Source organism: Ruegeria sp. YTSB088, from assembly GCF_059609825.1.
This window is the reverse complement of sequence record NZ_JBXWMM010000002.1, coordinates 340,270-501,989: the sequence shown is the minus strand read 5'-3', so window position 1 is coordinate 501,989 and position 161,720 is coordinate 340,270. Positions and strand designations below refer to the sequence as shown.

General features: G+C 58.6%; 162 protein-coding genes, 3 tRNA genes and 1 pseudogene (1 of these 166 running past the window's edge). 82 read left to right on the top strand and 84 right to left on the bottom strand.

What is annotated here, in order from left to right; translation table 11 throughout:
* The first annotated feature begins 1 nt into the window (after position 1).
* Positions 2–76: transfer RNA gene (locus AC2FFA_RS05405), tRNA-Asn, on the top strand.
* A 126-nt stretch (positions 77–202) separates the two neighbouring features.
* Positions 203–277 (top strand) — tRNA-Asn (locus AC2FFA_RS05400).
* Between the two features lie 21 nt (positions 278–298).
* Here AC2FFA_RS05400 and AC2FFA_RS05395 read toward each other — a convergent pair.
* The 4 genes from AC2FFA_RS05395 to zwf all read right to left on the bottom strand — a co-directional run bounded on the left by AC2FFA_RS05395 (position 299) and on the right by zwf (position 5,835).
* Positions 299–1,918 carry a long-chain-fatty-acid--CoA ligase gene (locus tag AC2FFA_RS05395; RefSeq protein WP_496850394.1) on the bottom strand — a complete coding sequence of 540 codons (1,620 nt, stop codon included), beginning with the start codon at positions 1,916–1,918 and terminating at the stop codon, positions 299–301.
* A gap of 185 nt (positions 1,919–2,103) precedes the next feature.
* The gene (gene pgi, locus AC2FFA_RS05390) at positions 2,104–3,708 is read right to left on the bottom strand and encodes a glucose-6-phosphate isomerase (protein ID WP_496850369.1); all 1,605 of its coding nucleotides are present in this window, start codon (positions 3,706–3,708) and stop codon (positions 2,104–2,106) included.
* 4 nt (positions 3,709–3,712) lie between these two features.
* Positions 3,713–4,384, bottom strand: coding sequence for a 6-phosphogluconolactonase (gene pgl, locus AC2FFA_RS05385; RefSeq protein WP_496850367.1), 672 nt, complete (start codon positions 4,382–4,384; stop codon positions 3,713–3,715).
* Complete coding sequence (zwf, locus tag AC2FFA_RS05380) at positions 4,381–5,835, bottom strand: glucose-6-phosphate dehydrogenase (RefSeq protein ID WP_496850365.1); 1,455 nt, start codon at positions 5,833–5,835, stop codon at positions 4,381–4,383. Before zwf ends, pgl begins: the two co-directional genes overlap by 4 nt.
* A 163-nt stretch (positions 5,836–5,998) precedes the next feature.
* Between zwf and AC2FFA_RS05375 the strand changes: the two genes are divergently transcribed.
* On the top strand, positions 5,999–6,952 hold the full coding sequence (locus tag AC2FFA_RS05375) for a radical SAM protein (RefSeq protein WP_117872737.1): 954 nt from the start codon (positions 5,999–6,001) through the stop codon (positions 6,950–6,952).
* Here the strand turns inward: AC2FFA_RS05375 and AC2FFA_RS05370 are convergent, their stop codons facing one another.
* Both AC2FFA_RS05370 and AC2FFA_RS05365 read right to left on the bottom strand, forming a co-directional pair.
* Positions 6,953–7,630: a lipid-binding SYLF domain-containing protein gene (locus AC2FFA_RS05370; protein WP_496850362.1), complete on the bottom strand. Its 678-nt coding sequence runs from the start codon at positions 7,628–7,630 to the stop codon at positions 6,953–6,955. It lies immediately after the preceding gene.
* Positions 7,631–7,731: 101 nt separating this feature from the next.
* Positions 7,732–8,001, bottom strand: coding sequence for an usg protein (locus AC2FFA_RS05365; RefSeq protein WP_299643075.1), 270 nt, complete (start codon positions 7,999–8,001; stop codon positions 7,732–7,734).
* A gap of 193 nt (positions 8,002–8,194) precedes the next feature.
* Between AC2FFA_RS05365 and gyrA the strand changes: the two genes are divergently transcribed.
* Both gyrA and trhA read left to right on the top strand, forming a co-directional pair.
* A complete protein-coding gene (gene gyrA, locus AC2FFA_RS05360; protein WP_496850360.1) occupies positions 8,195–10,921 on the top strand; it encodes a DNA gyrase subunit A in 2,727 nt (908 codons plus the stop codon).
* Between the two features lie 131 nt (positions 10,922–11,052).
* The gene (gene trhA, locus AC2FFA_RS05355; RefSeq protein WP_496850358.1) at positions 11,053–11,715 is read left to right on the top strand and encodes a PAQR family membrane homeostasis protein TrhA; all 663 of its coding nucleotides are present in this window, start codon (positions 11,053–11,055) and stop codon (positions 11,713–11,715) included.
* 324 nt (positions 11,716–12,039) lie between these two features.
* On the opposite strand, the gene AC2FFA_RS05350 is transcribed toward trhA, so the two are convergent.
* From AC2FFA_RS05350 to AC2FFA_RS05335, 4 genes are all read right to left on the bottom strand, one after another.
* Positions 12,040–12,594 (bottom strand): alpha/beta hydrolase family protein, encoded by a 555-nt coding sequence (locus AC2FFA_RS05350; RefSeq protein ID WP_496850356.1) that lies wholly within the window; start codon positions 12,592–12,594, stop codon positions 12,040–12,042.
* Positions 12,595–12,769: 175 nt separating this feature from the next.
* Positions 12,770–14,239: a carboxypeptidase M32 gene (locus AC2FFA_RS05345; protein ID WP_496850354.1), complete on the bottom strand. Its 1,470-nt coding sequence runs from the start codon at positions 14,237–14,239 to the stop codon at positions 12,770–12,772.
* Between the two features lies 1 nt (position 14,240).
* Positions 14,241–15,389 (bottom strand): heme A synthase, encoded by a 1,149-nt coding sequence (gene ctaA, locus AC2FFA_RS05340; RefSeq protein ID WP_496850353.1) that lies wholly within the window; start codon positions 15,387–15,389, stop codon positions 14,241–14,243.
* Positions 15,390–15,448: 59 nt separating this feature from the next.
* Entirely contained in the window at positions 15,449–16,192 is a 744-nt protein-coding gene (locus AC2FFA_RS05335; RefSeq protein ID WP_117868805.1) for an RNA methyltransferase, read from the bottom strand.
* Positions 16,193–16,347: 155 nt separating this feature from the next.
* On the opposite strand from AC2FFA_RS05335, the gene AC2FFA_RS05330 reads away from it, so the two are divergent.
* Complete coding sequence (locus tag AC2FFA_RS05330; protein WP_496850350.1) at positions 16,348–16,968, top strand: thiamine phosphate synthase; 621 nt, start codon at positions 16,348–16,350, stop codon at positions 16,966–16,968.
* Here AC2FFA_RS05330 and AC2FFA_RS05325 read toward each other — a convergent pair.
* A complete protein-coding gene (locus tag AC2FFA_RS05325; protein ID WP_496850348.1) occupies positions 16,965–18,107 on the bottom strand; it encodes a HupE/UreJ family protein in 1,143 nt (380 codons plus the stop codon). The two genes, AC2FFA_RS05330 and AC2FFA_RS05325, sit on opposite strands and share 4 nt — an antisense overlap.
* A gap of 171 nt (positions 18,108–18,278) precedes the next feature.
* Between AC2FFA_RS05325 and AC2FFA_RS05320 the strand changes: the two genes are divergently transcribed.
* The 3 genes from AC2FFA_RS05320 to AC2FFA_RS05310 all read left to right on the top strand — a co-directional run bounded on the left by AC2FFA_RS05320 (position 18,279) and on the right by AC2FFA_RS05310 (position 20,822).
* Positions 18,279–19,172 (top strand): PfkB family carbohydrate kinase, encoded by an 894-nt coding sequence (locus tag AC2FFA_RS05320; RefSeq protein ID WP_299893700.1) that lies wholly within the window; start codon positions 18,279–18,281, stop codon positions 19,170–19,172.
* On the top strand, positions 19,169–20,080 hold the full coding sequence (locus tag AC2FFA_RS05315) for a pseudouridine-5'-phosphate glycosidase (protein ID WP_496850346.1): 912 nt from the start codon (positions 19,169–19,171) through the stop codon (positions 20,078–20,080). Before AC2FFA_RS05320 ends, AC2FFA_RS05315 begins: the two co-directional genes overlap by 4 nt.
* A 64-nt stretch (positions 20,081–20,144) precedes the next feature.
* Complete coding sequence (locus AC2FFA_RS05310; RefSeq protein WP_117868800.1) at positions 20,145–20,822, top strand: DUF502 domain-containing protein; 678 nt, start codon at positions 20,145–20,147, stop codon at positions 20,820–20,822.
* Here the strand turns inward: AC2FFA_RS05310 and AC2FFA_RS05305 are convergent, their stop codons facing one another.
* Both AC2FFA_RS05305 and AC2FFA_RS05300 read right to left on the bottom strand, forming a co-directional pair.
* The gene (locus tag AC2FFA_RS05305; RefSeq protein ID WP_496850344.1) at positions 20,823–21,848 is read right to left on the bottom strand and encodes a patatin-like phospholipase family protein; all 1,026 of its coding nucleotides are present in this window, start codon (positions 21,846–21,848) and stop codon (positions 20,823–20,825) included.
* A gap of 67 nt (positions 21,849–21,915) precedes the next feature.
* Complete coding sequence (locus tag AC2FFA_RS05300) at positions 21,916–22,689, bottom strand: 3-hydroxybutyrate dehydrogenase (protein WP_496676456.1); 774 nt, start codon at positions 22,687–22,689, stop codon at positions 21,916–21,918.
* A gap of 298 nt (positions 22,690–22,987) precedes the next feature.
* Here AC2FFA_RS05300 and AC2FFA_RS05295 point away from each other — a divergent pair, with 298 nt between their 5' ends.
* Both AC2FFA_RS05295 and AC2FFA_RS05290 read left to right on the top strand, forming a co-directional pair.
* A complete protein-coding gene (locus AC2FFA_RS05295; RefSeq protein ID WP_496850343.1) occupies positions 22,988–24,805 on the top strand; it encodes an extracellular solute-binding protein in 1,818 nt (605 codons plus the stop codon).
* A gap of 557 nt (positions 24,806–25,362) precedes the next feature.
* Positions 25,363–25,602, top strand: coding sequence for a hypothetical protein (locus AC2FFA_RS05290; protein ID WP_117868796.1), 240 nt, complete (start codon positions 25,363–25,365; stop codon positions 25,600–25,602).
* On the opposite strand, the gene AC2FFA_RS05285 is transcribed toward AC2FFA_RS05290, so the two are convergent.
* Positions 25,591–26,214, bottom strand: a complete 624-nt coding sequence (locus tag AC2FFA_RS05285) for a helix-turn-helix domain-containing protein (RefSeq protein ID WP_117868795.1) — start codon at positions 26,212–26,214, stop codon at positions 25,591–25,593. The genes AC2FFA_RS05290 and AC2FFA_RS05285 overlap by 12 nt on opposite strands.
* A 64-nt stretch (positions 26,215–26,278) precedes the next feature.
* On the opposite strand from AC2FFA_RS05285, the gene AC2FFA_RS05280 reads away from it, so the two are divergent.
* The 4 genes from AC2FFA_RS05280 to AC2FFA_RS05265 all read left to right on the top strand — a co-directional run bounded on the left by AC2FFA_RS05280 (position 26,279) and on the right by AC2FFA_RS05265 (position 31,454).
* Positions 26,279–27,796 carry a class I adenylate-forming enzyme family protein gene (locus AC2FFA_RS05280; RefSeq protein WP_496850342.1) on the top strand — a complete coding sequence of 506 codons (1,518 nt, stop codon included), beginning with the start codon at positions 26,279–26,281 and terminating at the stop codon, positions 27,794–27,796.
* The gene (locus tag AC2FFA_RS05275; protein ID WP_496850341.1) at positions 27,793–28,452 is read left to right on the top strand and encodes a DsbA family oxidoreductase; all 660 of its coding nucleotides are present in this window, start codon (positions 27,793–27,795) and stop codon (positions 28,450–28,452) included. The genes AC2FFA_RS05280 and AC2FFA_RS05275 overlap by 4 nt, the downstream gene beginning before the upstream one ends.
* A gap of 76 nt (positions 28,453–28,528) precedes the next feature.
* Positions 28,529–29,737, top strand: coding sequence for a multidrug effflux MFS transporter (locus AC2FFA_RS05270; protein WP_299893715.1), 1,209 nt, complete (start codon positions 28,529–28,531; stop codon positions 29,735–29,737).
* Positions 29,738–29,795: 58 nt separating this feature from the next.
* The gene (locus AC2FFA_RS05265; RefSeq protein ID WP_496676470.1) at positions 29,796–31,454 is read left to right on the top strand and encodes a tetratricopeptide repeat protein; all 1,659 of its coding nucleotides are present in this window, start codon (positions 29,796–29,798) and stop codon (positions 31,452–31,454) included.
* A 144-nt stretch (positions 31,455–31,598) separates the two neighbouring features.
* Here AC2FFA_RS05265 and mfd read toward each other — a convergent pair whose 3' ends face one another.
* Complete coding sequence (mfd, locus tag AC2FFA_RS05260; RefSeq protein ID WP_496850340.1) at positions 31,599–35,057, bottom strand: transcription-repair coupling factor; 3,459 nt, start codon at positions 35,055–35,057, stop codon at positions 31,599–31,601.
* Positions 35,058–35,078: 21 nt separating this feature from the next.
* A complete protein-coding gene (locus tag AC2FFA_RS05255) occupies positions 35,079–35,603 on the bottom strand; it encodes a component of SufBCD complex (protein ID WP_496676474.1) in 525 nt (174 codons plus the stop codon).
* A 120-nt stretch (positions 35,604–35,723) separates the two neighbouring features.
* On the opposite strand from AC2FFA_RS05255, the gene hemB reads away from it, so the two are divergent.
* The 4 genes from hemB to AC2FFA_RS05235 all read left to right on the top strand — a co-directional run bounded on the left by hemB (position 35,724) and on the right by AC2FFA_RS05235 (position 40,573).
* Positions 35,724–36,722 (top strand): porphobilinogen synthase, encoded by a 999-nt coding sequence (gene hemB / locus AC2FFA_RS05250; RefSeq protein WP_496850338.1) that lies wholly within the window; start codon positions 35,724–35,726, stop codon positions 36,720–36,722.
* 142 nt (positions 36,723–36,864) lie between these two features.
* Positions 36,865–37,437, top strand: a complete 573-nt coding sequence (locus AC2FFA_RS05245; RefSeq protein ID WP_117868788.1) for a lipid-binding SYLF domain-containing protein — start codon at positions 36,865–36,867, stop codon at positions 37,435–37,437.
* A gap of 168 nt (positions 37,438–37,605) precedes the next feature.
* On the top strand, positions 37,606–40,068 hold the full coding sequence (locus AC2FFA_RS05240; protein ID WP_496850336.1) for a penicillin acylase family protein: 2,463 nt from the start codon (positions 37,606–37,608) through the stop codon (positions 40,066–40,068).
* 109 nt (positions 40,069–40,177) lie between these two features.
* Entirely contained in the window at positions 40,178–40,573 is a 396-nt protein-coding gene (locus AC2FFA_RS05235; RefSeq protein ID WP_496676480.1) for an SgcJ/EcaC family oxidoreductase, read from the top strand.
* A 1-nt stretch (position 40,574) separates the two neighbouring features.
* Here the strand turns inward: AC2FFA_RS05235 and AC2FFA_RS05230 are convergent, their stop codons facing one another.
* From AC2FFA_RS05230 to trkA, 5 genes are all read right to left on the bottom strand, one after another.
* Positions 40,575–40,880, bottom strand: a complete 306-nt coding sequence (locus AC2FFA_RS05230; RefSeq protein ID WP_117872735.1) for a putative quinol monooxygenase — start codon at positions 40,878–40,880, stop codon at positions 40,575–40,577.
* Between the two features lie 14 nt (positions 40,881–40,894).
* On the bottom strand, positions 40,895–42,172 hold the full coding sequence (hflX, locus tag AC2FFA_RS05225) for a GTPase HflX (RefSeq protein WP_496850334.1): 1,278 nt from the start codon (positions 42,170–42,172) through the stop codon (positions 40,895–40,897).
* Positions 42,172–42,411, bottom strand: coding sequence for an RNA chaperone Hfq (hfq, locus tag AC2FFA_RS05220; protein WP_005982826.1), 240 nt, complete (start codon positions 42,409–42,411; stop codon positions 42,172–42,174). The genes hflX and hfq overlap by 1 nt, the downstream gene beginning before the upstream one ends.
* A gap of 132 nt (positions 42,412–42,543) precedes the next feature.
* Entirely contained in the window at positions 42,544–44,082 is a 1,539-nt protein-coding gene (locus AC2FFA_RS05215) for a TrkH family potassium uptake protein (protein WP_117868784.1), read from the bottom strand.
* Positions 44,082–45,458, bottom strand: coding sequence for a Trk system potassium transporter TrkA (gene trkA, locus AC2FFA_RS05210; RefSeq protein ID WP_496676491.1), 1,377 nt, complete (start codon positions 45,456–45,458; stop codon positions 44,082–44,084). The genes AC2FFA_RS05215 and trkA overlap by 1 nt, the downstream gene beginning before the upstream one ends.
* 96 nt (positions 45,459–45,554) lie before the next feature.
* On the opposite strand from trkA, the gene AC2FFA_RS05205 reads away from it, so the two are divergent.
* Positions 45,555–46,034 (top strand): hypothetical protein, encoded by a 480-nt coding sequence (locus AC2FFA_RS05205; RefSeq protein WP_171632096.1) that lies wholly within the window; start codon positions 45,555–45,557, stop codon positions 46,032–46,034.
* 77 nt (positions 46,035–46,111) lie between these two features.
* Here AC2FFA_RS05205 and ntrX read toward each other — a convergent pair whose 3' ends face one another.
* The 5 genes from ntrX to dusB form a co-directional block, all read right to left on the bottom strand.
* Positions 46,112–47,521 carry a nitrogen assimilation response regulator NtrX gene (gene ntrX, locus AC2FFA_RS05200; RefSeq protein WP_117868782.1) on the bottom strand — a complete coding sequence of 470 codons (1,410 nt, stop codon included), beginning with the start codon at positions 47,519–47,521 and terminating at the stop codon, positions 46,112–46,114.
* On the bottom strand, positions 47,518–49,782 hold the full coding sequence (locus AC2FFA_RS05195; protein WP_496850392.1) for a sensor histidine kinase NtrY-like: 2,265 nt from the start codon (positions 49,780–49,782) through the stop codon (positions 47,518–47,520). The genes ntrX and AC2FFA_RS05195 overlap by 4 nt, the downstream gene beginning before the upstream one ends.
* Positions 49,783–49,905: 123 nt before the next feature.
* Positions 49,906–51,273, bottom strand: coding sequence for a response regulator (locus AC2FFA_RS05190; RefSeq protein ID WP_299893740.1), 1,368 nt, complete (start codon positions 51,271–51,273; stop codon positions 49,906–49,908).
* Positions 51,273–52,361, bottom strand: a complete 1,089-nt coding sequence (locus AC2FFA_RS05185) for a two-component system sensor histidine kinase NtrB (RefSeq protein ID WP_117868779.1) — start codon at positions 52,359–52,361, stop codon at positions 51,273–51,275. The genes AC2FFA_RS05190 and AC2FFA_RS05185 overlap by 1 nt, the downstream gene beginning before the upstream one ends.
* Positions 52,358–53,341: a tRNA dihydrouridine synthase DusB gene (gene dusB / locus AC2FFA_RS05180; RefSeq protein ID WP_496850330.1), complete on the bottom strand. Its 984-nt coding sequence runs from the start codon at positions 53,339–53,341 to the stop codon at positions 52,358–52,360. Before dusB ends, AC2FFA_RS05185 begins: the two co-directional genes overlap by 4 nt.
* Before the next feature lie 182 nt (positions 53,342–53,523).
* Here dusB and AC2FFA_RS05175 point away from each other — a divergent pair, with 182 nt between their 5' ends.
* From AC2FFA_RS05175 to AC2FFA_RS05145, 7 genes are all read left to right on the top strand, one after another.
* Entirely contained in the window at positions 53,524–54,654 is a 1,131-nt protein-coding gene (locus AC2FFA_RS05175; protein ID WP_496850328.1) for a bifunctional 2-C-methyl-D-erythritol 4-phosphate cytidylyltransferase/2-C-methyl-D-erythritol 2,4-cyclodiphosphate synthase, read from the top strand.
* Complete coding sequence (locus AC2FFA_RS05170; RefSeq protein ID WP_496850326.1) at positions 54,651–55,148, top strand: phosphatidylglycerophosphatase A family protein; 498 nt, start codon at positions 54,651–54,653, stop codon at positions 55,146–55,148. Before AC2FFA_RS05175 ends, AC2FFA_RS05170 begins: the two co-directional genes overlap by 4 nt.
* Positions 55,145–55,621 carry a CinA family protein gene (locus AC2FFA_RS05165; protein WP_299893748.1) on the top strand — a complete coding sequence of 159 codons (477 nt, stop codon included), beginning with the start codon at positions 55,145–55,147 and terminating at the stop codon, positions 55,619–55,621. The genes AC2FFA_RS05170 and AC2FFA_RS05165 overlap by 4 nt, the downstream gene beginning before the upstream one ends.
* 197 nt (positions 55,622–55,818) lie before the next feature.
* The gene (locus tag AC2FFA_RS05160; RefSeq protein WP_117868775.1) at positions 55,819–57,000 is read left to right on the top strand and encodes an ammonium transporter; all 1,182 of its coding nucleotides are present in this window, start codon (positions 55,819–55,821) and stop codon (positions 56,998–57,000) included.
* 142 nt (positions 57,001–57,142) lie between these two features.
* Entirely contained in the window at positions 57,143–57,820 is a 678-nt protein-coding gene (locus tag AC2FFA_RS05155; protein ID WP_117868774.1) for an orotate phosphoribosyltransferase, read from the top strand.
* A gap of 260 nt (positions 57,821–58,080) precedes the next feature.
* Positions 58,081–59,571 (top strand): replicative DNA helicase, encoded by a 1,491-nt coding sequence (locus tag AC2FFA_RS05150; RefSeq protein ID WP_496671013.1) that lies wholly within the window; start codon positions 58,081–58,083, stop codon positions 59,569–59,571.
* A 123-nt stretch (positions 59,572–59,694) separates the two neighbouring features.
* A complete protein-coding gene (locus AC2FFA_RS05145; RefSeq protein ID WP_496850323.1) occupies positions 59,695–60,741 on the top strand; it encodes a Hint domain-containing protein in 1,047 nt (348 codons plus the stop codon).
* Positions 60,742–60,787: 46 nt separating this feature from the next.
* Here the strand turns inward: AC2FFA_RS05145 and AC2FFA_RS05140 are convergent, their stop codons facing one another.
* Positions 60,788–61,327, bottom strand: coding sequence for a GNAT family N-acetyltransferase (locus AC2FFA_RS05140; protein WP_496850322.1), 540 nt, complete (start codon positions 61,325–61,327; stop codon positions 60,788–60,790).
* A gap of 241 nt (positions 61,328–61,568) precedes the next feature.
* Between AC2FFA_RS05140 and alr the strand changes: the two genes are divergently transcribed.
* From alr to AC2FFA_RS05085, 11 genes are all read left to right on the top strand, one after another.
* Positions 61,569–62,603, top strand: coding sequence for an alanine racemase (alr, locus tag AC2FFA_RS05135; RefSeq protein ID WP_496850320.1), 1,035 nt, complete (start codon positions 61,569–61,571; stop codon positions 62,601–62,603).
* The gene (locus AC2FFA_RS05130; protein WP_496850318.1) at positions 62,600–63,382 is read left to right on the top strand and encodes an MlaE family ABC transporter permease; all 783 of its coding nucleotides are present in this window, start codon (positions 62,600–62,602) and stop codon (positions 63,380–63,382) included. Before alr ends, AC2FFA_RS05130 begins: the two co-directional genes overlap by 4 nt.
* A complete protein-coding gene (locus tag AC2FFA_RS05125; protein WP_496850316.1) occupies positions 63,379–64,125 on the top strand; it encodes an ABC transporter ATP-binding protein in 747 nt (248 codons plus the stop codon). The genes AC2FFA_RS05130 and AC2FFA_RS05125 overlap by 4 nt, the downstream gene beginning before the upstream one ends.
* On the top strand, positions 64,109–64,708 hold the full coding sequence (locus tag AC2FFA_RS05120) for a cytochrome b (protein WP_496850314.1): 600 nt from the start codon (positions 64,109–64,111) through the stop codon (positions 64,706–64,708). Before AC2FFA_RS05125 ends, AC2FFA_RS05120 begins: the two co-directional genes overlap by 17 nt.
* Before the next feature lie 77 nt (positions 64,709–64,785).
* On the top strand, positions 64,786–65,238 hold the full coding sequence (locus AC2FFA_RS05115; protein ID WP_117868767.1) for a paraquat-inducible protein A: 453 nt from the start codon (positions 64,786–64,788) through the stop codon (positions 65,236–65,238).
* A 149-nt stretch (positions 65,239–65,387) separates the two neighbouring features.
* On the top strand, positions 65,388–66,170 hold the full coding sequence (locus tag AC2FFA_RS05110) for a DNA repair protein (RefSeq protein ID WP_496850312.1): 783 nt from the start codon (positions 65,388–65,390) through the stop codon (positions 66,168–66,170).
* A 121-nt stretch (positions 66,171–66,291) separates the two neighbouring features.
* The gene (gene radA, locus AC2FFA_RS05105; protein WP_299893770.1) at positions 66,292–67,656 is read left to right on the top strand and encodes a DNA repair protein RadA; all 1,365 of its coding nucleotides are present in this window, start codon (positions 66,292–66,294) and stop codon (positions 67,654–67,656) included.
* Positions 67,657–67,696: 40 nt separating this feature from the next.
* Positions 67,697–68,290, top strand: a complete 594-nt coding sequence (locus AC2FFA_RS05100; RefSeq protein WP_117868764.1) for a CvpA family protein — start codon at positions 67,697–67,699, stop codon at positions 68,288–68,290.
* A 644-nt stretch (positions 68,291–68,934) separates the two neighbouring features.
* Complete coding sequence (gene purF, locus AC2FFA_RS05095) at positions 68,935–70,458, top strand: amidophosphoribosyltransferase (RefSeq protein ID WP_117868762.1); 1,524 nt, start codon at positions 68,935–68,937, stop codon at positions 70,456–70,458.
* Positions 70,459–70,757: 299 nt separating this feature from the next.
* Positions 70,758–71,006 carry a hypothetical protein gene (locus AC2FFA_RS05090; protein ID WP_117868761.1) on the top strand — a complete coding sequence of 83 codons (249 nt, stop codon included), beginning with the start codon at positions 70,758–70,760 and terminating at the stop codon, positions 71,004–71,006.
* A gap of 42 nt (positions 71,007–71,048) precedes the next feature.
* A complete protein-coding gene (locus AC2FFA_RS05085) occupies positions 71,049–71,693 on the top strand; it encodes an SDR family NAD(P)-dependent oxidoreductase (RefSeq protein ID WP_496850310.1) in 645 nt (214 codons plus the stop codon).
* Positions 71,694–71,753: 60 nt separating this feature from the next.
* Here the strand turns inward: AC2FFA_RS05085 and AC2FFA_RS05080 are convergent, their stop codons facing one another.
* From AC2FFA_RS05080 to AC2FFA_RS05065, 4 genes are all read right to left on the bottom strand, one after another.
* Positions 71,754–72,596, bottom strand: coding sequence for an ATP-binding protein (locus tag AC2FFA_RS05080; RefSeq protein WP_496671040.1), 843 nt, complete (start codon positions 72,594–72,596; stop codon positions 71,754–71,756).
* 115 nt (positions 72,597–72,711) lie between these two features.
* Positions 72,712–73,593, bottom strand: coding sequence for a twin-arginine translocase subunit TatC (tatC, locus tag AC2FFA_RS05075; protein WP_117868758.1), 882 nt, complete (start codon positions 73,591–73,593; stop codon positions 72,712–72,714).
* Positions 73,590–74,048: a Sec-independent protein translocase protein TatB gene (gene tatB / locus AC2FFA_RS05070; RefSeq protein WP_117868757.1), complete on the bottom strand. Its 459-nt coding sequence runs from the start codon at positions 74,046–74,048 to the stop codon at positions 73,590–73,592. Before tatB ends, tatC begins: the two co-directional genes overlap by 4 nt.
* Positions 74,049–74,054: 6 nt before the next feature.
* The gene (locus AC2FFA_RS05065) at positions 74,055–74,270 is read right to left on the bottom strand and encodes a twin-arginine translocase TatA/TatE family subunit (RefSeq protein WP_117868756.1); all 216 of its coding nucleotides are present in this window, start codon (positions 74,268–74,270) and stop codon (positions 74,055–74,057) included.
* A gap of 220 nt (positions 74,271–74,490) precedes the next feature.
* Between AC2FFA_RS05065 and AC2FFA_RS05060 the strand changes: the two genes are divergently transcribed.
* Together AC2FFA_RS05060 and AC2FFA_RS05055 are read left to right on the top strand one after the other, a co-directional pair.
* Positions 74,491–74,796, top strand: a complete 306-nt coding sequence (locus tag AC2FFA_RS05060) for a hypothetical protein (RefSeq protein WP_496850307.1) — start codon at positions 74,491–74,493, stop codon at positions 74,794–74,796.
* Between the two features lie 21 nt (positions 74,797–74,817).
* Positions 74,818–75,489, top strand: a complete 672-nt coding sequence (locus tag AC2FFA_RS05055) for a helix-turn-helix transcriptional regulator (protein WP_496671049.1) — start codon at positions 74,818–74,820, stop codon at positions 75,487–75,489.
* Between the two features lie 62 nt (positions 75,490–75,551).
* Here the strand turns inward: AC2FFA_RS05055 and AC2FFA_RS05050 are convergent, their stop codons facing one another.
* The 8 genes from AC2FFA_RS05050 to AC2FFA_RS05015 all read right to left on the bottom strand — a co-directional run bounded on the left by AC2FFA_RS05050 (position 75,552) and on the right by AC2FFA_RS05015 (position 82,986).
* A complete protein-coding gene (locus tag AC2FFA_RS05050) occupies positions 75,552–76,718 on the bottom strand; it encodes a LysM peptidoglycan-binding domain-containing protein (protein ID WP_496850305.1) in 1,167 nt (388 codons plus the stop codon).
* A 62-nt stretch (positions 76,719–76,780) separates the two neighbouring features.
* Complete coding sequence (locus AC2FFA_RS05045; protein WP_117868752.1) at positions 76,781–77,431, bottom strand: protein-L-isoaspartate(D-aspartate) O-methyltransferase; 651 nt, start codon at positions 77,429–77,431, stop codon at positions 76,781–76,783.
* A complete protein-coding gene (gene surE / locus AC2FFA_RS05040; protein ID WP_117868751.1) occupies positions 77,428–78,210 on the bottom strand; it encodes a 5'/3'-nucleotidase SurE in 783 nt (260 codons plus the stop codon). Before surE ends, AC2FFA_RS05045 begins: the two co-directional genes overlap by 4 nt.
* Positions 78,211–78,322: 112 nt before the next feature.
* A complete protein-coding gene (locus AC2FFA_RS05035; RefSeq protein ID WP_496850303.1) occupies positions 78,323–79,459 on the bottom strand; it encodes an ABC transporter ATP-binding protein in 1,137 nt (378 codons plus the stop codon).
* 38 nt (positions 79,460–79,497) lie between these two features.
* A complete protein-coding gene (locus AC2FFA_RS05030) occupies positions 79,498–80,547 on the bottom strand; it encodes a methyltransferase domain-containing protein (RefSeq protein WP_496850301.1) in 1,050 nt (349 codons plus the stop codon).
* A gap of 107 nt (positions 80,548–80,654) precedes the next feature.
* On the bottom strand, positions 80,655–81,767 hold the full coding sequence (locus AC2FFA_RS05025; protein WP_496850299.1) for a YhaZ family DNA alkylation repair protein: 1,113 nt from the start codon (positions 81,765–81,767) through the stop codon (positions 80,655–80,657).
* A gap of 2 nt (positions 81,768–81,769) precedes the next feature.
* Entirely contained in the window at positions 81,770–82,549 is a 780-nt protein-coding gene (locus AC2FFA_RS05020) for an SDR family oxidoreductase (protein WP_496719334.1), read from the bottom strand.
* Positions 82,550–82,623: 74 nt separating this feature from the next.
* Positions 82,624–82,986, bottom strand: a complete 363-nt coding sequence (locus tag AC2FFA_RS05015; RefSeq protein WP_299893793.1) for a nuclear transport factor 2 family protein — start codon at positions 82,984–82,986, stop codon at positions 82,624–82,626.
* A gap of 109 nt (positions 82,987–83,095) precedes the next feature.
* On the opposite strand from AC2FFA_RS05015, the gene AC2FFA_RS05010 reads away from it, so the two are divergent.
* The 4 genes from AC2FFA_RS05010 (at position 83,096) to AC2FFA_RS04995 (ending at position 87,951) form a co-directional block, all read left to right on the top strand.
* Entirely contained in the window at positions 83,096–84,700 is a 1,605-nt protein-coding gene (locus tag AC2FFA_RS05010) for a peptide chain release factor 3 (RefSeq protein ID WP_299893795.1), read from the top strand.
* Between the two features lie 49 nt (positions 84,701–84,749).
* On the top strand, positions 84,750–85,493 hold the full coding sequence (locus AC2FFA_RS05005) for a hypothetical protein (RefSeq protein WP_496850296.1): 744 nt from the start codon (positions 84,750–84,752) through the stop codon (positions 85,491–85,493).
* On the top strand, positions 85,490–86,419 hold the full coding sequence (locus tag AC2FFA_RS05000) for a glycosyltransferase family 2 protein (RefSeq protein ID WP_496850294.1): 930 nt from the start codon (positions 85,490–85,492) through the stop codon (positions 86,417–86,419). Before AC2FFA_RS05005 ends, AC2FFA_RS05000 begins: the two co-directional genes overlap by 4 nt.
* 185 nt (positions 86,420–86,604) lie before the next feature.
* A complete protein-coding gene (locus tag AC2FFA_RS04995) occupies positions 86,605–87,951 on the top strand; it encodes a DEAD/DEAH box helicase (protein ID WP_496850292.1) in 1,347 nt (448 codons plus the stop codon).
* Here AC2FFA_RS04995 and AC2FFA_RS04990 read toward each other — a convergent pair.
* The 3 genes from AC2FFA_RS04990 to AC2FFA_RS04980 are packed head-to-tail and all read right to left on the bottom strand — an operon-like array spanning position 87,948 to position 89,970.
* Positions 87,948–88,850, bottom strand: a complete 903-nt coding sequence (locus tag AC2FFA_RS04990; RefSeq protein WP_496850290.1) for an EamA family transporter — start codon at positions 88,848–88,850, stop codon at positions 87,948–87,950. The two genes, AC2FFA_RS04995 and AC2FFA_RS04990, sit on opposite strands and share 4 nt — an antisense overlap.
* 21 nt (positions 88,851–88,871) lie before the next feature.
* The gene (locus tag AC2FFA_RS04985; RefSeq protein ID WP_496850288.1) at positions 88,872–89,774 is read right to left on the bottom strand and encodes a fatty acid desaturase; all 903 of its coding nucleotides are present in this window, start codon (positions 89,772–89,774) and stop codon (positions 88,872–88,874) included.
* Positions 89,767–89,970 (bottom strand): DUF2061 domain-containing protein, encoded by a 204-nt coding sequence (locus AC2FFA_RS04980; protein ID WP_496850286.1) that lies wholly within the window; start codon positions 89,968–89,970, stop codon positions 89,767–89,769. Before AC2FFA_RS04980 ends, AC2FFA_RS04985 begins: the two co-directional genes overlap by 8 nt.
* 108 nt (positions 89,971–90,078) lie before the next feature.
* Here AC2FFA_RS04980 and AC2FFA_RS04975 point away from each other — a divergent pair, with 108 nt between their 5' ends.
* The gene (locus tag AC2FFA_RS04975) at positions 90,079–90,948 is read left to right on the top strand and encodes a helix-turn-helix domain-containing protein (RefSeq protein WP_496680835.1); all 870 of its coding nucleotides are present in this window, start codon (positions 90,079–90,081) and stop codon (positions 90,946–90,948) included.
* 79 nt (positions 90,949–91,027) lie between these two features.
* The gene (locus tag AC2FFA_RS04970) at positions 91,028–91,210 is read left to right on the top strand and encodes a hypothetical protein (RefSeq protein ID WP_117868740.1); all 183 of its coding nucleotides are present in this window, start codon (positions 91,028–91,030) and stop codon (positions 91,208–91,210) included.
* A 1-nt stretch (position 91,211) separates the two neighbouring features.
* Here AC2FFA_RS04970 and AC2FFA_RS04965 read toward each other — a convergent pair whose 3' ends face one another.
* The 4 genes from AC2FFA_RS04965 to bcoG form a co-directional block, all read right to left on the bottom strand.
* Positions 91,212–91,970, bottom strand: coding sequence for an SDR family oxidoreductase (locus tag AC2FFA_RS04965; protein WP_496680837.1), 759 nt, complete (start codon positions 91,968–91,970; stop codon positions 91,212–91,214).
* Complete coding sequence (locus AC2FFA_RS04960; protein WP_496850283.1) at positions 91,967–93,433, bottom strand: carnitine 3-dehydrogenase; 1,467 nt, start codon at positions 93,431–93,433, stop codon at positions 91,967–91,969. The genes AC2FFA_RS04965 and AC2FFA_RS04960 overlap by 4 nt, the downstream gene beginning before the upstream one ends.
* Positions 93,434–93,441: 8 nt before the next feature.
* On the bottom strand, positions 93,442–93,759 hold the full coding sequence (locus AC2FFA_RS04955; RefSeq protein WP_496850281.1) for a hypothetical protein: 318 nt from the start codon (positions 93,757–93,759) through the stop codon (positions 93,442–93,444).
* 61 nt (positions 93,760–93,820) lie between these two features.
* The gene (gene bcoG / locus AC2FFA_RS04950) at positions 93,821–94,735 is read right to left on the bottom strand and encodes a 3-dehydrocarnitine:acetyl-CoA trimethylamine transferase BcoG (protein ID WP_117868736.1); all 915 of its coding nucleotides are present in this window, start codon (positions 94,733–94,735) and stop codon (positions 93,821–93,823) included.
* A gap of 133 nt (positions 94,736–94,868) precedes the next feature.
* On the opposite strand from bcoG, the gene AC2FFA_RS04945 reads away from it, so the two are divergent.
* A complete protein-coding gene (locus tag AC2FFA_RS04945; RefSeq protein ID WP_496850389.1) occupies positions 94,869–95,855 on the top strand; it encodes a GlxA family transcriptional regulator in 987 nt (328 codons plus the stop codon).
* Positions 95,856–95,931: 76 nt separating this feature from the next.
* On the opposite strand, the gene AC2FFA_RS04940 is transcribed toward AC2FFA_RS04945, so the two are convergent.
* The 3 genes from AC2FFA_RS04940 to AC2FFA_RS04930 are packed head-to-tail and all read right to left on the bottom strand — an operon-like array spanning position 95,932 to position 98,939.
* A complete protein-coding gene (locus tag AC2FFA_RS04940; protein WP_496850279.1) occupies positions 95,932–96,978 on the bottom strand; it encodes an aldo/keto reductase in 1,047 nt (348 codons plus the stop codon).
* A gap of 31 nt (positions 96,979–97,009) precedes the next feature.
* Positions 97,010–97,468: a DNA polymerase III subunit chi gene (locus AC2FFA_RS04935; RefSeq protein ID WP_496671097.1), complete on the bottom strand. Its 459-nt coding sequence runs from the start codon at positions 97,466–97,468 to the stop codon at positions 97,010–97,012.
* Between the two features lie 4 nt (positions 97,469–97,472).
* On the bottom strand, positions 97,473–98,939 hold the full coding sequence (locus tag AC2FFA_RS04930; protein ID WP_496850277.1) for a leucyl aminopeptidase: 1,467 nt from the start codon (positions 98,937–98,939) through the stop codon (positions 97,473–97,475).
* 229 nt (positions 98,940–99,168) lie between these two features.
* Here AC2FFA_RS04930 and lptG point away from each other — a divergent pair, with 229 nt between their 5' ends.
* The 5 genes from lptG (at position 99,169) to rsmA (ending at position 105,564) form a co-directional block, all read left to right on the top strand.
* Complete coding sequence (lptG, locus tag AC2FFA_RS04925) at positions 99,169–100,269, top strand: LPS export ABC transporter permease LptG (protein WP_496850388.1); 1,101 nt, start codon at positions 99,169–99,171, stop codon at positions 100,267–100,269.
* Entirely contained in the window at positions 100,269–102,431 is a 2,163-nt protein-coding gene (locus tag AC2FFA_RS04920) for an LPS-assembly protein LptD (RefSeq protein ID WP_496850275.1), read from the top strand. The genes lptG and AC2FFA_RS04920 overlap by 1 nt, the downstream gene beginning before the upstream one ends.
* Positions 102,422–103,675: a peptidylprolyl isomerase gene (locus tag AC2FFA_RS04915; RefSeq protein ID WP_496671102.1), complete on the top strand. Its 1,254-nt coding sequence runs from the start codon at positions 102,422–102,424 to the stop codon at positions 103,673–103,675. The genes AC2FFA_RS04920 and AC2FFA_RS04915 overlap by 10 nt, the downstream gene beginning before the upstream one ends.
* Positions 103,672–104,637 carry a 4-hydroxythreonine-4-phosphate dehydrogenase PdxA gene (gene pdxA, locus AC2FFA_RS04910; protein WP_496850273.1) on the top strand — a complete coding sequence of 322 codons (966 nt, stop codon included), beginning with the start codon at positions 103,672–103,674 and terminating at the stop codon, positions 104,635–104,637. Before AC2FFA_RS04915 ends, pdxA begins: the two co-directional genes overlap by 4 nt.
* A gap of 84 nt (positions 104,638–104,721) precedes the next feature.
* Entirely contained in the window at positions 104,722–105,564 is an 843-nt protein-coding gene (gene rsmA, locus AC2FFA_RS04905; RefSeq protein ID WP_117868729.1) for a 16S rRNA (adenine(1518)-N(6)/adenine(1519)-N(6))-dimethyltransferase RsmA, read from the top strand.
* A gap of 57 nt (positions 105,565–105,621) precedes the next feature.
* Here rsmA and AC2FFA_RS04900 read toward each other — a convergent pair whose 3' ends face one another.
* From AC2FFA_RS04900 to prfA, 3 genes are all read right to left on the bottom strand, one after another.
* Positions 105,622–106,200: a DUF4167 domain-containing protein gene (locus tag AC2FFA_RS04900; RefSeq protein WP_117868728.1), complete on the bottom strand. Its 579-nt coding sequence runs from the start codon at positions 106,198–106,200 to the stop codon at positions 105,622–105,624.
* 241 nt (positions 106,201–106,441) lie between these two features.
* Positions 106,442–107,287: a peptide chain release factor N(5)-glutamine methyltransferase gene (gene prmC, locus AC2FFA_RS04895; protein ID WP_162896761.1), complete on the bottom strand. Its 846-nt coding sequence runs from the start codon at positions 107,285–107,287 to the stop codon at positions 106,442–106,444.
* Entirely contained in the window at positions 107,284–108,339 is a 1,056-nt protein-coding gene (prfA, locus tag AC2FFA_RS04890) for a peptide chain release factor 1 (RefSeq protein ID WP_496850387.1), read from the bottom strand. The genes prmC and prfA overlap by 4 nt, the downstream gene beginning before the upstream one ends.
* A gap of 62 nt (positions 108,340–108,401) precedes the next feature.
* Here prfA and AC2FFA_RS04885 point away from each other — a divergent pair, with 62 nt between their 5' ends.
* Positions 108,402–108,683 (top strand): hypothetical protein, encoded by a 282-nt coding sequence (locus tag AC2FFA_RS04885; protein WP_496719277.1) that lies wholly within the window; start codon positions 108,402–108,404, stop codon positions 108,681–108,683.
* 15 nt (positions 108,684–108,698) lie between these two features.
* Here the strand turns inward: AC2FFA_RS04885 and AC2FFA_RS04880 are convergent, their stop codons facing one another.
* From AC2FFA_RS04880 to AC2FFA_RS04865, 4 genes are all read right to left on the bottom strand, one after another.
* On the bottom strand, positions 108,699–109,100 hold the full coding sequence (locus tag AC2FFA_RS04880) for a DUF1499 domain-containing protein (RefSeq protein ID WP_496850270.1): 402 nt from the start codon (positions 109,098–109,100) through the stop codon (positions 108,699–108,701).
* 66 nt (positions 109,101–109,166) lie between these two features.
* On the bottom strand, positions 109,167–110,114 hold the full coding sequence (gene speB, locus AC2FFA_RS04875) for an agmatinase (RefSeq protein WP_117868725.1): 948 nt from the start codon (positions 110,112–110,114) through the stop codon (positions 109,167–109,169).
* Positions 110,115–110,179: 65 nt separating this feature from the next.
* Positions 110,180–111,175 carry an agmatinase gene (gene speB / locus AC2FFA_RS04870; RefSeq protein WP_496850268.1) on the bottom strand — a complete coding sequence of 332 codons (996 nt, stop codon included), beginning with the start codon at positions 111,173–111,175 and terminating at the stop codon, positions 110,180–110,182.
* A gap of 12 nt (positions 111,176–111,187) precedes the next feature.
* A complete protein-coding gene (locus tag AC2FFA_RS04865; protein ID WP_496850266.1) occupies positions 111,188–112,351 on the bottom strand; it encodes a M20 aminoacylase family protein in 1,164 nt (387 codons plus the stop codon).
* Between the two features lie 66 nt (positions 112,352–112,417).
* Here AC2FFA_RS04865 and mazG point away from each other — a divergent pair, with 66 nt between their 5' ends.
* The 3 genes from mazG to AC2FFA_RS04850 are packed head-to-tail and all read left to right on the top strand — an operon-like array spanning position 112,418 to position 114,726.
* Positions 112,418–113,284, top strand: a complete 867-nt coding sequence (gene mazG, locus AC2FFA_RS04860) for a nucleoside triphosphate pyrophosphohydrolase (RefSeq protein ID WP_496850385.1) — start codon at positions 112,418–112,420, stop codon at positions 113,282–113,284.
* Between the two features lie 54 nt (positions 113,285–113,338).
* Complete coding sequence (locus AC2FFA_RS04855) at positions 113,339–114,280, top strand: nucleoside hydrolase (protein WP_496850264.1); 942 nt, start codon at positions 113,339–113,341, stop codon at positions 114,278–114,280.
* Positions 114,277–114,726, top strand: a complete 450-nt coding sequence (locus tag AC2FFA_RS04850) for a GNAT family N-acetyltransferase (RefSeq protein ID WP_496850262.1) — start codon at positions 114,277–114,279, stop codon at positions 114,724–114,726. Before AC2FFA_RS04855 ends, AC2FFA_RS04850 begins: the two co-directional genes overlap by 4 nt.
* Here AC2FFA_RS04850 and AC2FFA_RS04845 read toward each other — a convergent pair.
* From AC2FFA_RS04845 to AC2FFA_RS04825, 5 genes are all read right to left on the bottom strand, one after another.
* Positions 114,723–114,887: a hypothetical protein gene (locus AC2FFA_RS04845; protein WP_162896760.1), complete on the bottom strand. Its 165-nt coding sequence runs from the start codon at positions 114,885–114,887 to the stop codon at positions 114,723–114,725. The genes AC2FFA_RS04850 and AC2FFA_RS04845 overlap by 4 nt on opposite strands.
* A 500-nt stretch (positions 114,888–115,387) precedes the next feature.
* The gene (gene eno / locus AC2FFA_RS04840) at positions 115,388–116,662 is read right to left on the bottom strand and encodes a phosphopyruvate hydratase (RefSeq protein WP_117868719.1); all 1,275 of its coding nucleotides are present in this window, start codon (positions 116,660–116,662) and stop codon (positions 115,388–115,390) included.
* Positions 116,663–116,798: 136 nt separating this feature from the next.
* Positions 116,799–117,677, bottom strand: a complete 879-nt coding sequence (locus AC2FFA_RS04835; RefSeq protein ID WP_496850260.1) for a DMT family transporter — start codon at positions 117,675–117,677, stop codon at positions 116,799–116,801.
* Positions 117,678–117,810: 133 nt separating this feature from the next.
* Positions 117,811–118,224 carry a Fur family transcriptional regulator gene (locus AC2FFA_RS04830; protein ID WP_117868718.1) on the bottom strand — a complete coding sequence of 138 codons (414 nt, stop codon included), beginning with the start codon at positions 118,222–118,224 and terminating at the stop codon, positions 117,811–117,813.
* 65 nt (positions 118,225–118,289) lie between these two features.
* Positions 118,290–119,012, bottom strand: a complete 723-nt coding sequence (locus tag AC2FFA_RS04825; RefSeq protein ID WP_496850258.1) for an endonuclease/exonuclease/phosphatase family protein — start codon at positions 119,010–119,012, stop codon at positions 118,290–118,292.
* 166 nt (positions 119,013–119,178) lie between these two features.
* Here AC2FFA_RS04825 and AC2FFA_RS04820 point away from each other — a divergent pair, with 166 nt between their 5' ends.
* On the top strand, positions 119,179–120,132 hold the full coding sequence (locus tag AC2FFA_RS04820; protein WP_496850256.1) for a DMT family transporter: 954 nt from the start codon (positions 119,179–119,181) through the stop codon (positions 120,130–120,132).
* Positions 120,133–120,146: 14 nt separating this feature from the next.
* Here AC2FFA_RS04820 and AC2FFA_RS04815 read toward each other — a convergent pair whose 3' ends face one another.
* Positions 120,147–121,565: a protein adenylyltransferase SelO gene (locus tag AC2FFA_RS04815; protein ID WP_496850383.1), complete on the bottom strand. Its 1,419-nt coding sequence runs from the start codon at positions 121,563–121,565 to the stop codon at positions 120,147–120,149.
* An 85-nt stretch (positions 121,566–121,650) separates the two neighbouring features.
* Here AC2FFA_RS04815 and AC2FFA_RS04810 point away from each other — a divergent pair, with 85 nt between their 5' ends.
* Together AC2FFA_RS04810 and AC2FFA_RS04805 are read left to right on the top strand one after the other, a co-directional pair.
* Positions 121,651–122,070, top strand: a complete 420-nt coding sequence (locus AC2FFA_RS04810) for a cupin domain-containing protein (RefSeq protein WP_496850254.1) — start codon at positions 121,651–121,653, stop codon at positions 122,068–122,070.
* 97 nt (positions 122,071–122,167) lie between these two features.
* Complete coding sequence (locus AC2FFA_RS04805; protein WP_496680874.1) at positions 122,168–122,935, top strand: extensin-like domain-containing protein; 768 nt, start codon at positions 122,168–122,170, stop codon at positions 122,933–122,935.
* A 160-nt stretch (positions 122,936–123,095) separates the two neighbouring features.
* Here the strand turns inward: AC2FFA_RS04805 and AC2FFA_RS04800 are convergent, their stop codons facing one another.
* The 3 genes from AC2FFA_RS04800 to AC2FFA_RS04790 all read right to left on the bottom strand — a co-directional run bounded on the left by AC2FFA_RS04800 (position 123,096) and on the right by AC2FFA_RS04790 (position 125,011).
* A complete protein-coding gene (locus AC2FFA_RS04800; RefSeq protein ID WP_496680876.1) occupies positions 123,096–123,557 on the bottom strand; it encodes a hypothetical protein in 462 nt (153 codons plus the stop codon).
* 10 nt (positions 123,558–123,567) lie between these two features.
* On the bottom strand, positions 123,568–123,858 hold the full coding sequence (locus tag AC2FFA_RS04795) for a hypothetical protein (RefSeq protein WP_299893849.1): 291 nt from the start codon (positions 123,856–123,858) through the stop codon (positions 123,568–123,570).
* Positions 123,859–123,937: 79 nt separating this feature from the next.
* Entirely contained in the window at positions 123,938–125,011 is a 1,074-nt protein-coding gene (locus AC2FFA_RS04790; protein ID WP_496850381.1) for an anhydro-N-acetylmuramic acid kinase, read from the bottom strand.
* Between the two features lie 304 nt (positions 125,012–125,315).
* Between AC2FFA_RS04790 and tyrS the strand changes: the two genes are divergently transcribed.
* Positions 125,316–126,563 (top strand): tyrosine--tRNA ligase, encoded by a 1,248-nt coding sequence (tyrS, locus tag AC2FFA_RS04785; RefSeq protein WP_496850251.1) that lies wholly within the window; start codon positions 125,316–125,318, stop codon positions 126,561–126,563.
* A 75-nt stretch (positions 126,564–126,638) separates the two neighbouring features.
* Here the strand turns inward: tyrS and AC2FFA_RS04780 are convergent, their stop codons facing one another.
* Positions 126,639–127,424, bottom strand: coding sequence for a hypothetical protein (locus tag AC2FFA_RS04780; protein ID WP_496850249.1), 786 nt, complete (start codon positions 127,422–127,424; stop codon positions 126,639–126,641).
* A 222-nt stretch (positions 127,425–127,646) separates the two neighbouring features.
* Here AC2FFA_RS04780 and AC2FFA_RS04775 point away from each other — a divergent pair, with 222 nt between their 5' ends.
* Genes AC2FFA_RS04775 through AC2FFA_RS04765 form a run of 3 tightly spaced genes read left to right on the top strand, consistent with a single transcriptional unit; the run spans position 127,647 to position 129,227 of the window.
* Complete coding sequence (locus tag AC2FFA_RS04775; RefSeq protein ID WP_496850247.1) at positions 127,647–128,402, top strand: 3-hydroxyacyl-CoA dehydrogenase; 756 nt, start codon at positions 127,647–127,649, stop codon at positions 128,400–128,402.
* 10 nt (positions 128,403–128,412) lie between these two features.
* The gene (locus tag AC2FFA_RS04770) at positions 128,413–128,967 is read left to right on the top strand and encodes a sugar O-acetyltransferase (protein WP_496671153.1); all 555 of its coding nucleotides are present in this window, start codon (positions 128,413–128,415) and stop codon (positions 128,965–128,967) included.
* A 29-nt stretch (positions 128,968–128,996) separates the two neighbouring features.
* The gene (locus AC2FFA_RS04765) at positions 128,997–129,227 is read left to right on the top strand and encodes a putative quinol monooxygenase (RefSeq protein WP_496850245.1); all 231 of its coding nucleotides are present in this window, start codon (positions 128,997–128,999) and stop codon (positions 129,225–129,227) included.
* Positions 129,228–129,415: 188 nt separating this feature from the next.
* On the opposite strand, the gene AC2FFA_RS04760 is transcribed toward AC2FFA_RS04765, so the two are convergent.
* The 3 genes from AC2FFA_RS04760 to AC2FFA_RS04750 form a co-directional block, all read right to left on the bottom strand.
* On the bottom strand, positions 129,416–131,224 hold the full coding sequence (locus AC2FFA_RS04760; protein WP_496850243.1) for an ABC-F family ATP-binding cassette domain-containing protein: 1,809 nt from the start codon (positions 131,222–131,224) through the stop codon (positions 129,416–129,418).
* A 68-nt stretch (positions 131,225–131,292) separates the two neighbouring features.
* Entirely contained in the window at positions 131,293–132,033 is a 741-nt protein-coding gene (locus AC2FFA_RS04755) for a GNAT family N-acetyltransferase (protein WP_496719264.1), read from the bottom strand.
* 100 nt (positions 132,034–132,133) lie between these two features.
* A complete protein-coding gene (locus tag AC2FFA_RS04750) occupies positions 132,134–132,607 on the bottom strand; it encodes an outer membrane protein assembly factor BamE (RefSeq protein ID WP_117868705.1) in 474 nt (157 codons plus the stop codon).
* Between the two features lie 85 nt (positions 132,608–132,692).
* Between AC2FFA_RS04750 and AC2FFA_RS04745 the strand changes: the two genes are divergently transcribed.
* The 8 genes from AC2FFA_RS04745 (at position 132,693) to AC2FFA_RS04710 (ending at position 138,049) form a co-directional block, all read left to right on the top strand.
* Positions 132,693–133,229, top strand: coding sequence for a YceD family protein (locus tag AC2FFA_RS04745; protein ID WP_496850240.1), 537 nt, complete (start codon positions 132,693–132,695; stop codon positions 133,227–133,229).
* A 205-nt stretch (positions 133,230–133,434) separates the two neighbouring features.
* The gene (rpmF, locus tag AC2FFA_RS04740) at positions 133,435–133,641 is read left to right on the top strand and encodes a 50S ribosomal protein L32 (RefSeq protein WP_008756996.1); all 207 of its coding nucleotides are present in this window, start codon (positions 133,435–133,437) and stop codon (positions 133,639–133,641) included.
* A gap of 24 nt (positions 133,642–133,665) precedes the next feature.
* On the top strand, positions 133,666–134,754 hold the full coding sequence (plsX, locus tag AC2FFA_RS04735; protein WP_496850238.1) for a phosphate acyltransferase PlsX: 1,089 nt from the start codon (positions 133,666–133,668) through the stop codon (positions 134,752–134,754).
* Positions 134,755–134,775: 21 nt separating this feature from the next.
* Positions 134,776–135,747 (top strand): beta-ketoacyl-ACP synthase III, encoded by a 972-nt coding sequence (locus AC2FFA_RS04730; protein ID WP_496850236.1) that lies wholly within the window; start codon positions 134,776–134,778, stop codon positions 135,745–135,747.
* Between the two features lie 96 nt (positions 135,748–135,843).
* Complete coding sequence (gene ihfA / locus AC2FFA_RS04725; RefSeq protein ID WP_117868701.1) at positions 135,844–136,146, top strand: integration host factor subunit alpha; 303 nt, start codon at positions 135,844–135,846, stop codon at positions 136,144–136,146.
* An 18-nt stretch (positions 136,147–136,164) separates the two neighbouring features.
* Positions 136,165–136,770, top strand: a complete 606-nt coding sequence (locus AC2FFA_RS04720; RefSeq protein ID WP_117868700.1) for a MerR family transcriptional regulator — start codon at positions 136,165–136,167, stop codon at positions 136,768–136,770.
* 61 nt (positions 136,771–136,831) lie between these two features.
* Positions 136,832–136,908, top strand: a tRNA-Pro gene (locus AC2FFA_RS04715).
* 61 nt (positions 136,909–136,969) lie between these two features.
* The gene (locus tag AC2FFA_RS04710; RefSeq protein WP_496671171.1) at positions 136,970–138,049 is read left to right on the top strand and encodes a 2'-deoxycytidine 5'-triphosphate deaminase; all 1,080 of its coding nucleotides are present in this window, start codon (positions 136,970–136,972) and stop codon (positions 138,047–138,049) included.
* Positions 138,050–138,052: 3 nt separating this feature from the next.
* Here AC2FFA_RS04710 and AC2FFA_RS04705 read toward each other — a convergent pair whose 3' ends face one another.
* From AC2FFA_RS04705 to argS, 6 genes are all read right to left on the bottom strand, one after another.
* On the bottom strand, positions 138,053–138,268 hold the full coding sequence (locus AC2FFA_RS04705; protein ID WP_496671173.1) for a hypothetical protein: 216 nt from the start codon (positions 138,266–138,268) through the stop codon (positions 138,053–138,055).
* Positions 138,269–138,333: 65 nt separating this feature from the next.
* Entirely contained in the window at positions 138,334–138,984 is a 651-nt protein-coding gene (scpB, locus tag AC2FFA_RS04700) for an SMC-Scp complex subunit ScpB (RefSeq protein WP_117868697.1), read from the bottom strand.
* Positions 138,977–139,771 (bottom strand): segregation and condensation protein A, encoded by a 795-nt coding sequence (locus AC2FFA_RS04695; protein ID WP_496719261.1) that lies wholly within the window; start codon positions 139,769–139,771, stop codon positions 138,977–138,979. Before AC2FFA_RS04695 ends, scpB begins: the two co-directional genes overlap by 8 nt.
* Entirely contained in the window at positions 139,761–140,768 is a 1,008-nt protein-coding gene (nagZ, locus tag AC2FFA_RS04690) for a beta-N-acetylhexosaminidase (protein ID WP_496850233.1), read from the bottom strand. Before nagZ ends, AC2FFA_RS04695 begins: the two co-directional genes overlap by 11 nt.
* Positions 140,765–141,877, bottom strand: a complete 1,113-nt coding sequence (locus AC2FFA_RS04685) for an SPOR domain-containing protein (RefSeq protein ID WP_496850232.1) — start codon at positions 141,875–141,877, stop codon at positions 140,765–140,767. Before AC2FFA_RS04685 ends, nagZ begins: the two co-directional genes overlap by 4 nt.
* Before the next feature lie 39 nt (positions 141,878–141,916).
* Positions 141,917–143,662, bottom strand: coding sequence for an arginine--tRNA ligase (gene argS, locus AC2FFA_RS04680; protein WP_496850231.1), 1,746 nt, complete (start codon positions 143,660–143,662; stop codon positions 141,917–141,919).
* 133 nt (positions 143,663–143,795) lie between these two features.
* Between argS and AC2FFA_RS04675 the strand changes: the two genes are divergently transcribed.
* Positions 143,796–144,347, top strand: a complete 552-nt coding sequence (locus tag AC2FFA_RS04675) for a putative pterin-binding protein (RefSeq protein WP_496680915.1) — start codon at positions 143,796–143,798, stop codon at positions 144,345–144,347.
* Here AC2FFA_RS04675 and AC2FFA_RS04670 read toward each other — a convergent pair whose 3' ends face one another.
* On the bottom strand, positions 144,348–145,487 hold the full coding sequence (locus AC2FFA_RS04670; RefSeq protein ID WP_496680917.1) for a deoxyguanosinetriphosphate triphosphohydrolase: 1,140 nt from the start codon (positions 145,485–145,487) through the stop codon (positions 144,348–144,350).
* A 76-nt stretch (positions 145,488–145,563) separates the two neighbouring features.
* On the opposite strand from AC2FFA_RS04670, the gene AC2FFA_RS04665 reads away from it, so the two are divergent.
* Together AC2FFA_RS04665 and xth are read left to right on the top strand one after the other, a co-directional pair.
* Positions 145,564–145,887 (top strand): HesB/IscA family protein, encoded by a 324-nt coding sequence (locus tag AC2FFA_RS04665; protein ID WP_496671189.1) that lies wholly within the window; start codon positions 145,564–145,566, stop codon positions 145,885–145,887.
* A 277-nt stretch (positions 145,888–146,164) separates the two neighbouring features.
* Positions 146,165–146,944, top strand: a complete 780-nt coding sequence (xth, locus tag AC2FFA_RS04660) for an exodeoxyribonuclease III (RefSeq protein WP_496850229.1) — start codon at positions 146,165–146,167, stop codon at positions 146,942–146,944.
* Positions 146,945–146,948: 4 nt separating this feature from the next.
* Here xth and AC2FFA_RS04655 read toward each other — a convergent pair whose 3' ends face one another.
* Both AC2FFA_RS04655 and dksA read right to left on the bottom strand, forming a co-directional pair.
* Positions 146,949–148,094, bottom strand: coding sequence for an FAD-dependent monooxygenase (locus AC2FFA_RS04655; protein WP_496850227.1), 1,146 nt, complete (start codon positions 148,092–148,094; stop codon positions 146,949–146,951).
* Between the two features lie 73 nt (positions 148,095–148,167).
* Positions 148,168–148,590 carry an RNA polymerase-binding protein DksA gene (gene dksA / locus AC2FFA_RS04650; protein WP_117872703.1) on the bottom strand — a complete coding sequence of 141 codons (423 nt, stop codon included), beginning with the start codon at positions 148,588–148,590 and terminating at the stop codon, positions 148,168–148,170.
* Between the two features lie 382 nt (positions 148,591–148,972).
* On the opposite strand from dksA, the gene AC2FFA_RS04645 reads away from it, so the two are divergent.
* From AC2FFA_RS04645 to AC2FFA_RS04625, 5 genes are all read left to right on the top strand, one after another.
* Positions 148,973–149,818, top strand: a complete 846-nt coding sequence (locus AC2FFA_RS04645) for an AAA family ATPase (RefSeq protein ID WP_117868689.1) — start codon at positions 148,973–148,975, stop codon at positions 149,816–149,818.
* A gap of 169 nt (positions 149,819–149,987) precedes the next feature.
* Positions 149,988–150,377 carry a GNAT family N-acetyltransferase gene (locus tag AC2FFA_RS04640; protein WP_496850379.1) on the top strand — a complete coding sequence of 130 codons (390 nt, stop codon included), beginning with the start codon at positions 149,988–149,990 and terminating at the stop codon, positions 150,375–150,377.
* A complete protein-coding gene (locus AC2FFA_RS04635) occupies positions 150,374–151,741 on the top strand; it encodes a DUF2927 domain-containing protein (protein WP_496850224.1) in 1,368 nt (455 codons plus the stop codon). Before AC2FFA_RS04640 ends, AC2FFA_RS04635 begins: the two co-directional genes overlap by 4 nt.
* A gap of 7 nt (positions 151,742–151,748) precedes the next feature.
* The gene (locus AC2FFA_RS04630) at positions 151,749–151,919 is read left to right on the top strand and encodes a hypothetical protein (protein ID WP_496671201.1); all 171 of its coding nucleotides are present in this window, start codon (positions 151,749–151,751) and stop codon (positions 151,917–151,919) included.
* A gap of 4 nt (positions 151,920–151,923) precedes the next feature.
* Positions 151,924–153,108: a vWA domain-containing protein gene (locus AC2FFA_RS04625; protein WP_496850222.1), complete on the top strand. Its 1,185-nt coding sequence runs from the start codon at positions 151,924–151,926 to the stop codon at positions 153,106–153,108.
* A 102-nt stretch (positions 153,109–153,210) separates the two neighbouring features.
* On the opposite strand, the gene AC2FFA_RS04620 is transcribed toward AC2FFA_RS04625, so the two are convergent.
* Positions 153,211–153,750, bottom strand: coding sequence for a hypothetical protein (locus AC2FFA_RS04620; protein WP_496850220.1), 540 nt, complete (start codon positions 153,748–153,750; stop codon positions 153,211–153,213).
* A 52-nt stretch (positions 153,751–153,802) separates the two neighbouring features.
* Here AC2FFA_RS04620 and AC2FFA_RS04615 point away from each other — a divergent pair, with 52 nt between their 5' ends.
* Together AC2FFA_RS04615 and AC2FFA_RS04610 are read left to right on the top strand one after the other, a co-directional pair.
* The gene (locus AC2FFA_RS04615) at positions 153,803–154,996 is read left to right on the top strand and encodes a hypothetical protein (protein WP_496850218.1); all 1,194 of its coding nucleotides are present in this window, start codon (positions 153,803–153,805) and stop codon (positions 154,994–154,996) included.
* 38 nt (positions 154,997–155,034) lie between these two features.
* Positions 155,035–155,178 (top strand): annotated as a pseudogene (locus AC2FFA_RS04610) (VWA domain-containing protein); the annotation flags it as partial.
* Positions 155,179–155,222: 44 nt separating this feature from the next.
* On the opposite strand, the gene AC2FFA_RS04605 reads toward AC2FFA_RS04610, so the two are convergent.
* Positions 155,223–156,707 carry an inorganic phosphate transporter gene (locus tag AC2FFA_RS04605; protein ID WP_496671209.1) on the bottom strand — a complete coding sequence of 495 codons (1,485 nt, stop codon included), beginning with the start codon at positions 156,705–156,707 and terminating at the stop codon, positions 155,223–155,225.
* 181 nt (positions 156,708–156,888) lie between these two features.
* Between AC2FFA_RS04605 and AC2FFA_RS04600 the strand changes: the two genes are divergently transcribed.
* A complete protein-coding gene (locus tag AC2FFA_RS04600) occupies positions 156,889–157,575 on the top strand; it encodes a M48 family metallopeptidase (protein ID WP_496850216.1) in 687 nt (228 codons plus the stop codon).
* A gap of 70 nt (positions 157,576–157,645) precedes the next feature.
* On the opposite strand, the gene AC2FFA_RS04595 is transcribed toward AC2FFA_RS04600, so the two are convergent.
* The 4 genes in view from AC2FFA_RS04595 to AC2FFA_RS04580 are tightly spaced (at most 38 nt apart) and all read right to left on the bottom strand, a layout consistent with a single transcriptional unit that may run on beyond the window.
* Positions 157,646–158,188, bottom strand: a complete 543-nt coding sequence (locus AC2FFA_RS04595; RefSeq protein ID WP_299893907.1) for an RSP_2648 family PIN domain-containing protein — start codon at positions 158,186–158,188, stop codon at positions 157,646–157,648.
* Positions 158,185–159,387: an RSP_2647 family RNA methyltransferase gene (locus AC2FFA_RS04590; protein ID WP_496850214.1), complete on the bottom strand. Its 1,203-nt coding sequence runs from the start codon at positions 159,385–159,387 to the stop codon at positions 158,185–158,187. Before AC2FFA_RS04590 ends, AC2FFA_RS04595 begins: the two co-directional genes overlap by 4 nt.
* 38 nt (positions 159,388–159,425) lie before the next feature.
* Positions 159,426–159,698, bottom strand: coding sequence for a hypothetical protein (locus AC2FFA_RS04585; RefSeq protein WP_299893910.1), 273 nt, complete (start codon positions 159,696–159,698; stop codon positions 159,426–159,428).
* Positions 159,682–161,720: the 3' portion of a [protein-PII] uridylyltransferase family protein gene (locus AC2FFA_RS04580; RefSeq protein ID WP_496850212.1), read on the bottom strand. The gene runs 757 nt beyond the window's last position; the window shows 2,039 of its 2,796 coding nt (coding positions 758–2,796); the start codon falls outside the window, past its right edge — the gene reads right to left on this strand; the stop codon is at positions 159,682–159,684. Before AC2FFA_RS04580 ends, AC2FFA_RS04585 begins: the two co-directional genes overlap by 17 nt.

Below are 161,720 nucleotides of genomic sequence, written 5' to 3'. Positions count from 1 at the left end.
TTCCGGCGTAGCTCAGCGGTAGAGCAGTTGACTGTTAATCAATTGGTCGTAGGTTCGATCCCTACCGCCGGAGCCAAATCCCCCCTCGTTAAGACCTTCAATGACGTCAAAAATCGCATCGGTTTCTGCCGGTTTTTTCGTCGAAAAAACACACGCCCCCTCTGGACGCCGGGAAACCGGATTGCTATACGGCGCGAACCGTTCCGGCGTAGCTCAGCGGTAGAGCAGTTGACTGTTAATCAATTGGTCGTAGGTTCGATCCCTACCGCCGGAGCCAATTCCCCAAAACGCAGCAGACCTACCCTGTCAGGGCATTCCCGAACTCTGCTCGCAGCTTGCGTTTCAAGACCTTTCCTGTTGCACTCAGTGGCAGCGCATCAACAAAGACAACCTTGTCAGGAATCTGCCATTTGGCGATTTTGCCATCGAAAAAGGACAGCAAATCCTGTTCGCTAGGTTCTACTCCATCGGCTTTCACGGCAACCAGCAAGGGGCGTTCATCCCATTTCGGATGCGGAACACCGACCACGGCGGCCGTCGCAAGCTGGGGGTGGGCCACGGCGATGTTCTCAAGCTCGACCGAACTGATCCATTCCCCACCGGATTTGATGATGTCCTTGGATCTGTCGCGAATGGTCATGTAACCATCCGGGTCCAAAGTGGCCACATCCCCGGTCGCGAACCACCCATCCTGTAACAGATCCTGATCCTGCAACTGGAAGTAGCTGTCCAGAACCCAGTGGCCTCGCACTAGCAAATCGCCCTGAGTTTCACCGTCATGCGGAAGATCATTCCCATCTTCGTCCACGATTTTCAACTCAACCCCAAAGGGCGGTCTTCCCTGGCTCAGGCGAATCTTGTGCTGTTCTTCCGGCGGCAGCTTCAGGTGTTTGGCCAGTGGGTAATTCGTCGAGCCCAGCGGGCTCATCTCGCTCATGCCCCAGGCGTGAACCGTGTCAACGCCATAGGTTTCGCGGAACGTTTCGATCATCGACGGCGGACAGGCTGCGCCGCCAATAACAGTGCGATCAAGACTTTTGAGTTCGGTTCCGCATGCCGCGGCATGGGCCAGCAGACCCTGCCAGATGGTAGGCACGCCCATGGCCAGTGTCACGCCATAGGTATCGATCAGATTGACCAGCGCTTCACCATGTAAATCCGGTCCAGGCAACACAAGCCGCGATCCCGACATGGCACAGGCGTAAGGCGACCCCCACGCGTTGACATGGAACATCGGCACAACAGGCATAACAACATCCATCGCAGAATACCCGATCACATCCCGTGTGTTCGATGCAAAACTGTGCAGCAGTGTTGACCTGTGAGAATACAACACGCCCTTTGGATTGCCCGTCGTTCCCGACGTATAGCACAGACCGCAGGCGGTTTTTTCATCCAGGTCGGGCCACTGGAAATTCGCATCTCCTGTCTGGATCAACTCGTCATAGAACTTCAGATCAGGAACCTGAGCCGCAGCCTCTTCATTGCGAGGCCCCATGAGGACAAAATGCTGAACCTCGGACAAAGCGTCATGCAGCGCAGCGACCAGCGGAAGGAACGTCGCATCAAAGAACAGAACCCTGTCCTTGGCATGATTGATGATAAAGGTCAGCTGCTCGGGGAACAGGCGGGGATTGACCGTGTGACAGACATAGCCCGCGCCGGAAGTGGCAAAATAGATCTCAAGATGCCGCCGATTGTTCCAGGCCAGTGTCCCGATCCTGTCCTGCGGCTCCAGCCCCAGAGTCGTCAATGCCGACGCCATTCGTCGCGCATTCACTGCAATCTCGGACCAGTTGGTTTCAGTGACCGTTCCATCCGTTTCGACCGAGACAATCTCGGTCTGACCGTGATAGCGCTTTGCGTGTTCGATCAGCGACGAAATCAGCAGGGGCTGCGTCATCATCTGTCCCAGCATGGACATCCTCCCGTCCTTGGCGAGACCTTAGATGGCCTCTGCCTTTTCCACCTGACATTGACAGCTTGGGGCGTGACCCGATGCGTCAATCCAGTCGTTTCCTACGGAGGAACCCTGCCAATCATTTAATTGTCTGACAATAAAAGAATGCTGCCCACCAAGGTGACAGGCAGCATTTTCTACCGTTAATCCCGGTGTTTCAGCGCATAGGCGACCAATGCAGCGGTTGATCCGTCTTTATCTTCAGCGCTCGCAACACCATCCACGACAGGCCCAAGAGAGTTGGCAAGCTCTTTGCCCAACTCCACCCCCCACTGATCAAAGGAATTGATGCCCAGCAGAACGCCTTCAACGAACACACGATGCTCATACAGCGCGATAATCTGCCCCAGAACGAACGGTGTAAGCTTCGGATACATCAGCGTTGTGGAAGGACGATTACCGGGAAATACCCGGTGTCGCGCCTGCCGATCAAGTTCGTCGCCATCAAGGCCTTTTTCCGCCATGCGTTCACGGGCTTCATCCAAAGAACGACCACGCATCAAAGCCTCTGACTGCGCCAGACAGTTGGCCAAAAGCAGGCGGTGATGGTGAATCAGCTCAGGTTCGTGCCCTTCGGCAGCGACCATGAATTCACAGGGTATGACATCCGTGCCCTGATGGATCAGCTGATAAAATGCATGTTGACCGTTGGTTCCCGGCTCACCCCAGACAACGGGCCCCGAAGGGACGGTCAGGGTTGATCCGTCCATCGCGACAGATTTGCCATTCGATTCCATTTCCAACTGCTGGAAATATGCAGGCAGGCGCAGCAGCCGCTGATCATAGGGCAGCACGGCCCGGCTGGAATAACCCAGAACCTGACGGTGCCAGATACCGACCAGCGCCAGTATCACAGGCATGTTTTCACCCCAATCCGCCGAGCGGAAATGCAGATCCATCGCCTGCCCGCCGCGCAGAAACGCGTCAAATGCATTTGAACCGACGGCAATCATGACTGGCAATCCAACCGGCCCCCAGACCGAATAGCGCCCGCCCACCCAATCGGCGAAACCAAATACATGTGCCTCGGGGATGCCGAAAGCCTGCGTCTTGTCCAGCGCGCTGGATACGGCAGCAAACTGGCGGGACGGATCCCCCCCACCCTCAGACATCCAGGCGCGGGCCGTGCGCGCATTGGTCATCGTTTCGATCGTGGTGAATGTTTTCGACGCGACAATCACCAGCGTCCGTGTCGGGTCCAGCTGGCGCAACGTGTCTGCAATATGGGCCCCATCCACATTCGAGACGTAATGCACACGCGGACCATCGTGATAAGGGGCCAGTGCGTGCGTGGCCATCACCGGGCCAAGGTCAGATCCTCCGATGCCGATATTCACCACATCGGTAAAACTGCCCCCTGCCCCTGCAATGGCGCCGCCGCGCACCTCCTCGGCAAAGACACGCATCCGATGCAGTGTGCCCAGAACCCCGGGCATAACATCCTGACCGTCCACCTCGATCGGCCCGCCATCAAGGTTGCGCAAGGCAGTGTGCAGCACCGCGCGCCCTTCGGTTTCGTTGATCTTCTTCCCGGCAAACATGGCGTCGCGCTGTGTCGCAAGCCCGGCATCTTCGCACAATTGCAGCAGCGCCGCCTGCACGTCTTCATCGATCTGTGTTTTCGAATAATCGAACAGCATATCCCTGGATGAGACTGAAAACGACCCGGCTCGGTTTGCATCCTCTGCGAACAGATCGACGATACGGCGTTCGGCCGTCGCAAGCGTCTTCAAAGCATTCAGCTGCATTGCCTCACTCCGCCCAATGAACCGTCACGCCACTGAGAACGGCGGCGATCGGTGCCTCTTCTGGTGGCATTGACATGGCTTTTTCCAAAACGTCTCGTTTTGCCTGCCCGTAGATGACCAGATGTTTCGACAAAGCCCCGTCCAGAACAGGGGCCGTCAAAGAAATCCGAGCTTCTGGCTGCACATCGGTCCGGGCGACGATCAAGGTTGGTGCTTGGCTGTCGAGAGCCTTTGCAAGCCCCTCCATTCCGGGGAACAACGAGGCCGTATGCATGTCTTCCCCCATCCCCAGGACCAGAACCGACAATGGCAGCACTGGCGCGATCAGCGATTCAACCTCGGGCAACGCCGCTTCAGGCTCTGTGCCCGGCACATAGAGTGGAATAAACTGCGCCACGGATGCCCGGTTGGTCAGCAGTCTCTCCCGGATCAGGCGTTCGTTCGAACGTTCATGATCAGACGGTACGCAGCGCTCATCCGTGGGCAGAACGCGTACGCGGTCCCACTCAAGATCAGCGGCGCACAGACTGTCAAAAATCGGCCCCGGCGTTGTCCCGCCGGGGACGGCCAACGCAACCGTGTCGTTGTGCAACAAAGCGGCTTCAAGCTCACCCGCCAACGCGTTTGCCACATCGATCGCAAGCATTTCCCGATCGGCATATTCCTGAATGTTCATGGCTTTATTCCTTGCCAGCGGCGACCGTCGCGTTTCATCAGCAGCTCGGCGTCGCCCGGCCCTGTGCTGCCGCTGTCATAAGGTTTGGGCACGTCCCCACGCGCCAGCCATCCGGCGATGATCGGATCGGTCCAGGCCCATGCGGCCTCGACCTCGTCTCCACGCATGAACAGCGTCTGGTTACCCCGGATCACGTCCATAACGAGACGTTCGTAAGCATCTGGCGGGTCCTGGTTTTCCGGCCCCAGCGCTTCGGCAAAACTCATATCCAAAGGCACGTCGATCAACCGCATCCCACCCGGCCCTGGTTCCTTGATCGTCACTTTCAGCGTGATCCCCTCATTGGGTTGCAATCGGATCGACAACGCATTGGCGTGACGCCCGGCTTCTTCCCCAAAAATCGAATGCGGTGCGTCCTTGAACATCACGTTGATAATCGAAGAGCGCGCCACCAACCGTTTACCCGTACGCAAATAAAACGGCGTACCCGCCCATCGCCAATTGCTGACATGCGCCTTCAGCGCCACGTAGCTTTCGGTGGTCGAGCGTGGATTGCCAACACATTCACGGTATCCCGGCCCGTCCGGCCCCTCCGAAAACTGGCCGCGCACGATGTGATGCGGTTCCACAGGATCAAGCGCCCGGATCACCTTGAGCTTTTCATCCCGTACCGCGTCCGGATCGAACTTTGCCGGGGGTTCCATGGCAATCAGACACAGCAGCTGCATCAGGTGGTTTTGCACCATGTCACGCATCGCACCCGCGCGCTCATAGTATTCTTCGCGCCCTTCGATACCGACGGTTTCCGCAACCGTGATCTGGATGTGGTCTACATACTGGCTGTTCCACAGCGGTTCGAACAACATATTGCCAAACCGTACCGCCATCAGGTTCTGGACGGTTTCCTTGCCCAGATAATGATCGATCCGGTAAATCTGGCTTTCATCAAAATGCGCAGCGAGTGTGGCATTCAGCTCTCGCGCACTGTTCAGATCATGCCCAAACGGCTTTTCCACCACAATGCGCGTCTCTTCCGTCGCCAGATCATAGGCCCGGACACGCTCGGCCAGGGGTCCAAACAGACTGGGGCCAACCGAGAAATAGAACGCGCGAACGCGGTTGGGTGAGAGTTTTTTACCCAGCACATCCCATCCTGCGTCCGACATAGCATCCAGCGGGACATAATCGACCCGCTGCAGGAAACGGGACAGTGCCTGCGAATCCGCGGCCCGGACCGCGGCATGCTGGTGAAGCGACTTTGTGACCATCCGTCGGAAATCATCAGCGGAATGGCCCGCACGCGCTGCTGCGATAATCTTCGCATCTTCATGCCATTGCCCGGCGCAAAAGCGACGGTATAGCGCAGGCAGGATCTTGCGCTGCGCCAGATCGCCGGTGCCACCGAAAATAATCAGATCAAAGGGATCAACTGGTATGACGCGTGAAACCATGAGTTGTCCTTACCTCGCCCCTTCCGGCATGTCCAATGTTAGCGCAACCATATACCGAGAAATCACACTGATCAAAACTCTGTCAGAACCGCTGCGTCACCCTTACCAAATCGGCGGCGAAGGGCTAGATCAAAGCGACGCCCTCAAAGAACCGGATGCGGGAATGAAAGACAACGCCCCTCAGCTTGCCAATAACGGCAAGTTTCAAAACAAATCGGTGACAGCTGACGGACAGGCCCGCGCAACGGTTTCCCTGACACGCCCCGAAACCCTTTGGTTCAATACAGGCACGTTGTGCAACATCGAATGTGTGAGTTGCTACATAGCCAGCAGCCCGACCAATGATGCTTTGGTTTACATCACGGCTGACGAGGTTCGTGACTACCTGGATCAAATCGAAGCTCGCAATTGGCCCGTGCGCGAGATCGGGTTCACGGGTGGTGAGCCGTTCATGAACCCGGAAATGATCGACATGACACGCGCCGCGCTGGAACGAGGATACGAGGTTCTGATCCTGACCAACGCAATGGCTCCGATGATGCGCCGAAAAATGCGCGAAGGCTTGCTGGGGTTGCAAAAGGAATTCAACCACATGTTGACTTTGCGCATTTCGGTCGATCACTTCCGCCCGGCCCTGCACGATGAAGAGCGCGGCGAGGGTAGTTTCGACAAAACCTTGGCCGGGATGGAGTGGTTGCGCGACCACGGTTTCAACATGGCCATCGCCGGACGCACCGTCTGGGGAGATTCAGAGGCGGAAAGCCGTACGGGTTATGCCAGGTTCTTTGCCGAGCACGGATTCGATATTGACCCGCAAAACCCGGCTCGGACCGTTCTGTTCCCCGAAATGGACGAAACTGTCGAAGTCCCCGAAATCACCACGGCTTGCTGGGGAATCCTGGGCAAATCCCCCAACGACGTCATGTGCGCAAGCGCCCGTATGGTGGTCAAACGCAAGGGGGCCGAAAAACCTGCTGTCCTAGCCTGCACCCTACTGCCCTACGAGCCGGAGTTCGAGATGGGTCATACCCTTGCCGAGGCCGAGTCGGACGTGCATCTGAACCACCCTCATTGCGCCAAGTTCTGTGTCCTGGGCGGCGCCAGCTGTTCTGGCTGATCAGTTCAGCTCGGGCGATTTCCAGAACTTGGTGCCCGACGCGCCGGCCGATACGCGCCACCCCTTTTTGTTGAGAACAAAGAACGAGCGCCCATCGGTAAAGCGCAGGGTTTCGCCGGTTTTATCCTCGCCATACATGGCACCTGTTTCTGCGGTCGCGTCGTAACCCTGGCTGATGAACTTATCCAGATCAGCAGGGGTTTCGAACAGGATCACGAATTTGGTCTCGAAACCGCCGATGCCGATGGCACCGCCAACACCGCCTGTCCCCATGTTCATATACGTATGCTGTCCGGTGTCTTTCGACACTGCTACGCCACGGCCATAGCCCGCCGACACGGGAAACACTGTCACCTTACGAGAATCGAACACCGCATATCCGGCACTGATGTCATACAGGGCCTGCGCCTCGGGGTTCTCCGTCAGAAGCTGATCCAGAATTTCGCCTGCCATCGCGTCAAGCTTGGCGCGCGTTTCCTCCGGTGTTGCCTCATTGGACAGCAATTCTGAAGTTGAATCGATGGTCTCATCGACGGCGGCGGCACCTTTGTCGATCGTGTTCCCGACGCTCTCGGCGCCTTTCTTGATCTTGTCCAGAACACCTTCTGCAAAAACAGGGCGGTTCACGCAAAGCGCTGCAGCAATAAGCGCCGCAGCAAAGAGAAAGGCTCTTGTCATGATTTGTTTTCCTGTGACACCAACAGATTGGCTGCCACCATACGCGACTTGCCTCAAATGAGAACGGGATTTCCGACGTTCAGGCAAACTTAGCCGACCGCTCAGTTCACGCGAAACTCACCGACCATGTTGCGCCACTCACCCGGCGCAATCATCTTGCGGTGAGTGAATTTGACCGAATGCAGCGGCCCTTCGATCTCTCGCTGCCAAAACTCGATGAATTCGAACAGCTTGGGATGATCCGGCGCAAGGTCATATTCCTGCCAGATGAAGGTATTCAGGACGTGGATATAATCGGGCATATGGTAGAAAAATTCAGCCGTTGTCAGACCATAGCCCTTGAGCATCAATTCTGTTTCGCTTGCCTTCATGCAGACCTCCGGTTTGTTGCAAGATGTCTTCAGGTTAGCACGAAAACTTCCTAATTCTTAGATAACAATATGTTACTTGGGTGTTACCGAGGATTTCAGCCTCAGGAAACGCTGCTTGCTTGCACCTTATGTGCCGGGTCTGATAAGGTGCATCCACAAGATATAGACCCAGCACAATATACGGGCAGTTTACGTGAGCGATACGCCAGAAATTCCTGAAAACATGGACGAAACCCCGCCCGAGCGCCCTGTCTACGACGGCCCGACGGTCTCCATCGAATCCGAGATGCGCACCTCCTACCTGGACTATGCCATGTCGGTCATCGTCAGCCGCGCGATCCCCGATCTGCGTGATGGGCTGAAACCGGTTCACCGCCGCATCCTGTATGCGATGCACGAAACCGGAAATACCCACGACAAATCTTATCGCAAATCGGCCCGTCCGGTTGGCGATGTGATGGGTAAATACCACCCGCACGGTGACAGCGCGATCTATGACGCGTTGGTGCGGATGGCACAGGATTTCTCGATGTCGCTGCCCTTGCTGGATGGACAGGGCAACTTCGGCTCGATGGACGGCGACAACCCGGCGGCCATGCGATATACCGAAGTGCGAATGGACAAACCCGCAAGCGCCCTGCTGGCGGATATCGAAAAAGAAACGGTCGATTTTCAGGACAACTACGATGGCAAGGACCGGGAACCGACCGTCTTGCCCGCCCGTTTCCCAAACATGCTCGTCAACGGTGCCGGTGGTATCGCCGTGGGTATGGCGACCAACATTCCGCCGCACAATCTGGGCGAAGTGGTCGATGCCACGCTGGCACTGATCGACGACCCGGACCTGACGTCAGAACAACTGATCGAATATGTCCCCGGTCCCGATTTCCCGACCGGCGCCGTTATGCTGGGACGGTCCGGCGCGCGCAAAGCGTATCTTGAGGGGCGCGGCAGCGTCATCATCCGCTCTAAGACCCGCGTCGAAGAGATCCGTAAAGACCGTTACGCCATTGTGGTTGATGAGATTCCCTATCAGGTGAACAAGGCCGCGATGATCGAAAAGATCGCCGAAGCCGTGCGCGAGAAACGCATCGAAGGCGTCAGTCACGTACAGGATGAGTCCGACCGCAACGGTGTTCGTGTCGTAGTGGAACTGAAACGGGATGCCACGCCTGAAGTGGTGCTGAACCAACTTTTCCGCTTCTCGCCGATGCAGACTTCGTTCGGCTGCAACATGCTGGCGCTGAATGGTGGCCGGCCCGAGCAACTGACACTGCGCCGGTTCCTGACCTCGTTTATCGACTTCCGCGAGGATGTTGTCGCGCGACGTACCGCATACGACCTGCGCAAGGCCCGCGAACGCAGCCACATTCTGTGTGGTCTGGCCGTGGCGGTATCCAACGTCGATGAAGTGGTCGCGACGATCCGTTCGTCGGCAGATGCTGCTGAAGCGCGCGAAAAGCTGATGACCCGCCGCTGGCCCGCATCCGAGATCGAAAGCTATCTGCGCCTGATCGACGATCCGCTGTCCAAGATGAACGACGACGGAACCTACAACCTGACCGAGGTTCAGGCCCGCGCAATCCTTGATCTTCGACTGCAACGGCTGACCCAAATTGGCGTCAAAGAAGTCACCGACGAGCTGGAAGAACTGGCTGGTAAGATCAAGGAATACCTTGATATTCTGTCTTCACGCGAACGCATCATGAGCATCATTGCTGATGAACTGCGCAGCGTACGCGAGCAATTTGCAGTACCGCGCCGCACCGAGATCGTCGACTGGTCCGGCGACATGGAAGACGAAGACCTGATTGAACGTGAAGACATGGTCGTGACCGTCACATCGGGCGGCTACATCAAGCGAACCCCGCTGGCCGATTTCCGAGCGCAGAAACGCGGTGGCAAGGGTCTTTCGGGGATGCAGACCAAGGAAGAGGATGTTGTTACCAACCTCTTCGTGGCGAACACGCATACCCAACTGCTGTTCTTCACCACAGAAGGCATGGTCTACAAACTCAAGACCTGGCGCTTGCCGCAGTCCAGCCGTACCGGCAAGGGCAAGGCGATCGTCAATATCCTGCCGATCCCAACCGGGGTTTCCATCGCCGCGATCATGCCTGTCGATGTGCCGGATGAAGAGTGGGAGAACCTTCAGATCATCTTCGCCACCAGCGCGGGTGACGTGCGCCGCAACCGCCTGTCGGATTTCACCAACGTCCGCCGAAACGGCAAGATCGCAATGAAACTGCCTGAAGGCGTGGAACTGGTGAATGCGCGCATCTGTTCGGAAGATGAAGACGTGATGCTTGTGACCAACTCAGGTCGGGCCATCCGCTTCCGGACTACGGATGTACGCGTCTTCAACTCGCGCGAGTCGACCGGTGTGCGTGGCATCAGACTGAGCAACGGCGACCGCGTAGTCTCGATGTCGGTGATCCGCCACTTCGAAGCTGATTCAGACGAGCGTGCCGCGTACCTCAAGATGCGCCGCGCCGTAGCCGGTGTTACCGACGATGGTGAGACGGACGATGAAGAAGGCAATGCCGACAGCCTGCTGCCGCAGGAGCGGTACGCCGAGATGTCAGCGGCGGAAAACCTGATCCTGACCATCACTGCCGGCGGTGCGGGCAAGCTGAGTTCCAGTCACGACTACCCTGTTCGCGGACGAGGCGGCATGGGTGTTGCCGCGATGGACAAGGCGATGCGCGGCGGAGAACTGGTGGCTTCGTTCCCGGTTGAACTCGACGACCAGATCATGCTGGCGACATCCAAAGGCCAATCGATCCGGGTTCCGGTGGAAGGTATTTCCTTCCGCTCCCGCTCGGCAGGTGGCGTGAAAGTCTTCAATACCGGAAAGGGCGAAGTGGTCGTCAGCGTTGCCTGGATCGCTGATCAGGGTGATGAGGAAACCGAAGAATAACCCTCACGCTCAATTACGGATCTGAAACAAAACGCTCGCTCTGCGGGCGTTTTGTCATTCTGGATCACGATATCGACAACTCTCGGGATGATCCGCTTGCCCGAAGCCATTCTGCCGCCTAGCTTTTTCATATGTGGTCATTTGCGCATATCCGACCAGCTTACAGTCGCACGGAACGTATCAGCGACGGGGTGGTCCATGTGCTGGGTATCTCAAGTGCGTTGGTTGCCGTACCACTGCTGATCACAATGACCATCTATTACCGGTATGATCAATCTGCGGTTCTGGGTGCCTCTGTTTACGGGGTGACGCTGATACTCATGCTCACGTTTTCCGCCTTGTATAACATGGTCGAAAACGAGGAATGGCGCGGGTTCCTGCAGCGCCTCGATCATTCCGGCATTTACGTCAAGATCGCAGGGACCTACACACCGTTTCTACTGTTGTCCGGTGCTCAGCCCCCGGGGCTATTACTCGGATTGTGGTCTTCGGCAACACTTGGGTCGGTTCTCAAGATGCTGGACCCAAACCGGTTCCGCTGGTTCGGGCTTGCGCTATACCTATTGATGGGTTGGGCGGTGGTCTGGGCCGGGCAATCCATGTTGGCAGACCTGTCGCCTACGATCGTTACACTGATGATTGCCGGAGGGCTCGTGTACACGGCCGGGGTCGCCTTCTACCTGCTGGACTGGCTGCCGTTCCACAACACGATCTGGCATGTATTTGTGCTGCTGGGCAGCGTTTTGTTCTTTGCAGCGGTCGCGGCCCGAATTGAACTGTTTCAGGTCGTTTAGGTTAACCTGTGCGTATTTGTTCGGGAAAAAGTTTGCGTAAAACGAAAGTTGGCGTCGCCCGAAAATAGTATTCCGCGTGAAGCCGAAGACAAATTGCGCGGCATGTCCCGCGACCATCTCTCCGTCTTCACCAGCCCCGTTTTGTGTTGGAAGCCCCCTATTCCAAAGCGCTCACTGTCTCAAACCAGTCAAGCATCAGATCGCTCCAGCCATTTGGAACGCCATGCCCGACCTTATCGCCGATAACAGAAATGGTCGAACCAGTATCACAATCGCTCAGAACGCGCTGATCATAGCTATCCTGCGCAACGACGTTATCCCTTTTCAGCCCGCAGAGACCCCAAGCCTTAGTGTGGCTTCCACTGCCCCTATATATCCCGGGTCAGACCACGAAGACCCGGAAACCGCGAAAGGAATAACTGTGTCGTCATAACCATGGCTATAGTACATGTTGAAATCGAAATCTGCTGACGCACATTTCCCAGGTTCGCCGCGCACTGGTTTTCCAGCAATGGGGGCAAAAGCCTTCAGACGTGGGTCAACATCTGCACAGGCAAGAAACCAAGCGAAGGATCCACCTCGGAAATGGCCAGTGGTTACGATCTGCGCCGGATCAATGGGGGATCGAGCTAAAACGTCCTCAAGCACATTCGCAATGAACTCAAAATCATGCCGGCCATAATATGCGTCATTCCAAACCCATCCTGTGCCCGGGCCGTTTTGGTACTCAATTTCCAGCGCGGTCGGAGCGACGATGGCATACCCGCGTTCCAGTATCGACTTGACGGGAAATGCACTCTGGATAGCCTTTTGCCCCGTTCCGCGGGATCCATGAAGAAAGATCACGGCCGGGAATGGTCCTTCGCCCTTGGGATTCAATACGTTTTATTGTCGCCTGGAAACCATACATGGGGTACTACGCCATCACATCCCTGTGCTTGATACAGATGTGAGAAGCTATCCGCAGGTCGCGCTGGTTTGAGTGCTAAAACCAGAGCCATTGCTGCAATGCAAAGAGCAATGAGCCTTACTGTTCAGTTGCCGCTCCGTGCTTTCACAGCCCATATATCGCGCTAAACTTCAGTTCCAGATATCCCAGCAATGGTTCGGGCCCCGGCTCAATGCCGCTTGCCCGTCGGATAATCTCGCGCGGGGCATAAAGCCCGCCGTGCTGCTGGACGTGTTCGCGCAGCCAAGCAGTTGCGCCAGATGTGTCGCCTTCTGCCAGTTGCGCATCCAGATCGGGCACGCCGCCGCGCAGGGCCTGATACAGGCATCCAGCATAGACGTTGCCCAGCGAGTAGGTCGGAAAGTAACCAAACAGCCCGACCGACCAATGCACATCCTGCAAACAGCCGTTCGACGGCTTGTCCACCGCATAGCCGAAGTCAGCCTTGAAGCGGTCGTTCCACGCCGCCTCAAGTTCGCTGACCTGCAAGTCTCCGGCCATCAGCGCGCGCTCCAGATCGAACCGCAGCATGATATGCAGGTTATACTGGACCTCGTCCGCTTCGGTGCGGATATAGCCGTTGTGAACCCGGTTGACAGTGGCGTAGAAAGCGTCGGCATCGGCAATTCCGAAATCGCCGAATGCGCCATTCATCTGATCGAATAACCAGCCCGTAAAGGCACGGGAACGGCCGAGCTGGTTTTCATAGATCCGGCTTTGACTTTCATGCACGCCCATGGACACGCCGCACCCCAGTGGCGTCAGCAGGTAGTCGCGGTCGATCCCCTGTTCGTAAGCGGCGTGGCCGACCTCGTGAATGGTTGAATAAAAGCAGTTGAACGGGTCTGTTTCGCTGGTTCGCGTGGTGATGCGCACATCAAGACCCGAGCCCGAGCTGAACGGGTGAACCGCCTTATCCACACGGCCGTTGTTGAGGTCATAGCCGAAAGCGACCGCCAGCTTTTGCGCAAGCTGCATCTGGGTCAGCTCATCAAAGCTGCCGCTCAGCGCAGCAGGTTCCGGGCGATCCAGAACGGTCGCGCGCAAAGCCACCAGACGCGGGCGCATCTCGTCGAAAATGGCCGCGATCTGAGCGCCAGTCGTATAGGGTTCGTAATCTTCGACCATGGCGTCATAGACATCTCCGCCCTGCGCCAGCGCCTCACCTTCCTGACGCTTCAGCGATACGACCTCTTCCAGCACCGGAAGGAACGCCGAGACATCTTCGTCCGCGCGCGCCTGGGCCCAGGTTCCCTGTGCGGCGGACGTAATTCGGGCAATCGCCGTAGCCAGATCGGCAGGCACCTTGACCGCCCGATCATAGGCGCGCCGGATTTCGCGCAGTTGCGCCTTACCGACTTCATCCTGTGGGGCAGCCTGATCCAGCCACTCTGCAACGCGTGGATCCGATCGGCGCGCATGAAGGACCGCCTCGATAGCCGCCATTTCTTCGGCGCGTTGGGGAGCAGCCCCGCGCGGCATGACGGTTTCCTGGTCCCAGCCGAGCCGGCCCGCGATCTGGCCCAATGCTGAGGTTTCACGCTGAAAGGCCATCAATTCGTTGAAAGCGGTCATATTATGTTACTCCGCGCAGAGATGTTGCGATTGGGTAAGCCGTGAGGAACCGAGCGCGCAGGATCAGGGTCCAGACAACAACGGCCATGAACTGGTGGAAGATCGCTATCTGCCATGGGGCGCCGTAGACGACCGTCACGATGCCGACGACGACCTGCAAAGACAGCGCTGCGAATGCCGCATTGAAGGCAAAGCGCGTTTGAGGATGCACACTGGCACCACCACGTCGCCACACGACAATGGCAAAGATAAACAGCACGTAACCGGCACAGCGGTGAATGAACTGCACCAGTCCGGGGCTTTCAAAGAAGTTTCGCCACACCGGCTCCAAAGCAGTGGCATCCGGTGGCAACAATTGCCCCCCAATCAACGGCCAGTCGGTGTAAGACCTCCCGGCGTCGATCCCGGCGACCAGCGCGCCGATGAGTATTTGCAAAAAAGCGAAATGCATCAGGCCAGTCGCAAGCGAGAACAGTTTTGCCTCTTTGGCACGACGCGCCTGCATCAGGTCACGTTCATCGCGGCCAAGCTCAAAGATATACCACGCCAGGAAGCCCAGAATCACGAAGGCTAGCCCCAGATGCGTGGCCAGACGATAGCTGGCAACGGCTGTCATACCCTCGCCCTGCGTCACGCCCGAGGCGACCATCCACCAACCGACCGCGCCCTGAACGCCGCCCAACAGGCCCGGGATCAGCAGCTTGCCGGTCCAACCCGTGGGTACCTTGCGCGCGACAAGAAAGCCAAAGAACCCGATGGCCCAGACCAGCCCGATCACGCGGCCCAATTGGCGGTGGCCCCATTCCCACCAGTAGATAGTTTTGAAGTCACTCAGCTCCATCCACTGGTTCTGGATGCGCCACTGGTCAATCTGCTTGTATTTGTCGAATTCAGCCTGCCAGTCCGCTTCGGTCATCGGCGGGATGGCACCGGTGATCGGACGCCATTCGGTGATCGATAGGCCACTGTCCGTCAGGCGCGTCAGGCCGCCGACTGCGATCATCACGACCACCAAGGCAAACAGGATCATCAGCCAAACGCGGATCGCATTGCGCGCGCCGCCACGCCCCCGGTCGATCATACCGGGTTGAACCGCCTGTTGTTTTTCCGTGTCCGAGACCTCTTCGAAGATGCTGCGCTTACCGCTCATGCTGTCCTCATGTCCTGATTTCGTCGCAAGCTAGGGTGTGGCGGAAGATAGGTCCAGCCTCAGCCTTTGTCTTTCCAGCGGACCATCTGCCGCATGATCCCGTGCAGCATCTGCACATCGGCCCGCGTCATCCGCATCCGCGACCACAGATTGCGCAGGTTGGTTTTCATGCCCTCGGCCTTTTCGGGGGGATAGAAGAACCCGGCCTCTTCCAGCCGGTCCTCGTAGTGCTCGACCAGTTTTTCAACCTCGATCCCCGTGGCCCAGTCACCCTTTCCCAGATCAGTGGATTCATGCACCACGTCGCCAGTCTGGCGCATCCACTCATAAGCGGTCAGCAAAACGCATTGGCCCAGGTTCAGCGACGCGTATTCCGGGTTCACCGGCACCGAAATGATTGCGTTTGCCTTGGCGATGTCTTCGTTCTCCAACCCCGCACGTTCGGGGCCGAACAGAACCGCAACCTTTTCGCCCGCCGCGACTTTTTCAGCAGCGATCTGCATGGCGCGCTCGGGGCTGTAGACGGGTTTCGTCAGCCCGCGTTGCCGTGCAGTGGTGGCGAAGACAAAGGTGCTGTCGGCCAGCGATCCGGCCAGATCGTGAAACAGCAGTGCTTCATCCAGCAACCGGCCTGCACCGCTGGACATCGCCACTGCCTTGGGGTTTGGCCAGCCGTCACGGGGCGCCACGATGCGCATTCGGTCCAGTCCAAAGTTCCACATTGCCCGGGCAGCAGCACCGATATTCTCACCCATCTGCGGGCGAACAAGCACGAAGGAAGGCTGAGATTTGTCGCTTGGCATGGTTCACCTTATGAAAACTTGGCCTGCTGTAATCGGCACGCACTTGCAGGGCAAGGCGCTGGGGGTGTTATTTGCGCGGCCTCAGCCATAAAAGTTTGCTTCCCCGCCGCAATCCGCTAAACCGCGCCAAAGACTGAAACCCGAAGGACGCGCCCATGGACACCCCCGAGCAGCCGCAGATTTACCTGATAACGCCTCCGACGATCGAGCTGAGCACGTTCCCCGGCAAACTGGCATCGGTTCTGGACGGGGCCGAGATCGCCTGCATCCGCCTGGCGCTGGCTGGCAACGACGAAGACACCATCGCCCGTGCTGCTGATGCCTGCCGCGAAGTGGCCCACGCCCGCGACGTGGCCATCGTGATATCGAACCACGTGCTGTTGGCGCAACGTCTAGGGCTGGACGGGGTGCATCTGGATGACGGCGCACGCTCGGTCCGCGCCGCGCGCAAGGAACTGGGCACCGATGCGATTGTCGGCAGCTTCTGCGGCGCGTCCAGCCATGACGGCATGACGGCGGGCGAACACGGCGCGGATTACGTGGCCTTCGGGCCCGTCGGAACCGCCACATTGGGGGACGGAACCCGCGCCGAAAAGGATTTGTTCCAATGGTGGTCCCAGATGATCGAGGTCCCGGTCGTGGCCGAAGGCAGTCTGACGCCCGAGCTGATCCGTGATCTGGCCTCCTGCACCGATTTCTTCGGTATCGGCGACGAAATCTGGGGCAGCGACGACCCGCTGGCCGCGCTGAACACGCTGCTGGCGGCGATGTCTTAAGCCAGCAACCAGGGTTCAGCCATCCAATACACGCCGATTCCGGCGATCAGCATCGAGGCCAGAACCGAAATCCGGCCTCGTGTTCTGTGTGACCCGCCAGCAACCAAAAGCGCGCAGGCAAAGGTCAGAACAGCCACAAGGATGACAGGCAGTGTATTTCCGACGCCAAACCCAAAAACAGCCGGGGCCAGATGATCGGGCGGCACCCCGATCCTTGTCAAATCCGAAGCCAGTACCAATCCTTGAACACAACCTGCGGCAAGCACAGCCAACAGTCGCCAGACCTGCAAGTGCCGGGCCACCAGGTTCCATAGCGCCAGAATGATGATCGAGGCCACCAACGCCTGGTCCTGCACATTTTCTGGCACGTCCAGCGCGCCGTACATGCCCAACCCGAGCCCGATAAAAACTCCTGCTGCCAAAAACGCCACCTGAGACACCACAGGCCGCAGGCTCAGTGTCAGCATTACGAGTGTCAGAACAACGATGGATGGCTTGAGGGGGCTTTGAACAAAACGGCTGATCCCCTTTGCGAAATACGTCTGCAGTGTCTGCTCTGTTGTCAGCGATGCCCCGCCCTGCAACGGGATCAGTGGGCTGATTTCTCCGGCAGTCAGAAACCCTGTATACGGGGCCATCACGTTTTGCTGACGAAGAACGACTGACCCGCTGTACTGCGGCCAGGTCAGGCGCAGATTCGATGCATGATCCGGCAAACGTGCAGTCAACAACAACTTGGAAACACGCACTTTTTCCGTGTCGCCCACCACCGGAATACGCACACCTTCATAAGACAGGTCCAGGCGATCAGGCGCTTCGACCACAAGGCTTTGCTTCCAGACCTGAACAAAGTCTCTGATCTGCGGTTCCAGTTCCGACGACACCTTCCGCCGCAGAGATCGGTACTGTGTATCGTCAGAATAGGTTTCTGGCTGTGTCGGGTCGGCCCCGGCCAGCATCGACTCGGCATTCAATTTCACCTCCAGAAACAGCGTGTCAGCTTTGACCCAGAAATCGACAACTGTCGGTGGGGCGGTTTGTGCCTTAACAGTTCCAGGAAGCACAGTCAGAAGAACAATAATACTCAGGGCGCAGGTTTTGAGGACTCGAAGGATGGCACGGAAGGCAGGGCCATTCATACGAAACGCTCCAACAGGAAAATCAAATCACCAATCATTGCTCTCGATTGTTCCCGCGAAGGCCACGGATCGCAAGCCCAAAGGAAACATCAGCCCCGGCAGATCGGGAATCTCTTATAGCGATAACGTTCCGGCTTGCACGGGCACCATCGCTGCGGCATGACATCCCGTATGACTCAGAACACCAATATCCTGTGCATCGGCTCGGTCCTGTGGGACGTTATCGGTCGATCGGCCAGCGCCATGAGGCAAGGCTCGGACGTGCCGGGCCGGATCACCCGCCTGCCCGGCGGCGTCGCGATGAACATTGCCATGACACTGGTACGCTTTGGCATGACGCCCACCCTGCTAACTGCCATTGGCCGCGATCCCGAAGGCGACGAGCTGGTTCACGCCTGTTCGCGCCTCGGCATGGTGACGGATCACATCTATCGTTCGCAGGATTTGCCGACTGACCGCTACATGGCTGTCGAAGGGGCGAACGGGTTGATCGCGGCGATTGCCGACGCGCATTCGCTGGAAGCCGCTGGCGCAAAGATACTACGCCCCTTGATGCACGGGCCTTTGGGCTATGAGAACACACCGTTTGAAGGCCCAATCGCACTCGACGGCAATCTGACACTGGACCTGCTTGAAGAGATTGCTCAAAGCCCTGCTTTCTCTCGCGCTGATCTTCGCGTGGCCCCGGCCTCGCCCGGCAAAGCCGAACGGTTGCTACCCTTCCTGAAACACGCACGCGCAACGCTTTACGTGAATCTCGAAGAGGCCGGCATCCTGTGTCAGCGCGAGTTCACCGACTCCGAATCCGCCGCTAAGGGCCTGCTGGATCGTGGCGCGCTGCGCGCTCTGGTCACCGATGGCGGCAATTCAGCCACCGTCGGGAGCTCTGATGATATCCTGACACAAACACCCCCTGCCGTTCTGGTCACACGCGTGACCGGCGCCGGGGACACTTTCATGGCGGCCCATATCGCCTCAGAATCCGGCGGTGCATCCAGTGACGAGGCTATGGCCCGCGCCCTGCACGCCGCTGCAACCTACGTTTCCGGAGAAACCCCACTGTGATCGACATTCAATACTCAGCCGAGGTCAGCGCCGCCAAGGACGCGGGCCTGCCCATCGTTGCGCTGGAAAGCACCATCATCACCCATGGGATGCCCTACCCGCAGAACATCGAAGTCGCGGCACAGGTCGAACAGGACATCCGAGATGCGGGAGCGGTTCCTGCGACAATGGCCGTGATCGAAGGCAAATTGCATGTGGGGCTGGAGCAGGATCAGCTGCAATGGCTGGGTCAGGCCCAGGGTGTCGCCAAGATCTCGCGCGCGGACATGGCAGCGTGCATCTCGACCGGTGGCACCGGGGCCACCACCGTTGCGGCGACTATGATCGCAGCGCATTATGCCGGGATCGAGATTTTTGCCACCGGCGGTATCGGCGGCGTGCATCAGGGTGCCGAGACCACGTTCGACATCTCTGCCGATCTGCACGAGCTTGGGCATACTCCGGTGACTGTCGTCGCAGCCGGGGCGAAAGCCATCCTCGACCTCGCCAAAACGCTTGAGGTTCTGGAAACGCTGGGCGTGCCTGTGATTGCACATGGTCAGGACGAGTTTCCTGCGTTCTGGTCGGCAAAGTCGCCCTTTGCCGCGCCCCTTCGTATGGACAGTGCCGACGCCATCGCCAAAGCCCACTCCACCCGCCGCGCGCTGGGTCTGTCCGGCGGGCAGTTGGTGGCAAATCCGATCCCGGCCGCTGATCAGATCCCGTCCGAGGAACTGGCCCCGATCATCGCCGAGGCTCAGTCAGATGCGGATGCCCATCGTATCACCGGCAAAGCAGTGACCCCCTATCTGCTGCAACGAATCTTTGAAAAGACCGAAGGCCGGTCCTTGGTCGCCAACATCGCCCTTGTTCGAAACAATGCACGGTTGGCGGCAAAGATCGCGCAAGCGCTGGTCAAACAGAGGTGACGTTAACCTATTGTACCAAGGCCGTGGATTGACTACCTAATTCCGGAAACCATTCGGAACCACCATGAATACACCGTTCGACGAAGAACCTCACCGCCGCCCAGGCATGCTTTCACGGCTGCGCGCGTCCTTTCTGACGGGCGTCGTTGTCATTGCGCCTGTCTGGTTGACGGTCTGGCTGATCTGGTCGGTGGTCGGCTGGATCGATAGCGCGGTTCTTCCACTGGTGCCACACCAGTTCCAGCCAGAACAGTACGTGGGCATCAACCTGCGCGGTGTGGGCGTGGTCATCTTCCTGATCTTCACCATTCTGGTCGGCTGGATCGCCAAGGGTATTCTGGGCCGTTCCCTGATCCACTTCGCCGAAAGCGTTGTTGACCGGATGCCCGTCGTGCGCTCGGTCTATTCCGGGATCAAACAGATTTCGGAAACGGTGTTTGCCCAGACTGAGCGTTCTTTTGAAAAAGCCTGCCTGATCCAGTACCCGCGTCGCGGGATCTGGGCCATCGGCTTTGTCTCCACCAGCGCCAAAGGTGAGGTAAGCGAACGTGCCGAAACCGGCGGAGAGCTGCTGAGCGTATTCGTGCCCACGACGCCCAACCCGACGTCGGGGTTTCTGTTGTTCTTCCCCGCAGAAGACGTGATCTTGCTGGATATGAGCATCGAAGACGCAGCCAAACTGGTGATTTCAGCGGGGCTTGTCTATCCGAATGGAAAAGATCCGACCCAGCCACCCGAGTGATCAGCTGAACATCGCAGGCAGATCAATTGTGCTGGTCTGCCCCAAATCGTCCTTGTGTTTGGCAAGAAAACCGTCCGCGGCGTCCCGTCCGGCCTGTTTCAGCTTATGCAGAATGACCGGATTGGGCACGGTCTTGGTGGCAACAGACAGGCTGTTCATCAACTCGTTATCTGCAATCATGTGAACCAGAACGCGGCTCATCTCTCCGGAGGTCAGCTTGCCCTCTTTCAGCAACCGTTGGACAAAGCTGATCGCCCGCAACTCGCGAAACAGGGATGAGTTGAAGCTGATCTCGTTGATCCGGTTCTGAATTTGCTGCGGTGTGACCGGAACTTCGTCGCGCTCCAGCGGATTGATGTTCACGATCACCACGTCATCCGGCAAATCATCGTTGAACAGCGGATAGAGAGCCGGATTGCCGGTATACCCGCCGTCCCAGTAGGCTTCGGTCCGGTTTGTTTTCGGATCAAAAATCTCAACCGCCTTGAACAGGGTCGGTAAACAGGCCGAGGCCAGGATAGCGTCCGTGCTGATCTCGTCGCCGGAAAAGACGCGGATCTTGCCGCTGCGTACGCAAGTGGCACACACGAAAAGACGCGGGCCGTCTTCCGCGCAAATCTCGTCAAAATTGAACCTGTCCACCACCGGTTCCAGCGGGTTGCTGTAGAACGGCCCATACGCATAGGGCGACACCATTCGCGACCACGCATCCCCGATTGAAAACGGTACCGAATATTCCATCGCCTGCGCAATGGTCGCCGGTTCCAGGCCGCGAAACCAGTTGGCGAAACGCATGTCGCCAATAGCGCCCATGCGCTGCCACAACCCGTCCAGGCGCGCCCGCGCTCCTTCGCGCCCTGAATGAACCATTCCCGACTTGTACGCCGCTGCGTTCAGCGCCCCTGCGGAGGTTCCGGTGATGGCAGCGACCTCGATGTCTTCCTCATCCAGCAGCCGGTCAAGCACACCCCAGGTGAACGCGCCATGCGCGCCACCCCCCTGCAAAGCCAGATTGATCCGTTTCACGTCGCTGCCCCTTCGTCTCTGCAAAAGAATGCTTCGGGGGAATGAGGGCAATGGCCCCCTTTAAACCTCAAAGTGCTGTCCAGCCACCATCGACTGAAATTGTGGTTCCGGTGATCTGAGCCGCCGCGTCCGAACACAGGAAGATAGTCGTTCCACCCAATTGCTCGACGGTGGCGAACTCCTTGGAGGGTTGCCGTTCCAAAAGAATGTTCTTCACCACATCCTCGCGGCTCATGTTGTATTCTTTCATCGTGTCGGGGATCTGCGCCTCGACCAGCGGCGTCAGAACGTAGCCCGGGCAGATGGCATTGCAGGTGATCGGTTCCTGCGCGGTTTCCAGCGCTACGGTCTTGGTCATTCCCACCACGCCGTGCTTGGCCGCAACATATGCCGCCTTGTAAGGGGATGCCGTCAGACCATGGGCCGAGGCGATGTTCACCACCCGCCCCCAACCCGCCTTGCGCATCATCGGCAACGCAGCCGCCGTGGTGTGAAAGGCCGAGTTCATGTTGATTGCGATAATCGCGTCCCATTTTTCAACCGGAAACTTATCGATCGGAGAGACATGCTGAATACCAGCATTGTTCACCAGAATATCACAGGACCCCGCCTGTTCGATCAGTGATCGGCATTCCTCGCCCTTGGACATGTCGGCCTTGATGTAGCGCGCATTGGTTCCGGTCTCTTTCGCAATCTCTGCGGCAAGCGCATGATCTTCATCGCGATCCGTAAAGGAATTCAGAACCACATCGGCACCCGCCTTGGCCAGCTCGCGCGCTACGCCCAGCCCGATGCCCGAATTTGATCCCGTGATGATTGCCGTTTTACCGGACAGGCTCATGTCCATTCTCCCTCAAGCGTTAATCAGGCGCACCATGCCATGCTGCACCTGCAAAGAAAACGGGGAAACACATCAGATTGGAATCCCGGCCTGAGACTTCGCGACGCACAAAAAAACGCCCGCACGAAGCGGGCGTTAAGTTATTGAGGCAGGTTTCATACAGGCAAGAAACCTATCGAGCAGTGCAACCTTTATAAGCAATTCTGCGCCTTGGTCCAAGCTAAAAGTTTGATAATAAGAAAAATCATCACTACGATGATCTCCAACAAAATAAGGCCAGAGCAGGATTGTTTCCAAAATGAGCCCGGAATTTCTCCGTCCGTTTCGATCACTTGCGGCGGGAATCGCCAGCATTTTCGTGATGTCTGTCGCCCATGCAGAATCGTCTCATGGCATAGCTATGTACGGGGACCCGGCCCTACCACCGGATTTTGTGTCTCTCCCCTATGCGAACCCGGATGCGCCCAAAGGTGGCAAAGCTGTTTTCGGAAACACGGGCGGCTTTAACAGTCTGAACCCGTTTTTGCAAAAAGGCACTTCGCCATGGCAATTGCCTTTCTGGACCCATGAAAGCCTGATGGGGCGATCCTGGGACGAACCTTTCACACTTTACGGGCTGTTAGCCGAATCAGTTGAGACCGATCCAGACCGGTCCTGGGTCGAATTCACCCTGCGGGAAGAGGCGCGTTTTTCCGACGGCAGCCCGGTCACGATCGATGATGTGATCTGGTCTTACGAGACTTTGGGCACGCAGGGGCATCTGCGCTATCGCGGTCTTTGGGGCAAGATCGACGACATCGAACAAACAGGCCCGCGCTCGGTGCGGATTACGTTCAATGAACCCGATCGAGAGCTTGCGCTGCTGGCAGGGATGCGTCCGATCCTGCAAAAGGCACAATGGGAGGGAAAGGACTTCGCTGACGCGCAACTGCATGATGTGCCGATTGGAACCGGCCCTTATGTGATCGATAGCTACGAAGCGGGACGCTACGTGAATCTGCGACGCAATCCGGACTATTGGGGGAACGACATTCCGTTTCGCCGCGGCACCATGAACCTTGATGAGCTGCGGATCGAATTCTACGGCGACGGCAGCGTCTTGTTCGAAGCCTTCAAGGCCGGAGAGTTGTCGGCCGTCCGTGAATTCAATGCCGACAAATGGGACACGCAATACAACTTTCCCGCTGTGCAGCGGGGTGATGTGATTAAAACTGAAATTCCACATGGAAAACCTTCGGGAATGACCGGGTTCGTGATGAATACACGAAAGGCCCCGTTCGACGACTGGCGTGTGCGCGAAGCGCTGATGCTTGCCTTCAATTTTGAGTTCATCAACGACACGGTAACCGGTGGCGCCCAACCAAGGATCACGTCTTATTTCTCGGGGTCCGACCTTGCCATGCAGCCCGGCCCGGCCCAAGGGCAGGTAAAAGAACTGTTGCTTCTTTACGCTGACATCCTGTTGCCAGGCACGCTGGAAGGGTATGAGCTACCGAAGGGTGACGGGTCGGCCCGGAACCGGGCAAACCTTCGCGAGGCCACCAAGCTTTTGACCGAGGCAGGTTGGACCGTTCAGGACGGCGCACTGCGCAACGGAAATGGTGATGCCTTTCAGGTGACTTTCCTGCTTCAACAGGGCGACAGCGAGATGGCAACAGTGGTCGAGATCTATTCCCGCGCGCTGGAACGTCTTGGCATTCAGGTCACGACGGAACAAGTCGACAATGCCCAATATGTCGGACGCACCTCTGAACTGGACTTTGACGTCACGACATTCCGCCGGGCGCTTTCTCTGTCTCCTGGCAACGAACAGCGTCTTTATTGGGGCAGCGAGACTGCTGATGCCCCCGGCACACGCAACCTGATGGGCGTATCCTCGCCCGCAGTTGACGCAATGATCGATGCCATGCTCGCCTCAAAAACCCGCGAGGACTTCACCGATGCCACCCGCGCGCTGGACCGGGTACTGACAGCAGGCCGCTATGTCATCCCGATCTGGAGCTTTGACATCGGACGAATTGCGCATGTCAAGGAACTGAAGCACCCGAAAACCCTGCCCATCTATGGTGACGGTCCGCAATACATGCCAGAAGTGTGGTGGTACGACGCCCGGTAGAGGCGTGATCCCAGGGCCAGCCGATGGGTATGTGATCCCGGCGGGTTTTTCCAAGCGGGCATTCCGAACGTCAGAAGCTCGAAGTTTCAGCAGTTCTGTACAATCTGCGGTCAGGAAGACTCCATCAGTCGGCAAAATTCAGCACATTGCCGCGTCATACAAGATATCGTTTGATCGCACCCAAACCGCCGTACTGGGCCGCCAACACAATCACCACCGGGTGATCCCGCAGGAAACGCCCTCAAACAGTTTTACTCACCTAGAAAAACCTGTATAAAATGGCATATTTAGTCGTCATAGATAGCTGGTGCCAGCCCAAGATCCCGGACTGCCCGGACAATCGGACGCTGGGAACCAAAGAACAACCGGGCCCGCCACCACTCACACCAAATGTAGGCCCGTCGCCCCGCTGCGGATACTTCGCAGCGGGCACAATTCCCCCCAAAAAAGGCGCGGCCTCAGGATGCGACATTTTGTCATGTCTTTCGTTACGGCACCCCGTTCGTACTCTGATGTGGGGGAGAGCAGTCCTAATCGTTGCTAAGGGAAGCTCATTGATGATGAACTGGACCGATCTTACAAAAGACTGGAGCGCGGCCTGCGAACGCGCAAAGCGGCGTTTTCCGAACTTGCGTGACAAAGACATGATGCGCGTGTTGAAGGATCGAAAAGGATTTGAAGCCTATTTGGCCGAACGTCACCAACTTACAATGAATGAGGCGCATGAGGAGGTCGAAGACTTCCTGTTCACCGAAGGGCTGAACCGTGAATTCAGCAGTGCCGCTTTAAGCAAGTGATGTGACCCAAAGGATAGTCGCGTCTTCGTCACTGACGGAAATCACATTGTGGCCCATGCTGCCGTCGTAATAGGCGCTGTCGCCCCTGCGCATCTCCACCGGCTCATAAAACTCGGTGTAAAGCTTGACGACACCGGTCAGTACATACATAAACTCTTCTCCGTCATGGCGCACCCAGCCGTCAAATTCCTCCATTGATCTCGCGCGGACCCGCGCGCGATAGGGCAGCATTTGTTTCTTGGTCAGGGTTTCGGCCAGCAACTCATGTTCATAAGTGGTTGTGGCGTGCGCCGTGCCGTCGCCCAGACGGGTTATCGCCATACGCCCGATCACCTGATCGCGCTGGGGCGGCGTGAAAAGCTGCGGAACCGAAATCTCCAATCCAGTCGCAAGCTTCTTGAGCGCGTCGTAGGTCGGCGACATCTGCCCGTTTTCGATCTTGCTGAGGGTCGAACGTGCCAAACCGGCCTGACTGGCGGCTTGCTCCAATGTCCATTCCCGTGCTTTGCGCAGCTCTCTCACACGCGCGCCAAGGTCCAACGGTTCAACTTCGGTGTGTTCGCCAGAGTTGCGGGCAATTCGGATCAGAGATTTGGGATCTTGAGTGCTCATGACCCTTCTATAGGCCCGGCCAGCCACGCTTGCAACGCGACAGGCGGCGCGATAGCCAGAGGCCATGTTGTCAATCTTCGATCAGGGGGCGCCTGCGCCCTGCCCCACACCTTTCAATCTGGCAGCTCATGTTCTGGGCTGCGCGGATCAAGCCCCGGATAAACTGGCTTTGTCAGTCTTGCGTGAAAACGATACGCAGGATTGGAGCTTTCGCAATCTGAAAACAGCCGTGCTGGGCACCGGCGCGGGGTTGCTGCGGGAAGGATTGAAACCCGGAGATATCGCCCTGATGCGGCTGGGCAATACGGTGGACTTCCCGATTGCCTATCTGGGTGCAATTGCCGTGGGTATCGTACCGGTGCCGACATCGTCGCAACTGACGGAACCCGAAACCGCCAAAATGATCGACGAGCTTTCTCCGGCGGCCATACTGCGCGATCCGGATGTTGCCTGTGCCTCGCATTCCAAGCAGATCAGGCTGAACGAGTTGAAAGCGATGCGAACCCTGCCAGCGGCAGGTTTTGACATGGGCGATCCGGAACGTATGGCCTATGTCGTCTACACCTCTGGAACTTCGGGCAAGCCTCGTGCCGTGGCCCATGCCCACCGGGCAATCTGGGCGCGGCAGATGATGGTCGATGGCTGGTATGGTCTGCGCGAGACCGACCGGCTGTGTCACGCGGGGGCTTTCAACTGGACCTATACGCTGGGCACTGGCTTGATGGACCCATGGACCATTGGTGCGACGGCCCTGATCCCGGAACCCGGAACCGAAATCACTGCATTGCCTGCCTTACTGCGCCAGCATGGCGCAACGATCTTTGCTGCGGCTCCGGGGGTCTTTCGCAAGATAGTGCATTGGCGCAATCGGATGGAGCTGCCAGACCTGCGCCACGGATTATGCGCGGGAGAGAAACTGTCGCGCGCCCTGCACGAACAGTGGCTGAATGCCACCGGCACCGAGCTGTTCGAAGCCTACGGCATGTCCGAATGCTCTACCTTCATTTCCTCCAGCCCGGACCATCCTGCGCGCGGAGACGCACTGGGACAACCGCAACCCGGGCGTCGAGTGGCGATCCTTGGTCCGGACGGTCCGGTGCCACAGGGGCAGGAAGGTACAATTGCCATTCACCGCTCTGACCCCGGGTTGATGCTGACCTATCTTAACGCACCCGAGGACGTTGAAACGCGGATGCAGGGTGAATGGTTTCTGACTGGCGATCAGGGGGCCATGGCAGTGGATGGCCAGATCAGCTATCTGGGCCGCGACGACGACATGATGAACGCGGGTGGCTATCGCGTATCCCCGGTCGAGGTCGAAGCCGTTCTTGCCCGCTATCCGGGCATAACCCAAGTCGGCGCAGCGGCAGTCGAGGTCAAACCGGACACATTTGTGATAGCGGCCTTCTATACGGGCCCTGAAAAGCTGGACGATACGGCCTTGCGCACCTATGTCGAAGCCAACCTGGCGCGGTACAAACAGCCTCGCGCCTTCATCCATCTGCCCGCCCTGCCAACTGGCGGAAACGGCAAACTCCTGCGCCGGGCGCTGCCGGCCTATTTCGAGGCACCAACAAAATGACCCAGACCGTCAAGCTCGACATCCTGTCCGATCCGATCTGCCCGTGGTGCTATATTGGCAAAACCTATCTGGACAAGGCTCTGGCCAATGTGCCCGACCACCCTTTTGTCATTGAATGGCATCCGTTCCAGTTGAATCCTGACATGCCGGATGCGGGTATGGATCGGCGCGAGTATCTTGAGCGCAAGTTCGGCGGCAAGGACGGCGCGTTGCGCGCCTATGCGCCGGTGGTGGAACATGCCGAAAAGGCCGGTCTGAACATCAACTTCGATGCCATGAAACGTACCCCCAACACGCTGGACGCCCATCGCCTGATCCACTGGGCAGGGATCGAGGGCAAGCAGAACGATGTGGTGGATGCGCTGTTCGACGCCTATTTCGTGCAGGGCCGCGACATCGGCGACCACGAGGTGCTGGCCGACATCGCAGACAGCACCGGAATGGACGCAGCCGTGGTCATGAAGCTGCTGAAATCCGACGCCGACCGCGAGGATGTCCGCAACCGCGATGCTCATTCTCGCGAAATGGGCGTCAGTTCGGTTCCGACCTTCATTGTCGCGAACCAACATGCGGTGCCGGGCGCGCAACCTCCTGAAATGTGGGAGAAAGTAATCGCTGAGATCATGTCTCAACTTGAGGCTTCCCCTGCAGAATAGCACAGAGGTCTGTGCAAATTTCCAGTCTGGCCTATGCCGACCCGCCGTGATAGCGCGAACGGGTTAGGAGTGCTTCATGGCTAATCGCATGTCGAAGGCGGAATTCATTGCGTTGATTGCAATGATGTTCGCCACCATCGCCTTTTCGATCGATTCAATGCTGCCTGCGCTGCCCGAGATCGGCGCGCAGCTCAGCCCAGATGATGTCAATCGGGCGCAACTGATCCTGACGTCTTTTGTGTTGGGGATGGGGATCGGAACGTTTTTTACCGGCCCTCTCTCAGATGCTCTGGGACGCAAGCCAGTTATTTACGGTGGCGCAGCCCTTTACATTGCGGCCTCAGCGGTTGCCTGGGCCAGCTCCTCACTGGAACTGGTATTGATCGCACGTGTGGTTCAGGGGTTGGGCGCGGCTGGCCCACGCGTGGTAGCCATGGCGATCATTCGCGACTTGTATTCGGGTCGCGAAATGGCGCGGATCATCTCTATTGCGATGATGATTTTCACGTTGGTACCCGCAGCCGCACCGATGCTGGGCGCGGGTGTGATCGCATTGTTCGGCTGGCGCGGGATCTTTGTATCGTTCATTCTGTTTGCGTTGGTCATCATCTCTTGGATGGGCGTTCGCCTGCCGGAATCTCTGGCACGAGAAAACCGTCGCCCCTTCCGCTTTCCGCTGATGCTCTCGGCCACGAAAGAAATGTTTACCCATCCGACTGTCCGCCTTTCGATCATGGTTCAGACGCTGTGTATGGGGGTGCTGTTCACCATGCTGACAATGGTTCAGCCAGTCTATGACGTAATCCATGACCGTGCCGACAGCTTTCCATTCTGGTTTGGGTTCGTGGCTTTGATGTCTGGGTCGGCCAGCTTGTTGAATGCAGCACTTGTGGTGCGTGTGGGCATGCGCCGGATGGTGACATGGGCGCTGGGGGGACAAATCCTGATCACCGCTTTTGTTATGACGCTTAACACCATGCACCTTTCGCCGGACGCCTCATTTGCACTGTTTGTATTCTGGCAAACCATGGTGTTTTTCATGGCCGGGGTAACATTGGGCAACCTGAACGCCATCGCGATGGAGCCGATGGGGCATATTGCCGGAATGGCAGCCTCGGTCATCGGATCCATTTCGACGGTTCTGGCTGCGGCTATTGCCGCGCCGATCGGATTGCTTTTCGATGGGTCCATCGCGCCTTTGACATTTGGCGTCCTGAGCATGTGCATTCTGGCCTTCGGGCTAATGCTGCATATGGGCCGCGTCGAAGAGCGTCTGCCAGCCTGATCTGTGCGACTCGTCAGAAACACGCTACTCTCGACCTGAACCGAGCGGAGGGCTTCTGATGCGTGAATACTATGATTTGGGCAGCTATTCCTGTCCGGTAACGACCTCCGTTCCCGAGGCTCAGCTGTGGTTCGACCGAGGCCTGAACTGGACCTATGGATACAATCACGAAGAAGCCGTGGTTTGTTTCCAGCGCGCAGCTGAACATGACCCCCAATGCGCCATGGCATATTGGGGCGTCGCCTACGCGGCGGGACCGAATTACAACCTGCCATGGGACTTGCAGGACGAGCAGGGACGCAGCAAGGCGCTGGCGCTGGCTTATGATGCCACGCAAAACGCACTTCAATTGGCTGACGGCTGCACGCCTGTTGAGCAGGCACTGATCCGGGCCCTTCCAGCGCGATACCCGCAGCGGGATCCGGCCGAGGACATGCACCTTTGGGATCACGATTTTGCCGAAGCGATGCGCGCGGCGTTCGCTGCGCACTCCGATCACCTTGACCTGCGCACACTCTTTGTCGAAGCGCTTTTGAACCTAACGCCCTGGAAAATGTGGGATCTGAAAACCGGCCAGCCTGCTGAAGGCGCCGCAACGCTTGAGGCTCAGGAAGTATTGGAAACAGCCATGGCCAGCGATCCGGCCGCCATGTCGCATCCCGGTCTGCTGCATCTTTATGTTCACCTGATGGAAATGTCGCCCACCCCGGAAAAAGCCCTGAAAGCCGGTGATGTCCTGCGCACATTGGTACCTGATGCAGGCCACCTCGTTCACATGCCGACACATATCGACGTCCTCTGCGGCCACTACCACAACGTGGTGCATTGGAACGAAAAAGCCTCGGATGCCGATCTGAAGTATTACGAACGCGAGGGGGCATTCAATATCTACACCGGCTACCGCCAACACAACTATCACTTCGCCATCTACGGCGCGCTGTTTCTGGGACAAATCGAACCTGCCCTGCGCGCCAATCAGGGTTTGTGGGAAACGACGCCCGAAGAAATGCTTCGTATCGAAAGCCCCCCCATGGCGGATTACTTCGAAAGCTACATGTCCATGGGGCCGCACATCCTGATCCGCTTTGGTCGCTGGGAAGAGGCCAAGGCGCTGGAGCTGCCCTCCGATCCGGATCTCTACCGTACCCTGACGGCCACGACCCACTACGCCCGCGCCATCGCACGTGCCGCAACTGGTGATGTTGCCCATGCTGAAGCGGAAGAGAACCTGTTTCTCGCAGCCAAGGAATGCGTTCCGGAAACGCGCAGGTTGCACAACAACCGCGTGATAGACCTGCTGGAAATTGCCCGGGAAATGCTGCGTGGTGAGATCGAGTACCGAAAGGGGAATTTTGAGATCGCTTTTGCCCATTTGCGCCGCTCGGTCGAGTTGGATGACACCCTTCCATATGACGAGCCCTGGGGCTGGATGCAGCCCACCCGCCACGCGCTTGGCGCGTTGCTGTTCGAACAAGGTCATACGGCAGAAGCAGAGGCTGTCTATCGCGAAGATCTTGGCCTTGGTGGCTCGCTCAGCCGCGCTTCGATCCATCCCGACAACGTGTGGAGCCTGAAGGGGCTGTACGATTGTCTCAAAGCCCGTGGGGAAGATGTTGAAATCCTACAGGTCAAACAACGCCTGGATCTGGCTCTGGCCCGGGCAGATCGGGCGGTTGCAGCGTCCTGTTTCTGCGCGCAGGCCGCAATGCGTGAATGAGGTGTGTTGGATCGCGCTGCCGCGCGATGCCTCCGGCGGGGATACTTTCAGTCAGATGAAGCTGGGATCCCTTGTTCATCTGGCCGCAATGATCTCGGCCGAGACGCACAGCATGCGGCGGGGGCAAAGTCCAAATCCCACAGCTTAACCTGCCTTGGCCTTTTTCTTTTCCGCGACCACTTTTTCAGCAAGGTCGCGGGCAATCGCAAAGGCCCCTTTGATCTTGTCGCTGTCTTTCTTCCAATCCCGGCGCACGACGATCTTGTTATCCTTGACCTTGGCCATGCCGCGCTGGTTTTGAATGAACTCGACCAAACCTTCTGGTGATGCGAACTTGTCATTGTGGAACTGGATCGTCGCCCCTTTCGGGCCGCCGTCCAGCTTGGCAATGCCCGCCCGTTTGCACATGGCCTTGATGCGCACGACCAGCATCAGAGTGTTAACCTCTTTCGGCAATTTGCCAAAACGGTCGATCAACTCCGCAGCAAAACCCTCCAGTTCAACCTTGGTCGAGAGCGATGACAGGCGGCGGTAAAGGCCCAGACGAACATCGAGATCGGGTACGTAATCCTCGGGAATCAGAACCGGCACGCCCAGATTGATCTGCGGGGCCCACTGGTCATCAGCATCCGACAGCCCCTCCATTTCACCCGCTTTGATCTTGGCAATCGCCTCTTCCAGCATGGATTGGTAAAGTTCATAGCCGACGTCACGCATCTGGCCGGACTGCTCTTCACCCAGCAGGTTCCCCGCGCCGCGAATGTCGAGATCCTGAGAAGCCAGCGTAAACCCGGCGCCCAACGTGTCCAGCGATCCCAGGACACGCAGGCGTTTCTCGGCCGTGGCGGTCAGCTTCTGGCGTGGTTTGGTGGTCAGATAGGCATAGGCACGAGTTTTCGAGCGCCCAACGCGACCCCTGATCTGATAGAGCTGCGCAAGGCCGAACATATCCGCGCGGTGCACAACCATCGTGTTCGCCGTTGGAATATCCAGCCCGCTTTCGACAATCGTTGTAGCCAGCAGCACATCGTATTTACCGTCATAAAACGCGTTCATGCGATCATCGAGCTCACCGGCTGCCATTTGCCCATGTGCAACCACATAGGTCAGTTCCGGCAGCTGCTCTTTCAAAAACTCCTCGATCTCGGGCAGGTCCGAGATGCGGGGAACGACGTAGAAGCTTTGGCCGCCACGATAGTGTTCGCGCAGAAGCGCCTCTCGGATCGTGACCGCGTCGAATTCGCTGACATAGGTTCTGATTGCCAGACGGTCGATGGGCGGGGTGCCAATGATCGACAGGTCGCGTACCCCGGTCAGCGACAATTGCAGCGTTCGTGGAATCGGGGTCGCGGTCAGTGTAAGTACATGGATGTCACTGCGCAGTTGTTTCAGCCGTTCCTTATGGCTGACACCGAAATGCTGTTCCTCGTCGATGATCAGCAGACCCAGATTGTTAAACCTTATGTTCTTGGCCAGCAGCGCATGGGTCCCGATCACGATATCCACCGTACCGCGCGCCAAACCGTCGCGGGTTTTCTGGGCCTCTTTCGCCGAGACAAAGCGCGACAATTGCCGAACCTCCAGAGGAAACCCACGGAACCGTTCCCTGAAGCTTGCTGCGTGCTGGCGGGCCAGCAGTGTTGTTGGTGCCACGACCGCCACCTGCACGCCGGACATGGCGGCGACAAAGGCGGCGCGCATTGCCACCTCGGTCTTGCCAAAGCCGACGTCACCGCAGATCAGCCGGTCCATCGGCGCGCCGGAGTGCATGTCCTCCATCACATCCGAGATCGCGCTCAACTGGTCGTCGGTTTCCTGATATGGGAAACGGGCGCTGAACTCTTCCCATGCATGCGGAGGTGGGTCCATTACCGGAGCTTTTCGCAAGGCACGTTCAGCCGCGATGCGGATCAGCTTGTCGGCCATCTCGCGGATGCGTTCTTTCAGCTTGGCTTTCTTGGCCTGCCATGCGCCGCCGCCAAGTCGATCCAAAAGACCTTCGTCATGGCCGTATTTCGACAGCAGTTCGATGTTTTCGACCGGCAGGTACAGCTTTGCCTGCTCGGCATATTCCAGCAGCAGACATTCATGGGCGGCACCGGCGGCCGTGACGACCTCCATCCCCATGTAACGACCGATCCCGTGGTCAACATGCACCACCAGATCACCGGGGCTGAGGGATTGGGTCTCGGTCAGGAAATTTTCGGCCTTGCGGCGCTTCTTGGGTTGGCGGATCAGCCTGTCGCCCAGAACATCCTGTTCGGCGATCACCGTCAAGTCGGGGGCCTCAAAACCGTGCTCCAGCGCCCAGACGGCAAGGTGCAGGCCGCGCTTTCCGATACGTGTGCCATTTGTTATCGGAATCGCCTCGGCCAGACCTTCATCCTCAATCAAGCCAGTCAGACGTTCGCGCGCACCTTCCGAATAGGACGCAATCAGCACCGGACCTTTGTCGAGCCTGGCTGCAATGTGGCTGGCCAAAGCACCGAACAGGCTGATGCTTTCCTGCTGACGTTCGGGGGCAAAGTTGCGCCCGATCCGCCCGCCCGCATCGATGACACCCGGGCCCGACGCCTGCGGCAAGGGGCTGAACTGCATGACACGCCGATCTCCGACGGCCGCCTCCCACGCGGCATCATCGAGATACAGCAGGCCCGGAGGTGTGGGTTTGTAGACCGTATCCATACGGGATCGGTTTTCCAGCGCCAGTCGCCGGGTTTCATATTGATCGGCAATCGTGTCCCATCGGGCCAGTCTGGCCGGTGTAACCTGATCATCGACAGTGATCGTGGCATCCGGCAAATAATCAAACAGCGTTTCAAGCTTGTCGTGGAAGAATGGCAGCCAATGTTCGATGCCCTGATGTTTGCGACCGGCGCTTACAGCCTCGTAAAGCGGATCATCGGTGCCGGCAGCGCCGAATTCAATGCGATAGTTCTGGCGGAACCGTGTGATGGCCGCGTCATCCAGAATGACCTCGGACACCGGAGCAAGTTCGACCACGTCCAGCTTTTCGGTCGTGCGCTGAGACACGGGATCAAAACGGCGCGCGCCGTCCAGTACATCTCCGAACAAGTCCAGACGGACAGGGCCCGATTCACCCGGCGGGAAGATGTCGATGATACCGCCTCGAATGGCATAATCGCCCGGCTCCATCACGGTGGGGCTTTGCGTGAACCCCATGCGCACCAGGAAGTTGCGCAGCGCGGTCTCGTCAATGCGCTGATCGACGCGGGCAGTAAAAGCCGCCTCGCGCAACACGTCTCGCGCCGGGACGCGTTGGGTAGCCGCATTCAATGTCGTCAACAACACGAATTTCTGCGGCATCTGGTGAACCAGCGCAGCCAGCGTGGCAACGCGGGCCGCCGAGATATCCGCATTGGGGGACACCCGGTCATAGGGCAGACAATCCCAGCCAGGAAACACGAAGACCGGCATGTCGGGGGCAAAGAAAGCCAGCGCAGCGCGCATCGCCTCCATCCGCTTGTCATCTCGCGCGACATGGGCCACCGGCCCGTTGCTGCGGGCGATTTCGTTCAGCACAAGCTGCGCGTCAAACCCTTCAGGGGCGCCGCCAACTGTCACGTGGTTCGGAGCCTTCATCGCCTCGCCTTTCAGATTTTGCTATCCCAGAACGCCAATCGAGATGTTCTGATACATGCCCCAGAACGAAGTGACCAGTATCGAGATCATGCCTATGATCTGAGTATAAAGCCGACAGCGCGCAATGGTTTTCGAAACGGAGTCGAGCGTCAGTTCCTGCCGCCGCAATCGTCGTGCATGCACGATGTTCACCAGCAGAACAAGCGTCAATGGAAACAAAAGCAGAAACACGGCCTGTGCGAACTCGACCCCATAGTAGAACCCCAGCGTGGCCAAGCCGGTGAACAAAAAACACCCAAATGCCAGTAAGATGGTGCCGGACATGTCGACGATCAACAGTATTCGGTTGGTGTGTATGCGAACGATGTCCAGAAGGTCGATCTCGACCTGCCCGCCAATGCGTCGGGCACGAACCACCAGATCGTAGGGAATACCCATCACCCAGTGGCTTGCCGATGACCAGACAACCGCCAGCACGATCCAGAACCAGAGATTCGAGAAGCTGCGCATGTCGATGACTTCAAAGATCGAAGAGTACCAGTCCAAACCCAACCCTTTATTCAAACCTCTCAGAGAGGTTCTGCCACGCTCCCGCGTCCATTGATACCCTTGAGACCTTTGTGAATTCATGCCACCCAATGCACGAATGTTCAAGGAGAACGCGCCATGAAACCGACCATTGCACCCTATCCCATGACCCGCTTTCGGCGTGCCCGTCAATCTCAGGCAATTCGCGGGCTTGTGCGCGAGAACACCTTGACCACGGATGACCTGATCTGGCCCGTTTTCGTACGCGACGGTGAAGGGATTGAAGAGCCCATACCCTCGATGCCGGGCGTGGTCCGCCGTTCGGTGGATCTGATTGCAAAAGCGGCCATCGAAGCGCAGGCGCTTGGAATCCCCGCGATATGCATCTTTCCCTATACGGATTCTGCGCTGAAAACAGAAGACTGCGCCGAGGCCTGGAACCCTGACAACCTGTCGAACCGGGCCATCCGGGCGATCAAGGCGGCAGCCCCTGACATCGCGGTGATGACAGACGTGGCGCTGGACCCGTACAATATAAATGGTCATGACGGATACGTCGTCGACGGCGAGATCGTGAATGATCAGACCATCGAAGCGCTGGTCAAGATGACCCTTGCCCAGGCCGACGCCGGAGCCGACATCATCGGGCCGTCGGACATGATGGACGGCCGGATCGGGGAGATGCGCCGCGCATTGGAAGGCGCCGGGCATCACAACGTGATGATCCTCAGCTATGCCGCGAAATACGCCAGCGCTTTTTACGGCCCCTTCCGCGACGCCGTCGGCGCGTCAGGCGCGCTGACCGGTGACAAGAAAACCTACCAGATGGATCCTGCCAACTCGGACGAGGCGTTGCGCCTGATCGAGCGTGACCTGACCGAGGGCGCGGACATGGTGATGATCAAACCCGGAATGCCCTATCTGGATATCTGTCGTCGTGTGAAAGACAGTTTCGGCGCACCCACCTATGCCTACCAGGTCTCGGGCGAATACGCGATGATCCAGGCTGCCGCCCAGAATGGCTGGATCGACGGAGAAAAGGCAATGCTTGAAAGCCTGCTGGCCTTCAAGCGCGCAGGATGCGATGGCATTCTGACCTATTTCTCACCTCAGGTTGCCCGCATCTTGCAAGGCTAAAACCCCGAAGAGTCGCAACTTTTCGCCGACAAATCCCCTTCAGCGGGCAGCTTTCCCGTGACACATCGCCCTAATCGGCGTATCCTTGCCAGCAAGATCGGGATCACCCGACATATCAGGCACAGTTACAGAGAAAAAAACCATGAGCAGTTCCAACTCCCCCCGACTGAACCGTCGCGGCTTTGCCTTGGGCATGGCAGGCCTGACCCTGACCGCTGCCTGCGGCAACGGCGTCGGCAATTCTAACTCGGCCACGATCGACGCCCGCGTCGATGCCACGCTGACCGAGATGTACAGCCGATACCCCAACACCGTGGAAATCGCGAACAAAGCCAACGGCTTGCTTGTCATGCCATTGATCACCGAGGCGGGGTTTGTATTCGGCGGCGGCTATGGCCGCGGCGCGTTGCGTATCAACGGCGCTACAGTCGACTACTACTCGGCCGTCAAAGGCACCGCCGGATTGCAGATCGGCGCTCAGCAATATGCGCATGTGCTGTTCTTCATGACAGAAGACGCGCTGAATGATTTCCGTCGTTCAAGCGGTTGGACCGCCGGGGCCGACATCGGATATGTGGTCAGCGATCAGGGCGACTCGTTGTCGACCGACACCACGACTCTGCGCAGCCCCGTTCTGGCCGCGATCTTCGGGCAAGCTGGCCTTCAGATCGGCGCAACCGTCGAAGGAACGAAATACACCCGCATCATTCCATAACCCGGATTACCACTTCCCCCACACACGGCCCCGTCGCAGCGCAACACTGCGGCGGGGCATTTAATTTCAACCCTCCCCGCGCAGGTTCTTGCCGCGTTCCTCTTTCGGTCAGACCGACCATCCTCTAGTCTCAGACCAACGTTCACTTAATAAGAATCTGGGGCAGTAATGGGTCTTGTTTTCCGCTGGCTGGTGCGCATCGCGTCGGGTCTGATCATCCTGATCCTCGCCGCTATGGGCCTTGTCTATTTTCTGGCCAGCCAATCCCTGCCGGACTATGACCAAACGCTTGAGGTTAACGGTTTGACCGCCCCGGTCGAAATCGTACGCGACACCGCCAACGTGCCACATATTCTGGGCCAGACCGATCCCGATGTGTTTTTTGGATTGGGATATGCCCATGCACAGGATCGACTGTGGCAGATGACGGTCATGCGCCGTACCGCGCAAGGCCGTCTGTCCGAGGTTTTTGGCCCTCGCACGCTTCACATCGACAAGCTGCTGCGCAGATTGGACCTTTATGGGCTGGCTCACCGCTCGGTCGAGGTGCAGGACGATTATACCAAGGCCGCCTTGCGTGCCTATTCCGCCGGGGTCAATGCCCGTCTGACCGAGATCAACGAAGAGGCGCTGGGTCGCGGCGCACCTGAGATGTTCCTGTTCAACGCTCCGGTCTCACCCTGGCAACCGGGTGACAGTATCGCGATGATCAAGCTGATGGCGCTGCAACTGTCAGGCCACCTGACCGATGAAGTTCTGCGTGCGCGCACGTCGCTGATGCTGAACAACCCCGATCGTCTGGCGGATATCCTGCCCGACGTTCCCGGGCCCGGCATCGCGGCGTTGCCGGAATATGCCACGCTGTTCCCAAATCTTCCGCGTTATGCGGCGGGAACGGATATTCCCGAAACACCTCTTTCACCCCTTCCCAAACGTGGTCTGGCCGGAGCTTCAAACGCCTGGACCGCCGCGCCGTCACGTTCTGCAAGTGGCGGGACTCTGTTGGCCAACGACCCTCATTTGGGTTTCACTGCTCCCGGGATTTGGTACCTGGCGCATCTCGATCTGAAAAAAGGCGGTGTCATCGGGGCCTCTATTCCGGGTGTGCCCGCCATCATGACCGGACGCAGCGACCGGTTGGGATGGGGACTTACATCCTCGTATCTTGACGATCAGGACGTTCATATCGAGCAGCTCAATCCTGACAACCCCGAGGAATACCTGACCCCAACCGGCTTCAAGGAATTCCAGACCCGCCCTTCGATCATCGAGATCAAGGGTGAGGCTCCGGTTACGCTGACCCTGCGTTGGACGGACAATGGGCCGGTGCTGCCGGGCACGGACTACAAGCTGGAAACCATCACGCCGCCGGGCCACGTGGCATCTCTGTCCTGGACGGCGCTCAGCCCGCAAGACACGTCGATGTCGGCGTCCATGGCTCTGATGAACGCCGACAACGTGGAACAGGCCATCGCGGTCGGTAAACAGTTCATCGCGCCTTCTCAGAATCTGTCGCTGGTCGACAAGATGACGATTGGGATGAAGCTGATCGGCGCCATGCCACGGCGTGATCTGCAAAACCAAAGCCGTGGGCGTATCCCCTCGCCCGGCTGGATCGAAGCCAATCGCTGGCAAGGCCGCCTGCCCTATGCCGACAACCCGGAATTCGTGGCCCCCGTCGGCGGTGTTCTTGGCAACACGAACAACAAGATCATCGACCGCCCGTTTCCAGAGCACGTCTCGTATGAATGGGGCGATACGCAGCGCGTGCATCGCTGGGAACGCCTGATGCAATCGCGCGAGGTGCATACCCGCGACAGTTTTATCGAAGCGCAATTGGACACGGTCAGCTTTACTGCGCGGTCCCTGCTGCCGCTGATAGGTGCCGATCTGTGGTTTACCGGGGCTTCGGCCCCTGAAGGAACTCTGGAGCGTCAGCGCCAGATCGCGCTGTCGCTGCTGGCGGACTGGAACGGTGAGATGAACGAACACCTGCCCGAGCCGTTGATCTATGCGGCCTGGCTGCGTGCGCTGCAAATCCGGCTGATCTCGGACGAGCTTGGGCCACTGGCCAGCGAATACAAACATGTCGAACCGCTGTTCATCGAGCGGGTCTATCGCGAAATTGACGGCGCTGGTGTCTGGTGCGACGTGATTCAAAGCGCACCGGTTGAGACTTGCACGGAAATGGCACGGCTCGCGCTGGACGACGCGCTGATCTGGATCTCCGAACGATATGGCAGCGCGCTTGAATCTCTGCGTTGGGGCGACGCGCATCAGGCAACTCATGATCATCCCGTGCTGGGATCCGCCCCCATATTGCGGTTTTTTGTTAACATTCACCAATCGACCAGTGGCGGCGACAACACACTGCTGCGAGGCCGCACGTCGGGCGAAGGGCCGGATCCGTTCCAGAATGTGCACGGCGCCGGGTATCGCGGGGTTTATGACTTCGCCGACCCCAACAGCTCGGTCTTCATTACGGCGACCGGGCAATCGGGTCATTTCCTGTCACGCTACTATGACGATCAGGCGCAGTTGTGGCGGCGTGGCGAATACATCCCCATGTCACTGGATCTTGATCTGGCCCGCGCCGCGGCTGTCGGAACAACCAATCTGATCCCGCGATAATCCGCCTATTCGGCAAGTCCCCGCCCCGATTTTCCACGCCTCGTGGCGCCCAAGGTCAAATTCGCCTAACATTATCGGACTGATTATGTGGGACCAAAGGGGGACGAGTATGGCCAGTATTCGGGATGTCCTAAATAATCTTGCGCGCGACTACGCAATCGCATGGAGCTCTGGCGACGCTGACGCAGTTGCCGGTTTCTTTGCACGTGACGGACAGATCACCTTCAACGATAGCGAACCAGCCAAAGGACGCGAAGCAATCGCCAACCTGGTGCGCGAAACTTACGCCAGTTTTCCGGATCTGGAAGTGCGCTGTGACATGATGCGATGGGCCGGAACTCGTGCCATTTTCGTCTGGACACGCGAAGGGCACCACGCCGAGACCGGCAATCACGTTGTCACGCGTGGATGGGAGGAATGGGAACTGACGCCGGACTACCTTGTACAATCATCAACAGGCTGGTTCGACGCGGATGACTATCAACGACAGATAGACGGGGCCTGACCTACCCCCCGTTGGATGCGCTTTCTATCCTGTAGTGTCGCGGTATCCCCTGAGTGACCCGAGCCCAGTCAGATGCCTGCGCCCTCGCCTGATGCGCATCGAACGCTTGCTGATCTGCAAACACTTCTGACACGTCGAACCGACCCGGCCTGCTCTGATCCTCGATCACGTCGAAAGAAATGCAGCCCTCTTCCGCGCGGGTCAGTTTTACATGGTCCGGCAACGCCGCGCGCACCCCTTCCAGCCGGTCCGCAGGCACATCGATATGGCCGTTCAGGAACACTCTGTGGTCCGGCTTGTCAGACATATCCAGTTCCACCGCTAATTCTTCAGCGCCTCGAACTGAGCCGCTTGTTTCTCGGTCCACAAAACGGTGATACGAAACCCGTCTTCGGTTTGTTCTTCGTTGCGTACAACATCCTGACGGAACAGCCAGGCCCGCTTGTTACCGTCAGCGAAAGACAGGTCCAGAACTGCCTCACGCCGTGCACCTTGCAGGCGCATCGCGATCTCGGACAGCAAAGGTGCGATCCCTTCGCCGGTTACAGCAGAAATGGCAAAAATCTCAGGATCTCGTTCCGCGCGAGCCAGCGTCGCCTCGCGCTCATCGGCGCTCAGCAAGTCTATCTTGTTCCAGACCTCAAGCCGGGGCCGCTCGTCGTCGACACCCAGCGAGGTCAGGATCGCCTCGACATCCTGCGCCTGCGCCTCCGTTTCCTCATGGCTGATATCACGCACATGGACGATCAGATCGGCCCCCAAGACCTCTTCCAGCGTCGCACGGAAGGCCGCCACAAGCTCGGTCGGAAGGTTCGAGATAAAGCCCACCGTGTCTGACAGGATCACTTCGGGACCATCGGGCAATTGCACGCGGCGCATGGTTGGATCCAGTGTGGCAAACAGCATGTCCTTGGCCATCACCTCGGCCCCGGTCAGGTGATTGAACAGCGTGGATTTGCCTGCGTTTGTGTAGCCCACGAGTGCGACGATTGGATACGGCACCTTGGCCCGGGCGGCCCGGTGCAATGTCCGGGTCTTGACCACCTTCTGCAACTGACGCCGCAAACGCACCAGTTGCTCGTCAATGGCACGACGGTCGGCTTCGATTTGGGTTTCACCGGGTCCGCCGACAAATCCCAAACCACCGCGCTGACGTTCAAGGTGGGTCCAGGCCCGTACAAGCCGCGTCCGCTGATAGCTGAGCGCCGCCATCTCGACCTGCAACACCCCTTCCCGCGTGCGGGCTCGGTCGCTGAAAATCTCAAGGATCAACCCGGTCCGGTCGAGGATCTTGACCTTCCATGCCTTTTCCAGATTGCGCTGCTGCACCGGTGTCACCGGCCCGTCGATCAGAACCAGCTCAACTTCGTTGTCGTGAAAACGCTCGCCAAGTTCTTCAATCTTGCCGCTGCCGAACAAATACCCGGCCTGCGCGCGTTGAAGTCGCACGGTTTCGGATCCGATCACATCCAGATCGGGCAATGCAGCGGCCAGTGCGACCGCCTCTTCCAGCGCCGGTTCAGGGACACGGCGCTGTTCATCTGATTTGATTTCGGGATGCAGCACCCAGGCCCGGGTGCGCATCCGGTCATGTTCCATCAAGAGGCGTCTTCGCCCTCATACAGATTGATCGGCTGCGACGGCATGATGGTCGAAATCGCGTGTTTGTATACCAACTGCGACTGTCCGTCGCGGCGCAACAATACGCAAAAATTGTCGAACCAGGTAATAACACCCTGCAATTTCACGCCGTTGATCAGGAAAATCGTGACCGGAACCTTAGCTTTCCGTACATTGTTCAGGAAGGCATCCTGAAGATTCTGTCTGTCCGAAGCCATATTTTTATAATCTCGCCATTGTTCTTGCTACGCGCTGCGGACCAACGCGCTCCCTCCGGCAGAGTATGGAGTGCTACGCACAGATATTCCAGATGAAAAATCAGGCGTTAGCGACCGCAAGTTGCACCCGGCTCAATCCCGCCAAAGCGACGGGGTGATCAGGGCAATAATCGCCAGCGTTTCCAGACGACCTACGACCATCGCCGCGCACAACGTCAGTTTGGCACCAGCGGAGAGGTCGATCAGGCGAATTGGAACGTCCGTGGCCAGGTCGATCAATGGTCCCGTCGTGCTGAGCGTGGCAACGCTGAGCACCATGGCCTGTTCGAACCCGGACCCCATTGCCGCCAGCAGAAGGTTGAACACGGCAAGGGTCAGCGCAAAAAGCATCAGGAATATCCAGGCGATGAACGCCCCGTCGCTTTGAATGCGACGGTTTCCGCCCCCTGCACTGCTGATGGACGAAGGATAGATCAGGCGATCAATCTCACGCGCGCCATTCAGATACAGGGCGAAGACCCGTAACAGTTTGACCCCCCCGGCCGTTGTCGCGACCCCGCCGCCGATCAATGCCAGCCCCATCAATAGCAAACCAGGCGTTCCCAAACCTGACAGTTGCTGAGCGTCGTTCCAGTTCGCGCTTTCGAATCCGGCTGTTGTCAGGAAGGCGAGAGTGGTGAACAGCATCCCCCAGATGACTTGCAACGCCTGCAATGGTTCCAGTTGACCACCGATTTCTGTCACGCCCGCAACAACGCGGAAGAACAACAGGATCGCGACAGCAAGTACAATCATCAGGCCAATACGAAATTCTGGGTCCGCATCCAGACGGGAATAACCCGTTGTGGCGGTATCCTTTGAAAAAGTCAGGCGCGAGAGCGCGAAGAACAGGAACAGGAACAGAATGGCCTCGCCCGTAAAACCGGCCTGCGCCCCCTCCATCCCACCGACCGGTGAGATGCCGGACGTGGCCATAACTGCCATTGCATGACACACAGCCGTCAGACCGACTTCGCCAGCAATCAGCAGAAGAACCCAGATCACGGCAGTCAGCCCGACATAAACCGGTGTCAGGGTCTTCGCGACACGGATCAGACGACCACGCGGATCCACGCGTTCGCTTTGCGCCACACCCGACACCGGGCGCCCCGGTTGCCCACTGGCAGTGACCTCGAACCCGCCAAGCGACAGTGGCGCAAGGATCGCGGCGGCAGCGATCCACATCAGCAAGCCTCCCATCCAACCGACCATGGCGCGCCACAAATGCAGCGGGGCCGACAGTCGGGCCGGGTCAGGAAACAGGTCCGCCCCGGTGGTTGTCAGGGCACTGACCATATCGAAATAGGCGTTCAGGAAGATGGTCGTTCCAAGTGCATCGTGAAACGGGATCGCAAGAAAAATGGGCAGGAGGGTAAAACAGGCCAGCATCACCGCCAACTGCCCCAACGTCCCGCGCCGGGGTATGCGGTTGGAGGACGCCATCGCGATCGTAGCGACCAGAAACAAACCCAGAATCCCGGAATACAGAAAGGACCGTGACGTGTCGTGATCGTCCAGTGCCAGCGCGTAAATCGCCGGAATCCACATGGCCAGTGACGCTATGCCCCAGATCAGCAGAAATAACGGCAACCGCCGCAACAAACCAACCCGTTGTGTCCTCGCATGCGCCATCAGAAGAAATCGATTGAAACCTGCATCAGGCGTTCAACCTCTGGCACGTCCTTGGCCATGGCAAAGATTGCGACCACGTCCTTTTCATCGATCCGCAGGCTGCCGGTCGGTCGCAGAACGTCGTCTCCCTTGCGCACCGCGCCCACAAGCACACCCTCGGGGAAGTCGATATCGCGCAGACGTTGCCCGGCCATAGGCGAGGTCGACAGAACCTCGGCCTCGATCACCTCAGCCTCGGCGTCCCCGATTGAATAGACCTGACGCACCCGCCCATGGCGGATGTGTCGCAGGATCGAGCTCACGGTTGTCGCCCGCGGATTGATATAGGCATCGATCCCCAGAGGCCCCATCAGGGCCACCATGCTGGGGTCGTTGATCAACGCAATCGCCAGAGCACACCCTTCGGCCTTGGCACGCACCGCGGCCAGCATGTTCGTACGGTCGTCATCCGTAACCGCCAGCATCGCATCGGCCCGCTCGATCCCTGCTTCGCTCAGCAACCCCGCATCCAGCCCGTCGCCATGCAACACAATCGTCCGTTCCAGAGCTTCGGCGGCGAGTTCAGCGCAATGGCGGTCGCGTTCGATGATCTTGGCCCGCACACGGCTTTCGCGTTCTTCCAGGGTTCTGGCCACTTCCAGCCCGACATTTCCGCCGCCCACGATCACCACACGATCCTGCCGCTTCTGCGCCTTGCCAAACACCTCCATGGTGCGATCCACGTCCTTGACGTTGGTAAAGACATAACACTCGTCGCCCACAAACAGCTGATCTTCCGACTCGGGGGCAAACAGCGTACCTTCGCGCCTCACCCCAACCACAATGGAACTGAGGGTCGAGAACAGATCCGTAAGCTGCCGCAACGGTGTGTTTATGATCGGGCAATCCTCTTCCACCCGCACTCCCAGCAGCTGCGCCTTGCCATCCATGAAAATCTCGGTGTCAAAGGCGGATGGGGCAGACAGGCGGCGCATGGCGGCGGCGGCAACTTCGCGTTCGGGACTGATCACCACATCAATCGGCAGATGATCACGACGGTAGAGATCCGAGTGAATCGCCTCTAGATAGGATTTCGACCGCAGGCGCGCAATCTTGCGCTGGATCGAAAAGACCGAGTGCGCCATCTGGCAGGTGACCATGTTCACCTCGTCCGAATGGGTGGCGGCAATGATCATGTCGGCGTCACGCGCCCCTGCCCGTTCCAGCACGTCCGGGTAACTTGCAAACCCGGCGATCCCCTGCACATCCAGCGTTTCCGTCGCCCGCCTTACGAGGTCGGGATTGTTGTCCACGACGGTAACATCGTTCAGCTCGCCCGAAAGATGCCGCGCGATCTGCCAGCCAACCTGACCCGCACCGCAAATAATGACCTTCATGCTTCTGGCCCTTCTGCCTGAAGGGATTGAATGACAGATGCCCCCAAAGCGGTCAATTGAATTGTCATCACAGCCCAGCTGCGGCAAGATAAGCATATGAAAACGCTGTTTCCTATGCTGCTACCTCTGATGGTATTGTCTTCTTGCGGACCGCTTTCGCTCTACTATCGCGAGGGTGAAACCGTATCGCGCCTGCAAAAAGAGACCACCCAATGCCAGCTCAAGGCGGTCAAAGAGGTCCCGGTCGCCAATCAGATCCGCCAAAGCCCGCCAACCTACTGGCCCGGGCGCACGTATTGCGACGGCAGAGGTCGTTGCTATCAATCGCCCGGCTGGTGGCAGCCTGGCAGGGTCTATACCGTGGATGTAAACCAAGGCTTGCGCAACACGGTCGAAGCGCAATGCATGGCCCAGAAAGGGTTTCGACCAGTCAGCCTGCCGCCGTGCAAGCAGAACGTGAAATCACGCGTGCCCGCAACCCGCACCACCACTTTGCCGCCGCTCAACAGCGCCTCGTGCTTTGTGAAATTCGATGACGGCTCATTTCAGATCATAACGCCCGGTCAGGCCGGCTGATGCCTGATGTTTTTCGTGTGCACGGCCTGCACTTTCAAGTTGGGTCAAGCCCAACCTGAGACCGTGCGACCGGCAGACTATTCTGCCGGTTCAGGTTCATCAATTTGCGCAACACGCGCGCCGGATTTGTTCGAAGTCACCACCCCCAGCGACTTCAACTTCCGATGCAACGCGCTGCGCTCCATGCCAACAAAGCTGGCCGTGCGACTGATATTGCCGCCAAACCGGTTGATCTGAGTCAGCAGATACTCTCGCTCGAACGCCTCGCGGGCTTCGCGCAGCGGCAAGGTGGCCAGTGCGCCAGACAACACAACACGACCGGTCTCTTCAGCCTTTTCTTCTTCATTGGGTAGCTCGCGCGCCTCAATCGGGCCGGATCCATCGCCCAGGATCAGAACACGCTCGATCAGGTTCTTGAGCTGGCGCACGTTGCCGGGCCAGGTCATTGTCTGCAGAAGGGCAACGGCCTCTTCCGACAATTCCCGGATCGGCAAACCCTGGGTTTCGTTGCACATCTCAATGAAGTGCTGCGCCAGAACCGGAATATCTTCGCGCCGATCTTCCAGTGACGGAACTGCTATCGGGACAACATTCAGACGGTGGTACAGCTCTTCCCGGAACCGCTCGGCGGCGATTTCCTCATCAAGATCCTTGTTTGTCGACGAGATCACGCGAAGGTCCACGCGCACCTTGTCACTTCCACCGACGCGCTGGAATTGCTGATCTACCAGCACTCGCAGGATTTTGGATTGAGTGCCAAGGGGCATGTCGGCAACTTCGTCAAAATAGACCACACCACCATGTGCCTCTTCCAACAGTCCGGATTCCACGCCACGTTCCGCCGATTCCCGACCAAACAGAACCTCTTCGACACGCTCAGGCTCGATCCCGGCACAGTTTACGGTGATAAAAGGCCCGTTGGCGCGGTTGGAGTGGGCATGGATGTACCGCGCTGCAATCTCCTTGCCGGAACCTGCAGGACCGCTGAGCATCACGCGGCCATTTGACTTGGTCACCTTGTCCAACTGCCCCTGCATGGCGCGGAACGCAGCGGATTTGCCGATCATGTCTGAATTGTTGACTTCTTTCCGCTTCAGAGACGCATTTTCGCGACGCAGGCGAGAGGTCTCCATCGCACGGCGGATCACCACCATCAATTGGTCAATGTTAAAAGGCTTTTCGATAAAATCATACGCACCCTGCTTGATTGCAGCGACGGCAATTTCGATGTTGCCATGGCCCGAAATGATCACCACCGGTACATCCGGGTTGTCACGTTTCACTGCTTTCAGGATGTCGATGCCATCCATGCGGCTGTCTTTCAGCCAGATATCCAGGATCAACAGCCCCGGCGGTTCAGAGTTGATTGACGCCATGCACTCGTCCGAGTTGGCCGCCAGCCGGGTGGAATAGCCTTCGTCCTCCAGAATGTCGGACACCAGCTCGCGAATATCGCGTTCGTCATCTACGATCAGAATGTCACTCATCTTTGGCCTGCTTTCAGTTTGTTGGTTCTAATTGCCTGCTTCTGTGGCGCTGCCGTTGGGGACATGGTAACCCCCGGCAATCGGATCACGGCCATCGCGCCAAAATGGTCCTGTCCGTCAAATACGGGCGCGTCCTCGAGGGTCAGCGCGCCGCCATGCTCTTCAATGATCTTCTTGACGATGGGCAGGCCCAGCCCGGTCCCTTCGTCACGTGTCGTTACATAGGGTTCAAACAGCCGTGCCCGATCCTCGGGCAGACCGATCCCGTTATCTGCAATGGTGATGACCGTACCCGCATCATCACTGGTAACCGCCACTTTGATCTGTGGCTGAAGGTTGTCGGGAGCCCCTTTTTTCTTAAGAGTTACAATGGCTTCCCCGGCATTCTTGATAAGGTTGGTAAGCGCCTGGTTCAGCATGGTTGCATCCACATCAGCCATGATAGGCTGTTGCGGCAGATCGGCATCGATCAGCACATCCGGTTGCCCAGCCTGTTGCAACAGGACCGCCTCACGCACCAGATCAACAAGGTTCTCTTCCCTGCGTTCGGGTTCAGGCATCCGTGCAAACTTCGAGAATTCATCCACGATGCGACGCAGATCGTTGGTCTGCCGCACAATCACGTTGGTCATCGAATCCAGACTGCTGCTATCTTCCTCGTCCAGTTTGCGCGAGAACTTGCGCTTGATCCGTTCCGCGCTCAGCTGAATCGGGGTCAGAGGGTTCTTGATCTCATGCGCGATGCGGCGGGCCACATCGCCCCAAGCCGCCATCCGTTGGGCGCTGACCAGATCGGTTACGTCATCAAAGGCAACCACATATCCTTCAAGGCCCCCGTCTTCTCCGCGCCGGATGGCCATACGGACCAAAAGGTTCTCAAGCCGCCCCTTGCGGGTCACCTTGATTTCTCCCTGAACGGCCTCTTGCCCGCTGTCTTTCAGGCTTTCAAACAAGGGCAGGAACTCTGGCACTGCAATGCCAATGGCCAGATGCTGCTCGCCCCGGGTCCAATCCAGCAACCGCTCGGCAGAACGGTTCACGAATGTGATGCATCCTTCCGGATCTACGCCAACGACACCGGACGTGACCGAGCTGAGCACCGAGTCAAACAGACGGCGTCGGCTTTCAATCTGCCGCGTGTTCTCCAACAACGTATCCCGCTGCCCTTTCAACTGCCTGGTCATCTGGTTGAAATACCGGCCCAGCATCGCGATTTCGTCATCGCTGGCTTCTTCAATAACCTGAACGCTCAGATCACCGGCCCCAACCCGCTGTGCCGCAGTGGTCAACCGTCCCACGGGACGCGACAGCCGTTCGGCAAACCACATGCCCAAGGACATTGCCGCAAGGATTAGGATCAAGGCAAAGCCCAGATACAAAAGGCCGAACTCGAACAACACCCTGCCCCGTTCACTTTCAAGCTGCTGGTAGAACTGTGCCGTTTCCTTGGTATCGTCCAGCAGGGTCAACAACTGTCCGTCCACCTCGCGGCTGACATAGAGGTAGCGGTCCAGAAAGGCTTTGAGAGGGACCAGCGCACGGAACTCATTGTTGGGCCAGTCGGCAATGATCAGCAGGCCCTTGTCGGCGGCTTCAGCAAGCTGCTCGGCGGTTGGGGCTTCGTAGTTGAACAGGTAGGACCGATCGCCACGCGATTTGATTTCGCCACCGCCGTCGATGACATAGGCTTCGCGCAGCCCCCGTTGAATCTGAGCCTGCCCCTGCGCCAGAACTTCGCGCAGTTCTGCGTCCGAGATATAGAAATCCAGCGATCGCGCATTATCCAGATATCGCGCCAGAACAGACGCGTCTTGTGTCAATCCACGACGGTGTTCCTGTTCATAGGCTTCTGCTGCGGTCAGCGAAGATCCCACAACCTGACGCACCCGGTCGGAAAACCAGCCCTCAAGGCCGATGTTGACGGTCAATCCGGCAAATATCGCTACGGTTACGGTTGGAACCAGCGCCAGCAGTGTAAACGCCCCGATCAGGCGCAAATGCAGGCGCGAGCCCGCCGATTTCGCCCGACGTGCGGCAATCAAGCTGCCAACCTGTCCAAGCACAAGTGCTGCAACAACCAGAACGTATACAAGGTCGGCCAACAGAATCAGTCGCAAGGTTGGAGCTGTCGCGCCAAGATCAAAGGGACCGATAACAAGGTAAGTGGCCAGCGCCAGAACGGGGCCCATGAGGACCAGCCCCAAAGTGCCAAAATTGCGCAGTTTCCGTGATTTACTCCATCGACTGATCGATGGGATCATCCCGCTCTGTGCTCGGGTTGCCACTGTCTGCCCTCATCCTGATGTGCCGCTTGCGCGGCTTACCGCCATATATCGTGATCTTTTCCCAACAGATGCCGGGATGCCACGGTTTGTGTGGCGATATTACATCAGTTTGCGTCGACGTGTCACCTGAATATCGAGATCAGTAATCTTTTTTCGCAGCGTATTTCGGTTGATTCCCAAAAGATCGGCACATTTCGCCTGATTTCCGCCAGTTGCATCCAGTGCGATTTCGATCAGTGGGGCCTCAACTTCACGCAATATGCGCTGATACAGACCCGGGGGAGGCAGAATGTTGCCATGCAGATCAAAATACCTCCGCAGGTGACGCTCGACCGAGGTCGACAGCTTTTCGCGTTCTCCACCGCTCAGGACCGGTTCTGCCTCGGGTTGGCTGCCCAGCACCATTTCCACTTCGGTTTTCGAAATTTCATCAGCCCTGCTGGTCAGACCCAACCGGCGCACGGCATTTTCCAGTTGCCGTACGTTCCCAGGCCAGGAATAGCGCCGCACCAACTCCACCGCCTCGGGGCTGAGCCAGCGCTTGGTGCCGTTTTCCCGCTCTTCCCGCGTCAGAAAATGCTCGGCCAGCAACGGAATGTCGTCCACCCTTTCTCGCAATGACGGTACGTGGATCGTGGCCCCACACAGACGATAATAAAGGTCCTGGCGGATACGTCCGTTCTCCATCCCTTCGGTCAGGTCTGTTTGGCTGGTGGCCATGAAGCGAGGAACGTGATCGCCCGGTGTGTCCATCATGCGCACGATGCGCGCCTGAACTTCATCCTCGATATCTGCGATTTCATCTATCAACAGCGTGCCGCCGCGAACCCGCGCCATCACGCGCGCCGGGCCTTCCAGATCGCGCAGTTCAGCAGCTGTGACTGTGACAAAGGGCAAGGTTCGACGGTCGGAGAAATCGTGAATAGCCCGCGCAATCAGTGACTTGCCCGTGCCACTTTCACCAGAAATCATGACCGAGAGATCCGTGTTCATCACCCGTGCGACCAATCGGTAAAGGGCCTGCATCACCGGTGTACGCCCGACCAGAGGCAGCTCTTCTGGGCGCTCGCTTGTGCCTTCGGTTGGTACTGGCTGGGCACGTTGTTTCTGATCCAGCGCCCGAGCCGTACGTTTCATCAGATCCGGCAGGTCGAACGGTTTGGGCAGATAGTCGTAGGCGTCCGCCTCAGTTGCCTGAATCGCCGTCATGATAGTGTTTTGTGCGGAAATCACGATCACCGGCAAACCGGGGCGGTCTTCGGCAATCTTCGGCAGCATCTCTAGACCGTTTCCATCCGGCATGACCACGTCCGAAATCACCACGTCCCCCTTCCCCTCGCTGACCCAGCGCATCAGAGTGGTCAGCGAAGAGGTCGCGTGCACCTTGCACCCGGCACGCGTCAGGGCCTGCGTCAGAACAGTGCGGATCGTGCGATCGTCGTCCGCAACCAGTACGGTGCCATCCATCAGGTGCTCTCCTTCATGTCGTCGATTGTATCTCGCGGCGCGCGGCGCAGCGACAGTTTGAATACCGTACGCCCGGGAACGGATTCGGCCGAAATCCAGCCGTCATGGTCCGATATGATCTTGCTGACCAGCGCCAAACCCAGGCCGGTGCCGTTTTCCCTGCCGGATACGAACGGATCGAAAATGTCGCCACGGATGTTTTCAGGCAGCCCCGGACCATCGTCGATAATCTCGATCTGCAAGGGCAGCGAATGCCCCGACCCGTCACTGCGACGCAGCCGGAAGGAATGTTCGAAATAGGTGCGCAGACGAATCGTTCCACCCTGTGGTCCCGCCGCCTCGGACGCATTCTTAAGCAGGTTCAGGACCACTTGCAGAAACTGGTCCGGGTCTCCATAGGCCAGCGGCAGCGACGGGTCATAGTCTTCGATGATCGTCATATCCGCACCAAACCCCAGCAACGCGGACCGTCTTGCGCGATCCAGCACATCGTGGATGTTGACCGGTTTGAAGTCCGGTTTCTGCAGATTGCCGAATTGCTCGACCTGTTCCAGCAACTTCACGATCCGGCGGCTTTCGGCGACAATAAGGTCAGTCAGTTCAAGATCTTGCGGCGGTATATTCATGCTAAGCAACTGCGCGGCACCGGTGATCCCGGCCAGCGGGTTCTTGATCTCATGTGCCAGCATCTCGGCCATGCCGATGGCGGATTGTGCTGCCGACTTGACCGTGTTTCCGCGCGTCATCCGACCTGCCAGCTCGCGAGGCGAGATGATCATGATCATGGAACCCGGATGCCCAACCAAAGGCGCAATCTGCAACGCGCATTGCAGCGGTGCCCGGCTACCCGATCCCACATCCACATCATTCACGAACAAAGGTGTGCCCTGCCAACGGGCGCGCTCAAATGCCTCTTCCAACGGTGCGTCCACGGCAATCTGATCCCACACAGGATGGCCGATCACCGATTTGCGCGACGCGTTCAGAAACCCCTCACCCGCAGCATTCACATCGGATATCCAGTCCTTTTCATCAATAATGAACGCCGGAACCGGCAGCGAGTTCCAGATGCTGGTGTCAGAATTCATGCCGCCACCTCGTCCGTGTCGCTGAGCGCATCCGCCAACAGGCGCAGCACTTCCCCCGGATCGCGTGACGTCAGGACCGCCCGGCGCAGAGGCGCAGGTGTTGCGGCTTCGTCCATGTACCACCCCAGATGCTTGCGGGCGACACGCAGACCCAGATCGGTGCCGTAGAAATCCAGCATCGACTGATAATGCGCGCAAACCATATCAATCAGATCATGACCGGTCGGAATGTCGGGTGTCTCGGCCCCGTACAGGTCGTGACAGATTTGCGCCAACAGCCAGGGCTTGCCCTGAGCACCACGGCCAACCATCACCCCATCCGCGCCGGACTGGCGCAACGCGGTTCGCGCGGCGGCAGTGTCCACGATATCTCCGTTCGCGATGACCGGGATCGATACGGCCTCTTTCACCGCCCGGATCGCCTGCCAATCGGCGTGACCCTTGTAGAACTGACAGCGTGTGCGGCCATGGATCGTGACCATCTGAATACCCGCGTCTTGAGCGCGGCGCGCCACGTCGGGCGCGTTCAACAGATTGTCGTCCCATCCCAACCGGGTTTTCAGCGTCACCGGCAGATCGACCGCGCCCACCACGGCCTCAATCAGTGCAAGCGCGTGATCCGGCGTTTTCAGAAGGGCCGAGCCGGAGTAACCGTTTGTTACCTTCTTGGCGGGGCACCCCATGTTGATGTCGATCACACGCGCGCCACGGTCGGCGACCTGACGGGCCGCCTCGGCCATCCAATGCGCCTCGCGACCTGCCAGTTGTACGGCGGTGTTTTCAACGTCCGCGGACAGTTCCGCCCGCTCCCGCACGCCTGGTTTGGCCTGCACCATCTCTTGACTGGCTACCATTTCACTGACCACCATGCCCGCACCAAAGCGCATCACCAGATCGCGAAACGGGCGGTCGGTGATTCCGGCCATGGGCGCCAGCAAAACAGGCGGCGCGACTTCCTTGTCAGAAAGATGCAAAGTCAACGTGCTTAATCCTTGGGCAGTTGTGGTTTTGATATCGTTTTCTGCGCATATGAACAACAAAGTAGCGCGTAACAAGCCCGCAAAATCATCATTTGCCTGCTTTTTAATCACATGACCATGGGTGATTGCCTCTGCATTCACCTCCGCCTAAACAATGCCCATCACGAGGAGAGCGTGCACATATGACAACCGCCGCCATCATAGTTGCCGCCGGTCGCGGGTCGCGCGCCGGGGGTGGCGTGCCAAAGCAATGGCGCAGCCTTGCGGGTCGGCGGGTGGCCGATTGGACGATCCAGCGCTTTCGCGGACAGCTGGATCACATTGTTATGGTGTTGTCCGACGAAGATAGCGCCGCATGGGAAGAATTTCGTGAAACCGACCTGATCCTTGCCTCGGGCGGAACGGATCGCGCGGGATCGGTGCGCAATGGATTGGCCGCACTGGCCGGCCTGAACGTGCAGCGCGTTTTGATCCACGACGTGGCAAGGCCTTGCGTCACACCCCGCATCATACAGGACGTTCTGAACGCCCTAGACACATGTCCGGCGGCGGCGCCGGGGCTGGCGGTGACAGATGCGCTGTGGATCGGGCATGAACAGGTTGTGACCGGCACGCAGGATCGCAGCAACCTGTTCGCTGCACAAACTCCGCAAGGGTTTCACTATGACGCCATCACCGCTGCCCACGCTGCCCATCCGGGCGGCGCGGCAGATGATGTCGAGGTTGCCCGAGCCGCCGGGCTCGATGTCTGCATCGTACCGGGCGATGCTGACAATCTGAAAATCACTTGCCCCGAGGATTTTGCCCGGGTGGAACGCATAATGGGAACGGACATGGATGTAAGGCTGGGCAACGGGTACGATGTGCACCGTTTTGGCGATGGAGATCATGTGATCCTTTGCGGTGTGAAGGTGCCGCATGACCGCGGGCTGCAAGGCCATTCGGATGCCGATGTCGGGATGCACGCAGTCACCGATGCGATCTATGGCGCGCTCGCTCAGGGGGATATCGGACAGCATTTCCCACCTTCGGATCCGCAATGGAAAGGCGCAGCCAGTGAGATTTTCCTGCGCCACGCGGTCGAGCTGGTAGAACAGATGGGATACCGTATCTCGAACGTCGATTGCACGCTGGTCTGCGAATATCCGAAAATTGGCCCGCATTCAGAAACCATGCGGGAAAAGATGTCTGACATCATGAACCTGCGCGCAGATCAGGTTTCGGTCAAGGCGACAACGTCCGAGCGACTGGGCTTCACCGGCCGTAGCGAGGGCATCGCCTCGATCGCCACAGTCTGTCTGGTGAAGGCATGAATATCGCACAGATGATCGGTACGGTTGGCGGCGTTGGCTATATGCGCCCCGCCCCCGGCACCTGGGGGTCGCTGGTGGCCCTGCCGATGGCCTGGGTATTGCACACGCTGGGTGGTTTCCCGTTGCTGGCGATCGCAACGGTTGCAGTTTTTTTCGGCGGCCTCTGGGCCACGCGGGTGATGACCAGGGATCAGGATGACCACGACCCGTCCGAAATTGTCATTGATGAGGTCGCAGGCCAGTTCATCGCGCTTTGGGCGATTTCCTATCCGTCATGGGCGCATGGAATCGACATTGCCGCGCTCTGGCCCGGCTGGGTTGCTGGGTTCATCCTGTTCCGTCTGTTCGACATCACCAAACCGGGGCCCGTTGGCTGGGCTGATCGCCGCGGAGATCCGATGGGCGTGATGCTGGACGACGTGATTGCGGGTGTTTTTGCAGCCATCGGCGTGATGGTTCTGGCAGGTATAGCACACGGAGTTCTGGGGCTATGAACGTGACAGACCTGCTGGACCGCGCCAAGGCGCAAGGCGTGATGATCGCCACCGCCGAAAGCTGCACCGGCGGCATGGTCGCTGCGGCCCTGACTGACATTCCCGGCAGCTCTGCCGTCGTGGATCGGGGTTTCGTCACCTACACCAACCAAGCCAAACAGGACATGCTGGGCGTTCAGGCCGAAACGCTGAACGCGCACGGTGCGGTTTCCGAAGAGGTTGCCCGCGAAATGGCAGAAGGCGCGCTGCGCAATTCACGAGCGCAGCTTGCCGTCTCGATCACCGGTATTGCCGGGCCGGGCGGGTCCGAATTCAAACCTGAAGGGCGTGTGTGTTTCGGGCTGGCCGCCGAGGGACAGCCGACGCATGTCGAAACCGTCGAATTCGGCGCACCCGGTCGCGATGCTGTGCGGCGTGCGGCGCGCGACCACGCCTTGGGCCTGCTGTACACGGCCCTTTCCGCAGACGCCTAAACTTTCAGCACATGGCCCCTGAAACCGCTTCTTTTGAAGTCAGTTGAAAAAAGGCTGCCAAAACAGGCGCTTTTTTTCGCCTTGCCTCTTTTTTCTCCAACCGACGGTGGCTTGAAACAGCCCACACCGCTCACACAGCGCCGATCTGTGCCGAGTTTCGACGGACCGGCGCACTCATTCGGAAGGGAGAATGGCACATGAACGGAGCAGATACAGCCTGGATCATCGTTGCAACCGCATTGGTCCTTTTCATGACATTGCCAGGCCTCGCCCTGTTCTATGGCGGCCTCGTGCGTGCCCGAAATGTCCTCAGCGTGTTCATGCACTGCTTTTCAATTGCCTGTTTGATGAGCGTCCTTTGGCTGGTCGCAGGGTATTCCATCGCGTTCGGCCCCGGTGAAAGCGGACTTTGGGGTGGTTTGGGCAAAGCCTTCCTCAACGGCGTCGACGTGGACAGCCTTGCAGGAACCCTGCCCGAGATCCTGTTCTTTGCCTTTCAGATGACCTTCGCCATAATCACCCCGGCGTTGATCGTGGGCGCCTATGTCGAGCGTGTGGGTTTTGGCTTTGTCCTGACCTTCTCGGCCCTTTGGATGCTGCTGTGCTATGCACCGGTGGTGCACTGGATCTGGGGTGGAGGGATGCTGGCTGATGGCGGCATTCTGGGCGAGATCGGAGTGCGCGACTTTGCTGGCGGCATCGTGGTGCATGAAACCGCTGGTCTGGCAGCCCTGATCATCGCGGTTATCCTCGGCCCTCGGCGTAACCGTACCACGCCTCCGCATAATCCCGGCTATGTCATGATCGGTGCCGCAATGCTTTGGGTTGGCTGGTTCGGTTTCAATGGTGGCTCGCAACTGGCCGCCGATGGCGGAGCAGCGATGGCCCTGACCGTAACGCACCTGTCCGCTGCCACCGCATCCCTAAGCTGGGCCCTTTGGGAACGTATCCGTTTTGGCAAGGCCTCGATGGTCGGTCTGGTCACGGGCACAATCGCCGGTCTGGCCTCGATCACGCCCGCTTCGGGTTTCGTCGGTCCGGTTCAGGCCCTGATCATTGGCGCGGTGGCCGGCGTTCTGTGTCAGGAAGCCGTCAGCGTCGTGCGCAACAAGCTGAATATCGACGACACGCTGGATGTGTTCGCCGTGCATGGCGTCGGCGGTATCTTCGGCACGATCATGATCGCCCTGTTTGGCCTCGGAACCTGGACTGCGCAGTTGGGTGGGCTGATTATCGTGGGTGCCTTTACGGCAGTTGTCACGTTTGTGTTGGTCAAACTGGTTGCACAGATCACGCCACTTCGCGTAGACGCCGAGACCGAGACAAATGGCCTCGACCTCTCGGTACATGGCGAGCGGGCCTATGACATGAGCAGTTAAGCCCACCTTGGCTGCCCATCGCCCGTAAGGGCAAAAGCGGACCTCTTGGGGGTCCGCTTTTCTTTTGTCCAATCCCTCTCGACTCCGGCACAAGGGTCGGGCTATCAGCCCGCAACGTGTTTTCAGCCCCGAGGTTTGCACCATGATCCCCAGTTCCTTTCCCGACAGCACCGAAATCGCCCGCCTGACCGCGCGAATGTTGCTGGAGATCAAAGCCGTGCATTTCAATGCGCGCGAACCGTTCACGCTGGCCAGCGGCCTGCCCAGCCCGACATATATCGACTGCCGCAAACTGATCTCGTACCCGCGTATCCGCTCGACCCTGATGGATTTCCTGACCGTCACAGTAATGCGCGACGCAGGCTTCGAGGCGTTCGACAACATCGCAGGCGGGGAAACGGCGGGGATCCCCTTTGCCGCCATGGTCGCCGAGCGCATGGCCCTGCCCATGACTTATGTCCGCAAGAAACCCAAGGGCTACGGCCGCAATGCCCGTATCGAAGGCGCGATGAGCGAAGGCGAACGTGTACTGCTGGTCGAAGACCTGACAACCGACGGCGGCTCGAAACTGTCCTTTGTCGATGCGATCCGCGAAACCGGTGCTACTTGTAGCCATACTGCAGTGATCTTCTATTACGGCATCTTCCCCGAGACCGAGAAGACACTGGGCGATCACGGGGTTCAATTGCACAGCCTTTGCACATGGTGGGACGTTCTGGCCGAGGCCAAGGCGCAGAAAACCTTTGACCAAGAAACACTTGACGGTGTCGAGGCCTTCCTGAATGACCCGCGCGGATGGCAGGAAGCCCATAAGTCGTGACCTCAAGCCTGTGGGCGAATTGGGGATAGTTGATATTCGAATCGTCCGAAATCGTGCCTATCTAGGCGAAAATTGCAGTTACGACACCAAATGTTGCGATAACCTCACTGCCGTGCAAAACTGGACGGAAGTTATCCCCATTAAGGTGGGCAGTTATCCCGAGGCCGGGGGTGGTTATCCCAACTTACCCCCATTCATTTGCAGATAGCCTGAACCGGGGCTTCGCGTGTAGAACCTCGGAACGGGCAGCGGGGACAAAAATGAACGAGATTAGCAGCATCGAGCAGGCAGCGGCACAGATTCAGAACGCCGAAACCATGCCGCATTCCATTGAAGCCGAACAACAGCTTCTGGGTGCGATCCTGACCAATAACGACCTGTATGACCGGGTCGCCTCGATCATCGGGGCTGAACATTTCTACGATCCGGTCCATGCCCGGATTTACGAAGTGGCCGCGGCCCGTATCGCAAAGAATGCGCTCGCCTCGCCCGTAACGCTCAAATCGTTCATGGCCGAGGATGAGGGCCTGAAAGAACTGGGCGGTCCCGCCTACCTGGTCAAGCTGGCCGGTGCCTCGATCAGCGCATTCGCGGTGCACGACTATGCCCAGATGATCTATGACCTCGCCATCCGGCGCGAATTGATCCGGCTAGGCCGCGATATCTCGGACAAGGCGGCGCGGGTCGATATCGCCAGCGAGCCGAAAGAACAGATCGTCGAGGCCGAGCAGCTGCTTTATCAGCTGTCCGAGCAGGGCCAGACCGAGCAAGGCTTTCAATCCTTCCTCAAGGCTGTCACCGAAGCCGTCAACGTCACCAACGAGGCCTACCAGCGCGGTGGCGGCATGGCTGGGATTTCCACCGGTCTGGCCGATCTGGACAAGCAATTGGGCGGGTTGCACCCGTCCGACCTGATCATTCTGGCCGGGCGCCCATCCATGGGTAAAACCTCGCTGGCGACCAACATCGCCTTCAACGTTGCCAAGGCCTTCAAGCGCGGGACTAAACCCGACGGCACCGAGGGTGCGATAGATGGCGGCGTGGTTGGCTTCTTCTCATTGGAGATGAGCGCGGAACAGCTTGCAGGCCGGGTTCTGGCCGAAGCCTCGGAGATCTCGAGCCACAAAATCCGTCAGGGTGACATGACCGAGGCCGAATTCCGCCGTTTCGTGGATGCGGCCAAGGAACTGGAAGCCTGCCCTTTGTTTATTGACGACACCCCGGCCCTGCCGATCTCGCAACTCGCCGCCCGTGCGCGACGGTTGAAGCGGACGCATGGGCTTGATCTGCTTGTCATCGACTACCTCCAGCTTTGCCGGGGCATGGCCGACAACCGCGTCAACGAAATCGCCGAGATTTCGATGGGCATGAAAGCCATCGCTAAGGAACTGAACATCCCGGTGGTCGCCCTGTCCCAGCTCTCCCGTCAGGTCGAAAATCGCGACGACAAGCGCCCGCAACTCAGCGACTTGCGGGAATCAGGATCGATCGAACAGGACGCTGATGTGGTTATGTTCGTGTTCCGCGAGGAATATTACAAGGAACGGGAAAAGCCCGGCGATCACGAACTGGAAAAGATGGAAGAGTGGAAGCAGGCGATGGAACGTCTGCACGGCAAGGCCGAAGTCATCGTCGGCAAGCAGCGCCACGGCCCCATCGGTACGGTCGAATTGTCGTTCGAGGCACAATTCACCCGCTTTGGCAATCTGGTCAAACCCTGGCAACAGGGCGGTGAGATCGAGGGCTATTGACCGCGGACTGAACGCCCGCCCAAGATGCTACACGCCAAGCACTTTTGTGTTTTCCCCGCCCGGTGTTAAAGTGACGGTGACGTTCAGCCAGAATGCACCGTTCCCGCCCGGAGACCAGCAGAATTGCCCGCGATTATTTCGGAAATAAGATATCGCAACGGCCCGAACTTTGCTCCGGACGGAGATTTCATTGAAATCCGTGTCCCCACCGGAACCGATGTCACCGGATTGCAGGTTGATGTTTACAACGCCAACGGCTCGGTACGCAGTTCGACAGATGTTGACACCGGAACGATGACCAGCGTGGGCGGGTTCGATTATTACGTGATCTCCGCCCGGATCAATCGATTGGGGGCAATTTCATTGTCAGACAATGGTTCGGTTCTTAGCTTTGTGTCCTTTGACGCTCAGGTGACTGCGACCCAGGGGCCAGCCAATGGCCAGACCTCGACCCAGATAGGCAGCAACGGGACTGACGATACCGCGTCCTTGTCATCGAAGGATGGGGTTAACTTTGTAGAAGACCCCAATCCCAGCCCCGGAGCCCCCTGTTTCACCTCTGGCACTCTTATCCTGACGGATCGTGGGCAAATATCTGTTCAGGACATAAGGTCAGGCGATCGGGTCATGACAACCGGTGGCAATTCGGAAGTCGTTCGTCTGGTTCTATCCCGGTCCCTTCGCCAGTCGGACCTTTTGAAAACGCCCGAACTGCGCCCGGTCTGCATCATAGCCGGGGCTTTGGGACACGGATTGCCCAGTCGAGACCTGATGGTATCGCGACAACACAGAATACTGGTCCGATCAGACATAGCGCAGCGCATGTTCGACACGCGGGACGTTTTGGTGTCGGCCATCCGGCTGACTGATTTACCGGGCGTTCATGTGAATTGTGACGCGACGCAGGTGACTTACCACCACCTTGTCTTTGACCGCCACGTGGTACTCTTTGCCGAAGGTGCGCCAAGCGAAAGCCTGTTCACCGGCCCCGAGACCCTCAAATCCCTTCCACCCGAAGCGTTGCACGAGCTCTTGCAGCTTTTTCCGGGGCTGAACCGCAATCGGGATATGGACCCTGCCTTCTATATCCCAAGTGGCAGACGTCAGAAAAAGCTGGTGGCCCGGCACATCCGGAACAGTAAGGCAATCCTGGATCAGGCCCAGTTCTAAGCGATGCCAAGATCGTCGTGGGCCCAAACCAGACAGCCTACCTCGTTTACCAGAGCGACGGATTATTTAGTGCGGAAACGCATCGCGACGGGCCTTTCAAAGGCTTCATTTCGTGACCATCCAACGCCTGACCCAACCAACCATGCGGTTGGCTGAGTTTCAGCGGCGGTTGGGCGGTGTCTTCCGTGATCTGCGCAAAACCTGTTTTGCAATAGTAGGCCGGATCGCCATAGGTCAGTGCCACATCCACACCTGACGCCCGTAAGCGATCCAGACCATAAGAAATCAGCGCCTGTCCAATACCTGTTTTTTGCGAGCCCGTTTGAACGGCCATCGGCGAGAGGATGAACACATTGCGCGTATCCTGCGAAAACGTCATCCTTGAAAAGATGGCACAGCCAAGCAGCTCGTGATCCTGATGCGCCGTGCACACCAGGATATCTTCGGGAGGCGTGCTGTTGATCAATTCACGCACGAATGCACCAATTACCGCCCCCTCTTCCGGCCCTTCCGACGCAGCAAAGACATCCGCAAAAAGACTTATGATCTGTGATGGGTCTACGGCCAATCCGTTAGAAAAATCCATGGCTTCCTCATTGGTTGACGGTGCGCCCTCGCCTTCGCCGGGGCGGAACGATCCTGTTCCCAAGATCGCTTTAACTTTGATGTGAAAACAATCCCCGAACCGGGCAATTACAACGGAAGGTTGGCGAATCTTCTGATTTTTTGGTGTTTTCCGCCACAACAGACGAAACACCGTCAAAAACCGCCAGGTAAATGCGCCATTCCCTCTTGACCTTGGACGGCGCAATGTCATGAACAGTGCCATGAGTACTGCACGTTTGACGATCAATCTTCAGGCGCTCGCCAGCAATTGGCGGGCGCTCGACGCGAAAACCGGGGTCGAAACCGGTGCCGTGGTCAAGGCCGATGCCTACGGGCTGGGTGCCGGGCCTGTCAGCGACACGCTGGCCGAAGAAGGCGTTCGCAAGTTTTTTGTGGCTGCCGCAGAAGAAGGCGCTGTTGTCCGCCAGGCGGTTGGCCCCGGCCCGATGATCTGTGCCTTTTCAGGGCATATGGAAGGCGACACCCAATTGCTGCTCGCCAACGATCTGACGCCGTTGATCAATTCGCCAGAGCAGTTCCAACTCCACCAACAAGCCCTGCCCAACCATCCGTTCGGCATTCAACTGGACAGTGGCATGAACCGGCTGGGTCTGGAGCCCGCCGACTGGGCCGAATTGCGCCCAAAGGCTGAGGCGCTGTCACCTGTTGTCATCATGTCCCATCTGGCCTGCGCGGACGAGCCGGACCATCCGATGAACCAGCAGCAGCTTAGAACCTTCCGAGAGATGACCGAAGGTGTCACTGCGCCGCGTTCTCTGGCTGCAACCGGCGGCATGCTTTTGGGGCCAGAGTTCCATTTCGATTTCTGCCGCCCGGGCATTGGTCTGTACGGCGGCCTGCCCTTTGCGGATGCCAAACCCGTTGTCACGGTCGATCTGCCTGTCATTCAGGTGCGCAATGTGGCCGTGGGCGAAACTGTTGGTTACGGCAACAGCTGGGTTGCGCGTCGACCGTCTCGTATCGCCACAGTCGCGGCGGGGTATGCAGACGGCCTGCATCGCGCCATCGGCGGCGGGATCGACACCTTCGCCGGCAACCAGCCCTGCCCGGTTGTCGGCCGCATCTCGATGGACCTGATCACGGTGGATGTCACCGACCTGCCCAAAGACCCGGAACGCCTGCGTATCCTGAATGGCCATCAAACCGTCGATGATCTGGCTGAAGCTGCCGGTACAATTGGCTATGAAATCCTCACATCAATGGGCAATCGCTATTCGCGGGGCTATGTGGAATGAACCCGATCACCGCGCTCGGAGGTCTGGGCCGCACAGTTCTAAGCCTGCTTGCGGCCTTTGGCCGGGTGGCTCTGTTCGCGCTTGATGCGATCTCGCATATCCTGCGCCCCCCTTTCTATCCGCGCGAATTTGGTATGGCCCTGCTGAACATCGGCTGGCTGTCCCTGCCCGTCGTCGGCCTGACGGCGATTTTCACCGGCGGTGCGCTGGCGTTGCAGATCTACGCCGGCGGCGCGCGTTTCAACGCCGAAGCCGTGGTGCCCCAGATCGTCGCCATCGGCATGGTGCGCGAACTTGGCCCGGTTCTGGTCGGGCTGATGATCGCAGCCCGCGTGACATCCTCGATCGCGGCCGAGATCGCCACGATGAAAGTGACCGAACAGATCGACGCGCTGGTCACACTGTCCACGCATCCGATGAAATACCTCACCGTCCCGCGGGTTCTGGCCGCCCTGATCACAGTGCCTGCTTTGGTAGCAGTGGGTGACATCATCGGAATTGCCGGCGGCTACACCGTGGCCACGCAAAACCTGGGCTTCAACCCGGCGACCTATCTGAAAAACACCGTGGATTTCCTGGAAACCCGCGACATCGTCTCGTCGCTGGTCAAAGGCGCGGCCTTTGGCCTGATCGCAGCCATCATGGGCTGTTTCTACGGCATGAATTCCGGCCGTGGCGCACAGGGCGTGGGCCGCGCCACCAAGGGCTCGGTCGAAGCCGCCGCCGTGCTGATTCTGGCTGCAAACTTCGTTCTTACGGGGGTTTTCTTCTCGCTATGATCCGGATGGAGAACGTACATAAAGCCTTTGGCGACAACCGCGTGCTGCAAGGCATGACCCTTGAAATTACCAAGGGCACCTCGATGGTCATCATCGGCGGGTCAGGCACCGGCAAATCGGTCGCCCTGAAGTGCATTCTGGGCCTGATCAAGCCCGACAGCGGCATGATCTATGTCGACGGCAAAGACGCCAGCAAGGGTGATCGCGATGCGTTTCTGGCCCGGTTCGGGATGCTATTTCAGGGCGCGGCTCTGTTTGACTCGCTGACCGTCTGGCAGAACGTCGCCTTCCGCCTGCTGCGCGGCTCGCTGAAACGTCCCACCGAAGAAGCCCGCGAGATCGCCATAGAGAAACTGCGCCGCGTGGGACTTAAATCCGACGTGGCCGACCGCTTTCCGGCGGAACTGTCAGGCGGCATGCAAAAGCGCGTGGGCCTCGCCCGCGCCATCGCCGCCGAGCCCGAGATCATCTTTTTCGACGAACCCACCACCGGCCTAGACCCGATCATGTCCGGCGTCATCAACGATCTGATCCGGGAAATCGTGACCGAGATGGGCGCCACTGCGATGACCATCACCCACGACATGAGCTCGGTCCGCGCGATTGCCGATAACGTGGCCATGCTGCACGGAGGCGTGATCCAGTGGACCGGCCCGGTGAGCCAGATGGACTCCTCGGGTGATCCGTATGTGGAGCAATTCATCAGCGGCAGTGCCGAGGGGCCGATTGAGGCGGTGCGGTGAAACCTCCTGCGCTCGACGAAAAAACTCAAAACTCATCGACGGAACTCCCGAAGTCATACGTTACACCAGTGTAACTCTTGTATTTTTTTGGAGCTTCCCCATGCCCACTTCTTATTCGCGCACCCAAATCGCCCTCCATTGGGCTATTTTCTTTCTGATCGCGGTTCAGTTCCTCTTTCACGAGCCGATTTCTGAAGCATGGGATCAAATCGAACGCGGATTACCCGTCTCTTTTCAAGCACCAGTTGCTCTCCATGTATTCGGAGGCCTGCTTGTCCTTGCACTTGCGATTTGGCGGATCGCATTGCGCCTGACCCGCGGCGCACCGTCACTTCCGGAACAGGAAACCGCCGCGATGAAACTCGCTGCTCATGCAACCCATTTCTTGCTGTATGCCTTGATGTTGCTTTTACCGGTCTCTGGCGCCCTTGCATGGCTCGGAGGGATAGAAGCATCCGCTGAAGTGCATGAAGTCATGAAAACGCTGATGCTTGTTCTGGTTCTTCTGCATATTTTGGCCGCCCTGTTCCATCAGTTCGTCCTGAAAACCAATTTGATGGCCCGTATGAGGCGGGCAGAATAACCTTCTAAACAAGCATCCTTGCACAGACGATCCAACGACGTACTGTTAGGCGGTCAAACGAAACAGAACTGGCCGCCATGACCCTCCGCCTCGCCACCCTCTCGCTGCTGATCCTCTACCCCATCGCGTGGTTCGCTCCACTGATGCGCGCAGGGTTCCTGCCGATCTTCGGCCTCTCAGAGATCAGCGTCATCACCGGCCTCCAGTCCCTGTGGAAGTCCGACGTCTTCCTCGCGCTGATCGTCACCATCTTCGCCCTCTTTGCGCCCTACATCAAAACCATCGGCACCGCCCTGATCCAATGGAACCTGCTGGACCCACGCGTTCAGCCCGCGCTCAACATTCTCGGCAAGCTGGCCATGGCCGACATCTTCCTCATCGCGCTCTACATCACTTTGGCTAAGGGCATCTCTTATGCGACCATCGAAACTGCATGGGGTCTTTACCTGTTCACCGCCTGCATTCTGGCTTCGATCGCTTTGGGCCATATTACAGAGATGACATCCACTTCACGAAAAGCGCAGACCTAATTGATTGAAAACACAAATCTGAGTATCATCTTTGTATTTCGAGCAGCAGTGTTTTGTAGTTTTCGGGTCCGCAGCGGATCGCACTAAGTCGTTAGATTACCTTCCGCTTTGACCCGGTGTGTTCCGGTTTGAGAAGGAGTTCGACGATCATGGCCGCCCTCCACAGTATTACATTACAGTTTCAGAATGCCTTTTTAAGATTGACCTTTTTCCTTATCTGTATGGCTGCTTTACTTGCCGTTTCAGCCACGCTTTTGTCCGCTTTGGGTGTATTGCCGTGGCTCTCGATGCAGGCCGGATTTGGCGAGGCACCGGCAAAGGATGCCGGCATGTTCATCCAGATTGGTCTGACCGCTCTGGTTCTTATGCTGGCGTTCTACCTGCCGGCCAACGCCCGAATGATGGCGCTGGAGAACAACCACCGCAAATTTGCCCTTAACATGCACGACATCGCCGAAGCGTATCAAATGGCTCATGCCGCCGATCGTGGCGGCCTGTTCATGATGTCGTCCGAGTTTGACGCCGTCAAAGAACGCATGGGTTTTCTGCGCCAGCACCCTGACCTGCAATCGCTTGAGCCAGAGATTCTGGAGCTGGCCGCTCAGATGAGCCAGATCAGTCAGGAACTGGCCCAGACCTATGGCGATGTCCGGGTCGAACGCGCGCGGATGTTCCTGCAACAGCGGCAGGAAGAGATCGAGCTGTTTCAGCGGCGTCTGGAAGAAGCGCAGATCATCCAGAACGAATTGCGCCAGTGGACGCGGGATGTGGAAATGGAAGAGACAATCGCCAAGTCGCAACTTACGCGCCTGCGGGATGAGCTGTTCGAGCTTCTCCCCGAACTGTCCACCCAACTACAGGCTCCACGCAATGAGAGTTCTTCCAAGGCGGCCAGCGTGATTGCAATGTCGCCCCTTCGACCGGCGGAATAGGCGCGACTGCGCCCGCTGCGGACGATGGCCCATCGGGGCCTGAGGCCGCAGCGCGCCATCGGCGGTGAGGAAAGCCTACAAGGGCTTGAAGAACCGTCCAACCTCGGGCACGAAGAGCGTCATGGTAAAGACGACATCCTTCTCCTGCTCGGCCTGCGGCGCGACGCATACACGATGGTCCGGGCGCTGCGATGGGTGTGGCGAATGGAACACCATAGTTCAGGACGCGCCCCTATCGGCTGGCCCGGCCAAAAAATCACTCGGCGGAAAACGCGGCCAGTCCATTGCACTCACAGACCTGTCGACCGAGGAAACGCCGCCGCCCCGTACACTCTGCGGGGTTGAGGAGCTGGACCGCGTTCTGGGCGGCGGGCTGGTCCCGGCTTCGGCCCTTTTGGTGGGCGGAGACCCCGGCATTGGGAAGTCCACCCTGCTGCTGCAAGCCGCGGCGCGATTCGCGCGTGCAGGCGTGAAAACCATCTATGTCTCGGGCGAAGAAGCCAGCGCGCAAGTTCGCATGCGGGCCCGCCGTCTGGGGCTTGAGGACGCCCCCGTTCAACTCGCCGCCGAAACCAATCTGCGCGACATCCTCACAACGCTTGAAGCGGAAAAGCCCGGTCTGGCCATCATCGACTCGATTCAGACCATGTGGGCAGACAATGTCGACAGCGCACCCGGCTCGGTGTCACAAGTCCGGGCTGCGGCACATGAATTGACCACGTTTGCGAAACGGCACGGTGTTTCGATCATCATGGTTGGCCACGTCACCAAGGATGGCCAGATCGCCGGCCCTCGCGTGGTCGAGCATATGGTCGACACGGTGCTTTATTTCGAAGGCGAGCGCGGCCACCAGTTCCGCATACTGCGCGCAGTCAAGAACCGCTTTGGCCCGGCGGACGAAATCGGTGTATTCGAAATGACCGGCAAGGGGTTGGCACAAGTCACCAACCCATCGGCCCTGTTCCTGTCCGAACGTGGCAAACCAAGCCCCGGCTCTGCTGTTTTCGCCGGAATTGAAGGTACCCGCCCCGTGTTGGTCGAATTGCAGGCGCTCGTCGCACCCTCACCTCATTCGCAAGCGCGCCGAACCGTCGTAGGATGGGACAGCGGAAGGCTGGCAATGATCCTCGCAGTGCTCGAAGCGCGCTGCGGCATCCCCTTCGCGGGCCTTGATGTCTATCTGAACGTCGCCGGTGGATTAAAAATCAGCGAACCCGCTGCCGATCTGGCCGTTGCCGCTGCGTTACTGAGCGCACGCGAAGACACGGCCCTTCCCACGGATACGGTCGTTTTCGGAGAAATCTCGCTGTCTGGGGCACTTAGACCTGCCCCACAGACCGAAAACAGGTTGAAAGAAGCGCAAAAACTTGGTTTCACAGCGGCAATTGCTCCGGCAGGTGGCAAAACTGGCACTGTGGCAGGTCTGACACTCACCCGACCCTCTGATTTGGTGGGGTTTGTTGGCGAAACCTTCGGAGCAGGTTAAAGTCGCGCCTCGAGGGGCAGAAAAAGAACAGGCGAGGGCCATGGAAGGTTTTACAATAATTGACGGGGTGGTCGCGCTGATCATCGTGCTGTCGGGCTTGCTGGCCTACTCACGCGGTTTCATGCGCGAGGTTCTGGCCATTGCAGGCTGGGTCGCAGCGGCTGTTCTGGCATTCATCTTTGCCCCACAGGCCGTGCCGCTGGTCAAGGAAATACCGGTGGTCGGAGATTTCCTGCGCGACAGCTGTGAACTGTCGGTGATCACCGGTTTTGCAGCAGTCTTCGCCGTGGCGCTGATTGTGGTCAGCATCTTTACACCGCTGTTTTCATCGCTGGTCCAGCGCTCGGCTTTGGGCGGGCTGGATCAGGCGCTGGGGCTGTTCTTCGGCATCGCGCGCGGCATTCTGCTGGTTGCAATCGCCTTCTTTGTCTATGACACGGTCATGACCGGCCAGTCCTATACAATCGTGGACGAAAGCCGCTCGGCCAAAGTGTTCGAGCAGTTCAGCAGCCAGATTGAAGAACAAAACCCCGAAGCGGCTCTGGGGTGGGTGACTGCACAATATGAAGAGTTGGTCGCCAGCTGCACCGCAGGAAACGAACAACCCGCAACCACCGCGCCCGCTGACGGGTAATCTCAGGTTACATTGAATGATGAAAGCCCGGCACTGTCCGGGCTTTCTCGATTCAAATATACCCTTCCCCGCCACAGACCGTGCAGCGGATCGTTTTCAGCCCGAAACACCCGTCACACCGGCTGGAGATCGGTTTGCCAAGAATATCCCGGCTTTTGACAACTTCGCCCGCGCCGTTGCAGATCTGACAGGGCGCCCGACCCATTCCCCGGCACCTGTGGCACCGTTGCTTGATCCGCTCCTGCTTTTTCTGTTGAGGTTTATGTTGCCACATTCCGGCCCTTTGCGTGCTGCACCCATCCTGACTTGCACATATTAAATGGCATGACAGCACATATGATTGCACATGTCATCTTCTTCCTGACCCTGCCGCGATCCCTGAAATCCCGACCTGCGGCAATAGGTGAGTGTGATCCTTTGATGACAGCCACGCCATTAGGCATTATGTGGAGGCCAACCCGCCACGGAATCGGAGCCACCGATCTTGTTCTTTCTGTACGAATGCGCGCTGGTCGTAACAATGGTCGCCCAATTGGCGTCGTTCTCGCCTGCTACCAAATTGCCCGCACGCACCTTACAGAGGATCCAGCGCCGACCAGCGGTCAATCCTCAGATCATATCGTCATAGAAGTTGGAGCCCGTAAATGTGTGGGATTTTGGGAATCGCAAGTCGGACACATGATGTGTTTGCCGAAATCTATGACGGGTTGCTGATGCTGCAGCACCGGGGTCAGGATGCCTCAGGGATCGTGACCTACAACGGCGAGTTCTTCCGCGAAAAGAAGGCGAACGGCCTGGTCAAGGACGTGTTCAATGCCCAGGATGCGGAAACCCTTTTGGGCCATGTGGGCATGGGGCATGTGCGCTATCCGACGGCGGGATCTCTCAGCGCGGCCGAGGCGCAGCCCTTTTTTGTAAACGCCCCCTACGGCATCTATCTGGTTCACAACGGCAACATCACCAACACTGCTGAACAGCGCGAGAAGGTCACTGGCAAATACAGCCGGCACCTGCGCACCACGTCAGACTCTGAAATCCTGCTGAACGTGCTGGCCGACAAAGTGGCCGACGCGATCAAGGTGAATGGCAATCGCGAGCCCATCCGCAACCTCTTTGCCGGTGTGAAGATGACGATGGAACGCGTTCAGGGCGCCTATTCCGTGATCTGTCTGGTCGCCGGTGTCGGCATGCTGGCTTTCCGCGATCCGTTTGGCATTCGCCCGCTGTCAGTCGCCAAACGCGAAGTGGACGGAGACGGCGATGATTATGCCTTTGCCTCGGAAGACGTGGCCTTTGGCATCAACGGCTTTGAAAAGCTGCGTGATCTTCGCCCGGGTGAGGCAATTCTGATCGATCTGGACGGCAACATGCACGAGTTTCAGGCGGTCGAAGGCAAGCTGACGCCCTGTATATTCGAGTATGTCTACCTGGCCCGCCCGGACTCTTTGCTGGACGGTGTTTCGGTTTACAAAACTCAGATGCGCATGGGTCAGACGCTGGCCAAACAGATTCAGGACTCGGGCCTGGAAATCGACCGGATCATCCCGGTGCCTGACAGTGCCCGCCCTGTGGCTCTGGAAGCCGCGAAGATCACCGGTATCCCTTACCGCGAAGGCCTGGTCAAAAACCGCTATGTCGGGCGTACGTTCATCATGCCCGGTCAGGCAGAGCGGCAGAAATCCGTCCGCCGCAAACTGAATGCCGTCCCGTTGGAATTCGACGGCCACAGTGTCTTGCTGATCGACGATTCCATCGTGCGTGGCAACACCATCAAGAAGATTGTGCAAATGTGCCGCGACGCCGGGGCCAAGAAAGTTTATGTCGCCAGCGCCTCACCGCCGGTGAAGTACCCCAATGTGTACGGCATAGACATGCCAACCAAGACCGAGCTTATTGCAAACGGCAAAGAGATCGAAGAGATCCGCGAAGAACTGGGCGCGGACGCACTGTTCTATCAGCATCTGGATGACCTGATCTGGGCCGCCAAGGAAGGCAATCCAGAGATCGAAGCCTTCGACTGTTCCTGCTTTGATGGCAACTACATCACAGGCAGCGTCAGCGAAGGTTATCTGGACAATCTGGAAAACAGCAGCCGTGTCAGCCAGAAACGCGCTGACATGCAGGTCCCGGGCGGGTCCTGGAATGCGGCAAAACTGGCCTCGGGCTGAGCGGACGATACGGAACTGACGCAATCGGTTTCCCAATCTGAACGGCGAATCGAAACGGTGGGTCATTCTGGCCCGAAGAAGGCTGCCGGGCAGCCTGATTGCGGTCTTGTGTCGTGGATGAGTGGAAATTTGCCACAACCAATCGGCGAATTCCGCGCAATCACAAGGGCTTTTTTCAAGGGCACCCAATCGTGATGACACCTGTCCGCGCAGCGCTTTTGTTCACCTGAGCGTTTTGTTATCCGGCGGCGACCACTCACTCAACAAGGGGTTCCGGGCCATGTCCCGGACCACGGATCATGTCAAACGCCACAGTCAAAAGCGCGGCCACGCAGCGAGGTGCGCTGAAGAAGAATTCCGTCTCGGTTCTGGGAGTATTCGGGCCGAAAGCAGACATGCGCGCCCTGATGCGCCTGTCATCGGGCCGTGTAAAAGAGGTTAAACCCGGAAGCCGCGTTGCCTCCGGTACAGTGATCGCGATTGATGAGCATGGCATCATGCTGCGACAAAGCGGCCAGACCAAGCGTATCGCCATTCCCGGAGGCTGATCGCATCTTGACGCCCCGCGCCCGGAGGTTCAAACCGCAGGCATGACCGACAAGACCAAAATTGCCCTGATAACCGGGGCCTCTCGCGGGCTGGGCGCTGCCCTGGCCGAAGCACTGGCACCCGAATACCACATCGTCGCCGTCGCCCGGACCAGCGGCGGGCTGGAAGAACTTGACGATCGCATCAAAGCCAAGGGTGGCTCGGCCACGCTGGCACCGATGGACATCACCGATCCGAACGCGATGGCAACCCTGTGCCGCGGAATCCATGACCGTTGGGGCAAGGTGGATCTGTGGCTGCACACGGCCATTCACACCTCGGCGCTGACACCGGTACATTTCGTCGACCCCAAGGAATGGACCAAGGCAGTCAACACGAACGCAAACGCAACCTCGGTTCTGATTCCGTACGTCACGCCCCTGCTGGGTGAAAACGGCCACGCGGTGTTTTTCGATGACCCGAAAGCCGGTGAGAAGTTCTATGGCATCTACGGTGCCACCAAAGCCGCGCAAATGGCTCTGGCCCGCAGTTGGGAGGCCGAAACCAAACGCACTGGTCCGAGGGTTTCGATTGTGGAACCAGCGCCGATGCCGACCGCCGTGCGTGCACGATTCCATCCGGGTGAAGACCGCGATGTGTTGACGAGCACGGCTGATGAGGCCGCCCGGATTCTGGCGCTGCTTTAGGAAATGGCCCTGACGGGCCATGCCTCCGGCGGGGATATTTTTAGCCATATGAAGATGGGATCAGGCGATATGAACGCCGTTGCGCCCGGCGAGATCGACGAAGAACTGCCACGCGACACGACCCGAACGCGATCCGCGAGTGGCCTGCCATTCAATTGCCTCGGCGCGCAGGGTTTCGGCATCGACCGAAACGCCGTAGGCCGCGCAATAACGGTCGATCATGGCAAGATATTCATCCTGATCGCAGGGATGGAATCCCAGCCACAATCCGAAGCGGTCGGACAATGATACCTTTTCCTCGACCGCCTCTGACGGGTTGATGGCGCTGGAACGTTCGTTTTCAATCATGTCCCGCGGCATCAGGTGGCGGCGGTTCGAGGTCGCGTAGAATACCACGTTTTCCGGGCGACCTTCTATGCCGCCATCCAGAACGGCCTTGAGCGATTTGTAATGCTGGTCATCGTGACTGAACGAGAGGTCGTCGCAAAACAGGATGAACCGATAAGGTGCCGTGCGCAGGTGGTTCAGCAGGCGGGCGACCGAACCCATGTCTTCGCGCTGAAGTTCCACTAGTTTCAGTTCGGGGTGGTCCGCGCTCAGCGCGCCGTGAACGGCTTTCACGAGGCTGGACTTGCCCATCCCCCGCGCCCCCCATAGCAACGCATTGTTTGCCTTGTAACCAGCCGCGAACCGGCGCGTATTATCAAGCAACGTGTCACGCGACCGATTGATGCCGACCAACAGATCCAGATCGACGCGATTGACCTGTTCAACCGGTTCTAGCCGTTCCGGTTCCACATGCCAGACAAAGGCCGGGGCTGCGTTGAAATCCGGTGTGGCCAAAGGCGCCGGCGCCATGCGCTCCAACGCGGCAGCAATACGGTTCAGGGCTTGGTCGTCCATCGGCTCCTCCGGTCAGGTCTGGATCGGTTCAAAGCATGTTCTGATTGGCGCAACAAGGCCAGCCAACGAAAAGGGCGCGCCCGTCGGGGCGCGCCTCAGTTGCTGTGACAGCAGATTACTTGTCGTCTTCGAATTCCCGCATCAGGTCTTCGTCTGCTTCGGCTTCTTCATCATCGTAGTAACCTTCAGCCCGCAATTGCTCTTCCCGTTTCCTTTCGACCCGAGCCACCAGGAAGATCGAGATCTCGTAGAGGCCGTAGACCACAACAAAGAGAATGATCTGGGTGATCACGTCAGGGGGCGTCACGATCGCCGCCAGCACCAGAATGCCAACAACCGCGTATTTGCGCATTGCACCCAGACCCTCTGCGCTCACCAGTCCTGCCTTGCCCATGAGGGTTAGAAGAACCGGCAATTGGAAGCACAGCCCAAAGGCCACGATGAACTTGATCGTCAGGTTCAGGTATTCCTGCGCCGAGCCCTGAAACACCACGCTTAGCGGCGCTGTAGTTACTCCATCGGCCACGGCTTCACCTTCAGCCCCGAACTGCTGGAACCCAAGGAAGAAGTCATAGGCCAACGGCGTCACAACGTAGAAAGCAAAGCTTGCGCCCAGAAGGAACATGAAGGGCGAGGCCAGCATGAAAGGCAGAAACGCGTTCTTTTCCGACTTGTAGAGGCCCGGAGCCACAAAGCGCCACATCTGCATCCCGATATAGGGAAAGGCCAGAATGAACCCGCCGAGCAGCGAGACCTTGATCGCGACAAAGAACCCTTCCTGCGGCGATATGAAGATCAGGCCGCAATCCTGTCCACGCTCATTCAGAACCTCACATAGGGGATTGGTCAGAAAGTTGAAGAGCGGCGTGGCCACCGTAAAGCAGATGATCATCCCGACCAGAAAGGCCACGACGCAGTGGATCAACCGCGTACGCAGCTCGGCCAGATGCTCGATCAATGGGGCCGAGGTATCTTCGATCTCGTCGGTCTTGGTCATGTTTCGCCTTCAGTCTTCAGCGCAGCTTCGGCTTCTTCGGCCTTGGCCAGTGCCTCGGCAGCTTCCTTGGCTTTGCGCTCGGCGGCGGCGCGGGCAGTTGAGGCCTGAATTTTCTTGGCCTGCTCTGCCCGCTCTGCTGCCAGTTTACCGGTTTCGCTGTCAGGATCGAACTTAGTGGGATCGATGCTTTTCGCCATATCCTGCGCGGCTTGCTTTACACCGTCCATGGCCGAGCCCACAGGGTTCGCGGCAGCGTTAAGACCTTTCTTGATCTCGTTCACTCCGGCCTGATCGGCAGCTTCGTTCATGGCGCTGCTGAATTCGCGCGCCATGCCACGGGCCTTGCCGACAAAACGCCCCACATTGCGAAACAACACCGGCAGGTCCTTCGGCCCGACAACGATCAGGGCGACAATGCCGATGACCAGAAGCTCGGTCCAGCCCAGATCAAACATCTGTGGTTACACCTTGTCTTTCTCGGTCTCGGGTGTGACATCCTTGGCCAGTTCCGACGCGTCCTGTTCCAGTTCTTCCGAACCGTCTTTGACGCCCTTCTTGAACGCAGTGATGCCTTTGCCGACTTCGCCCATCAGCGAGCTGATCTTGCCACGGCCAAACAGAACCAGAACCACAACGGCGATCAGCAGAAGACCGGGAAGGCCAATATTGTTGAGCATGTCTCTTCTCCTTTTTCATCGACGCATGTGCGCCGGGAATATGAACTGGGACCGTGTTTACGCCCGTATGCCCTGCCTCAAAAGGGATTAGGCGAAAATTGAGCACGAAAATTGAAGCGATCTGCAAAAAACTAGGGGCTCGCATTTTCCAACTGACAGGTTTATGTCAGTTGGAAGTGGCTAGAACGATGGTATCGAAACCTGGTCAACGGAGACTCACATGACCCAAGTTGCAGAATTTGTCACTTTCACCCTGGCCGAAGGCACAACGACCGAAGAGTTCTTAAAGCTCAGCCAGGCCACCGAAGCGTTTGTTCGCGCCGCTCCCGGCTTTGTTCATCGCAACCTTAGCATGGGCGATGACGGGGGGTGGACGGATTGTGTGGTCTGGCAGAACATGAATGCCGCGCAGGATGCCGCGGCCAAGTTTCTCCAGCAGGATTTTGCGCCCGCCCTGATGGCCGCCATCAAACCCGGCAGCGAAAAGATGCGCCATGAAAATGTGCTATGGAACATGACCGTTTAAAGGTGGTCTGGACGGCGTGTCATGCGCCGAACTGACCGCCTGTTCGATATCATCCAGATCCTGCGCGATGGCAAACTGCACCGCGCGCAGGACATCGCGGACCGGCTGGAAGTGTCGGTCCGCACCATCTATCGCGACATGGATACTTTGGTCGCTTCGGGCGTCCCGGTCGAAGGTGAGCGCGGCGTGGGTTACATGGTGCGCGAGCAGATCACCCTGCCGCCGCTGAATCTGACCCCGGCCGAGCTTGAGGCACTGAACCTCGGTATGGCCATCGTTGCCGAGGCCGCGGATCCAGAGCTGAAAGCCGCTGCGAACTCTCTGGCCGACAAGATCGATGCCGTTCTGCCCACACAGGTTGTGGCCGAGGCCGATACCTGGAAATTCGCGGTCTATCCTTTCGCCGATGCAGCCCGTGGGCTTGCGCATATGGCACCGATCCGCGCGGCCATCAAATCGCGCCAGAAGCTTCAACTGTCCTACCGCCGCATTGACGGTGTTTTGACCGAGCGCACCATCCGTCCTTTACACATGGAATACTGGGGCCGCGTCTGGACCCTGACTGCTTGGTGCGAATTGCGAAACGGTTTCCGCGTCTTCCGTATCGACCTGATCGAATCCGTGTCGCCGCTGCCAGAGATCTTCGCAGACGAACCCGGAAAACGCCTGAGCGACTACGACCCCCACGCCTGACGGGCAGCCGTGTTCAGGATTGTCCCGGACAGAGTGCACAGCCCAAAACGGGCCATGTATCCTCACTTCAGGTAGGGATCCGGATCAACGGATTCAAAACCTTTGCGCACTTCGAAATGCACATAGGCATCGTCTCCGCCTCGCAACTGCGCCAGCTTTTGCCCACGGCGTATCCGATCACCTTTCTTGACGGTGATATCATCAACGTTGGCATAGACCGTCAGCAGATCGTTATTGTGTTTAACCACGATGATCGGCACCTGATCCGCGTCCGCCGTAATCGCCGCAACGGTTCCGGCCTCAGCCGCGGTGACTGCTGTGCCAGGGGCCGCGGCGATGTCGATACCTTCGTTCTTGCCCTTTTTATATCCACGGATGATGGTGCCGCTGACCGGCAAGGACAAGGCGGAAGACCGCGTGTTTGTAGGGGCTTCGGCAGTCACATCAGGGGCTTCGGCGAGCGGTTCAACCTTTTCATCGGGCAAGGGTTGCGTGGCACTTGGAGGCGTTGGCGTCGGCGATCCCTGCCCCGGTTCCGTTACCTCGGTGGCCGCAACAGGCGCCGCCGCAGCGGCGCTTTGACGTGGGGCGGACTGGTTTTTGACCGGGATCAACAGAAACTGACCTTCACGTACGGTGAAGTCGGACCCAAGACCGTTCCATTCCGCCAGCGATTCGACCGGCACCTGATAGAGGCGCGAGATCGTGTACGCCGTTTCGCCGCGCTTGACCTTATGGCGGACAGGTTCCGGCCCGCTTGCGACCGGCGCCGGGGCTGGTTTGGCAGGTTCCAGCGTTGTTGTCCGGACGCCCCCTGTTTCAGGGGCCTGATCAATTGCCGCCCCGGCAACCGACGCGATGTCCACGCCACTGCCCGCGCCCACTGAACGTGGCAGGGCCAGAACTTCGCCCTCTCGCAGGGTGTCGGTTGTCTGAAGGCCATTGAAACGCGACAGCTCACCCTCGGGCAGGCCAACGCGCGCGGCCACATCGCGCACCGTGTCGCCCCGTCGGGCCACGACAACCTGGTAGTTCGGATAGGTTATCACTCCCCGGCTATCGGGGGACGGGCGGGACGTTGTTGCCGACTGCACTGCATCAGTGGTCGAAAACCCGCCGATCTGCCCGCGCAGGTCATAATCCAGTGGCCCCTCACACCCGGCCAGAAAGGCCAGAGCGGCCACTCCGGTCGCGCAGCGACGCATAGCTGATTTGGATACTGCACTCATAATTCTGTCCTCAACGCCTGCCCCTGTTGTCCGGGGTTCCGGCGACCAATTTATAAAGCCTGCTACGCCTCGTCCTTGCCAAGCCCTTCAAGCAGGGGCACAAAACGGACCGACGTCAATTCGTCATAGTCCAGACCGTCCTCGGTGCGCGTCACTTTGATCAACTGCTGCACCGTGTCCGACTGACCCACGGGTAAAACCATAATACCCCCGATTTTCAGCTGCGCCAAGAGTGGTCCCGGAGGGTCTTCGGCCGCCGCCGTCACAATGATCCGATCAAACGGAGCCTGTTCCGGCAAACCAAAGGATCCATCCGACAACATGGACGTGATATTCGTAAGCCCCAGATCGGCAAAAAGCTTTCCTGTCTCGCTGACCAGCCGCCGGTGGCGTTCGACCGTATAGACCCGGCGCGCCAGTTTCGACAAGATTGCGGCCTGGTAACCCGACCCCGTTCCGATCTCGAGCACGGTATCGCGCGGCCGAACGTCCAGCGCCTGCGTCATGAGGCCGACGACCGATGGCTGACTGATCGTCTGACCGCAGGAAATCGGCAATGGCATGTCCTCGTAGGCGCGATCCGCGAACAGGCCGGTGACAAAGCGTCCCCGGTCAACCTGTTCCATCGCCGCCAGAACGCGCGCATCCGTAACCCCCCGTTTGCGCAGGGCAAACAGGAACTGCATCACGGTTTCCGGGTCCAATCCGCTCATTCGACCGCCTTCAATGCCTCCAGCATGTCATATGCGGTCAAGTCGGCGCGCATCGGCGTGACCGAGATATAGCCTTCCAGATTGACCGCAGCATCCGTTCCCGGCGCAGTTGGGTTATGCTGATAGCCACCCTTGATCCACAGGAAGCGCCGCCCCGAGGGCGAGCTGTGCGGCTCGACCGAAAAATGCGTGTCGCGCCGGAATCCCTGCGCTGCAACGCGCGTACCCAGCACCTCATCTGCCGGAACAGGTGGAAAATTCACGTTGTAAAACAGGCGGTAATCACCCTGCTCCTCCGGATTTGCATCCAGAATGCGCCGGACCAGATCGGCCCCGTACCGAGCAGCAGCTTCGAACGGGTCGTCCAGCCCCAGATTTCGTGGGCCGAAATACTGTGACAAGGCAATAGCAGGAATACCTTGCAGGGCCGCTTCCATCGCGCCGCCAATAGTGCCCGAATAAAGCGTGTTTTCGGCTGAGTTGTTGCCCCGATTCACGCCGGACAGGACCAGATCCGGTGGGCAGTCCGTCATCACATCATGCAGCCCTGCCAATACACAATCCGCAGGCGACCCTTCCGCCGCATAACGCCGTTCGCTCAGCTTGGCGATCATTGTGGGGTGGGTGTAACTGATGCAATGCCCGACCCCGGATTGCTCAAAGGCAGGTGCGACAACCCAAACTTCGCCATCCGGCCCTGCCAGTTCGGCAGCGATCGCTTCCAGCGTGATCAAGCCCGGAGCGTTGATCCCGTCATCATTGGTCAGAAGAATACGCATGCCCGATCTACCCCCACGTTTGGCCCTTGATAGACCCGGCACTGCGCTGCGGCAAGCGACGTGGACCTGCAACCTGAGGCTTTCGCGCACCACTCGTACGGAAATCGAGAGGTCAACTCTGCATCTTGGAAAAAATGAAACACTTGTCACGACGAATGGTCAGCCACATGACACGGCCCGGATTGGGCACAAAGACATTCGGAACCGTCGCCCTGAGGACCGAGCCGTCGTAGTCCATGCGAAACTCGACCAGGCTTTCGTTTCCCAGAAAACGCGCACGTTCGACCACGCCCCGCGCTGCTACTCCATCAGTCGCGGTCGGCAATGGGCCTTTGCCGTTGCGATCAAAATCCAGTTTGACGTGCTGGGGGCGGAAGACGATCTCGACATCCGTTCCATCCGGGATACCCGGCGCCAGGAATTGACCAAAAGGCGTGTCGGCCAGCGCTCCGTTAACTTGCGCTTGCAGCACGTTAATATCACTGAAAAACGCCACGGCTGCCTTGTCTGCAGGTCGGGTGTAGACGTTGTATGGCGCGCCCTGCTGGACGATCTTTCCGCGCCGCATCAGCGCGATCTCATCCGCCATCCGCATTGCCTCTTCCGGCTCGTGCGTGACCAGCAGGACAGCCGCATCCTCTTCCTTGAGAATGGACAGCGTCTCGTCGCGAATACCGTCGCGCAGACGGTTGTCGAGACCCGAGAACGGCTCGTCCATCAGCATGATCCTGGGGCGTGGCGCCAAAGCGCGGGCCAGGGCCACGCGCTGTTGCTCTCCGCCCGATAACTGATGTGGGAAACCGTCGATGAACCGCATCAGGTCCACTTTGCGCAGCAGTTCCTCGACCCGGGCACGTTTCTCGTCCTTGCTGCCCCTCAGGCCAAAGGCCACGTTGTTGGCCACGCTCAGATGAGGAAACAGCGCAAAGTCCTGAAACATCAACCCGATCTCGCGCCGCTCTGGCGGCACCCGAAACACGGTGTCACAGATCAGCTTGCCATCGACGTAGATCTCGCCCGAGTCCTGCATCTCAACCCCGGCAATCATGCGTAGGGTGGTGGATTTCCCGCAGCCAGACGGCCCCAACAAACACGTCACCTTGCCGGCCTGCACGGTCAATGACACGTCATCCACAACGACACGCCCTTCGAACCGGCGAATAATGTTGCGAATTTCCAGACGCGGAGGAGTTGCGTTACCTGTCACCGATGGACCCCATTGCCTGTCCCGATCAAATCCATCGGGCATGGGCGGGGATAGCAACCCCGCCCCTCAGGTGCAAGCGATCAGCAGCAACCACCGGGTGAAGCTGCTTCGCCTGTGGCCTCAAACGGGCTTTCGCCGCCGCAGCCCTCGAAAATACCGAAGTGGGTAGAAAAATCGCCGATAAAGTCGAAATGGCGGGCAAACCGCGTGTCCCGAAGCATCATCCAGGTATTGCCGCAGACCGGAAAGACCTTACCGGTTTCAATAACGTGGTGATCGTCCAGAACAAACGCATGCGGTGCGTTGGGAACAGTGCCTTCATAGACGACCGCCTGACCGTAATCCTCACAGGCCGGTTCCAGCGCAGGCAGCTTGAACAGACGATAGGTCGCCGAAAGGAATTTGAGCGGGGCAACACGTTCTTCCAACACCGGGTTCTCGATGGTCAGCGGGCGATGCGTCACCCGGCGCGGATCGCCGAAACCCGCCTTGCGCGCCATCGACAGGAAGTCGTTCCAGTACAATGCACCCGACAGGCACTCGCCATACAAAACCTCATCCTCGGTCATCGCCTGTGGGATACGGCGGTCGGCATAGACGTCCGAGAAGTACATTTCGCCGCCCTCTTTCAGCAACCGGTGCGCGCCCTTCAGAACAGCATCCTTGTCGGTCGCCAGGTTGATGACACAGTTCGAGACGATGATGTCAAACGATCCGGGCTCCAGATTCAGCTCATCCAGCTTTTCGATGTAACCGTGATGGAATTCCACATTGCTCTGGGCGTGACCAAACGCGCTGGCATGATATTCCTGATGCGCACGGGCGACATCCAATTGCTCAGGCGTCATGTCGATCCCGACAACCCGGCCCTTTTCACCGACCATGGCGGACAAGGCATAGACGTCGCGTCCGGCCCCGCAGCCGAGATCGAGGATCGACATACCTTCAAGATCCAGCGGCGCTATAAGACCGCAGCCATAGTAGCGCGTTAGCACATCGTCGTGAATCCTTGAGAGGATACGCTTGAGGTGTTCCGGCATGTCGTCAGGCGTGCAGCAGGCGTTGGTCTGCAAATCCGCACTGCTTTGCAGGACTTCACCATAATAATTCTGCACCGATTCATGCTTCATCGCGGTCTTCCCCTTGCAAGTGGCTGCATCGCAGCTAATGCACAGGTCCGCGGTTCGCAATCCGGGTAAGGCGCTTCTGACAAAAGTGTGAGCCTTCTGGTGGGGCTTTACGCCAGCAGCTCGAAATCCACACCGGCGCGGATATTGCCATTCACCTGAACTTCAAGCCGATGCGCTCCGGGGATCAGCTTGAAAGTCGTGGCATCGCCCTTCAGTTTGTGACGCTTGTCAAGATTAAGCTTGCCTCCTTTCAGGGTCGCCTGTTTCAGCTTATGCACCTTCGCTGAGGTTTTCCCTCCAGGGCGTTGAAAGTGAATGATATAATCCACCAGGACGAGCTGTTCACCTTCTCCACTCAAACCGACTGAAAACTCCAATGCGCCGCCGATGCGGGCTTTGGATTTCAGGTCAATCGTTACTGCAACATCGGTATCCGGGTTAAATCCCAGCATTTTCATCGCCTCTGGGTGTCCCGCCTTGACCAGTCCGCGCAGCGCATGAGAGGTCATCCACTCCAGCTCTGCCGTGGTCTGTCGCCCCTCGGCGCGCCACTTGTCCAGACGGCCCAGCACCAGGCCAGGGTCCTGTTTGGTGATGTCATTCAGATGGTTGGCAACGGACCGCGTGACATACCGGGTCGGATCACCGTGCAATCGATCCAACAGCGGCAACGGGTCCGTCAGACCCAGACTGATGCCCTGCCCCCATGGCAGACGGGGCCGCGTGCCTTCACTGACCAATCGGCGCACGTGATAGCTGTCATGGATACACCAGTCCTGCATCCGCTCGAGCACCCTGTCCGGGGCATGATTCAGGAAAGGCCGAATGGCCCATTCCATCGAAAACCGCTGCGTCAGCTCTTCCAACACGTCCAAGGATACACCAACGTGACCCAGCCCGATACCAGCGACCCATTCACCCAGAGGCGCGAAAATGAAATCGCCGAAATCATCATCCGATCTGGAAGGGTCCAGCGCAGGCGGCAATGCCCGTAAAATCACCGGGGCGACTGTTGGCAAGTCACCCGGCAGGGCCTGTTGCAGACACTCAGCGATCCAGGCCATACGCTCTTTCAGTTCCAGTTCGGGCAGGCGCGACATGACCTGTGTCCGAAACGCAGGAGCATTGAACGCCGGTTCAGCTTCCACAAATAACTTACTGAGAAAGCTTACTTTCTCAGCGTTGAACAACTGATCCTTTAACGAAAACTCCTGCGCCATGGTCACATCGTCAGGTTGGTCGCACCGCCGTCCAGCAGGATGTTCTGGCCGACAATAAAGCCCGCATGTTGCGAACAGAGAAACGCACAGGTGGCACCAAATTCCTGCCGCGAACCATAGCGTCTGACCGGGATTGTCGCCGCACGGTTGGCGCGTGCTTCGTCGATCGAAATACCCTGTTGTTCCGCCACACCGCTGTCCAGAGAATCCGCCCGGTCCGTGGCATGAATACCCGGCAGCAGGTTGTTGATGGTCACCCCGTGTGGCGCCACCTGACGCGAAGTTCCGGCAACATAGCCAGTCAGACCGGTACGCGCCGCATTTGACAGGCCCAGAACCGCAATCGGCGCACGCACGGATTGCGAGGTTATGTTGACCACCCGGCCCCATCCCTTGTCCATCATTTCGGGAAGCAAAGCTTTCATGAATGCAATCGGTGTCAGCATGTTGCTATCCAGCGCCTTGATGAAATCATCCCGCTCCCAGTCCGACCACGATCCGGGCGGCGGTCCACCGGCATTTGTCACAAGAATATCAACGCCCTGTGCAGCTTTGATCACCTGCGCTTGCCCGTCGGGCGTGGTCACGTCGCAGGCCACGGTCTGCACCTCAACGCCGTGCTCTGACCGCAGGCGCGCGGCCACAGCCTCCAACGCCTTGGAACCACGTGCGTTCATCACGAGGTTTACGCCAGCCGCAGCAAGCGCCTCGGCGCACCCAAGACCCAATCCCTTGCTGCTGGCACAGACCAGCGCGCGTTTTGCTTGAATTCCCAGATCCATCGGATCCTCCCTGTCAGTCATTGCCGCATGTCTAGCACCGGCCAGACAGGGAAGACCAGAACGGCAGCGTCACCTCAGTAAAAGAACTCTTCCCGGACGATCTTGCCGTCAGCGACGTGATAGACACCCACTTCGCGCATATCGAACGCTTCGCCGGTTTCCTTCACCTTGCCCTGCACTTCGAAAATCACGGCAAAACGGTCTTCGCCATGGGGAAACGGATCACTGACAGACGCACCAGAAACCTCATGGGCATTCTCCCACCACTCGTGTTTGCCACGGATGGCGTCGAGCCCTTTGGTCTCCCGACCCATTCCCTGAAAGTCCTGCCCTTCGACCGATACGGCGTCGGGGGCGTAAAGCTTGGACAGGTTTTCCTTGGCCCGGTCTTCCCGGCAACCAGCCACCAGTTCGTCGGCAATCTCTTTCAAATTCATTGATCCACTCCATCATTTGTTCACTATATGTTCTTACTGCCACAGGCCTATGATTCGAACCAGCCCCTTTGTCTTGCTTCGGCAGGATTCCCCGCATATACGCGCGCTCATGCTTGATACCTCGAACCAACCCACATTGCCGCCCGAGATCGCCCGGCGCCGGACATTCGCCATCATCTCGCACCCTGATGCGGGCAAGACGACGCTGACGGAAAAGTTCCTGCTGTACGGGGGTGCGATTCAGATGGCCGGGCAGGTCCGTGCCAAAGGCGAAGCCCGGCGAACCCGGTCGGACTTTATGCAAATGGAGAAGGATCGCGGTATCTCGGTTTCCGCATCCGCAATGTCATTTGACTATGACACCTTCAGGTTCAATCTGGTGGATACGCCGGGTCACTCGGACTTTTCCGAGGATACCTATCGCACGCTGACCGCTGTAGATGCCGCCGTGATGGTAATCGACGGAGCGAAAGGTGTGGAAAGCCAGACGCAGAAACTGTTCGAGGTCTGCCGCCTGCGCGATCTGCCGATCCTGACCTTCTGCAACAAGATGGACCGCGAAAGCCGCGATACGTTCGAGATCATCGACGAAATTCAGGAAATGCTGGCCATCGACGTCACCCCTGCGGCATGGCCCATCGGCGTGGGCCGCGATTTTATCGGCTGCTACGACATGCTGCGTGACCGGCTTGAACTGATGGATCGCGCGGACCGCAACAAGGTGGCCGAAAGCATCGAGATCAATGGGCTGGACGACCCGAAACTGGCGGAACACGTGCCCGAGCATCTGCTGGACAAGCTGCTGGAAGAGGTCGAGATGGCCCGCGAATTGCTGCCCGCGCTTGACCCGCAGGCTGTGCTGGAAGGCCATATGACACCGATCTGGTTCGGTTCGGCCATCAACTCGTTTGGCGTCAAGGAACTGATGGAAGGCATCGGTGCCTATGGCCCGCAGCCACAGGTTCAGTCTGCCGAACCGCGCCAGATATCCCCCGACGAAAAGAAGGTCGCAGGGTTTGTCTTCAAAGTGCAGGCCAACATGGACCCCAAGCACCGCGACCGGGTGGCGTTTGTCCGCATGGCCAGCGGCCACTTCAAGCGAGGTATGAAACTGACCCATGTGCGGTCGAAAAAACCGATGGCGATCTCGAACCCTGTGATGTTCCTCGCCTCAGACCGGGAATTGGCGGAAGAGGCCTGGGCCGGAGATATCATCGGCATTCCCAACCACGGGCAACTGCGTATCGGCGACACCCTAACCGAAGGCGAAGCGCTGCGCGTGACCGGCATCCCCTCCTTCGCGCCGGAACTGTTGCAAACAGTGCGGCCCGGAGACCCGATGAAGGCCAAGCATCTGGAAAAAGCCCTGATGCAGTTCGCCGAAGAAGGCGCCGCCAAAGTGTTCAAACCCTCGATCGGCTCGGGTTTTATCGTGGGGGTCGTTGGTGCATTGCAGTTCGAAGTGCTCGCCAGCCGAATCGAGATGGAATACGGCCTGCCCGTGCGCTTTGAAGCATCGCAGTTCACCTCGGCCCGATGGGTCAGTGGTGAAAAGACCGAGGTCGAAAAGTTCGTGAATGCCAACAAACAGCACATCGCCCATGACCATGACGGCGACATTGTCTATCTGACCCGCCTGCAATGGGATATCGACCGGGTCGTCCGCGATTATCCCGCGCTGAATCTGACCGCGACAAAAGAGATGATGACCTGAGGCAACTGGCTGATTGCGCAGCCGAACCCGGCTGTGCAATCCTGCGCGCATGAGTGACGACGAACTGACCTATCCCGGTGGCCTGCCCGACATGCTGGACAGCTATGAGAACCGGCGCAGCCCGTTTCAGTTCGGCACCCTGACCCTGCCCGTGCTTGACGTCGATCTGGAAGATCTGGCCAAACGAACCGTGCCCGACACAGCCACCGAATTGCCGCCCGGACACAGTAGCGCGTGGGACCGTAAGCGCGTCCAGATCGCGCGGGAATTTGTCGGGAATTCGGAGCTTGCCTTCCTCAACGCCCAACTGATCTCGAACCTAAGAAAGCGGTCATTCCCGCGTCAGGCCCCTGCGCTGTTTTGCCGGGTGTGGCAAGAGCAATCAGATCACCTTCTTTCCGTCCTCGACCTGCGATGGCTGGTGTCTTCTGTTCAGACCTTTGCCGATCATGGTCAGACCCCGACACAGCGCGAGGTCGGACATGCCTTGCGCATATTCTTCGGCATGATGAAACTGTATGAGTTCGAGAGGCTCTTCTCGGGGCTGGCCCCGGAAACGCCGTTTCAGTTCAAGGACAGGAAACACGTGCCGCTGCCCTATCAGATGAAAGGCTTTTCCTTCGAAAAGGGCGGCCTGGATGTCAATCTCATCGCCCCGATCTGGACCAAAGCGATGAACGATCCCACCATTGCGCCACTCGTGGATCACCTGATGACCGAACTGAACAAGGACCCCGGCGGTGTCTTTCGGCGTCTGAAACTCATGCGCGACACCCGCGCGCCGCGCAAATGACCACCTGGGGCATTGTCTCGATGGTCCGGGGGCCAACCGAAGACGTCCTTCGGTTCGTGGCCCATCACCTCGAACTGGGGGCGGATTTCATGTATATCTACATGGACGAGCCCAACCGTCGCACGTTCAGAGCACTCAGAATGCACCCCAAGGTCCGGGTTCGCGTCTGTGATGATGCCTTTTGGGAAAAACGCGGACGCGCACGACCGGAAAAACATCAGGTGCGCCAGTCGGTTCACGCCACTTTTGCCTACCGAAACACTCAACTAGATTGGTTGACCCATATCGACGTGGATGAATTTCTATGGTCCACAATCCCCATCGCAGATGTGTTGCGCGATGTTCCGAACGCGGTTCACGCCGCCCGTGTCCGCCCGTTAGAGGCGCTGGCCGGGAGAAAAGACCTGTACAAAGCACATATCCCGCATGGCCCGAACCGCGAGGCGTTGGTCGAGACCATCTATCCGAATTACGGCGCGTTTGTCATGGGTGGTTTCCTAAGTCACGTGCAGGGAAAGTTGTTCGTGCGCACCGGATTGAAAAACTTAAGCTTCCGCATCCACAACTTGTTTCAAAACAAAGTGCTGCTGCCCTGCAAACACGAATTCCCTCAGATCGATCTGTGCCATCGCCATGCCCCAGGTTGGGACCACTGGATTGCGCATTATCAGTTTCGCATGGATCGCGGCTCGTATCAGGCTGGCATGGCACCGAATGTCCCGCGTGACCAGGGTGGTCTGAGCAAGAATGAATTACTCCACTGGATCGAGGCCGAACAAGGCATGGACGGCCTGCGCGCGTTCTACAATGAAATAAGCGGCACAGACTCAGAGGTGCGCGCCCACCTGGAACGCCACGGCCTGCTGCGCCACCGACCACTGAACCTGGACGAAAAGCTAGAGAAACACTTCCCCGGAAGTTGCTGAATTGTTGCTGAAATTCACGGAAAGCCACGGGCAGGAACAGGTGAAATTCTCTTCATTTGACCCCGACCAACGTTTTTGTTATGTCCGCGTACAAGCCGAAATGTCGCATCACGCGTATGGCCATCCGGGCCCGGCACATCTTTGACGCGCGGGCCAGGTCAAGTGTCCGCAAAAACCGGACTTACATGACAAAATTTAACGAACTGAACCTGAACCCGAAGGTCCTCAAAGCCATTGAGGAAGCCGGATACGAAACCCCAACCCCTATTCAGGAAGGCGCGATTCCTCCCGCTCTGGAAGGCCGCGATGTCTTGGGAATCGCCCAGACCGGCACCGGGAAAACCGCCAGCTTCACACTGCCGATGATCACTCTGCTGGCGCGTGGACGCGCCCGCGCGCGGATGCCACGCTCGCTGGTTCTGTGCCCGACGCGGGAACTGGCGGCTCAGGTGGCCGAGAATTTCGACACCTACAGCAAGCACCTGAAACTGACCAAAGCGCTGTTGATCGGCGGCGTCAGTTTCAAAGAGCAAGAGGCGCTGATCGACCGCGGCGTCGATGTTCTGATCGCCACTCCGGGTCGTCTTCTGGATCATTTCGAACGTGGCAAGCTGCTGCTGAACGGCGTGCAGATCATGGTGGTGGACGAAGCCGACCGGATGCTGGATATGGGTTTTATTCCCGACATCGAGCGCATCTTCTCGCTGACGCCTTTCACACGGCAAACGCTGTTCTTCTCGGCGACCATGGCATCCGAGATCGAACGAATCACAGATACATTCCTGTCGGCCGCTGCACGGGTTGAAGTTGCCCGGCAAGCAACCGCATCCGAGACGATCGAACAGGGCGTTGTCATGTTCAAAGGCGGCCGCCGGGATCGTGAAGCAAGCCAGAAGCGCAACGTGCTGCGTGCTTTGATCGACGCAGAGGGTGAAAAGTGCACCAACGCAATCATCTTCTGCAATCGCAAGACAGATGTCGATATCTGTGCGAAATCGCTGAAGAAATATGGCTATGATGCGGCCGCCATCCATGGCGATCTGGATCAGTCACAGCGGATGAAGACACTGGACGGGTTCCGCGACGGATCATTGCGCCTGCTGGTGGCATCGGACGTCGCTGCGCGCGGTCTGGACGTTCCGGCCGTCAGCCACGTGTTCAATTTCGACGTCCCCGGCCACCCCGAGGATTATGTACACCGCATCGGCCGCACCGGTCGTGCAGGGCGCGAAGGCAAGGCAATTACGATCTGTTCAGGCCGAGATGAAAAGGCCCTCGCCGCGATCGAAAAGCTGATCCAGAAAGACATTCCACGCCTCGACAATCCGATCAAGGAAGACCCCAAGCCCGAAAAGCCGACGCCCGAGAAGAAAACCCGGGAGCCAGATGGCAAAAAAGACGTCAGGAAAGAACGAGAGCCAAAGGGCCGTGGCCGGGGACGCAAGGAAGACACCGGACGGGCCGTTGTGGGCATGGGTGATCACCTGCCCAGCTTCATAGCCCTCAGTTTTGACGAGCGTCGAGCGGGCTAAATCGCCAGCATCAACGCCAGTATCGAAACACCCAACAGCAGCATCCCGGCGATTTCTCGCCGGGTGATCGTCTCGCGGAAAAACAGGATCGAGGCCATCAGGCTGAAGATTAGTTCCACCTGACCCAGCGCTTTGACATAAGCTGCGTTTTGCAGGGTGAAGGCCCAGAACCAACAAAACGACCCACCCAGACTGGTCAGGCCGACAAACACGCCGGTGGATCGCGTCTGCCAAACCGCACGCAGCTCGGCCCGGTCGCGCCACAACAGCCACAGCCCCATGCTGACAAACTGGAACGTCACGACAGCGGCCAGGGTGATCAGCGCCCGGAACCAAGCGTCGATATCGCCCAGTTGCAGCGACGCCCCGCGATAGCTGACGGCAGAAAAGGCAAATAAAACCCCTGATCCAAGCCCCAATTGGGACGCACGGTTCGTAAGATGTCGCCACCAGGCACCGCCCCCACCGGGTGTTTTTGACAGCAAAAGCACCGCCATCAACCCCAACAGGATCGCAATCAGCGCGCCGCCGGAAACGCTGTCACCCAAAACCAGAAAGCCGACAATCGCGGTCTGTATCACTTCGGTTTTCTTGAAAGTGATCCCAACTGCGAAATTCCGTTGTTTGAACAACGCGACTACGCAGATCGTTGCAAGGATTTGCGCCGTGCCGCCGATCACCGCATAAAGCCAGAATACACCGTTCAGCGCTGGCAGGCTGGCCCCCGTTATCTGCAACGCCACCCATAGCCCGGCAACGGCCAGCGGCATGGAGTAAGCAAACCGGGCAAAGGTCGCGCCTGCGGCAGACAGTTTCACGCTGCTCAGAGATTTTTGCAGCATGAATCGCACGGTCTGAAAACTGGCGGCGGCGATGGTGACAGGGATCCAGAGACTCATGTCACCCGTTGTGTCGGCAAATCAGCGCTTTGGCCAGAGCGGATGCGGAACCGGGTCTTTGGCACGTAGTAGATACTGCCGGAAAATCTGTGCATAGGAGCGGTATACATAAGCCTCATTGCAGGCCAGGTATCTGTCTTTGCCATCACGATACAACGACGGCAGCCGATACCAAGGCGCGGCTGGGTTCATGTGATGCACAACATGCAAGTTGTTGTTCAAAAACAGAAATGCCAACGGCCCGCTGTCTTCGATAATCACAGTCCGTGCGCGGGATTTCTCGTGCGCGCGGTGTTCCAGAAACGTGCGGATTTTCAGCAACGCCAGCCCGATATAGGCCGAAATCAGATAAACCCAGATCGGCATGGCTGACTGTACAACGATCCACAGAACCGCCGCCGCGCCGGGTATGTGCAAAGCCCAAGCCAACAGGACAGCCCTGTCGCCGCGCCACAGCCCCCGCCGCTCGTCCCGCATAAACAGAACCTGCCCTATGGCCGGACCCAGCACCATCCGCCCCAGAAGCGTGTTGTTCAGCGCCAGCACCGTCTGAACGCCACGCGGCAGCCCCGACCAGATTTCGGGATCCAGGTAGTTGGATTCCGGATCGTCATATGGGTCAGTCAAAGTGGCATCCTGATGATGCGCCAAATGCAGATCGCGAAAGCGGTTATACGGAATGGCCAGGGTCAGCGGCAGTGCCATCAGCGCCTCATTCAGCCACTTGGCGCGAAATGGGTGGCCATGCAGGACTTCGTGCGTCAAAGACGAATGCAGGGCTGCAACAAAGCCCAGAGCCGGAGCCGCCAACCACAGTGACGTGTTTGCCACCCAGAACAGCCCGGCAAGCCAGGCGGCATAGCACCCTACGATCAGGATAAACGTGCCCCATTCGGGTGATTTCGGTGCGGAAGGCTCAGCCATTGCGCCCCCACGAGATTCCCGCCCATAGTCTTTCGTAGATCACGTACAGTGTCAGGCCGATAGCGGTGTTGATCAACGCCAAGGCCCCACCAACCGCGGCCGACCTGGTGGCGACCAGGCCCACCAGCGTCATGGTGGCCAACCCCATGACATTCCACACGATTGCCTTCACGACAGATCTTCGCCGCGTTTCCATTTCGATCCCCATTCTTCTTGCTTTTACAAAGGGGTTACATTTCATTTCTCACGCTGAAAATTCTGAATATGATTAACAAAACTAATCATCTGTGATATTTTTCATCGCATGCAGGAAAACATCGACAAACGCGACCGCGCCGCTCAATTCCGCCTACGCCTTGCCCGCGCGATGGAGGACCGTCACGTCAGCCAAAGCGCGCTTGCGCGCCACATCGGCGTGGACCGTTCGACCGTTTCTCAGTTGTTGACCGGTCATGGCGCGCGTCTTCCCAACGCGCATGTTGTGGGTGGCTGTGCCGCGGCACTGGGTGTCTCGGCTGACTGGTTGCTGAGCCTGTCCGACAGACCGGAAAGCGCGGCAGAGATTTTGGCCAGTTCCCTGTCCTTTACGGAAGCCCCCCGCGCCCTTGTCGATGAGCGGATTTTCGAGTGGCACAAGGAAGCCGCCGGATACAAGATCCGCTATGTCCCGGCCACCCTGCCAGACATGCTCAAGACGCGCGCGGTACTGGAATGGGAATATGCCCCACATCTGGGTCGCACGGCAGATCAGGCCATCGGAGCGTCCGAGGATAGGCTGACCTGGATGCGCAGCGCTCAGTCGGATTACGAAATTGCCATGCCGTTGTACGAGATCGAGAGCTTTGCCAGCGCCACAGGGTATTACCATGGTCTCTGCCCGGATATTCGGCTGGAACAGATCGATCACCTGCTGGCCCTGTGTGAACAACTATATCCCCGGATGCGGATCTATCTGTTTGATGCCAAGAGGTTGTATTCCGCCCCGGTTACGATTTTCGGACCGCTTCTTTGCGTTTTTTATGCCGGAAGTCACTATTTGGCGTTTCGCGACCGGGATCGGATCGAGACATTTTCACGCCATTTCGACACGTTGGTGCGCGAGGCCGATGTCGCCGCCCGCGATTTCCCGAACCATTTGCGACGGCTCAGAACGGCGGTTTCCCGCAACAGTTGATGCAGCCAGGCGCAACCTGTGCTATCGTCCCTTGGCGCGAACCATCGGGCATTCCGACCACAAACGGAGGACCACAGGAATGGACGCAATTCAAACCGCTCAATACGCACGTGCCCTGTACGCTGCGCACGGAGACCGGGCCGAGGCAGAGGCCGCGCAAAAGATGCGCGAATGCGAAGCTGCCGGAAACCAGAAAGAGGCACAGGATTGGCAGGCGGTCCGCCAGACCATCCGCCAGATCCGTGGTCCAAATCAGGGCTGAGTTACAGTTTTGGGTCGGGATTGACGGTGTGCCCATCCACCGCGATCACCTGCCCCGACACCAGCCGCGCCGCGTCTGAAGCAAGAAAAACGGCCATATTGGCGATATCCTGCGCTTCCACAAAGCGCCCCATTGAAGTGCCAGAGGCATAGCCCTGGTAAACCTCATCGCGGGTCATGCCCTTTGCGGCTGCCTCCCGGGCCAATACGCCTTCCATGCGCGGGCCTTCCACCGCACCCGGACAAATGGCGTTTGCGCGAATACCCAGCGGCCCCAGTTCCATCGCCAGCGTTTTCATCAACCCAATGATCGCCCATTTGGCCGACGCATAAGGCGCACGATACGGATAGCCGTACTGACCGGCGGTGGAGGAGGTCAGAATGATGCTGCCCGCCCGCGCCGACTTCATCATCGGCGCGGCGTACTTGGCGGCCAGAAAGGCCCCGTCCAGATTGACCGCGACACAGGCGCGCCATCCATCCAGATCGATATCCTCGATCGCGTTTGTCGGCCCGGCGATCCCGGCATTTGCGCACAGAACGTCCAACCCACCGGCCGCCCCGACAGCCTGAAACACAGCGCTCATGTCGGTCTCATTTGTCACATCAGCCCTGTGCGCCACCCAATGGTCGGGCAAGGCATCCAGAGCTGACGGGTCAATATCCGTCACCCAGACATCATAACCGGCGGCGTCAAACGCCGCGGCCATGGCCCGACCGACACCCGATGCCCCGGCTGTTACCAATACGCGCCGGGTCATGAGGGCTTCCGAATGGCGGCCCCCGCCCCTTCAGGGTAAGGCAAACCGGCCTGTGCCTTGGCAATCCGCGCCATCGCTGCTTCGATCTTGGGCGACGGCGGACTGGGGCGGCGGGTTTCAAGACTGACATGCAGCAGGAAACTCTCGCCCGTGGCCAACAGCTTGTCGCCTTCATACATGCTGTGAAAGACATGCAGCTTCTTGCCCTGCCCCAGCAGCATCTGCGTGCGCACGTCGATCTTTGCCCCTGCATGGACCTCGTCGATGTAACGGATGTGGTTTTCAGCGGTGAAATAACTGCCACCCGACGCGATATACTCCATATCGCAGCCGATGATCTCCATGAAACGGTCCGTGGCGGCGGCAAAAGCTTCCAGATACTTGGCCTCGTTCATGTGGCCGTTGTAATCCGTCCAGTCCAGCGGAACGGCACGGGACAGGGTCAGGATCGGCTGGCTCAGATCCGCCTGATCCAGTGTAGGCAAGGCACCCGGCTTCAACAGCGCATCATGCTGGTTCAGCACCGCCCCCGCACCATAGTTCTGCGCCTTGAGGGCCCGCATCATGCCCACAAGGTTGTTGTCGCGAATGCGTTCCAGTTCTCGGATCGAATGCATCCCCGATTGCGCGTCTGACTGATCGGCGATCAGGTCGACCAGTTCATCGGTGAATTCCGGCACGTCCATCAGCTTGGTCCAGGGCCATTTCAAGGCTGGCCCGAACTGAGCCATGAAATGCCGCATCCCCGCTTCACCTCCGGCCACACGGTACGTTTCGAACAATCCCATCTGCGCCCAGCGGATGCCAAAGCCCATTCGGATCGCTTCGTCGATCTCTTCGGTGGTGGCGATGCCGTCCTTGACCAGCCACAACGCCTCGCGCCAGACGGCTTCCAGAAAGCGGTCGGCGATATGCGCGTCGATCTCTTTCTTGACATGCAGCGGGAAGAAACCAACCGAGGTCAGCAGTTTCCTGGCCTGTTCAACCATCTCCGGTGGGTTTCTGTCGGTTGGCACCAGCTCGATCAGCGGCAGCAGATAGACTGGGTTGAATGGGTGCGTCACGACGATCTGTTCCGGGCGCAAGGCACCGTGCTGAAGCTCGGATGGTTTGAACCCGCTGGTCGAGGATCCGATAATCGCAGCCGGGTCACAAGCCTCCTGCAAGCCCTTGTAAACCTTCAGCTTCAAGTCCAGCCGCTCTGGCACGCTTTCTTGGATCCACGTCGCGCCCTGTACGGCGTCGGCCATGTCGTCATGAAAGCTCAGCGCGCCTTCGGGTGGCAACGGAACGTCGCTCAACCCCGGCAAGGATCGGCGCGCATTGTCCAGCACTTCGCCTATTTTGCGTTCCGCTTCGGGGTCCGGGTCGAACACCCGAACGTTCCAGCCATTGAGCAGGAACCGCGCGGCCCATCCGCCGCCAATGACACCGCCCCCGATAATTGCTGCCGTCTTTGTCATGCTGTCCTCTAATCGATACAGATTACCCGCGCGCGCCCAACCTCATCCAGATGCGGAATGCATCCGAATTGCGGTGTCACTGCGCTGCATTGTTTGGTTTCTGACAGGCAGAATCCTGCGCAGTCAGAGGCTTTTTCGCAAGAGCTTCCAGCGTCGGACAACGGTTCAAAGCAGATAAACTGCCGTATCCGACCGCCCATCTCATAGCTTCCCCCCTTGGCTTCGCATTCCTTGCGGGCCAAGGGGTCTTCCGCAGTCTGTGCCACCCCAACCCGGGGCAGACACACGGCCAGAACCGTCGCGCAGATTACAACCGCCGATCGCATTGCTCTCTTCCTTTTGCTGGCACGCCTGCGCTTTCCGGTCATGGGCAACGGACGCAGGCAGTCAACCCTTTGGGGCCCGCTTCACCAGCCCCAGCTTCTCGCGGACTTCTTGCGGCCCGATCACCCGCGCGCCCATGTTTTCGATAATGGTTCCGGCACGTTCAACCAGTTGCCAGTTCTCGGCCAGAACGCCCTTCTCCAACCACAGGTTGTCTTCCAGACCAACGCGCACGTTGCCGCCCGCCAGAACCGAAGCCGCAACAAACGGCATCTCATTCCGCCCCAGCGAAAACGCACTGAAGGTCCAGTCATCCGGCACATTGTTCACCATCGCCATAAAGGTGTTCAGATCATCCGGAGCGCCCCACGGGACCCCCATGCACAGCTGCACCAGGGCGTTGGGGTCCAGAATCCCTTCCTTAACCAGTTGCTTGGCAAACCACAGATGGCCGGTGTCAAACGCCTCGATCTCGGGCTTAACGCCGAGGTCTGTCATCATCTGTCCCATCGCGCGCAATGCGCCGGGCGTGTTGGTCATGACATAATCGGCCTCGGCAAAGTTCATAGTGCCGCAGTCCAGAGTGCAGATCTCGGGCAGGCACTCGGCGATATGGGCCACACGTTCGGTCGCACCAACCAGATCGGTTCCAGCCTCTGCCAATGGCAGCGGGTTTTCGATACCGCCGAACACCATATCTCCACCCATGCCAGCTGTCAGGTTCAGCACTGCATCCACCTCGGCATCCCGAATGCGATCGGTCACTTCACGATACAGCGCCAGATCGCGCGACGGCGCACCTGTTTCGGGGTCGCGCACATGGCAGTGCACAACAGCCGCGCCCGCCTTTGCGGCGGCAATCGCACTGTCGGCAATTTGCTTCGGCGAACGTGGCACATGAGGGCTGCGATCCTGCGTCCCGCCCGAGCCGGTCACGGCGCAGGTGATGAAGACTTCGCGGTTCATTTCCAGAGGCATGGCGTTTTCCCCAAGTTATACCCGGTTTTGCCTTGAGTTTTCCCCAGACTTCTCCCCGGATTCCGATTTGCGTTCTGACCCGACTCTGGCGCAGCTTTGGGAAAACCACTTGGCAGAATGCGAATCGAACTTGATGCAATCCGCAAAAAACATATTACAACCCGAACATCGGGCCCTGAAAACGGCTGTGCTGGTGCTGGATGAATGCAACACGCTCAGCTTCGCCTCGGCGGTCGATCCAATGCGCGCTGCCAACCGTCTGGCAGACAGGCCCGCCTTTGACTGGGACTATGTGACTTCGACATCGGAACCCGCGATGCTGACCAGCGCCCTGCAAGTACCCGGCATCCCGCTCGCCCGTCTGCAAGGCTGCGACCTTATGATCGTGGTCGCAGGTTTCCAACTGGCCCGTCACGCCACCCCAAGCCTGCTGGCTGGCCTGCGCCGCATTGCCGGTACCGGCGCGACCATGGCCGGGATTGACGGCGGCCCCTGGCTGCTGGCTGAGGCCGGGCTGCTGGACGGTCACTCTGCGACGACCCACTGGGAAGACCTGGAAAACTTCGCCACTCGTTTCCCCAACGTCGATGTGCGCCCCGACCGCTTTACTGTCTCGGACGGTCGCCTGACCTCGGGCGGCGCGATTCCCGCTGTCGAGATGATGCTGCACATCATCGCCGCCCGCCATGGCGCGGGTTTCGCATCCCGTGTTTCGGGCCTGTTCCTCTATGATGGCGCGCCGGACCCCGGCACACCGCAAAGCCGCACCGGCGTACCACACCGCCACACGGCGCTGACGGCCAAGGCAAACTCGCTGATGCAGGCGTCGCTGGATGACCCCCTGCCACTGGCCCATATCGCAGACCAGCTGGGCACCAGCCCACGCACTCTGCAACAACAGTTCCGCCTGCGCCTGAACACCACGCCCCAGGACCATTATCTGCAACTGCGTCTGGCCGAGGCCCGCCGTCTGGTCACCGACACCGACCTTCCACTGATGGATGTCGCGCTGGCTACCGGTTTTGCTTCACAATCCAGTTTCGCCCGCGCTTTCCGCACCGCGCACGGTCAATCTGCCCGCGACCTGAGGCAAGAGCGCGCGCACCCCACGCATCACTGACCGGATCCAACTTCATCTGGCCAGAAATATCCCGGGGGAGGCGCGCGCAGCGTGCCGGGGGCAGAGCCCCTGTACCTCAGTACGGCATTGGATGCGCCCTATGGACTTGGTCCAGTTCGGCCAGAACCTCGTTTGACAAAGACAAATCCGCGCCCGCCAGAACATGCGCCAACTGTTCCACCGTGGTTGCGCCAAAGATCGCCGACATCATGAACGGCCGCGAGCGGCACCAGGCCAGCGCCATATGCGTTGGATCCAGGCCATGTCGCGCGGCCACATCCAGATAAGCCGCTACCGCATCAAACACCCGGTCAGACTTGCGCCCGCCCAATTCAGGCGAAAGCGACATACGCGAACCGCCCGGTACAGCCCCGCCTTGGTATTTTCCGGTCAACAGTCCGGTACCCAGGGGTGAGAACGCCATCAGGCCGACATCCTCATGTACGCTCAGCTCGGCCATGTCGGTATCGAACAGACGGCACAGCAACGAATATTCGTTTTGCACGGACGCCACACGCGGTGTGCCCGTCTGTTCGGCCAATCTCAACCATTGCGCAGTACCCCACGCGCTTTCATTCGACAGACCAAAGGCGCAGATATTGCCTTTGTCCACCTGAACCTGCAATGCCTCCAGACAGTCCTGCATATTGTCCAAAACGTCTGCAGTATCGTGTCCCGAAGGCGCATAATCCCAGTTTTGGCGGAACATATAGCTGCCGCGATTGGGCCAATGGAACTGGTAGAGATCGATGTAATCCGTCTGCAACCGCCGCAAAGACCCTTCGATGGCCTCGGGAATGGTCTTGGCTGTGATCGGCGCACCGTCACGAACATATGACAACCCCTCACCCGAATGCTTGGTCGCCAGTACGAAATCCTCCCGGCGCGACGAATTTGCAGCGTTCCAGTTTCCAAGAATTTCTTCGGTACGACCAATTGTCTCTTTGGCAACAGGATTCACCGGATACATCTCTGCGGCATCCACAAAGTTGATCCCCGCGTCCAGCGCCATATCCATCTGCCGGTGCGCATCCGGTTCCGAGGTCTGCGACCCGAACGTCATCGTCCCGAGGCAAAGATCGCTCACGAAAATTCCGGTACGGCCCAAAGGCTTCATCTGCATCCTCAAATCTCCTGATAAATGGCACAGCCCGTCAGGCTTCGGCCTTCTTTTCCCACCGCCCGGATTCTTCCGACCAGTATTGCGCGGCGCATCCGGCGCCGGTCAGCGTCTTCCACTGCCCGCGTGCGTGCTGCACAGCCATGTCGTCATTGCCGTCGAACAGAATGCAGACCCGCTCCAGAGCCGACACCTCTTCGGGTTCAACCGGCGCGCCGTCCACGGCCATAACGCAATCCGCGTCGTTTTTGGCCTCGGCGCTGGTGGTCAGCAGAATCGGCTGCTCGGCGTCATGTGGGCCACCTTCGCGACCATGCGGCAGGAACCCGTCCTCGGGGCCCAACCACAGCTTTTCATCCAGCCAGTCCATCCGCGCGGGATCGGTGCCCCGCACGGCAATCTTCCACCCGGCCTGCCGCGCCTTGTCCAGCAGCACAGGCAAGGTGTGCTCCAGCGGCTGGCGGGTCAGATGGTAGAAATAGACAGCACCCATTTGATTACTCGAAATTGTCCTGAACGAAGCGGCTCAGCGCGCGAACGCCCCAGCCCGTGGCACCTTTAGGTGCATAAGTCGTCTCGGACGCCACCGAGGCCACACCAGCAATATCCAGGTGAATCCAGGGTGTTTCCTCTTTCACGAAACGTTGCAGAAACTGTGCCGCCGTGATCGAGCCCGCCGGACGTCCACCGATGTTCTTCATGTCGGCGATGCGCGATTTGAGCAGCCTGTCATAGCCATCGCCCAACGGCAGCCGCCACGCGCCTTCGTCCTCGGCCTTCGCCGATTTCAAAAATGCATCGCAGAAGGTGTCATTGTTCGAGAACACACCAGCATTCTCATGCCCCAGCCCGATGATCACCGCACCGGTCAGCGTTGCCAGATCGATCATACCCACAGGTTTGAACCGCTCCTGCGCGTACCACATCACGTCACACAGAACCAAACGGCCTTCGGCATCGGTGTTTATGATCTCGACCGTATCGCCCTTCATCGACTTGACCACATCGCCCGGCCGGGTGGCATTTCCCGAAGGCATGTTTTCGACCAGACCGACAAGGCCCACCACATTGGCTTTGGCTTTACGCTTGGCCAGCGCGCGCATGGTGCCCGCGACAACGCCCGCGCCGCCCATATCCATGGTCATCTCTTCCATGCCACCCGAAGGCTTGAGCGAAATGCCACCTGTATCGAAAACCACGCCCTTACCGACCAGTGCCAAGGGCGCATCGTCCTTTTCGCCGCCCTTCCAGTGCATCACAACGACTTTGGAAGGGCTGACAGAGCCTTGCCCGACGCTCAGCAATGTACGCATGCCCAGCTCTGCCAGCTCGTCCTCTTCCAGAACTTCGACCTCAAGGCCCAGCTCCTGCATCTCGACAAGACGATCGGCGAATTCCGTGGTCGTCAGAATGTTTGCAGGTTCGTTGGTCAGATCGCGCGTCATCCGCACACCGTCGGCAATCGCATAAAGCGGTGCAAACTCGGCTTCGGCTTCTGTGGGTTTCGCATGGCTGATCGTGATCGAACCGCTGCCTTCGCTGTCTTTGGTTTTATGCGCGTCAAAATCATAGCTGCGCAGCGCCATGCCAAGGGCCAGGTTTTCGCTCTGCGCCTGATTGCCGACCATCACCAGCATATCCGTGCGACCCGCGGACTTGGCCAAAGCCGCTCCGGCCTTGCGTGCCTCGTCGGCTTCAGGGCGGCGGGGCAATACAACAATGTCCAGCGCCTCGGCCACCATCCCTGCGGGCCAGGCCATCGACACCACATCGCCAGTCTTGCATTTCCCGAATTTCTCACTTTCGACAAGTCGCGCCACGGCGCCTTTCGTCAGGCGATTGGCCCGGCGGGCCGCGGGGTTCATTTTTCCGTCTGACGGAATGATGATAGCCACCCGCCCCTCGGCCTCCGCCATCGCATCCAGATCAAACTCCTGAAAGCGGATCGGTATCAGACTGCTCATTGCAAACTCCTTAAATTCTGTTCCCCAAGACCTAGCCCGCGCTGCTCGACTTGACCAGATAGCAGTTTTCCCCGCGTTTCAATTGCAGTAAGGTCCCGAAAAAATAACCGGCAGGCTCGGGGGAGAAAGACGTGACACGAGAGGGCAGGCATACGCCGTCGCGCAGGAGGACATGCATGCGCGATTTCGGCCCGAATCCCGGCGTAACAGGCCTGGTGGGGGCGCGCTTGTGATCCTCGACCGCTATTTCGCGCGCCGCTTTCTACAGAGCTTTCTGGTCATCGGCGGCATTTTTCTGACCTTGATGATTCTCATCGATCTGATCGAACAGATCCGCCGATTTGACGAAGTCGACCTGTCGTTCGGCCAATTGCTGCACCTGACGCTGCTGAACACTCCTGCTGCCATCAGTGAAATGCTGCCTCTGCTGGTCATTCTGTCCACCATTGCCTTGTTCGTCGGGCTGGCACGTACGTCTGAGCTTGTTGTGACCCGCGCCACTGGTCGCTCGGGTATCCGCGCGTTGGTTGCGCCAGCGACGCTGGCGCTGATCATTGGCGCGCTGGCGGTCGCATTGTTGAACCCCATCGCTGCGGCCACATCCGAAAAATTCCAACGCCTGTCTGATTCTTATCGCAACAACGGCAGTTCAGCCCTTTCGATCAGCAGCGAAGGCCTTTGGCTGCGTCAATCGGCGGAAAACGGTCAGGCCGTTATCCACGCCCGGGGTACCTCGAATGGGGAAACACTTGGTCTCGACGACGTGACCATCATCACCTTCGCGCGAGACGGCAAACCCACCCAGCAGATCGTCGCCGACAGGGCCGTGCTGGAAGACGGAAACTGGGTCCTGTCCCAGGCCAAAATCTGGAATTTGCGGGATGGGCAGAACCCCGAAACCAATTCGGTGGAGCATGAACGGCTGGAGTTGCCAACCTCACTGACCCGGCAGCGAATTCTGGACACGCTGGGGCAACAGGATTCGGTATCTGTTTATGACTTGCCGCAATTGATCAAGGACCTGCGCGAAGCCGGGTTTTCGACCAAGCAGTATGAAGTCTGGTTGCAGGTGCAACTGGCCCGGCCCTTCTTTCTGGTCTCGATGGTCCTGATCGGGGCCGCTTTCACCATGCGCCACGTTCGGTTTGGCGGCACCGGAATTGCCGTGCTGACTGCCGTTCTGCTTGGCTTTGCCATCTACTTCGTCCGCAACTTTGCACAAATCCTTGGGGAAAACGGACAATTGCCCACCTATATCGCTGCCTGGGCGCCGCCCTCTGCAGCCATCTTGTTGTCTCTTGGCCTGCTTCTTCACGCGGAGGATGGCTGATGCGGAGTATGATTTCCCTGCTGCTGACCAGCGCTATCGCGTTAACGGTTCCTGCCGGACTGGCCGCACAAACCAACCCGACTGAGCCTGACCCGCAAGCTGCACAATCACAGGCCGAGCCCGCCCTTCTGGTTGCCGACAAGGTTTTCATAACACCTGAGCGGAAACTGGTGGCCGAAGGCAATGTCGAAGCTTTTCAGGGCGATACCAAACTGTCGGCCCAACGCATCACCTATGACCGGGAAACGGGCGAGCTGACACTGGAAGGCCCCATTCGTATTGATCAGGGTGGCCAATCGACCCTTCTGGCCGATTCCGGCCAGCTGGACAGCGGTATCCAGAACGGCCTCCTGATCGGTGCTCGGATGGTTTTCGATCAACAAACCCAGATCGCCTCGGTACAGGCGAAACGGGCCGCGGGCCGCTATACCCAGTTCAGCAAGGTCACGGCCACCTCCTGCCATGTGTGCACCAACGGTAAACCTCCGCTCTGGCAGATCCGGGCCCGCAAGGTCACCCATGACCAGTTGGAACGGCAATTGTACTTCGAAGGCGCGCAGCTTCGGGTACTTGATTATCCGGTATTCTATTTCCCCTATCTGCGCTTGCCGGACCCGACTTTGGATCGCGCAACCGGCTTTCTGGTGCCGTCGATCCGCAGCACCTCGCAACTGGGAACGGGGGTCCAGGTTCCCTATTTCTTCAAGCTGGGGGACCACAAGGATCTGACCTTGACGCCGTACTTGTCGGCCAAGACCACGACGCTGGGATATCGGTATCGTCAGGCGTTCGTGAATGGGCGCATTCAGATTGAAGGTGCCTATACCCGTGATGACATCCAGCCCGACCAGGATCGCGGCTATCTGTTCGCCGGAGGTTGGTTCAACCTGAAGAACGATTTCCGGCTGACCTTCGATTTGCAAACCACCTCGGACGACGCCTATCTGGCTGACTATGGACTGCCGGACCTGGACCGCTTGCGCAGTGAAGTCGCGCTGGAACGGATCAAACGCGATACCGCGTTCAAAACAAGCCTTATTCATTACAAAACACTGCGCGACAGCGAAAATCAGGACGAAATCCCATCACGCGTCTTCGACCTGAACTATGAAAAGCGATTCTTCCCCGGCGCACTTGGCGGCGAGGTGCGGCTGGCCTTTATCGGCCACGCCCATGAGCGCACCAGCGACGCTGATATCGTCGGCCGCGACATAGCACGGGCAACTTTTGACGCCGAATGGCTTCGAAGCTGGACGTTTGCATCGGGCCTGCGTGCCGACGCGACGCTGGGCGCATCGGTGGATACGTTCAATATCCGTCATGACAGCAACTTTCCCAGCAATGTGACCCGCTCGACCCCGCGCGCGGCGTTGACGCTTCGCTATCCGATGACCCGTCGCGAAAAGACCGGCGCTGTTCAGCTTCTGGAACCGATCGCGCAGATCGGATGGACCCATGTCTCGGACACTGATGTGCCAGATGATGAAAGCACGTTTCAGGAATTCGATCAGGGTAACCTGCTGGCCCTGTCTCGCTTCCCTGCCGAAGATCAGCGCGAAGACGGTGCCACCGGTGTCATCGGCCTGAACTGGGCACGCTATGGTGCGGGCGGACAGCAAGCCCTGGCAACAGTGGGTCAGGTGTTTCGGGCGGATGCCGACCCGAATTTCACCCTGACATCCGGGTTGCAGGGCACCACTTCCGACCTGCTGGTGGCGGGACAAGTCACCACGGCCAATGGCTGGTCGCTTGGTGGGCGCGGTCTGATCGACAACGATTTCAGTTTCGTCAAAGCTGAATTACGAGGTGCCTGGGCCTCCGAATTTGCCGGCCTGTCCGGAAGCTATATCTGGCAAGAACCGGATCCGGCGGAAAACATAGCGGATGAAATCTCGGAAATCTGGCTTCTGGGCCGCTACCAGGTCGACCAGAACTGGCTTACGAATGCCGAGGCACGTTATGATCTGAACCAATCAGAACCAATCCGGCTGGGTCTTGGCGTAACCTACCAGAATGAATGTGTTCAGGTTAACATGTCCGTAAGCAGACGCTTTACTTCAACATCCACTATTGAGCCTTCGACAGAATTCGGCTTTACCCTATCGCTGACAGGATACGCCCTTGAAGGCGGTGGTAACACATACAAGAGAAAATGCAGTTGATATCAGGTTTCTCCAGGTTTCTTCGTTCCGGTTGGCACAAACCGGTCGCGCCGGCGCTGGCCGCCGTTTTCCTCGCTTTTTCAGCGCCGCAGGTCAGCGCCCAGAGTTTGTTCTCGCCAGCGATCCGCGTGAATCAGGACATCGTCACCTGGTACGAGCTTGAACAACGCCTGCAATTCCTGAATGTTCTGGGTCTGCCCGGCGGCAGTGAAGCTGACGTCAGGGAAGCCCTGATCGAAGAAAAATTGCGTAAACAGGCCATGCGCGAAGCAGGCGTCGAAGCAGCACCAGAAGCTGTTCAACTGGGTATCGACGAGTTCGCCTCGCGCGGGCAATTGTCCACCGAACAGTTCCTGCAACTTTTGGGTGAGGCGGGCGTCGACCCGGAAACTGTCCGTGATTATGTTGCGGATCAGCTGGCCTGGCGCGACTATATCAGCTCGCGCTACCTGTCACAGGCCCGCCCGACCGAAGACGAGATTGATCGCGCGCTGGGACAGACCGGTGGCGGCGGCCTTCAGGTCTTGCTGTCCGAGATCATCATCCCGGTGAACCCGCAAACCGTGGCACAGACCGAATTGCTGGCGGAAGAAATCTCGCGACTTGAGAGTATCGAAGCGTTTTCAGCCGCTGCGGCGCAATATTCCGGAGCGGCAACCCGCAACGACGGGGGGCGTCTGGACTGGTTGAATATCTCCAACCTGCCTCCTGCTCTGCAGCCAGTTATTCTTGGGCTCCAGAACGGTGAGATCACCGATCCCATCAGTTTGCCAAACGCCGTTGCCTTGTTTCAGTTGCGGGGATTGCGCGAGGTTGCGACGGCTGCCCCCGCTATCTCCAAACTTGATTATGCGGCCTATTACCTGCCAGGCGGTCGCGGTTCCGAGACCCTGTCGCGGGCTGCTGCCCTGCGGGAAGAAATCGACACCTGCGATGACTTGTATGGGATCGCCAAGGATCAACCCGTCGAAGTTCTGGACCGTATCGAAGCCAGCCCGTCTGAAGTACCGCGCGACATCGCCGTGGAGCTGGCAAAGCTGGATCGCAACGAGGTGTCAACAAACCTGACCCGCAACAACGGACAGACGCTGGTGTTCTTGATGCTGTGCAATCGCACCCGCGATCTGGGCGAAAACACCTCGCGGGCAGATGTAGCGAATGCACTGGCGCAACAGCGGCTACAGGCCTTTGCGGCCAGCCTGGTAGAGCAGCTGCGGGCTGACGCCACCATTGTTCAGGAATGACTCGCCCGATTGCGCTCAGCTGCGGTGAACCGGCCGGGATCGGCCCTGAAATCGCAGCCAAGGCGTGGGCCGAGCTACGCCAAACCTGCCCGCTTTTCTTTATTGGCGACGCCAGCCACCTGCCCGCTGGCACACCGGTTGCGAAAATCGAAACCCCTTCAGAAGCTCTTGAAGTCTGCGATCAGGCCTTACCAGTCCTGCACCTGAACTTTCCTGCCGCAAACGTGCCTGGTCAGCCGGACCCCGCCAATGCACCATCGGTGATCGATGCCATCGAAACCGGCGTCGACCTGGTGAAAGCCGGAGCAGCAGCGGCACTGTGCACCGCACCTATTCACAAAAAGGCACTGATCGACGGCGCCGGGTTTACCTATCCCGGCCACACCGAGTTTCTGGCTGCGCTGTCGGGCACCCCCCGGGTTGTCATGATGCTGGCCAGCGACCAGTTGCGGGTTGTCCCGACAACAATCCACATTCCCCTGTCACAGGTTCCTGCTGCGCTGACGCCGGACCTTCTTCGCGAGACGATCGAAATCACCGCGCGCGGCCTGCGCGACCAGTTTGGTATACCGCACCCCCGCATCGCCATAGCAGGGCTGAACCCCCATGCCGGCGAAGGCGGTAAAATGGGCAGCGAGGAGCTTGACTGGATCGCTCCAATGTTGGCGGATCTGAATCCGAAAGGTGCAACCCTGACTGGCCCGCACCCTGCGGATACGTTGTTCCATGCTGCTGCACGTGCCCGCTATGACGCGGCAATCGCAATGTATCATGATCAGGCCCTGATCCCGATCAAGACGCTGGATTTCGACCGGGGCGTGAACGTCACCTTGGGGCTGCCATTCATCCGCACGTCGCCGGATCACGGCACCGCATTGGATATCGCCGGGAAAGGCATCGCCACCCCGACCAGCATGATCGAAGCCCTGAAACTCGCCCAACGCATGGCACAAGGCTCTTGATCCTTCACCTAGCTGAAAATATCCCCGCCGGAGGCAATAAATTTCTGGCGCTGCCCCTGCGGCCTGCGTCACGGTAATCGGATCATGAGTGCAATCGACAATCTCCCCCCTCTGCGCGAGGTCATCGCCACACATCAACTCTCGGCGCGCAAATCGTTGGGTCAGAACTTCCTGCTGGACCTCAACCTGACCGCCAAAATCGCCCGTCAGGCTGGCGATCTTGCGGACTGCGATGTACTGGAAATCGGCCCCGGTCCTGGTGGCCTCACCCGAGGGCTTCTGTCCGAAGGCGCGCGCAAGGTCGTTGCGGTTGAAAAAGATACCCGCTGCATCGCCGCCCTGAACGATATCGCCGCCGCCTATCCCGGAAGACTGGATGTCATCAACGGCGACGCGCTCGAGATCAACCCGCTCGAACACCTGACCCCGCCAATCCGCATCGCGGCCAACCTTCCATACAACGTCGGTACCGAACTGCTGGTGCGCTGGCTGACGCCCCCGGAATGGCCGCCGTTCTGGCAGAGCCTGACGCTGATGTTCCAACGCGAAGTGGCCGAACGCATCGTGGCCCAACCCGGCAGCAAGGCGTATGGCCGCCTCGCCATCCTTGCCCAATGGCGGGCCGAGGCGCGCATCGCCATGTCCCTGCCCCCCGGAGCCTTCACCCCGCCGCCCAAGGTCTCAAGCGCGGTGGTTCATCTGACCGCCCTGCCCGAGCCCCGCTATCCCGCAGATGCTGCGACCTTGTCGCGTGTAGTGGCTTCTGCCTTCAACCAACGCCGCAAGATGCTGCGTGCGTCCCTGAAAGGCGTCGCCCCTGATATCGAAGACCGCCTGCTGGCGGCAGGTATCCAACCCACTGAACGCGCCGAGCAGGTTCCGCTTGAAGCATTCTGTGCCCTGGCGCGCGAAATCAAGAAACCCTGACCACAAGAAAAAACCCCGAGGTTTGACCTCGGGGCTTTGCAATTTCTGATGCCGGTTTTATTCAGCCGCTTCCGGTGCGTCGCCATCCGTTTTGGGCGCATCTTCGGTCGCTGGCGCCGGCTTGGGCTTGCGCGCCCGCGGTTTGCGAGCAGGCTTTTCCTTCTTCTCCGGTGCCGGCGCTTCGGCCCCTTTGCTTTCCGGAGTCTCGACCAAACCGCTTTCCGGAGCAGTCTCAGGCGCGGCGAAATCCATCACGTCGGGCTGCGGAGCCTCGGCAGGATCGGCCTGACGGGCCGCTTCGCGTTCCTGTCGTTCGGCGCGCTCACGATCACGCTCGGCCTGGCGTTCGCGATTCTGGCGCTCCTGCTCTTCGCGGCGCGCGTCAATCTCGCGCTGCGCCTCACTCAGCATGCGCAGATAGTGTTCCGCATGCTGCTGGAAGTTTTCCGCAGCGACGCGGTCGTTTGACAACTGAGCGTCACGCGCCAGCTGATTATATTTATCAATGATCTGCTGTGGCGTGCCACGCACTTTGCCTTCAGGACCCGAGCTGTCAAAAACCCGGTTTACGACGTTACCGCCGGAAGGACGATTGCGGTTATTCTTGGCCCGCGAGCGGGATTTGGAAGATCTCATCTTACTTTACGTCAGCCTTATCAATGCGCTGTCGCTCAACCCGCTTTTTGCACTGCTCTTAGGCGTTTGCTGTGACGGGACGTCGACTTTTTGGGCTTGGCGTCAGGGGTGCGCTGCAACAGCGTCAACCTCGCCGACTATTCCTGAGTAAACATGTCCTGACCGTCCAGACAAGAGGAATTTCGAATTTTCTTAAGCTTTTTTATTCAGGGTAGCAATTTTTTGGCCTCAAATAGCCGTTTCAACCCGGCATCTTTGCGCCGACAACCCGATCACGGCCGTCCAGATCGGGGATCACGCGGATATCCGCCAAACCCGCCGCATCAAACAAAGCAGACACCAGATTTGCCTGTGTCGGGCCAATTTCCACAAGTATTCGCCCGCCTGGCAACAGAAAATCCGGGGCCGAAGCTGCTATGTGTCGATACGCGCCCAGCCCGTCTCCTTCATCGGTCAGCGCCATGCGCGGCTCATGTTCCCGTACTTCGGGCGACAGCTCCTCCATCTCCGACATGGAAATATACGGCGGGTTGGAGACAATCAGGTCAAACTTGCCCTCAATGTTTTCAAACCAATTTGACTGCACGATCTCGATCCGCCCCTGTACCTTGTGGTGTACTGCATTGGCGCTGGCCTGAAGGCAGGCGGCTTCACTCAGGTCGGTCCCAAGGCCCGAAGCGCTGGTGCGTTCCGCAAGCAGTGTAACCAGAATACAGCCCGACCCGACCCCCAGGTCCAAAACATGGTCAAAGGGTTCGCTCAGTGCGGCCTCGATCAGGGTTTCAGTCTCGGGGCGCGGATCCAGAACATCCGAACTGACGCGAAACCCGCGCCCATAGAACTCACGCTCGCCCAGCAGATGAGACACCGGCACCCGAACGGCGCGCAGGGAAACCAACTGGTCATAGCGTTCCGCGATTTCGGGCTGCAATTCTTCCGGGGCGATCAGCGTCACCCGGCTGGCTTCAATCCGTGCGGCATGGGCCAACAACAGGCGCGCATCCCGCGCCGGGTCATCCACGCCAGCGGCCCTTAAGCGCGCTGTGGCGGCCACCATGGCCTGCGCAGCTGTCTGCAACCCCGTCATTGCGCCATCTCGGCCAGCAACCGGGCCTGATCGTCCGCCGTCAGGGCGTCAATCACTTCGTCCAGGTCACCCTGCATCACCTGATCCAGTTTGTAGAGCGTCAGGTTGATCCGGTGATCCGTCATCCGACCCTGCGGAAAGTTGTAGGTGCGAATGCGTTCCGAACGATCCCCCGACCCCACCTGGCTGGCGCGATCCGCTGAGCGTTCGCTATCGATCCGCTGACGTTCGAGGTCATAAAGCCGCGTCTTCAGCACCTGCATGGAGATCTCGCGGTTGCGATGCTGGGACTTCTCGGAACTTGTTACCACCAAGCCCGTCGGAATATGCGTGATCCGCACCGCCGAGTCGGTGGTGTTCACGTGCTGCCCGCCTGCGCCGGAACTGCGCATCGTGTCGATACGGATGTCATTGGCGTCTATCTGGATGTCAACATCCTCGGCCTCGGGCAAAACCGCCACGGTCGCCGCCGAGGTATGAATCCGCCCGCCGCTTTCGGTTTCGGGCACGCGCTGCACGCGGTGCACGCCGGATTCGTATTTCAGCCGGGCAAAGACGTTGTCGCCCTTGATATGAGCCACCACCTCTTTGATCCCGCCCAGATCAGAAGCCTGTTCTTCGATGATCTCGAACTGCCACCCGTGGGCCTCGGCATAGCGTTGATACATACGCAACAGATCGCCCGCGAACAAAGCGGCCTCGTCCCCGCCGGTACCGGGGCGAATTTCCAGCATCGCCGGCCGCGCATCCGCCGCATCCTTCGGCAGCAGCGCCAGTTGCAGCGCGTGTTCCGCCTCGGGGATGCGCGATTGAAGGTCCGGTATTTCCTCTTCGGCCAGTTCCCTCATGTCGGGGTCGGCCAGCATCGCCTTGGCCTCAGCCAGATCTGCCACCAGCAGTCGCCAGGCCATGATCTGATCGACCACGGGTTTGAGGTCGGAATATTCCTTGGCCAGCGCCGCTATATCGCCGCCCGATGCGCCATCCGCCATGGCAGCTTCGAGGTATTGGAAACGCTGGGTGATCTGTTCAAGTCGTTCTTCGGGGATCATCCCGGCGGTGTCTATCATCCGGGGGCTTTGGTCAAGTGCCACGTCGTGCTAAGCTTGCTGCCATGAAACGGATTTTGCTTGCTTTACTGCTCATATCCACGCCGGTTCTCGCCGATTACGTAGGCCCCGACGGCAAGACCCGCGATTGCTATTGCACCGATACGTCCGGGTCCCGCATCGAACTGGGTGAGATGATCTGCCTGCAAGTCGACGGCCGTATGTTCACCGCGCAATGTCAGATGTCTTTGAATGTACCGATGTGGCGCGAGGTGCAGGAGGGATGTTTGTCGTCCGGGTTGCAGAGCGCACCGAGTGATCACACAGAACCGGATGAGGCGTCCTGAACACCGGTAAAACGGTTACATCTTCCCCAACCACCCATCAACCCGTGCCTTGTTCACCCCGAAATCCCTGCGACCGAACCGCAAACGGCCATAGATGCGCTGCGTGTCGCCGTCCTGCTGAACAGTGGTATAGTCGGGAAAACCGATCCATTTCGTGCGGGTGACATAGGTGATCATCCCCTCATCGACCGAACCTGCCAATACCGAGGTTCGCGGCGTGGCGCGGGCGATCAGGTCAAGGCGCTGCAACCCGTCCGGTCCGGTTTCAACAACGCGCAGAACGCCACTTGGCAAATCCTGATCAACCTCTGCAACAGGTGCCACATGCCATCGGGCGGGATTTGACGGGGCCAGCCGAATGTAAGCCCCCAGCCCAAGCACCAGCGCGATCACCGCCCACAGAACCATTCTTTTCATCCCGCTTTACCCTCTTGCAGAAAACCTATGCGGATCAAGCGCCGGGGCAAGCCGTTCCGGGCCGGTTTACCGTGACGTCACACCCGGCAGGATGCACAGCATCTCATAGATCAGGTTAGCTGCCGTCAGGGCCGTATTGCCGGAAGGGTCATACGGAGGTGAGACCTCGACCAGGTCACACCCCACCACATTCACGCCCTGCAAAGCGTGGATCAGTTGCAACGCCTGCGGCGTGGTCAGCCCTGCAATCTCTGGCGTACCCGTGCCCGGTGCAAAGGCCGGATCCAGGCTGTCGATGTCATAGGTGACATAGACCGGATGATCCCCGATGATCTTGCGGATCTGAGAGCCGATCTGAGTCAGGTTCTGCTGCCACAACTCCCAGGCCGGGAACTGGCGGAAGCCCCAATCCCTGGCCTCGGTGAAATCCGAAGCCGCGTAGCCCGATCCGCGAATGCCGATCTGAAAGGTCTTGTCGGGGACAATCAGCCCCTCTTCAAAGGCGCGGCGGAAGACGGTTCCGTGGGTCTCTTTCTCGCCGAACATCTCGTCATTCACATCCGCATGGGCATCCACATGCACCAAGGCCACGGGCCCATGCTTTGCCGCAATGGCCCGCAGGATCGGGAGGGTGATCGAATGATCGCCCCCCATCGCCACGGGGATCACATTCTTAGCCAGAATTGCATCATAGCTTTCCCTGATGATCCTCAGGCTGTCTGCCAGCGAGAAGGTGTTGATCGCCAGATCCCCGATGTCAGCGATTTGCAAGCTGTCGAACGGAGCCGCCGAGGTAGCCATGTTGTAGGGCCTTATCATCGCGCTTTCGCTGCGGATCTGTTTGGGTCCGAACCGGGTGCCCGATCGCCACGAGGTGCCGATATCCATCGGAATTCCCAGAACCGCCACATCCAGCCCCGCCAGCGAGGCTGCCTGGGGCAGGCGCATAAACGTATTCGGCCCCGAGAACCGCGCCAGATCATTGCCGCTGACCGGTTGATTGAATTCAGTCATGCGCGTTTTCCCATCCCTTCAACTCACATTACCCAGCACATACCGGAAGTATGGCTAACCAATGGTTAACACCTATCCAAAAGGGTTTGTTCCTTGGTCTTTACCAGCTTGTTCCACCCTAACAGGCAGACGATCTGCGTTGCCACATGGGCACCCGCAATCGCGGTCGCGCCCGAGGTGTCATAGGGCGGAGAAACCTCGACCACATCGCCACCCTTGATGTTGATCCCGGCGATGTCGCGCAGGATGATCTGTGCTTGAATCGAGCTGAGCCCGCCCCAGACCGGCGTCCCCGTACCCGGTGCAAAGGCCGGGTCCAGCCCGTCGATATCAAAGCTGAGGTAAACGGGGCTGTCGCCCAGAATACCCTTGATCTTCTGCGCTACGGCGGCAGGGCCGGATTCATAAACCTCGCGCGCATCGATAATGTTGACGCCCAGCGTGTCCTCGTTTGTGGTGCGGATGCCCACCTGGACCGAGCGTTTCGGGTCCACGATCCCCGACTTCACCGCCTTGTAGAACATGGTGCCATGGTCCACCCGGCTCATGTCGTCATCGGCCCAGGTGTCGGTATGCGCATCGAACTGCAACAGCGACATCGGCCCGTGTTTCTCGGCATAGGCCTTGAGGATCGGAAAGCTGATATAGTGATCGCCCCCCAACGTAACCGAGGCCACATCCGCCGCCAGAATGGTGCGGATATGGTCGGTCAGCGTGTCGGGAAAGGCGGGGATGTTGGCATAGTCATAGGCCATGTCGCCGTAATCGATGATCGCCAGCTCGCTGAGCGCATCGAACGGCCAGCCATAGGGCGCATCGGGCGACTGCAGCGCGCTGGCCTCGCGGATCGCGCGTGGGCCAAGGCGGGTGCCCGGGCGGTTGGTCACCGCCTGATCGAATGGCACGCCGGTCACGGCGATGTCCGCGCCGGTCAGATCCTTGGTATACAGCCGCCGCAGAAACGAGGTCGCCCCGCCAAAGGTATTTTCGTAAGACAGCCCTTTGAGGTCCGGGTTGGTGAATGCCTCATCCACCTGATTTTTTGCGTCTTCCAGTGCCATTTCATTACCTCATCAGCCCAAGGGCTGTGCTTTTTCCACGATCCGCGCGAAGAACGAAGCACCTACCGGCGCGATATCATCGTTGAAGTTGTATTTCGGGTGATGCAGCCCGGCACCATCACCCTGACCCAGGAACAGATAGGCCCCTGGTCGCGACTGCAGCATGTACGAAAAATCCTCGGCCCCCATTTCGCGCCCCATTGTGTCGACCACCCGCTCAGGCCCCGACACTTCGCGCGCGACGTCTGCGGCAAAGGCTGCCTTTTCAGCATCGTTGATCGTGGCCGGGTATCCCTCCTGATACTCCAGCCGTGCCTCGACACCGTATGAAGCCGCCTGCCCCTGCACGATCTGCTTCATCCGCTCCATCACCATCTTCTGTACAGATGGATCAAAGGTCCGCACGGTTCCGTTCAAATAGGCAGTATCAGGGATCACGTTGTTAACCGTTCCTGCATGGATCTGAGTGACCGAAACAACCAGATCTTCCACCGCATGGTGATTGCGGCTGACAATGGTCTGGATCGCTTGTGCAATGCCGCAGGCCGCCATGACCGGGTCGCAGGTCTGATGCGGCATGGCGCCATGGCCGCCGACGCCTTGGATATGAATCTCGAACGTATCCACCGCCGCCATGATCGGCCCCGGCGTGGTATAGAAGGCACCTTCCGGGTTCCCCGGGTCATTGTGGATTCCATAGACCTGAGAAATGTCAAACCGTTCCATGATGCCTTCTTCGACCATCACGCCCGCGCCACCGCCTTCTTCCTCGGCAGGCTGAAAGATCAACGCGACACGGCCACTGAAATTGCGTGTCTCGGTCAGATACCGCGCCGCGCCCAATAGCATTGTGGTATGCCCGTCATGTCCGCAGGCGTGCATCTTGCCGGGGTTCTTTGATGCATATTCGACGCCTGTTTCCTCGGTAATCGGCAACGCATCCATGTCGGCGCGCAGACCGATCGTTGGCCCATCACCCTGCCCGTTGATGATCGCGACCATTCCGGTCTTTGCGATCCCTTCATGCAATTCATCGACCCCGAACTCACGTAGACGCTCGGCCACAAACGCGGCAGTCTCAAAGCACTCGAATTCCAATTCGGGTATCGTATGCAGATATTGGCGCCATCTGGTCATATCGGCAGTGAAATCGGCAATTCGGTTGACGACGGGCATCTGGGGTGGACTCCTGATCGGGACTGCGGGATGGATGCATCTGACACCGGAATGAAAGGGTTCGCAATGGCCGAAAATCCTCTGATCCATGACAGTGACGCCGGTATCGAGCGTCTGCTGGAAATCATGCGCCGATTGCGTGATCCCCAAACCGGCTGCCCCTGGGATATCGAACAGGATTTCGCCACCATCGCGCCCTATACGATCGAAGAGGCCTATGAGGTCGCCGACGCTATCGAGCACGAGGCTTGGGACGAGTTGAAGGGAGAGCTGGGCGACCTGCTGTTCCAGTCGGTCTTTCACGCACAAATGGCTGAAGAGGCTGGGCATTTCACCTTTCAGGACGTGGTGCGCACCATGTCGGACAAGATGGTCAACCGCCACCCGCATGTCTTTGGCGACGAATCCCGCGACAAGACCGCCGATCAGCAAACCTTGGATTGGGAAACGATCAAGGCGGCTGAACGTTCTGGCAAAGAACAGAAGGGCGCGCTGGACGGTGTAGCCGCCAACCTGCCTGCCCTGCTGCGTGCCCATAAGCTGCAGAAACGTGCCGCGCGCGTGGGGTTCGACTGGCCCGATGCAAGCCATGTGCTGGCTAAGATCACCGAAGAAGCCGCCGAACTGGAAGAAGCGCGTGACAAGATGGATGCCGACGCGCTTGAGGATGAATTCGGTGATCTGCTCTTTGTCATGGTCAATCTGGGTCGCCATCTGGGCATCGAACCCGAAGCCGCCCTGCGTCGCACCAATGCCAAGTTCACTCGTCGCTTTGAAAAAGTCGAGGCCCGGCTGGCCAAACGGGGCAAGACCCCATCGCAAAGCGATCTGGCCGAGATGGACGCGCTCTGGGACGAGGTCAAAATCGAAGAGCATCGTGCCAACGGCAAACTCCCGCCGGTGGACGCCATGGCAGCCCCCAGAAACGGGTAGACAAGCCAACCGACACTTGCGAGTGTCCCACCTTCACGACCCCCGGAGACGCCCATGCCCCCTCGCAAGATCATCATCGACACCGATCCCGGACAGGATGATGCCGTCGCCATCCTGCTGGCGCTGGCCAGCCCGGAAGAGATCGAGATTCTGGGCATTACAGCAGTTGCGGGCAACGTGCCCTTGGAACTGACAGCCAAGAACGCTCGAATCGTGTGCGAACTGGCGGGCCGGACCGATGTGCCGGTCTATGCGGGCTGCGACAGACCGTTGAACCGCCCCCTAGTCACGGCCGAGCATGTGCATGGCAAGACAGGACTGGATGGCCCGGACCTGCCTGATCCGCAGATGCCTTTGGCCGAGGGTCACGCGGTGGACTTCATCATCGACACTCTGCGTGCACATGAGCCGGGCACCGTGACCCTTTGCCCGCTGGGGCCACTGACGAATATCGCGACCGCATTCAGCAAAGCCCCTGATATTGTTGATCGGGTGCAGGAAATCGTTCTGATGGGCGGGGCGTATTTCGAGGTTGGGAACATCACTCCAACAGCGGAGTTCAACATCCATGTCGACCCGGAAGCCGCTGATATCGTTTTTAAATCCGGAAGGCCGATTGTGGTTATGTCACTGGATGTCACGCATAAGGCGCTGGTCACCAGACCCCGCAACGATGCATTCCGTACTCTGGGAAAAAAAGTCGGAATCGCCGTGGCAGAGATGACTGATTTCTTTGAGAGGTTCGACAAGGAAAAATACGGCAGTCAGGGCGCACCCCTGCATGACCCCTGCGTGACCGCCTATCTGATCCGACCCGAGCTGTTTTCGGGCCGTCATGTGAATGTCGAGATTGAAACCCAGTCCGAACTGACCATGGGCATGACCGTCGCAGATTGGTGGGGCGTGACCGACCGCGCCCCTAATGCACTGTTCATGGGGGAGATCGACGCTGACGGCTTCTTTGACCTGCTGACAGAAAGGCTGGCCAGATTATGAGCGCCGCCCTGCGCCTTGCGCGCCCCGAAGACCTGAACCGCCTGATGGCGCTGGTCACCGCCTTTCATACCGAGGCCGGTCTGGCGCAAGACCCGGACCAGATCCGAAACGCTCTTGCACCCCTGCTCGAGGGTATTCCCCATGGTTGTGTCTATCTGATCGGCCCAGGACGCGCGCCGTTGGGCTACATCATACTGTCGTTCGGCTGGTCCGTCGAATTCGGCGGCATGGACGGTTTCGTTGACGAAATCTATATCCGACCCGCTGTTCGCGGTCGCGGTATTGCGACCGAAGTTTTGTTGGCCTTGCCAAAAGCATTATCCGAAGCGGGGCTGACAGCCCTTCACCTGGAAGTCGATCGAAACAACGAAGCCGCTCAGAATATCTATTTGCGTACCGGGTTCAAACCACGCGACAGATATATGCTGATGAGCAAGTTGCTTTAACGAGACTCGCCACGGAAGATATTGGCCGGGTTCATGTCCTGTACCGGGTCACTCGCCGAGACCGGGTCTCCGGTTATTGGGTAGGTTCCCGGACCCGCGCAGGCGGAAAGAACTGTGATGGACGCTGCTGCGGTTACCAGAAGGAATTTGGATACAGACATCGTAGTCTCCTTGCTGTGATGCAGTCAGGTTAGATCACGTGGCTGTGATTTACTTAGTAACAAGTTCACACATAATGTGATTTTTGCATTCTTTTCAGAAGCAAAAAGGCTAATCCAATACGACTGCGAAACAGAGACCACTGAAATGATTGCGTAATCCGGATCTCGCCTCTCTTGCGAAAAGTACGAAGATTTTTCAAAAGTTTTCAATTTCAAATGCGAGCAGGCACCGCAATCGTAAACCCAGAGAAAGACCGAACCAGAAAGGTTCAACCAAAGGTGGATATCACCTGAAGCAGTGTTTCCTGCCGCACCATTGACCGTGATCGTCCGGAAGGCCCCGGCTCAGGGCCCATGAAACGCTTGGATCCAAGAGTTCCCAAGGTTCAAAAAGACCAAGTGATCGATCACGTGGATTGCGACACGGGCAGCGGAACGAACGCTTGATGGATCAGAGGCCGGCACCTTGAAAATGGGGGCTGTTGGCCCCCATTCTTCGCTTATTTCAGGATCGACGCGCCGGCGTATTCGGCCACTTCTCCCAACGACTCTTCGATGCGGATCAGTTGGTTGTACTTGGCCAACCTGTCAGATCGCGCCAACGAGCCGGTTTTGATTTGACCACAATTGGTCGCCACGGCCAGATCGGCAATGGTGGCGTCCTCGGTCTCACCCGAACGGTGCGACATCACGTTGGTATAGCGCGCGCGGTGGGCCATATCGACAGCGCGCAGGGTTTCAGTCAGCGAGCCGATCTGGTTCACCTTGACCAGCATCGAGTTCGCACAGCCGCGCTCGATCCCTTCGGCCAGACGCACCGGATTGGTCACGAACAGGTCGTCACCCACCAACTGCACCTTGTCACCGATGGCATCGGTCAGGGCCTTCCAGCCATCCCAGTCATCTTCGGACATACCGTCTTCGATCGAGATGATCGGGTAGTCATTGACCAGAGCTGCCAGATAGGCCGCATTCTCTTCCGAGGTCAGGGTCGTGCCTTCGCCAGCCAGAACGTATTTGCCGTCTTTGAAATACTCGGTCGCGGCGCAATCCAGCGCCAGGTGAATTTCCTCACCCGGCTTGTAACCTGCTTTTTCGATGGACTTCAGGATGAAATCCAATGCTTCACGGGTCGAGGCGATGTTGGGGGCAAAACCGCCCTCGTCGCCCACACCGGTCGCCAGACCCGCGCCTGACAGTTCCTTTTTCAGAGTGTGGAACACCTCGGACCCCATGCGCACCGCTTCGCGAATGTTCGCGGCGGCGGTCGGCATGATCATGAATTCCTGAATGTCGATCGGGTTATCGGCATGTTCGCCACCGTTGATGATGTTCATCATCGGAACCGGCAGAACCCGGGCCGAAGTACCGCCCACATACCGATAGAGAGGCTGCGTGGTGAAATCCGCCGCTGCCTTCGCCGTGGCCAGCGAAACACCCAGGATCGCGTTTGCGCCCAGACGGCCCTTGTTTTCGGTTCCGTCCAACTCGATCATGGCCTGGTCAATGGCCACCTGTTCGGTCGCGTCAAAACCTACCAGTTCTTCCGCGATCTCACCGTTCACAGCAGCAACGGCTTCCAGAACGCCCTTACCCATATAGCGCGCCTTGTCGCCATCACGTTTTTCTACCGCCTCATAGGCGCCGGTGGACGCACCCGAGGGCACGGCAGCGCGGCCCATGGTGCCGTCTTCCAGAATCACGTCAACTTCGACTGTCGGGTTGCCCCGGCTGTCCAGAATTTCGCGTGCGTGGATGTCGATGATGGTGCTCATGAGGCCTGTCCCTATGACTGCAGTCGGTTGCACGCGTCATAGCAGCAACCGGCTAAAAGTAAACCGGTTCCGTTACCGCTAACACGCATATTCCCGGACATTTAGGGCTAACAGCCCTCTGTTTGCGCCAACAGGCTCAGGCAGGCACCAGTTCGCGCGCCAGACGCCGTTCGCGGATAAAGGTATAAAGACCCGAGCCAATGATCAGGGTTGCCCCTGCCATTGTCAGCGCATCAGGGCGTTCACCAAACATCAGCATTCCCGCGAGGATCGAAAACACCAGACGCGTGTACCGGAATGGCATCAGGGCCGAGGCTTCGCCCACCCTCATCGCAGTGACAATGCCGTAGTACCCCAGCACGCCAAATCCGATCGCCCCCGCATAGGGACCCGTTTGACCAGCTTGAACAGGCACGAAGGATGCCCCGGACATGACCATCAGAACCAGGCCGGCGACGGCAACCGCAATGTAAGCCTGCATCGCAACAACGGACGAAGCCACTCGCGGGTCCAGCTTGCGGGTGATCAGATCACGCGCGGCAATTGCGACAACGGACAAAACTACAAACAGGGATTCCGGCCGAAAGCCCTCCATCCCGGGGCGGATGATCATCAGGACACCGACAAAGCCGACACCAATGGCGTTCCAGCGGCGCCACCCGACCTGTTCGCCAAGAAACAGGGCCGCGCCCATGGTGACGACCAGCGGCATGGCCTGAAACACAGCTGCAACGGTGGACAGGTCAATCAGCGACAGCGCTGTCACAAAAGCAACGGCGCCAAAACCTTCTGTCGCGGCCCGAACCAACGGCAGGGTTTTCCAAGCCACGGGATCAAAGATCCGTTTGCGCGTGACCACTGACATCGTGGCAAACACGAGACCGCAGAACACGCCCAGAAACACCATGATCTGCCCTGTCGGCACAGAGCCGGACAGGAGCTTGATGAACATGTCCTCAAGAGCAAAGGCCGCCATCGACCCGATGAGCAGCAGGATGCCGTTTACGTTGTTCATTTGCGCGTCCGTTGGAAAGTGCATGTCGGGTGCCGATACACGCACAACAACCTCAACCAACAGCATCTGGCAAGACAATTCCCGTCACGCCTGATGAATTAACGTGAGGGGATCAATCGCGTTTTGTGATGGGTCAGTCCTTTTCCAGCGGGACGCCGTACAGCTCCAACCGGTGCCCTTTCAGCTTGTACCCAAGCTTTGCCGCGATTCTTTCCTGTAGGGCTTCGATCTCGGGGTCGACGAATTCGATAACCTCTCCTGACTGCATGTCTATCAGGTGGTCATGATGATCGCGCTCGGCATCCTCGTACCGGGCCCGTCCGTCGCCGAACTCGAGGCGTTCCAGAATACCAGCCTCTTCGAACAGTTTGACCGTGCGATAGACCGTTGCAATGGAAATGCCTTTGTCTACAGCAGACGCCCGTGCATAGAGTTCCTCGACATCCGGATGGTCGTCGCTCTGTTCCAGTACCTGCGCGATGATCCTTCTTTGACCGGTCATGCGCAGCCCCTTGGCTTCACAACGCCCAATAATCGTTTCCGACATGATGCCCCTCAGACTTGCTCGGGTGTCTGTCTTAATATGTCTACGCGCGTTTCGCTACAGGGATTTCACCTTTTGCGACCTTCTGATGTAGCGCGCGTCAGATCGGCCCAGACCGGCAGGTGATCGGATGCGATATGCGCGGGACGCGTGTCGTGAACACCGTGCGCCACAGCCTGGACTCCGGTGCCCAGCGCGATCCGATCCAGCGCACCCAAAGGCTGTGCGGCAGGAAAACTGGGCCTGGGGGGCAGGAACCGCATTTCTGGGGCCAGATGATCCAGAACAGGCTGGCGTGACCATTCGTTGAAGTCACCGGCCCAAACTGTCGGCATCTGGTCCATATCCCAATCATTCCGCCGAATATGCAATATCTGCTGCCGCCGTGACGCTGGCAAAAGCCCCAGATGCATCCCCATCACGCGCAGTGGCCCGATATGCGTGTCGAACTCGACCCGAACCGCCCCGCGCGGTTCCAGCCCCGGCAGCTCGTGATGCCCTTTGCGGCGTACCGAGATGCCCTCTCCGCGCCAGATCACCGCGTTGCCGTGCCAGCCCAGACTGCCAGCACCGCCCAGATCGACGATCTTCCACCCCGCCTCGTCCAACATGAAATGCGGCAGTGCCGCCGGGCGGGGCGGCAGGCGTTTGTCGGCCTCCTGCAACACCACGATATCCGCTTTCGTGTTTTCGATGACTTGCAAAACGCGTTGCGGCTGACGCCGGAAATCCAGCCCGACGCATTTCTGAATGTTGTAGCTTGCGATACGCAGCGTGGACGAAGTTTGCATGAGGCCATGACCAAGTGGAATGCCCCTAAAGTGCCATGCCTGACGTGGGGCGCAACCCCTCAGCTCAGTTTCCTGCTGCGGCAAATCAGAGACGCCACCAGACTCCGATAATCTGCCCGTTATTTCGTCGAATGAACCCTGCTTCATATCAAAGCAAAGGTTCCGCTTGATCCCCGGCCCCACAACCCTCTATCCCGATCCGGTGACGACATCGAAGCGCAGCGAAAGCAAGGCCAAGATGAGCCTGAGCCAACCCGACAACAGCACCCGGCCCAGTATCATACTGGTGATGGGTGGCGCGCTGTGGGGCCTTTACTGGATTCCGGTGCGGTTTTTCTATGATCACGGTCTGACAGGCCCCTGGTCCGGGATCGTCATGTACTGCGCGGCCCTGATTGCTTTGTTCCCCTTTATCTGGGCCGACAGGCACATGCTGGCCCGGCAATGGCGTGATCTGATGCTCAGCGGTATGTTCACAGGGGCTGCATTCAGCCTGTATTCGATCAGCCTTGTCTACACCGACGTCGTCCGCTCGATCCTGCTGTTCTATCTCACTCCGATATGGGGCACGCTTCTGGGCGTCGTATTTCTGAAAGAACGCCTGAGCCTGATGCGCCTTGCGGGCCTGATCTGCGGGCTTGGCGGGCTGTTTGTCGTGCTTGGGGGTGCCGGGTTCGTGCCATGGCCGCAAAACCTGGGCGACTGGCTGGCGCTGGCGTCGGGCATATGCTGGGCATTGGGCACTCTGGGTTTGTACAAAACCGGAAGCATTACCATTACGGGTCAGGTTTTTGCCTTTGTACTTGGCGCGCTGTTGCTGTCGCTTGTCAGCCTGTTGGCGCTTAGGGGTCAGGCGCTGCCAAACGTCACACAGGAAGGAGTGGTCCGCATAGCGGGATATGCGATGCTGTCGGCTGTCTACATTCTGCCCATGATCTACATGACCATCTGGCCAGCTACAAAACTGTCTCCCGCAAAGGTCGGCCTGCTGCTGATGAGCGAGGTCGTCGTCGGTATCGCCTCTGCCGCGGCCCTGTCCGGCGAACCATTCGGCCTGCGGGAGTTTCTGGGCGCCACCCTGATCGTCAGCGCCGCGGTGTTGGAAATCCTGCGGAAATAGACGCGGTCTGCGCGTCACGTCCCGCAAAACGTCGCATGGACCACCTCGTTTTCGGCCGGAGGACGCCTCAGGTCTTCCGCATCACCCTGATCCTCGTAAGGCCGCGCCAGGGCGGCGTTCAACCGGTCGAACGGCGCGTAATCTCCCTGTACGGCTGCCTGGATCATCTGTTCGACCCGGTGATTGCGCGGAATGAATGCAGGGTTTGCAGCGGTCATCACATCCAGCGGCGCTGCTTCGCGCTCTAACCGCATGCGCCAACCCGCTTCCCAATTGTCAAACGCTTCCGGGGCAAGGAACTGATCCCGCGCCTTGCCACCGCCCAGCGCCCGGAAGCTATTGGTGAAATCCGCCTGCCCCTCGGCCATAAGCTTCAGAAGGTCGGTGATCAGTTCCTGATCGCCCTCGTCCGCTGATGCCAGTCCGATCTTCGCCCGGAATCGGGACAACCAATTCTGTTGCAGAAGATCCGGCATCGCGTGGACGATCTCGGTCGCCTCTTCCACGGCGGCCTCTTTGTCGTCCATCTGCTGGATCAATGACGTTGCCAGCTGCGCGAGGTTCCACACCGCGATATCGGGCTGGTTCGAATAGGCATAACGCCCCATCCGGTCAATCGAGCTGTAGACGGTGTTGGGGTGATACGTATCCATGAACGCACATGGGCCATAATCAATTGTCTCGCCCGCGATCGAGCAGTTGTCGGTATTCATCACCCCATGGATGAACCCCACGCTCATCCATTTCGGAATCAAACTGGCCTGAGCATCCCGCACCGAACGCAACAGGCCCATGGGACCTTCTGCCTTGGGATAATGCCGGGCAATGGCGTAGTCCGTCAGGCGCTTCAGGCTGTCCATTTGCCCACGCGCTGCAAAAACCTGGAAGGTCCCCACCCGCAGATGGCTGGATGCAACCCGGGTCAGGACCGCTCCGGGCATCGGACCTTCGCGAAAGACGGTCTCACCGGTTTCCACAGCTGCCAGAGCGCGTGTGGTCGAAACGCCCAGCGCATGCATTGCCTCGGATACCACATATTCCCGCAGAACAGGCCCCAGCCAGGCCCGGCCATCGCCCCGGCGGGAAAACGGTGTAGGACCCGAACCTTTCAGTTGAATATCCCGGCGCACCCCGTCCGTTCCGACAGTCTCGCCCAGCAGCACCGCACGCCCGTCGCCCAGTTGCGGGTTGTACTGCCCGAACTGATGCCCGGAATAAAGCTGAGCGATGGGCTCGGCACCTTCGGGAATACTGTTTCCCGCAAAGGCTTCGGTCATGTCCTCAACGTCTCCGGGCGAAATCCGCAGCAACTTGGCCAGATCATCGTTGAACGCAATCATCCCTGGCGCGCGCACGGGAATCGGTGACTGCCGCGCAAAGAACGTATCCGGCAGTCGGGCATAGGAGTTATCGAAGGGGATTTTCAGGGTCATGTCGTAAACATATCCCTCGAGCGCATGAATACCATAGCGGATCACGCCTGCCCGTGCATAATCGCACCCAAACACGAGGGACCACATGACTGCACAAGAGGTTATCGACCGCCTGAACCTGCAACGCCATCCTGAAGGTGGCTGGTACGCCGAGACATGGCGCGCTGAAAACGAAGGCCGCCCCACCGGCACCTGCATCTACTTCCTGTTGCAGGCTGGCGAAAGCAGCCACTGGCACCGTGTCGATGCGACCGAGATCTGGCTGTACCATGCCGGCGCGCCGCTTGTCCTGTCGCTCAGCGCAAACGACCAGGGCCCCACCACCGAACATGAGCTGACACCAGATCTTTCCGCTGGCGCGCCACAACTGATCGTCCCGGAAGGCCATTGGCAAGCCGCCCGCAGCACAGGTGATTACACACTGGTCAGTTGCACGGTCTCGCCCGGTTTCCAGTTCGAGGGGTTCGAACTGGCCGCGCCGGGCTTCGATATCCCCAAGGCGTAACTGTTCACAATAGGATCTCTGAAAAGGTGAGTTTACAGACAGTTGCCCATTGATCATTCTGTACACGTAGCCACAAGCGACGGAGTAACGAGTGAGAATGAAGCAGGTTCTGCTGTCTGTCTTGTTCTTTTGTCAAAGCGCAGCCTTCGCAGGCGCAGAGCCCGCTTGCGCCAAGGCCCGTCTTTCATCCGATCTGACTGTGCCAGAGCCGACGTGGGAAGAAACGGCTGAGGATGCTGGCCCGGCCGTGACAGTGGAACCTGCGGTGCTGGTTTCAAAGCGTCCTGCCCTGCGGCCCTGCAAGTTCCGGCAATTCGAAGTGGGTCGTGAACGAATGTTGGAACGGGGCGCCGTGTGTGGTGACTGGACCATTCTGGGCGAAACACGCAAGCCCGTCGCCGGAAAGGCCCGCGGATGCGGGATCACGAACCCGGTTCGGGTTTACAGGATCTCTGACATCGCACTCAGCCAATTCTCTTTGATGGATTGCCAGACGGCGGTCACGCTGAAAACATGGATCGAAAACACGGCCAAGCCAGCCTTTGCCAATTTGGGCGGCGGGCTGAAGGGGATGCGGATCGTCGGCCATTATGCCTGCAAGACCCAGAACAACCAGCCGCGTGCACGCATCTCGGAACATGCGCGAGGAAAGGCGATCGACATATCGACCTTCGTTCTACGGGACGGAACCCAGATCACGGTTCGGGACGGATGGAACAACGACCGGGGCGCTGTTTTGCGAGAGTTGCACAGTGGCGCCTGCGGCGTGTTCGGAACCGTGCTCGGCCCGGATGCCGATCGCTATCATAAAGGGCATTTCCATCTGGACACCGCACGGCGCAGCAGCGGCCCGGTTTGTCGATGAACCTTTGACTTGGTTGAGTTTTTCCGCATCACGGATACCCCACCCTTGGCGCGCTCACCAAGGCCGGCATCATTCAGTACAAACCCGCCAAGCCCACAAACTCCTCGTTTCAACTGGCCATATCTCAGGGACCAGCATCAGCGCGTCAGAACGGACGCCCCTATTTGTCGCTTCGGCTTTTGATCAACACATTGATCAGAGGCACCAACAGAGTCGCTGCGGACCCCAAAGGATTTGATCCAATGCTTTTGACCGCCTGAACAACCTCTCGTGCCTCTGCGGTCATCTCTTCCAATTCGTCTTCAATGTCCGCTATGGCCATATCGCGCACCTCGACGGCCGGGGCGACTTCGTCCTCGACATTGCTGCGTTTTGCAATCAGCACCAGAAGCCCAGCGAAAATAAGGTTTCCAAAGGCCAACAACGCCGCCGCCGAGGCTGGTGGCATCGAACTCTGGAGCGCCAAGAACAAGGAAACATTCAAAAGCACCACCGCCGACAATGCCGCGATGCCCGCAATGCCCATCAATATCGTCTGTTGCTGAACCACTCCAAGGCGGCGGCGTGCAATCAAACGTTCGGTCCGATAGATCGTAACCAGATTTTTGCTCAGTCTGCTCATAACCGGTCTCCTAACCCTGCGCACGCCCGACGACGTAACCCAGCGAAAATGCAATCAGCAACGCCGTAATCGGATAGTCTTTCTGCAACCGACCAAACTCCTCGACAACGTCATTGCCCAAGGATTGAACCTGGCTCAGATCGATTCCGTGGTCTTCCAGAAGTTTCCGGATTTCATCCGATGATTTGACCCGCTCTGGCGGCTCTTTGGGTTCCGGATCCTTTTCGAACTGCGCCTCCAACGACGCGTTTCGTTCCCGTAGCTTCTCCAACTCGGATTCAAGCTCTGCTTTGGTCGCCATAGTGCCTTACCCTCACTGCATGGGTTCGAGGTAACGGTTGCACAAAGATTTGTTTTTTTGAACTGTTTTCCGGATCACGTTATCCAACCGGGTCCATAGACACCGAACTTACGACCCCGCCACCAACAAGCGCCTTAACGCCAGTGGTTCCGGGGCAAGAGGTCGGCAACCTCCGAGCAACGCGCACCGCCAGATAGGCAAACGCCTGCGCCTCAAGCATGTCGCCGTCCAGCCCCACCGCCTCAACCGTTTCGACCGGGCAATCCAGCGACACGCGCAACATCTCCATCAACACCGGGTTGCGCCTGCCACCCCCGGTGACCAACACACAGGACGGGGGTTTCGGGCAGTGCTCCATCCCCTGCACCACAGCTGCGGCGCACATACCGGTCAGAGTCGCCACCGCGTCAGCGTCATTGAGTTCCTTGACCAAACCGATCATTTCCGAAAAATCGTTCCGATCCAAGGATTTCGGCGGCATACGGGAAAAATACGGCTCGGCCAGAAACAGCTCAAGCGCGCCCATCTCGACTGTACCATCGCGGGCTAATGCCCCGTCCCGGTCCATGGGAAGCCTCAGACGGGCCTGCATCAGATCATCGACCGGTGCATTGGCCGGTCCTGTATCAAATGCCAGCAGCGCACCGGGCGCTTCGGGGCCTTCGAACGTCGGGTCCACATAGGTCAGGTTGCCGACCCCGCCCAAGTTCAGGAAGCACAATGGCCGGTCCGCGCCGAACCATTTGGCACAGGCAAAGTGAAAGAAAGGCGCAAGCGGAGCCCCCTCGCCCCCCATCGCCACATCATCGCTGCGGAAATCCCAGACCACCGGACGCCCAAGCGCCTGCGCCAACCCCAGCCCGTCACCGACCTGAAACGTTCCGCGCCCGCGCGGCTCATGCGCCAGCGTCTGTCCGTGAAAGCCGATCAGATCCACGTCCTCGAACTCGGACAGTGCTTCGGCATGGGCGATTGTCACCATCTCGGCCGCCGCATCGACCTGAGGTCCGTGCCACTGCCCCAGGGCCGCCCGCAACACATCGCGTTCCGCATCCGAATATGCGCGATATCCGCTTTCCCCAAACCCGTAAATCGAATGTCCATCGGTTTCCACCACCGCCGCGTCAACCCCGTCGATCGACGTGCCGGACATCGCGCCCAAAGCTCGGACCTTTCCGTGTTTCCTGATGGTCTGGCCCAAGCCTGCCTCCTGAATTGGCTGTGTCATTCGCCGCGTCTAGGTCCGAAATTTCACCTTTGGGTTGCAGCCCGGCCAACGTGCCTTCTGTTGGGTCGCAAAGGCAAGCGTTCTGCACCGGCCCGGCAATTTTTTCTCAGGGCGCGTGTCTGGATCGACACCCTCGACCACACCCCGCACCTGAGGTGAAAAGGTGGCTTTTCCTCTCCTGCGCTGCCGCCTATACAGTGCCCCGCAACATTAACCCAAAGGGCACGATATGACCTACCACCCCAAATCGGATTTCATCGCCACGATGATCGAGCGCGGCTTTCTCGCCGACTGCACCGATTATCAGGGCCTTGACGACGCGCTGATCAGTGGGTGCAAACCGGCCTATATCGGCTTTGATGCAACGGCCAAATCGTTGCATGTGGGCAGCCTGATCCAGATCATGATGCTGCGCTGGTTCCAGAAAACCGGCCACCAGCCGATCACTTTGATGGGCGGCGGCACCACCAAGGTGGGCGACCCTTCGTTCCGCGCGGATGAACGCCCGCTGCTGGGCCCCGAACAGATCAATGAGAATATCGCGGGCATCAAAAAGGTGTTCTCGGCCTATATCGACTATGACTCTGAGGCCGAGAATAAGGCTCTGATGCTGAACAATGAGGAATGGCTGGACAACCTGAATTACCTCGATTTCCTGCGCGACATCGGGCGTCATTTTTCAGTCAACCGGATGCTCAGCTTTGAATCGGTGAAATCCCGACTTGATCGTGAACAGTCACTGAGTTTCCTCGAGTTCAACTACATGATCCTGCAGGCCTATGACTTCCTTGAGCTGAACCGCCGCTATGGCTGCGTTCTGCAGATGGGCGGCAGCGACCAGTGGGGTAACATCGTCAACGGTATCGACCTGACCCGTCGCGTGCTGGATCACGAGATCTACGGCCTGACCTCGCCCCTGCTGACCACCAGCGACGGCAAGAAAATGGGTAAATCTCAGGACGGCGCGGTTTGGCTAAACGCAGACATGCGTTCGCCTTATGAGTTCTGGCAATTCTGGCGCAATACCACCGACGCTGATGTCGGGCGGTTCCTGAAGCTCTACACCGAAATGCCGGTGGACGAGTGCGATCGCCTGGGCGCGCTGAGAGGGTCCGAGATCAACGAGGCCAAGATCCGTCTTGCCAACGAGGTGACGACTCTGGCCCACGGTGCGCAGGCTGCGGCGAACGCCGAAGCCACTGCCCGCGAAGTGTTCGAAAAAGGCGGAGTCGGAGATGATCTGCCGACCCTGACGCTATCGGAAGCAGACTTACCGATCTCTATCGTCCAGTTGATCGTGAAAACGGGTCTGGCCAAGTCCGGCAAGGAGGCCAAGCGCCTGATCGCCGAGAACGGCGCCAAGCTGGATGACGCGCCGCTGACCGATGCCGGGCTGATGATCGACGCAGGTGCATTGTCCTCGCCCATCAAGCTGAGCGCGGGGAAAAAGCGCCACGCGCTGGCTCAACTGGGCTAACTCGGCAAGTCTGAAAAGCACAAAATTTAAACGGCCACCCAAACGGGTGGCCGTTTTTCATTCGGTAATCTGTGCTTATCTGCGGTCTTTTCCTCCGCCGCGACCGGGCCGGTCGCCGCCTTCATCATCGTTGGCGTTATTGCCGCGACCCGGGCTGCTGCCCTCGCCGCCATTGCCGTGGCCGTTATTGCCCTTGCCACCGCCTTTGCCGCCGTTGCCTTTCCCACCTTTGCCTTCACCGCCGCCGGATTCACCTCCGCCGCCACCGGACTCGCCACCGCCACCGCCGGATTCACCTCCGCCGCCACCGGACTCGCCACCGCCACCGCCGGATTCACCTCCGCCGCCACCGGACTCACCACCGCCACCGCCGGATTCACCTCCGCCGCCGCCGGACTGACCACCGCCACCGCCACCGCCGGAGTTACCTCCACCGCCACCAGTGTCAGCGCCACCTCCAAACTCACCTCCGCCACCACCGGATTCACCGCCGGGTGCACTACCAGCGTCGGCAAATTCAGACCCACCTGGTTCAGAGCCGCGGTTTTCACCCCGGTTTTCCGCCGAACCAGACAAGCTTGCCGTCGGCAAATCCGTCAGCAACGCGGCCAGCCCCGGGCATTGCGCCCCGGTTACACTCAAAGTTGTCTCAAAGTCGGACCGCTTTTGAAGCCTGTCCAGAAAACTCGGGGTCACCTGCACACAATCGCACAAACTGGCATAGTCGCCGGCGTTGGCGAGATTTCGGGCCGTTTTCCAGTTGCAAGTTTCCGATGCGGCAACAGCACTGCCGATCATCACCATTCCAAAAACAGGAACAGCGATAGCTGCACCCAATATTTGCTTCGTACTCTTAACCATAATAGATCCTCCTGGTGAAAAAACACACAACGGCGCTGAGTTCTTCGTTCACGAACAGGCGCGTTTTCGTGAAGTTGGGATTAAGTTGTCTTGAGGATCTGCCAGGGCATCGGGGCGAATGATCTGGCCCGCCAACCAATATCCCTCTTTCTCAAATATGTGGACACTGGTCCCAAAATGCAGTTATTGAACAAGTGTTCATATCCATGGGAGGAGTTCACCATGCACCTGTCCACCACTGCCGCCCTCATCACCGGCGGCGCGTCCGGTCTGGGCGAAGCCACGGCCCGCCACTTCACCTCGAAAGGCGCGCAGGTCACCATTTTGGATCGTGATGCGGACCGCGGCGCAAAGGTTGCCACCGAGATCGGCGGGCATTTCGTGCAGACGGATGTGACTGACGAGCAGTCGGTGGCCGCCGCCATACGCCATGGCATGGAAAAGATGGGCAAGATCACTGCGACGGTGAATTGTGCAGGTATCGCCTATGGCATCAAGACTGTTGGCAAGGATGGCCCCCACCCCTTGGATGCGTTCCAGCGTACGATCGACATCAATCTGGTTGGCACATTCAATGTATCCCGGCTGGCCGCTGCCGAGATGGCAAAGAATGACCCCGAACCAGATGGAGCACGCGGGGTGATCATCAACACCGCCTCGATCGCCGCGTTTGACGGGCAAAAGGGTCAGGCGGCCTATGCGGCCTCCAAAGGCGGCATCGTGGGCATGACGCTGCCGATGGCACGCGATCTGGCCTCGACCGGCATTCGGGTCATGACCATCGCGCCGGGCATTTTCATGACCCCGATGCTGGCGGGTCTGCCCGAAGAGGTGCAACAACAGCTTGCCGCCGACGTCCCGAACCCTGCCCGCCTGGGCGACCCGCATGAATACGGACGACTGGCCGGGTTCATCGTTGAGATGGGGTATCTGAATGGTGAGGTCATCCGCATCGACGGCGCCTTGCGTATGCGCTAAACCGGGGCTCATGACCGAGCGACAAAAAATGGAAGCGGGCGAGTGGTATTGCTGCCTTGACCCGGAACTGGATGCGCTTCGTGCCGAAGCGCGTCGTGCCGTTCATGCCCATAACACGTGTCCGCCGGATGACCGTGGGGCCATCGCGCTGGAACTGGCAGCACTTTTTGCTGGTGTTGGTGAGGATTGCTTTCTTGAGGCCCCATTTCACTGTGCCTACGGAATAAACCTGTCTTTGGGGGATCGAGTGTTTTTCAACGCAGGCTGCGTCGTGCTCGATACCGCGCCGGTGACGATTGGGAACGACACAATGCTTGGGCCTGCAGTGCAGATCTATTGCGCCGAACACGCGAAAGACCCTGCCTCACGCGCTCGGGGCCTTGAAGTCGCCCACCCTGTCATGATCGGCGAAAACGTCTGGATTGGTGGCGGTGCGATCATCATGCCGGGCGTTACGATCGGCGACAACGCCATCATCGGAGCCGGTAGTGTGGTGACAAAAGACGTTCCGGTCGGCGAGACCGTCGTCGGAAACCCTGCCCGGCCTATACGGCCCCTCCGATAACCCTGTTCTTTCCCCTATCCGCCGGAGCCTTGATCCCGGGGCGCGGCGCCTGCCTCTTTTTCGGTCAGGCAGCGCCGGGTCACTGCGCCCCACGGGGAGTCGCCCAACCAGACAAGGAAGTTCTTGAACGCGCTGAAATCGAAAGAGTCAGCCCCATCGCCTGTCCGGAAGAAGGATGCATCCAACACGACCTGCATGTGGATACAACCAATCCAGGTATTTTTGTGCTCTATGAAAACTGGCAGATTCGCGAACCATGACAGACGCATATGACCGCGCTTCATTTCGCCTCTTGCATGGAAGCAATCGAAGGGGCTGTAGCCGGTTTACGCTGAACGAGATGACGCGGATAGGTTAATCGATTCCGCTGCAAAACCGGAGCATTTTCGTGGTTCAAGTTTTGTACAACTTTTTAAACGTTGCCCCTTAAGGCAAACACAGATTGCGTTCACTTCGCCTCAGCTTTCTCTTCCAGCGTCAACCATTCCTCTTCAGACGCCGAAAGCTTTTCCTGCCGCTCAACCAGCGCCTCGGTCGCTTTCTGGAACTTGACCGGTTCGCGGGTGAACAATTCGGGGTCGGACATCAGTTCTTCGAGCTTTGCAATTTCGGCCTCCAGCCGTTCAATCTCGGCAGGCAGCTTTTCCAGCCGGTGCTTTTCCGAGAACGACAGGCCGGGCTTCTGCTTCGTTTCCTGCTTGATTTTTGGCTTCGAAGCTTTTGCTTTTTCTTCCTTTTTCTCTGCCACATCACCACGTTGCGCGATATAATCCGACCACCCTCCGGCATAGACCGTGGCGCGACCATTCCCCTCCATCGCAATTGTCGTTGTGGCCACCCGGTCGAGGAAATCGCGGTCGTGGCTGACCAGCAGAACCGTGCCGTCGTAGTCGTCCAGCAGCTCCTGCAACAGGTCCAGCGTTTCGACATCCAAATCGTTGGTCGGTTCGTCCAGCACCAGAAGGTTGGACGACTTCGCCATCAACTTGGCCAGCAGCAATCGCGCCTTTTCTCCACCTGACAAGGACTTGACAGCCGCTCTTGCCTGCTGCTCATCAAACAGGAATTCCTTAAGGTATCCCACGACATGTTTGGGCTGCCCGCCAACCATCACCTGATCGGCCTTGCCTGAGACCCGCATATCGGGGTCGCCGGTCAGGCTGTCCCACAAGCTCATCTCGGGGTCCAGTTGCGCACGGGTCTGATCGAACACCGCGATCTCAAGATTGGTGCCCAGCGACACCGAGCCTTCGTCCGGCTGCACCTGCCCAAGAAGCATCTTCAGCAGCGTCGTCTTGCCAACCCCGTTCGGTCCGACAAAAGCCACACGATCACCGCGTTGCACCAGCAGATCAAAATTCCGAACGATCTGCTGGTCGCCGAACCCTTTGGCCAATCCTTTGGCCTCGATCACCTTGCGGCCCGATTTTGGACCGGCCTCCAGCGCCATCGCAGCGGAACCCTGACGCTTGATCTGTGCCGCCTTTTCGGCACGCAGCGCCTGAAGGGCCCGCACCCTGCCCTGATTGCGTTTGCGCCGTGCGCTGATACCCTCAACCGCCCATTTGGCCTCGGACTTGATAAGACGGTTCAGCTTGTGACGCTGCTGGTCTTCTTCTTCCCAGATCTTGTCCCGCCAGGTTTCAAACGCATCAAAACCTTGCTCCTGCCGTCGGACAGCGCCCCGATCAATCCAGAGAGTCGCCCGTGTTAGTGCGCGCAAAAAGGCCCGGTCGTGTGAGATCAGCACAAAAGCCGCACGTGTTGACCCAAGCTCGCGCTCCAGCCACGCGATGGCTTCGATATCCAGATGGTTGGTGGGTTCGTCCAGCAGCATCAGGTCTGGCGCCTCGGCCATCAGTTTGGCCAATGCCGCGCGCCGCCGCTCTCCACCCGAGGCCGTCTCAATTGCGCGTGAAGGGTCGAATTTCAGCCCCTCGCCTGCCCGTTCAACCTTGTAGAGTTCGCCGGGTTCCAACCCGCTGGACGCATAATCGCCCAATGTGGCAAAGCCCTCCATCGTCGGGTCTTGTTCCATGTAACCCACGGATTTTCCAGGCGGCACAACGATTTCGCCGCGATCAGCCTCGACCAGACCGGCCATCACTTTCATCAACGTAGACTTGCCCGACCCGTTGCGCCCAACCAGCGCCACGCGGTCACCTGGCTGAACCACCAGATCAAGCTCGGAGAACACCGGATCGCCCCCGAAGGTCAGGGAAATGCCGGACATCTGCAACAAAGGAATTCTCGCCATGCCTGCCAGCTAAACCGGCAGTCGCACTGCGTCAACGCCCCGTCTTCACCTTTTCAGAAATACTCGGGCTAGTCGGCCACCGTTCGCAACAGGCGTTTACGCGCCGGCGGAATTGCCCCGATTTCCACCCCTGTGAAAACGTGCAGCGTGTTCATTTGGCGGTCCACCACTGCATGGTCGCTGACCCAGCCGCCCATCATCAGATAGGTCCGCAACAGCGGTGGCATCCGCAGCATGGCCTTTTTCGTATCCGGCCTGCGCCGCAGACGCGTAGCAAAGCGAAACACATCCGGAGCCTTTACCCGCGGCAGCCACCGTTTCGGGGCAAGATGGCGGTGTTTGAGCATCGCAAAGGCATCCAGATACTGTTCTGTCTCGGTTCCGGCAAATGAGGAACATCCAAACAGCATCTCGACGTTGTTGTGGTCGACGTAGGATGTCATTGCCCCCCACGCGACACGAAGAATGTCGGGATCGATTAGGTTCGGGTGAACGCAGAACCTGCCCATCTCGACCATACGGCCACTGAACCCTTCCAGTGAACTCAGGTCGTAGAACTGTGCTGAATAGCTGCGTCCGATTTCGCGGCCATGATCCATTGTCAGCATCCGAAAGCAACAGACCAACCGCCCGGCAGACCGCATATCCTCAACCAGGATATGACTGCATCGTGTGTCGAATGCGTCACTGTCCAGTTGCCGGGTGTCGAACGCAAGTGTTCGCAGGTTTTGTGCGGCCCTGATATCCTCAGATGATTGCGCCAGACGGGCGCGATAGCGCCCTTTGCTCAACAAAACTGCCGTCGCCACGGTCGCGTCCTCCACGGGTGCCGACCCACAGGTGCCAGCACGACACCGTTAGCACAAGACATGTGACTGCCTTGTGACCATCGCAAGGCTCTGGCGCAGATTAGTTGGCGCCGGGAATATTGGCCGGGTTGAAGTTGCCGATATTGCCCAACAGCTGACGCAGGAAGCCTTTGTCCTGAACGTTGGAATCGGTCACACGGCGTTCCAGCGGAATCACGATGCCGTCTTCCAGACCAAAGCGTTCGATATTGCTGACGACACCGCGCTGATCAAAGCTGATGGCGACCAGTTCGCGTGCCACCACTTCGGGCCGTTTCGGGCCGTAATGACGCACCCGCGAGCGGACATAATAATAACCCGAATCCCGCACCACACCTGACGCACCCGGTGCCCCGATGGCTTCTTCCACACTGTCACGCGTATCCACGCCCACTTTGATTTCGGCCAACTCTTCGGCTGGCGGCACGTATCCGTGATTCTTGAAGATGGGCGTACAAGCCCCGGCCGCAGCCAGACAGGCAACAAACACAAGCGATTTCGTCGCTGGTTTCAACCGGTTCACTACCTTCAACATGCGCACCCTCTTGCCTTGGCCTCTTGCGGCTTCTATCCGATTACAGAAACCGCTGCCACGGTTCAACACATAGAAAGGCTCTCGAATGAGCAACGTTACATCACTTCGGGTGGCTGACATGCCCCAGAACGCCCCGACATCCTTTGATCTGCGCCCTGCGGCCGCTGCTTTGGATGAGATCAGACAGGACCTGGGACTGCTGGGACTGCGCAAGCTCAGTTTCTCTGGCGACGTGCAGGCCCGGGGCAAGCGCGACTGGGTTCTGAACGGCAAACTCGGTGCAACCGTGATCCAACCCTGTATCGTGACCCTCGATCCGGTAACAACCCGGATCGACATTCCTGTGCATCGCACGTTTCTGGCCGATTGGAACGATCCGGACGAACCGGAGTTCGAAATTCCCGAAGATGACGAATCCGAGCCTCTGGGTGCCGAGATCGACCCGGCCCGGGTAATGGTCGAGGCGCTGTCACTGGCCCTGCCACAATACCCGCGCAAGGACGGGGCTGAACTGGGACAGGCAGACTTTACCGAACCCGGAAAACAGGCGATGACCGACGAAGACGTCAAACCCTTTGCCGGATTGGCGGAATTGCGCGACGCACTCAAAAAAGACGAGTGACAGATGACAGATTTCCTGTCATAGCAGGCGGTCAGAAAAATCGCTTGAACATACCGAGAATCGCAGTATTTTCGCGCGCTCATCGGATTTTGGGTTGGACATTGCGGGGCTCGTCGCCTAAACGCGCGTCAAACCACGATAAACGAACTACGAAACCCGGGTCGGCAGCGATTCTGCGACCCCTAGTCAGACAAAGGTTGAGACCATGGCCGTCCAACAGAACAAAGTTTCCAAGTCGCGTCGCAACAACCGCCGCGCACACGACGCTCTGGTTGCTGCAAACCCGAACGAATGCCCGAACTGCGGCGAGCTGAAGCGCCCGCACCACGTTTGCGCATCCTGCGGCCACTATGATGATCGCGAAGTCGTCGCACAGGCCGACGAAATCGATCTGGACGAAGACGCAGCCTAAGCCTGATCGAGTGCAGACCAAGGCATGACTGAACAGCCCACGCACGCCGGACGGATCACCATCTCGGTCGACGCTATGGGTGGGGACGCGGGTCCCTCGGTCGTTGTTGCCGGTCTTGCGAAATCGGCCGACAAGAACCCGGATATCAGGTTCTTGTTACACGGGCCCGAACCGGTATTGCGCAAGCTTGTCGCCAAACGGCGTGTCCTTGAGGGGCGCGTCGTTTTTCGTGATTGCCCCGGCGTGGTCACGATGGAAGACAAACCCAGTCAGGTTGTGCGCAACGGCAAAGAGACCTCGATGTGGTCCACGCTGGAAGCGGTACGCCAGGGCGAAGCCCATGGCGCGGTTTCCTGCGGCAATACCGGAGCGTTGATGGCCCTGTCGATGATGCGCCTGCGCAAACTGCCGGGCGTGAATCGACCGGCCATCGCGATACTGTGGCCCTCGCGCAACCCTCAAGGGTTCAACGTAATGCTGGACGTCGGCGCTGATGTGCGCGCCGACGCCAAGGATTTGCTGCAATTCGCGCTGATGGGCGCGTCCTATGCACGTAACGGTATGGCCTTGGGCCGCCCCCGGATCGGACTGCTGAATGTCGGCACCGAAGAGCACAAAGGGCGTGCCGAACTGAAAGAAGCGCATTCGATGATTGCGGAATTCGCGGAGCAGGCGAATTTCGACTTTGTAGGGTTCGTCGAAGGCAGCGACATCCCGGGTGACAAAGCGGATGTCATTGTAACCGATGGGTTTACCGGCAACGTCGCGATCAAAACCGGCGAAGGAACGGCAAGCCTGATCGGGGACCTGTTGCGTCAGGCCTTCAAGTACTCTCCCCTATCCCGATTGGCCTCGATTTTGGCTATCACGTCGCTGAACCGTTTGAAGAAACGGATCGACCCGCGGCGCGTGAATGGTGGCGTGTTTCTGGGGCTGAACGGCACCGTGGTGAAATCCCACGGCGGCGCTGACGCGACAGGCGTGTCAGCTGCAATCAAACTGGCCTTCACTCTGGCGCAGTCCGGCTTTTCCGAAAAATTGGCTGCGCGGGTTGCATCCACTGCCCAGCTTGCACAAGATGCCGCGCAATCAGCGCCGCAAACAGATAAATAACAAAAAAGGCAGTACCCTAAAATGGCAGGCCGTTCAGTTGTAGCAGGTGTCGGGCATTATTTGCCCGAACGCGTTGTTCCCAATTCCGAGTTTGAGAAAACCCTGGACACGACCGACGAATGGATCAAGACCCGCTCGGGGATCGAACGCCGCCACTTTGCTGCCGAAGACGAGACGACATCCGATCTGGCCACCAAGGCCGCCGAAGCCGCGCTGGCTGACGCAGGTCTGACGGCGGATGATATTGATGCAATCGTTCTGGCGACTTCAACGGCGGATCTGACCTTTCCTTCGGCTGCCACCATGGTTCAGGCACGGTTGGGCATGACCAAGGGCTTTGCTTTTGATGTTCAGGCTGTTTGTGCAGGATTCGTTTTTGCCCTTTCCAACGCAAATGCGCTGATTGTTTCCGGTCAGGCCAATCGCGTGCTGGTAATCGGAGCGGAAACATTCTCGCGGATCATGGACTGGACCGACCGGTCCACCTGTGTGCTGTTCGGTGATGGCGCCGGTGCTCTGGTGCTGGAAGCGCAGGACGGCACAGGCACTGCGGATGATCGCGGTATTCTGGCAACCGACCTAAATTCAGACGGGCGCTACAAAGACCTCCTTTATGTCGACGGGGGCGTTTCGACCCAATCCACCGGGCACCTGCGCATGCAGGGCAATCAGGTTTTCCGCCATGCCGTTGAAAAGCTTACGAAAACAGCGGAAACAGCGTTGGAACGAGCGGGGCTGAGCAGCTCGGACGTGGATTGGATCGTGCCGCATCAGGCCAACATCCGCATCATTCAGGGCACGGCCAAGAAAATGAACCTGCCGATGGAAAACGTCGTTGTGACCGTTCAGGATCACGGAAACACGTCGGCCGCATCCATCCCATTGGCCCTGTCCGTGGGCAAGCAACGCGGACAGATCAAAACCGGCGATCTGATCGTGACCGAAGCCATTGGCGGCGGTCTGGCCTGGGGCGCGGTAGTTCTGCGCTGGTAACCGGCGCAAACCAGCTTACACAGCCGCCCGCAATTCATTGATATTGACAGCGAATTTGCCATACCCATATGCTTCTACAGCAACAGGGGAAATGGCATGGGCGACAAAACACTGACTCGAATGGATCTGAGCGAAGCTGTCTTTCGTGAGGTAGGTCTGTCACGAAACGAAAGTGCGCAGCTGGTTGAAAGCGTTCTGAACCATATGTCCGATGCATTGGTAAGCGGCGAGCAGGTGAAGATTTCGTCTTTCGGCACCTTCAGTGTTCGGGACAAGACGGCACGTGTCGGTCGCAATCCTAAAACCGGCGAGGAAGTGCCAATTCAGCCGCGCCGTGTACTGACCTTCCGTCCGTCGCATCTGATGAAAGATCGCGTCGCCGCCGGGAACCGTAAGTAAGTTCAGGACGTCCAGGTTATGAGTAAGTCCCCCGATGCCTTTCGCACTATAAGTGAAGTTGCGGACTGGCTCGGTGTTCAGGCTCATGTTCTGCGATTCTGGGAAAGCCGATTCACTCAGGTAAAACCAGTCAAACGCGCAGGTGGACGCAGGTATTATCGCCCCAACGACATGCGTCTGTTGGGAGGAATCAAGAAACTTCTCCACGAAGACGGTATTACGATAAAAGGCGTCCAGCGTATCCTGCGCGAACAGGGCGTCGCACATGTCGCGGCGCTGTCCCCGTCTCTGGACGACCCCGTCCCCGCCCCGATTGAGCCCGTCCAGGACACCGTGGTACCGTTTGAACCTAAGCCTGCAACCGCCAAGAAGCAGATTCGTATGGATCTGGGCGAACCGTCCGAGCATTCGGAGAAAGAAGGCCCGCAGGCCAACGCGCGTACATCTTCTGCGGCACAGCCGGAACCAGAGCCCGAACTGGATGCCGCGCCTTTGATGGGTGGAATCGCGTCGCTTGCGTGGAAACAGACAGATTTTGATGATGACCTGTTGCGGCGCATTGCTCCGATTGCGAAAGACCTGCGCCGCTGGCTGGACCGTGTCGAAACACAGGCGACGGGTTAGGACAAAAGGCATTGTTTTCCTCTTGCCCCTGCCGGGAAAATCTTTATGAACACCCCAACGTCGGGCTATGGCGCAGCCTGGTAGCGCGTCCGTCTGGGGGACGGAAGGTCGCAGGTTCGAGTCCTGCTAGCCCGACCAAATTACACCGACGTTTATGGCATACAGGCCAGATCCCGCTCTGGCACCAGGGGGGATCGAGATGACAGGTGTTTGCCCGAACCAACAGCTAGAGGCGATGATCTCGCGCGGTGAGATCACAGCCGACCCAGAGGTTCTGTCTGCGCAGATTCAACCCGCCAGCCTTGATTTGCGTCTGGGAACAGTGGCTTACCGAGTACGCGCCTCATTCCTTGCGGGCGAAGGCCGGACTGTCACGGACCGGTTGGCAGAGTTTGAGATGCACCGCATCGACATCTCGGCCGGTGCGGTTCTGGAAAAAGGCTGCGTCTATCTGGTGCCCCTGATGGAATCGCTTGCCCTGCCCGACAACATGAGCGCTGTGGCCAACGCCAAAAGCTCGACCGGGCGGCTCGATCTTCTGACACGGACCATCACCGATGGCGGCACCGAGTTTGACCGGGTGCCCGCAGGGTACACAGGCCCGCTTTATGCCGAAATCTGCCCGCGCTCCTTCTCGGTTCTGGTTCGTCCCGGGATGCGCCTGAACCAAATTCGTTTCCGACAGGGTCAGGCCGTGTTGTCAGATGCCGAACTGAGATCCTTACATGCCGAATCTCCGCTGGTGGACGGACCTGCAGTCATTCAGGACGGTCTGGGCTTTTCGGTCGACCTGCAACTGCCTGATACCGATCTCGTCGGCTATCGCGCCAAACCACACACCGGGGTGATCGATCTGGATCGAATAGGTGAATACGACCCGCAGGACTATTGGGAAGAGGTGCGGACCAAGGATGGTTGCATCATCCTGGACCCCGGCGCGTTTTATATCCTTGTTAGTCGCGAGGCGGTGCATATTCCACCAATGTACGCGGCTGAAATGGCGCCCTATCTGGCGATGGTTGGTGAGTTCAGAGTGCACTATGCAGGCTTCTTTGATCCTGGTTTTGGCCATGCCGCTGCCGGGGGTGCCGGTTCCCGTGGCGTGCTTGAGGTGCGCTGCCACGAAGCGCCATTCGTGCTGGAGCACGGGCAGGTCGTCGGACGTCTGGTCTATGAGAAAATGGCAGAGATGCCGACGCAACTATATGGTGCGGGCATTGCCTCGAACTATCAGGGTCAGGGCCTGAAACTGTCGAAGCACTTCAAAGCTGTTGGCTAATCCCTAGAATTTCATGAACCGGCGCATTTGCCGGGTCACGCGCTGTGCCTGCCGCAGGCTCTGCGCATGGCGTGGTGCGCTGGCTTTGCTGGTCTCATTCGATGCGCCCGATCCGTTGCCCTTGCGGCTGGCCAAATCGATGCCTTTGTTCACACCCTTGTTGACAAGACGGCGCATGACCTGACGCACAATCATGTCAATGATCCGGTTTGCATTCATGGCTCAACTCCGTGTCCTTACGTATATAGATACGCGCTTTATGCGGCAACAAAAGGGCTGCGCGATCACTCTTCCTCGAACAGTTCGGTCTGGTCTTCGTCGCTCTCGTCCTCGCGGCCTTCGCCCAGTGGGATGGCCCCCGGAGGAGGACGATTCTCCAGCAATCCCGCTGCCCGCAACTCTTTTAGCCCGGGCAAGTCACGGGCGTTCTCAAGCCCAAAATGATCCAGAAACTCAGGTGTTACCACAAACGTCACCGGACGACCGGGAGTCATGCGGCGGCGGCCCAGTTTGATCCACTCCATCTCCAGCAACTGATCGATTGTTCCGCGCGAAACCGAGACACCCCGGATTTCCTCGATCTCGGCCCGCGTGCAGGGCTGATGATAAGCCACGATGGCCAGAGTTTCGATCGCAGCGCGGCTGAGCTTGCGGGTCTCGACCGTTTCCTTCTGCATCAGAAAGCCCAGGTCAGGGGCCGTGCGGATGGCCCAGGCGTCTCCTACGCGCACCACGCGTACACCACGGCCCTCATACCGTTTCTGAAGCGATTCAACTGCTTGTGCCGCGTCGCTGCCATGGGGCATCCGCGCTTCAAGATCCGCAATTGTCACCGGATCGGCGCTGGCGAAAAGAACGGCTTCGACCATGCGTTCCTGTTCAGCCAGTGGAGGGGCCTCGAACAGCGTACCGGTCTCTTCGGGGGCATCAGTCACGTGTCTCGGTCCTCTTGCGCAAATGGATCGGAGCGAATGTCTCGCTCTGCTTGATTTCCATATGTCCTTCTTTCACCAACTCCAGCGAGGCTGCAAAGGTCGCCGCCGTTGCCGACCTGCGCCGTACCGGGTCGGAATCCCAGCCATCGGGCAGGTAAGTTTCCATATCGGTCCATGTCCCGGCAAACCCGATCAGCGGGCGCATTCTTTCCAGCGCCTGTTCCATGGTGAATACCGAATCGCGATCCATCACAAACGGGCGGAATTCATCACGCGTGCGGATCCGGGCATAGCCCTGCATCAGATCCAGCAGCGTGGCGGAATAGGTCACGGTTCGGATGCGGGTGATATCTTCGCCCTGCCCGCGTTCGAAGAAATCGCGCCCCAGCTGATCACGCGCCATTAGCCGTGCGGCAGCATCGCGCATCGCCTGCAAGCGTTCCAACTGAAACGCAAGATGTGCGGCCAGTTCCTCGCCCGAGGGTCCCTCGTCATCCGGGTCTGGCGGCAGCAGCAAGCGGGACTTGAGAAACGCCAGCCAGGCCGCCATCACCAGATAATCGGCGGCCAGTTCAATACGCAGCGCCCGCGCCTTTTCGACAAAGGCCAGGTATTGCTGCGCCAGCGCAAGGACAGAGATTTTCCTCAGGTCAACTTTTTGCGTGCGCGACAGGGTCAGCAGAACATCCAGCGGGCCTTCGAACCCATCGACGTCAACGATCAGCGCTTCGGCCGCAAGACGATCCGCGACCGAGACAGGGTCTTCGCTAAAAAGGTTATCGTTCATATACCTGCCCGCCCATTAGGGCAGATAGTTCCGCTTCGACGGCAGGGATGTCAAGTTCCAGCGGGCGTTTGCGCATCGCCAGCGCCCGTTCTGCGCGGGCCTGTGCTACATCAGACATTTCTCCGGCAGCTTCCATCACCTGGGCGCGCTCGGCAAAGCTTCCGTTGCAGTGCAGAACGACGTCACAGCCCGCGCTTATGGCTTGCCGCGACACGTCAGCGGGCGTTCCGCTAAGCGCTTTCATCCCGATGTCATCGGTCATGATCAGCCCCTCAAAGCCAATCCTGTTGCGGATCACATCCATCATGGTCGCCGAGATGGTGGCAGGCTGCGGGTCAATCCGATCATAGACCAAATGCGCGGTCATCCCCATCGGCAGGTCGTTCAAGGCCAGGAACGGCACAAAATCGCTGCGCTCAAGCTCCTCCAAGGGCAGATCCACATGCGGCAAGTCATGATGGCTGTCCAACGTGGCACGTCCATGGCCAGGGATGTGTTTGAGCACCGGCAGCACACCGCCGTCCAAATGGGCCTGCGCCACGGCTTTCGCGATTCTGGAAACTCGTTCAGGATCAGTGTCATAGCATCTGTTTTTCAGGAACTTATGCGTCTCCTGTCGCGCGACGTCCACCATGGGCGCACAGTTGCTGTCAATTCCCAGGCCAAACAGTTCATCAGCAGTCAGGCGGTACCTCAGATACATGGCGCGCTCGGCCTGTTCTCCGGCATTGGTCACATGGTCCAGCGGAGGCAGCCATTCGCGGGCCAACGGCGCCCGCAGGCGCTGCACGCGCCCACCTTCCTGATCGATGGTGATCGGGCAATTGCGCCCGACCGCCTCGCGGAAATCATCACACAAGGCGCTTACCTGTTTGGCGTTTTCGATGTTGCGGGCAAACAGAATGAACCCGAACGGGTTCATCTGGCGAAACAGATCTCTTTCCTTTTGCGTCAGGCGCAAGCCCTGAGCATCGGTGATCGTGGCACCGAATTTCACCGAACGGCCACCGGGATACAATCAGCCCCCTGCGCGACAAGCGCAGCACAGAACTGACGCGAGTCGCTCAGGTCTTCAAAGCCCAGCACGCGCAGGCGGTAAAAGGTGCGTCCGCCGCTTGAAGTTTTTTGAATAACACGCTGTTTTCCGGCCATATATTCGCCGAACTTTCCATTCAGGCGATCCCATTCCGATTGCGCCACCTGGGTGCTGTCATAGGCCCCAAGCTGTGCCAGACGCGTGCCCTTCTCCAGCGTATCAGGATCGACATCCAACCCAACCGCAGCTTTTACCGCCGCATTGATCGCCTCTTCGGAATTCTCGCTCGGCGACACCTGGCTGCGAGAGGCACGCGCCGGACGGGTCAACGGGCGCACGGATCGGCGCACGCCCGGCAATTCGGCAATGGCCGGATCCGGCAAGGCCGCTGCGAAATCGGCCGGATCAATTGCGGGTTCTTCCTCGGGGGTGGTCAACGATGCCACCTGCACGCCATCTTCAAATTCTTGCTGCGTTTTGGCCGCCTCACCCGCCAGTTCCGCAACCAGCGCATCCACTGCGTTCTGGCGCAATCGTGCGGCTTCCTGGGTCGAGATCGGCTTTTCCACCACATGCAGCGCTGGTGTCGGCTTCAAATCAGCTGCGGGTACGTCTTCATCCGTCAACGAGACCGGCCGCGGCGCAAGGATCAGGCGATCCGCTGGAGCGGCAGCACTGCCTTTGGCGGCCACCGCATTGACGGCCAAGCCCTGATGATCGGCGGGTGTTCCGCCTGGGTTTTCGGGCTGCACCCGCATCGGCCCTTCGGCCGCGCGCACGACCGGCACGCCGCTGACATCCCGCATGACAAGCTGGTATCCCCAAATACCGACACCGGCGACCAGTGCCAGCGATGCGACGGCACCCAGGAAATTGACGGCCCGCCCCAGTCCGAACGCGCCAAGTGGCGCATCATAATCCTCCATGTCTTCGGGATAGTCATACGCATCCTCGGAATGCGTTTGATTCGGGTAATGAATCTGCTCGGGGCTTTGGTGCCCCGAGTAATCGTAACTCGCCATGTCCGCCTCACTGCCCGTTTCGCGCCAGAAAAAAGGCGCGCGGGTCATTTCTTGCCTACCTCGTACCGGCGGTTCGGGCGGTATTGGTTACCGCATCTCCTGCGCCGGGGTAACGCCAAGAATACCCAAGCCCGCTGAAATCACAACAGAAACGGCACGGGCCAATGCAATTTTCGACTGGCTTGTGGCAACATCGCCATCCTGAATGAAACGCAATTGGGTTTCGTCATTGCCCTTATTCCAGAGCGCGTGAAAATCCCCTGCAAGTTCATACAGATAGAAGGCGACGCGGTGCGGTTCGTTGGTCCGCGCAGCGATTTCGACCAGGCGTGGCCATTCGGCCAGCTTCTTGGCGACAGTCAGTTCCGAGACGTGATCGTTCTTGCTCAGATCCGCGCCGGCAAGCGTCACATCATCTGTTGGGATCCCTGCCTCGGCGGCACGGCGCAGCACGCTCATTACCCGGGCATGGGCGTATTGCACGTAGAACACCGGGTTCTCGCGGCTCTGCTCCAGCACCTTGTCAAAATCGAAATCCAGCGGTGCGTCGTTCTTGCGGGTCAGCATCACGAAACGGGTCACATCCGGACCAACCTGATCGACCACATCGCGCAGGGTGACAAAGTTCCCGGCCCGTTTGGACATCTTGAACGGCTCGCCGTTTTTCCACAGCTTCACCAGCTGCGTCAGCTTGATATCCAACGGCACCTTGCCATCGGACAGAGCCGAAACGGCAGCCTTCATCCGTTTTACGTAGCCGCCGTGGTCCGCGCCGAACACGTCGATCAGCGCGTCAAAACCACGTGTCACCTTGTCATAGTGATATGCGATATCCGGGGCGAAATACGTCCAGCTGCCATCAGATTTCTTGACCGGGCGGTCGACGTCATCGCCGTGCTCGGTGGATTTGAACAAGGTCTGCTCGCGCGGCTCCCAATCCTCGGGCTTCTTGCCTTTGGGTGGTTCCAGCACGCCTTCGTAGATCAAGCCCTTATCGGTCAGGGACTTAAGCGCAGCCTCGATCTTTCCGGTGCCATAAAGCGATTTTTCGGAATAGAACACGTCCATCTCGACACCCAGCGCCTTCAGGTCGGCGCGGATCAGATCCATCATAGCGTCGGTCGAAAACTCGCGCAGGTCTTTCAGCCAGTCGCTTTCCGGCTTGTCGATCAGGCTGTCGCCGTACTTCTCTTTCAGCGCTTCTCCGATCGGGATCAGATAGTCGCCGGGATACAGCCCTTCGGCAATCTCGGGGCTGAGGCCGTTGGCCTCGCGATAGCGCTCATAGGCCGACCGCGCCAGCACGTCCACCTGTGCGCCGCCATCGTTGATGTAGTATTCGCGGGTCACGTCATGGCCCGAATAGGCCAGCAGGCTCGCCAACGCATCCCCGAACACCGCGCCGCGAGTGTGTCCGACATGCAGCGGGCCGGTCGGGTTGGCCGAGACATATTCGACATTCACCTTCTGCCCCTGCCCCATGGTCGAACGCCCGTAATCGGTGCCTTTTTCAAGCACCGCCGCCAACACGCCTTGCCAGACGGACGGCGCAAGACGCAGGTTCAGGAAACCGGGGCCCGCCACTTCAGCGCTTGTGACCCGATCATCCGCCGCCAGTTTCCCGGCCAGATCATCGGCAATGTCACGCGGCTTCATCTTGGCTGGTTTCGCCAGCACCATCGCGGCATTGGTCGCCATGTCCCCATGCGCGGCATCACGCGGAGGTTCGACCGCCACGTTGTCAAAGCTCAGCCCTTCGGGCAGTACGCCTTCGGACTGCATCTGCGCCAGCGCGTCCAGTACAAGGCCGCGGATCTCGGAAAACAGGTTCATTTCGGATGTCCTTTTGCTTGTCGCGGGGTTTACCACGCAATGCGGCAAGGTCAATGGACGCCTAATGTTTCAGCTTGGTTTGGCGGAACAACTCGCTAATCTCGGGCATGTTCGAAGCTACCGGAGACCGTTGATGCACCGCCCCTTGTCTATTGCCTTGCTTTTGTCCGCCGCCCTGCCTGCACTGGCCGACCTACCACAACCGCAAGGCCATGTGCTGCTGACGCTGGGCGGCGCGGTCAGCGAAACAAACCTGCCCGCGCGGGGGGAGAATGACGGCGGTCTGCTGGGCTATCTGGAGGTCACGCATGACGGCGCGGCAGGGTTTGATGCTGCCATGCTGGACGGGCTGGAGCAGCTCGAGATCACAATCTCGTATGGTCCTCCGGGCAATGAGCGTGATTACAGGTTCTCAGGCCCGCTTTTGTCAGACGTCATGACGATGGCAGGGGCCGAGGGGAAAACCGCTCTTCCCATGGCGCTGGATGGGTATCAGGCTGCAATCGACTGGAACAGCATCACCACGCATAAACCGATCATAGCAACGCATTCTGATGGCGCACCGATGGGGATCGGTGGTTATGGCCCGACGATGATCGTCTTCCCTCCAACAGAGAACGTCGATCAGTCCGCCAAACAAGCAGCTCAGCAAGTCTGGGCCATCGCCTATATCGCTGTGGAGTGATCAGCCGGTCAGCCGGGCATGGTCCTGCAAGGCAAATCGGTCGGTCATGCCCGCAATGTAATCGGAAACGATACGGGCCAAACCTGTCTCGTCCCCGGCAGCTTCAATATCATCATGCCAGCGCGCAGGCATTTGCTTGGGATCATTCAAATAAATCGGAAACAGATCTTCCACGATCTTTGCCACCTCCTCCCGCACTGACATCACACTGGGAGCGCGATACATCCGGGTGAACAGAAACGCCCGGATTTCGCGCAGTTGCGCCCGAACCTCATCCGAGAACTGGATGACAGGATACCCAAGATGACGAACTTCTTCGACGGACTGCGCGCCAGACACGGCAATGAGATCGTGAGAGGTGTTGATGACATCGGCCACCATGACCCCGAAAACCCGCCTTAGCGCTTCGTGACGCCGGCGATAGGAATCCAGCCTGGGGTATCTGGCATCCACCTCGGCGTAACAGACACCGACGATCGGCAGGTCTTGCAGATCGTCGTCCGAGAACAACCCCGCGCGCAACCCGTCCAGTAGATCGTGGTTGTTGTAGGCAATGTCATCGGAAAGGGCCGCAACCTGGGCTTCCGCGCTGGCATGGGTGTGCAGTTCAAGATCGAAACCCTGATTGCATTCGGCCAATGCCCATGGCAGATCGCCCGTAACCGGCCCATTGTGCTTGGCTATACCTTCCAGGCATTCCCAAGTCAGGTTACACCCGTCGAATTCTGCATAGTGGCGCTCCAGCTTTGTGACGATCCGAATGGCCTGAGCGTTGTGATCAAAACCTCCGTAGGGTTTCATCAACGCGTGCAACGCGTCCTCGCCGGTATGTCCAAAAGGCGTATGTCCCAGATCATGCGCCAAGGCCACGGCTTCGGTCAGCTCTGGGTTCAACCCCAGAGCACCGGCAATGGTCCGCGCCACCTGCGCCACCTCAATGGAGTGGGTCAGGCGGGTGCGGTAGCTGTCACCTTCGTGTTCAACAAACACCTGCGTCTTGTGCTTGAGGCGCCGAAAGGCACTGGCATGAATGATCCGGTCCCGGTCGCGCTGAAAGCATGATCGGAAACTGCTTTCCTCCTCGGGCACAAACCGCCCCCTGGTGCGGTCCGGATCCGAGGCAAAACTAGCTCTGTCCAAATGGCCTGTCCTTGTCGCCTGTCCTTGCGCTTTCTATATTGTATGGCGTAATGGAAGGAAACCATTGGAGACCGGCATGAATCTGCCCCCATCAGTCACGGAACGCGCCTTCGAACGCCTCGCCGAAATCGGCGCGGCGGATCAGGGTCAGGCATTGCGCGTCGCAGTGGAAGGCGGCGGTTGCTCGGGTTTTCAATACGAAATCGCTTTGGATACGCCAAAAGAAGATGATCTGGTCCTTGAAGGTAAAGGGCAAAAAGTCATTGTTGACGCCATTTCGCTGCCCTTCCTGGAAAACGCGGTCATCGACTTCACCCAGGAACTGATCGGTGCGCGATTTGTGATCGACAACCCCAACGCCACCTCTTCCTGCGGTTGCGGCACGTCTTTTTCGATGTAACCATGGGGGCTTTGCCCCCACACCCCCAGGATATTTTCAGCCAGATGAAGCAGGGGTCCGCCCTCTGACCGAAAGATCAGGGGGCTTCACCTGGCGCCGTCATCGGCGTCCCCGCCTGTACCGCCACTTCAATTTGAAGATATTCAGTTAAAAATCCGTTTCTTCATCTGGCCAAAATATCCCGGAGCGCGAGGCAGAGCCTCGCGAATCCGATCTCCGGCTTGCCGTTGGACCCGTTCTGAGCGATAGGTTGCACCAAGTCTTCGGAGGATCGCGCATGAAAATCGCCACGTTCAACATCAATGGCATCAAGGCGCGGGTCGAGGCCCTGCCCCGTTGGCTGGACGAAGCGCAGCCGGACGTTGTGCTGTTGCAAGAGATCAAGTCGGTCGACGAAAACTTCCCGCGCGAGATATTCGAAGAGCGTGGATTCAATGTGGAAACTCACGGGCAAAAAAGCTTCAACGGCGTAGCAATATTGTCGAAACTTCCACTCGAGGACGTGTCGCGCGGCCTTCCAGGCGATGACGCGGATGAACAGGCCCGCTGGATCGAAGCCACTGTCGTTGGCAAAAAGGCTCTTCGGCTCTGTGGATTGTATCTGCCCAATGGCAATCCGGCACCCGGCCCGAAATACGACTACAAACTGGCTTGGATGGAACGACTTTACGACCGTGCCCGCACTTTGCTGGCAACCGAAGAGCCTGCGTTGATGGCGGGGGATTACAACATCATCCCGCAGGCGGAGGACGCCAAACGCCCCGAAGCATGGCTCGAAGACGCATTGTTTCGCCCTGAAAGCCGCGCCGCATTTCGCAAAATCCTGAATCTGGGCTTCACCGAAGCGTTCCGGGCCGCCACCCAAAGCGCGGGACACTATTCATTTTGGGATTATCAGGCCGGGGCCTGGAACCGAAACGACGGAATTCGGATCGATCACTTTCTGCTGACCCCACAAGCGGCGGATCTTATGCGGGATTGCCAGATTGATGCAGCCGTGCGCGGACATGAAAAACCCTCGGATCATGTGCCAGTCTGGGTCGATCTGGACATATAGTGTTTCAGGCCGTGACGTCGTAGCTGTATATCCATTCGTAACGGCGCGACAATTTCCCCCCGATTGCCATAAGCGCACATTGGGCCGCCAAACGGGCGGGGCCTGAAAGGTGGAAATTGCGTGCGTTCGACCCGGCAGCGGCAACCACGCTTTCTGCCCTTGGTCGGCGCGTTTTCTCGTAGGCTGCAAGCGCGCTGGTGACACCCGGGTGCTCGTCGAATGATCGCGCAAGCGTCCAGGCATCTTCCAGCGCCAGGCAAGCGCCTTGCGCCATGAACGGCAAGGTCGGATGCGCCGCGTCCCCCAGCAATGCCAGACGACCGTTCTGCCATTTTTTTGCGACCGGGCGCAGGAACAAAGCCCACAGATTCACATCGGAGACCTTTGACAGAATCTCACGTACCGGATCGCCGAATCCTGAAAAACGTGCGCGCAATTCGTCCGGATCACCCCTTAGCTTCCATCCCTCTTCCCGCCAATCCGAGCGCTCCTCGACCGCAACGATGTTCATCATGCTTTGATCGCGCAAAGGATAGGTCACGACATGCCGACCCGGCCCCATGGTCAGGGATGCCGCCACCACGTCTGAATCTGGTCGCCAGGGAATGGTTGCGCGCCAGGCGACCTGGTGCGTAAACACAGGAGTTTCGGGCCCGTTCAGGGCCGGGCGAATCGCGCTTCGACCACCGTCGGCGGCAATGACACATTCGGCGCGCAGCCGCTCGCCGCTCGCCAACAGGATTTCAGCTTCGTTGGAGTGTTTTTGCACGTTGGAAACTTTGGCCCCCAGGCGGACATCCACACCGGCCTTGCGGGCCGCAGAATGCAGCAGATTCAACAAGTCGGCACGGTGAAAATAATTGGTCGGACCAGCCGACGGTCCAGGCAGTCGGCTGACAACGCGCCCTTTGCGGTAATCACGGACGATCGTACCATGGGATTTCTGACCGACAGACAGATCCGCCACCCCAAGCGCGCGCAACACACACATCCCGTTTTCACTGATCTGCAGACCTGCGCCGACCTCGGTCAGTGCCGGGGCTTGCTCCAGCAGGGTGACCTGCGCCCCGTGTTGCCGCAGCGCCAACGAAGACGCCAAGCCACCGATGCCACCGCCAATAACGCAGAAATTCAACCGATTGATCTTCATGCCCTACCGCTTAACGCAAAAACGCCAGAGCCACAGGCCCCAGCGTTCGAAATTCTCAAGTTGCACCCGGCGATCAATCGTCGCGGTGGACTTTTTCGCGGCGCTCGTGGCGCTCTTGCGCCTCAAGCGTCATGGTTGCAATCGGACGTGCATCAAGACGTTTCAGCGAAATTGGATCGCCGGTCTTTTCGCAATACCCGTATTCACTTTCTTCGATCCGACGCAGGGCTGCGTCGATTTTGGCGACCAGCTTGCGTTGACGATCGCGTGTCCGCAGTTCCAAAGCGCGATCTGTTTCCTCGCTCGCTCGGTCTGCGACATCCGGGATGTTTCGGGTGTTGTCCTGCAGCCCTTCGATCGTGTCGCGGCTGCCCGCCAAAAGTTCATTCTTCCAATCCAACAGCTTGCGGCGAAAATACTCAAGCTGACGGTCATTCATGAAAGGTTCATCTTCGGCCGGGCGGTAATCCTCCGGCAGAAAAACTTCCTGTTTCATATTTGCTCCCTCGGTATGGCCAGAAACGTCGGTCGCGGTTGTTTCACCTGACATTTGGCACCCCCTTCTGCGCAGCATTTAGCCGACGAGCGTGGGATTGTCACTACACAAACTTTGCTTCAGCACGCCCAAGCGCTGTTTTGTCTAAATATGAGACAAACAACAACAAAACCCTATTTTTCTATGAAATTTAGCGGGCCTTTTTGAGGCAGGCGTTAATCAGCAGGACACATTCCCGCACGCGAATCAACCAAAAGGGCTTGGAGTTCTTACTAAAATCGCCTCAACCGACGCATGGACGCGGGTTGTCAAAATCGTTGGCCGTCTGTAACCCGGAAAACACAACCAGCCCACGGATCACGAAAAACCATACGAGAGGCCCATGACAGCACGCTTTCAAGGTACAGCCGAATATGTCGCCACTGACGATCTGACAATTGCCGTGAACGCCGCCGTCACACTCGAGCGTCCATTGCTGGTCAAGGGCGAACCCGGCACTGGCAAGACAGAGCTTGCCAAACAGGTGGCCGGCGCGCTGGGGCTGAGGATGATTGAGTGGAACGTGAAATCCACCACCCGCGCGCAGCAGGGCCTGTATGAATATGATGCGGTCAGCCGTTTGCGGGACAGCCAGCTGGGTGAGGAACGTGTTCATGACGTGTCGAACTACATCCGCAAAGGCAAGCTGTGGCAGGCCTTCGAGGCCGACGAAAAGGTTGTTCTGCTGATCGATGAGATCGACAAGGCGGATATCGAGTTTCCCAACGACCTTCTGCAGGAACTCGACAAGATGGAGTTCCATGTTTACGAGACAGGGGCAACGATCCGGGCCAAGAACCGCCCTATCGTTATCATCACCTCGAACAATGAAAAAGAATTGCCGGACGCGTTCCTGCGCCGCTGTTTCTTTCACTACATCCGCTTTCCGGATGAGGCTACGATGCGTCGAATCGTCGAAGTACATCATCCTGGCATCAAGGAGGCGCTGCTGACCACAGCCCTGACCCAGTTCTATGAAATCCGCGACACGCAGGGGCTGAAGAAAAAGCCATCGACATCCGAGGTGCTGGACTGGCTGAAACTGCTGCTGGCCGAAGACCTGAGTGCCGAAGACCTCAAGCGTGGCGGTACCGACGCGCTGCCGAAACTGCACGGTGCGTTGCTGAAGAATGAACAGGATGTGCATTTGTTCGAACGTCTGGCCTTCTTGGCACGCGGCAAGCGATAGCCGGCAGGTAAAGGGACGGTGATCATGGCTTGCCTTGGGACGACCCGAATGTCAGCATCGGCCTATCTGGCGAGACAGAGCTTCGCCCCCACAGAACTGGATGTATCGCTTGGCTAATGCACTGACAATCCGCACCCTGCGTGCCGAGGACAAAAGCCAATGGGCCGACATGTGGCGGGATTATCTGGTATTTTACGAAACGGCCCTGCCCGATGACATATACGAAACAACCTTTTGCAGACTGCTGGGCGACGACCCGCAGGATTTTTCCTGTTTCGTTGCCGAGCAGAATGGCGCTCTGGTCGGACTGACACATTACCTGTTTCATCGTCATGCCTGGAAGGTGGAAAAAGTCTGCTACTTGCAGGACCTGTTCGCACGACCCGAGGCAAGGGGTTCCGGCGTTGGGCGGGCCTTGATCCAAGCAGTCTATGATGAGGCCGATCGTCAGGGCGCGCCATCGGTTTATTGGCTGACCCAGGAGTTCAACCATACTGCGCGGCAATTGTATGATCGCATCGGAACACTGACACCGTTCATCAAGTACGCCCGCTCATGAAGCGATTGAGTGCCCTTTTTCTGGCACTGGTTGTTTCTGGCTGCGCGACGGTTGAAACAATCGAGCTTCCCGGTCAGGTCCAGTCCATCGAAGCGACTTTGCCGCCTGCCAAATCTTTTTCGACTGCGCATCCCTCGCCGCCCGCTCGGTCCAACAAAAACATCGCCTCTGACTTCTTGTCCTTGCATTTCGAGCTGGAAAGCGGGGCCGCCCTGCCCGTTTTCACGCGATTTGAGACCCCGGTCACAGTCCGTCTGACCGGATCACCGACCGCAAGCATGCTGCAGGACCTGACCCGGTTGCTCAATCGCCTACGGCGCGAGGCCGGGATCAATATCCGGCAGGTCAACGAGGGTCAGGCCAATATCACCATCGAAGCCGTCAGCCAGAAAGACATTCTGCGCATTCTGCCCAACGCGGCGTGTTTTGTGGTCCCCAACTCGTCCAGCCTTGAAGAGTATCGACGTGACCGTCGAAAGATCAAAAGCAGTTGGACCGAGCTTCGAAAACGCGAACGGCTTGGGATTTTCATCCCATACGACGTCAGTCCGCAGGAAATACGTGATTGTCTGCATGAAGAACTGGCACAGGCCCTTGGTCCGCTGAACGACCTCTACCATCTGCCGGATTCGGTGTTCAACGACGACAACATTCATACTGTTCTGACCGGATTCGACATGCTGATCTTGCGGGCTGCTTATGCGCCGGAACTGCGCACCGGCATGACCCGAGATCAGGTCGCCGCTGTCATTCCAGGAGTTCTTGGCAGGTTGAACCCGCGAGGGGACAGAGTGGCCGTTCAACCCTTCACGGATACGCCGCGCGAGTGGATTGACGCGATTCAGAAATCACTGGGGCCCGGGTCGGGTTCGCCCAGACAGATGCGCGCAGCGCGAAAAGCGGCACGGATCGGTCAGCAACAGGGTTGGACAGATCACCGCCGCGCCTATCCCCATTATCTGATGGGCAGGATGGAACAATTCCGAGACCCCAACGAAGCCCAGCGCCAGTTTCAGATTGCGCAACAGTTCCTGAAGGCCACGCCCGGAACAGACGTGCATCAGGCCTATGTAACGACTCAAACCGCAGCGTTTGCGCTGGCACAGGATAAGGGGCCCAGTGTTCTGCCTGAACTGGACAGGGCCATCGATGTCATGACCCGAGCTGAAAATGCCTCTTTGCTGGCCACATTGTTGTTGCTGAAATCAGAGGCACTGAGACAGGCGGGACAGATCCAGAAGGCACGCGCCGTCAGGCTGGACAGCCTGGGATGGGCGCGGTACGGGTTTGGTTCGGATCTGGTGGCCCAGTCGTTGTCGCAGGATGGTGGCCGAAGAAACGCCGATAGCACGAAAGACGGATGACACACATATGTTGGTAGTTCTGGGAATGGCGGCACTGGGTGCTACCTTGGGCGCCCTGACCGCGAAAAAGCGCAGCGGCAATCGGGCCGATATGGCGCAATATGCAGCCGGGTACGGCATTGCCTTTGCGCTGGTGGGTCTGGCGATCTCGTTGGTTCTGGTGCGTTTGGTGGCCTGACACGATGTTCCTGCCCTTTTTCGAAAACCTTCGCAAAGCTGGCATCCCGGTATCGCTTCGGGAGTATCTGACTTTTCTGGAAGGCATGAAAAAGGGTCTCGCCACCTATGATGTCGAGGCGTTCTACTATCTCGCCCGCGTTTCGATGGTGAAGGACGAACGCAACATCGACAAGTTCGACCGCGCCTTTGCCGCCAGTTTCGAAGGGCTGAACGAAATCAGTTTCGATCAGGTTCTGGAGGCCGTCGATATCCCCGGTGATTGGTTGGCCAAACTGGCCGAAAAACACCTGTCGGATGAAGAAAAAGCCGAGATCGAAGCGCTTGGCGGGTTCGACAAGCTGATGGAAACACTGCGCGAGCGCCTCAAGGAACAACAAGGCCGTCATCAGGGCGGAAACAAGTGGATCGGCACAGCCGGAACTTCTCCGTTCGGGGCCTATGGATACAACCCCGAAGGGGTCCGCATCGGTCAGAAGGAAAGCCGCCACCAGCGCGCGGTCAAAGTCTGGGACAAACGGGAATTCAGGAATCTGGACGACACGGTTGAACTGGGCACGCGCAACATCAAAGTTGCTTTGAAACGCCTGCGCCGCTGGGCGCGCGAAGGCGCTGCCGAGGAGCTGGATCTGGATGGCACCATACGCGCCACCGCCGAACATGGCTATCTGGATGTCAAAACCCGCCCCGAACGCCACAACGCAGTCAAGGTACTGCTGTTTCTGGATGTCGGCGGATCGATGGACCCGCATATCAAGGTGGTCGAGGAATTGTTCTCAGCCGCGCGAACCGAGTTCAAGCATCTCGAATACTACTACTTCCACAATTGCCTCTATGAAGGTGTCTGGCGCGACAACCGCCGCCGGTGGGATCAGCAGACCCCGACCCACGAGGTTCTTCGCACCTATCGCAGTGACTATAAGTGCATCTTCGTCGGCGACGCCTCGATGAGCCCCTATGAGATCGCCTATCCCGGCGGCGCAAACGAGCATTGGAACGCAGAGGCCGGTCAGGTCTGGCTGCAACGCGCGCGGGATCAATGGGCATCGAACCTGTGGATCAACCCTGTGCCCGAGAAGTACTGGGAATACACCCATTCCATCGGCATGATCCGTGAAATCTTTGAAGATCGCATGGTGCCAATGACTCTGGCCGGACTGGAACAGGGCATGAGGGAACTGACTCGGTAGCCAAGTTAAGGCTTCAAGCTTCGCCCGTTGTGTCCAAAACAAAAACAAACACCTCAAATACCCCCCACCCACAGAATGCTCACAAATAGCACACAAAAGGCTTCATAAGACTCGTCGAATTCCCATCTCGTGATAAGGTACAAGCGCGTTAAAGCTGGGGGGAGAGATGACCAGCCACAATTTGCGAAATCTTATTGCGTCTGTGGCAACCGCCACATAACTGAGTGTTGCGGTCGCAGCAGCAGCGACTTTTGCGCTCGCGCCGGATGCAGCTTTCGCAAAGAACGACAATGGAAATGGCAAAGGGAACTCCGGAAAAGCCGACAATGGCAAGGGCAATGGATCCAATGGAAAAGGGAATTCCTCAACGGGATCCCAGGCCAACGGTGGTGGAAAAAACAACTCCAAGGGCAAAGCGTCAGCTTCGCAGAAAAGCGCCGGATCCAAAAAGCAACACGCTGCAAAAGCAAAAAAGTCTAATACTGGCACCGGCGGAAACCAAAAAGTCCGGCGTGTCTCGGTTGGTGAATTTGGACGAGAGTTCAAGAAGGATGTCCAACAGCTTTTCGGGAAACAGCCAGCGAAGAAGTCCGGCAATAAACCTGCAAAGAAAACTCGTATATACAAGACTGTTTCGGTCAAACCGATCGAACGCTCGTTACGCCCGGTAGCCCGGCATGACGGCACTACTGGTTTGGATGGCCGCAAGAAACACCGCTACCGTGACCCGCTGGCAGCAGCGATCACCGATCCTAATGGCTCGGATAAACTGCGCAATCTGAACGCGTCGAAAGCGGCCTCCCCGGCATTTCGGAACGCTGCGGCCAACAGCAATGTAGGAAAGATCGCCGCTTATCAGGCCGCTGCAGCGGAGTATTACGACCTGCGCGGACAGCTCTATGATACACGACGCGACTTGCGGGATCTGAACGAAAGGTACGACGGGCGAAGCAGTGAACAGATTGCCGATGACATTGCAGCGCTTGATCCGACGGATCCGGAATACGACAGCAAACGTGAAGCATTGGAATCCGAACTACGGGACGCTGAAACATATGAAGAAACCCGCGACGGTTTGCGCGCCGATCTGAAAGATCTTGGGCACCAGACAAAGGATGCCCTGGAAGAAGCAGAAGACGCTTTCTTTGACGCCTCTAAGGGGCGCTTTCTGACAAATGACGCGTTGGGCGATTATCATGACAATCTTGGGCTTCCGCAACCAAAGAGCCACCCGAAAGACGAAGTGACTGTACAACCAGTGCCTTACGATCCGACCTATCACCGGTATTCAGAGACTCTTCAATACCGCTCCAAGGATACCAATTTCCGCCTTCGCTACGACGCGTTGCACCATGACGGCAAGAAGCACCGATACAAGGACCCGCTGGCAGCCGCAATCACCGATCCCAATGGTTCGAGCAAGCTGCGCAATCTGAACGCGTCGAAAGCGGCCACCCCGGCCTTCCTGAACGCTGCCGCAAATAGCAATGTCGGAAAGATCGCCGCTTATCAGGCTGCCGCAGCGGAGTATTACGACCTGCGTGATCAGTTACACGATGCACGGAGGGGCTTAAGGGATCTGAACGAAAGCTATGACGGCCGGAGCAGTGACCAGATCGCCGATGATATTGCTGCGCTTGATCCCGGAGACCCAGGCTGCAATGACAAACTCGATGCCTTGGAAAGCGAACTGCAAGACGCACAGACCTTTGAGGAGGCACAAGGCGAACTCCGTGCCGATGTCAGAGATTTGAGAACGGACAGCCTGGTGGCGCAAAAAGAAGCTGAGCACGCGTTTTTTGATGCGTCCAAAGGGTCCACACTTACGGCTGGAACTTTGGCTGACCTACATGAAAATCTGGAGCTTCCTGCGCCCGGAAAACAATAGCAGCATCAGCGGTTTCTGGTGCTTTTTAAAGTGGCCAACAAAACCCGGCACATGAAGCCCTGCGAACCTGCGGCCCGGACTACATGTGCATCTTCGTCGGCGACGTCTCGATAAGCTGCTATGAGACCACCTACCCCGGCGGCGCAAATGAGCATTGGAATGCAGAGGCCGGGCTGGTCTGGAACAGGGTATGAAGGAGCTGACCTGTTGAGGTCTGCCCCTGAATTTATCCGGAAACTGCCTGAATCCCAAGAAACAGTACCGCCGCCAGCATCGCTGCGGCGGGAACCGTGATAACCCACGCAGCAATGATGGTCAGGAAATGGGACCGGCGAACCAGTTTACGGCGACGGCGCTCCTCCGGTGCGAGACGGGGGCGCTCGGGAACAGTCAGGCTGGCCCGTTTCAGCCTTCGCTCTGCATCCCATTCACGAAAGAATCCGACCCCGAACACTGCACCAACCGCGATATGTGTCGAGCTGACAGGCAGACCCAGCCAGCTTGCGACGATCACCGTGATTGCAGCCGAAAGCGCGACGCAATAGGCCCGCATCGGGTTGAGCTTGGTGATCTGGCTGCCAACCATCCGGATCAGTTTCGGGCCGAACAGGAACAGGCCGAACGAAATGCCGAATGCACCAATGATCATAACCCAAAACGGGATGCTGACCGCCTGAGTAAAATCGCCAGAGGCAGAAGCCTGCACAATCGCGGCCAACGGCCCCACCGCGTTGGCAACGTCATTTGCGCCATGCGCAAAGCTCAGCAACGCGGCTGAAACGATCAGTGGAATTCCAAACAGAATTTTCAGCGATTTGTTGCGGTTCTCAAGTCCCTCAGACTGGCGGCGGATAATCGGGATCATCACGGCCCAGATCAGCCCGCCACAGACCGCACCGATCAGCAACGCCGACGCGAGATCAATTTTGATGATTTTCTTGAGGCCCTTGAGTGCCAGGTAAGATGCAAACGCGCCCGCCATGATCCCAACCAGCATCGGCACCCACTTGCGGGCCGCGGCGATCTTGTCTTCCTGATAGATGATCCTGGCCTTGATGAACCACAAGAAGCCAGCTGCGACCAGGCCCCCCAGAACTGGCGAGATTACCCAACTGGCTGCGATTTTGCTCATGGTGCCCCAGCTTACGGCCCCGAACCCGGCAGCGGCAATCCCTGCCCCCATGACACCGCCCACGACCGAATGCGTGGTGGAAACCGGCGCGCCAATCCAAGTCGCCAGATTGACCCAAAGCGCAGAGGAAAGCAGCGCCGCCATCATCGCCCATATGAATACATCCGCCGTTCCCATGCTTTCCGGCGCGATGATCCCTTTGGCAATGGTCGATACGACATCGCCCCCGGCGATGAGCGCTCCGGCACTTTCAAAAATAACGGCAATCACGATGGCTCCGCCCATGGTAAGCGCATTCGCCCCCACGGCAGGTCCCATATTGTTGGCGACGTCGTTGGCGCCGATATTCAGCGCCATATAGGCCCCGAACATCGCCGCGATCACGACGACAAGCGTGTTGCTGCCCTGACCGAACAGGAAAGCAGCCACGAGACCCGCGATGACAATGAATGCAATGGCGATACCTGATCCCACAAAGGGTCGCCCAGCCTGAGCGGTCGCCAATTCTAGGCGTGAAAAGCGACGCAGGTCCCGGTCGAGCGTTTCCAGGTGACGCGCTTCATGGTTCTTGTCGGTCATGGGTCCCCCATCGATAGCGCCCCGTGGGTTAAGTGGGATCGATGCATTAATCAATAGTTCATATCAGGAAATCACAACTTAGCGAAAGTTGCGCCGATTTCGTCGCCCGAACATGCGGGTCGCGACAAACATCCCGCAGGTGTGACTTGCGCAATGCCAATGTTCGGACCATATCTTTAACATGCTCCGATTGACCCCGATCCTTCTTGCAATTGGCTACGCCTTCGTGATGTACCGGATTTCCGTCTGGCGCACGCATCGTGAGTTGGACGCAAAGTCGACCGAACTGGCCGATCCGGCGCTGAAACGAATGACGGACCGGCTGGCGGCAGCTTTGGGCATCGATCGGGTGCCGGTTTACATCTATGAGATCGATCCGGTGAATGGGCTGGCTGCTCCGGATGGTCGAATTTTCATCACGCGCGGGTTTTACCGAAAATTCCGCAACGGAGAAGTTTCTGCCGAGGAGATGGCCAGCGTGATCGCACATGAGCTGGGTCACGTCGCCCTGGGTCATGCGCGGCGGCGAATGATTGATTTCTCGGGCCAGAACGCAATGCGGACCGCTTTGATACTGGTGTTGAACCGTTTCATCCCATTCATCGGTGCGATGATCGCCAATGCGCTGACTGCCCTTTTGGCCTCGCGCTTGTCGCGAGGGGATGAGTATGAGGCGGATGAATATGCCGCGGCTTTGCTGACCAAGGCCGGCATCGGGATCGGACCTCAGAAGTCACTTTTTCACAAGCTGGAAGACCTGACGCAGCAACGGGCGGGTGTTGTGCCGGCCTGGTTAATGAGCCATCCGAAAACAGACGAACGAATTGCAGCGCTTGAGAAACTTGAGCAGCGTTGGGCGCGTGGCTGAGGCCGCGCAGCGAGAGGCCAGCCTCTCGCGCTCTCCGGGATATTTTCAGCCAGATGAAGCTGAGTCCCGCTCAGGCACTCAGGGCTTTGCCCAGACGTGGCAGCCGGGCTTTTTTCATCAGTGCCCGCAGGGTCCATTGATCACCTGAGAGGCGGCTGGCCTCGGCAAGGACCTGAGCCGCGAGCGTGTTCATACCCTTTGGATCAGCTTGCCAGAAACCATGCAGCAGGCTGTCGGGATCTCTGCGGACCAGGCCTTCTTCCGCCAATATGTCTTTGGGAAAATCCTTGGCGTTCACCGTGACGATCATATCGGCGGACGCGACGATCGCCGTCGCCAGCACGTGGATATCGGCGGCATCCGGCAGCCAAAGACGGTCGTGCAGGCCTTCATTCGCAGTCCGCTCGGCCTTGGGCCAGCCGGCTTGTGTCAGCGCGATTTCGGCCCGGGCTTGCACCTCGCCCGTTGGTCCAAGCTTGCGCGCGGCGCGGGCCCATTCTTCGAGGATGCGCGCGGACCAGATCGGAGTGAAATGGCCCAGGCGGGCAGCGCCCAAGAGCATCTCGCGCATCACGGTGGGATAGATGACGCAGGTGTCGAGCACGGCTTTCATAGGCGATAGAACACCGCTTTGAGATAGCCGCTTTCCGCCAGTTGCGGCAATTGCGGGTGATCGGGGCCTGCAAAGCCGGTGTGGATCAGTTGGGCTTGGCGCCCGGCGCGGCCAATCCCACGAGAGGACGCATCACGAAAACGGCCTAGATCAGCGGCGTGCGAACACGAACACAGGCCCAGGTAACCACCGGGTTTGACCACAGGTGCCGCCAGTCTTGCGATACGTTCATACGCGCGCAGACCCGCATCCAGCGCCTGCTTGGAAGGCGCAAAGGCGGGTGGATCGCAGACCACCACGTCAAATTGCGCACCTTCTTCGCCCAACTGGGCCAGCACGTCGAACGCGTCGCCTTGTCGGGTCTGTAACTTATCAGCAAGGTTCGACGCTTTGGCCCCTTTTTTCGCCAGGTCGAGCGCGGCGGCTGAGCCATCAACGGACAATGCCTGCCCCGCACCGCCTGCAAGCATCGCCAGACCGAAGCCGCCCACATGGCTGAACACGTCCAATACCTGCGCATCGGGATGAACCAGGCGCGCGGCAAAGGCGTGGTTGGGGCGCTGGTCATAAAACAGCCCGGTTTTCTGACCGCCTGTCAGATCCGCCATGTAGGTGGCGCCATTCATCGGCACCGGCAGGGGCGCATCAGGCGCCGTTCCGCGCAAAGTTTGATTGACGTCGTCCAGCCCCTCCAGCCCGCGCGTGCGGCCAGAGGCGTTCTTCAGCACCGTAGTCACGCCTGTGACTTTGACCAGAGCTTCTGTCAGCAGGTCCAGGTGCGCCTCGGCCCAGGCCGCGTTCGGCTGAATGACACAGGCCTCGCCAAAGCGGTCGATGATAACGCCGGGCAAGCCATCCGCTTCTGCATGGATCAAGCGGTAATATGGGGCAGCAAACAGGCGCTCGCGCAGATCAACGGCATGCCGCAAACGGCTCTCGAACCACGCCGCGTCAAGCTGCGCTTCAATGTCACGATCCAGCACCCGGCACATGATCTTAGACTCGGGGTTGACTGCCACCAGCGCGATGGGCGCGCGTTTGTCGTCTTCGAGTACGGCCAAGGCGCCCGCTGGAATCTTGCGGGTGCGGCGGTCGGTGACAATGTCATTGGCGTAGACCCACGGGAAGCCATGGCGCAGACCGCGCGCATTGGCTTTGGGTTTCAGGCGGATACGGGGGCGGTCGGCAGATTGGGTCATGGCGCCCTCATAGTCCTGAACGCGCCGGTGGGAAAGCCCTAGCGGTTACGGGATCGCCACCCGCCGCGGCGTTTCGGTGCCTGAGCCGTCTGAAGGCCTTCGGTCAGAACCTGCGTCATCGGGTGATCGGGGTTCTGCTCGGCATAGCCCGCATGCAGTTCTGCCAGCGCTGTGTTCTGGTCGCGATCCGCAGGAACACTGAGTGCCCAATCCAGAAAGATGCTGCGGCATTCCGGCAAGGTTATGCCCTCGATTCGATAGGCTTCGCGGATCAGACCCTTATGGTCGTTGGGATCAGTGCTGCGCGCCATCTTCGTCTCCCTTGATCACACCCCCGATCAGATCGGCTGCGGTCGTATAACTCTCCAGCAAAGCCGCCTGTAGCGCCTCGACCCGTTCGAACCCGGTGGCACGGCACAAAAAAGCAGTTCCGCCTTCGCCGATCTTGTCGGCTTCGATAGCCTTGCCCGAAAGCAGCCGCGCCGCGCATTGCACGGACCAGCATAAGTCATAGCAAGCTTTCAGAGATTGCGCCTGTGCGACATCCAGCAACCCGGCTGCGACGGCGCCATCCAGACCAGAGGACACATCACGCTGTGCGGACCCAGCCAGCAAGGCGCCGGTTTCGGCCATCAACTCGATATCCATCAATCGGCCGGGGCCGTTCTTGGCGTCCCATATGCCAGCGGGCGCCTTGGCCGCGGCTAGGCGCGACCGCATTTCGGCCACGTCGCGCAGCACTTTGCCCCGCTCTCGCGGGTGCGACAGAAACTCGGTGCGGAAGGCTTCGATTTCCTCGGCCAGCCCGGCATCCCCGGCAACAACATGCGCGCGGGTCAGGGCCAGATGCTCCCACACCCAGGCTTCGTTCTGCTGATAATTGACAAAGCTGGCCCAACTGGTCGCAACCGGCCCCTGATTGCCCGAAGGGCGCAGCCGCATATCGACCTCATACAAGCGTCCCTGCGACATCGGCGCGGACAGCGCTGTGATCAGGGCCTGCGTGAACCGCGCGTAGTAGGTGCGCGTGGCCAGAGGGCGCGGACCCTCAGACATGTCCTGATCCAAGGGATCGTAGATCACGATCATGTCCAGATCGGATTGCGAGTTGATCCGGCCCGCCCCCAGCGATCCCATCCCAAGCACGGCAGCGCCGCGCCCCGGTGCAGGGCCGTGTTTGCGGGCGAAATTCTCAGTGACATGCGGCAGGATGGCCGCGATGACCGATTGTGCCAGCTCGGCATATTGCTGACCCGCCTGCGCCCCGTCGATCAGGCCGCGCAGGTGATGCACACCAACCCGGAAATGCCATTCCTTGCACCAGCGCCGTGCAAGATCAAGCTGGGTTTCATAGTCTGTTTCTTCCGACAGAGCCTGCGTCAATTCCGCTTGCAACGCCTCTTGTCCCGGCCAATCCGCAAAGAAACTGCCCCCGATCACCGCGTCAAAAACAGACGCGTTGCGCGATAGATGCGAGGCCAGAGCATGCGACGTGCCAACGATATCGGTTAACAGCTCGATCAGTTGCGGATTCGCCTCAAACAGCGAAAACAGCTGCACCCCGGCTGGCAGGCCTGCCAGAAACCCGTCCAAAGCCATCAGTGCTTCATCGGGCTTTGCGGTTTTGGAAAGACGCGACAGCAGCTCGGGCCGCAGACGTTCAAAAATCCGCGCGCCGCGCTGGGACCTCAGGGCCGGGTATGTCGTCCAGCGGGCCAAAACGCTTTTGTCGAACTCCACATCCTGCACTTGGACCGGTGCCGCACCCGGTCCTGGGGCAAAGAATCCTTCGGTCAGCTCATGCACTTCGGTCAGGCGATTTGTCAGGTCTTGCGTCAACTCGGCACTGCTGATCCCCATCAGACAGGCAACCCGCTCGATCCCATCAGACGAACTCGGCACCTTGTGGGTCTGCGCGTCATGAATCATCTGGATGCGGTGTTCGACTTCGCGGTGCGCGCGGTAATGATCGGTCAGCTTATTGGCAACATCCTGCGGCACCCACCCTTTGGAGGCCAGCGCCGCCAGACCGGGAACGGTACCACGCACCCGCAGGTCAGCATCCCGGCCGCCCGCAATCAACTGACGGGTTTGTGTAAAGAACTCAATCTCGCGGATACCGCCCTGTCCCAGTTTCATGTCGTGCCCGGGGATCGACAAGGACCCTCCTGTGCCTTTGTTTTCGCGGATGCGCAGACGCATGTCATGGGCGTCCTGAATGGCGGCAAAATCCAGATGGCGGCGCCAGACAAAGGGTCGCAGGCCGTCAAGGAAACGCTGCCCTGCGGCAAGATCACCGGCACAGGGCCGTGCCTTGATATAAGCGGCGCGCT

What these genes read in the sequence shown, in the direction of transcription:
- AC2FFA_RS05240 (WP_496850336.1), top strand. Translation starts at nt 37,606, where the DNA reads ATGGGTCTTGTTTTCCGCTGGCTGGTGCGCATCGCGTCGGGTCTGATC.
- xth (WP_496850229.1), top strand. Translation starts at nt 146,165, where the DNA reads ATGAAAATCGCCACGTTCAACATCAATGGCATCAAGGCGCGGGTCGAG.
- AC2FFA_RS05235 (WP_496676480.1), top strand. Translation starts at nt 40,178, where the DNA reads ATGGCCAGTATTCGGGATGTCCTAAATAATCTTGCGCGCGACTACGCA.
- AC2FFA_RS04810 (WP_496850254.1), top strand. Translation starts at nt 121,651, where the DNA reads ATGACTGCACAAGAGGTTATCGACCGCCTGAACCTGCAACGCCATCCT.
- AC2FFA_RS05035 (WP_496850303.1), bottom strand. Translation starts at nt 79,459, where the DNA reads ATGCCCGATGGATTTGATCGGGACAGGCAATGGGGTCCATCGGTGACA.
- AC2FFA_RS04930 (WP_496850277.1), bottom strand. Translation starts at nt 98,939, where the DNA reads ATGAGCAGTCTGATACCGATCCGCTTTCAGGAGTTTGATCTGGATGCG.
- AC2FFA_RS05060 (WP_496850307.1), top strand. Translation starts at nt 74,491, where the DNA reads ATGACCCAAGTTGCAGAATTTGTCACTTTCACCCTGGCCGAAGGCACA.
- AC2FFA_RS05065 (WP_117868756.1), bottom strand. Translation starts at nt 74,270, where the DNA reads ATGCTCAACAATATTGGCCTTCCCGGTCTTCTGCTGATCGCCGTTGTG.
- mazG (WP_496850385.1), top strand. Translation starts at nt 112,418, where the DNA reads ATGGCCGAAAATCCTCTGATCCATGACAGTGACGCCGGTATCGAGCGT.
- AC2FFA_RS05010 (WP_299893795.1), top strand. Translation starts at nt 83,096, where the DNA reads ATGCTTGATACCTCGAACCAACCCACATTGCCGCCCGAGATCGCCCGG.
- rsmA (WP_117868729.1), top strand. Translation starts at nt 104,722, where the DNA reads ATGAGTGCAATCGACAATCTCCCCCCTCTGCGCGAGGTCATCGCCACA.
- trkA (WP_496676491.1), bottom strand. Translation starts at nt 45,458, where the DNA reads ATGAAGGTCATTATTTGCGGTGCGGGTCAGGTTGGCTGGCAGATCGCG.
- bcoG (WP_117868736.1), bottom strand. Translation starts at nt 94,735, where the DNA reads ATGCCTCTGGAAATGAACCGCGAAGTCTTCATCACCTGCGCCGTGACC.
- AC2FFA_RS04795 (WP_299893849.1), bottom strand. Translation starts at nt 123,858, where the DNA reads ATGGCGACCAAAGCAGAGCTTGAATCCGAGTTGGAGAAGCTACGGGAA.
- AC2FFA_RS04830 (WP_117868718.1), bottom strand. Translation starts at nt 118,224, where the DNA reads ATGTCGGAAACGATTATTGGGCGTTGTGAAGCCAAGGGGCTGCGCATG.
- AC2FFA_RS04750 (WP_117868705.1), bottom strand. Translation starts at nt 132,607, where the DNA reads ATGTTGAAGGTAGTGAACCGGTTGAAACCAGCGACGAAATCGCTTGTG.
- AC2FFA_RS05345 (WP_496850354.1), bottom strand. Translation starts at nt 14,239, where the DNA reads ATGACCGCTTTCAACGAATTGATGGCCTTTCAGCGTGAAACCTCAGCA.
- AC2FFA_RS04865 (WP_496850266.1), bottom strand. Translation starts at nt 112,351, where the DNA reads ATGCCCGTCGTCAACCGAATTGCCGATTTCACTGCCGATATGACCAGA.
- AC2FFA_RS04975 (WP_496680835.1), top strand. Translation starts at nt 90,079, where the DNA reads ATGCAGGAAAACATCGACAAACGCGACCGCGCCGCTCAATTCCGCCTA.
- AC2FFA_RS04825 (WP_496850258.1), bottom strand. Translation starts at nt 119,012, where the DNA reads ATGCAAACTTCGTCCACGCTGCGTATCGCAAGCTACAACATTCAGAAA.
- AC2FFA_RS04585 (WP_299893910.1), bottom strand. Translation starts at nt 159,698, where the DNA reads ATGGCGCGCAGCACTGATCCCAACGACCATAAGGGTCTGATCCGCGAA.
- AC2FFA_RS04675 (WP_496680915.1), top strand. Translation starts at nt 143,796, where the DNA reads ATGCACCGCCCCTTGTCTATTGCCTTGCTTTTGTCCGCCGCCCTGCCT.
- AC2FFA_RS04630 (WP_496671201.1), top strand. Translation starts at nt 151,749, where the DNA reads ATGTTGGTAGTTCTGGGAATGGCGGCACTGGGTGCTACCTTGGGCGCC.
- ntrX (WP_117868782.1), bottom strand. Translation starts at nt 47,521, where the DNA reads ATGAGTGACATTCTGATCGTAGATGACGAACGCGATATTCGCGAGCTG.
- AC2FFA_RS04605 (WP_496671209.1), bottom strand. Translation starts at nt 156,707, where the DNA reads ATGACCGACAAGAACCATGAAGCGCGTCACCTGGAAACGCTCGACCGG.
- AC2FFA_RS05185 (WP_117868779.1), bottom strand. Translation starts at nt 52,361, where the DNA reads ATGAATTCTGACACCAGCATCTGGAACTCGCTGCCGGTTCCGGCGTTC.
- AC2FFA_RS05020 (WP_496719334.1), bottom strand. Translation starts at nt 82,549, where the DNA reads ATGGATCTGGGAATTCAAGCAAAACGCGCGCTGGTCTGTGCCAGCAGC.
- AC2FFA_RS05275 (WP_496850341.1), top strand. Translation starts at nt 27,793, where the DNA reads ATGACCCAGACCGTCAAGCTCGACATCCTGTCCGATCCGATCTGCCCG.
- AC2FFA_RS04655 (WP_496850227.1), bottom strand. Translation starts at nt 148,094, where the DNA reads ATGAAGATCAATCGGTTGAATTTCTGCGTTATTGGCGGTGGCATCGGT.
- AC2FFA_RS04705 (WP_496671173.1), bottom strand. Translation starts at nt 138,268, where the DNA reads ATGAATGCAAACCGGATCATTGACATGATTGTGCGTCAGGTCATGCGC.
- AC2FFA_RS04880 (WP_496850270.1), bottom strand. Translation starts at nt 109,100, where the DNA reads ATGAAAAGAATGGTTCTGTGGGCGGTGATCGCGCTGGTGCTTGGGCTG.
- AC2FFA_RS04935 (WP_496671097.1), bottom strand. Translation starts at nt 97,468, where the DNA reads ATGGGTGCTGTCTATTTCTACCATCTGACCCGCCAGCCGCTGGAGCAC.
- surE (WP_117868751.1), bottom strand. Translation starts at nt 78,210, where the DNA reads ATGCGTATTCTTCTGACCAATGATGACGGGATCAACGCTCCGGGCTTG.
- AC2FFA_RS04850 (WP_496850262.1), top strand. Translation starts at nt 114,277, where the DNA reads ATGAGCGCCGCCCTGCGCCTTGCGCGCCCCGAAGACCTGAACCGCCTG.
- AC2FFA_RS04800 (WP_496680876.1), bottom strand. Translation starts at nt 123,557, where the DNA reads ATGAGCAGACTGAGCAAAAATCTGGTTACGATCTATCGGACCGAACGT.
- trhA (WP_496850358.1), top strand. Translation starts at nt 11,053, where the DNA reads ATGTGGTCATTTGCGCATATCCGACCAGCTTACAGTCGCACGGAACGT.
- AC2FFA_RS05290 (WP_117868796.1), top strand. Translation starts at nt 25,363, where the DNA reads ATGATGAACTGGACCGATCTTACAAAAGACTGGAGCGCGGCCTGCGAA.
- alr (WP_496850320.1), top strand. Translation starts at nt 61,569, where the DNA reads ATGAGTACTGCACGTTTGACGATCAATCTTCAGGCGCTCGCCAGCAAT.
- pgl (WP_496850367.1), bottom strand. Translation starts at nt 4,384, where the DNA reads ATGAACATTCAGGAATATGCCGATCGGGAAATGCTTGCGATCGATGTG.
- AC2FFA_RS04815 (WP_496850383.1), bottom strand. Translation starts at nt 121,565, where the DNA reads ATGACCCTGAAAATCCCCTTCGATAACTCCTATGCCCGACTGCCGGAT.
- AC2FFA_RS04885 (WP_496719277.1), top strand. Translation starts at nt 108,402, where the DNA reads ATGAAACGGATTTTGCTTGCTTTACTGCTCATATCCACGCCGGTTCTC.
- AC2FFA_RS04955 (WP_496850281.1), bottom strand. Translation starts at nt 93,759, where the DNA reads ATGCGATCGGCGGTTGTAATCTGCGCGACGGTTCTGGCCGTGTGTCTG.
- AC2FFA_RS05080 (WP_496671040.1), bottom strand. Translation starts at nt 72,596, where the DNA reads ATGGACGACCAAGCCCTGAACCGTATTGCTGCCGCGTTGGAGCGCATG.
- AC2FFA_RS05090 (WP_117868761.1), top strand. Translation starts at nt 70,758, where the DNA reads ATGTCAAACGCCACAGTCAAAAGCGCGGCCACGCAGCGAGGTGCGCTG.
- AC2FFA_RS04915 (WP_496671102.1), top strand. Translation starts at nt 102,422, where the DNA reads ATGCAGTTGATATCAGGTTTCTCCAGGTTTCTTCGTTCCGGTTGGCAC.
- AC2FFA_RS04990 (WP_496850290.1), bottom strand. Translation starts at nt 88,850, where the DNA reads ATGAGTCTCTGGATCCCTGTCACCATCGCCGCCGCCAGTTTTCAGACC.
- AC2FFA_RS04770 (WP_496671153.1), top strand. Translation starts at nt 128,413, where the DNA reads ATGACCGAGCGACAAAAAATGGAAGCGGGCGAGTGGTATTGCTGCCTT.
- AC2FFA_RS05100 (WP_117868764.1), top strand. Translation starts at nt 67,697, where the DNA reads ATGGAAGGTTTTACAATAATTGACGGGGTGGTCGCGCTGATCATCGTG.
- AC2FFA_RS04775 (WP_496850247.1), top strand. Translation starts at nt 127,647, where the DNA reads ATGCACCTGTCCACCACTGCCGCCCTCATCACCGGCGGCGCGTCCGGT.
- AC2FFA_RS04855 (WP_496850264.1), top strand. Translation starts at nt 113,339, where the DNA reads ATGCCCCCTCGCAAGATCATCATCGACACCGATCCCGGACAGGATGAT.
- AC2FFA_RS04745 (WP_496850240.1), top strand. Translation starts at nt 132,693, where the DNA reads ATGAGCAACGTTACATCACTTCGGGTGGCTGACATGCCCCAGAACGCC.
- speB (WP_496850268.1), bottom strand. Translation starts at nt 111,175, where the DNA reads ATGGCACTGGAAGACGCAAAAAATCAGGTGGATGAGGCATTCACCAAC.
- AC2FFA_RS04940 (WP_496850279.1), bottom strand. Translation starts at nt 96,978, where the DNA reads ATGCAGATGAAGCCTTTGGGCCGTACCGGAATTTTCGTGAGCGATCTT.
- AC2FFA_RS04685 (WP_496850232.1), bottom strand. Translation starts at nt 141,877, where the DNA reads ATGACCCGCGCGCCTTTTTTCTGGCGCGAAACGGGCAGTGAGGCGGAC.
- AC2FFA_RS04640 (WP_496850379.1), top strand. Translation starts at nt 149,988, where the DNA reads ATGTGGCGGGATTATCTGGTATTTTACGAAACGGCCCTGCCCGATGAC.
- AC2FFA_RS05125 (WP_496850316.1), top strand. Translation starts at nt 63,379, where the DNA reads ATGATCCGGATGGAGAACGTACATAAAGCCTTTGGCGACAACCGCGTG.
- hflX (WP_496850334.1), bottom strand. Translation starts at nt 42,172, where the DNA reads ATGGAACATGACCGGATGCGCACCCGGGCCTGGGTGCTGCATCCCGAA.
- AC2FFA_RS04995 (WP_496850292.1), top strand. Translation starts at nt 86,605, where the DNA reads ATGACAAAATTTAACGAACTGAACCTGAACCCGAAGGTCCTCAAAGCC.
- AC2FFA_RS04645 (WP_117868689.1), top strand. Translation starts at nt 148,973, where the DNA reads ATGACAGCACGCTTTCAAGGTACAGCCGAATATGTCGCCACTGACGAT.
- AC2FFA_RS05025 (WP_496850299.1), bottom strand. Translation starts at nt 81,767, where the DNA reads ATGGCGCAGGAGTTTTCGTTAAAGGATCAGTTGTTCAACGCTGAGAAA.
- AC2FFA_RS05265 (WP_496676470.1), top strand. Translation starts at nt 29,796, where the DNA reads ATGCGTGAATACTATGATTTGGGCAGCTATTCCTGTCCGGTAACGACC.
- AC2FFA_RS05110 (WP_496850312.1), top strand. Translation starts at nt 65,388, where the DNA reads ATGGCCGCCCTCCACAGTATTACATTACAGTTTCAGAATGCCTTTTTA.
- hfq (WP_005982826.1), bottom strand. Translation starts at nt 42,411, where the DNA reads ATGGCTTCGGACAGACAGAATCTTCAGGATGCCTTCCTGAACAATGTA.
- AC2FFA_RS05245 (WP_117868788.1), top strand. Translation starts at nt 36,865, where the DNA reads ATGAGCAGTTCCAACTCCCCCCGACTGAACCGTCGCGGCTTTGCCTTG.
- AC2FFA_RS05155 (WP_117868774.1), top strand. Translation starts at nt 57,143, where the DNA reads ATGATCCCCAGTTCCTTTCCCGACAGCACCGAAATCGCCCGCCTGACC.
- AC2FFA_RS04625 (WP_496850222.1), top strand. Translation starts at nt 151,924, where the DNA reads ATGTTCCTGCCCTTTTTCGAAAACCTTCGCAAAGCTGGCATCCCGGTA.
- AC2FFA_RS04595 (WP_299893907.1), bottom strand. Translation starts at nt 158,188, where the DNA reads ATGAAAGCCGTGCTCGACACCTGCGTCATCTATCCCACCGTGATGCGC.
- prmC (WP_162896761.1), bottom strand. Translation starts at nt 107,287, where the DNA reads ATGACGGGGTTGCAGACAGCTGCGCAGGCCATGGTGGCCGCCACAGCG.
- AC2FFA_RS05335 (WP_117868805.1), bottom strand. Translation starts at nt 16,192, where the DNA reads ATGCCAAGCGACAAATCTCAGCCTTCCTTCGTGCTTGTTCGCCCGCAG.
- AC2FFA_RS05280 (WP_496850342.1), top strand. Translation starts at nt 26,279, where the DNA reads ATGTTGTCAATCTTCGATCAGGGGGCGCCTGCGCCCTGCCCCACACCT.
- dksA (WP_117872703.1), bottom strand. Translation starts at nt 148,590, where the DNA reads ATGAAACAGGAAGTTTTTCTGCCGGAGGATTACCGCCCGGCCGAAGAT.
- AC2FFA_RS04600 (WP_496850216.1), top strand. Translation starts at nt 156,889, where the DNA reads ATGCTCCGATTGACCCCGATCCTTCTTGCAATTGGCTACGCCTTCGTG.
- AC2FFA_RS05310 (WP_117868800.1), top strand. Translation starts at nt 20,145, where the DNA reads ATGAATACACCGTTCGACGAAGAACCTCACCGCCGCCCAGGCATGCTT.
- hemB (WP_496850338.1), top strand. Translation starts at nt 35,724, where the DNA reads ATGAAACCGACCATTGCACCCTATCCCATGACCCGCTTTCGGCGTGCC.
- AC2FFA_RS05150 (WP_496671013.1), top strand. Translation starts at nt 58,081, where the DNA reads ATGAACGAGATTAGCAGCATCGAGCAGGCAGCGGCACAGATTCAGAAC.
- AC2FFA_RS04790 (WP_496850381.1), bottom strand. Translation starts at nt 125,011, where the DNA reads ATGTCCGGCACGTCGATCGACGGGGTTGACGCGGCGGTGGTGGAAACC.
- purF (WP_117868762.1), top strand. Translation starts at nt 68,935, where the DNA reads ATGTGTGGGATTTTGGGAATCGCAAGTCGGACACATGATGTGTTTGCC.
- AC2FFA_RS05030 (WP_496850301.1), bottom strand. Translation starts at nt 80,547, where the DNA reads ATGAAGCATGAATCGGTGCAGAATTATTATGGTGAAGTCCTGCAAAGC.
- AC2FFA_RS05195 (WP_496850392.1), bottom strand. Translation starts at nt 49,782, where the DNA reads ATGATCCCATCGATCAGTCGATGGAGTAAATCACGGAAACTGCGCAAT.
- AC2FFA_RS05000 (WP_496850294.1), top strand. Translation starts at nt 85,490, where the DNA reads ATGACCACCTGGGGCATTGTCTCGATGGTCCGGGGGCCAACCGAAGAC.
- AC2FFA_RS05300 (WP_496676456.1), bottom strand. Translation starts at nt 22,689, where the DNA reads ATGAGCCTGTCCGGTAAAACGGCAATCATCACGGGATCAAATTCGGGC.
- AC2FFA_RS05130 (WP_496850318.1), top strand. Translation starts at nt 62,600, where the DNA reads ATGAACCCGATCACCGCGCTCGGAGGTCTGGGCCGCACAGTTCTAAGC.
- AC2FFA_RS04900 (WP_117868728.1), bottom strand. Translation starts at nt 106,200, where the DNA reads ATGAGATCTTCCAAATCCCGCTCGCGGGCCAAGAATAACCGCAATCGT.
- AC2FFA_RS05325 (WP_496850348.1), bottom strand. Translation starts at nt 18,107, where the DNA reads ATGAATGGCCCTGCCTTCCGTGCCATCCTTCGAGTCCTCAAAACCTGC.
- AC2FFA_RS04720 (WP_117868700.1), top strand. Translation starts at nt 136,165, where the DNA reads ATGAGTAAGTCCCCCGATGCCTTTCGCACTATAAGTGAAGTTGCGGAC.
- AC2FFA_RS04695 (WP_496719261.1), bottom strand. Translation starts at nt 139,771, where the DNA reads ATGAACGATAACCTTTTTAGCGAAGACCCTGTCTCGGTCGCGGATCGT.
- AC2FFA_RS04835 (WP_496850260.1), bottom strand. Translation starts at nt 117,677, where the DNA reads ATGAACAACGTAAACGGCATCCTGCTGCTCATCGGGTCGATGGCGGCC.
- AC2FFA_RS05140 (WP_496850322.1), bottom strand. Translation starts at nt 61,327, where the DNA reads ATGGATTTTTCTAACGGATTGGCCGTAGACCCATCACAGATCATAAGT.
- AC2FFA_RS05285 (WP_117868795.1), bottom strand. Translation starts at nt 26,214, where the DNA reads ATGAGCACTCAAGATCCCAAATCTCTGATCCGAATTGCCCGCAACTCT.
- AC2FFA_RS04780 (WP_496850249.1), bottom strand. Translation starts at nt 127,424, where the DNA reads ATGGTTAAGAGTACGAAGCAAATATTGGGTGCAGCTATCGCTGTTCCT.
- AC2FFA_RS05205 (WP_171632096.1), top strand. Translation starts at nt 45,555, where the DNA reads ATGAAAACGCTGTTTCCTATGCTGCTACCTCTGATGGTATTGTCTTCT.
- AC2FFA_RS05365 (WP_299643075.1), bottom strand. Translation starts at nt 8,001, where the DNA reads ATGAAGGCAAGCGAAACAGAATTGATGCTCAAGGGCTATGGTCTGACA.
- AC2FFA_RS05005 (WP_496850296.1), top strand. Translation starts at nt 84,750, where the DNA reads ATGAGTGACGACGAACTGACCTATCCCGGTGGCCTGCCCGACATGCTG.
- AC2FFA_RS04960 (WP_496850283.1), bottom strand. Translation starts at nt 93,433, where the DNA reads ATGACAAAGACGGCAGCAATTATCGGGGGCGGTGTCATTGGCGGCGGA.
- AC2FFA_RS05055 (WP_496671049.1), top strand. Translation starts at nt 74,818, where the DNA reads ATGCGCCGAACTGACCGCCTGTTCGATATCATCCAGATCCTGCGCGAT.
- tatB (WP_117868757.1), bottom strand. Translation starts at nt 74,048, where the DNA reads ATGTTTGATCTGGGCTGGACCGAGCTTCTGGTCATCGGCATTGTCGCC.
- tatC (WP_117868758.1), bottom strand. Translation starts at nt 73,593, where the DNA reads ATGACCAAGACCGACGAGATCGAAGATACCTCGGCCCCATTGATCGAG.
- pdxA (WP_496850273.1), top strand. Translation starts at nt 103,672, where the DNA reads ATGACTCGCCCGATTGCGCTCAGCTGCGGTGAACCGGCCGGGATCGGC.
- AC2FFA_RS05165 (WP_299893748.1), top strand. Translation starts at nt 55,145, where the DNA reads ATGAACGTGACAGACCTGCTGGACCGCGCCAAGGCGCAAGGCGTGATG.
- argS (WP_496850231.1), bottom strand. Translation starts at nt 143,662, where the DNA reads ATGAACCTGTTTTCCGAGATCCGCGGCCTTGTACTGGACGCGCTGGCG.
- AC2FFA_RS04920 (WP_496850275.1), top strand. Translation starts at nt 100,269, where the DNA reads ATGCGGAGTATGATTTCCCTGCTGCTGACCAGCGCTATCGCGTTAACG.
- AC2FFA_RS05190 (WP_299893740.1), bottom strand. Translation starts at nt 51,273, where the DNA reads ATGGATGGCACCGTACTGGTTGCGGACGACGATCGCACGATCCGCACT.
- AC2FFA_RS05375 (WP_117872737.1), top strand. Translation starts at nt 5,999, where the DNA reads ATGAAAGACAACGCCCCTCAGCTTGCCAATAACGGCAAGTTTCAAAAC.
- AC2FFA_RS05160 (WP_117868775.1), top strand. Translation starts at nt 55,819, where the DNA reads ATGAACGGAGCAGATACAGCCTGGATCATCGTTGCAACCGCATTGGTC.
- AC2FFA_RS04945 (WP_496850389.1), top strand. Translation starts at nt 94,869, where the DNA reads ATGCAATCCGCAAAAAACATATTACAACCCGAACATCGGGCCCTGAAA.
- AC2FFA_RS04980 (WP_496850286.1), bottom strand. Translation starts at nt 89,970, where the DNA reads ATGGAAACGCGGCGAAGATCTGTCGTGAAGGCAATCGTGTGGAATGTC.
- AC2FFA_RS05330 (WP_496850350.1), top strand. Translation starts at nt 16,348, where the DNA reads ATGGACACCCCCGAGCAGCCGCAGATTTACCTGATAACGCCTCCGACG.
- AC2FFA_RS04730 (WP_496850236.1), top strand. Translation starts at nt 134,776, where the DNA reads ATGGCAGGCCGTTCAGTTGTAGCAGGTGTCGGGCATTATTTGCCCGAA.
- AC2FFA_RS05395 (WP_496850394.1), bottom strand. Translation starts at nt 1,918, where the DNA reads ATGCTGGGACAGATGATGACGCAGCCCCTGCTGATTTCGTCGCTGATC.
- AC2FFA_RS04635 (WP_496850224.1), top strand. Translation starts at nt 150,374, where the DNA reads ATGAAGCGATTGAGTGCCCTTTTTCTGGCACTGGTTGTTTCTGGCTGC.
- AC2FFA_RS04970 (WP_117868740.1), top strand. Translation starts at nt 91,028, where the DNA reads ATGGACGCAATTCAAACCGCTCAATACGCACGTGCCCTGTACGCTGCG.
- AC2FFA_RS05050 (WP_496850305.1), bottom strand. Translation starts at nt 76,718, where the DNA reads ATGAGTGCAGTATCCAAATCAGCTATGCGTCGCTGCGCGACCGGAGTG.
- AC2FFA_RS05270 (WP_299893715.1), top strand. Translation starts at nt 28,529, where the DNA reads ATGGCTAATCGCATGTCGAAGGCGGAATTCATTGCGTTGATTGCAATG.
- tyrS (WP_496850251.1), top strand. Translation starts at nt 125,316, where the DNA reads ATGACCTACCACCCCAAATCGGATTTCATCGCCACGATGATCGAGCGC.
- AC2FFA_RS05170 (WP_496850326.1), top strand. Translation starts at nt 54,651, where the DNA reads ATGAATATCGCACAGATGATCGGTACGGTTGGCGGCGTTGGCTATATG.
- AC2FFA_RS04710 (WP_496671171.1), top strand. Translation starts at nt 136,970, where the DNA reads ATGACAGGTGTTTGCCCGAACCAACAGCTAGAGGCGATGATCTCGCGC.
- AC2FFA_RS05215 (WP_117868784.1), bottom strand. Translation starts at nt 44,082, where the DNA reads ATGGCGCATGCGAGGACACAACGGGTTGGTTTGTTGCGGCGGTTGCCG.
- rpmF (WP_008756996.1), top strand. Translation starts at nt 133,435, where the DNA reads ATGGCCGTCCAACAGAACAAAGTTTCCAAGTCGCGTCGCAACAACCGC.
- ctaA (WP_496850353.1), bottom strand. Translation starts at nt 15,389, where the DNA reads ATGAGCGGTAAGCGCAGCATCTTCGAAGAGGTCTCGGACACGGAAAAA.
- pgi (WP_496850369.1), bottom strand. Translation starts at nt 3,708, where the DNA reads ATGCAGCTGAATGCTTTGAAGACGCTTGCGACGGCCGAACGCCGTATC.
- plsX (WP_496850238.1), top strand. Translation starts at nt 133,666, where the DNA reads ATGACTGAACAGCCCACGCACGCCGGACGGATCACCATCTCGGTCGAC.
- eno (WP_117868719.1), bottom strand. Translation starts at nt 116,662, where the DNA reads ATGAGCACCATCATCGACATCCACGCACGCGAAATTCTGGACAGCCGG.
- AC2FFA_RS04805 (WP_496680874.1), top strand. Translation starts at nt 122,168, where the DNA reads ATGAAGCAGGTTCTGCTGTCTGTCTTGTTCTTTTGTCAAAGCGCAGCC.
- AC2FFA_RS04590 (WP_496850214.1), bottom strand. Translation starts at nt 159,387, where the DNA reads ATGACCCAATCTGCCGACCGCCCCCGTATCCGCCTGAAACCCAAAGCC.
- AC2FFA_RS04985 (WP_496850288.1), bottom strand. Translation starts at nt 89,774, where the DNA reads ATGGCTGAGCCTTCCGCACCGAAATCACCCGAATGGGGCACGTTTATC.
- zwf (WP_496850365.1), bottom strand. Translation starts at nt 5,835, where the DNA reads ATGGTTTCACGCGTCATACCAGTTGATCCCTTTGATCTGATTATTTTC.
- AC2FFA_RS05015 (WP_299893793.1), bottom strand. Translation starts at nt 82,986, where the DNA reads ATGAATTTGAAAGAGATTGCCGACGAACTGGTGGCTGGTTGCCGGGAA.
- ihfA (WP_117868701.1), top strand. Translation starts at nt 135,844, where the DNA reads ATGGGCGACAAAACACTGACTCGAATGGATCTGAGCGAAGCTGTCTTT.
- AC2FFA_RS04845 (WP_162896760.1), bottom strand. Translation starts at nt 114,887, where the DNA reads ATGTCTGTATCCAAATTCCTTCTGGTAACCGCAGCAGCGTCCATCACA.
- AC2FFA_RS05295 (WP_496850343.1), top strand. Translation starts at nt 22,988, where the DNA reads ATGAGCCCGGAATTTCTCCGTCCGTTTCGATCACTTGCGGCGGGAATC.
- AC2FFA_RS05230 (WP_117872735.1), bottom strand. Translation starts at nt 40,880, where the DNA reads ATGTCTGACAAGCCGGACCACAGAGTGTTCCTGAACGGCCATATCGAT.
- speB (WP_117868725.1), bottom strand. Translation starts at nt 110,114, where the DNA reads ATGACTGAATTCAATCAACCGGTCAGCGGCAATGATCTGGCGCGGTTC.
- AC2FFA_RS05045 (WP_117868752.1), bottom strand. Translation starts at nt 77,431, where the DNA reads ATGAGCGGATTGGACCCGGAAACCGTGATGCAGTTCCTGTTTGCCCTG.
- AC2FFA_RS05175 (WP_496850328.1), top strand. Translation starts at nt 53,524, where the DNA reads ATGACAACCGCCGCCATCATAGTTGCCGCCGGTCGCGGGTCGCGCGCC.
- radA (WP_299893770.1), top strand. Translation starts at nt 66,292, where the DNA reads ATGGTAAAGACGACATCCTTCTCCTGCTCGGCCTGCGGCGCGACGCAT.
- AC2FFA_RS05085 (WP_496850310.1), top strand. Translation starts at nt 71,049, where the DNA reads ATGACCGACAAGACCAAAATTGCCCTGATAACCGGGGCCTCTCGCGGG.
- AC2FFA_RS04760 (WP_496850243.1), bottom strand. Translation starts at nt 131,224, where the DNA reads ATGGCGAGAATTCCTTTGTTGCAGATGTCCGGCATTTCCCTGACCTTC.
- prfA (WP_496850387.1), bottom strand. Translation starts at nt 108,339, where the DNA reads ATGATCCCCGAAGAACGACTTGAACAGATCACCCAGCGTTTCCAATAC.
- AC2FFA_RS04665 (WP_496671189.1), top strand. Translation starts at nt 145,564, where the DNA reads ATGAATCTGCCCCCATCAGTCACGGAACGCGCCTTCGAACGCCTCGCC.
- AC2FFA_RS04965 (WP_496680837.1), bottom strand. Translation starts at nt 91,970, where the DNA reads ATGACCCGGCGCGTATTGGTAACAGCCGGGGCATCGGGTGTCGGTCGG.
- AC2FFA_RS05115 (WP_117868767.1), top strand. Translation starts at nt 64,786, where the DNA reads ATGACCCTCCGCCTCGCCACCCTCTCGCTGCTGATCCTCTACCCCATC.
- AC2FFA_RS05320 (WP_299893700.1), top strand. Translation starts at nt 18,279, where the DNA reads ATGACTCAGAACACCAATATCCTGTGCATCGGCTCGGTCCTGTGGGAC.
- AC2FFA_RS05370 (WP_496850362.1), bottom strand. Translation starts at nt 7,630, where the DNA reads ATGACAAGAGCCTTTCTCTTTGCTGCGGCGCTTATTGCTGCAGCGCTT.
- mfd (WP_496850340.1), bottom strand. Translation starts at nt 35,057, where the DNA reads ATGAAGGCTCCGAACCACGTGACAGTTGGCGGCGCCCCTGAAGGGTTT.